The sequence below is a fragment of the Rhizobium sp. SG2393 genome (assembly GCF_042610495.1).
Taxonomy (GTDB): domain Bacteria; phylum Pseudomonadota; class Alphaproteobacteria; order Rhizobiales; family Rhizobiaceae; genus RU20A.
On the sequence record NZ_JBHGAP010000003.1, the window covers coordinates 1 to 229,503 of the forward strand.

196 protein-coding genes, 1 tRNA gene, 1 pseudogene and 1 riboswitch (1 of these 199 only partly in view) are annotated in these 229,503 nt (G+C 65.4%); of the genes and pseudogenes, 87 read left to right on the forward strand and 111 right to left on the reverse strand.

Annotated elements, in window-relative coordinates; genetic code table 11:
- Positions 1-46: 46 nt before the first annotated feature.
- Positions 47-123: transfer RNA gene (locus ACED18_RS10710), tRNA-Met, on the forward strand.
- A gap of 364 nt (positions 124-487) precedes the next feature.
- Here ACED18_RS10710 and ACED18_RS10715 read toward each other — a convergent pair.
- Genes ACED18_RS10715 through ACED18_RS10745 form a run of 7 tightly spaced genes read right to left on the reverse strand, consistent with a single transcriptional unit; the run spans position 488 to position 8,290 of the window.
- Entirely contained in the window at positions 488-1,984 is a 1,497-nt protein-coding gene (locus ACED18_RS10715) for a M81 family metallopeptidase (RefSeq protein WP_377291934.1), read from the reverse strand.
- A 17-nt stretch (positions 1,985-2,001) separates the two neighbouring features.
- Positions 2,002-2,952, reverse strand: a complete 951-nt coding sequence (locus ACED18_RS10720) for an ABC transporter ATP-binding protein (RefSeq protein WP_377291936.1) — start codon at positions 2,950-2,952, stop codon at positions 2,002-2,004.
- On the reverse strand, positions 2,949-3,914 hold the full coding sequence (locus ACED18_RS10725; protein WP_377291938.1) for an ABC transporter ATP-binding protein: 966 nt from the start codon (positions 3,912-3,914) through the stop codon (positions 2,949-2,951). The genes ACED18_RS10720 and ACED18_RS10725 overlap by 4 nt, the downstream gene beginning before the upstream one ends.
- Positions 3,911-4,774: an ABC transporter permease gene (locus ACED18_RS10730; RefSeq protein WP_377291940.1), complete on the reverse strand. Its 864-nt coding sequence runs from the start codon at positions 4,772-4,774 to the stop codon at positions 3,911-3,913. Before ACED18_RS10730 ends, ACED18_RS10725 begins: the two co-directional genes overlap by 4 nt.
- Positions 4,771-5,691 (reverse strand): ABC transporter permease, encoded by a 921-nt coding sequence (locus ACED18_RS10735; protein ID WP_377291942.1) that lies wholly within the window; start codon positions 5,689-5,691, stop codon positions 4,771-4,773. The genes ACED18_RS10730 and ACED18_RS10735 overlap by 4 nt, the downstream gene beginning before the upstream one ends.
- Before the next feature lie 27 nt (positions 5,692-5,718).
- The gene (locus ACED18_RS10740; protein WP_377291944.1) at positions 5,719-7,302 is read right to left on the reverse strand and encodes an ABC transporter substrate-binding protein; all 1,584 of its coding nucleotides are present in this window, start codon (positions 7,300-7,302) and stop codon (positions 5,719-5,721) included.
- Positions 7,303-7,345: 43 nt separating this feature from the next.
- Positions 7,346-8,290 (reverse strand): MurR/RpiR family transcriptional regulator, encoded by a 945-nt coding sequence (locus tag ACED18_RS10745; protein WP_377291946.1) that lies wholly within the window; start codon positions 8,288-8,290, stop codon positions 7,346-7,348.
- A gap of 113 nt (positions 8,291-8,403) precedes the next feature.
- Between ACED18_RS10745 and menC the strand changes: the two genes are divergently transcribed.
- The gene (gene menC, locus ACED18_RS10750; RefSeq protein ID WP_377291948.1) at positions 8,404-9,549 is read left to right on the forward strand and encodes an o-succinylbenzoate synthase; all 1,146 of its coding nucleotides are present in this window, start codon (positions 8,404-8,406) and stop codon (positions 9,547-9,549) included.
- Positions 9,546-10,262, forward strand: coding sequence for a GNAT family N-acetyltransferase (locus ACED18_RS10755; RefSeq protein ID WP_377291950.1), 717 nt, complete (start codon positions 9,546-9,548; stop codon positions 10,260-10,262). The genes menC and ACED18_RS10755 overlap by 4 nt, the downstream gene beginning before the upstream one ends.
- 25 nt (positions 10,263-10,287) lie before the next feature.
- Here ACED18_RS10755 and ACED18_RS10760 read toward each other — a convergent pair whose 3' ends face one another.
- From ACED18_RS10760 to ACED18_RS10785, 6 genes are all read right to left on the reverse strand, one after another.
- On the reverse strand, positions 10,288-11,355 hold the full coding sequence (locus ACED18_RS10760; RefSeq protein WP_377291952.1) for an ABC transporter ATP-binding protein: 1,068 nt from the start codon (positions 11,353-11,355) through the stop codon (positions 10,288-10,290).
- A complete protein-coding gene (locus tag ACED18_RS10765) occupies positions 11,352-12,275 on the reverse strand; it encodes a PfkB family carbohydrate kinase (RefSeq protein ID WP_377291954.1) in 924 nt (307 codons plus the stop codon). The genes ACED18_RS10760 and ACED18_RS10765 overlap by 4 nt, the downstream gene beginning before the upstream one ends.
- Positions 12,276-13,292 (reverse strand): SIS domain-containing protein, encoded by a 1,017-nt coding sequence (locus ACED18_RS10770; protein WP_377291956.1) that lies wholly within the window; start codon positions 13,290-13,292, stop codon positions 12,276-12,278.
- Positions 13,293-13,294: 2 nt separating this feature from the next.
- Entirely contained in the window at positions 13,295-14,140 is an 846-nt protein-coding gene (locus ACED18_RS10775; RefSeq protein ID WP_377291958.1) for a carbohydrate ABC transporter permease, read from the reverse strand.
- Positions 14,140-15,024 (reverse strand): carbohydrate ABC transporter permease, encoded by an 885-nt coding sequence (locus tag ACED18_RS10780; protein ID WP_377291960.1) that lies wholly within the window; start codon positions 15,022-15,024, stop codon positions 14,140-14,142. The genes ACED18_RS10775 and ACED18_RS10780 overlap by 1 nt, the downstream gene beginning before the upstream one ends.
- 95 nt (positions 15,025-15,119) lie before the next feature.
- On the reverse strand, positions 15,120-16,358 hold the full coding sequence (locus ACED18_RS10785; RefSeq protein ID WP_377291962.1) for an extracellular solute-binding protein: 1,239 nt from the start codon (positions 16,356-16,358) through the stop codon (positions 15,120-15,122).
- A 214-nt stretch (positions 16,359-16,572) separates the two neighbouring features.
- Here ACED18_RS10785 and ACED18_RS10790 point away from each other — a divergent pair, with 214 nt between their 5' ends.
- Complete coding sequence (locus ACED18_RS10790) at positions 16,573-17,784, forward strand: ROK family transcriptional regulator (RefSeq protein ID WP_377291964.1); 1,212 nt, start codon at positions 16,573-16,575, stop codon at positions 17,782-17,784.
- A gap of 16 nt (positions 17,785-17,800) precedes the next feature.
- Here ACED18_RS10790 and ACED18_RS10795 read toward each other — a convergent pair whose 3' ends face one another.
- The 3 genes from ACED18_RS10795 to ACED18_RS10805 form a co-directional block, all read right to left on the reverse strand.
- Positions 17,801-18,850 (reverse strand): general secretion pathway protein GspK, encoded by a 1,050-nt coding sequence (locus tag ACED18_RS10795; RefSeq protein WP_377291966.1) that lies wholly within the window; start codon positions 18,848-18,850, stop codon positions 17,801-17,803.
- Positions 18,847-20,901: a type II secretion system secretin GspD gene (gspD, locus tag ACED18_RS10800; protein WP_377291968.1), complete on the reverse strand. Its 2,055-nt coding sequence runs from the start codon at positions 20,899-20,901 to the stop codon at positions 18,847-18,849. Before gspD ends, ACED18_RS10795 begins: the two co-directional genes overlap by 4 nt.
- Positions 20,902-21,079: 178 nt before the next feature.
- Positions 21,080-23,842, reverse strand: coding sequence for an RICIN domain-containing protein (locus tag ACED18_RS10805; RefSeq protein ID WP_377291970.1), 2,763 nt, complete (start codon positions 23,840-23,842; stop codon positions 21,080-21,082).
- Positions 23,843-24,116: 274 nt separating this feature from the next.
- Between ACED18_RS10805 and ACED18_RS10810 the strand changes: the two genes are divergently transcribed.
- Positions 24,117-26,027, forward strand: a complete 1,911-nt coding sequence (locus ACED18_RS10810; RefSeq protein WP_377291972.1) for an EAL domain-containing protein — start codon at positions 24,117-24,119, stop codon at positions 26,025-26,027.
- Positions 26,028-26,059: 32 nt separating this feature from the next.
- On the opposite strand, the gene ACED18_RS10815 is transcribed toward ACED18_RS10810, so the two are convergent.
- Entirely contained in the window at positions 26,060-26,548 is a 489-nt protein-coding gene (locus tag ACED18_RS10815) for a prepilin peptidase (RefSeq protein ID WP_377291974.1), read from the reverse strand.
- A 218-nt stretch (positions 26,549-26,766) separates the two neighbouring features.
- Between ACED18_RS10815 and gspG the strand changes: the two genes are divergently transcribed.
- Complete coding sequence (gene gspG, locus ACED18_RS10820; protein ID WP_377291976.1) at positions 26,767-27,228, forward strand: type II secretion system major pseudopilin GspG; 462 nt, start codon at positions 26,767-26,769, stop codon at positions 27,226-27,228.
- Positions 27,229-27,239: 11 nt separating this feature from the next.
- Here the strand turns inward: gspG and ACED18_RS10825 are convergent, their stop codons facing one another.
- Genes ACED18_RS10825 through ACED18_RS10840 form a run of 4 tightly spaced genes read right to left on the reverse strand, consistent with a single transcriptional unit; the run spans position 27,240 to position 29,962 of the window.
- Positions 27,240-27,794, reverse strand: a complete 555-nt coding sequence (locus tag ACED18_RS10825) for an SCO family protein (protein WP_377291978.1) — start codon at positions 27,792-27,794, stop codon at positions 27,240-27,242.
- Positions 27,795-27,831: 37 nt separating this feature from the next.
- Positions 27,832-28,380 carry a hypothetical protein gene (locus ACED18_RS10830; protein ID WP_377291980.1) on the reverse strand — a complete coding sequence of 183 codons (549 nt, stop codon included), beginning with the start codon at positions 28,378-28,380 and terminating at the stop codon, positions 27,832-27,834.
- Positions 28,377-28,922 carry a GspMb/PilO family protein gene (locus tag ACED18_RS10835; protein WP_377291983.1) on the reverse strand — a complete coding sequence of 182 codons (546 nt, stop codon included), beginning with the start codon at positions 28,920-28,922 and terminating at the stop codon, positions 28,377-28,379. The genes ACED18_RS10830 and ACED18_RS10835 overlap by 4 nt, the downstream gene beginning before the upstream one ends.
- On the reverse strand, positions 28,919-29,962 hold the full coding sequence (locus ACED18_RS10840) for a hypothetical protein (protein WP_377291985.1): 1,044 nt from the start codon (positions 29,960-29,962) through the stop codon (positions 28,919-28,921). The genes ACED18_RS10835 and ACED18_RS10840 overlap by 4 nt, the downstream gene beginning before the upstream one ends.
- Before the next feature lie 167 nt (positions 29,963-30,129).
- On the opposite strand from ACED18_RS10840, the gene ACED18_RS10845 reads away from it, so the two are divergent.
- The 8 genes from ACED18_RS10845 to ACED18_RS10880 all read left to right on the forward strand — a co-directional run bounded on the left by ACED18_RS10845 (position 30,130) and on the right by ACED18_RS10880 (position 40,899).
- On the forward strand, positions 30,130-31,842 hold the full coding sequence (locus ACED18_RS10845; RefSeq protein WP_377291987.1) for a GspE/PulE family protein: 1,713 nt from the start codon (positions 30,130-30,132) through the stop codon (positions 31,840-31,842).
- Positions 31,842-33,056 carry a type II secretion system F family protein gene (locus ACED18_RS10850; protein WP_377292352.1) on the forward strand — a complete coding sequence of 405 codons (1,215 nt, stop codon included), beginning with the start codon at positions 31,842-31,844 and terminating at the stop codon, positions 33,054-33,056. Before ACED18_RS10845 ends, ACED18_RS10850 begins: the two co-directional genes overlap by 1 nt.
- On the forward strand, positions 33,053-33,571 hold the full coding sequence (locus ACED18_RS10855) for a GspH/FimT family pseudopilin (RefSeq protein ID WP_377291989.1): 519 nt from the start codon (positions 33,053-33,055) through the stop codon (positions 33,569-33,571). The genes ACED18_RS10850 and ACED18_RS10855 overlap by 4 nt, the downstream gene beginning before the upstream one ends.
- Positions 33,558-33,941, forward strand: a complete 384-nt coding sequence (locus ACED18_RS10860) for a type II secretion system protein J (RefSeq protein WP_377291991.1) — start codon at positions 33,558-33,560, stop codon at positions 33,939-33,941. The genes ACED18_RS10855 and ACED18_RS10860 overlap by 14 nt, the downstream gene beginning before the upstream one ends.
- Entirely contained in the window at positions 33,938-34,552 is a 615-nt protein-coding gene (locus ACED18_RS10865) for a type II secretion system protein J (RefSeq protein ID WP_377291993.1), read from the forward strand. The genes ACED18_RS10860 and ACED18_RS10865 overlap by 4 nt, the downstream gene beginning before the upstream one ends.
- A gap of 43 nt (positions 34,553-34,595) precedes the next feature.
- Entirely contained in the window at positions 34,596-37,295 is a 2,700-nt protein-coding gene (locus ACED18_RS10870) for an FAD-dependent oxidoreductase (protein WP_377291995.1), read from the forward strand.
- A gap of 452 nt (positions 37,296-37,747) precedes the next feature.
- A complete protein-coding gene (locus tag ACED18_RS10875; protein ID WP_377291997.1) occupies positions 37,748-38,698 on the forward strand; it encodes a DctP family TRAP transporter solute-binding subunit in 951 nt (316 codons plus the stop codon).
- 20 nt (positions 38,699-38,718) lie between these two features.
- The gene (locus ACED18_RS10880; protein ID WP_377291999.1) at positions 38,719-40,899 is read left to right on the forward strand and encodes a methyl-accepting chemotaxis protein; all 2,181 of its coding nucleotides are present in this window, start codon (positions 38,719-38,721) and stop codon (positions 40,897-40,899) included.
- Between the two features lie 166 nt (positions 40,900-41,065).
- Here the strand turns inward: ACED18_RS10880 and ACED18_RS10885 are convergent, their stop codons facing one another.
- Together ACED18_RS10885 and ACED18_RS10890 are read right to left on the reverse strand one after the other, a co-directional pair.
- Positions 41,066-42,139 carry an extracellular solute-binding protein gene (locus ACED18_RS10885; protein ID WP_377292001.1) on the reverse strand — a complete coding sequence of 358 codons (1,074 nt, stop codon included), beginning with the start codon at positions 42,137-42,139 and terminating at the stop codon, positions 41,066-41,068.
- Positions 42,140-42,263: 124 nt separating this feature from the next.
- Positions 42,264-42,932 (reverse strand): TetR family transcriptional regulator C-terminal domain-containing protein, encoded by a 669-nt coding sequence (locus ACED18_RS10890; protein WP_377292003.1) that lies wholly within the window; start codon positions 42,930-42,932, stop codon positions 42,264-42,266.
- A gap of 341 nt (positions 42,933-43,273) precedes the next feature.
- On the opposite strand from ACED18_RS10890, the gene ACED18_RS10895 reads away from it, so the two are divergent.
- Genes ACED18_RS10895 through ACED18_RS10910 form a run of 4 tightly spaced genes read left to right on the forward strand, consistent with a single transcriptional unit; the run spans position 43,274 to position 47,949 of the window.
- Positions 43,274-44,893 (forward strand): phytoene desaturase family protein, encoded by a 1,620-nt coding sequence (locus tag ACED18_RS10895; RefSeq protein WP_377292005.1) that lies wholly within the window; start codon positions 43,274-43,276, stop codon positions 44,891-44,893.
- On the forward strand, positions 44,880-46,439 hold the full coding sequence (locus tag ACED18_RS10900) for a phytoene desaturase family protein (protein WP_377292007.1): 1,560 nt from the start codon (positions 44,880-44,882) through the stop codon (positions 46,437-46,439). Before ACED18_RS10895 ends, ACED18_RS10900 begins: the two co-directional genes overlap by 14 nt.
- Positions 46,436-47,656 (forward strand): aminomethyltransferase family protein, encoded by a 1,221-nt coding sequence (locus tag ACED18_RS10905; RefSeq protein WP_377292009.1) that lies wholly within the window; start codon positions 46,436-46,438, stop codon positions 47,654-47,656. The genes ACED18_RS10900 and ACED18_RS10905 overlap by 4 nt, the downstream gene beginning before the upstream one ends.
- Positions 47,657-47,685: 29 nt before the next feature.
- Positions 47,686-47,949 (forward strand): hypothetical protein, encoded by a 264-nt coding sequence (locus ACED18_RS10910; RefSeq protein ID WP_377292011.1) that lies wholly within the window; start codon positions 47,686-47,688, stop codon positions 47,947-47,949.
- A 7-nt stretch (positions 47,950-47,956) separates the two neighbouring features.
- On the opposite strand, the gene ACED18_RS10915 is transcribed toward ACED18_RS10910, so the two are convergent.
- Genes ACED18_RS10915 through ACED18_RS10925 form a run of 3 tightly spaced genes read right to left on the reverse strand, consistent with a single transcriptional unit; the run spans position 47,957 to position 50,818 of the window.
- Positions 47,957-49,063 (reverse strand): ABC transporter ATP-binding protein, encoded by a 1,107-nt coding sequence (locus tag ACED18_RS10915; protein ID WP_377292354.1) that lies wholly within the window; start codon positions 49,061-49,063, stop codon positions 47,957-47,959.
- A 19-nt stretch (positions 49,064-49,082) separates the two neighbouring features.
- Complete coding sequence (locus tag ACED18_RS10920) at positions 49,083-49,901, reverse strand: ABC transporter permease (protein ID WP_377292013.1); 819 nt, start codon at positions 49,899-49,901, stop codon at positions 49,083-49,085.
- Positions 49,898-50,818 (reverse strand): ABC transporter permease, encoded by a 921-nt coding sequence (locus ACED18_RS10925; RefSeq protein WP_377292015.1) that lies wholly within the window; start codon positions 50,816-50,818, stop codon positions 49,898-49,900. The genes ACED18_RS10920 and ACED18_RS10925 overlap by 4 nt, the downstream gene beginning before the upstream one ends.
- Positions 50,819-51,042: 224 nt before the next feature.
- Between ACED18_RS10925 and ACED18_RS10930 the strand changes: the two genes are divergently transcribed.
- The gene (locus tag ACED18_RS10930) at positions 51,043-52,455 is read left to right on the forward strand and encodes an aminotransferase (protein WP_377292017.1); all 1,413 of its coding nucleotides are present in this window, start codon (positions 51,043-51,045) and stop codon (positions 52,453-52,455) included.
- Positions 52,456-52,533: 78 nt separating this feature from the next.
- Here the strand turns inward: ACED18_RS10930 and ACED18_RS10935 are convergent, their stop codons facing one another.
- From ACED18_RS10935 to ACED18_RS10975, 9 genes are all read right to left on the reverse strand, one after another.
- Positions 52,534-53,733: an SRPBCC family protein gene (locus ACED18_RS10935; protein ID WP_377292019.1), complete on the reverse strand. Its 1,200-nt coding sequence runs from the start codon at positions 53,731-53,733 to the stop codon at positions 52,534-52,536.
- Between the two features lie 261 nt (positions 53,734-53,994).
- Positions 53,995-54,501 carry a MarR family winged helix-turn-helix transcriptional regulator gene (locus tag ACED18_RS10940; protein WP_377292021.1) on the reverse strand — a complete coding sequence of 169 codons (507 nt, stop codon included), beginning with the start codon at positions 54,499-54,501 and terminating at the stop codon, positions 53,995-53,997.
- A gap of 177 nt (positions 54,502-54,678) precedes the next feature.
- Positions 54,679-55,461 carry an ABC transporter ATP-binding protein gene (locus ACED18_RS10945; RefSeq protein ID WP_377292024.1) on the reverse strand — a complete coding sequence of 261 codons (783 nt, stop codon included), beginning with the start codon at positions 55,459-55,461 and terminating at the stop codon, positions 54,679-54,681.
- Positions 55,458-56,447, reverse strand: coding sequence for a FecCD family ABC transporter permease (locus tag ACED18_RS10950; protein WP_377292356.1), 990 nt, complete (start codon positions 56,445-56,447; stop codon positions 55,458-55,460). The genes ACED18_RS10945 and ACED18_RS10950 overlap by 4 nt, the downstream gene beginning before the upstream one ends.
- 62 nt (positions 56,448-56,509) lie before the next feature.
- Complete coding sequence (locus ACED18_RS10955; protein WP_377292026.1) at positions 56,510-57,538, reverse strand: ABC transporter substrate-binding protein; 1,029 nt, start codon at positions 57,536-57,538, stop codon at positions 56,510-56,512.
- Positions 57,539-57,675: 137 nt separating this feature from the next.
- Positions 57,676-58,095 (reverse strand): YqaA family protein, encoded by a 420-nt coding sequence (locus ACED18_RS10960; RefSeq protein WP_377292028.1) that lies wholly within the window; start codon positions 58,093-58,095, stop codon positions 57,676-57,678.
- Between the two features lie 10 nt (positions 58,096-58,105).
- Complete coding sequence (locus tag ACED18_RS10965) at positions 58,106-58,423, reverse strand: DUF1992 domain-containing protein (RefSeq protein ID WP_377292030.1); 318 nt, start codon at positions 58,421-58,423, stop codon at positions 58,106-58,108.
- Between the two features lie 105 nt (positions 58,424-58,528).
- Complete coding sequence (locus ACED18_RS10970; protein WP_377292032.1) at positions 58,529-61,324, reverse strand: EAL domain-containing protein; 2,796 nt, start codon at positions 61,322-61,324, stop codon at positions 58,529-58,531.
- Between the two features lie 31 nt (positions 61,325-61,355).
- Complete coding sequence (locus ACED18_RS10975; protein WP_377292034.1) at positions 61,356-62,573, reverse strand: hypothetical protein; 1,218 nt, start codon at positions 62,571-62,573, stop codon at positions 61,356-61,358.
- Positions 62,574-62,832: 259 nt separating this feature from the next.
- Here ACED18_RS10975 and ACED18_RS10980 point away from each other — a divergent pair, with 259 nt between their 5' ends.
- From ACED18_RS10980 to ACED18_RS11000, 5 genes are all read left to right on the forward strand, one after another.
- Positions 62,833-64,038 (forward strand): GTP-binding protein, encoded by a 1,206-nt coding sequence (locus ACED18_RS10980; RefSeq protein ID WP_377292358.1) that lies wholly within the window; start codon positions 62,833-62,835, stop codon positions 64,036-64,038.
- Positions 64,039-64,093: 55 nt separating this feature from the next.
- Positions 64,094-64,307: riboswitch (cobalamin riboswitch) on the forward strand.
- A gap of 104 nt (positions 64,308-64,411) precedes the next feature.
- Entirely contained in the window at positions 64,412-64,828 is a 417-nt protein-coding gene (locus ACED18_RS10985) for a DUF1636 family protein (protein ID WP_377292036.1), read from the forward strand.
- Positions 64,825-65,643 carry an ABC transporter ATP-binding protein gene (locus ACED18_RS10990; protein WP_377292038.1) on the forward strand — a complete coding sequence of 273 codons (819 nt, stop codon included), beginning with the start codon at positions 64,825-64,827 and terminating at the stop codon, positions 65,641-65,643. The genes ACED18_RS10985 and ACED18_RS10990 overlap by 4 nt, the downstream gene beginning before the upstream one ends.
- Complete coding sequence (locus tag ACED18_RS10995; protein ID WP_377292040.1) at positions 65,640-66,602, forward strand: ABC transporter substrate-binding protein; 963 nt, start codon at positions 65,640-65,642, stop codon at positions 66,600-66,602. The genes ACED18_RS10990 and ACED18_RS10995 overlap by 4 nt, the downstream gene beginning before the upstream one ends.
- Before the next feature lie 2 nt (positions 66,603-66,604).
- The gene (locus ACED18_RS11000) at positions 66,605-67,615 is read left to right on the forward strand and encodes a FecCD family ABC transporter permease (RefSeq protein ID WP_377292042.1); all 1,011 of its coding nucleotides are present in this window, start codon (positions 66,605-66,607) and stop codon (positions 67,613-67,615) included.
- A gap of 7 nt (positions 67,616-67,622) precedes the next feature.
- On the opposite strand, the gene ACED18_RS11005 is transcribed toward ACED18_RS11000, so the two are convergent.
- From ACED18_RS11005 to ACED18_RS11035, 7 genes are all read right to left on the reverse strand, one after another.
- Positions 67,623-68,399 carry an SDR family NAD(P)-dependent oxidoreductase gene (locus ACED18_RS11005; RefSeq protein WP_377292044.1) on the reverse strand — a complete coding sequence of 259 codons (777 nt, stop codon included), beginning with the start codon at positions 68,397-68,399 and terminating at the stop codon, positions 67,623-67,625.
- A gap of 12 nt (positions 68,400-68,411) precedes the next feature.
- Positions 68,412-69,143 (reverse strand): SDR family oxidoreductase, encoded by a 732-nt coding sequence (locus tag ACED18_RS11010; RefSeq protein WP_377292046.1) that lies wholly within the window; start codon positions 69,141-69,143, stop codon positions 68,412-68,414.
- Positions 69,144-69,238: 95 nt separating this feature from the next.
- Positions 69,239-70,003: an SDR family NAD(P)-dependent oxidoreductase gene (locus ACED18_RS11015; RefSeq protein ID WP_377292048.1), complete on the reverse strand. Its 765-nt coding sequence runs from the start codon at positions 70,001-70,003 to the stop codon at positions 69,239-69,241.
- Positions 70,004-70,057: 54 nt separating this feature from the next.
- Positions 70,058-71,338, reverse strand: a complete 1,281-nt coding sequence (locus ACED18_RS11020; protein WP_377292050.1) for a D-tagatose-bisphosphate aldolase, class II, non-catalytic subunit — start codon at positions 71,336-71,338, stop codon at positions 70,058-70,060.
- Complete coding sequence (locus tag ACED18_RS11025; RefSeq protein ID WP_377292052.1) at positions 71,335-72,360, reverse strand: sugar kinase; 1,026 nt, start codon at positions 72,358-72,360, stop codon at positions 71,335-71,337. The genes ACED18_RS11020 and ACED18_RS11025 overlap by 4 nt, the downstream gene beginning before the upstream one ends.
- 264 nt (positions 72,361-72,624) lie before the next feature.
- A complete protein-coding gene (locus tag ACED18_RS11030; RefSeq protein WP_377292054.1) occupies positions 72,625-73,821 on the reverse strand; it encodes an ROK family transcriptional regulator in 1,197 nt (398 codons plus the stop codon).
- Between the two features lie 107 nt (positions 73,822-73,928).
- Positions 73,929-74,813 (reverse strand): sugar phosphate isomerase/epimerase family protein, encoded by an 885-nt coding sequence (locus ACED18_RS11035; protein ID WP_377292056.1) that lies wholly within the window; start codon positions 74,811-74,813, stop codon positions 73,929-73,931.
- Between the two features lie 305 nt (positions 74,814-75,118).
- On the opposite strand from ACED18_RS11035, the gene ACED18_RS11040 reads away from it, so the two are divergent.
- The 3 genes from ACED18_RS11040 (at position 75,119) to ACED18_RS11050 (ending at position 79,475) form a co-directional block, all read left to right on the forward strand.
- Positions 75,119-76,162 (forward strand): NAD(P)-dependent alcohol dehydrogenase, encoded by a 1,044-nt coding sequence (locus ACED18_RS11040; protein ID WP_377292058.1) that lies wholly within the window; start codon positions 75,119-75,121, stop codon positions 76,160-76,162.
- Between the two features lie 226 nt (positions 76,163-76,388).
- Complete coding sequence (locus ACED18_RS11045; RefSeq protein WP_377292060.1) at positions 76,389-77,780, forward strand: rhamnulokinase family protein; 1,392 nt, start codon at positions 76,389-76,391, stop codon at positions 77,778-77,780.
- Positions 77,781-77,903: 123 nt separating this feature from the next.
- Entirely contained in the window at positions 77,904-79,475 is a 1,572-nt protein-coding gene (locus ACED18_RS11050) for a sensor histidine kinase (RefSeq protein ID WP_377292062.1), read from the forward strand.
- Positions 79,476-79,508: 33 nt separating this feature from the next.
- On the opposite strand, the gene ACED18_RS11055 is transcribed toward ACED18_RS11050, so the two are convergent.
- The 3 genes from ACED18_RS11055 to ACED18_RS11065 form a co-directional block, all read right to left on the reverse strand.
- Positions 79,509-79,772: a hypothetical protein gene (locus ACED18_RS11055; RefSeq protein ID WP_377292064.1), complete on the reverse strand. Its 264-nt coding sequence runs from the start codon at positions 79,770-79,772 to the stop codon at positions 79,509-79,511.
- 95 nt (positions 79,773-79,867) lie between these two features.
- Positions 79,868-81,646, reverse strand: a complete 1,779-nt coding sequence (gene treZ, locus ACED18_RS11060) for a malto-oligosyltrehalose trehalohydrolase (RefSeq protein ID WP_377292066.1) — start codon at positions 81,644-81,646, stop codon at positions 79,868-79,870.
- A 105-nt stretch (positions 81,647-81,751) separates the two neighbouring features.
- Positions 81,752-82,477: an endonuclease/exonuclease/phosphatase family protein gene (locus tag ACED18_RS11065; RefSeq protein WP_377292360.1), complete on the reverse strand. Its 726-nt coding sequence runs from the start codon at positions 82,475-82,477 to the stop codon at positions 81,752-81,754.
- Between the two features lie 153 nt (positions 82,478-82,630).
- Between ACED18_RS11065 and ACED18_RS11070 the strand changes: the two genes are divergently transcribed.
- Entirely contained in the window at positions 82,631-83,578 is a 948-nt protein-coding gene (locus ACED18_RS11070) for a lysylphosphatidylglycerol synthase domain-containing protein (RefSeq protein ID WP_377292068.1), read from the forward strand.
- Between the two features lie 38 nt (positions 83,579-83,616).
- Here ACED18_RS11070 and ACED18_RS11075 read toward each other — a convergent pair whose 3' ends face one another.
- A complete protein-coding gene (locus ACED18_RS11075; protein ID WP_377292070.1) occupies positions 83,617-85,089 on the reverse strand; it encodes a phospholipase D-like domain-containing protein in 1,473 nt (490 codons plus the stop codon).
- Between the two features lie 168 nt (positions 85,090-85,257).
- Here ACED18_RS11075 and treY point away from each other — a divergent pair, with 168 nt between their 5' ends.
- Positions 85,258-87,891 carry a malto-oligosyltrehalose synthase gene (gene treY, locus ACED18_RS11080; RefSeq protein ID WP_377292072.1) on the forward strand — a complete coding sequence of 878 codons (2,634 nt, stop codon included), beginning with the start codon at positions 85,258-85,260 and terminating at the stop codon, positions 87,889-87,891.
- An 82-nt stretch (positions 87,892-87,973) separates the two neighbouring features.
- Here treY and ACED18_RS11085 read toward each other — a convergent pair whose 3' ends face one another.
- The 3 genes from ACED18_RS11085 to rhaM form a co-directional block, all read right to left on the reverse strand.
- Positions 87,974-88,297, reverse strand: coding sequence for a DUF982 domain-containing protein (locus ACED18_RS11085; protein ID WP_377292074.1), 324 nt, complete (start codon positions 88,295-88,297; stop codon positions 87,974-87,976).
- Between the two features lie 250 nt (positions 88,298-88,547).
- The gene (locus tag ACED18_RS11090) at positions 88,548-89,534 is read right to left on the reverse strand and encodes an aldo/keto reductase (protein ID WP_377292076.1); all 987 of its coding nucleotides are present in this window, start codon (positions 89,532-89,534) and stop codon (positions 88,548-88,550) included.
- 65 nt (positions 89,535-89,599) lie between these two features.
- Entirely contained in the window at positions 89,600-89,914 is a 315-nt protein-coding gene (gene rhaM, locus ACED18_RS11095; RefSeq protein ID WP_377292078.1) for an L-rhamnose mutarotase, read from the reverse strand.
- A gap of 223 nt (positions 89,915-90,137) precedes the next feature.
- Between rhaM and ACED18_RS11100 the strand changes: the two genes are divergently transcribed.
- On the forward strand, positions 90,138-90,521 hold the full coding sequence (locus tag ACED18_RS11100; RefSeq protein WP_377292080.1) for a hypothetical protein: 384 nt from the start codon (positions 90,138-90,140) through the stop codon (positions 90,519-90,521).
- An 83-nt stretch (positions 90,522-90,604) separates the two neighbouring features.
- Here the strand turns inward: ACED18_RS11100 and tal are convergent, their stop codons facing one another.
- Positions 90,605-91,570: a transaldolase gene (tal, locus tag ACED18_RS11105; RefSeq protein ID WP_377292082.1), complete on the reverse strand. Its 966-nt coding sequence runs from the start codon at positions 91,568-91,570 to the stop codon at positions 90,605-90,607.
- A 247-nt stretch (positions 91,571-91,817) separates the two neighbouring features.
- Between tal and ACED18_RS11110 the strand changes: the two genes are divergently transcribed.
- Positions 91,818-92,786: a sugar-binding transcriptional regulator gene (locus tag ACED18_RS11110; RefSeq protein WP_377292084.1), complete on the forward strand. Its 969-nt coding sequence runs from the start codon at positions 91,818-91,820 to the stop codon at positions 92,784-92,786.
- A 210-nt stretch (positions 92,787-92,996) separates the two neighbouring features.
- Here ACED18_RS11110 and ACED18_RS11115 read toward each other — a convergent pair whose 3' ends face one another.
- The 3 genes from ACED18_RS11115 to ACED18_RS11125 all read right to left on the reverse strand — a co-directional run bounded on the left by ACED18_RS11115 (position 92,997) and on the right by ACED18_RS11125 (position 98,043).
- The gene (locus ACED18_RS11115) at positions 92,997-96,152 is read right to left on the reverse strand and encodes an efflux RND transporter permease subunit (RefSeq protein WP_377292086.1); all 3,156 of its coding nucleotides are present in this window, start codon (positions 96,150-96,152) and stop codon (positions 92,997-92,999) included.
- A 24-nt stretch (positions 96,153-96,176) separates the two neighbouring features.
- The gene (locus ACED18_RS11120) at positions 96,177-97,337 is read right to left on the reverse strand and encodes an efflux RND transporter periplasmic adaptor subunit (RefSeq protein WP_377292088.1); all 1,161 of its coding nucleotides are present in this window, start codon (positions 97,335-97,337) and stop codon (positions 96,177-96,179) included.
- A gap of 94 nt (positions 97,338-97,431) precedes the next feature.
- Positions 97,432-98,043: a TetR family transcriptional regulator gene (locus ACED18_RS11125; protein ID WP_377292090.1), complete on the reverse strand. Its 612-nt coding sequence runs from the start codon at positions 98,041-98,043 to the stop codon at positions 97,432-97,434.
- 353 nt (positions 98,044-98,396) lie between these two features.
- Here ACED18_RS11125 and ACED18_RS11130 point away from each other — a divergent pair, with 353 nt between their 5' ends.
- The 6 genes from ACED18_RS11130 (at position 98,397) to ACED18_RS11155 (ending at position 106,432) form a co-directional block, all read left to right on the forward strand.
- Complete coding sequence (locus tag ACED18_RS11130; RefSeq protein WP_377292092.1) at positions 98,397-98,843, forward strand: response regulator; 447 nt, start codon at positions 98,397-98,399, stop codon at positions 98,841-98,843.
- Positions 98,844-99,111: 268 nt separating this feature from the next.
- Positions 99,112-101,031, forward strand: a complete 1,920-nt coding sequence (iolC, locus tag ACED18_RS11135; protein WP_377292094.1) for a 5-dehydro-2-deoxygluconokinase — start codon at positions 99,112-99,114, stop codon at positions 101,029-101,031.
- A 28-nt stretch (positions 101,032-101,059) separates the two neighbouring features.
- Positions 101,060-102,889: a 3D-(3,5/4)-trihydroxycyclohexane-1,2-dione acylhydrolase (decyclizing) gene (gene iolD / locus ACED18_RS11140; protein ID WP_377292096.1), complete on the forward strand. Its 1,830-nt coding sequence runs from the start codon at positions 101,060-101,062 to the stop codon at positions 102,887-102,889.
- A complete protein-coding gene (gene iolE, locus ACED18_RS11145; protein ID WP_377292098.1) occupies positions 102,886-103,788 on the forward strand; it encodes a myo-inosose-2 dehydratase in 903 nt (300 codons plus the stop codon). Before iolD ends, iolE begins: the two co-directional genes overlap by 4 nt.
- 651 nt (positions 103,789-104,439) lie before the next feature.
- Complete coding sequence (iolB, locus tag ACED18_RS11150) at positions 104,440-105,249, forward strand: 5-deoxy-glucuronate isomerase (RefSeq protein ID WP_377292100.1); 810 nt, start codon at positions 104,440-104,442, stop codon at positions 105,247-105,249.
- A 67-nt stretch (positions 105,250-105,316) separates the two neighbouring features.
- Positions 105,317-106,432, forward strand: a complete 1,116-nt coding sequence (locus ACED18_RS11155) for a Gfo/Idh/MocA family protein (RefSeq protein WP_377292102.1) — start codon at positions 105,317-105,319, stop codon at positions 106,430-106,432.
- A 15-nt stretch (positions 106,433-106,447) separates the two neighbouring features.
- On the opposite strand, the gene ACED18_RS11160 is transcribed toward ACED18_RS11155, so the two are convergent.
- Positions 106,448-107,116, reverse strand: coding sequence for a sulfite oxidase-like oxidoreductase (locus ACED18_RS11160; protein WP_377292104.1), 669 nt, complete (start codon positions 107,114-107,116; stop codon positions 106,448-106,450).
- 187 nt (positions 107,117-107,303) lie between these two features.
- Between ACED18_RS11160 and ACED18_RS11165 the strand changes: the two genes are divergently transcribed.
- Entirely contained in the window at positions 107,304-107,480 is a 177-nt protein-coding gene (locus ACED18_RS11165) for a hypothetical protein (protein WP_377292106.1), read from the forward strand.
- A gap of 104 nt (positions 107,481-107,584) precedes the next feature.
- Here the strand turns inward: ACED18_RS11165 and purU are convergent, their stop codons facing one another.
- The 8 genes from purU to ACED18_RS11205 form a co-directional block, all read right to left on the reverse strand.
- Positions 107,585-108,469 (reverse strand): formyltetrahydrofolate deformylase, encoded by an 885-nt coding sequence (purU, locus tag ACED18_RS11170; protein WP_377292108.1) that lies wholly within the window; start codon positions 108,467-108,469, stop codon positions 107,585-107,587.
- A 196-nt stretch (positions 108,470-108,665) separates the two neighbouring features.
- Positions 108,666-109,973 (reverse strand): type III glutamate--ammonia ligase, encoded by a 1,308-nt coding sequence (gene glnT, locus ACED18_RS11175; protein ID WP_377292110.1) that lies wholly within the window; start codon positions 109,971-109,973, stop codon positions 108,666-108,668.
- Between the two features lie 118 nt (positions 109,974-110,091).
- Positions 110,092-110,553, reverse strand: a complete 462-nt coding sequence (locus tag ACED18_RS11180; protein WP_377292112.1) for an OsmC family protein — start codon at positions 110,551-110,553, stop codon at positions 110,092-110,094.
- A gap of 1 nt (position 110,554) precedes the next feature.
- The gene (locus ACED18_RS11185; RefSeq protein WP_377292114.1) at positions 110,555-111,883 is read right to left on the reverse strand and encodes an FMN-binding glutamate synthase family protein; all 1,329 of its coding nucleotides are present in this window, start codon (positions 111,881-111,883) and stop codon (positions 110,555-110,557) included.
- Positions 111,884-111,895: 12 nt separating this feature from the next.
- Positions 111,896-112,582 (reverse strand): protein GlxC, encoded by a 687-nt coding sequence (locus ACED18_RS11190; protein WP_377292116.1) that lies wholly within the window; start codon positions 112,580-112,582, stop codon positions 111,896-111,898.
- A 54-nt stretch (positions 112,583-112,636) separates the two neighbouring features.
- Complete coding sequence (locus tag ACED18_RS11195; RefSeq protein ID WP_377292118.1) at positions 112,637-113,545, reverse strand: glutamine amidotransferase family protein; 909 nt, start codon at positions 113,543-113,545, stop codon at positions 112,637-112,639.
- Positions 113,546-113,660: 115 nt separating this feature from the next.
- The gene (locus tag ACED18_RS11200; protein WP_377292120.1) at positions 113,661-114,350 is read right to left on the reverse strand and encodes a helix-turn-helix domain-containing protein; all 690 of its coding nucleotides are present in this window, start codon (positions 114,348-114,350) and stop codon (positions 113,661-113,663) included.
- Positions 114,351-114,426: 76 nt separating this feature from the next.
- Complete coding sequence (locus tag ACED18_RS11205; protein ID WP_377292122.1) at positions 114,427-115,413, reverse strand: GlxA family transcriptional regulator; 987 nt, start codon at positions 115,411-115,413, stop codon at positions 114,427-114,429.
- A gap of 94 nt (positions 115,414-115,507) precedes the next feature.
- Here ACED18_RS11205 and ACED18_RS11210 point away from each other — a divergent pair, with 94 nt between their 5' ends.
- The 5 genes from ACED18_RS11210 to ACED18_RS11230 are packed head-to-tail and all read left to right on the forward strand — an operon-like array spanning position 115,508 to position 120,970.
- Positions 115,508-116,758 carry a sarcosine oxidase subunit beta family protein gene (locus tag ACED18_RS11210; protein ID WP_377292124.1) on the forward strand — a complete coding sequence of 417 codons (1,251 nt, stop codon included), beginning with the start codon at positions 115,508-115,510 and terminating at the stop codon, positions 116,756-116,758.
- 9 nt (positions 116,759-116,767) lie between these two features.
- Complete coding sequence (locus tag ACED18_RS11215) at positions 116,768-117,049, forward strand: sarcosine oxidase subunit delta (protein ID WP_377292126.1); 282 nt, start codon at positions 116,768-116,770, stop codon at positions 117,047-117,049.
- Complete coding sequence (locus tag ACED18_RS11220) at positions 117,046-120,000, forward strand: sarcosine oxidase subunit alpha family protein (protein WP_377292128.1); 2,955 nt, start codon at positions 117,046-117,048, stop codon at positions 119,998-120,000. The genes ACED18_RS11215 and ACED18_RS11220 overlap by 4 nt, the downstream gene beginning before the upstream one ends.
- Positions 119,993-120,559, forward strand: coding sequence for a sarcosine oxidase subunit gamma family protein (locus ACED18_RS11225; protein WP_377292130.1), 567 nt, complete (start codon positions 119,993-119,995; stop codon positions 120,557-120,559). The genes ACED18_RS11220 and ACED18_RS11225 overlap by 8 nt, the downstream gene beginning before the upstream one ends.
- Positions 120,560-120,598: 39 nt before the next feature.
- A complete protein-coding gene (locus ACED18_RS11230; RefSeq protein ID WP_377292132.1) occupies positions 120,599-120,970 on the forward strand; it encodes a winged helix-turn-helix domain-containing protein in 372 nt (123 codons plus the stop codon).
- Between the two features lie 249 nt (positions 120,971-121,219).
- Here ACED18_RS11230 and modC read toward each other — a convergent pair whose 3' ends face one another.
- On the reverse strand, positions 121,220-122,290 hold the full coding sequence (gene modC, locus ACED18_RS11235; RefSeq protein ID WP_377292134.1) for a molybdenum ABC transporter ATP-binding protein: 1,071 nt from the start codon (positions 122,288-122,290) through the stop codon (positions 121,220-121,222).
- Positions 122,287-122,988 carry a molybdate ABC transporter permease subunit gene (gene modB / locus ACED18_RS11240; protein ID WP_377292136.1) on the reverse strand — a complete coding sequence of 234 codons (702 nt, stop codon included), beginning with the start codon at positions 122,986-122,988 and terminating at the stop codon, positions 122,287-122,289. The genes modC and modB overlap by 4 nt, the downstream gene beginning before the upstream one ends.
- A gap of 390 nt (positions 122,989-123,378) precedes the next feature.
- On the opposite strand from modB, the gene fba reads away from it, so the two are divergent.
- The gene (gene fba / locus ACED18_RS11245; protein WP_377292138.1) at positions 123,379-124,422 is read left to right on the forward strand and encodes a class II fructose-bisphosphate aldolase; all 1,044 of its coding nucleotides are present in this window, start codon (positions 123,379-123,381) and stop codon (positions 124,420-124,422) included.
- Between the two features lie 388 nt (positions 124,423-124,810).
- Here fba and modA read toward each other — a convergent pair whose 3' ends face one another.
- Positions 124,811-125,602 carry a molybdate ABC transporter substrate-binding protein gene (gene modA, locus ACED18_RS11250; protein ID WP_377292140.1) on the reverse strand — a complete coding sequence of 264 codons (792 nt, stop codon included), beginning with the start codon at positions 125,600-125,602 and terminating at the stop codon, positions 124,811-124,813.
- Here modA and ACED18_RS11255 point away from each other — a divergent pair.
- The 7 genes from ACED18_RS11255 to ACED18_RS11285 all read left to right on the forward strand — a co-directional run bounded on the left by ACED18_RS11255 (position 125,582) and on the right by ACED18_RS11285 (position 131,112).
- Positions 125,582-125,761, forward strand: coding sequence for a hypothetical protein (locus tag ACED18_RS11255; RefSeq protein ID WP_377292142.1), 180 nt, complete (start codon positions 125,582-125,584; stop codon positions 125,759-125,761). The two genes, modA and ACED18_RS11255, sit on opposite strands and share 21 nt — an antisense overlap.
- The gene (ung, locus tag ACED18_RS11260; protein WP_377292144.1) at positions 125,762-126,478 is read left to right on the forward strand and encodes a uracil-DNA glycosylase; all 717 of its coding nucleotides are present in this window, start codon (positions 125,762-125,764) and stop codon (positions 126,476-126,478) included. It begins immediately after the preceding gene.
- A gap of 99 nt (positions 126,479-126,577) precedes the next feature.
- Complete coding sequence (gene cobF, locus ACED18_RS11265) at positions 126,578-127,354, forward strand: precorrin-6A synthase (deacetylating) (RefSeq protein ID WP_377292146.1); 777 nt, start codon at positions 126,578-126,580, stop codon at positions 127,352-127,354.
- A gap of 111 nt (positions 127,355-127,465) precedes the next feature.
- Positions 127,466-128,842, forward strand: a complete 1,377-nt coding sequence (cobG, locus tag ACED18_RS11270; protein ID WP_377292148.1) for a precorrin-3B synthase — start codon at positions 127,466-127,468, stop codon at positions 128,840-128,842.
- A gap of 97 nt (positions 128,843-128,939) precedes the next feature.
- Positions 128,940-129,572: a precorrin-8X methylmutase gene (locus ACED18_RS11275; RefSeq protein ID WP_377292150.1), complete on the forward strand. Its 633-nt coding sequence runs from the start codon at positions 128,940-128,942 to the stop codon at positions 129,570-129,572.
- Complete coding sequence (locus ACED18_RS11280; RefSeq protein ID WP_377292152.1) at positions 129,569-130,309, forward strand: precorrin-2 C(20)-methyltransferase; 741 nt, start codon at positions 129,569-129,571, stop codon at positions 130,307-130,309. The genes ACED18_RS11275 and ACED18_RS11280 overlap by 4 nt, the downstream gene beginning before the upstream one ends.
- Positions 130,306-131,112: a precorrin-3B C(17)-methyltransferase gene (locus ACED18_RS11285; protein WP_377292154.1), complete on the forward strand. Its 807-nt coding sequence runs from the start codon at positions 130,306-130,308 to the stop codon at positions 131,110-131,112. The genes ACED18_RS11280 and ACED18_RS11285 overlap by 4 nt, the downstream gene beginning before the upstream one ends.
- Here the strand turns inward: ACED18_RS11285 and ACED18_RS11290 are convergent.
- Entirely contained in the window at positions 131,064-131,846 is a 783-nt protein-coding gene (locus ACED18_RS11290; RefSeq protein ID WP_377292156.1) for a cobalt-precorrin-6A reductase, read from the reverse strand. The two genes, ACED18_RS11285 and ACED18_RS11290, sit on opposite strands and share 49 nt — an antisense overlap.
- Between ACED18_RS11290 and cbiE the strand changes: the two genes are divergently transcribed.
- Together cbiE and cobM are read left to right on the forward strand one after the other, a co-directional pair.
- Positions 131,830-133,083, forward strand: coding sequence for a precorrin-6y C5,15-methyltransferase (decarboxylating) subunit CbiE (cbiE, locus tag ACED18_RS11295; RefSeq protein ID WP_377292158.1), 1,254 nt, complete (start codon positions 131,830-131,832; stop codon positions 133,081-133,083). The genes ACED18_RS11290 and cbiE overlap by 17 nt on opposite strands.
- Before the next feature lie 91 nt (positions 133,084-133,174).
- Positions 133,175-133,957 (forward strand): precorrin-4 C(11)-methyltransferase, encoded by a 783-nt coding sequence (gene cobM, locus ACED18_RS11300; protein ID WP_377292160.1) that lies wholly within the window; start codon positions 133,175-133,177, stop codon positions 133,955-133,957.
- 18 nt (positions 133,958-133,975) lie between these two features.
- Here the strand turns inward: cobM and mnhG are convergent, their stop codons facing one another.
- From mnhG to ACED18_RS11330, 6 genes are read right to left on the reverse strand one after another with little or no spacing between them, the layout of a single operon-like run.
- The gene (gene mnhG, locus ACED18_RS11305) at positions 133,976-134,377 is read right to left on the reverse strand and encodes a monovalent cation/H(+) antiporter subunit G (protein ID WP_377292162.1); all 402 of its coding nucleotides are present in this window, start codon (positions 134,375-134,377) and stop codon (positions 133,976-133,978) included.
- Entirely contained in the window at positions 134,374-134,655 is a 282-nt protein-coding gene (locus ACED18_RS11310) for a K+/H+ antiporter subunit F (RefSeq protein WP_377292164.1), read from the reverse strand. Before ACED18_RS11310 ends, mnhG begins: the two co-directional genes overlap by 4 nt.
- Positions 134,652-135,140, reverse strand: a complete 489-nt coding sequence (locus ACED18_RS11315) for a Na+/H+ antiporter subunit E (protein ID WP_377292166.1) — start codon at positions 135,138-135,140, stop codon at positions 134,652-134,654. The genes ACED18_RS11310 and ACED18_RS11315 overlap by 4 nt, the downstream gene beginning before the upstream one ends.
- Positions 135,141-135,144: 4 nt before the next feature.
- On the reverse strand, positions 135,145-136,773 hold the full coding sequence (locus tag ACED18_RS11320; RefSeq protein WP_377292168.1) for a monovalent cation/H+ antiporter subunit D: 1,629 nt from the start codon (positions 136,771-136,773) through the stop codon (positions 135,145-135,147).
- 6 nt (positions 136,774-136,779) lie between these two features.
- Positions 136,780-137,115: a Na+/H+ antiporter subunit C gene (locus ACED18_RS11325; protein WP_377292170.1), complete on the reverse strand. Its 336-nt coding sequence runs from the start codon at positions 137,113-137,115 to the stop codon at positions 136,780-136,782.
- On the reverse strand, positions 137,106-140,000 hold the full coding sequence (locus ACED18_RS11330) for a monovalent cation/H+ antiporter subunit A (RefSeq protein ID WP_377292362.1): 2,895 nt from the start codon (positions 139,998-140,000) through the stop codon (positions 137,106-137,108). Before ACED18_RS11330 ends, ACED18_RS11325 begins: the two co-directional genes overlap by 10 nt.
- A 344-nt stretch (positions 140,001-140,344) precedes the next feature.
- Between ACED18_RS11330 and ACED18_RS11335 the strand changes: the two genes are divergently transcribed.
- On the forward strand, positions 140,345-141,061 hold the full coding sequence (locus ACED18_RS11335) for a response regulator (RefSeq protein WP_377292172.1): 717 nt from the start codon (positions 140,345-140,347) through the stop codon (positions 141,059-141,061).
- A 3-nt stretch (positions 141,062-141,064) separates the two neighbouring features.
- Positions 141,065-142,339 (forward strand): ATP-binding protein, encoded by a 1,275-nt coding sequence (locus ACED18_RS11340; protein WP_377292174.1) that lies wholly within the window; start codon positions 141,065-141,067, stop codon positions 142,337-142,339.
- Positions 142,340-142,537: 198 nt separating this feature from the next.
- On the opposite strand, the gene ACED18_RS11345 is transcribed toward ACED18_RS11340, so the two are convergent.
- The 11 genes from ACED18_RS11345 to ACED18_RS11395 all read right to left on the reverse strand — a co-directional run bounded on the left by ACED18_RS11345 (position 142,538) and on the right by ACED18_RS11395 (position 157,559).
- On the reverse strand, positions 142,538-143,986 hold the full coding sequence (locus tag ACED18_RS11345) for an efflux transporter outer membrane subunit (RefSeq protein WP_377292176.1): 1,449 nt from the start codon (positions 143,984-143,986) through the stop codon (positions 142,538-142,540).
- The gene (locus ACED18_RS11350; protein ID WP_377292178.1) at positions 143,983-147,135 is read right to left on the reverse strand and encodes an efflux RND transporter permease subunit; all 3,153 of its coding nucleotides are present in this window, start codon (positions 147,133-147,135) and stop codon (positions 143,983-143,985) included. Before ACED18_RS11350 ends, ACED18_RS11345 begins: the two co-directional genes overlap by 4 nt.
- Positions 147,136-147,137: 2 nt before the next feature.
- Positions 147,138-148,421 carry an efflux RND transporter periplasmic adaptor subunit gene (locus ACED18_RS11355; RefSeq protein WP_377292180.1) on the reverse strand — a complete coding sequence of 428 codons (1,284 nt, stop codon included), beginning with the start codon at positions 148,419-148,421 and terminating at the stop codon, positions 147,138-147,140.
- Between the two features lie 317 nt (positions 148,422-148,738).
- Positions 148,739-150,346, reverse strand: a complete 1,608-nt coding sequence (locus tag ACED18_RS11360) for a cisplatin damage response ATP-dependent DNA ligase (RefSeq protein WP_377292182.1) — start codon at positions 150,344-150,346, stop codon at positions 148,739-148,741.
- A complete protein-coding gene (locus tag ACED18_RS11365; protein ID WP_377292184.1) occupies positions 150,343-151,359 on the reverse strand; it encodes a ligase-associated DNA damage response exonuclease in 1,017 nt (338 codons plus the stop codon). Before ACED18_RS11365 ends, ACED18_RS11360 begins: the two co-directional genes overlap by 4 nt.
- A 327-nt stretch (positions 151,360-151,686) precedes the next feature.
- Positions 151,687-152,640, reverse strand: coding sequence for a nucleoside hydrolase (locus ACED18_RS11370; protein WP_377292186.1), 954 nt, complete (start codon positions 152,638-152,640; stop codon positions 151,687-151,689).
- Positions 152,641-152,727: 87 nt separating this feature from the next.
- The gene (locus ACED18_RS11375; protein ID WP_377292188.1) at positions 152,728-153,963 is read right to left on the reverse strand and encodes an NAD(P)/FAD-dependent oxidoreductase; all 1,236 of its coding nucleotides are present in this window, start codon (positions 153,961-153,963) and stop codon (positions 152,728-152,730) included.
- Between the two features lie 101 nt (positions 153,964-154,064).
- Complete coding sequence (locus tag ACED18_RS11380) at positions 154,065-154,910, reverse strand: metal ABC transporter permease (RefSeq protein WP_377292190.1); 846 nt, start codon at positions 154,908-154,910, stop codon at positions 154,065-154,067.
- The gene (locus ACED18_RS11385) at positions 154,907-155,773 is read right to left on the reverse strand and encodes a metal ABC transporter permease (RefSeq protein ID WP_377292192.1); all 867 of its coding nucleotides are present in this window, start codon (positions 155,771-155,773) and stop codon (positions 154,907-154,909) included. The genes ACED18_RS11380 and ACED18_RS11385 overlap by 4 nt, the downstream gene beginning before the upstream one ends.
- Positions 155,770-156,675: a manganese/iron ABC transporter ATP-binding protein gene (locus ACED18_RS11390; protein WP_377292364.1), complete on the reverse strand. Its 906-nt coding sequence runs from the start codon at positions 156,673-156,675 to the stop codon at positions 155,770-155,772. The genes ACED18_RS11385 and ACED18_RS11390 overlap by 4 nt, the downstream gene beginning before the upstream one ends.
- Positions 156,675-157,559, reverse strand: a complete 885-nt coding sequence (locus ACED18_RS11395) for a metal ABC transporter substrate-binding protein (RefSeq protein ID WP_377292194.1) — start codon at positions 157,557-157,559, stop codon at positions 156,675-156,677. Before ACED18_RS11395 ends, ACED18_RS11390 begins: the two co-directional genes overlap by 1 nt.
- A 289-nt stretch (positions 157,560-157,848) precedes the next feature.
- On the opposite strand from ACED18_RS11395, the gene ACED18_RS11400 reads away from it, so the two are divergent.
- A complete protein-coding gene (locus tag ACED18_RS11400; RefSeq protein WP_377292196.1) occupies positions 157,849-159,462 on the forward strand; it encodes a hypothetical protein in 1,614 nt (537 codons plus the stop codon).
- 253 nt (positions 159,463-159,715) lie between these two features.
- Here the strand turns inward: ACED18_RS11400 and lysS are convergent, their stop codons facing one another.
- The 5 genes from lysS to ACED18_RS11425 form a co-directional block, all read right to left on the reverse strand.
- The gene (lysS, locus tag ACED18_RS11405) at positions 159,716-161,212 is read right to left on the reverse strand and encodes a lysine--tRNA ligase (RefSeq protein ID WP_377292198.1); all 1,497 of its coding nucleotides are present in this window, start codon (positions 161,210-161,212) and stop codon (positions 159,716-159,718) included.
- A 230-nt stretch (positions 161,213-161,442) separates the two neighbouring features.
- Positions 161,443-162,906 carry a glutamate--tRNA ligase gene (gltX, locus tag ACED18_RS11410; RefSeq protein WP_377292200.1) on the reverse strand — a complete coding sequence of 488 codons (1,464 nt, stop codon included), beginning with the start codon at positions 162,904-162,906 and terminating at the stop codon, positions 161,443-161,445.
- Positions 162,907-163,093: 187 nt separating this feature from the next.
- Positions 163,094-164,863 (reverse strand): SLC13 family permease, encoded by a 1,770-nt coding sequence (locus ACED18_RS11415; RefSeq protein WP_377292202.1) that lies wholly within the window; start codon positions 164,861-164,863, stop codon positions 163,094-163,096.
- A 128-nt stretch (positions 164,864-164,991) separates the two neighbouring features.
- A complete protein-coding gene (locus ACED18_RS11420; protein ID WP_377292204.1) occupies positions 164,992-165,747 on the reverse strand; it encodes a TerC family protein in 756 nt (251 codons plus the stop codon).
- Positions 165,748-165,838: 91 nt separating this feature from the next.
- The gene (locus tag ACED18_RS11425; RefSeq protein ID WP_377292206.1) at positions 165,839-166,525 is read right to left on the reverse strand and encodes a TetR/AcrR family transcriptional regulator; all 687 of its coding nucleotides are present in this window, start codon (positions 166,523-166,525) and stop codon (positions 165,839-165,841) included.
- Positions 166,526-166,677: 152 nt separating this feature from the next.
- Between ACED18_RS11425 and ACED18_RS11430 the strand changes: the two genes are divergently transcribed.
- From ACED18_RS11430 to ACED18_RS11460, 7 genes are all read left to right on the forward strand, one after another.
- Complete coding sequence (locus ACED18_RS11430) at positions 166,678-167,910, forward strand: HlyD family secretion protein (protein ID WP_377292208.1); 1,233 nt, start codon at positions 166,678-166,680, stop codon at positions 167,908-167,910.
- A gap of 152 nt (positions 167,911-168,062) precedes the next feature.
- Positions 168,063-169,661, forward strand: coding sequence for a DHA2 family efflux MFS transporter permease subunit (locus ACED18_RS11435; protein WP_377292210.1), 1,599 nt, complete (start codon positions 168,063-168,065; stop codon positions 169,659-169,661).
- Between the two features lie 147 nt (positions 169,662-169,808).
- Complete coding sequence (locus ACED18_RS11440; protein ID WP_377292366.1) at positions 169,809-170,867, forward strand: metallophosphoesterase; 1,059 nt, start codon at positions 169,809-169,811, stop codon at positions 170,865-170,867.
- A gap of 119 nt (positions 170,868-170,986) precedes the next feature.
- Positions 170,987-172,045: a LacI family DNA-binding transcriptional regulator gene (locus ACED18_RS11445; RefSeq protein WP_377292212.1), complete on the forward strand. Its 1,059-nt coding sequence runs from the start codon at positions 170,987-170,989 to the stop codon at positions 172,043-172,045.
- An 11-nt stretch (positions 172,046-172,056) separates the two neighbouring features.
- Positions 172,057-173,514 (forward strand): xylulokinase, encoded by a 1,458-nt coding sequence (gene xylB, locus ACED18_RS11450; protein WP_377292214.1) that lies wholly within the window; start codon positions 172,057-172,059, stop codon positions 173,512-173,514.
- Positions 173,515-173,781: 267 nt separating this feature from the next.
- Complete coding sequence (xylA, locus tag ACED18_RS11455) at positions 173,782-175,092, forward strand: xylose isomerase (RefSeq protein WP_377292216.1); 1,311 nt, start codon at positions 173,782-173,784, stop codon at positions 175,090-175,092.
- A gap of 134 nt (positions 175,093-175,226) precedes the next feature.
- A complete protein-coding gene (locus ACED18_RS11460; RefSeq protein WP_377292218.1) occupies positions 175,227-176,279 on the forward strand; it encodes a sugar phosphate isomerase/epimerase family protein in 1,053 nt (350 codons plus the stop codon).
- Positions 176,280-176,310: 31 nt separating this feature from the next.
- Here ACED18_RS11460 and ACED18_RS11465 read toward each other — a convergent pair whose 3' ends face one another.
- The gene (locus tag ACED18_RS11465) at positions 176,311-176,946 is read right to left on the reverse strand and encodes a CatB-related O-acetyltransferase (RefSeq protein ID WP_377292220.1); all 636 of its coding nucleotides are present in this window, start codon (positions 176,944-176,946) and stop codon (positions 176,311-176,313) included.
- A 183-nt stretch (positions 176,947-177,129) separates the two neighbouring features.
- Here ACED18_RS11465 and ACED18_RS11470 point away from each other — a divergent pair, with 183 nt between their 5' ends.
- Together ACED18_RS11470 and ACED18_RS11475 are read left to right on the forward strand one after the other, a co-directional pair.
- Positions 177,130-178,314, forward strand: a complete 1,185-nt coding sequence (locus ACED18_RS11470; protein ID WP_377292222.1) for a Gfo/Idh/MocA family protein — start codon at positions 177,130-177,132, stop codon at positions 178,312-178,314.
- A 182-nt stretch (positions 178,315-178,496) separates the two neighbouring features.
- Entirely contained in the window at positions 178,497-179,870 is a 1,374-nt protein-coding gene (locus ACED18_RS11475; protein WP_377292224.1) for a GH1 family beta-glucosidase, read from the forward strand.
- 6 nt (positions 179,871-179,876) lie between these two features.
- On the opposite strand, the gene ACED18_RS11480 is transcribed toward ACED18_RS11475, so the two are convergent.
- Positions 179,877-180,194 carry a winged helix-turn-helix transcriptional regulator gene (locus ACED18_RS11480; protein WP_377292368.1) on the reverse strand — a complete coding sequence of 106 codons (318 nt, stop codon included), beginning with the start codon at positions 180,192-180,194 and terminating at the stop codon, positions 179,877-179,879.
- A 274-nt stretch (positions 180,195-180,468) separates the two neighbouring features.
- On the opposite strand from ACED18_RS11480, the gene ACED18_RS11485 reads away from it, so the two are divergent.
- Complete coding sequence (locus ACED18_RS11485; RefSeq protein WP_377292226.1) at positions 180,469-181,101, forward strand: NAD(P)H-dependent oxidoreductase; 633 nt, start codon at positions 180,469-180,471, stop codon at positions 181,099-181,101.
- Positions 181,102-181,229: 128 nt separating this feature from the next.
- Positions 181,230-181,571: a hypothetical protein gene (locus tag ACED18_RS11490; RefSeq protein ID WP_377292228.1), complete on the forward strand. Its 342-nt coding sequence runs from the start codon at positions 181,230-181,232 to the stop codon at positions 181,569-181,571.
- Positions 181,572-181,578: 7 nt separating this feature from the next.
- Here ACED18_RS11490 and ACED18_RS11495 read toward each other — a convergent pair whose 3' ends face one another.
- Positions 181,579-182,523, reverse strand: a complete 945-nt coding sequence (locus tag ACED18_RS11495) for a rhodanese-related sulfurtransferase (RefSeq protein WP_377292230.1) — start codon at positions 182,521-182,523, stop codon at positions 181,579-181,581.
- Between the two features lie 72 nt (positions 182,524-182,595).
- Complete coding sequence (locus tag ACED18_RS11500; protein WP_377292232.1) at positions 182,596-183,096, reverse strand: CYTH domain-containing protein; 501 nt, start codon at positions 183,094-183,096, stop codon at positions 182,596-182,598.
- A 162-nt stretch (positions 183,097-183,258) separates the two neighbouring features.
- On the opposite strand from ACED18_RS11500, the gene ACED18_RS11505 reads away from it, so the two are divergent.
- The 4 genes from ACED18_RS11505 to ACED18_RS11520 all read left to right on the forward strand — a co-directional run bounded on the left by ACED18_RS11505 (position 183,259) and on the right by ACED18_RS11520 (position 185,774).
- The gene (locus tag ACED18_RS11505; RefSeq protein WP_377292234.1) at positions 183,259-183,897 is read left to right on the forward strand and encodes a 2-dehydro-3-deoxy-phosphogluconate aldolase; all 639 of its coding nucleotides are present in this window, start codon (positions 183,259-183,261) and stop codon (positions 183,895-183,897) included.
- Between the two features lie 140 nt (positions 183,898-184,037).
- Positions 184,038-184,748 carry a tellurite resistance TerB family protein gene (locus ACED18_RS11510; protein ID WP_377292236.1) on the forward strand — a complete coding sequence of 237 codons (711 nt, stop codon included), beginning with the start codon at positions 184,038-184,040 and terminating at the stop codon, positions 184,746-184,748.
- 103 nt (positions 184,749-184,851) lie between these two features.
- Positions 184,852-185,535: a GNAT family N-acetyltransferase gene (locus ACED18_RS11515; RefSeq protein ID WP_377292238.1), complete on the forward strand. Its 684-nt coding sequence runs from the start codon at positions 184,852-184,854 to the stop codon at positions 185,533-185,535.
- A 26-nt stretch (positions 185,536-185,561) separates the two neighbouring features.
- The gene (locus ACED18_RS11520) at positions 185,562-185,774 is read left to right on the forward strand and encodes a hypothetical protein (RefSeq protein WP_377292240.1); all 213 of its coding nucleotides are present in this window, start codon (positions 185,562-185,564) and stop codon (positions 185,772-185,774) included.
- A 4-nt stretch (positions 185,775-185,778) separates the two neighbouring features.
- On the opposite strand, the gene ACED18_RS11525 is transcribed toward ACED18_RS11520, so the two are convergent.
- From ACED18_RS11525 to ACED18_RS11535, 3 genes are all read right to left on the reverse strand, one after another.
- Positions 185,779-186,861 carry a nickel/cobalt transporter gene (locus tag ACED18_RS11525; protein WP_377292242.1) on the reverse strand — a complete coding sequence of 361 codons (1,083 nt, stop codon included), beginning with the start codon at positions 186,859-186,861 and terminating at the stop codon, positions 185,779-185,781.
- Positions 186,861-187,505, reverse strand: coding sequence for a DUF1007 family protein (locus ACED18_RS11530; protein WP_377292244.1), 645 nt, complete (start codon positions 187,503-187,505; stop codon positions 186,861-186,863). The genes ACED18_RS11525 and ACED18_RS11530 overlap by 1 nt, the downstream gene beginning before the upstream one ends.
- 87 nt (positions 187,506-187,592) lie before the next feature.
- The gene (locus tag ACED18_RS11535; RefSeq protein ID WP_377292246.1) at positions 187,593-188,486 is read right to left on the reverse strand and encodes a LysR family transcriptional regulator; all 894 of its coding nucleotides are present in this window, start codon (positions 188,484-188,486) and stop codon (positions 187,593-187,595) included.
- Positions 188,487-189,129: 643 nt separating this feature from the next.
- Here ACED18_RS11535 and odc2 point away from each other — a divergent pair.
- The 6 genes from odc2 (at position 189,130) to ACED18_RS11565 (ending at position 195,707) form a co-directional block, all read left to right on the forward strand.
- Positions 189,130-190,263: an ornithine/lysine decarboxylase gene (gene odc2, locus ACED18_RS11540; RefSeq protein WP_377292248.1), complete on the forward strand. Its 1,134-nt coding sequence runs from the start codon at positions 189,130-189,132 to the stop codon at positions 190,261-190,263.
- 91 nt (positions 190,264-190,354) lie between these two features.
- Complete coding sequence (locus tag ACED18_RS11545) at positions 190,355-190,945, forward strand: GNAT family N-acetyltransferase (protein ID WP_377292250.1); 591 nt, start codon at positions 190,355-190,357, stop codon at positions 190,943-190,945.
- A gap of 193 nt (positions 190,946-191,138) precedes the next feature.
- Positions 191,139-191,774 carry a LysE family translocator gene (locus ACED18_RS11550; protein ID WP_377292252.1) on the forward strand — a complete coding sequence of 212 codons (636 nt, stop codon included), beginning with the start codon at positions 191,139-191,141 and terminating at the stop codon, positions 191,772-191,774.
- Positions 191,775-191,915: 141 nt separating this feature from the next.
- Positions 191,916-192,473 (forward strand): biliverdin-producing heme oxygenase, encoded by a 558-nt coding sequence (locus ACED18_RS11555; protein WP_377292254.1) that lies wholly within the window; start codon positions 191,916-191,918, stop codon positions 192,471-192,473.
- Entirely contained in the window at positions 192,466-195,027 is a 2,562-nt protein-coding gene (locus ACED18_RS11560) for an HWE histidine kinase domain-containing protein (RefSeq protein WP_377292256.1), read from the forward strand. The genes ACED18_RS11555 and ACED18_RS11560 overlap by 8 nt, the downstream gene beginning before the upstream one ends.
- Positions 195,028-195,257: 230 nt before the next feature.
- Positions 195,258-195,707: a glyoxalase superfamily protein gene (locus ACED18_RS11565; RefSeq protein ID WP_377292258.1), complete on the forward strand. Its 450-nt coding sequence runs from the start codon at positions 195,258-195,260 to the stop codon at positions 195,705-195,707.
- Positions 195,708-195,750: 43 nt separating this feature from the next.
- Here the strand turns inward: ACED18_RS11565 and ACED18_RS11570 are convergent, their stop codons facing one another.
- The 3 genes from ACED18_RS11570 to ACED18_RS11580 all read right to left on the reverse strand — a co-directional run bounded on the left by ACED18_RS11570 (position 195,751) and on the right by ACED18_RS11580 (position 198,848).
- Positions 195,751-196,740: a WD40 repeat domain-containing protein gene (locus ACED18_RS11570; protein ID WP_377292260.1), complete on the reverse strand. Its 990-nt coding sequence runs from the start codon at positions 196,738-196,740 to the stop codon at positions 195,751-195,753.
- 108 nt (positions 196,741-196,848) lie between these two features.
- Positions 196,849-197,976, reverse strand: a complete 1,128-nt coding sequence (locus ACED18_RS11575) for a CobW family GTP-binding protein (protein ID WP_377292262.1) — start codon at positions 197,974-197,976, stop codon at positions 196,849-196,851.
- A gap of 77 nt (positions 197,977-198,053) precedes the next feature.
- Positions 198,054-198,848 carry a creatininase family protein gene (locus tag ACED18_RS11580; protein ID WP_377292370.1) on the reverse strand — a complete coding sequence of 265 codons (795 nt, stop codon included), beginning with the start codon at positions 198,846-198,848 and terminating at the stop codon, positions 198,054-198,056.
- Between the two features lie 115 nt (positions 198,849-198,963).
- Here ACED18_RS11580 and ACED18_RS11585 point away from each other — a divergent pair, with 115 nt between their 5' ends.
- The 3 genes from ACED18_RS11585 (at position 198,964) to ACED18_RS11595 (ending at position 201,683) form a co-directional block, all read left to right on the forward strand.
- Positions 198,964-199,476 carry a MarR family winged helix-turn-helix transcriptional regulator gene (locus ACED18_RS11585; protein WP_377292264.1) on the forward strand — a complete coding sequence of 171 codons (513 nt, stop codon included), beginning with the start codon at positions 198,964-198,966 and terminating at the stop codon, positions 199,474-199,476.
- A 179-nt stretch (positions 199,477-199,655) separates the two neighbouring features.
- Entirely contained in the window at positions 199,656-200,675 is a 1,020-nt protein-coding gene (locus tag ACED18_RS11590; protein ID WP_377292266.1) for a LacI family DNA-binding transcriptional regulator, read from the forward strand.
- A gap of 36 nt (positions 200,676-200,711) precedes the next feature.
- Positions 200,712-201,683, forward strand: a complete 972-nt coding sequence (locus ACED18_RS11595) for a 2-hydroxyacid dehydrogenase (protein ID WP_377292268.1) — start codon at positions 200,712-200,714, stop codon at positions 201,681-201,683.
- Between the two features lie 46 nt (positions 201,684-201,729).
- On the opposite strand, the gene ACED18_RS11600 is transcribed toward ACED18_RS11595, so the two are convergent.
- The gene (locus ACED18_RS11600; RefSeq protein ID WP_377292270.1) at positions 201,730-202,506 is read right to left on the reverse strand and encodes a gamma-glutamyl-gamma-aminobutyrate hydrolase family protein; all 777 of its coding nucleotides are present in this window, start codon (positions 202,504-202,506) and stop codon (positions 201,730-201,732) included.
- Positions 202,507-202,989: 483 nt separating this feature from the next.
- Here ACED18_RS11600 and ACED18_RS11605 point away from each other — a divergent pair, with 483 nt between their 5' ends.
- From ACED18_RS11605 to ACED18_RS11615, 3 genes are all read left to right on the forward strand, one after another.
- Complete coding sequence (locus ACED18_RS11605; protein WP_377292272.1) at positions 202,990-205,296, forward strand: putative bifunctional diguanylate cyclase/phosphodiesterase; 2,307 nt, start codon at positions 202,990-202,992, stop codon at positions 205,294-205,296.
- Between the two features lie 160 nt (positions 205,297-205,456).
- Positions 205,457-206,239: a hypothetical protein gene (locus tag ACED18_RS11610; protein ID WP_377292274.1), complete on the forward strand. Its 783-nt coding sequence runs from the start codon at positions 205,457-205,459 to the stop codon at positions 206,237-206,239.
- A gap of 167 nt (positions 206,240-206,406) precedes the next feature.
- Positions 206,407-206,631: an aa3-type cytochrome c oxidase subunit IV gene (locus ACED18_RS11615; RefSeq protein ID WP_377292276.1), complete on the forward strand. Its 225-nt coding sequence runs from the start codon at positions 206,407-206,409 to the stop codon at positions 206,629-206,631.
- 138 nt (positions 206,632-206,769) lie between these two features.
- Here the strand turns inward: ACED18_RS11615 and ACED18_RS11620 are convergent, their stop codons facing one another.
- Both ACED18_RS11620 and rpsU read right to left on the reverse strand, forming a co-directional pair.
- On the reverse strand, positions 206,770-207,576 hold the full coding sequence (locus tag ACED18_RS11620; protein ID WP_377292372.1) for a tetratricopeptide repeat protein: 807 nt from the start codon (positions 207,574-207,576) through the stop codon (positions 206,770-206,772).
- A 353-nt stretch (positions 207,577-207,929) separates the two neighbouring features.
- Positions 207,930-208,142, reverse strand: a complete 213-nt coding sequence (rpsU, locus tag ACED18_RS11625; protein ID WP_149739388.1) for a 30S ribosomal protein S21 — start codon at positions 208,140-208,142, stop codon at positions 207,930-207,932.
- Positions 208,143-208,505: 363 nt separating this feature from the next.
- Between rpsU and ACED18_RS11630 the strand changes: the two genes are divergently transcribed.
- From ACED18_RS11630 to ACED18_RS11645, 4 genes are read left to right on the forward strand one after another with little or no spacing between them, the layout of a single operon-like run.
- Positions 208,506-209,759, forward strand: coding sequence for a sarcosine oxidase subunit beta family protein (locus ACED18_RS11630; RefSeq protein WP_377292279.1), 1,254 nt, complete (start codon positions 208,506-208,508; stop codon positions 209,757-209,759).
- A gap of 17 nt (positions 209,760-209,776) precedes the next feature.
- Positions 209,777-210,106: a sarcosine oxidase subunit delta gene (locus ACED18_RS11635; RefSeq protein ID WP_377292281.1), complete on the forward strand. Its 330-nt coding sequence runs from the start codon at positions 209,777-209,779 to the stop codon at positions 210,104-210,106.
- Positions 210,103-213,096, forward strand: a complete 2,994-nt coding sequence (locus ACED18_RS11640; RefSeq protein WP_377292283.1) for a sarcosine oxidase subunit alpha — start codon at positions 210,103-210,105, stop codon at positions 213,094-213,096. Before ACED18_RS11635 ends, ACED18_RS11640 begins: the two co-directional genes overlap by 4 nt.
- Entirely contained in the window at positions 213,089-213,643 is a 555-nt protein-coding gene (locus ACED18_RS11645) for a sarcosine oxidase subunit gamma (protein ID WP_377292285.1), read from the forward strand. The genes ACED18_RS11640 and ACED18_RS11645 overlap by 8 nt, the downstream gene beginning before the upstream one ends.
- A 275-nt stretch (positions 213,644-213,918) precedes the next feature.
- Here the strand turns inward: ACED18_RS11645 and ACED18_RS11650 are convergent, their stop codons facing one another.
- From ACED18_RS11650 to ACED18_RS11695, 10 genes and pseudogenes are all read right to left on the reverse strand, one after another.
- On the reverse strand, positions 213,919-214,404 hold the full coding sequence (locus ACED18_RS11650) for a MaoC family dehydratase (protein ID WP_377292287.1): 486 nt from the start codon (positions 214,402-214,404) through the stop codon (positions 213,919-213,921).
- Positions 214,405-214,650: 246 nt separating this feature from the next.
- Positions 214,651-216,612: a glycogen debranching protein GlgX gene (glgX, locus tag ACED18_RS11655; RefSeq protein ID WP_377292289.1), complete on the reverse strand. Its 1,962-nt coding sequence runs from the start codon at positions 216,610-216,612 to the stop codon at positions 214,651-214,653.
- Positions 216,613-216,975: 363 nt separating this feature from the next.
- Complete coding sequence (locus tag ACED18_RS11660; protein ID WP_377292291.1) at positions 216,976-218,604, reverse strand: alpha-D-glucose phosphate-specific phosphoglucomutase; 1,629 nt, start codon at positions 218,602-218,604, stop codon at positions 216,976-216,978.
- A 1-nt stretch (position 218,605) separates the two neighbouring features.
- Positions 218,606-220,054: a glycogen synthase GlgA gene (gene glgA / locus ACED18_RS11665; RefSeq protein ID WP_377292293.1), complete on the reverse strand. Its 1,449-nt coding sequence runs from the start codon at positions 220,052-220,054 to the stop codon at positions 218,606-218,608.
- Positions 220,055-220,057: 3 nt separating this feature from the next.
- Positions 220,058-221,320, reverse strand: coding sequence for a glucose-1-phosphate adenylyltransferase (glgC, locus tag ACED18_RS11670; protein ID WP_377292295.1), 1,263 nt, complete (start codon positions 221,318-221,320; stop codon positions 220,058-220,060).
- Positions 221,321-221,434: 114 nt separating this feature from the next.
- Positions 221,435-223,645, reverse strand: a complete 2,211-nt coding sequence (glgB, locus tag ACED18_RS11675; protein WP_377292297.1) for a 1,4-alpha-glucan branching protein GlgB — start codon at positions 223,643-223,645, stop codon at positions 221,435-221,437.
- Complete coding sequence (locus ACED18_RS11680; RefSeq protein ID WP_377292374.1) at positions 223,642-226,104, reverse strand: glycogen/starch/alpha-glucan phosphorylase; 2,463 nt, start codon at positions 226,102-226,104, stop codon at positions 223,642-223,644. Before ACED18_RS11680 ends, glgB begins: the two co-directional genes overlap by 4 nt.
- Before the next feature lie 219 nt (positions 226,105-226,323).
- Positions 226,324-227,517 carry a pilus assembly protein TadG-related protein gene (locus ACED18_RS11685; RefSeq protein ID WP_377292299.1) on the reverse strand — a complete coding sequence of 398 codons (1,194 nt, stop codon included), beginning with the start codon at positions 227,515-227,517 and terminating at the stop codon, positions 226,324-226,326.
- 142 nt (positions 227,518-227,659) lie between these two features.
- Complete coding sequence (locus tag ACED18_RS11690; protein WP_377292301.1) at positions 227,660-228,544, reverse strand: transglutaminase domain-containing protein; 885 nt, start codon at positions 228,542-228,544, stop codon at positions 227,660-227,662.
- Between the two features lie 4 nt (positions 228,545-228,548).
- A pseudogene (locus tag ACED18_RS11695) lies at positions 228,549-229,503 on the reverse strand (circularly permuted type 2 ATP-grasp protein) (its annotated part continues 1,394 nt past the right edge of the window); the annotation flags it as partial.

Consider the following 229,503-nt stretch of genomic DNA (forward strand, 5'->3'; position numbering starts at 1 on the left):
TTGGCCAAGCCAAATATCCGCGCGTTGGGAAACCAAACGCGCTCGGCGCGGGGTGGAGCAGCCCGGTAGCTCGTCAGGCTCATAACCTGAAGGCCGCAGGTTCAAATCCTGCCCCCGCAACCATCTCAAATTGCGATATCAAATCGCGCAGATCAGCCGCCCCACCCGGGCGGCTTTTTTGCGTTTCCGGGCGCCAAAAAAGCCGCAGCTTCTCTGATCTGATACCCTGACCTTCCGCCAGAATTTGGGAAGAGTCCGTCATATCAAGAAGACGAACGGGTTAAGCGTTCACGAGTCACCGGCGGACAGATCATCGGCATACTGAACAAGCAGGAGGCGGGCGCGAAGACGGTTGATGTCTGCTGCGCCATCAAAGTCCTCACCTGAGGGAAGCGTTGATCGCATCGCAGCCCTCCTGTTTGCGGCAGGCAATCAGATTCACCACCTGTCGCAAAGGCCAAAGGGTCGGGATCAGCGAAGTAGCTTATCAGATCTTGTCGAGCGGCCAGATCGGTCTCCTGACGCGGATATAGGGTCGCAAGGCCGCTCTCGGTGTCGCGAGAGCACCGCTGTCGCAAACGATGACCTTGCCGGCCAGAGGCTCGAAGGCGGCGCGGAAGTGCTGCATGGACTTGACGACGAGGAAGGTCAGCCGTTCCGGCACGATGCCGAAGGCGCGGACCTGTTGCTGGTCCAGCATCTGGCCGGGCTGGGAGACGACGAGCACGTCGATGCCGTGGGTGCGGAAGACGGCGGTGGGGCCGAAGGTGTGGGTGATGCCGCCGAGGATGGGGCCGTCACCGGTGTAGAGGCCGTCGGAGAGATGCTCGATGCGTCCCGTCAGCGTCAGCGGCCCGCCGCCGAAGGCCGGATCCACCTTGCCGCCGAGCGGCAGGGTGACGGTGTCGCCGACCGCATGCCGGTGAAGGATTGCAGCCGCTTCCGGGTCGATGATCGGGGCGAAGGCCCCGCCGGTGGCGCCGGCCTCGATGAGGGCGGCCAGCAGGGCGGTCGCGTCGCCATAGGCGCCGGCGCCGGGATTGTCGGCATAGTCGGCAATGATCAGCGGGCGGCCGGCCGCGGGGAAATCGCGGGCCATCTGCGCTGCCTCGGCCGGCGTCAGGAAGGTATTGGAGACGCTCCCGCGCTGTTCCCAGATCGTGTCGGCGATCTCCTCGGCCATGCGGCGGGCCGTCTCGGCCGCGCCTTCGACGGCGAGGTCGTGGGTGACGAGCACGGTCGGGCCGGCCTCGGCGACATCGGCTTCGGCGAAGGAGGCGTTGATGGAGACGGCGAGGATGCCGGGCGTTGCCTCGAAGGCTCTGGCGCGGGCGTAAAGACTGGCCGTCTCCGGCACGTCCGTGCGGCCGGAATTGGCCTCCTCCAGCATCGGCCGGTGGGCGCGGCAGGTGGCAGGGCGCGTCACCCCGCGCATGGCGGCATCGAGCAGCCGGCCGGCATGGCGGCCGGTCTCGCGCATGTCCACATGCGGATAGGTCTTGTAGGAGACGAAGATCTGCGCCTTGGCGATCATGGCCGGTGTTGCGATGGCATGCAGGTCGAGCGTCACGGCGATCGGCAGCTCCGGGCCGACGATGGCGCGCAGGCGCGACAGAAGCTCGCCTTCGCCATCCTCGCAGAAATCGGGCACCATGGCGCCGTGCAGGCCGAGCAGGATGCCGTCCAGCCGGTCCTTCTCTTCGCGTGCGGCATCGCAGATCAGCCCGGCAATATGGTCGAAGGCCTCGCGAGAGACGCGGGCGCCGGGTGTCGCATGGGCGGAGACGACGTGGCGGATCTCCCAGCCGGCCGCGCGGCCCGCATCGAGAAAGCCGGCGATCTCGGCATTCACGTCGCCGAAGCGGCGGATGGCATCCTCGCCGAGATCGAGCGTTTCGGCCCGGAAAGTGGCAAGGTCCGTGCTGCCCTTCTTGAAGGTGTTGCTTTCATGGACGAATTCGGCAGTGAGAACACGCAAAGCCATGGGGGTATCCTGAAACGTCAGAGCGGGTGGAAGCAGGCGACGGCGTGGCCGCCGGCATCCGTGGAGAGCGTGGGATTTTCGCTGCGGCACCGATCGCTGGCGTGCGGACAGCGCCCGGCAAAGGCGCAGCCGGGCGGCAGGTTGAAAGGCGAGGGGATCTCTCCCGACAGCGGCGCGATCTCGCGGCGCGCGGCGGGATCCGGCGAAAAGCTGGAGGCGAGCAGGGCGGCCGTATAGGGATGGCGGGGTGCGGCACGGGGATCGGCGAGGACTTCGCAGACCGCGCCGAGATACATGACGACGATGCGGTCGCAGACGTAACGCACCAGCGCGAGATCGTGGGAAATGAAGAGATAGGTGAGGCCGAACCGCTCCCTGAGCGATGAGATCAGGTCGATGATCTGCGCCTGGATCGACACGTCGAGCGAGGCGGTGGGTTCGTCGAGCACCACGAGATCGGGCCGAAGGGCCAGCGCCCGCGCAATGCCGATGCGCTGGCGCTGGCCGCCGGAGAGCTGGTGCGGATAGTGTTGAGCGGTCGCGGCCGGCAGGCCGACGGCCTCCAGCATCGCGCCGACCGTGCCCGCTGGCATGGCCTGCCTCTGCACGACGAAGGGTTCCTTCAGCACATCGGCGATGGAATAGCGCGGGTCGAGCGAGGAATAGGGGTCCTGGAAGACCATGGCCATGCGCCGGCGCGCGGCGCGCAGGGCCGGTGCGGAGAGCGTGGTCAGATCCGTGCCATCGAGGCGGACGCGGCCGGAGGTCGGCTCGATCAGGCGCAGCACGAGACGGGCCAGCGTGGATTTCCCGCAGCCGGATTCGCCGACCACGCCCACCATCTCGCCCTTGCCGATGGACAGCGTCACATCGCGCACCGCCGTCATGCTGTGCGGCTTTTTCATGAGGCCGCCACCGGTCAGAAACCGTTTCGTGAGGCGGTCGAGGGTGAGGAAGGGCTCGGTCACGGGGCCTCCGTCAGGGGGAAGTGGCAAGCAACCGCCCCGCCATCGGCGAGCCGGCTGAGCGCCGGATGCCCCTGCCGGCAGGCATCGGCCGCCGCCGCACAGCGCGGGTGGAAGCGGCAGCCTTCCGGATAGCGGCCGGCGGTCGGCACGGCGCCGGGAATGCCGTGCAGGCTGCCCGGCGCCATGCCTGCGCGCGGGATGCAGCCGATGAGGGCGGCGGTATAGGGATGCGCCGGCGCGGCGAAGATCGGCGAGACCGCGCGCATCTCCGCGATCCGGCCGGCATAGAGCACCGCGACGCGGTCGCAGACCTGCGCCACCACGCCCATGTCATGGGTGATCAGCAAGAGGGCCAGGCCGCGCTGGCGGGCGAGCTGGGTGAGGATCTGGATGATCTGCGCCTGCACGGTGACATCGAGCGCGGTCGTCGGTTCGTCGGCGATGATGAGGTCGGGTTCGCCCGCCAGCGCCATGGCGATCACGATGCGCTGCTTCATGCCGCCGGAGAGCTGGTGCGGATAGGCCTGCGCGACCGCGGCGGGTTCGGGAATGCGCAGCTGCGCCAGAAGGTCGAGCGTGCGCAGGCGCGCCGCATCCGGGGAAAGGCCGAGATGCAGGCGCGAGACGACGTCCACCTGTTCGCCGATGCGCTGCACGCCATCGAGCGCCGTCATCGGGTTCTGCATGACGAAGCCGATCCGCTTGCCGCGCAGCCGGCGGCGCTCCGCCTCGGGCAGGGTTGTCAGCTCGGTGCCGTCGAAACGCAGGCTGCCGGCGCTGATGCGCCCGCCGATCAGCGGCAGGAGACCGGTGATGGCGAGCGCCGTCAGCGACTTGCCGGAGCCGCTTTCGCCGACGAGGCCGAGGATCTCGCCGCGGTCGAGCGTCAGGCTGACGCCGTCCAGCAGGCGGGTGCGGCCGATCTCCACGCCCATGTCGCTGAGGGTGAGCAGGGCGGTCATTCCGTCCTCCGGATCTTGGCCCTGATGTCGAGCGCGGCGATCAGGCCATCGCCGAAGAGATTGATGGCAATGACGGTGATGGCGACGGCAAGGCCGGGAAAGATGATGATCCAGGGCGCCTTGAAGAGCAGGCCGGAGCCGGAGGACATCATCGCGCCCCAGCTCGGCACAGGCGGCTGGGCTCCGAGCCCGAAAAAGCCGAGGGTGGCTTCGAGGATGATGGCATCGCCGGTGGCCAGCATGGCGCTGACCAGCACCGGGGCCAGCGCATTCGGCAGCAGGTGGCGAAAGAGAATGTGGGCGTGGCCGGCGCCCAGGCTGCGGGCGGCTTCCACATAGGTTTCCCCGCGCAGCGTCATGATCTGCGAGCGGGTCAGGCGGGCGAACTGGGCGAGATAGGCGACCGCGATCGCCGCCATGGTGCCGCTGATGCCGGGGCCGATGATCGCCACCAGAATGAGGGCGATGAGGATTTCCGGGAAGGACCAGCTGAGATCGACGACGGTGGTGACGGCGCGGTCGAAGGCGCCGCCGAAATAGCCCGCGGCGGCGCCCAGCGTCATGCCGCAGACGACGGAGATCAGGATGGAGATGCTGCTGACGGACAGCGAGGTGCGCGCGCCATAGAGCAGCCGCGTCAGGAGATCGCGGCCGAATTCGTCCGTGCCGAGCAGATGGGTGGCGGATGGCGGCTGGAAGGCTTCCTTCAGCACCTGCACGTCGTAGGCATAGGGTGTGATGAGCGGCGCGACGAGGGCGGCGAGCAGCACGCAGATCAGCCATCCGCCGCCGATGGCGCCGGCCGGGCGTCGGAAGATGGCTTTCAGGAAGGTCAGCTCCCGGGCGGCTCTCATCGTCATGCTCCCTGCCCGCGCGGATCCATGGCGGCCTGCAGGAGGTCGCCGAGAAGCGTGCCGAGCATGACGGCCATGGCGAGCATCAGCAGGCTCGCCTGCACCACGGGATAATCATGCTGGCTGAGCGCCTTGATGAGGAGCGTGCCGAGACCCGGCCGCGCGAAGACGACCTCGACCGTCACGGCGCCGCCGAGGATCCAGCCGATGCGCAGCGCGACGATGGTGACGACGGGGATCAGCGCGTGGCGCAGCACGTGGCGGAACTGGATGGTGAGCGGCGACAGACCCTTGGCATGCAGCAGCATGACGAAATCACGCCCGGCAATATCCACCATGGCGACGCGGGTGATGCGGGCCACGAGTGCGGTGCCGCCGAGCCCGATGGTGAGCACGGGCAGCACCAGCGAGGTCCAGCCGCGCGCGCCGGAGACGGGGAACCAGCCGAGCTCGACGGAAAAGCCGAGGATCAGCAGCAGGCCGAGCCAGAAGCTCGGCAGCGTCGAGCCGATGAGCACGCCGCCCATGATGACGCGGTCGATGAGGCGATCGCGGTAGAGCGCGGCGATGAAACCGAGTGCGATACCCATGAGGGTGGAGAAGGCAAGCGCCAGCCCGCCGAGCGCAAGCGAATAGGGCAGGGCCTGGCCGATCAGGTCGGCCACCGGCCGGCGCGCCACGATGGCCGTGCCGAGATCGCCGGACAGGAGATTGCCGAGCCAGATCGCATATTGCACCGGCAGGGGCCGATCGAGGCCGTAGCGCGCCATCATCTCCGCGCGCTGCTCCACGGGCGCCCCGACCTTCAGGAGATTGTCGATCGGGTCGCCCGGGAGGAGATGCAGGATGAGAAAGATGACGACGGAGACCGCGAGGAACACGGGCACCAGCATGAGGATGCGCCTGAGGGCATAGGCAAGCATGGGCGGTTCCTCGCGATGTCGTGCCGCCTACTCCTTCACGTCCATGTCCATGATCACGGTCGCACCCACCGACGGGGAGTGGATCTCGGCCGGCAGAACGAGGCGGTCCTTGTTGTAGCTGACAGAGGTCACGGGCTGGTAGATCGGCGCCATCGGATATTGCGAGAGCACATATTCATGGTAGGCGGTGAAGTTCTTGATGCGCTCGGCCATGTTCTTCGAGCCGCTGAGCGCGGTTTTGCGCAGTGCCTCCGCCTTGGGATCGTTGAACATGGAGACGTTCGGATAACCGAGGCGATCGCCACCGAAGAACCAGTCGATGATGTCGGCATTGTCCCAGTTGTAGGAGCGCACGGCGAGTTGCTGGTTGCCGCTCTTGTACTGGTCGCGGATGGCGGAGCTGTCGAAGGTGGTGATGTCGCTGTCGATGCCGACGGCCTTCAGCTCGGCCTGCACGACTTCGGTCAGGCGGCGGAAGCTGGAGTCGCTCTGGGTCCACAGCGAGACCTTCAGCGGCTTGCCGTCCTTCACGCGCACGCCGTCGGCGCCCTTCTTCCAGCCGGCTTCGTCCAGCAGCGCGTTGGAGCGATCCGGATCGTAGGAAATCCTGTATTTCGGATCGACCTTGGATTCCGGCAGGGCCGAGATCAGGAAGGTATTGGCGACGTCGCCGACGCCGCCGTAGACGGAATCCAGAATTTCCTTCTGGTTGATCGCCTTCGCAGCGGCCTCGCGGACGCGAATGTCCGTGAAGGGCTCCTTCGTCACGTTGATCGGCATGTAGGCCACGTCCTGGCCCGGCAGGGTGAGGGTGGTGAGGTTTTCCTGCGCCTTCACCTCACCGAGGAAATCGGTGGGCACGCCGAGCAGCATGTCGACGCCGCCGGACTTCAGTTCGAGGAAGGCGGTGGAATCCTCGGCGATTTCGCGCAGCGTCAGCTTATCGATCTTCGCCGGCCCGCGGTTCTTGGCCAGCGGCGAGGCCCAGGCATAGTCCTCGTTGCGCACCAGCACGGTTTCCTGGCCGACGGTGAAGCTTTCCAGCTGGTAGGGGCCGGTGCCGTAGACTTCGGTGACGCCGTAATTGTCGCCGAGCGCCACGAAGGACTTCGGCTCGATGACGCTCAGATAGCTGGAGGAGAAGTTGTAGAGCAGGTTCGGCTCGGGGTTCGCCATGATGAACTTGACGGTGTAGTCGTCCACCACCTCGACCTTGGCGATCGCCTTGGTCATGTAGGCATTTTCGCTGGCCTTGAAGAGATCGAGCCACTTGACGATGGTTTCGGCGTTGAAGGGCTCGCCATTGTGGAATTTCACGCCCTTCTTGAGGTGAAACACCCAGGACATGCCGTCCGGCGCTTCTTCCCAGCTTTCGGCCAGCCAGGGATGGTAGCTGAGATCGGCGTCCTGCGAGACGAGGCGGTCGAAGATCAGCGTCGTGCCGATGTTGAGATTGGAGGCCTTGATGGGGTTGTAGGTCGGCGCGCCCACCTCGTTGGTCGCCAGCACGATGACGGCTTCCTTGGCGAGTGCCGCGCCGTGGCCTGCCATGAGGGCCGCAAGGCTGATGCCGGCGGCGATGAGGGTTTTGCGAAGGGTGATCGGGTTCATTTCGTTCCTCTCTTGGCTTTTGTTGATGCGGGGTGGTTGCCGATCAGCCCTCCCGCGGCTGGCGGCGGGATGGCCCGGTGTGGCCGATGAAATCGCCGTAGAAGGCCGAGATCCGCGCCATGCGGGCCTCCACCTCGGCGCCGAGCTCCTTGAAGACGCCGTTGACGAGAAGGCCGATCAGCGAGGACATGGCCGAGGTCGTATCCCAGAAGTGGTTGAGGTCGGTCGGAACGGCGAAGACTTCGTCCACCGTTTCCAGCGCCCAGTCGCAATAGGGATCGGTGATGAGCGTCACGGGAATGCCCTCCCGGTGGGCGGCCTGGGCGAGATCGCGCGTCAGGCGCGAATAGCGGCGCCCGTCGATCAGCACCAGCGTGGTCTCTTCCGGCGGGGACAGAAGAATTTCGGCGAAGTGACCGCCGGCAATATCGGCCAGATGCACGCCGGGGCGCAGATATTGCAGATTGTGCACCAGCTCGCTGGCGTGCCCGCGCTCGGTCTGGAAGCCGGCGACGAAGACCTGCCGCCGCCGCGCAAGCCGTTTGACGGCCGCGTCGAATGCCTCCGTCGCGGCCATCTCGTAGACGGTGACCAGCGCGGCCATTTCCTTCTCCAGCGCGCGGGCGAGTTCCCCGGTGCCGGCCTGGCTGCGACGGTGGAAGTCCTGGAGACGATCGCCGATCAGCCAGGCCTGGCCGCCGAGATCCGCCTGCAGCACGCTCTTCAGGTCCTTCAGGCTGCGATAGCCGATGGTGCGGCAGAAGCGGCCGATGGAGGCTTCGGAAACCCCCACCTTGGCGCCGACTGCCGCTGCCGTCTCGAAGGGAAGCGTTTGCAGATTGGTCAGCAGGTAGGCGGCGATGGCGCGTTCCGTCGGGGTGCCGTCCGCAGCCGATTGCGACAGGCGCTGGCGCAGGTCGCCGCCCAAGCTCTCCCCCGCCCTTGCGCCCTCCGTCGTCTGTCGCTGCTCGCCATCCTTTGCCGACATCGCGCTGTCTCCTCTGGGGAAAGTTGACAGATCGCTGACATGCAGTCAATAATGCAAGAAAACTAAAATTCTGGACGCCGGCTGACGGAGCGGTCGGCGACGCGGGAGGGCCCATGACGGATCACACGGTCGCCGGACGACCGGTTCGCGCGCCGTTGCGCATCGACGGCGCCGAGTTGCGCCTTGTACGCCTGCCGCTGGTCACGCCCTTCACCATTGCGACCGGGACGATGCATGAGAAGCTTTTCCCGCTGCTGACCCTCAAGGCCGATGGTCTGGAGGGGTATGCGGAAGGCGTCATGGACCCGCTGCCCGATTATCTGGAGGAGACGGTGTCGGGGGCCATGGACCTCCTGCGCACGGTGCTCCTGCCGCAGGTGCTCGGAACCCGCATCGAGACGCCCCATGAGATGGCGCGGCGCCTTGAGCCCTGGCGCGCCAACTGGATGGCGCGCGCGACGGTCGAGATGGCCTGCTGGGATCTCTGGGCCAAGGCGCTCGACCTGCCCTTGAAGACCGTTCTCGGCGGCACGGGGGAGGCCATCGATGTCGGCGTTTCCCTGGGCATCGCGCCGATCGAGACCACGCTGGAGCGCGTCGGCGCGCATCTGGAGCAGGGATATCGGCGCATCAAGCTCAAGATCAAACCCGGACACGACCTTCGGCTTCTGGAGGCCGTGCGGCAGGCCTATCCCGACAGTCACCTGACGGTGGATGCGAACTGCGCCTACTCTCTGGCCGACAGCGCCCTGATCGCGCGCTTCGACGCCTTCGGCCTCGACTACATCGAGCAGCCGCTTGCCTGGAACGATCTCCACGACCACGCCGTGCTGCAATCGCGGATCCGGACGCCGATCTGCCTTGATGAAAGCATCCGCAGCCCGGAGGATGCACGCAAGGCGTTGCAGACCGATGCCGCGCGGGTGATCAACATCAAGGTCGGTCGCTCCGGCGGCCATGCGAATGCGGTGCGGATTCACGATCTCTGCCAGGCCTTCTCCGTGCCCGTCTGGTGCGGCGGCATGCTGGAAAGCGGTATCGGCCGGGCGCACAATATCCATCTATCCACGCTGCCGAATTTTTCGAAACCGGGCGACACATCCTCGTCCAGCCGCTATTTTCACCGCGACATCATCGAACAGCGACTGGAGACCGTGGAGGGCCGCATGCCCGTTCCCGCCGGCGCGGGCATCGGCGTCACGCTGGACAGGGACGTCCTCGACAGCGCCACCGTCTTTCAGGAAAGCTTTTCGGCATGAGCGACATCGAGTTCCGCGATCTGCGCGGCATGGCGGAATTCCGGGCGGCGGAGCGCCTTCAGGCGGATGTCTGGGGCGAGGGCGACATGCCGGATCCGGCCGACCTGATGATGGTGATCCAGGCCGAAGGCGGGCTGGTGGGCGGCGCATTTCTCACCGGCGATCTCGTCGGCTACGTGTTCGGCTTTCCCAGCGCGACACCGAATGTCCAGCATTCGCACCGGCTTGCCGTTCTGCCGCAGATGCGCGGCCGCGGCCTCGGCGCGCGGCTGAAATGGTATCAGCGCCAATGGTGCCTTGCCCGCGGCATCCGGCATGTGCGCTGGACCTTCGATCCGATGCGCCCGCTCAACGCCAACCTCAACCTCGCCCATCTCGGTGCGCGCTCGAACACCTACCACGAGGACTATTACGGCGCGATGGGCGGCATCAACGAGGGTCTGCCCTCCGACCGCCTGCTGGTGGACTGGCACCTCGACCATGCCGCGGTGACGGCCCGCGCCGCCGGCCGCGGCATGCCGCAGGCGCACAGCGCCACGACACGCATCTCCCTTCCGGTCTTTCCGCCCGCCAGCCTGCCGACCCCGCAACAGGCGGCCGCCCAGCACCGGCTTCGCCAGGATTTCCACGCCGCCTTCGCGAGTGGTCTGGAGGTCATCGGCTTCGACCTCGCCCGGAACGACTACCTTCTGGGACCGGTGAACGCGGACTGAAACGCACCGCGATCGTCGGCTCCCGTCAGCCCAGCCGTTTCTCCGTTTCGGGGTCAAAGACATGCCAGGCCGACAGCGGGGCGCGAAGGGTGAGCGTGTCGCCGGGCGCAAGGCGGCTGAAGGGCGGCGCCGAGGCGAGGATGCCCTGGCCGCCGAGACGGCCGGTCACGATGATCTCCGGGCCGGTGAGCTCGGTCACCTCGACGACCACGGGCAAGGCGACGCCATCGCCGTCGATCTTGAGCGCCTCCGGGCGGATGCCGGCGATGAGGGGTTTGCCGACGGCGATCGTCTCTGCGCCCGGCGGCAGGGGCAGCAGCGTCTCCAGGCCGTCGATCGCCATGCCCGTGTCCTGACGGCGGGCGGTGAAGAGGTTCATCGGCGGAGCGCCGACGAAGGTGGCGACGTAGAGCGTGGCCGGGCGGTTGTAGATGGCGTCCGGCGTGCCGATCTGCTCGATGCGCCCGGCGCGCATCACGGCGATGCGGGTGGCGAGCGTCATCGCCTCGATCTGGTCGTGGGTCACATAGACGACCGTGGTCTTCATCGCCTGGTGCAGGCGCTTCAGCTCGGTGCGCATCTCCATGCGCAGCTTGGCGTCGAGATTGGAGAGCGGCTCGTCGAAGAGGAAGATCTTCGGACGGCGCACAAGGGCCCGGCCGATCGCGACACGCTGGCGCTGGCCTCCGGAGAGCTGGCCGGGCTTGCGCTCCAGCAGGGTTTCGATCTGCAGCAGGCGCGCGGCCTCGCTGACGGCCGCCTCGCGTTCGGCGGCCGGCACCTTGCGCATTTCCAGCCCGAAGCCGATGTTGCGGGCGACCGTCAGGTTGGGATAGAGCGCATAGGACTGGAACACCATGGCGATGTCGCGGTCCTTCGGATGCATGCCGATGACGGAGGTGTCGCCGATGCGGATCGCGCCGCTGGTCGGCTCGACAAGGCCGGCGATGATGTTGAGAAGCGTCGATTTTCCGCAGCCGGACGAGCCGAGCAGCACGAGGAACTCGCCGCTGTCGAGCGCGATGTCGATGCCCTTCAGGGTCTCGACCGGGCCATAGCTCTTGCGGATGTTTTCAATGGTGAGCGCGCTCATGCGGCATCTCCCGCCAGGGGGGCGCCATAGCGGCGCGGAAATGTGGAGATCGCCCGCGAGGCGATGGCGACGCCGGCATTCAGGCAGGCGGGCAAGGCAGCCCCTTGCGCGAATGCGGCCAGAAAGCCGGCATTGAAGACATCGCCGGCGCCGATCGTGTCGATGACATCGACCCGCGGCGCGGCCGCTTCGTGCAGCACGCCATCCGCATCGAGGACGATGGCGCCCGCAGGCCCGCGTTTGACGACCACGATGGCGCCCGCCGGCATGCGGGCCTGAAGTGCCCGGCCGGCTTCGACCGGATCGCCGACGCCTGCCAGCGTCGTCGTCTCGATTTCGTTGAAGAGCGCGAGATGGCAGCGGGCGAGCCAGCCGCGGGCGGCCGCGCAGTTGGCGGGCGTCCAGCCGTCCAGCGGCCAGCCGGTATCGAGTGCGGCACGAATGCCCCGGCTGTCCAGCCAGTCGAACAGTGCGTCGTAGTCGGCGCTGAGCGCATCGGTGAGAAAGCTGCCGCAGACAAGCGCATAGCCGCCGGCAAGCCCGGCGCCCTCCAGCGCAGAGCGCGCCTCTTCAAGGCTGAAATGCGGGAGATGGCCACGCGTGGTGAAAAAGGTGCGCTCGCCATCCGGATGGGTGACGCCGACGGAGACCGTCGTGCCCTCGGGCCGGGCCGGCCAGGCGGCGGCCTGCGCGCCGAATTCGTCGCGCAGCCAGCGGCCGAACCGGTCGTCGCCGACATTGGCGGCGATGGTGAAGGGAATGCCGAGCGCCATCCAGGCAAGCGCGGTATTGCCGGCCGAGCCGCCCACCCGCAACTCGTGATGATCGACGATGATCTCCGTGCCCGGCTGCGGCCAGGGGGCGGCCGGGCCCATGATCAGATCGACATTGACGTTTCCGATGACGGCAAGCGGCTTCATTCACTCGCTCCGGGTGATCTTGGAGGAGCGGACCGGCGTGCCGGCGTCGGGCACGCGCGACGCCGCAAAGGCCACCATCAGGCGCTGCGCTGCCGGCAGCATGGCGAAAATGGCGGCAAGGCCGCTCGCCGGTGTGAACGTCACGGTCACCGCACCCGCGACCGGCGCCTCGCCCGAGGCGTCGAAGATGACGAGCGGCGCTTCGGTTGCCGCCACCGAACGCGCCATCGCCGTCACCAGATCCGCGGTCGCATCGCGGCCGCGAAACAGCACGACGCCGACATCCGCCGACAGCATTTCCATCGGGCCGTGGCGCAGCTGGCCGCCTTCCAGCGAGAAGCAGGGCAGACGCGAGAGTTCCGTGAGGCCGAGCGCCAGCGCTTCGGCCACACCCTGCAGCCGGCGGCCGGAGGTGACGATGGTGCGCACGCCGGCAAGGGCAGCGAGCGCTTCGGAAAGATCGGGCGTCTCGGGCGCCTGCAGCGCCGCCAGCGCATCGGCCGGATCCTGGCCCAGCGCCTCGAGAATGGCGAGATGGAGCGCGAAGGTGATCGTCAGGCTGCGGGTGGCCGCAAAGGCGCGTTCCGTGCCGCCCGCGCCGATCAGGCCGGGCGCGGCCCTGGCGAGGAAGGAGCCGCCTTCCAGCGTCAGTCCGAAAGTCTCTGCGGCCGTGCCGTTTTCCGCAAACCAGCGCAGCACCTCGGCGCTTTCGCCGGATTGCGAGGTCACCAGGATCGTCCGCCCGTCAAGCGGCAGGGGCGCGCCCAGCTGCTCCGACAGGGGCAGGGCGAGCGCGTCGATGGACAAGGCGCGGTAGAGCGGCTCGACGGCGCGGGCCACATAGTGGGAGCCGCCCATGCCGAGCAGGAGGAGACGGCCGGTGGTCTTTAGCGAGGCGGCAATGGCCGGCGCGTCCTTGCGGGCCGCCTGATAGGAGGCGATGGCATCGGCATGCTGGCGCGCCATTTCCCGGTCGATGGCCTGCAGCCCCTCCGGGCGCGTGCTGGTCTTACTCATCATCATCCCTTCACGCCGCCATTCGTCAGCCCGGAGATCAGGGCGCGTTGCATGACAAGGCCCACGAGCACCGGCGGCAAGGCGGCAAGCACCCCGGCAGCAGCGATGAGGCCGTAATCTGAGACGCGGCCCCCGGCGAGATCGGCAATCGCAACGGGCAGCGTCTTGGCGCGCTGGTCGGAGGTGAAGAGCAGCGCATAGAAGAATTCGTCCCAGGCGAGCAGGAAGGCAAACAGCGCCGAGGTGCCGATCACCGGCAGGGCAAGCGGCAGCGTCACGATCCTGAGCGTCTGGAACAGGCTCGCGCCATCGATCATCGCCGCCAGTTCCAGCTCGCGCGGCACGCCGTCAAAGCCGGATTTCATCAGCCAGGTCGTGAAGGGTGCCAGAATGGTGAGGTAGACGAGGGCAAGCCCGAAGACGGAATTGAGCATGCCGAGCGCGGCCAGCGCCATGTAGAGCGGCACGGCCAGCGCCACCGGCGGCAGCATGTAGGTGCCGATCACCAGCGTCAGCGACCAGCGCACCGAAGGCGTGCGCGACACCGCCCAGCCGGCCGGAATGGCGATGAGGATGGCCGCAACCGTCGCCAGGCCCGCAACGGTGAGACTGTTGCCGAGCGAGGCGGTAAAGGCGGCCCCCGCGCTGTTTTCCACCGTCGACAGAAGCGTCGCGTAACGGGAGAAATCCACCGCCGACGGCCACCACCGCAGCGGCTTTGCCACCAGATCCGGCGCCGGCGCGATGCTCATCACGAAAAGCCAGGCAAGCGGCGCCAGGATCACCAGCATGAGGAGCAGCGCGCAGAGGTGGATAAACACGGAAAAGGCAGGGCTCCGGCGTTCCATCAGGCGGCACTCCCGGCGGTGCGACGCGCCAGCGCCCCATAGGCGAGCGCCAGCAGCGTGACGATGAAGGTGACGATCAGCGCCAGCGACGCCCCGGATCCGGCCCGCTGGAAGGAGAAGGCCTCCTGATAGACGAGGATCGACAGGGTGCGCGTGGAATTGGCCGGGCCGCCCCGCGTCATGACCCAGATGATGTCGAAGACCTTGAAGGCCTCGATGGTGCGCAACACCAGCGCCACCATCAGCGGTCCGGCGAGATAGGGCAGGATGACGAAGCGGAAGCGCTTCCAGGCGCCGGCGCCGTCGATCAGCGCGGCCGAGACGATATCCTTCGGGACCGCCTGCAGGGCGGCCAGCGCAATGAGCGCGACCAGCGGGAAATTCTTCCAGCAATCGGCAACGATCAGCGCCGTCATCGCCGTGCCGGGCTCGCCGAGCCAGGAGCGGTAGTCGGCGAGAATGCCGGTCTGGGTCAGCGCCGCATTCAGGGCGCCATATTCCGGATTGTAGATGAGCCGCCACAGCGTGGCATTGACGATGGTCGGCAGGGCCCAGGGCAGGATCATCAGGGCGCGCAGAAAGGTGCGGCCGTAGAACCTCTGGTCAAGCAGCAGGGCCGCCAGCACGCCGAGCACCATTTCCGCCGCCACCGACACGATCGCGAACCAGGCGGTGGTGAGGAGCGTGCGCTGGAACGTGCTGCTTGCCAGCATCCTGGCGTAATTGTCGAGACCGACGAACTGCCCGCCGGTGCCGACCAGCTTGGCGTCCGTGAAGGACAGCCGCACCGTATCGACCATCGGCCAGCCGATGACGGCGATCATCACCGCCAGCAGCGGAAGCATGAGAAGCCATGCCCGGGTCGTGAGCCAGGTGCTGGACATGAGGGTGCCTTCAGTCAAGCGATGGAAGGTGAAGTCAATGCGGAGCGCGCGGGGGATGGCGGAAGCGGGCCGCGCGTGGCGGCCCGCAATCGGCATCACAGCCCGCTGTTTTCGGCAGCCGTCTTCAGCGCATCCTCGGGCGAGGACTGGCCGAGCAACGCTTCCTGGATCGCCTGCTGCAGGGCGGTCGACATTTCCTGATATTTCGGTGTCGTCGGGCGCGGATACATGGCGGCAAGGCCGAGCTTGGCGGCGGCGATCAGCTCTTCCTGTCCCTTGGTGACGGCGGGGTCCTGGTAGGACGAGGCCCAGATGGGCAGGCTGAGCTTGGCATACTGGTTCTGCACGGCCTGCGAGGTCATGAAGGTGATGTATTTCCAGGCCTCTTCCGGATGCTTGCTGGCCGTGGTGACGCCAAGACCCATGGAGCCGTTGACGGCCGAAACCTCGCTCTTGCCCGCAACGCCCGGCGCCGGCACGACGCCGACCTTGCCGGCAACCTTGCTGTCCTTGGGGTCGTTGGCCATGTTGTACATGTAGGTCCAGTTCAGCGCGAAGGCGGCGTCGCCATTCTCGAAGACCTTGCGGACATCCTCTTCGAGGAATTCCTTCGAATTGGGATTGGTGAGGCCGGAACTGTAGCTGGCCACCATGTATTTCAGGGCGTCGAGCGCGCCGCCCTGATCGAAGACCGGCTTGCCATCCTTCAGGAAGTCGCCCTTGTTGGCGCTGACAAGCGTGGTGAAATCGCAGATGGCGGCCTCCGCCTGGGCCCAGGACCAGGCGATCGGCGTCTTCAGGAGACCCTTTTCCTGGATGATTTTGGCCTGCTCGGAAAGCTCATCCCATGTCTTCGGCGGCGCCTTGATGCCGGCCTTTTCGAGTATCTCCTTGTTGTAGAAGAGATATTTTGTATCGAGGATCCAAGGCATGCCGTAATATCTGCCGTCGGCCTGAACGGTGGTCCAGGCACCCGGCAGCACGCCCGACTTCATCTCGTCGGTGATGCGCGCGGAGACATCGACCAGCACGTTGTTGGCCGCATATTCGGCCGGCCAGATCACGTCGAAAAGCACCACGTCATAGCCGCCGCCCGAACCCTGGGCGAGCACGGTCTTGTCGTGCAAACCCTCGTAAGGCACGAATTCGAGATTGACGGTGATGTCCTTGTTGGCCTTGGTGAAGGCCTCCGTCATGGCGCGCACATCGGCCTCGCTGTAGGCGGCCTGCGCCATGAACAGCGCATTGATCTTCGTCTCGGCAAAGGCCGCTGACGACATCAGCGCGCCGATCGCCGCTGCGCCCGCGAGGGTCATTGCGATGGATTTCAACATGTCTTGCCTCCAGTGATGGCTACGCCGTTTGGTGCCGCCGCTCCTTGACGTGAGATGCGGCGTGCGGACGGGGTCAGTGACCCGATAAATGCGACGCCCGGCAATGCCGTCAAAGGCATGCCGCGTTCCCCGAAACTCTTTGGTTTCTTATTAAGTCAAACGTATTGACTTAATCCTTGTAGAATATTCTACTGGAGTCAAGAGGGTATTTTGGGTGCATGACGTGAAGACCATCCGCGCCAAGCGCGGCACCAACCAGGAGGGCGCCGGCGCCCACAACAAGCGCGTCATCATCGATGCGCTGCGCATCAACGGACCGCTGTCGCGGGCCGATCTGGCGCGGGCGACGCGGCTGACCAAGCAGACGGTGTCCAACCTCATCGAAGCGCTGGAACTCGACGGTCTCGTCATGTCGGAAGATGTCGTGCGCAATGGCCGGGGCCAGCCTTCGACCCCCTATCGCCTGGTGCCGGATGGCGCCTTTGCCATCGGCCTGCAGATCGACCGGCACAGCACCCGCGCGATCGCGGTCGATCTCGTGGGCAATGTGCTGGCGCGCGCCGAGGCCGCTCTTCCGCCGGATGGTCCGGTCGGCGGCGCACGCGTCATTCTGGGGCTGATAGAGGCGGTGCGAACGGATCTGCAGGCGTTGCGGCCGCAGTCGGAACGTCGGCTCGCCGGCCTCGGCGTTGCCATGCCCGGTCCCTTCGGGCTCGCTCCGGCCCCCGACGACCCCTGGATGATGGGCGCATGGCAGACCTTTCCCCTGCTCGAAACGCTGGCCGCCGGCACGGGTCTCGACGTGGCCCTGCAGAATGACGCGGCCGCCTGCGCCACGGCCGAACGCATGGTCGGCGCGGCCCATGGCCTGGACGATGCCGTCTGCCTCTATCTCGGCTACGGCATCGGCGCCGGCCTGATCCTCGGTGGAGAGCTCTACACCGGCGCGCATGGCAATGCCGGCGAGATCGGCATGGCGCTTTTGTCGGATGGCGGACGCCTGACGCCGCTGGAACACCGGGCCTCCATGGCCTCGCTCTGCCATGCGCTCGGCCTCGATCCCGCGGCCGGCAACCTGTACGACCTGATCTCGGAGCGGGTCCGCGCCGAGGATCCGGCGCTCTCGGCCTGGATCGCCGCCGCCGCAGGCGATCTGCGCCTGGCGATCCACCTCATCGAAACGCTGTTCGATCCACAGGCCGTCATCATCTCGGCCGCAGCGCCCGCGGAACTGGCCGAACGGCTGATCGCCGCCATCGAACCGCTGCTGCCCTCGAACGCGGTGCGCCCGGGCCGCACCACGGCCCGCCTCAAGGCCGGCATGTTCGACCCCTGGGCGGTCGCCCTCGGCGCCGCCGCCGAACCCATCGGCCGCGCCTTCGAACCCCGCTTTTCCGCCATCCTGAAGGAGGCTGCCGCGCGGTGACGCGGCACCGACCAGATCACTGGGAGGGATTCGTCAGCGCGCTGCAAAGAGCGGGTTGTTGTGTTGCGTCCCGTTCGATGTCAGGTCGGGGTGCCGCGTCCGGCGTGCTGCGGGCCCAACGGAGGAAGCGGGGGTGTCCGTCGCTGCTATCGGTGGCGATCGTGGTGTTTCTGGAGGCTGTCGGGCCTGCCTTTGTGGCGAGGGAGACGGTGATCGAGAAGCGGCTTTGGCGGCTGGGGGTGAGCCATCGGGCGAGAGGCTTGTTGGCCGCGGAGGGGGCTCCGGAGAGACGATCGATCAGGGTGGGGTCGATGGCGGCGCGCGGATTGTTGATGGTCAGAATCGGCTCGATGCGTGCGATCAGCGCCGGCGTGGCGGCGGGCAGCTGGGCGAATTCGCTGACATCGGCGAAGAACGTGTTCTTTGGCCGCCATGGGAGACCGGCGCGTGCATATTCAGCAGCTTCGGCGCCGTAAAGCGGCTGGCTCATGTCGTCCGGGTCACGGTAATCGACGATCTGTGCCGCCAGCGTCTTTGCATCGGTTTCTCCGATGCCGATGGCGGTGAGGACATCAATGATCATTTCGGGTGGCGCGCCATTGAGGTCCAGCAGCATATCCTGATCGACAATCGTCGCCTGAAGCTCGAAATCGGCCTTCCGGCACGTTCCCGTAACGCCGTCCGGCGTCAGGGACGATTGCCCCTTGACGAGATCGAGGGCTGCCTGGCGGGCGACGCCGTCTGCCAGAGCCTGTAGGGCAACGGTCTCTTCACGGTTGCGCTCCTGCAGCACGAAAAAGCGTGCCCTTACCGCAAGGCTGCCGGTCACGGCAACGAAGAGAAGGGCAACGATCAGCACGGAGATCAGCACGAAGCCTTCGCGGGAGGTCTCTTCGGCCGCTGGAGCGTTGTTTGTTCTGACAGGATCAGATCGGTGCTCCAAGCTCGCTTGTGGAGAGCATGATCTTGTCGATGCCCGTTTCACGCCGGTCGGATGATGCTCGAAGGAATGCGGGCCGGGATCATGGCCTGAACCTTGCCCCGAGCCCGCTGGAACCGACGTCATTCGGTGATCCGCAACAGATCCCAGGTGTTGGAGGCGGACGTGCTCGGCCGGTCGATGGTCACCGCGCTCAGCCCGCTACGGAACTCCTCGGTGATCGCCTGGGCATCGTTCTGGTCGCGCATGATCCGGGTGCGGATGAAGATCATCAGCTCGGTGCGCTTGGCCTGGGTGTTGCGATTGCGGAAGGCGGCGCCGATGACGGGCAGCTTGCCGAGAACCGGGATCGCATCCGTGCTCTTCTGCTGCTGCTCCTGCACGAGGCCGCCGATGACGATGCTCTGGCCGTCGCCGACCTCGACCGTGGAGGACACCTTGCGCTGGCGGATCGTCGGCGAATTGATGGTCGATGTCGTGGTGTTGACGACATCGCTGACCTCCTGCTCGATGTCGAGCAGGATATGGCCGTTGGAGCTGATGCGCGGCGTGACGCCGAGGATGACGCCCGTATCCTTCATCTGGATCGAGGTCGTCGTCGTTCCCGTCGTGCCGGAGGTGGCGCTTTCGGAGATGACGGGCACCTGATCGCCGACCTGCAGCTTGGCGGTGTGGTTGTCGAGCACCGTCAGCGTCGGCGAGGACAGGACCTTCACCTGCGTGACGGCGGAGAGCGCATTGAGCACGACGCTGAAATTGGCTGAGAGCGCGGAATAGGTGAAGCCGGCAAGCCCGCTCTGCACCTGGCCGTTCTCGTCATTGGTGAACTTGAAGACATTGCCGGCGCCGATCGAATAGCGCAGGCCGAATTTGAGCTGGTCGTTGAGTGCCGCTTCGGCGATGACCGCCTCGATCAGCACCTGGCTCGGCATGCGGTCGAGCGAGGAGAGCACGCCGAGGATGCGGTTGTAGTCGCGCTTGGAGGAGACGATGACCAGCGAATTGTTGGTCTCGTCCGCAACGACGGAAACTTCCGTGCCAAGGCCCGTCGGTTGGCTGGCGACGGCGAGCGCGCTGCTGGTCTGCTGCGTGTCGCCGCTTTCGGTCTGGCTGCTTTCGACGGCCGCGGTAATGCCGCCACCGCCAAGCGCCCGCTGCAGGACGCTGGCGAGATCCTTGGCGTTGCGGTTCTGCACCCGGTAAACGAAGGTCTGGCGCGTGCCATAGCTGGCGGCATCGTCGAGACGCGCGATGATGGTGCGGGCGCGGTCGAGATAGGCCGGCCGCTGGGCGATCACGAGAATGGCCTTCAGCTCGCGGCTCGGCAGGAACTTCACCATGCCGGCATCGCCGTCGCCGGAGGTGGCTGCGGCAAAGAGGGTCTGGAGCTGCTTGACGACGATGGTCGGATCGGCGCCGGAATCCAGCGGGAAGAGCGAGGCCGACCTGCCGCGCATCCAGTCCACGTCGAAGAGGCGGATGGAGGACAGCATGCCCTCGATTTCGGCATTGTTGCCCCTGAGGACGATGATGTTGCGCCGGTCGTCGGTCTGCATCACGCCATCAGGGGAATAGGCCTTGATGATGTCGGCCATCTGCTTGGCGGCGATGTAGTTCAGCGGCACGATGCGTGCCTGCCGGCCGGCCGAAATGCCCGAGGCATCGGCCTGGCCGATCGAGCCCGTACGGATCTGGTCGGTGCCCGAGACGAGGAAGGCGCCGCCCTTCTTCTCGATGCCGTAGCCGCGCTCGTTGAGGATCGTTTCGAAGATATCGACAAGCGCCTGCTTGGAGGTCGGACGGGCCGTCTGGATGGTGACGTTGCCGTTGACGCCATCGGCGACCGAGAAGTTGCTTTTCAGGATGTCGGCGAAGATGACCTTGGCAACGACGGGGATCGGCGTGTTGACGAGGTTGAGCGTCACCTTGTCGCCCTGCGGCTCGAAATGCGGTTGCGGGGCTTCCGATTGCGGTGTCAGCAGCGCGATTTCCCGGCGGCTCGCGGCATTCGGTGCGCGGTTTTCCGTGCCGAAGAAGGGCGCGCGGCTCGACTGCGTGGCCTCAAGCCCCGTGCGCCCGTGGCCCGGCGCCTGATTCTGGCAGGCGCCAAGAAGCGCGGTAGCGAGAAGCACCGCGCCCTTCACACTGCGAAAATGGGGGAAATCGAGCTTGCGCAATGTCTCTTCTCATGCCGGCCACTGTACCGATCTATGAACAAACATGGTTAACAAGTCATTGACACGACATCCCTATCCGCGCTCTCGCGCAGACATGAAAGCGCCCGCCGGATCTCTCCGGCGGGCATCAGGTCTGTCAGGCATGGCGTCGGCAAATGCTGCCGAACTTTGTCCAGCGTCAATACAGCGTCTTCACGTTCCATTTCTGGTTTGCGGCGCCCGAGCAGGGCCACTGGATGATGACACCGCCGGCTGCCTTGGAGGCCCAGGCGACATCCACGCACTTGCCCGAGAGCGGCGCCACGATCGAACCCCAGGTGCTGCTCTGGTCGATGGTGAAGACCTGGGCGGGAACGCCCACGCAATCCCATTGCTGGATGCGCGCGCCATCATTCTTGGACCCTTCCGACAGATCCATGCAGCGCCCGTTCGTCATGCTGACGAGATTCATGCCACCGTTGACGGCGTTGGTCTTCCAGATCTGGCGGGCATCGGAGGGATCGCAGGGCAGCTGCACGAGCTGCTGGCCGTTCTGGTTGACGTCCGATGCGGCCATGCACATGCCGGAGTTCTGGGACACGACCTGGATCACGCGAACCGGCCGGACGCTCCACTGCTGGTTTGCGCTGCCCGAGCAGGGCCACTGAATGACGCCGCCGCCCTCCGTCTTCAGCCCGTAGGCCACATCCACGCACTTGCCGGAATGGGCAGCCACGATCGGTGTCCATGCGCCGCTGCGGTCGAAGGTGAAGGACTGGTTCTTCCCACCCCAGCAATCCCATTGATGGATGTTTACGCCGTTGTTGGTGGAAATGCCGGAGACGTCCATGCAGCGGCCATTGCCGACGTTGATGACGTTGAAGCCGTCCGGCGAGGACTTGACCTTCCACAGCTGGCGGGCGTCACCCGTGTTGCAGGTGGACTGCACCAGTTGCTGCCCATTCGAGTTGTTGGACGATGCGGCAAGGCACATGCCGGTGTTCTGCGTCACGAGCTGGATGATGGTGGCCGAGGCGACAGCATTGCTGCCGCTGGTGCCGGAGTTGGACGTTCCGCCGTTGCCCGTGCCCGTACCCGTACCCGTGCCAGTGCCAGTGCCAGTGCCGGGGGTTCCGGTGTTGCCACCCGTTCCGGTGCTGCCGGAGGAGGCCGTGGTGGGCTTGGTGTAAGTGCTTGCCTGGATTTCGCAGCTCTTCGTCACGCCCGGGGCCGGGTCGCCGAAGGTCGCGTTGTTGCAGGCGACGAGATCGGTCATGGTGCGCGTGATGAAGTTGCCGTTTGCGCCATAACGCACCGTCTGGGTGCCAACGATCGGGCACTGGTCGTTTTCGTAGCTGCAGAAGGCCCAGCCGGAGGCCGTAATGCCGGTGCCCATGGGCGTCTTCGGCGTCGGCATGTCGTTCGGCACATTGTAGCCGGTATCGCCGGTCGGGCTCTTCAGGCGGATCAGCTTGCCAACGGAGGGCACGCCATCGGCACCGAAGGCAAAGACCAGGTAAAGGCCCGGCGTGGCATTGACCGCGTCATTCGGGAACACGACGTCGGCGGATGTGCCATTGGCCGAGAACTGCGCCTCGAAGAAGCGCTGGTCGGTGTTGTAGCTGTGCGTGGTGACGCCGCTCTTGACGATGGTGACGCGGCTGATCGGCGCGTCTGCGGTGATGCGGAACGTCTGGCCGAGCGAGACAGGCGTTTTCGGACCATCGACGATCGAGGGACGGATGGCGGGATTGCCGTTCTTGTCGAGCAAATAGTCCGGCGTGAAGATTTCGATGTCGTGGGCGGCGACCGGGCCGGGTGCGCCGCCACCGCCGGTCAGCACCCGGCCGTCCTTCATCAGAAGCGCCATCGAGTGGTAGAGGCGGGGCCGGTGCAGCGCCGCATCGAGGCGCCACTGGTTGTTGTCGGGATTGTAGATCTCGATGCGGTTGGCGACGTTGATCAGCTCGTTGTTGCCCTCAGCGCCGCCGGTCACGGCGATTTCGCCGTTGGCCATGACGGTGGCGGTGGCAAAGTGGCGCTTCAGGCGCATCGTCGTGTCGGTGGTCGTCACCGGCTTGGAGGGATCGGCGATCTTTGCGCGCAGATCATAGGTCGTGGCGAGATTGGAACCGGGATTCTTGTCGAAGTTGTTTCCCGGCGAACCGCCACCGATCTGCATGACACGGCCCGGCCGGAACATGACAGAGGTGGAGCTGGCGCCCCAGTTCGACCGGGTGATCGATGCGACGTCGCTATAGCCGCCATTGCCCTCGTAGCTCAGGACATAGGTATACTTTCCGGCGATCGAGAAGACGCGGCCGTTGCCGATCGGGTATTCATGCGGATACCAGAACGGATTGCCCGTGGTCGCGGGATCGCCCTGCTTCTGCGGCGAACCGGCCGTGCCGGGCAGCGTCTTCCACACACCGGTGCCCGGCGTGTTGATCTCGGCCGTCGAGGACGCGTTTGTCTGGTTTCCGTAGGCCGGCGATCCGCCATCGACGAGCACGCGCCCGTCCGGCAGGGTGGTCAGCGTCCCGTAGTAGCGGGGGTAGTTGAGCGCCGGGCTCTTGGTCATGCGGGTTGCGGCATAGTCATAGGTTGCCGCGTCGGACGCGTTGCTGGCTCCGCCGGCGAGAATGAGCTTGCCTGTCGCGGGATCAAGGACGCCGCCGACGCAGAAGGAGTTGAAATCGACGCCGTTTGGCAGCTGGATGCGCGCTTCCGGCCCCGTGCCCTTGGAAGGATCCCAGATCACGTAGTCCCAGCCGCCCTGATTGTCCTGGGGCGTGGTACCGAACGTCATGATGCGACCATCCGGCGTCAGCGCGGCGTGCACGGGGATCGACCCCCAGTTGATCACATCGGAAACCGTGCCGGCCTGCGCAACCCCGCCCAGGGGAAGCAGAAAGGCGGCAGATGCGGCAAGACGCCGTAAGTCCATTGCGCGTAACGTCATGAAACCCTCATTCGATCAAAAACTGATTTGTCCCGGAGGCTTCCCGACGAGTGTTTCGATCGGGAAGGCGCGGGAGGTAGTGCATTGAAATCGACTGACGGCACTCTTAGACGACGCTGATAAATGATCGATTACTTCCTGGGTTAAGTTGATATTAATGTTAATCTTTTAGGATCTTGCGATAGTTTCGGGAACGTTGAAAACCGCCTGTGTCGGGACGACAAAACCCGGTCCGGGTGCTTCACGCCGACAGAGGGTGGGTGACGACAAGCCGATGAAACGCATCACCCTGATCGGTCGCCGCACGAACTGGACTCCGCTGGCCGCTGTCCTGGCCGACCCGCATGTCAGCGTGCGGATTTTCCCGACGCCGGCTCCGGCGTTGGCGGCGGCTGTGGCCGACGAGACGGATGTTTTCGTCATCGACAGCGAGGATGATCCTGCTTCCGTCGAACATTTCATCCGCCGGATGACAGCCATGCGGCCCGCAGCCCCTGTCGTCGTCGCTGCGGACCACCGCGATCCGGCGCGCCTTGCCTTCATCGAGGCAGGCGCGGCGCTGTTGCTTCGCACCCCTGTCGATGCGCTGGAGCTGGTGGCAGCGGTGCAGAGCGCGCTCGCCGGTGCCGCGCGACCGCAGGTGGCCCATCTCCTGGACCAGTTGCCGGCCAAGCTCGCCCTTGTTCACCCCGACGGGACCATCGCGCTCGCAAACCGGGCGGCTGCCGGCTTCTGGCGGTCCCATGCGCAAGGCGAACTGCATCTCGGCCTCGCGGACGGTTCCAGCATCGAGGCGCTCGCCGCCCAGCCTTCCGTCGATCGCGCCTATCAGACCGGCAGGCTTCGTCTCGCCGGCCTGCAAGGGCAACCGCGCGACCATCTGGTCGTCGTTGCCAACGCACCGGGCATGGCCGACCAGGCGCCCTTGAGGGCGGTTCTGGCCATACCAGACGACGGGCGCGAAACCGCGCAGCGCCCACCTGCTTTCGAGGATGCGCTGACAGGTCTTGCGACGCTGATTGGTCTTGCCAGCCGTTCGGATCGGGTTGCGGCGCTGCACGTCGTTCACATTGCCGGTCTTGCCGATATCAACCGCACCTTCGGCATCATCGTCGGCAACGGGCTGGTCGACGCTGTCTCTGCACGGCTGACGACGCTTGCTGCCGAAGCCAGGCTGACAGTCGCCCGCGTCACCGGCAATGAGTTCGCCCTTCTGCAGATCGCACCCGACATGGCCGCCGTCGAGGCGCTGGCGCGGCGGCTGGCGGCGGTGGTCAATGATGTCGTTATCTTCGCGGGGCAGCAGCTCGAGGCCGATGCGCGGGTGGGTGTCGCCTGTTTTCCGCAGGACGGCGCGGAGCCCGGCGCACTCATCGGCGCGGCAACCGCATCGGTTCTTCACGCCCGATTGGGTGCGGGCGCAGACGGCGTGGTCTTCGCCAGTCCGCGCGGCGAGACCGTTGCGAAACCCGATCGCGGGACAGCCTTGCGGCAGGCGCTGGAGGAGGATGCGCCGTCCTTCTATTACCAGCCACAGGTCGAGTTCCGCACCGGCCGTTACGATGGCGTCGAGGCCTTGCTGCGTTGGTCGCGCGGCGATGCGGGAGAAGTCGCGCCGACCGAAGTCATCGCGCTGGCGGAAAGGGACGGATGTCTGCCTGCTCTCACCGGCTGGGCCGCCGCCCGTCTGGGGCGGGAGCATGGCCGGCTCGTGCAGAGCGCGGGAGCGCCGCTGCGCCTGTCGCTGCATCTGTCGGCGGCGCAACTCGGTCTGCCCGACCTCGGACGACTGCTGCTGCCCCTGCTTGAGCAAGGTGTCGGCCCTGTCGAGCTCATTCTTGCCGTCCGCACGGTCGCAGACGACACGCCACACTGCCGTGCGACACTTCAGGCCCTGTCGGACCTTGGCTTCGGTCTCTGCCTGAGCCTTTCCGAGAATGACGCGCTTCCGGATCCGTCCCTTGCCGTCGACCGGATCAAGATCGATGCCCGCAACGAGATGGTGCTCCAGCGGTTGCGGTTCCCGGGAGACGGGACGCGACCCGCGGTGACGGGCGCGAATGTGGAAGAGGCCACACAGCTTGTCGCGTTACGTGCGGCGGGCTGCGTTGGCGCCCAGGGCTATTACATCCAGCCGCCGGTTTCCCTGATGGAGATGATCGCCGCGTTGCGGACGGGGTTGTGACGCCGAGCGCTGTTGATGCCCAAAGCGATTGCTCACAGACCGGAAAGCGCTGCGCGCTCGAGGACCAGCGCGAGGACAAGGCCCAGCGCCAGATGCGGTCCGAAGCGCAGGGCCGAACGCCGTGTGACCTCTTCACCGCGCATGCGGCGCAAGCCGATTTCGACGAGACCGGTCAGACATGCGGCGAGAAGCAGAATGTTGAGCCCCGCCAGTCCCAGCCGCAGCGTGGCGGCGGCCAGGAACTTCACATCGCCGAGGCCAAGCCCGTTGTGGCCGCGCAGGTGCCGGTAGGCAAGTCTCAGCAGCAGCAGAAGGCCGAGCACGATGCCCGTATCCACGAGACGCCAGACAAGGTCGGTGCCAGCCACATAGCTGGCCGCCAGCCCCACAGAGGCGATCAGCGCGTTGCAGGCGTCCGGCAGGATGCCGCGCCGCCAGTCGATCAGAGCCGCGACGGCGCAGAGCGCCACAAGTGCCGCATCAAGCGCCAGCAGCAGGATAGAGGTGTCGGCAACAGGCATCGGTGTCGTCTCGCTCCGGTCGGATATGCCCTGACCCGGCACTCGCGTTGATGATTGCGCGGGGCGAAGCCCGGTGCCGGCGTGTCCGGCAGTCCAGAGTTTCGCTTGCCCGCCTTGTCCGAGGCTTCAGCCTGCCTTTGGCTGGTTTGTTCACCTTTGTTTGCTAGCACACAGGCGAAGGCCACCTCGTCCGGCTATCCTTGAGAGATGTGACAGACATGACGAACCCCTGTTCCGACATTGCCGAAACAAACAAGACCAAGGTGCCGGATGGTGGGCAGGCGGGTTTCACGCTGGTCGAACTGCTTGTCGTTCTCGCCATCATCGCGCTTCTGGCGACGCTGATCGGCCCGAAGGTGCTCGGCTATCTCGGCGGCGCCCGGCGCGACACGGTGCAGATGCAGATCCGCAACCTCGCTTCCGCCGTCGATCTCTACTATCTCTCCACCGGCACCTATCCGACGCCCGAGCAGGGTCTTGGCGCGCTGGTGGATGCGCCGGCCGGGCAGGCCGGCTGGAGCGGCCCCTACATCCAGAACCGGTCCGCGCTGACCGATCCCTGGGGTCACCCTTACGTCTACAGCCGGTCGGGCACCGGCTATGTCATCTCCTCGCTCGGCCGCGACGGAAAGCCGGGCGGCGAAGGCGAGGATGCCGACATCACCAACGGCGCACTGTAAGGGCCGGAACCTCAGGGCGTCATCAGTTCGCCAAGCCGCTTCACCATCTCGTCGGTGGTCAGCGTATTGGGGATCTGCGCGACGATTTCGCCATCCCGCAACAGCGTATAATTGGTGGAATGATCGACGGGATAGTCGCCCGTTCCGTCGCCGTGGCGGATGACCACGGCCTTCAGCGACCATGCCAGCGCATCCACGGCCTCCACCGGTCCGGAAAGGCCGATGATCTTGTCGCCGAAGGGCGACATGTAGGCCTTGAGGACGTCCGGCGTGTCGCGCTGCGGGTCGCCTGTCACGAAGACCATGGAGAGCCTGCGCCGCATCGCGTCCGGCAGGGTATCGGCGAGGACCGACAGTTCCTGCAGGGTCGTCGGGCAGATATCCGGGCAGTGGGTATAGCCGAAGAACACCAGCGCATAGCGCCCGGAAAACGCCTTCTCCGTCACCGTCGCGCCGTTCTGGTCGGTGAGCGAGAAGGACAGGGGCGCGGCCGCCAGGGCGCTGGTGCAGGTTGCGCCGAGAGCCAGCAGGCAGGAGAGGCCGATGATGCGCAGTGCGGTCCGCATGGTTCGTTCCATTGAGAGTTGGTCAGGGCAGGGTTGGTCAGGGAAGGGCGGGCGGCGTCGCCGCGCCGAGCGTTTCCAGCGCGGCACGGTAGGTGAGCGTTCGGATATCGGCGCCGCGCGTCATGATCACGGTTTCGGCTTCGATGTGGCGGATCAGCCAGCCATCGACGGTGTCGCCTTCCGCGTGCCAGACATCGGGCGCGCTGCGAAACATCACCCGGCGTTCGTCGCCGGCCAGCAGGATGCCGCCGATGACGGGCGTGACCTCCACAGGCGCGGCCGTCGGCTGCGCCGCGACGGCATCGAGCGAGGCGAGCGACGTTTCCCGCCGGTGGAACGGGTCGAAGGGGGCAAGGTCGATGAAGGCGCCGGGCTGGAGAGCGGCGGATGCGCCGGGCTCTCCGGATCCGGCCGCGGGAAACGACAGATCTCCGGCGCCGCCCGTGGGCAGGGTCACGATGCCGGCGGCGATCGTCGCCGAGACCAGAAGCGCCAGCAGCGCAAGCCGGTCGGCCTGCCCGAAGCGGGCCTTTCCCTCCGGAGATGCGGGCGGGCTGCCGGTTTCCGGCAGGGTGACGAGCTTCACGGCCGGGTCTCCTTCACGAAGAGGCCGCTGACGACGAGCTGGACGGAAAGCCTGAGCGGGCTCACGTGATCGTCGCGGTCCGGAATGCCTTGCGCGGCAATCGCCATCTGAGTGATTGTCAGTGTCGGCTGACCGCCCGCGAGCGTCGTGGCAAATTGCGCGAGGCCCGCCGGTGTCGCTTCGGCCGTGAAGGCGATATCGATGCGCGCCTGCCCGGCCTCGGCCGGTGCATCCCCGCCGACGGACAGGATGCGCATGCCGGATGGCGGCGCGGCGGCCGACAGGCGCTCGACCATCAGCGCGCGCGCCGCATCGCGGCTTTCGGCCCTGACGACCGGCGCGCGTCTCGCCAGCGCCATGACGGCGGCAAGACGCGTCTCGGCGGCATCGAGCACGGCCTGTTCGGTCGCCTGAGCCTCCAGCGCCTCGCGATAGCGGTCGAAGGGAGCGGAAAGGAGGGGAAGCACCGCAAGCCCGAGCGCCAGAAGGATGCCGAGCGCCGCTGCCCGGCTGGCGAGGCCGCGGGTGTCGAGCGCGATCATCGGGAAACCCCGCGCCGCATCAGGCTGAAGGTCGCGGTGCCCGATCCTGCCGGTGGCTCCGCCCGCAGAACGGCCGAGCCCGTCATCGCCTCGGCAAGGGCCGCGACATCGCCGGCGGCGAGTGACACGGTCACCTTGCCATCGGCAAGCATGAGGGTCTGCAGCGTTGCATTGGCGGGCAGCCTCGCGGCGATCTCGTCCAGCACGTCATTGGCCGAGGGCATGGCGGCAAGGTCGAGGGCGGCCGGTGTCGCTGCGGGGATCGTTTGCAGCCGGTGCATGATGTCGGCGCGACGCTCCTCGATGAGGCGCGTCTGCCGCTCCACGCGGTCGGCGAGAAGGAAGGGGATGGCGCAGACGAGAAGCACGGCGCCGGCAAGCCCGATCCGCGCCGGCCAGCCGAGCGTCCGCAGAAAGGCGCGCAGGCCCGGTTCGTCGCGGGAGAGAAGATCGACCGGCACGGGCCGGCCCTCGCCATGGCCCACCGTGAGGCGCACGAGCGTCAGCCCCTCGGCCTCGAGCGCCTGGCGGATCGCGGCGATCCGATCGCGGGCAAGAAGGACGTGGCGCAGATGCAGCCGCCCGGCCTCCGGCTCCTCGCTCTCCACATACCAGTCGGCATGGACGTCGTTGGGGGAAAGCGGCGTGTTCTCCGCCGTCTCGATCGCCATCAGCCGGCGCGCCTCGCGCAGGGCACGCTTCGGCAGGGTGCTCTTGCGGATCAGGCACAGCGCGCGCGGCACGTCGAGGCTGACGGTGCGCGCGCGTCCCTTCGGCGCCAGGGCGGCGGCGATCCCGGAAAGGCCGGCGGCATCGGCGATATACTCGACCTTTTCTCCGGCCTTCAGGGTCAGCGATCCCTCCTCGTCGAGAAAGATGTCGATGGCACAGGCGGCACGGCGCGGCGCGCGGGCCAGCAGGGCGGCCGGAACCATGGCCCGCAATTCACCCAGCCACCACGACAGGACGCGTTCGCCCAGGTCGCTCAGGGCCGGCGTCTGGCCGATCGATTTGTCCGCCTGTCGTGCGGATGGGTGCATCGGGGGAGGATCCTTGGCTGTCGTGCCGGCGTTTAAACCTTTCTAAACCTTGATCCCTTACGCTTCGTTAAAATTTCGGCAGCGGCAAACGGCGTCAACGCATGCTCATCTGGGGATCCAAGAACCGACCGGCACAGCCGCGCCCTGACCGGCGCACGGCCGGGCGCATGCCTGACCTGTCCCCGGCCGATCGTTTCCTCGACTTTCTCGTCACGGAGGGGCATCTGGAGGCCGCGCAGGCCGAGCGGCTGCGCGCGGCGCTGGCGGCCGGACGGCTGGACTGCCTGCCGGTGCTCATCACCGAACTCGGCTTCATGGCCGAGGCGGAGCTGACGGGCGCGCTCTGCCGCTTCAGCGGCCTGTCGCCCCATGCCGGCCAGGCCCTGCCCGAAGCGCCGCTCTTTGCCGGGCGCCTGTCGCGGGAGTTCTGCCAGCGCAAGCGCTTCCTCGCCGTCGCCGACCACGAGGACGGGGCGGAGATCGCGCTGGTCGATCCGCTCGACGAAGAGCTGATGGCGGCCATCGCCTATGCGCTCGCCCGTCCCGTCACCTTCCGCGTCATCGGCCCCGTTTCCTGCGAGGCCGGGCTGAAGGCCGTTTTCGGCTCGGAGACGGTGGAGGAGGAAGACGACAGCGATTTCGTCGATGATGCCCTCGACCGGCTGGAAGACCTTTCCCGCCGCGCGCCGATCATCCGGCTGACCAACCATCTCTTCCGCGCTGCCTTCGACCACGGGGCGACCGACATCCATGTCGAGCCGGGCGAAAACGACGTCGCGGTGCGCTACCGCGTCGATGGCATGCTGGTGCATCCCGAGACCTATCCCAAGGCGCTGATGAGCGGGCTGACCACGCGGCTGAAGATCCTTGCCGGCCTCAACATCGCCGAACGCCGCCTGCCGCAGGACGGACGCCTGAAGATGGTCGATCGCGGCAGCGAGGTGGATGTGCGCGTTTCCGTGCTGCCGACACCGCATGGCGAGAGCATCGTGATGCGTCTTCTGGGCCGCAGCCTCGCGGCCGACGGGTTCCCCAATCTCGGTTTTTCGCCCCGTCAGGCCGAGCAGATCGCAGGCATGAGCGGCCGCCCGAACGGCCTGCTCCTGGTCACCGGCCCCACCGGCAGCGGCAAGACGACCACGCTTTACACCGCGCTTTCCGCGATCAACGACCGCACCCGCAAGATCATCACCGTGGAAGACCCGGTCGAATACCGGATCGGCGGCGTGACGCAGGTGCAGACCCAGGCCGATATCGGCCTCGATTTCGCAACCGCGCTGCGGTCCATTCTGCGACAGGATCCCGATGTCGTGATGATCGGCGAAATCCGCGATGGAGAGACGGCGCGTATCGCCGTGCAGGCGGCGCTGACGGGCCACCTCGTGCTGTCGACGCTGCATACGAATTCCGCCGCGGCGACCGTGACGCGCCTCATCGACATGGGCCTTCAGCCCTATCTCCTGGCGGCCGTGCTGAACGGCGTTCTGGCCCAGCGCCTCGTGCGCCTGCTGTGCACCGACTGCCGCCTGCCCACGATCGCGACACGCGAGGCGGAGACCATCATCCGCCGGCACCGGCCGGATCTGAAGCCCGGTCCGCTGCGTCTGTTCAACGCCTGCGGCTGCGAGCACTGCGGCGGCACCGGCTATCGCGGCCGCACAGTAGTGGCCGAGGTGATGGAAGTGGACCGCGTGATGCGCGAAATGATCGCCGATGGCGTTCCCGAGCTGACGCTGTCCAGCCACATGCGCGCCGAAGGCATCCACGGGCTCGCCCGCGCCGGCATCGACAAGGCGCTGGCCGGCGAGGTCGCCTTCGAGGACGTGATGCGAACGCTCGATCTCGCCGGCGAGGAAACCGCAGCGGGAGCGGCGGCGTGATGGGCTTCGAGTTTTCCGGCATCGACGCCGAGGGGCGGCGCAAGACCGGCCGCGTCGAGGCGCCAACGCGGGAAACGGCGCTGGCGACACTGCGCGGTGCCGGCGTGCGCGTGACGGACATCCGGGCGGCGAGCGAGGACCTGCCCTTCTGGAAACGCGATCTTCTGGGCGGTGACCGGCCGGGACGCAAGGATGTGCTGGCCTTCCTCATCGATTTCTCCACCCTGCTCGGCGCCAGCCTGCCGGTGGACAAGGCCCTGAAGCTTTCGGCGCGCCAAGCGACGAAGCGCATGCGTCCGGTGGTCCAGTCGCTGACGGAGAATGTGGTGGCGGGCCGCGCGCTCTCCGAGGCGATGCGCGGCCATCCGCAGGTTTTTTCGCCCACGGCCATCGAAATGGTGAAGGCCGGCGAGATGACCGGCACGCTCTCCGAGATTTTCGAGCGTCTCGCCGAGACCTCGCGCCGGCAGGAGGAGATGCGCAGTGCCGTCACCTCGGCGCTGATCTATCCGGCCCTGCTCGTGGTTCTGTCGATCGTCATCATCATCGTCGTGGTTTCCTCGCTCCTGCCCTCGATTGCGCCACTCTTCGATGCGCCCGGTGTCGTCGCGCCGCTGCCGATCCGTCTGATGCAGGGCGCGCAACGGCTGATCGCCGAGGACTGGCCGGTGCTCTGTGCAGGGTTCATCGTCTTGCTCGCGGCCCTCGTCGTCTGGTGGCGCAATCCCGCCGCGCGGGCCTGGCGCAACCGGCTGCTCCGGCGCACGCCGCTTCTTGGCGACCTGCTCATCGAAATCGATGTCGGCCGCACGTGCCGGGTGCTCGCCGCGCTGGTCGCCGCGCGCGTTTCCATGCCGCGGGCGCTGGCGGTGGTGGAGAGCCTGCCGGCGGGGATCGCTTTCCGGGAAACGCTGTCGGCGGCCCGATACCGGCTGCAGGAAGGGGCACGGCTTGCCGATGCGCTGGAGCCGATGCGGGCCGACGCGCCGCATATGGTCGATATGATCCGTACGGGCGAGGAGGTGAACCGCCTCGATACCATGCTGCTGCGGGTGGCGGATTTTTCCGAGGAGAACGCCCGCACCCGCATCGACCGGCTGTTCACGCTTTTGACCCCCGTCATCACCTGCGTCATGGGCCTCGTCATCGGCGGGCTCATCATGATGATCATGACCTCCATCCTGTCGATCAACGATCTCGCGGCCACGCCATGATCCGGGCAGGCGAGGGGACGGGCGCGGCAGCGGGCGAAGGATTGGACGGGCGCGGCGCGGCGGGCTTCACGCTCGTCGAGATGCTGGTCGTGTTGGCCATCGTCGCCGTCATCGCCAGCGTCAGCCTGCTCGGCACGGGCGCGTCCCGGGAGGCGAGACAGGCGGCGGAAGCAGCAAGTGCGGTGGCGGCCGGGCTGCGTCAGGCACGGCTTTCCGCCATCCGGACGGGCTTGCCCGTGAGCGTCGGCTTCGTCCCGTCGCCGGGCGGCGTCACGATGACGGGTCCACGGGCGCTCACGCTCCAGCCGCAGGTCGCCATTGTCGCGCAGGGCGCAAGACGGCCGCTGCGCGCCGGAGAGGCGGGCGAAGACGGTCAGGGCGGCACCATCCTTTTCCTGCCGGACGGCCGGTCCTCCGGTGGACAGGTTCAGGTCACGGTCGGCGCCGTCAGCCGCGAGATCCGCATCAACTGGCTGACAGGGCTCGTCAGCGAGGCCGGCCATGCCGCGCGATAGCACTGCCGAAACCGGCGAGGAGGGCATGATGCTGACGGAAGTGCTGGTGGCGCTTGCCATCCTCTCACTTCTGTCGATTGCCATGTTCCGCGTTTTCGCCACCACCGCCGACACGGTCCGCCGGGTGGAGCAATCCCGCCGCAATCTCGATATTGCCGAAGACATTCTTTCCGGCCTGACCCGAAAGCCGGACGTGAAGGCGGGACGGACGGGCGGCACCACCGATGGCGTCACCTGGCAGGTCGATCTCGTGCCCGTGGCAGGTGCCCGGCCGGGCGCGGGGCCGGATGCCCTCGTCGCGCGCATTCGTGTCGGTGACCTTGCCGCCCCGCCGCTCCTGACCTCCGTGGTGATCGGAGACGCGCCATGACCGCCCATGCGCCGGAGATCTGCGATCCCGAGGGCGGCGAGGCCGGCCTGACACTGGTGGAACTGCTGGTCGTGATCGGGCTGATGGCGCTGATCGGCGTCTTCATTTCGGGCGGGCTGACCGCGATCCGGGCCGCCGTCCCGCTGTCGCGCATGATGGATGCGAGCGACGAAACGGCGCTTGCCCGCGACCACCTGCGCAAGACCATATCGGAGGCCGTGTCGCAAAGCCTCCTGCCGCAGGATCTCTATTTCGAGGGAACGGCGCAGCAGCTCGGCTTCGTGGCATCGGCCGATCCCGTCTTCGAGGCGCCGGGACTGGTCAGGGTTCGGCTTTCCGTCGAGATGGTGGACGGTGTGCCGGCGCTGGTGGAACGGCGACGGCTGGACCGCGACGGCGCGGCGGAGACCGGGGCGGCCGTGCTGATTGCAGGAATAGGCGGGGCTGCCTTCACCTACGCCCGCGGCGATGCTGTGCTGGCGGAAATCCGCAAGGGCGATCCCCTGCCGGATCGCCTCGCCATCACGCTCACCTTCCCGCCGGGTGACCGGCGACAGTTCCGTCCCCTGGAGATCCCGATCGTCTGCGCGCCGCCGGCAAGCAAAAATTAAGCCCGGGCGGGCGATAATGCCGCGTTTTCAGGAGCGAGGGGGCGTGGCGGACAAGAGAGTGGCGGGAACGAAGGTTTTCCCGAATTTCCAGCATCTGCCGCAGCCCTTGTCGCCCCGGCTTCTGGCCGGGCTGCGCGTGGCGGTGCTCGCGCTCTATCTCGGTCTCATCGCCCTCCTCATCCTGTCGCCCGCCCATGGCCTGCTGGTCTTCTGGGGCCTTGCCGTGCCGGCGCTTCCCGCGCTGCTCGTCATCGCGCCCGGCCTCTGGCGTGCGGTCTGCCCGATGTCCTTTGCCAATCAGGCCCCTTCGCTGCTCGGCTTCGGGCGCAGCCGGTCGCTGCCAATGCGGCTTGCCGCGCGCGCCTTTCCGATCGCCGTCGGCCTCTTCGTGCTTGGCGTCGCGCTGCGGCCTGTGGTCCTCAACGGCAGCGGTGCGGCCGTTGCCGCGCTGCTCGTCGTCCTGCCGCTGCTTGCCTTTGCCGGCGGCGTTCTCTTCAAGGGGCGCAGCGGCTGGTGCGGCACCTTCTGCCCGCTCGGGCCCCTGCAGCGCGAATACGGCCATGCGCCGACAATCGTCATTGCGAACACGCAGTGCGGCACCTGTGTCGGCTGCCAGAGCGGCTGCTATGATTTTGCACCGCAGGCGACCCTCTTCGACGACGTGCTGGCCGAGGATCCGCGCCGGGCGGGGCAGCGGCGCTTCTTCATGAGCATGATGCCCGGCATGATCGCCGGCTACTTCCTTCAGGCCGATGCCGGCTATGGTTACGGCCTGTGGCTCGTGATCTTCCTCGGTTCCATCCTCGCCACCGTCGGCCTTTACCAGTTTGCAATCAGCTTCCTCGGCACGGACCCGGCCCGCACGGCTTCCGTGTTCGCGGCATCGGCGGTGGCGCTGTTCTATATCCTGGTGGCCGGGATGGTCGAGCATGCCCTGGAGGCCCTCAGCGGACTGGAGGTTCCCGATGTCTTCGAACTGGTCGTGGCTGCCGTCGGCCTGCTGGCTGCCGGAACCCTGCTGTTCCAGTCGTTTCGCCTGACGTCACGCTATGATGCCGCGGCTGCCACCGTGACGCCTGGCTCTTCCGGCACCATCGGCCTCAGCGTGTCCGTCGAGGATCGCGGCACGGGCCGTATCTTCAGCGCGGACATCGGCCAGACGCTGCTGGCGGCCATGCAGGCGGCCGGCCTTCCCATGGTCGGCGTCTGCCGCGCCGGTGCCTGTGGGTCCGACCCGGTGGTGATCCTCGAGGGGGGCGACCATCTCTCGGAGATCGGCGCCGACGAAAAGGCTACGCTGGCGCGTCTCGCCATGCCGCCGGCCGCGCGCCTTGCCTGCCAGGCGGTCATTTCCGGCCCGCTCGTCATCGATACGGATGTCGCCCGCCACCGGACACGTGCCGAGGCAGGGCGAGGCAGACCTGCGGAAGGAGGCGAAGACCGCTCCGTGGGCATGCTCGTCACCCGGGCGGAGTTTGGCGCGGCGGCAGGCCGGATCCCGATCGATCAGGCAGATCTCGCCGGTGTCGGCCATGTCGTCATCATCGGCAATGGTGTGGCGGGTTCGACAGTTGCCGAGGAGCTTCGGCGGATCAGCCGGAGCGTGCGCATCACGCTGCTTTCGATCGAGCGGCATGCCTTCTACAACCGCATGGCGCTTGCTCCGGTCGCCGCCGGGCAGGAAAGTCTCGAGCGGATTTCCATGATCGATGCGGGCTGGGCGCAGCGCGTCGGTGTGTCGGTCCGTCTGGGCACGCGCGTCTCGTCCATCGACCGGGCCGCACGCAGCGTCACCACGCTCACCGGCGAAACCATCGCCTATGACAGGCTGGTACTTGCGACCGGCGCACGGGCGAGCCTTCCGGTGCCAGGCTTCCTAGGCCGTGCCAACGGCTTCGTCATGCGCACCGCCCATGACGCGCTGGCCATTTCCGATTGCGTCAGGCGCACGAATGCAAGGCGGGTTCTGGTGCTCGGCGGCGGCGTTCTGGGTGTCGAGACGGCGGAGGCGCTGGCGCGCTCGGGGCTTTCTGTCGGCATCATCCACCGCGGCCGGCACCTCATGGAGCGCCAGCTCGACAGCATCGGCGCGCGGCTTCTGGAGCAATATCTGGCCGGCCTCGACATCGACATCGTGACAGGTGCGCGCATCGAACGGCTGATCGGCGACGATAGGCTGACGGCGGTCAAACTCGAACGGCTGCCGGCGATGAATGCTGATATGTTCATCGCGGCGATCGGCAACACGGCCAATACCGAGCTGGCCACCAATTGCGGCCTTGCCACAAGGCGGGGCATTCTCGTCGATGGGCGCATGCGGACCGCCGACCCCGCCATTTTCGCCATCGGAGACTGCACCGAACAGGACGGTGTGGTCAGCGGTCTCTGGTCGAGTGCCGTCACCCATGCGCGCATCGCTGCCGCCGCCATCCTGGATATGGAGGCGCCCGTCGTATCCGAAACATCCAGGCCGGTCCTGCAACTGAAGAGCGCCGGCATCGATCTCCTCAGCGTCGGGACCGTCTTTCCCAAAGACCCGAAGATCGAAGTCCTCACGGCCCCGGCCTTCTCGTCGATGTGGTGGCGGATTGCCCTTGAGGACGGCGCGATCGTTGGCGCAAACGTCATCGGTCCTGCCGGCTCGCTCGGCGCCATCCGCCGCCAGCTCGCCGCCGGCACACTCGACCCTGCGCTCATGGAAAGCCTGCGGGCGGGCCGCCTGACGAGCGCCCTGCCGGCCTGAGCCGCGTTAAGCGCATCATTCTCGTGACCGCCTTGCCCGTCCTCGTTTGACCGCGAGGTCGGACCTCCCCTGCATTCCGGCGCCCCTCTCCGCTGGATGCCATCCGGCGTCGTTTGGGACGGTTCCACGCAAGAAGGCCAGACCGGGCGGTGCGCCCCTGTGCAAATGCTCCGCCGCACACTGATGGCACGTTCGCCAAGGTTCGCCGGGCCGTCGCTTCTGAATATAAGGGTGAGTTTATTTAGTATATTTTTAAACAAATCATCTGATGTTCGAATGTGTTGGATAGTCGATATTCCGTTTTGAAAAGCCTGAATTTGCAGGCGGCATTCCGACTGACGACGATCGCAGGTTTGGGGAAAAAGATGACCGTACGGACACGTCTCGAGGGAATGCCAGGACTACGGCGCCGCACGCTTTTGGCGGCAGGCGCGTTCACGCTCCTTGGTGGAATGTCACGCCCTGGCGAGGCTGCCACGAGCGCCAATCCAAGAGTTTTGCGCCTCGCATTGAGCGGCCCGTTCGGCATGCAGATCAGCAGATCCGCCACGGATTTTGCGGCAGCCGTCAGCAAGGCAACCAATGGCCGTCTGCGCATTGATGTCTACTCCAACGGCGCCCTTGGCGGCGAGCGCGAGACGTCCGAAGATCTTCAGACGGGTGCCCTCGATTTTGCCATCGCCAGCAGTGCCGGCTATGGTGCGCCGAGCATCGTTCCGAAACTGGGCGTCTTCGACATCCCGTTTCTCTTCCGCGATCTCAACCATGCACGCGCCACGCTGGACGGTCCGATCGGGACCGAGGCGTTGAAGAGCCTTGCGGGCAGCGGCGTGGTCGGGCTTGGCTGGGCCGAAAACGGCATGCGCCAGATTTCCTCTGCGACCAAGCCGGTTCGCTCTCCGGCCGATCTCCACGGCATAAAAATCCGCGTTCCGCAGACGGATGCAATGGTTGCCGGTTTCCGGGCGCTTGGCGCCGATGCGCAACCCTATTCCTTCGTCGATCTCTATGCCGCCCTGGCCGACGGCACCTTCGAGGCCCAGGAAAACCCGCTGGGCGTCATCCGCGCCTCGAACTTCGACAAGGTCCAGAAATATCTGTCGGTCACGAGCCATGTCTATTCTCCGGCCATGTTCATGGTCAGCGAGCGGATCTTCAAATCCTTCAGCGCGGAGGAGCAAGCCATCCTGCAGTCCTGTGCCGTCACATCCGGCAAGGTGTCCCGTGCCTTCAATGACGAGAACGAAAAGGGTGATCTCGACGAGCTTCGGAAACGCGGCATGACCGTGATCACCGATATCGATCGCGGCGCCTTTGCTGCGGAGATGAACAAGGCGCGCGGTCAGTTCGAGGCGACGTTCGGCAAGGACACGCTGGCGGCAATCGAAAACTACAAGGGTTGATGACGATGATGCTGTTGAAAATGACTTCCGCCATCTCTGTACGGGCCCGCATCATCATCGGCTTCGGATTGCTTGTCCTTCTGCTGGCCTCGATCTCGTTGCTTTACGACAGCCGCCTTCGTTCCGTGCGCACGAATGTCACCGCCCTGGTGACCGCCGCCAATGCGTCGGAAAAGCTGCGGCAATTCCAGACCGATATCGAGAACGTCCGCCGGACGGTCACGGCCTATACGGGCTCGTACAGTGCATCGGAGCAGGTGGCCGCGGTACAGGCGCAGAAGCAGGCGCTGGCGCGCATGGACGAGGTGCAGGGGCTGCTTTCGTCGCGCGCCGACGAGATGACCGCGAGCCTCAAGGCCTTGCAGACGTCGTTTGCCGAACTCGTTGCCCAGAACAAGGAACGGCAGAAAGCCTATAGTGCGCTTGGTGCTGCGAATTCACGGCTTCGCAACCTCGTGACCAACCTCGTGCGCGAGGGATCGCGCCAGGACGGCTTCGACGTGACGATCCCGATGCGTCTGCTGCAGAATGCGCAGGCCTACACGACATTTGCGTCGCGCTATGCGCTTCGCGGCAGTGGCGGCGATGCCGATCAGGCGATGAACGAACTGACCTATCTGCAGGCGGAATATGACACGCTGAAGCAGACGGGCGTGACCGATGCCTGGCTCAAGGCCACGATCGCAGCGCTGGACGCGCCCGTTGCAACGCTCGAAAAGTCGCTTGCAAGCCTCAAGGAGACCACGAAGAATATCCAGGCTGCGGCCGCAACCCTGCAAAAGACCGGCATCGCCATCGGCGAGCACGTGATCGCTGTCAACGAACAGTTCGTCCAGGAACTCGCCAGCGAGGAACATGCGACCCTTTCGATGGTCGAAACGGTCCTGTGGACCGGCGCAATCGCGGCGGCGGGATCGGTCGCGTTCGGCCTGATCATCGCCTTCTTCATCAGCGTCGGCATCGTCCGGCTGGTGACGCGCATCACGTCGACGATGGAAGTTCTGGTCAAGGGCGACTTTTCCGTCAGCGTGCCGGAGATCGAGCGTCGCGACGAGATCGGCGCGATGGCGCGCGCCGTCGAGGTCTTCCGCCAGAACGGCATCCGCGCGATCGCGCTGGAAGATGAAGCGCAAACGCAGCGCAATCTCACCAATGAGGAGCGCAACCGCAACACCGCCCGCGAGCGCAAGCATGCCGAGGCCATGGCCCAGGCGACGAGCGGGTTGGCGACCGGTCTTGCCAAGCTTGCCGAAGGCCAGCTGACCTTCCAGATCAGCGAGCCCTTTGCCGAGGAATTTGAAAACCTCAGACTGAACTTCAACACGGCGGTGGCACAGCTTCGCGATACGATGGTCATCGTGTCCGCAGCCTCCGATTCCATCACGCAAGGCTCCCAGGAAATCAGCCGCGGCAGCGATGACCTGTCGAAGCGCACGGAGCGGCAGGCTGCCGCTCTCGAGCAGACGGCGGCGGCTCTCGACGAGATCATGGCAAATGTTGTCGCGTCCCGAAGCCGCGTGGACGATGCCACGGCCATGGCCGCGCGCGCCAACAGCAACGCCAAGGACGCGGGCATCGTCGTCTCCGGCGCGATCGATGCGATCAACAAGATCTCTTCGTCTTCCAACGAGATCTCGAACATCATCGGCGTGATCGACCAGATCGCATTCCAGACCAACCTTCTCGCTCTCAATGCGGGCGTGGAAGCGGCGCGCGCCGGGGATGCCGGCAAGGGTTTTGCCGTGGTCGCACAGGAAGTGCGCGAGCTTGCCCAGCGCTCCGCCCAGGCGGCACGCGAGATCAAGGGCCTCATCGATGCATCGCTTGCCAATGTCGAGAACGGGGTCGAACTGGTCAATCGCACCGGGCAGGCTCTCCAGGCGATCGAATCCTGCGTCGTCGTCATCAACGAGCAGGTTCAGTCGATTGCCGCCGGGGGACGTGAACAGGCCACGGGCCTGCAGGAGATCAACACGGCCATCAACAGTCTCGACCAGGTGACGCAGCAGAATGCGGCGATGGTGGAGGAATCCAGCGCGGCCAGTGCAACGCTTCTGGAAGAGGTCTACCAGCTGAAATCGATGATTGCCAAGTTCCAGACTGGCACTGAAGGGGTCGCTTCCGCGACTGCCCGTCGCGCTGTGCGCGAGCGGGGGCCGGACGAGCGGGTCTATGCCACTGCCGCAGGGTGGGGCCGATAAGTTCGCTGGCAGACCTATCAGCACGCAGCGCATTTCGGGTGATCACGGGATCACCCGCCAGGCTCCAGGCCCTTGCCTTCTTCTACTGTGTGGCCGCAATGACAAAGCCGGTACCCGCGATTGGCCGCCGGTACCGGTCATCATCAGCGATCTTTGGTATCAGCCGTCAGTAGCCTGACTTGATCTTCTCGAACTCCGCGACCATGCGCTGGCGAAGCTCGGTCGGCAGCGGCGACTGGAAGAGCGTGTTGGCCTTGAAGCTGTCCACGTCGGCGAAGCCTTTGGTGGCCAGAAGCTTGGGATCGACGGCGGCCATGCCCTTGGCGTTGGAGTGGCCGTAACCCCAGCTTTCCACCAGGTAGGGGCTGATCGCCGGATCGGTGATGGCGTTGAGGAAGCCGTATTGCTGCTCCTCGCTGCCTTCGCCACCCTTCAGGCGCACATAGCCACAGACCCAGGTGGAAAGCCCTTCGACCGTATCCTTCTTCATGGCAACCGGCACGCCGTCGGCAGCCAGCGTGGTCGGCGTCTCGTTCCAGGCCCAGGCGAGATCGACCTCGCCGGCGGCCAGCGCCTGGCTGAGATCGGTGTTGTCGGTCCAGTAGAGGCGGACATTCTTGTGGACGGCGCGCAGGAAGTCCGACGCCTGCTTGAACTGATCGTCCGTCAGCTTTGTCCAGTCCTTGACGCCGATGGCGAGGCTGGCCAGCGCATAGGCGTCATCGACATTGTCGCCGATCGAAACACGGTCCTTGAACTTCGGGTCGGCGAAGGCCTTCAGCGATGCCACATCCTCGGGCTTCACCGTGTCGGTGCGGTAGGTCAGCACCGTGTTGCCCCATTCGAAGGGCAGGAAATAGGCCTTGCCATCGTCGCCGGTCATCAGCCCCTTCATGGCCTTGATGCCGGGCAGGATGTCGTTCCAGCTGGTCAGCTTGGCGGTGTCCAGAGGCTCCAGCATGCCGGCCTCGCGCCACTTGGCGACACTCTGGGAGCAGGGATGGGCAAGGTCCGCCTTGAAGCCGGAGCGCAGCTTCTGGAAGGCCTCCTCTTCGTCGCCGAAGAAGGAGAAGTCAGGCTCAGTGCCGAATTTCGCGGTGTAGGCCGGATGGAAGGCCGGATCCTCATAGCCTGCCCAGTCGAAGACGGTGATGTTGTCCGCAGCCGTTGCCGGCGGCGCTGCACCTGCCAGCAGAACGGACAAAAGGACGGACATTCGAAAGGCAGTCTTGAGTGTCATGGCCGGTCTCCCTGGGTTTGGCGACAGTGTCGGCGGGGCCGGTTCCATGGCGCCGGTGCCGCCTGTGGTTTCGTGGCGGAACCGGACCGGCCGATCAGCCGGTTCGGAGGCCGCCGGAATGGCATCAGGCGGCGCGTGGGCCCTCCCGGGTCATGTGGCGCGGGAAAGTCCCGACGAGGAACTCGATGGCGGCAGCATGCGCGGCCTCGCGCGTCAGCCCGTCGCTCATCATCAGGCGCCACCACAGGCCCTCAAGCGCTGCACAGAGGACCAGCGTCATGGCCTTCGGCTCGTAAGCATAATCGCCCTCCGCCTTCAGGGCGGTGACGAGATCTTCGAAGAGCTGCTGGTAGCGGGCATCGCGTGCGCCGCACAGCGCCTGATAGGTGGGTCGCGATTTGGCCTCGCCCCAGAAGGCACACCAGGCGGCGAGCTTGCGGCGCGTGGTCAGCTTGCGGTCGAAATCGGCGGCAACCAGCGCCCAGAGCCTGGACGCCGCCGTGTCGCCGGCCTTCTCGTAGGCGGCCGACCAGTGGGCGGCATATTCGTCGGCCATGAATTGCAGCGTGGCGATCAGCAGCCGTTCCTTGCTCTCGAAATGGAAGTTGACGATGCCGCGCGACAGGCCGGCGCCATCGGCAACGTTGGCGAGCGTCGTTTCGGCATAGCCGCGCTTGGCAAGGGAATCGATCGTCGCCTCGATGAGCTGCTGCTGGCGGGTTTCCTTGGAGGCCTTGCGGCTTTTCCTGTCCCCGGAAGCGTCCGTTTCCGGGAGCGTGTCTGTGGTCTTCATGCTGATGGTTCCGTCCTCGGCCTTGCTGCCGGATGCCGCCCCTGACGGCGCCTCCGCATCCGGTTTATCGGTTCCGAGTTGAGCGCGCGCCGGCACGTTTCTGTCAAGAACCTTCTTGGTCGCGTTGCGACCGAAGACCGGCCCCCGATGGTCCGCGGCACCTTTCGGGGTGCTGCCTGCATGTCGCGCGCGGAGCCTTTCCATCTTGCGTCCTCTCGTTTTACGCAGAGTAGCGCGTTTGGCGGACATTGCAAGTTTCTTGCTGAATGTTCATTCAGTATATCTGGACAAGCCCGCGGTTCTCATGCTCTTTTGGATAAGCGAACGAGAGCGAGGGCAGCATGAAGACCCATGATGTGGTGATCATCGGCGGTGGACATAACGGTCTTGTGGCCGCCTGCTATCTCCAGCGCGCCGGGCTGGATGTGGTCGTGCTCGAGAAGAACGACTGGGTCGGCGGTGCTGCGACCAGCCGGGAGCTTACGCCCGGCTTTCTCTATTCGAACTGCTCCTATGTCTGCTCGCTGTTTCGCCCCGAGATCATGCGCGATCTCGAATTGCCGAAGCACGGGTTGCAGGTCATCTCCTACGAGGGCGGGGCGGTGCTGACCGAGGACGGCGACTATCTCGCCTCCTACCGCGACCATGACAGCCACCGGCGCGAATTCGCCCGCTGGTCAAAGCGCGATGCGGAAGCTTACGAGCGCTACGCGCGCGACGTGACGCGCCAGTGCCGGTTCATCCAGCCGCTTCTGATGCGCACTGCGCCCGATCCCTTCTCCTTCAAGCCGCGAGATATCGGCGAACTCCTTTTCCTCGCCAAGCGCTTCGGCGATTTTTCCGCCGCGGAGATGGCGGCGACGCTGCGTTTCTGGACCATGTCGATTTCCGATTTTCTCGACGAGTATTTCGAGACGGACGTGGTGAAGGCCTATCTGGCGCTCTCCGGCATCATCGGCACGGCGCTGGGGCCCATGTCGCCGGGCACGGCCTATGTGCTGCTGCATCATTACATGGGCGAGGTCGATGGCTCCGTCGGCGCCTGGGGTTATGCGCGCGGCGGCATGGGTGCCATCAGCCGGGCGCTGGCCAGTTCCTTCCAGGCGGCGGGTGGAACGATCCGCACCGGCGCCGATGTCGAGAAGGTACTGACCCGGGGCGGGGCTGCGAGCGGCATCGTTCTCGCCGATGGAGAGGAGGTGCGCGGCCGGGTGGTCGTCTCCAATGCCGATGTCAAGCGCACTTTCCTGAAGCTGGTCGAGGAGAAGGATCTGCCGGAGCGTTTCGTGCACCGGGTCAAGCATTTCAAGATGCGCGGCTCGTCCGGCAAGCTCAACATCGCTCTCGACAGCCTGCCCGAGTTTCCGGCACTGCCCAAGGGCTCCAACTGTCTGCGCGGCGACCTGCATTTCACCGATAGCGTGGCGCGGATGGAGCGTGCCTATGACGACTGGAAGGCCGGACGCTGGTCGGCCGATCCCTTCGTGGACATGATGATCCCGACCACGCTCGACCCCACCATGGCGCCCCCCGGCAAGCATTTTGTGAGCTGCTTCGTGCAGTATTGCCCGCCGAAAGTGGAGGGGCGCGACTGGACGGATGCGGACCGCGATGCCTTTGCCGAAACCGTCGTCAGCCAGATCTCGTCCTATTCGCCGGGCTTCCGCGAGCGCATCCTGCACATGGAGGTACGAACGCCGCGCGAAATCGAGGCGGAGGTGGGGTTGACGGAAGGCAATATCTTCCAGGGCGAGCTCACTTTCGACCAGCTTCTCTTCAACCGGCCGGTGCCGGGTTACGCGCAATATCGAAGCCCTGTTCAGGGGCTTTACCTCTGCGGCTCCTCCACCCATCCCGGCGGCGGGGTGATGGGCGCGCCGGGGCGCAATGCGGCAGCCGAAATCCTGCGCGATCTCAAGCGCGGGCGTGACCATATGAGCGGGGCCCATGATGTCATTTGATGCAATCGTCATCGGCGGCGGCCATAACGGCCTGACCGCAGCGGCAGCGCTATCCAGGAGCGGCCGCAAGGTTCTCGTGCTGGAAGCCGGGGACGAGGCCGGCGGCATGCTGCGCGGCGACAGCTTCCATCCGGGCTTTCGCGCCAGCGGGCCGACCCAGATCGTCAACCGGCTGGATGGCGAAGTGGCTGAGCTTCTGGGCTTGCCGAAGGGGGTAGCGGGTGGAGCGGCACTCCCGACAGTCGTGCTCTCGCTCAGCCGCGAGCCGGTCATCCTCGAGGGCGCCTATGGCGAGACCATCCGGGGTATCGATGCCGCGGAGGCGGAGCGGTTTGCGGCGCTCCGCAGCAAGCTTCTCTTTCAGGCGGGCATCCTGCGCCGTCTGCTCAAACGCACGCCCCTGCCGATCGGCAAGGTCAGCGGCGGCGATCTCGCGGCCATTGGATTGGCCGGGCTCGGGCTCATCCGCAAGGGGCGGGAAGAGGGACGCGATTTCCTGCGCATGCTGCTGATGAACGTCGCCGATGTCGGCGACGAATATCTGACGGACGATCGGTTGAAAGGGCTCATTGCCTTCGATGCGACGCTGGGCATTCAGCTCGGCCCGCGCTCGCCCACCTCGCTGCTCGGCCTCTATTACAGGCTGACCGGCGAAGCAAACGGGCGGCCCGGCGGGCAATATGTGCCGCAGGGCGGCATGGCGGCGCTCGGGGCGGCTTTCGTCGCGGGGGCGGAAAAAGCCGGTGTGACAATCCGCACCAATGCGCCCGTCGCGCGCATTCTGGCCGATCGCGGCGCGGTCAGCGGCGTGGTGCTCCAGACCGGCGAGACGCTCGCCGCGCCCGTCATCGTCTCCGCCGTGCATCCGAAGACGACGTTTCTCAGCCTCGTGGATCCCGCCGAGATCGGCACGGGGTTGCGCCGGGCCGTCACTCATATCCGGTCGAACGGCAATGTCGCGCGGCTGGATCTCGCGCTCAATGCGGTGCCGTCCTTCTCAGGTGTTTCCCGCGATGCGCTGGGCGGGCGGCTGGTGATCGCCGGCTCGATGCAGCATGTGGAGACGGCCTTCAACCCGTCGAAATACGGCGCCTTCCACGATGATCCCGTCATGGAGGTGATGGTGCCGAGCCTTGCCGATCCCACTCTGGCGCCGGCCGGTGGCGCGACGGTGTCGGCGCTGGTGCCGTTTGTGCCCTATGCTCTCAAGGAGGGCTGGGAGAGCGGGCGGCCGAAGCTTGTGTCGGCGCTGCTTGCGGTGCTTGAACGGCATGCGCCGGGCATCGGCCACACGGTTCTCGGCGCCCGGATCATGGTGCCTCCGGATATCGAGGCGGCCTATCGCGTGCCGGGCGGGCACTGGCATCACGGTGAGCTTCAGGCTGACCAGCTCTTCGTCAATCGTCCGGTGCATGCCGCCTCGCGTTTTTCCACGCCGCTTGCCGGTCTCTTCCTTGCCAGTGCCGGTAGTCATCCGGGTGGCGGGATTTCGGGGCTGCCGGGGTTGCTTGCCGCACGCCACATCCTTGCCGGAGACCGCCGATGACGATCGATCCTACCCTTCGCCGTGCGGGCCAGGCCCATATCCGCACGCCTCGCCTCGAAACCCCGTTTCATGCGCGTCTTGCGGCGCTCTCGACCACCAACGACTGGTACGACTGGGCGGGCTACAAGGCGCCGCATTCGGTTTTCGATGACGAGCTCGAATATTTCGCGATCCGCTCCACGTCTGCGCTGTTCGATATTTCGCCCATGGTGAAATACCGCATCCGCGGTGCCGGGGCGGAACGCTTCCTCAACCGCCTGACACTGCGCGACGTGCGCAAGCTGAAAGTGGGGCGTGTGCAGTATACGGCCTGGTGCGACGATCACGGCCATGTGCTTGATGACGGTACGCTTTTCCGGCTCGGCGAGGCCGATTTCCGGCTGTGCTGCCAGGAACGACATCTTCCCTGGCTGACGGACAGCGCCGACGGCTTCGACGTGGCGATCGAGGAGGAGACGGAAGCGCTGGCGGCTGTGGCGCTGCAGGGTCCGACGAGCTTTGCGGTGCTGGAGGCGGCCGGCTTCGATGGTGTGGCGGGCCTGAAGCCCTTCCAGCTCGCCACTTTCGCCCATGAGGGTGGCGAGGTGCTGATCTCGCGCACCGGCTTTACCGGTGATCTGGGTTACGAGCTGTTTGCGCCCGCACCGCTTGCCCTGTCGCTGTGGGACCGGCTCTGGCAGGCAGGCCAGTTGTTCGGCCTGAAGGCGATCGGTTATGGCGCGCTGAACCGCGCGCGCATCGAGGCAGGCTTCATCGTCGCCAATGCGGATTTCGTCACGGCGGAAGCCGCCCTTCGCGCCGACCGCGAGCGGCTGCCGGACGAGATCGGGCTGGACTGGCTTGTCGATCCCGAGAAGCCTTACTTCAACGGCCGTGATGCGATCCTGCGCGCACGGCAGGCCAAGTCTCTGCGTTTCATCCTGGTCGGGCTGGAGATAGAGGGTAACATTCCGGCCGAGCATGCGCTGGTCTATCACCGTCGCAAGCATGAGGCGGGCATCGTGACCGCCGGCATCTGGTCGCCGCTCGCCAAGCGCAACATTGCGATTGCCACGCTGTCGCGGCCCTATGGGGAGTGTATCAAGGACGACCTCTGGGTGGAGATCTACGCGCTCCGGGAATTGCAGTACCAGAAGATGATGAAGCGGGCGAAGATCGTGCCACGTCCCTTCGTCACGCTCGATCGCCGCTCGGCCAACCCGCCGGGCCGGTTCTGACCCTGGACACCTGCCGCGGGAGCCGCACCATGACGGGCAAGGGCGAGAGCGAAGAAGAGGCGCAGTGGGCGCTGGTGATGATGCCGGCCGGCGTAGAATGGTCCGGGCGCGCGCGGTATGCGGCGGCCATGTATTTCCACGGGCGGGGCGCGATGGATGCTGCAACGCTTGAGGTCTACCGCTATCTCGCCCGCCTCGACGGCGAAGACCCTGTTGCGGTGCTGAGGCGCTACCGGGTCGGCGCCGACTGGCTGGAGGAGCTTGCCCGGCGCATGCAGAGACCGTCCGGCTGAGACGCTTTCAGCCGACCTTGCGGATGCGCTCTTCCGGCTTGTCTTCTGCAAGCGCCACGAAGGCGTCGGGATCGTAAGCGAGCCGGATCGCGGCGCCGATCGGCAGGTCGTCGGCGCCATAGGTATTGGTTTCGATCATCGACAGCGGCCGGTCGAGGCCATCCACGCTCACCGACAGATGGGTCGTCTCGCCGAAATAGGCGCGATCGGTGACGGTGCCGATGAGCATGTGGTCGGCCGTGTCTTCGTCCCAGAGCAGGCGCAGTCGCTCCGGACGGATACCGAGCGTGATCCGCTCGCCGGGCCAGCCATCGGTTGCGGCGGCGGCGAGGTGGAGCCGGCCGAAGCGTTCGGTCTCGACCGACAGCCTGTCGCCGTTGCGCTCGACAACCTTGCCGGAGAGGAAATTCATGCCGCCAAGGAAGTCGGCGGTCAGCCGCGTCAGAGGATGCTGGTAAAGCTCCTTCGGTGTGGCGATCTGGGCAATCTTGCCGCCGAACATGACGGCGATGCGGTCGGAGAGGGCCAGCGCCTCGTACTGGTCGTGTGTCACCAGAACGAAGGTGATGCCGACGGCCTTCTGCAGGGCGCGCAGTTCGGACTGCATTTCCTCGCGCAGCTTCTTGTCGAGGGCAGAGAGCGGTTCATCGAGCAGCAGAACCTTCGGGCGCAGCACGAGGGCGCGGGCAAGGGCCACGCGCTGGCGCTGGCCGCCGGAGAGCTCATGGCCCCGCCGGGCGCCGAGATGGCCGAGCCGGACCTGCTCCAGCGCATCGCCGACGCGACGGCGCTCTTCGGCGGCACCGAGCTTCAGCCGCTTCAGGCCATAGGCGACGTTCTCCTCCACGTTCAGATGCGGGAAAATGGCGTAGCTCTGGAACACCATGTTGGTCGGCCGGCGGTTCGGCGCTACCCCGATCATGGACTGCCCGTCGATGGCGATGTCGCCGGAGGACGGTGTCTCGAAGCCGGCGATCGAGCGCAGCAGCGTGGTCTTGCCGCAGCCGGAGGGACCGAGCAGCGAGAAGAACTCGCCGGCAGCGATGTCGAGCGAGACATCGGTCAGCGCCTTGTAGATGCCGTAGAACTTGTTGACGCCGGTGATGCGGATCATCGGGCGTTCGGCATGTGCATCAGACATGGTGGTCTCCGGCGGAAAGCTGCCGTTCGGTGCGCCGACGCAGGATTTCGGCGAGGCCCAGCAGGCAGATGGACAAGGCGAGCATCAGGCTGCCGAGCGCCAGCACGCCCGGAAGCTTGGCGGCAAAGCGCAACTGGCCCCAGATGTAGACGGGCAGCGTCGGTTCGGTGCCTGAAAGGAAGAAGGCCAGCAGGAATTCATCCAGCGAGATGGTGAAGGAGACGAGCAGGCTCGAGACGATCGCCGGCGCGACAACGGGTAGGGTCACGCGGCGGAACGTGCCGAAGGCGGTCTCGCCGAGATCGAGCGAGGCTTCTTCCAGCGAGCGGTCGAAACCGTCGAAGCCGGCCGTCAGCACCGCCATGGAATAGGGCAGGCAGAAGACGACCTGGCCCAGGATCACGGTTGCGAGCGACAGTTCCAGCCCGATCTGGAGGATGATCATCAGCATGGACACGGCAACGATGATTTCCGGCAGCACCAGGGGCGCCATGATCAGCGCATTGGCCGCCTGCCGGCCACGGAAGCGGTAGCGGGTGACGGCGCGGGCCGCGCAGATGGCAAGCCCGGTCGAGAGGACGGCGACGCAGAGGCCGACCACCAGACTGTTGAAGGCGGCATCCAGCATTTCCCGGTTGCCCCATAGCGAGGCGTACCATTTGGTCGTGAAGCCGGCGAGCGGGAAGCGCGTGGCGGCGGCATCGTTGAAGGAGAAGACCGGCAGCAACAGGATCGGCAGGTAGAGGAAGGCGAGATAGAGCGCCATGTAGATTGGCAACAGCCGCCAACGGGTGATGTTGAGGAGGCTCATCGGATGCGCCTCGCCGCCAGCTTGAGGAGAAGCGCCGCGGCACCGGCGAGCAGCGAGACGATCGCCATGGTGGTCACGGAGAGCGCTGCGCCCAGCGGCCAGTTGGCCCCCTTGCCGAACTGCGCCTGGATGGCGGTCGCGATCATCACGCCATCCTTGCCGCCGACGAGCTTCGGCGTCACGTAATCGCCGACGGTCGGGATCATCACGATAAGCAGGGCCGAGACGACGCCCGGCATGGAAAGCGGCAGCACGACGCGCAGGAAACTCCTCACGGGCCCGTCGCCGAGGTCGCGCGCGGCTTCCACCAGGGAACGGTCGATTTTCTCCAGCGACACATAGATCGGCAGGATGGCGAAGGCCGCCCAGCTGTGCACCAGCGTGATCGCAACGGCATTGGAGTTGTAGAGCAGGGAGGCGATCGGCTCGGTGATGACGCCGAGGGACAGGAGGCCGGTGTTGAGGACACCCTGATAGCCGAGGATCATCTTCCAGGACATCACGCGCAGCAGGTAGCTCGTCCAGCAAGGCACCGTGATGAGAAAGAGGAGCAGGTTCTTGTGCCGGCCACCGCGGAAGGAGATGAACCATGCGACGGGATAGGAGACCAGCACCGTCGTGGCGGAGACCACCAGGCAGATGCCGAGCGAGCGCATCAACAGGTCGCGGTACATCGGCTCGGTTAGGGCCACGCGGTAATTTTCGAGGGTGAAGGTGTGGTCGATCTCCAGATAGTTCTGCGTCCAGAAACTGTAGGCGATGACGGTGAGGATGGGGATCCCGAGCATCAGGAGCGCATAGAGCGCGGTCGGCGAGATCAGGGCGAGGCCGGTTGCCTCCTCGCTTTTGCGCCAGGCGGGCCGTGGGCCCCTGGCATCCTCCGGTTCGCGGACCGTTGCCTCCACCGCGAGCGCCATCAGCGCAGCTCCTGCAGGACGGACGGACGACAATGGTGGTGCAGCCTGCGTCGCATGAGAGGTTCCCGTGGCGTTCTGGCCTTTTTGTTCCCGCCTGCATGATGTGCGCAAAAGCTCGATGATTGCAAGCACCCTTGTGGAATAATTTGATTGAACGTCCATTCAATATGATGCTATTCTCCAATTGAATTCAGCTGCTTGAAAAGCAAATCGGGGGAAATCTCATGGCCGCAATCCGCAATGCCGAAAATCGCTCGTCCCGCCAGACAGACGATCTCGGTGCGGCGGCGCGCGCCCATCTCATCCAGCCATGGCCCGTGGCCGGCGAGATCGGGGCGGAAACGCGCGGCGGTATCGTGGCCGGGGAGGGCATCTATGTCACCGATCTCGAAGGACGGCGGCTGATCGACGGACCGGCCGGCATGTGGTGCACCAATGCCGGCCATGCCTGCGAGCCGATCGCCCGCACGCTCTACGATCAGGGCATGGCGCTCTCCTACAATTCCCCCTGGTACACGATGAGCGAGCCGTCGGTTCGCCTGTCGCAGCGTCTGGCGGCCCATTCGCCCGCCGATCTCGGCCATGTCTTCTACACGACCGGCGGCTCCTCGGCGGTGGAGACGGCGCTGCGCTTCATGCAGTTTTCCAACAATGTGCAGGGCCGGCCGGAGAAGAAGAAGGTCGTCGCGCGGCAGGGTGGCTACCACGGCTCGACCTATCTCTCGGCGTCGCTGAACGGCCGGCCGCGCGACCATGACTGGATGGACAGCGCGAGCGGGATGGTCATCAAGCTTTCCTGTCCCAATCCTTTCCGGCGTCCGGCCGGACAGTCGGTGGAGGCCTTCTGCGACGGGCTCGTCGCCGAGTTCCGCCAGGTGATCGAGACCGAGGGTGCAGAACGGATTGGTGCCTTCATCGCCGAACCGATCATGGCTTCCGGCGGCGTGATCGTTCCGCCGCCCGGCTATCTCGCCCGCATGCGGGATCTGTGCCGCCAGAACGATATTCTTTTCATCGCCGACGAGGTGGTGACGGCCTTCGGGCGGCTGGGCCATGTCTTCGCGTCCGAGGCTGTGTTCGGTATCGAACCGGACATGATCACGTTCGCCAAGGGGGTCACGTCAGGCTATTTCCCGCTCGGCGGCGTGATGATCTCGGACGCCCTGCTCGAGACGCTCAGGCGCTCCAACCATGCGGATGCGATGTTTGCCCACGGCCTGACCTATAGCAGCCATCCGATCGGCTGCGCGGTGGCGGAGACCAATCTCGATCTCCTGGAAGGTGGCTTGCTTGCCCATGCGCGTGAGATCGCCCCCTATTTCCAGGCGCAGCTGAAAACGCTGGAGGATCTGCCGCTGGTGGGCGAGGTGCGCGGGCTGGGGCTGATGGCCTGCGTGGAATGCGTCGCCGACCGTGAGAGCAACAATCCGCTGGCGCTCGATCTCGAAGTCGGCAAGCGGATCGACGCCCACTGCCAGCGGCTCGGACTGCTGGTGCGGCCGCTGATCCATATGTGCGTCATGTCCCCGCCGCTGACGATCACGCGGAGCCAGATCGACGACCTCGTCTCCATCCTGCGCAAGGGCATTTCGTTGACCCAGGACGAGCTGGCGCGCGAGGGACTCTGGAAGGGATAAGCGGGACACGCAGATGCAGAAAGCCGGCGGCCTGGATAGCCGCCGGCTTCCGCACGTCTGCTTCGGGGGCGGCGTGGGTCAGCTTCCCTGAAGCAGCTGCGCGTTGACCTCGGCCATCCGCTCCTCGTCCGGTGCCGTTTCCAGCGTCATGACGGGCAGGATGGCGCGCAGGTGATTGTGATGGGTGCGCACTCCGTATTCGAGATCGGACAGGTAGAAACCGGCGAAGCTCTGCGAGGTCATGGCCTCGTTCGACCAGACCGTCAGTTGCACATCCTCGGCCATGGTGTCCCGGTCGATGCGGGCGGCGAGGTAGCGGGCGAGCCGGGTTGCCCGGCCTTCGGCGCGGTGGCGATAGATCGCGCCGCGCAGCTGGGTGCGGCCCCGAGTGATCGGGAATTCCTGGTAGAATTGCAGGGTTTCCGGTGTCACCGCGATCACGTTGTTGGGGAAAAGCCCATAATAGAGCCAGGTCTTGCGCAGTTCCGGCGGCAGGTGCGGCGCTTCCGGCGCGATGGCGCGATAGTGGCGCACGCTCCAGCGCCGGCCGGCATGGGGATTGTAGGTCGCAGCGGAGCGGGAAACGCCGTTGACGAAGGGTTCGTCGGCGTAGCTTGCCCCATAGAGATCCTGCAACGCCGGATGGGCCATGGCGACATGGTAGCCTTCGTTGTCGACGTCGCGCACCGACTTCCAGTTCACCGGCGATTCATGCTGCCAGAAGCCTGAGGTCGGCACCATGTCGGCCGAACGGTAATGGGCAAGCTCGGCCTCGAAGGGTTTCAGGAGTTCGGCGACGGCAGGCTGCGGGCCGGGGCGCAGGCGGATGAAGACGAGACCCATCCAGACTTCCGCCTCGATGCCGGCCAGTGCGAATTCGTGCTTGTCGAGGGGCGGAAAGCTGTCGGGTCGCGCCGGGCCGCGCAGCGTGCCGTCGAGATTGTAGACCCAGCCGTGGAAAGGGCAGACCAGCGCACCCCGGCACTGGCCCGTTTCGGCCGTCACCAGCCGCGAGCCGCGATGGCGGCAGACATTGTTGAAGGCACGGATCGTGCCCTCCCTGTCGCGCACCACCAGGATACGTTCATCGGCAAAGTCGAGCGTGACATAGCTGCCGGGTTCCGGGAGATCCGAGACATGGCAGGCGATCTGCCAGTGGCGGCGGAAGAGGTGTTCCTTCTCGAGCGCCAGCAGTGCATCCGAATGATAACACCAGCCCGGCAGCCCCCTGCGATCCCAGTTTCCCGGCACGGCGATATCGCGGACAAGCTCGTTCATGGCATCCTCTTATTTGCTGAACGTTCATTCAATATAAGCACGGAATTCGATGAAGGGGAAGCCTGTGCGGGCGTGCTTCGATGCTTGGGGAGGTCGGTGGCCGGGTGCCGTGGCGGCCGGGCGAACCGGGCAGGGCCGCTGCCGGTACGCCCTTTCGGGGCAATGCCTGAGGGCGTTGCCGGTTGGAAACGATCACTCTAGGGCGGATATCGGTGCGTGAGACCGGATCGGCGCGGGCCGACCGGCGATCGCGGTCTTGCCTCAGATGTCTTCGTTCTCGTCGCCGGAAAGGTGGTTGCGGGTCGATTGCTTGACCTGACCGACATGGGTCAGAAGCCCGGCGATGACGATTGGGTCGACGTCGGCCATCATGTCCTTCAGCCAGTTTTCATGCGCTTCGGCCATGGCCTCGAAGGTGGTGCGACCCTTGGGCGTCAGCCAGGCGACGATGACGCGGCGATCGTCGGGCAGGCGCTCGCGCGTGACGAGTCCGTCGGCTTCCAGCCGCTCGACGAGGCCGGTCACGTTGCCGTTGGTGACCATGGTGCGCCTGGACAGTTCCCCTAGCCGCAGACCGTCCTTCTCGCGGTAAAGCTGGGAGAGGAGATCGAATTGCGGCAGGGTGGCGCCGAACTCGCGACGCAGCCGGCGGCGGATTTCCTGGGACATCAGCTTTGTCGTGGACAGGAGCCGCAGCCAGAGACGAAGTTCCGGCTTCTTGCCTTCCTGCGTATCGTGGACGACGGCTTCGAGATCAAATGCCGGCACGTCATTTCCCTTCGTCTGCACCGCGGCCTGCCAGCCCGACGATGTGTTTCGTTTCAGGACAGGCCGGGCCGTGCATCGGTCATAATGCATGACTCTTGAACGTTCAATGATTGATCCGGCGCCCTCCCATCACCAGCCTGTCATCATGGCGGCGGCAGCCTCGATCCGGCGGAGTGATCAGGCCCGATCACCGCGGTTCGGGCGCAGGAAATGGACATGCGGGCGGCCATGATGCGGCGATGGCTCGACGCGCGCCTCGATGTTGAAGACGTCACGCAAGAGCTCTTCCGTCAGGACATCGGCCGGCTTGCCCGTGGCGACGACGCGGCCCTGCTGCAGGACGACGAGGCGGTCGCAGAACATTGCGGCGTGGTTGATGTCATGGAGCGCGAGGATGCTGGTCACGGGCAGCTCTGCGACCAGGCTGAGCAGGCCTATCTGGTGCTCGACGTCGAGATGGTTGGTGGGTTCGTCAAGGATCAGTTCGCTCGGGTTCTGGGCGAGGGCACGGGCGATGTGGGCACGCTGGCGCTCGCCGCCCGACAGGTTCTGCCAGTTGTCATGGCGCTTGCCGGCCATTCCGGCGCGGGCGAGGGCGGTGTCCACCGCCCTGTCGTCTTCGGCCGTCCAGCCGGAGAAGAACGAACGGTGCGGGAAGCGGCCGAGCTTCACCACGTCGTCGACCGTCAGGTTCTGGTTGGTCGTTGCGTGCTGTTCCACGAAGGCGAGCCTTTGGGCGATCGTGCGGCGCGGGATCGTGGAAATGTCCCGGCCATCGAGCAGCACGCGGCCGGCGCGCGGTCTCCTCAATCCGGCCAGAAGGCGCAGGAGCGAAGTCTTGCCGGAGCCGTTCGGGCCAAGGAGGCCGAGCATCTCGCCCGGCTCTACGGCAAAGGAGACGGCATCGAGAATGGACTTCGCGCCGATGCTCCAGGAAATGTTTTCGGCAACGATGCTCATGCTGCGCGCTGGGACCGATAGAGGATGAAAGAGAAGAAGGGCACACCAACAAGGGCGGTGACGACACCGATCGGCAGCACCTGCTGCGGCACGAGGATGCGCGCGGCGATATCGGCCAGCACCATGAAGATCGCCCCGCCGATGGCGCAGGCCGGCAGCAGGCGGCTATGCAGCGGGCCGACCAGGAAGCGGGCCGCATGCGGCACGACGAGCCCGACAAAGCCGATGGAGCCGACGATGCTGACGATGGTGGCGGTCAGCAGCGCGGTCAGACAGAAGAGCCCGAGCCGGGCGCGAGCGACGTTGACGCCGAGGGCGGCTGCCGCCTCGTCGCCGAAGGCGAAGGCGTCCAGTACGCGGGCATAGGCCAGGCAGGCGATCAGGCCGAGGCCGACGACGATGGAGACCAGCGTGAATTCCGGCCAGCGCACGCCGCCGAAGCTGCCGAGCAGCCAGAACATCACGTCGCGCGCCTGCTGCGCGTTGCCGGCGGTGGTGACGACATAGGCGGTGGCGGCATTGAAGAGCTGGGAGGCCGCGACGCCGGCCAGGATGGTCCGGTCGGCGCCACCGCGCGTCCCGTTGGAGAGGACGGCGACAAAAAGGAAGGCGGCGAATGCCCCGGTGAATGCGCCGGCTGACAGGGAGACCACGCCGGAGCCCAAGCCGAGGATGACGATGCCGACCGCCCCGGTGGAGGCGCCGGCGGAAATGCCGAGCACATAGGGTTCCGCCAGCGGATTGCGCAGCAACGACTGCATGATCGCGCCCGAAAGCGCCAGGCCCGCGCCGCAGAAGGCGGCAACGAGCGCACGGCTCAGGCGATAGTCCCAGATGACCGTCTCATGGATGCGATTGAGCTCGGCCGTTGTCCAGCCGAGCTTGTTGGTGATCGCGAGCAAGGTCGTGGTGACGGGGATCGGCAGGTCGCCGATGCCGGTACTGATGGCGACGACCAGCAGCACGGCAACGAGGGACAGGACCATTGCCAGGCTGGTGATCAGCGCATGCCGCATCCTCTGGCCCCCGACCGTTTCACTGAGAGCCGTCACTTCAGCAGACCGCGTGCCTTCAACTGCTCGGCCACCTGCTCTGCGCCGAAAATGGTGCGTACGGTCGGGTTCATGGCCTGCCCGTCCATGACAACAATGGCATTGTTCTTGACGGCCGGCATCTGGCTGGTCGCCGGGTCGGTCGTCAGGAACTTGATCTTGGCGTCCGGCTTGTCGAGCTCCCAGCGGTTGCGGTCGAGGCTCGCGACGACGATGACGTCAGGATTGGAGGCAATGATCGCCTCCCAACCCAGTGCCGGCCATTCGGCTGCGGCGTCGATGGCATTCACGCCGCCGAGCAAATTGGCGATATAGCCGGAAGCACCGTTCTTGCCGCCGAGATAGGCGTCGGCTGACGGCGAGGGGCTGGAGAACCAGAAGACATAGGAAAGCTTGCGGCCATCCGGCGAGACGGTGGCGCGAAGGGCCGCCTCGCGCGCCTTGAAATCGGCGATCAGCGCCTGGCCGCGATCGGCGACGTCAAAGATCTGCGAGAGTTCGTCGATCTCCTTGTAGAGCAGGTCCATGCTCCACAGCGTGTCGCGGCTGCCATAGACATCCTTGCCGCCGTCTGTCTTCAGGCAGGTGCTGGGCGAGAGGTAGGTGGGCACGCCGAGCTTTTCGAAATCCTCGCGCTTGGCAACCTTGCTGTCGGGGCCAAGCAGGCTCGGCAGGGCGGCGGCGACGAAATCCGGGTTCTCGGCCAGAATGCCCTCGAAGGTCGGGAACTCGACCGTCAGCAGCTTGACCTTCTCGTTGGCGGCGGCAAGCTGCGGCAGAACCTTGCTGGGCCAGAAGGCGGTGCCGGCCATCCTGTCTTCAAGACCGAGCAGCAGCAGGATTTCCGCGCTGTTCTGGCCAAGGCCGATGGCGCGCTCGGGCGCCTTCTCGAAGGTGACCTTCACGCCGCAATTGTCGATCGTCAGGGGATAGGTCGTCGTCGCGGCGAAGGCGTTTGCAGCACCGATGGCGGTGGCCAGCACGAGCCCGGAAAGGGCGGTAAGGAGGGGACGAAGACGCGACATGGTGAGCTTCCTTAAAGCGTGGCAAGGGGCGCGTTCCTATGACCACAGCTTGGTGACTTAAACAAGACAAAATTAGTCATCTTATGTGGATTGTCGCCGTCCCGCCTCGTCTCCATGCGGCTTGGCGACCGCCTTCGTCAGGTCAGCAGCCAGGCAATCAGCGCGTAGCGACCCGTCTTGGCGAGCGTGACCAGCAGCAGGAAGCTCCAGAGCGGTTCGCGCAGGACGCCCGCCACAAGGGTAATGGGGTCGCCGACCACGGGGAGCCAGCTCGCCAGAAGCGACCAGCGGCCGTAGCGGTGGTACCAAGCCTGAGCGCGGACGAGCCGGCCTGGCGAAACCGGGAACCAGCGCCGGTCGCGAAACCGCTCGACGCCGCGTCCGATCATCCAGTTGACAAGCGAACCCAGCACATTGCCGAGGCTGGCGACGGCGACCAGCAGGACGACCGAATGTGCGCCGGCATGGACGAGATAGGCGAGAAGACCCTCCGACTGGGCCGGAAAGAGCGTCGCGGCGAGGAAGGCCGCAGCGAAAAGGCCGATATAGGCGGTCATGACAGCCCGGTCAGGTGCCGAAGAAGCGGCGGCGGGCTTCGATTTCGATGTCGAGGCGAAGCTGAAGATCGGCGAGCTTTGCCATTTCGCGGCGGATCGCGTCTTCGCCGGTTGTCTCTTTCAGAACATGGGCCTGTGCGGCCACGGCCTTTCGAAGCCCGATTTCCCGCGGCACCGCGCCGGCATCGGCCATGATCCGGTATCCGACCGCCTCCATGCTGCCATCTCCGGAAACATCCAGCGGTTTTCCGGCTCCCGCGAGATTGTCGAATTGTCCTTCGGCCTGGGCCTTGAGGATCTGGCGTTCGGCAAGGGTGGAGACGTTCATGGAGGTTCTTCCCGGCCGCGGAGGTGCGGTTAAGCCCGTGCAGTTGAACCTTTCGCCAGTGGCTGCGTCAAGGGCCTGGCCCGTTGCGCGGTCGGGCGGATTGCCTCAGGCGCCGAGGGCGCGGAAGGGCTTGGCCTTGAGCGGCCGGCCAAAGCGATAGCCCTGTCCGATCTCGCAGCCGAGATCATTCAGCATCGTCTGTTCGGCTTCGCCCTCGATGCCTTCGGCCACGACCTCGAGCTTCAGGGCATGGGCAAGCGCGATGATGGCGCGGACGATCTGGCGCACACCATTGTCATCCAGCATGCGGCGCACGAATGACTGGTCGAGCTTCAGCTTGTCGAGCGGGATGCCGGCCAGCTGGCCCATCGAGGAATAGCCGGTGCCGAAGTCGTCGAGCGCGATCCGGATGCCCATCGCACGCAGCCGCTCCAGCTCGTCGAAGATCCGGTCGCCACTGTCCAGAAGGGACGACTCGGTGATTTCCAGGCAAAGGCGCGACGGCGCCAGCCCACTCTTTTCGAGAGCGGACATGACATCCGCCACGATATCGGAGCGATCGAGCTGGATCGGAGAAACGTTGACCGCGACCGTCAGCTCCGGATCCCACGCGCTGGCTTCGCGGCAGGCCGTCTCCAGCGCCCAGCGGCCGAGATCGCAGATGAGGCCGTTCGACTCCGCGATCGGGATGAAATCGGCTGGCGAAACGAGGTCGAGGGAGGGATGCTGCCAGCGCACCAGCGCTTCGGCGCCGGTCAGGTGGCCGGTCGTCAGCGCCACTTGCGGCTGGTAGAGAAGAAAAAACTCGCCCTGGGCGAGGGCCGTCCGCATGTCGGTTTCCAGCATCCGGTAGCGGGCCTGGCGCAAGGCGCTCGCGGGATCGTAGATCTTCCAGCGGCAGCCGGGCACGGCGCGGGCGTCGTCAAGGGCGGATTCAGCCGCGCCGATCGCCTGCTCGACGCTGACATCGGCAAGCCAGCACAGGCCCATGCGCGCCCTTGCCTCCATGCCTGCGGCACCGACTGCCAGCGGCTCGTCCAGCCAGCCCAGAAGCGTGTTGGCCATGTCCGGCAGCGTCTTCGTGTCATCGACGGCAAGGGCGATGGCGAAGATGTCGTCGCTGAGACGCGCCAGCAGCGCTTGCGGCGCGCGGGCGCGCAGCCGGTCGGCAACCGCCTTGAGAACGTCGTCGCCAACATCGCGGCCAAAGGTGGCGCAGATATTGTCGTGGTTCTCGATGTCGAGCGTTGCGATACAGGTGCCTTTCGGTGCAAGCGGCAGGCGATCGACAAAGGCGCGGCGGTTGAGCAAGCCGGTGAGCTCATCATGGTCGGCCAGATGGCGCAGGCGCTCGTGATAGACCTGGCGCGCCGTGATGTCGCGGATGATGACGCAGCCCGCCAGCGGAGTGTGCCCCGCCGATGTCCTCACGCCGTCTGCGTCAGCGTGGGAGAGCGTGATGGCCGCCTCGTAGTGGGCTTCATCCGCCCCCTTGCGGCGCACGAAATCGATCCGCGCCGAATGCGGGCGCCCCGGATCGCGACGGTGATCCTCCAGAAGGGTCTGGAGGGCGGTGGCAATGTCCGGGAAGATCGCATCGATGCGCTCCAGGGTCGGCCCGGCCTCGTGCTCTGCCGCCATGCCCATGACGCTGCGCGCTGCGGCATTGGCTTCCACGACGCGCAGCGTGGCGTCGAATGCGATCACGCCGTCGATGCTGTCGGCGACGATCCGCTTCATCAGCCGGCGTGTCGTGCGGTTTTCGAGGTGTGCGATCGCCATCAGGGCTCGCACCACGTCGAAGCGCTCATTGACCACAAGGACGATGCCGAGCGCGACGGTGATGAGCGGGACGGCGGTGGCGAGAACGACAGACGCCTCTTTCAGCAGCACGAAAGCCGCGCTTTCAATGGCCGCGACGAGGAGGATGCAGGCCGTGATGATGACAAGCACATGGCGCGAGCGCCATGCGAGCGCACCGGCGATGATCACCAATGCCAGCGCGACGGCGCCGAGGCGCTGGTCAAAAGGTTCCAGGATGCGGTCCTGAAGGATCGTCTCGGCCGACAGGGCATGGATGACCGGGCCAGGCAAAGTTCCATGCACGGGAACGGCAAAGATGTCCTTCAGTTCCGTCGCCGTCGCGCCCACGACAACCGTCTTGCCGGCAAGCGCGGCCGGAGCGATCTGGCCGGCCAGGAGATCCGACACCGAATAGGTGGGAACCGTCCGGGGCTCAATCGAGTAGTCGATACGAATGCTGCCGTCGTCGTCGGGGCTACCCGCCAGGGCGGCCGCGGCGGTCTGGATGCGGACGCCGTCGAAAATGTCGCCGAGCGCCATGGAACGCACGGCGCCGTCCCCATCGACGGCGACATTTGCAAAGACAGGCCAGGCATTTTCCAGAAACGCGGGGATCGGCCGGTTGATCTCGGTCGTCGTGTCGTTCCCAGCCCGCGCATGCTGGTGGAAGACGGGCAGGAGCACGCTTCTTCCGGCCCGCTTCAGGGCAGCGGCAAGGGCCGCATCTTCGCCGGGACGGGACGGCGTGGAAAAATCGACGTCGATGAAGATGGACTGGACACCGGCAGCGGCCAGACGGTCGATGATCCCCGCATAGAGACTGCGCGGCCAGGGCCAGACCCCTGCGGCATCAAGGCTGGCCTTGTCGATGGCCAGGACGACGACTTGGCCGGTCGCCGGACGGGGGGCTGCCGCAAGACGCGCAGAAATCAGCTTCTCGTCGATGCTGCCGATAAGGGCGGTCTGGCTGCCCAGCAGCGACACCAGCAGAATGGCGGCAATGGCAAGCCAGCGTGTGACATGCAAGCCAGGATTGGCGCCCAGGCGCCGAAACAGCGCGTTGGCTGCGCAGCGCAGGCGCGCCGGGGCGCTCACCATGGTGCGCAGTCCCGTTCAGGCAACCGCGGCATCAGTCATGGCCTCCATGGCCGTTGCCGTGATCGTTGTCATTTCCGCGACCGCTGTCGTTTCCGTGGCTTTCCGATCCCTTGTCCGACTTGCCACTGTGGTCTTCGCCGTCACTCCTGCCCTTGTTGTCGGACTGTTCGCCCTTCTCTCCCTTGTCGCCCCTGTCCTCCTTGTCGCCCTTGTCCTCCTTCTCGCTCTTGTCGCCCTTCTCGCCTTTGTCCTCCTTGTCGGCCTTTTCGCTTTTTTCGGGCTTCTCGCTTCTGTCGGGCCTGTTGGACGTGTCGTTGCCGTTGCCGTTGCCGCGGTCTTCGCGGGTGCCTCTGCCGTCGCCGTTATCCCTGTCGTTTTTGCCATTCCGGCCTTCATGGCCGCCACGCTCCGCCCTTTCGGATGTGTCCGAAGGGGAGGCGCGGCCGTCGTCGCGCTTGCCTGTTTCGGCCTTTTCGCGCGTATCGCCGGACGATCGGGTTTCCTTTTCGGTCTTTTCCTCTCGGCCAATTTTGCCGTTGTTTCCAGCAGCGCCACTCGCCTGGTCGTCGGTCCCGGTTGTCCCGGCGCCTGCCGTCGTCTCGGTGGCGTCGTTGGTCGTTGCGCCGATTCGGGTCGTGGTTCCCGCAGCCGGGATCTTCGACGCCTGCGGTTCGACAGTGACGATCTCGTTCGCCGAAACCGTGCCGCCGACGCTCATTCCCGTGGTTTTCCCGACCTCTGCCCGCCCGCCGGGGCCGACTTCGGCGCGCTCTCCGGAGGCGAAGGCCGTGACCTGCACGAGGCCGCGATCGACCTCCACACGGGCGCGGCGGCGATCGACGGAAACGGTGAAGTGCGTGCCTTTCACGACGGCCGCGAGGAAAGGCGTCTGGACGGCGGTGTGCGGCTGGCTGCGCTTCTCGATATCAAGCTCGATCGTGCCCATCTGCTGGGCGATCTCGGTCTTCGGGGATGCCCCGCCGGATGTCCACACGAGCGCCAGAGTGCCGGGATGCAGGACCATGCTTTCGACGCCGCGCCTCAGCAGCGCCCGTCCGCCTTTCCCCGTCGAGATCCAGGCCTTGTTCGGTACGGTATCGCCGGTCTTGAGGGTGACCCAGCTTGCCTTGTCGAGCGTGTAGCGCACGCCGGTCGTGACCTTGGCAACCTGCCAGTCCGCAGCCCGCGCGGCGGCTGTGCTTGCGGCAAGGGCGAAGACTAAGAGTAAAGCTCTGGTGATCGCGATCATGCTGCACATCCCTTGTTATCGAGAAGTGTAAGCCACGAGCGCCTTAAGATTCCTTTGCGCACCTGTGTCCAATGCTTCGTATCGCTGCGCTTTCCCCGTGATTTCGGCGGACTTAACCCCTGCTTAACCCCTGCTTAACCCGTCCAGGCGGGCCAGCGCCCCGCGCGGTGGCTTGACAGTGGCAGGATATGTAATGTTATTACATTAATGCCGGGTATTCGACATATGCCCTTCTGCCGTCTTCCAGTTATCGGAGCCCATCATGAACACGCTGCCCGTCACCGTTCTCTCCGGCTTTCTCGGCGCGGGAAAGACCACGCTTCTGAACCACATCCTCGCCAACCGGCAGGGCCTGCGCGTGGCGCTGATCGTCAACGACATGAGCGAGGTCAACATCGATGCCGCGCTGGTGCGGGAGGGCGGGGCGAATCTCTCGCGCACGGAAGAGCAACTGGTGGAGATGACGAATGGCTGCATCTGCTGCACCCTGCGCGAGGATCTCCTGACGGAGGTGCGCGCGCTCGCCGCCGCCGGGCGGTTCGATTATCTGCTGATCGAATCGACCGGCATTGCCGAGCCGCTGCCGGTGGCCGCCACCTTCGACTTCCGCGACGAGAACGGCCAGAGCCTTGCCGATGTCGCCCGGCTCGACACGATGGTGACGGTGGTGGATGCCGTGAACCTTCTGCGGGACTATGCCTCCACCGATTTCCTGCGCGACCGCGGCGAGACGGCCGGGGAGGGGGACGATCGGGCCCTGGTCGATCTGCTTGTCGAGCAGATCGAGTTTGCCGATGTTGTCGTGCTCAACAAGATCGGCTCTGCAACACCGGAGGAGCGCGATGCGGCCCGCAAGATCATCGTCGGCCTCAATCCGGATGCGAAGCTCGTCGAGGCCGATTTCGGGCAGGTGGATCTCAGGGAGGTGCTGGGCACCGGCCGCTTCAACTTTGCCAAGGCCGAGACCCATCCGCTGTGGTTCAAGGAACTGCACGGCTTCAAGGACCATATCCCCGAAACCGAGGAATACGGCATCCGCTCCTTCGTCTATCGCGCCCGCCAGCCCTTCGATCCGCTGCGCTTCCAGGCCTTCATCGACCGGCCCTGGCCGGGCGTGGTGCGTGCCAAGGGCTTCTTCTGGCTCGCGACGCGGCCGAATGATGTGGGCGAGATCAGCCAGGCCGGTGCGCTCGTGCGCAACAGCCGGCTCGGCCGCTGGTGGTCGTCGGTGCCCAAGGCGCAGTGGCCGCAGGATCCGGGCTTTGCAAAGCACATGGCACCCTATCTCGATCCGGTCTGGGGCGACCGCCGGCAGGAAATCGTCTTCATCGGCGCCGATCCGATGAACGAGGCGCGCATCCGCGCCCAGCTCGACGCCTGTCTCGTCGACAGCCCGGTCTTCCAGCCGGATCTGTGGCGCAACCTTGCCGACCCGTTCCCGCGCTGGGACCGGCAGGCGGCCTGAGACAGGGCGGTGGAATGGCGGCGCGGACCCCGTCTTGACAGGGGCGCCGCGCTGCCGTCTAACTGGCGTTGACGGTTCCCGAGGCAAAGCCGGAGGGATTAATAGGGAACACGGTGAGGACGACCCGAACGGGGCCGAATCCGTGGCTGCCCCCGCAACTGTGAGCGGCGAGGCCCTGCCATCCATGCCACTGGTCGGAAACGACCGGGAAGGCCGGCAGGACCAGCGACCCGCAAGCCAGGAGACCTGCCGTCGAAGCACGCAACAACCGGACGGGGTGATCCGGGAAGTGTTGGACCGTCCGGCCCTGCGCGCCTTGTCGCCTGGCCCCTCGATTCATCCTTCTCCGGCTCCGTTGTTTCGAAGGATGATGATGAGCGACCTCCTGTCGATGGCGGTATGCAGCCGCTGCCAGACCCTGCCCGTGACCGATCCGGCGCAGGGCGAAAGTCCCACCGATCTCGCCGGTTCCCGGCCGTCACCGCCCGGCGCGCGGCTTCTCGATCGGCTTGCCGCGGTCGCCGACCTGCACGGCATTCACCTGCAGCCCACGGCCTGCCTTGCCGGGTGCGACCGGCCGCTGACCATCGGTTTCTCCGCGCCGGGGCGGGCCACCTATCTCTTCGGCAATATCGATCCGGAGACCGACCTGCCGGCCCTGATGGCCTTTGCCGGGCTCTACCGCGCCGCGCCTGGCGGCTGGACGAACGAGGGGCAGCGGCCGGAAGGACTGCGGGGCAAGATCATTGCCCGCATTCCGGCGCCTGCGGTCGCGGCGGTCAGCGCATGAGCGAGATCCTTCTGGATGCGAAGGACCTCTCCTTCGTCACGGCCTCGGGTGCCCGCATCGTGCGCGATGTCTCGCTTCAGGTGGCGGCCGGCGACCGGCTGGCGATCATCGGCCCGAACGGTGCCGGCAAGACGACGCTGATGCAGATGCTGGCTGGACTTGCAAAGCCTGCATCCGGTTCGCTGCGTCTGGCCGGCCGCCCGCTCGATCTGCTGCGCCCGGCCGAGCGGGCCCGGCTCGTCGCCGTCGTCGGTCAGGCCGACCAGCCGGACCGACGGATCTCGGTGCGCGACTACGTGGCGCTCGGCCGCATTCCGCATGCCGGCATCGCCTCGCCGAAGGTGGATGCCTTCCTCGTTGCCGAGGCGCTGGAGCGCACGGCGATGGCGGGCTTTGCCCGGCGGGAGATGGGGTCGCTGTCGGGCGGCGAGCGGCAGAGGGCGCAGATCGCCCGGGCGCTGGCGCAGGAGCCGCGCATCCTCTTTCTGGATGAACCCACCAACCATCTCGACCCGCGGGCGCGCGGCACGCTGCTGTCGCTCGTGGCCGATCTCAGTCTCACGGTGGTCGCCGTGCTGCACGACCTGCATCTGGTGCCGGGCTTTGCAACGCGCGTCGCGGTCCTGCGCGACGGCGCGCTCGTTGCTTCCGGCACGGCCGGCGAGGCGCTGTCGCGCGAGACGATCCGCGATGTCTTCGGTATCGATCTCATCCGCCTTCCCCATCCGCACGAGGACCGCGAACTGACGGTCTTCGACATTCCCGTTTCATCGACCCACCCTGTCTCTCCCGAATCCGGAGCCTTGCATCCATGACACTTCGCATGCTCGTCGCCGGCGCTGTCGCCGTTGTCGCTACCCTCGCCACGTCGCCCGCCTTCGCCTTTCCCGTCACGGTCGACAGCTGCGGCCAGACGCTCACCTTCGATGCCGCGCCGAAGCGCATGGTGGTGCATGACATCAACATGGCGAAGATGGCCTTCGCGCTCGGCCTTCAGCCCTCGATGGTGGGCGTCACCGGCATTTCCGGCTGGTACAAGACCGATGACATTTTCAAGAAGGAGCAGGGCGCGATCCCGGAACTTGCGCCGAAATATCCGACGGTCGAAAATCTGGTCGCCGTCAACACCGACTTCTTCTTCGCGGGCTGGTATTACGGCATGAAGCCCGGCGGCGACGTGACGCCGGATACGCTCGCCCCCCACGGCATCAAGACACTGGTTCTCACCGAAAGCTGCGTGCATCTCGACAAGAACCGGCCCGCCGCCTCCATGGACCTGCTCTATGGCGACATCGAAAAGCTCGGCACGATCTTCGGCAAGGAAGCGGAAGCGAACGCGCTGGTGACGGGCTGGAAGGCGCAACTGGCCGATATCCAGGCGAAGGTCGGCGATCACTCCGGCACGCGCGTCTTCCTCTTCGACAGCGGTGAGGACAAGCCGTTCACGGCCGGCAAGTTCGCCATCCCGACGGCGATGATCGCGGCTGCCGGCGGTCAGAACATCATGGCCGACATGGACACGAGCTGGGGCACGACGGACTGGGAAACGGTCGCCACGCGCAATCCTGAGTTCCTCGTGCTGCTCGATTACCAGGATGGGGCCGGCTACAAAAAGCTGCTCGATTTCCTGAAGGCGCATCCGGCCATGAAGGAGACGGATGCGGTGAAGAACGAGCGTTTCGTGGCGCTGCGCTATGAAGAGCTGACGCCCGGCCCGGACAATGTCGCGGCGATCGGCAAGATCGCGCGGGCCATGCATCCGGAAGCCTTCTGATCGTGACGCTTCGTTTCGGTCTCGGCGTGGCGGCGGCGCTGGTCGCCGTCGTGCTGCTCGCCTGCGCCTCGGTTGCCTATGGTTCCACCGTCATCCCCATCGCCGACGTGCTGACGGCCATCGGCCGTGCCGTCGGTTTGGTGAACGATGGCGTGACGACGCCGGTCGATCGCATCGTCGTCGATCTGCGCCTGCCGCGCGCCATCCTTGCCATCGCGGTTGGCGCAGGGCTCGGCGTCATCGGCCTGCTGCTCCAGACGGTGACCCGCAACGATCTTGCCGATCCCTTCCTCTTCGGTCTTTCGGCCGGGGCGGCGGCCGGGGCGGTGGCCGTCATCACCCGCATCGGCGACCGGCTCGGCCTCTTCACCCTGCCGATCGCGGCCTTTGCGGGCGGCATGCTGGCGACGGGCGTCGTGCTGATGCTCATTCGCCGCGCCCAGGGCTACGGGCCGGAGCGGCTCGTCCTGGCCGGGCTCGCGGTCTCCTTCCTGTTTACCGCGCTCACCAACTATCTCGTCTTTTCCGGCGACCAGCGGGCGGCCCATTCGGTACTGTTCTGGACCATGGGCGGGCTGGGGCTTGCGAGCTGGCAGAACATCGGCATCGGCATCGTCGGCGCGCTGATGGCGCTCGGCTACACGCTCAACCGGCACCGGCAGCTGGATGCGCTGCTGGGTGGCGAGCAGACGGCCGAAAGCCTCGGCGTGCCGGTCACGCGGCTGCGCAACCTGACCTTTCTCATCGCCAGCTTCTCGACCGCTCTCCTGGTCTCGATTGCCGGCGTCATCGGCTTCATCGGCCTGATGATCCCGCATATGGCGCGGGCCTTTGCCGGGCCGCTGCATGCGCGGCTCGCCGTCGCCTCGGCGCTTCTCGGCGCGGCGCTGCTTCTCGGCAGCGATCTCATCGCCCGCACGCTTTTGCCTCCGCAGGAACTGCCGGTCGGCGTCGTGACAAGCTCGATCGGAGCATTCTTCATCGTGGCGATGCTGGCCTACCGGCCGCGCTAAGAACGGCTCACCAGCAGGTGAAACCGCCATCGACGGGGAGAACGGCGCCGGTGACGAGGCTTGCCGCCTCCGAGGCGAGGAAGAGGATGGCCGCCGCCACCTCGTCGGCTTGGCCCATCCGGCCCATGGGCGTATCGTTCAGCCAGATCGGCAGGCGCTCCAGGTTCAGCGGGTTGGCGCTGACCATGGGCGTTTCGATGTAGGTCGGCGCCACGGCGTTGACGCGCACCTTGTGCTGTGCCCATTCCGCCGCCATGGAGCGGGTCATGTGGTGCACGGCGGCCTTGGAGACATTGTAGGGCGTCTGCGGCTGCGGGCGGTTGGCGATCGTGCCGGACATGGAGCCGAGATTGACGATCGAACCCTTGCCCGCCTTGATCATGTGGGCGCCGAAGGCGCGCGAGCACCAGAAGACGCCGTTGACGTTGACATTCATGATCTTCAGCCACAGCGCGTCCGAGACATCTTCGGACGATGTGCCGCTGTCGCCGATGCCGGCATTGTTGATGAGAATGGTGGCCGGCGTGCCGCGCGCGGCGAGTTCGTCGGCAATCGCGGTCATGCGGGCGCTGTCGGTGACATCGCCTTCGAAGAGTTCGGCTTTGTAACCCCTGGCGGCCAGTTCCTTCACGGCCTCTTCGCCCATCTCCGCCTTCGGCTCGATGATGACGACATGGGCGCCGGCTTCGCCGAGCGCGAGCGCGGTCTGGTAGCCGATGCTGCGGCCGCCGCCGGTGACGACGGCGACTTCGCCGGCAAGTTCGAAACGTTGCTTGAACGACATGGAAGTTTCTCCTCAGATATCCTGACTGGCGGGAAGGATCACGACATCGCGGATGGTGATGTGGCGCGGGCGGCTCAGCATGAAGAGCAGCACGTCGGCGATCTCTTCGGGTTCGATCAGGCTTTTCGCGGCCTTGGCCTTTTCCAGCCGCTCCTCCAGCCAGTCATCGAGAAGGGCTGTGATGACGGGGCCGGGCGCGATGGAGCCGACGCGTATGCCGTGCTTGGCCACCTGCCGGCGCAGCGTATAGACCAGCGTCTGCACGGCATGTTTCGAGGCGGAGTAGACCGGCTCCCACGGAATATGTTCGTGGCCGGCAACGGAAGTGGTGACGACGATGTCGCCCGTCTGGCGCTCGATCATGTGCGGCAGCACGGCATGCACGGTGCGAAAGACCGCGTTGACATTGAGGTTCAGGAGCTTGTCGAACGCATCGGGGTCGCCGTCCACGAGGTCGCCGCCGATATAGGTGCCGGCATTGGCGTGGAAGACGTCGAGCCGGCCGGCTCTCGCGAGGATTGCCGGCACCATGGTCCTGACGCTCTCCGGGTCGAGGAGGTCGACGACGAGCGGGATGGCGCGGTCACGGCCGACCTCGGCACAGATGCGCTTCAAGGCCTCTTCGGCACGATCCACGAAGAAGACGGTCGCGCCCTCGGCCACGCAGGCCTTCGCGCATGCAAGGCCGATGCCGGATGCCGCGCCGGTGATGGCAACCACCTTGCCGGAGAGTGATTCTGCCATGGATTCCTCCATTCGATGGCGGGACTGGATGCGCAGGTGCATCGGGCGGCGCCGGACAGCGCCGCCGGTTGCCCCATGCGGATCCGATGGCTTGCTCAGCGGGTCGTATAACCGCCGTCGGCGATGAGAACGGCGCCGGTGACGTAGCTGGAGGCGGGCGAGCACAGGAAGAGGATGCAGTTCGCCATTTCCTCCGGCAGGCCGTAGCGGCCGATCGGCGTATTGGCGCGCCACACGCTGTCCCATTCCTTGTTGGTCTCGCGCACGGCCGTCATGTCGGTCTCGATATAGCCGGGCGCCAGCGCATTGACGCGGATATTGTCCGGCGCGAGTTCGTTGGCGAGGCTCTTCGTCAGCATGTGCACGCCGGCCTTGGAGGCATTGTAGGCCACCTGGTTCTGCGGGACGTTGGTCACGACGCCGGAGATGGAGCCGACATTGAGGATTACGCCGCCGCCCTGCGCGCGCATCGGATTGATGGCCGAGCGGCAGAAGCGGAAAAGCTGCGTCAGGTTGGTCGACATGATCTTTTCATAGAGCTCGTCGGTAAAGTCGGGCGTATCGCCATGCTGGGCGACACCGGCATTGTTGACGAGAATGTCGATGCGTCCGTATTTCGCGATGGTGTGGGCAATCAGCTTTTCCGGCGTTTCCGGATCGCGCGCATCGGCCGAGACGAAGTCGAATTCGTAGCCGGCCGCGCGCAGTTCCGCCTCACCCTCCGGATTGTCGCGCCGCGCCGTCAGAACGGATTTTGCACCGGCCTCGCCGAAGAGCTTGGCAACGGCAAGGCCGATGCCGCGATTGCCGCCGGTGATCAGCGCGACCTTGCCGTCCAGTCTGAAGTCGTTGAGTGCCATGATGTTTCTCCCAATTTATCGTAAGGCCGTGATGTCTCAGGTAACCGGCGCGCCTCATCCGGCGCGGCCCGTCGATGCGTAGGCGTAGTCCTCCACGACACGGCCGACGGCGGCCACCGCAAGGGCGGCGGGATCGAGCGGCGTGCCCGCAAAGGCGGTGAAATGCGGCAGGTGCTGCCGGAAGAGCGTGACCGGCACGCTGACGCCAGACAGGCGGGCGAAGAGATCGGCCACGGCCGCTTCGGCTTCCGGCTGGTTCCAGTAGTAGCGGATACGATCCGAATAGGAGTAGTGGCGCTGAATGCGCTGGTTCTCCGCTGTCCCGCCGTAGTGACGCGCCCAGTCGCCCGGCTTTTCCAGCATCAGACGTTCCATGGCATCGTAAAGGGCACGCGGACCGCGATCCGGGAAGAGGTCCCCGGCGATGAGGTCGAGGCCGTAGAGCGCTTCGCGGAGCGCAAAGGTCAGTTCCGGGCCGACCTTGAGGATGGCAAATCCGTCTTCGACGAGGGCGCGCAGCGGTTGGCGGCCCTGGTAATCGGTCGAGTGGGCCTCGAAGGCGAGGTTCGGCTCGCCGTCCAGAACGGCGCAAAGGGCTTTGGCCTTGTCGCGATCGTAGACAATGACATTCTCGTTGCCGAATTCGACGCCGGGCTGCACCACGACGCCGACGACGCGGGCAAAGGCATCCGAAAGGCCGGCATCTGCAAAGACGCGGCGGTGGACGGCGATGGTGGTGCGTGCTGCGTCCGCGGAGGTCGGCTCGATGGCGGTCAGCACGTGGTCGGCGCCGCCCGGCGGTGGGACTTCGGTGCCGATGATGTAGACGGGCGGCATGCGGCCGCTGCGTCTGGCTGTCTCTTCCGCCACCTTTGCCAGGCGGGCAGCACGGCCGGCGGTCGTCTCGTCGTCCAAGGCTTCGGGCTCGCCGGCGCAGCCCATGGACGCGTCCAGATGGATCTTCGAGAAGCCTGCCTCAATGTAAGCCGCGACCATCTTTTCAGCTTCAGCCATTGCCGCGTCGGCCGGCTGCTTTCGCCACGGATTGGGGCCGAGGTGATCGCCGCCGAGGATGATGCGGTCTCTGGCAAGCCCCGCATCGTCCGCCATGGCGAAGACCCTGGCGGCGAAGTCGGCGGGCGTCATGCCCGTATAGCCGCCCAGATGGTTGACCTGGTTGCAGGTCGCCTCGATGAGCACCGTCGTGCCGGTGCTGGCCGCGTATTCAAGACCGGCGCGGATGACGAGCGGGTGGGCCGAGCACAGCGAGGTGATGCCCTGTGCGCCTGCCTTGGGCACCGAGGGATCGCGACGGAAGAGGGCGGCCTGTGTCATGCGCGCCTCCGCGTGCTCGCCATGAAGGCGTCGAGTTCGGCGCGCGTGCCCGCACCTTCCATGGGGCCCTGAACGGTGACATTGCGTGCGCCGGCCGCGTTGGCGTAGTCGAGCGCCACGTCGGGCGCCATGCCGAGCCGGCGGCAGGCCACGAAGGCCCCGCCGAAGCAGTCGCCGGCACCGGTCGGGTCCACTTCCGTCACCTCGAAACCGGCGCAATCGACGCGGCTGCCATCGGCGCCGAACCAGGTGGCCCCATGTTCGCCGCGTTTCAGGGCGATCTCGCGCACGCCGCGGGCGAAGAGGGCAGCAACGGCCTCTTCCTCGCTGCCCTCTATACCGGCGGCGACGAAAAGCTCGTTGCCGGAGGGCAGCAGCAGGTCGGCAGCCGCAATGGCACGCGAGAAGCGCTCGGCGGTCTGGCCGTGCTGGAGCAGTTCCTTGCGCATGTTGGGATCGACCGAGACGCTGCCGCCATTGGCGCGGATGGTCACCAGCGCTTCTTCGAGCATGTCGGCGACGGCGGGGATGGCAAAGGCGGTGCCCATGATGTGCAGGTGGCCGGCGCGCGCAATCAGCGCGCGGGCCGGGCCATCGAGCGACAGGCGGGCGGCGGCGGATTTCGAGATGTTGAAGACGAAGTCGCGCGAACCATCCGGCCGGTATCTGACGAAGGCGCTGCCGGTGGGGTAGGCGGGATCGACGGCGACCGCCGAGATATCGACGCCATCGCGTTCGAGCCGGTCGGTGTTGACGCGGCCGAAATCATCATCGCCGACGGTGGCGATGATGCCGGCACTGCCGCCGGCACGGGCGCACTGATCGATGAAGATGGCCGGCGCGCCGCTGGGATAGGGGCCCGTCAGCGTCAGTGGTTCCAGGAAGCCGATGCCGCGATCGGCTGCCATGATTTCCACGAGGATTTCACCGATGGTGATCGTCGGGCCCTTCGTGTCGGGGCTGAGGCCGCGCGGTGTGTTTTCGGTCGTGTGCTCTGAGGGTGGCGTGGCCGGCGCGCTCATTGTGTCTCTGTCTTGGCAAGACGCCACCGCCGGTGCTTTGCCGGGCAGCGAACGCCGTTTCCTTGCGAGCTTGGGCGGCCGTGCCGGACCATGCTCCTCCCATGGAGCCGACCTTAGAGCCAATTGTTTTCGCGCGCAACATATTGCGCACGGTTGTTTCGGAATCACACTGAAAACTGTAGGATTTCCGAAACCGATTATTCCGTGCCGCACACTTTGTTTGCGCGGTGCACAAATATCCGATGCGGAAGGCGAAAACCGGTCTTAGTCGTCGGAGAAGCGGTTGCTTTCGAGCGACAGATAGCGCTGGTGCAGCATGCAGGCGGCACCATAGGCGGAGCCCGAATTCGTCTCGGTGTTGAGCAGCACGACCGGGATTGGAAAGCTTGCTTCCTGCGCATTGCGGATATGGGCGGTGAGCCGCGAGGCGATCAGAGGCAGGAGCTTGGCGACGGAGCCGCCGAGCACCACGCGATCGGGATCGATGATGCGACAGGTCTGCGCTATGGCGTAGCCGAGCGCCCTTGCCCAGGTTTCAGCGATCGCGACCGCTTCCGGTGCCCGTTCTTCCACGTCCGCCAGAAAATCCTCGAAGCTTGCTTCGTGCCGTCCGGGCTGACGGCGGTAGAGGCTGAGGATATTGCCGAGCCCGACAATCTCTTCGAGGTTTCGCGCGCCGCCGTCCTCGACGGGTACCAGCATGTGGCCGATCTCGCCGGCAAGGCCGTGGGCGCCGCGCAGCAGCTGGCCATTGACGACGATGCCGCCGCCCACGCCGCTTTCCATGAGGATGAACAGCGTGACGCCGTCGGTGCTTTCGAGGCCGGCATAGCCTGCGCCGATCGCAAACGCGTTCGCGTCGTTCTCTACCATCACCGGCACGCGGACCGGCAGGTGCTGGCGGGCGAGATCGATGAGATTGACGTTCTTCCAGCCGAGCAGCGGTGCGAGATGGACCGTACCATCGGGCCGTAACTGCGACGGCGTGGAGATGCCAAGTCCTTCGAGCCGTTCCAGATCTTCGCGCGACAGATCGGCCAGGGCCAGCTTGACGGCATGGTGGATGGCATCGGCCGTGCTGTGGGCCGGGCCGTCAAAGGGGACGGTCTGCGTCGCCGTGATGACGCCGGAGAGGCCGATCCGCACCGTGGTGATGTGTTCCACGCCGATCTCTATCCCCTGGAACAGAACGGCTTCGGGCACCAGCTCGATCATCACGCCCGGCCGTCCGGCGCGTGCGTGTTCGCGCGGCCGGTAGCGGCCTGCCTCCACCTCGCGCACCAGTCCCCCTGCCGTCAGCTCGGCAATGATGTGGCCGGAAGACGAGCGGTTGAGGTTCAGGATGCGGGCGAGATCCGCCCGGCTCAGCCGCTTGGCGCGGTGGAGTGCCTGCAGGGCCGCAATCTCGTTGCTCTGCCGGATTTTCCGGGGGGAGCTTGCGACGAGGCTGATGTCTTTCATGTCCGGCCGTCCTGCATCATACGTCTTGTGGCTTGTATCAGTTTTGCAGTCGGATGAAAGTCACTTGAGCGGGTGCTGATGCACGTGTTCCCGCGCGGTGCCCGCCCTCAGGGGCGCGCGTTGGTGTCGCGCCGGCGCCTGGCTTCGGCCATCTTGAGGTCGATGAACTGCTTGGCGTGGATGGCGAGCGGCATATTCTCGGTCCAGGTGTCGCGCCAGATGGCGCAGGCGATCGTCAGGCCCTCGTCCACCACGGCGCTCGAAAAGGATTCGAAGGTGATGTCGCGCTGGTAATCGATGTCGAGCAGGGCATCGAACATCAGGTCGAAGTTCAGCGTGCCGTCGCCGAGATAGCCGCGATTGCTTTCGCCGATATGGAAATAGCCGAGTTTGTCGCCGGCAAGCCGGATGGCCGCGGCGGGATTGGCTTCCTCGATGTTCATGTGGAAGGTGTCGAGGTGCAGGCGCACGTGGTCGGAGCCTGTCTCGGCAATGAAGGCAAGGCCCTGGGCGGTCGTGTTGAGGAGGTTGGTCTCGAAACGGTTCACCACTTCGAGCACCAGATCGACGCCCTCCGCCTTCGCGATGTCCGCCGTCTTCGCAATCGCCGCGATGCTGTTCTGGCGGCCTTTCGCTGTCGGGGTGCGGGAATATTTCGTGTGGGCGGAATAAAGGATACCGCCAAGCTTGGAGCCGCCGATATCCCTCACCGCCTTGACCGCATCGGAGAGCACCGCTTCGCCCTTCTTCACGACGTCGGCGTCCTCGCTGGAGACGTCGGCGGCAAGCGGCAGGCCCATGGTGACGGCGATGTCGATGTCGAGCGCCTGCGCGCGCTTGCCGAGCCGGTCGAGGTTGAACTTTTCCGGCTTGAGATAGGCGAGCTCGATGAGCTTGAAGCCGGTCTCGGCGGATTTTTCCATGGCCTCGATCAGCGAGTCCTCCTTCGTGCCATCCGTCCAGACGAAGGAGTGAATGCCAAGCCGCGCCATTGAAGTGCCTCCCGATTTCTATTTGGTGTTATACGCAACAAAATTGGTTTGCGGCGTTCTGTCAAGGATCGCGCGGTGACGATATTAGTCTGAAGATCGGCAGCCTGCCAGCCCGAGGCAGGATGAAAAGCCGTGCGTCTCGAGCGCTCTTGCCGGATTGAATGGTCGAGCAACAAATATTGCCTGAACAGGGCCGATGGGCTAGAGAGGCGGGGTATGGCGGCGGGGCGGAGACCCTGCCCGGATGCCGCCGATCGCTGCCCTTCGGGCACGCTGGTCAGGCGAAGAGCGTGAGGACACAGCCGATGAAATCCCTGGTACTGGAAGAGAAGATGAAGCTCACGCTGCGCGATTTCCCGATCGAGCGCGAGGAGGTCATGGGTCCGCACGACGTGCGCATCAAGCTGCATACGGTCGGCATCTGCGGCTCCGACGTGCATTATTATACCCATGGTGCCATTGGCGATTTCGTGGTCAAGGCGCCGATGATCCTCGGTCACGAGGCCTCCGGCACGGTGATCGAGACGGGATCGGCCGTGACCGATCTCAAGGTGGGCGACCGTGTCTGCATGGAGCCCGGCGTTCCAGATCCCTTGAGCCGCCCGACGCGGCTCGGTCTCTACAATGTCGATCCGGCCGTGCGCTTCTGGGCGACGCCGCCCATTCACGGCGTGCTGCGCCCGAGCGTGGTGCATCCGGCTGCCTTCACCTTCAAGATCCCCGACAACGTCTCCTTCGCGGAGGCCGCCATGGTCGAGCCGCTGGCGGTCGGCGTGCATGCGGCGACGAAGGCGCAGGTCAAGCCTGGCGACATCGCGCTTGTCATCGGGGCCGGGCCGATCGGTCTCGTGACAGCGCTGTCGGCCCTGGCCGCCGGCTGTGCGCGCGTCTTCGTCAGCGATGTCGATGATACCAAGCTGGAGCTCGCCGCAAGCCTCGGCGCGGTGACGCCCGTCAACGTCACGCGGCAGGACCTGACGCAGGAAATCCTCAAGGCGACCGATAACTGGGGCGTGGAGATCGTCTTCGAATGCTCCGGCAGTCCGAGGGCGGCAGAGGCGGTGTTCGACCCGCTGTGCCCATCGGGTCGCGTCGTTTTCATCGGCATGCAACTGCACGATATTCCCTACAGCGTCGGCAAGGCGATGGTGCGCGAGGCGCGTGTGGAGCATGTGTTCCGCTACGCCCATGTCTTCCCGCGGTGCGTGGCGATGCTGTCGTCCGGCGCAATCAATGTGAAGCCGCTGATCACCCGCACCTTCGGCTTCGAGGACAGCGTCAAGGCGTTCGAGATCGCCGCTTCCGCGCCGAAGGGCGAGGTGAAGATGCAGATCGAGCTGCCGCAGTAGAACCTGCGCTCCAGGCTGCGGCGGCGCGCGATCCAGGCTGGCGGCAGTCGTCCCGATCGGGGGAGGCCTTGTGCCTTGACCGATCTTTGCCGCACCCGGTGCCGATGCGGACCTTGGCTCCGGGTGCGGTGGAGGTCGGCAGGGCGTTCGGCTCCGGCGGCATGGTTGTCAACCTTACCGTTTTCATGGAATAGCTCTGCCCGCTTTGGGAGGAGAAACGGTCTGCATGCGCTGTCTCGTGATTGATCTCGGTGCCGGTTCCGGCCGCGCCATGCTGGCTGAATTCGTCGATGGCCGTCTGTCCATCCGTGCGCTGACGCGGTTCACCGGTTACGAGGTGCGCGAGGCGGACGGGCCTGCCTGGTCGATCGACATCATCCGGGACGGGATCCGGAAGGGGCTGGAAACGGCGGCTTCGTTCGGCGCGGTCGATTCCGTCGCCATCGACAGCTGGGGCGTCGATTTCGTGCTGATCGATGCCAAGGGCGATATCGTCGATCCGCCGCGGACCTATCGCCATCCGCGCGGCGGGGTCGGGCTTGCGGCGCTCGCCGCCCATCACGACCGGATCGCGGCGCGGACCGGCCTGCAGATCATCCCGATCGCCACGCTGTTCCATCTCAGCCAGTGGGCAAAGGACAATCCGGACAAGCTGGAACGCGCCGAGCAGGTGCTGATGATTGCCGATTACTTCGCCTTCGCGCTGTCGGGCGTGGCGCGCTGCGAGCGGACGCTGGCCCGAACCACCGGCTTTCTCTCCGTCGAGACAAATGACTGGGACGAGGAGATCATCGATCTTGCCTCCCTGCCGCAGCGCATTTTCGGGCCGATCGTGCCTGCCGGCACCGTGCTCGGTCCGCTTCGTCCGGATCTTGCCTCCCTGCCGGGGCTTGACGGGACGCGGGTCGTTTCGGCCGCAGGCCACGACACGGCCTGTGCGGCCTTTGCTCTTGCGCCGGAGCCGGGTGAGGCCTTTGCCGTCTGCGGCTCGTGGAACCTTCTGGGTGTTGATGTGCCGGCCGGTTATCTGCCGGAGGAGACGGGCCCTTGGGGCTTCGGCCTCGAAGGCGGGGTCGGTGCGCGCGCCATCCTCGACCGGGCGCTGCCCGGCCTCTTCCTGATGCGGCGCCTGCAGGACAGCCTCGCGGCACGCCGCGGCGAGACGGTGGATTTTGCCCGTCTCAGCGCGTTGGCGCTTGCGGCTGACCCTTCGACACCGGCGATCGCACCCTCCGATCCGCTGTTCTTCGATCCCGTCGACATGGTCGCTGCGATGGAAGACCATCTGCCGTCCCTCAAAGGTGCCAGCATCGGTGCCCTGGCCCGATCGCTCTATGTCGGGCTGGCGCGGGAAGCGGGCGAGACGATCCGCCAGCTCGGCCTGCTGTCCGGCCGCGCCATCCATACCGTTCGGGTCGGCGGTGGGGGCAGTCAGGATCCGGCATGGATGCAGCTTCTGGCCGAGGAAACCGGCTGCCGCGTTGTCGCCGGTCCGGTGGAGGCGAGCGTGGTGGGCAATGCACTGATCCAGTTGACGGCGCTCGGCGCCATCCCGTCGCTTGAAGCGGCGCAGGCCCTGGCCCGGGCCGGAGCCGGCATGGAGCCGGTGATCGGCTGATCACCCTTTCGTTTTGTCGCTTCCCGGCCTTTTGTGACTTCCGGGAATTGCATCCCCCTTCCGTTTCGAAGATGGTATGCCGCAAGGTCGAACATGCTGGGTGCTTCGGCCGGTGGAGGATCGATGTCGCTTCGTACGGAACGCCGCCGCCACACCGTCGAGCGAACCTCATCGCTCTTGCTGGCGAGCCTGATCCTGATCATCGTCATCCTGACGAGTGGATGGCTTGTGCAGAGCTACAAGGCAGCGCGCGACAATCTGACGGAGCGGGTGACGGCCTCGACGAAGATCGTGGCAACGCATGCGCAGTGGCTGAATGCAGCGGCGTGGCAGGCCTTGCGCCGCATCGATGACGCGCTCCCGGCCAGTGTCGGCGACACCAATGCGGCGCAGATCGCCAATATCCAGGACGCCGTCAAGGATCTGCCGGGACGGGTGCAGGCCTACGTTGTCGATGCCAACGGGCAGACCGTCTACTCGACCGATCCGCAGGTGAAGCCCATCAACATCACCGACCGTGCGTATTTCTCCGCGCTGAAGGACGGTGCACAGACCTATGTTTCCAGCCTTCTTACCAGCCGCCTGAACGGCCAGCAGATCTTCGTCTTCAGTCGACGCCTGTCGGAAGGCGGCGTGTTTCGCGGCGCCGCCATGGTGTCCTTCGAGGTCAATGTCCTTGCCCCGATCTGGGAGTCGGTTGCACTCGGCTCCAATTCGACCATCAGCCTGTTTCGCAATGACGGCGTGCTGGTGGCGCGCTACCCGACTGTCGAACCGCTGCCGGACAGCAAGACGACGCCGCGCTTTATCGAGCAGTTGAAAGAGGCATCGGCGGGCAACTACGAGATCATCTCGCCCATCGACGGCGTGCAGCGCATGGTCGGCTATGCCGCCGTGCCGGGGACGCGTTTCGTTGTTGTCTCGGCTGCGGACTATGCCCAGGGCATGGAGGGTTTCTGGCGCAACTTCGCGCTCGCCATGGGGCTGGCGACCATTGCCATCCTCGGCGCGCTGGTGGCGGGATGGTGGATCCGTTCGCTCTACCGTCACGAGGAGATGCAGGCCGCGCAGATCCGGCAGGCCAATGAACAGAACGAGCTGCTGCTGCGCGAGATCCATCACCGGGTGAAGAACAACCTGCAATCGGTTCAGTCGCTGCTGAGAATCCAGACGCTACCGCCTGAGACGCAGAAGGTGCTCTCGAACCGCATCGGTGCGATGGTGGCCGTGCATGAGCGCATCTACAGCCAGGACGGTTTCCAGGAAATCGACCTTCCGGCGCTGGTGATGGCGGTGGTGGACCGGCTCGTGGAAGCCTATGCGAGCCCGGTCAAGGTTCGCTACGACATCGATCCGGTTCCGGTCGACAATGAATGCGCCACGCCGCTAGCGCTGCTCTTTACCGAGCTCGTGACCAATTCGATCAAATACGCCTTCCCCGACCAGCCGGATCCGCAGATCACCATCACGATCCGCGGTTATGAGAACGGGCGTGCCACGATGACGGTGCGCGACAATGGCAAGGGCTTCGATGTGGACAAGACGCCAAAGAACATGGGCAGCCGGCTGATGACGGGTGCCGTGCGGCAGCTTGGCGGCAGCGCCCGCTTCGAGCGTGATGGCGGCACGGTATTCCACGCCGAGGTCACGATCCGCAGCCCCAAGCTGGCGTCGAAGCGGCAGGCCAGCGCTTGAAGATTGCTGGGTGGCTGGTGCGCCGGGGCGGGATCAGTCCTGCGAGGGCAGGCTCGGCCAGTGGCGGTCACACCGGAAATCGGTGGGCACCGGGCCTGCGGCGGCAAAGCGTTCGCCAACGAGATCCATCTGGTTGACGACATAGGCGTGGGCGCGCAGCGCATTTTCGCCGCAGCGCTGCATGACATGGTGCAGCCGCCGCGCCGCTTCCGCCGCGACATCCGCGGTGGTCGGCTCGTGCAGGCGGCCGGCCTCGTCGGAGATGGAAATCAGATAGGGGCGGTAGCGCTGCGTCATCGGTCTTTCAATCGGTGGATGACGCCACCATGGCCGGCGAGGCTTGCTCGGGGGTGGAGGGATGCGTTGCCTGCGCCACCCCCGGAAATGGTCGGTCAGGCCGGGTCGAGCGTCCAGACGACCGTCCAGGGCCCAATGTCGCCGTTGGCGCCGAAGTTTCCCTCGATCCACAGAATACGCCCTGCCGGCGCTTCGATCGTCCCACCCGGCGTGGCGGAGAGGTTGGCGGTCAGCGTGAGCCGGCTGCCATCGCCGAGCGTCCAGACGGTCTCCAACAGGGATGCGCCAAGGATGCGGCTTTCCGCCTGCCGACCGATGCCGGTGAGCCGCGGGATGATGACGGCGCGGCGAAGCGCGATGAGGCGCTGGTAGAGCGACAGGCGCTCGGCCTGCGGACCGGAGAGGCGTTCCGGCCAGTTCAGCCGGGCGCTCTCGAAGGTTTCCGGCGCGGTCGGGTCCGGCGGCTCGCCGGCGTGATCCTCAAAGCCCGGCAGACGGGAGAGTTCCTTTCCGCGACCTTCCCGGACCGCGGCGTTCAGTTCTTCGTTGAAGTCGCAGAAATAGGGGAAGGGCGTCGTCGCGTCCCATTCCTCGCCCATGAAGATCATGGGGATCTGCGGTGCCAGCAGATAAAGCGCGGCGATGGCGCGAATGGCTTCCGGCGGAGCGACGGCATTGATGCGGTCACCGAAGGCGCGGTTGCCGACCTGGTCGTGGTTCTGGATGAAGGCGACGAAGGCGGTCGGCGGCAGGTGGGCGCTCGGCTTTCCCCGCTCGCTGCCGCGATAGGGCATGGTCTCGCCCTGAAAGACGAAGCCGTCGGCAAGTGCCCGGCCAACTTTCTCGTCGCCCTCGTAATCCGCGTAGTAGCCGGTCGTTTCGCCGGTGGCGGCGACATGCAGCACGTGGTGGATGTCGTCGTTCCACTGGGCATTATAGGCCACGGGCCGGCCATCGGTGTCCCGCTCCAGCAGGGCCGGGTCGTTCTCCTCGTTTTCGACCACGAGGTGCACATGCCGGTCGCCGGCGGCGGCGCGGATACGGCGGGCCATTTCGAAAAGCAGGTGTTCCTCGCTGTCGTCGATGAGCGCGTGGACGGCGTCGAAGCGCAGGCCGTCGAGACGGTATTCGAGGATCCAGTAGATGGCGTTTTCGATGATGAAGTCGCGCGCGTCGCGGGCGCCCGTGTCATCGAGGTTGACGGCATCGCCCCAGGGCGTGTGGTGGTGATCGGTGAAGATCGGCGCCATCAGCGGCAGGTAGTTCCCATCAGGGCCGAAGTGGTTGTAGACCACGTCGAGGAAGACCGAGATGCCGCGCGCATGGGCCGCATCCACGAAGGCCATCATCTCTTCCGGTCGGCCATAGCGGTTGTCTGGCGCATAGGGCAGCACGCCGTCATAGCCCCAGTTGCGACGGCCGGAGAAGTCGGCGACCGGCATGATCTGGATGGCGGTGATGCCGAGCGCTGCGAGGTGATCCAGCCGCTCGATGGCGGCGGTGAAGGTGCCGTCCGGCGTAAACGTGCCGATGTGCAGCTCGTAGAGGATGGTTTCTTCCCATGGCCGACCGCGCCAGTCGGGCGTCAGCCAGCTGAAGGAGCGGGTGTGGACGATCTCGCTCGGCCCATGCACATCCTCCGGCTGGTGGCGGGAGGCGGGGTCCGGCACGCGGGTTCCGTCCTCGAGCCGGAAGGCATAGCGGGCTCCGGCCGCGCAAGGGGCGTGCGCGAAGTGCCAGCCCTTGTCATCGCGCTGCATCGCCTGCGGCGCGTGGCCTTCCACCTCCAGCATCACCGTCTGTTGACGCGGCGCCCAGAGGCGGAACTCGAAACCATTGTCGCATGGGGTGGGGCCGAAGGAATAGGTGAACACGTGGGGCCGCTCCTGTTGTTCTGTCCGATGTCATTCAAACCACGGTGCGGGCCTCGCCGTTCCGTCGCCGCGGCTTGGGTCTTGCCGCAAGGTCTGCGGCGCGTGTCATGGCAGCTCGATGGTGACATAGAGCGGCAGGTGGTCCGAGGCGAGGCGCGCAAGCGGCGAGCGCAGCACGCCTGTCGCCACAGGGCGAATATCCGGGCTGCCGAAAATGTGGTCGATGCGCAGGAACGGCAGGCGCGAGGGGAAGGTGGCGCCCGGCTTCGGCTTCAGCGCGCGCGGCAGGTCGGTCAGTGTGCCTGCAAGTGCGCGGTAAGGCGCCGAGCGGGGCGGCGAGTTCATGTCGCCGGCAATCAGCAGCGGGCCGGCGCGGCGTTCGGCGGCGCCGATCCAGTCGGGGCCGAGCAGCGCGTTCACCTGCTTCATGCGGTCGCTGCCGCGAAGCCCGAGATGGGTGACGATCACCTGCAACGTCGTTTCGCCGAGATCGACTTCCACCCAGAGCGCGCCGCGAGCCTCGCCGCGGGCGGGAAGCGCAGCGGCTTTCACGAGGCGGGTGGGGAAAGCGGTCAGAAGGGCGTCGCCGTAGCGCTCGTTCTCGACGTGCAGCGCCGGGTGGAAATGCGCTTCCATGCGCAGTTGGTCGGCAATGACGCGTGCCTGGTCGATGCCGCCGCTGCGCAGCCGCTCCGCATCCACCTCCTGCAGCGCGATGATGTCGGCACCCGTTTCGGCGATCGTGTCGGCGATGCGTTTCGGGTCAAGTCGGCGATCGGTGCCGAAGCAGCTGTGAATGTTGTAGGTGGCGATCGTCAGGCGGCGCGGCATGGTGGCGTCGGCGGGCTCCTCTTTGGGATGTCCCAAGCGGCGGCTTGGGCGGGCGTGGCAGGCCGGACGGAGGCAATGGCAATTCCGTTCGCCGGTCAGGGAACACGTTGGGCCTGCATTTCGTTCCGCATCGAATTGCAAGCGGAGACCCCCATGGCCCTGACCTCGAAGCGCAGCCTGTTCAATATCGTCATGGTGGTCGCGACCCTCGGCGCGATGGTGCTCGTCTACCGCGGGCTGAGCCGTTATTCCTGGGACGAGATCTGGCAGTCGCTGAGCGCGATTTCGGCAGGCCACATGCTTGGCGCGCTGGGGTTCATGGCGCTCTCCTATGTCGCGCTCACCTTCTTCGACTATCTCGGCCTTCGCTATGCCGGTCACCCGCTCACCTACTGGAAGGCCGCGATCGCTTCCTTCTCGGGCCTTGCCATCGGACACAATGTCGGCGTGGCCGCACTTTCGAGCGGCGCGGTGCGCTACCGCTTCTATTCGCGCTTTGGGCTCAGCAACGAGGAGATCGCCAAGGTCATCCTGTTCTGCGGCGTGACGGTCGGTGTCGGCCTCATCTCCCTTGCCGGCATCAGCCTGCTGTTCCTGCCGGATCTGGCCGGTCGGGTCGCGGGTCTCGGCAATGATGGCGCACGGATTGCCGGTATCGTCTGCCTGCTCATCATCGCCGCCTATCTCGCCGCTGCTGCCTTCGTGCGGGGCACGGTGACGATCCGCAAGTGGACCTTCGATATGCCCGGCCTTCCGCTGGCCTTGGGGCAGGTGGCTGTCGGCACCGCCAATTTCGTCTTCGTCGCGGCCTGTCTGCACCAGCTAGTCGGCGGGGAGGCCGGCTTCGGCGCCGTGACGGCGGCCTATGTGGTCGGCAATCTCGCGGCCGTCGTCAGCCATGTGCCGGGCGGTATCGGCGTCTTGGAGGCGACGATTTCCTACGTGATGGGCGGGGCCGCGTCGATCGGCGCGCTGATCGCCTTCCGCGTCATCTACTTCTTCCTGCCGCTGCCCTTTGGTCTGCTCTGCCTGTTTGGTGGCGAGATCGCCAACCGCGTGCGCGGCGCGGCCGGCGGCGAAATGGAACGGCCCGCATCCTGAGGGATACGGGCCGGACGTCTGGCGGCACGAATGGTGCTTCAGCCGCGGGCGAAGAGGCGGAAGAGCCGCGGCAGCGGCCACCAGGGTTCGCGCGGGTCCACGAGATCGGTGCCGGGCACCAGATCGGTCGGCCCGTCCTTTCGCGCATCCTCAAAGGGCCGCAGGCCGCGGGGCCCGACATTGAGCTGGTCAAAGGCCGCCGTCAGCGAACCATTGCCGGACAGGATGGCCGAGAGAACCTCTTCCGAAGCGCCAAGATGTTCCGCGAAAAGGCGTGTGCGCAGCGCCAGGATGGCGGCGCGATCTTCGGGGCGATGGGCCTCCAGCGCGAGATCCAGTTCGCTGTCGAGCTTTTCCGAGCGCTGGTTGAAGTTGGAGGAACCGACGCGCAGGAACAGGTCGTCCACGACGATGATCTTGGAATGGACGATCACTTCCTCCGCCGTTCCATCGGCGCGCGGCACGACCGGAAAGCCGGTGCGCAGGCGCCCGTAGCGATCGGAAGCCATCAGCTTGCGCAGCAGCCGGTCACGGTTGGCGCCAAGCACGACGCGCTCCAGGAAGCCGTGGGAGCTGCGCGTGGTGATGATGACGATCTCGGGGCCATTGGGGTCTTCGAGCTTTTCGCAGAGAAGGCGGGCGATCTTGCGCGAGGCGAAATACTGGTTCTCGATGTAGATGTGACGCCGCCCCCGGGACAGCGCGTCGAGCGTCAGGCGCATGGCCTCGTTGCGGCCCTTGCGGCCGCGCAGGCCGGGTTCGGTGCGGGCCAGCGACACGTCGATGTTGCGGAAGGCGGGTTCGGTGATGAAGTGCGCGGCGTTGGGCCTGGGGCGGGCATGGGCCACGCGCTTGCGGCTGGCACGCAGCCAGCGCCGGCGGGCGATGTCGCCGATGGCCGCCGCTGCCGCACCTTCCACCACGCTCTGGGCATCATGCACCGGACCATAAAGCCCGCCATCGGGCAGCGTGCGACGCGGATCGTCCGGACGGTGCTCGGGCGTATCCCAGCGCTTGGCGGTAAGATCGATGCCACCGGCAAAGGCGATGTGGTCGTCGATGACGACGATCTTCTGGTGGTGCGAGCCGCGAATGGCGTGGCGCGTATCGAAGCAGATCTCGATGCGCTCGTGCTCGTTCCAGCCTTGACCGGAGAACATCTTGAGCGACTTCCCGGAATAGATGGGACCCATCGCCCAGACGAGGATGCGGACGGTAAGCCCCGGCTTCTCCTCCACCAGAGTCCGAAGGCGGTGGCCGAGCGTGGGGCTGTCGGGATCGTCCGGCCGCAGGCGGATATCCGGGTTGAAGTCCCAGCCGACGATCCAGAGCTGTTCCTGCGCGTCGTCCAGCGCCCGGTCGAGCGCTTCGTAGTAGGCGGCGCCGTCGATCAGCAGGGCGAAGCGGTCGGCTCTGGCGGTGCGCCAGGCGTTGTCACCCGGACGGGCGATGGGGTGCGCGGTCGTCGATCGACGGCGCTTGAAGGCGGAGAAGAGGCGTTCGTGTTTCAAGACGGGTTCCCAACACGGTCATGGCGCGTGCCCGGCAAGGCCGGCACTCCCCGCGAAACGAGCGAGGCTGGCGATTGTTCCGTCGGCGGTGGCATGGGTGCGGCCGGAGCGGGGAACAAAGCCCTTGTCGGCCCGTTTAGCTTCGCCCCTCAGGAGAACCCTCTGCCAATGCCCCTTCCCACCGCCACCTATCGCCTGCAGTTCCGCAATGGCATGACTTTCGACACCGCCCGCGCCCGCATCCCCGCCATCAAGGCTCTCGGCATCAGCCATCTCTATGCATCGCCGGTCTTTACCGCCACGACAGGCTCCACCCATGGCTATGATGTCACGGATGCCAACGGCATCGATCCCGTGCTTGGCGGCCTGGCGGGGCTGGAAAAACTGGCACGGGCGTTGAAGGCGGAGGGGATTGGCCTCATCCTCGACATCGTGCCGAACCACATGGCGTCCTCCCTTGAAAATGCCTGGTGGAAAAGCGTGGTCCGCCACGGTGCAGGGAGCCCATTTTCCCGTCATTTCGACATCGACTGGCAAGAGCGTCTGACGCTGCCCTTCCTTGGCGAAAGTGCGGAAGAGGCCATTGCAGCGGGCAATCTCCGGCTGGGCGTCGATCCGGACGACCATGGTCCGTCGCTTGCCTATTACGACACGCATTATCCGCTGACGCCTGAAAGCTGGGGCATGCTCGCAGACGCGCTGCCGGATCCCGAGGTCGCGCAGGGGCTGTCCGCGCTGGCCGCCGAGGCCGGACCGGGCGGCAACTGGCCGGCGGAACGGCTGAAGACACTCGCCGCGCGTCTTGAGGGAATGCTCGAGGCGCTTTCCGGCAATGCGGCCCTGCTGCAAGCCTTGCACGACCGTCAGCCCTATGTGCTGAAGGACTGGCGGACCGCGTGCAAGCACCTGACCTATAGGCGCTTCTTCGAGGTAACGGGTCTGGTCGGGCTTCGCGTCGAAGATCCTGCCGTCTTCGAGGACAGCCATCGGCTTGTCGTCGATCTCGTGCGGCGGGGGCTGGTGGATGGCTTGCGCATCGACCATGTGGATGGCCTCGCCGATCCCGCGGCCTATCTGCAGCGGCTGAGGGCGGCGGTCGGGGCGGAAGTCTACATCGTCGTTGAGAAGATCCTCGAGGAGGACGAAACCATTCCCGGTGACTGGCCGATCGAGGGGACGACGGGCTACGAGTTCATCACGGCGCTAACCCACCTTCTCGTGGACGAGACCGACACCGGCGTGCTGCACCGCGCCTTTGCCGATGCCGCCAATGATGACCGGCCATTGGCCGCGCAGGCGCTGGAGGCCAAGGACCTCATGCTTTCTGTAAACTTCGAAGGCGAGGTGACGCGGCTTTCACGGCTTCTGGCCGATGCTTCGAAGGCGTCCGGCGATGATCTGCCGGTCGAAGCCTTCGGCGAAGCGGTGCGGAGCATGATCCGCGCCTTGTCCGTCTACCGGACCTATGTGACGGCAGACGGCGCGAGCGACACCGATCGCCGACGCCTTGCATCGATCACGGAAACGGCTGGCGAGACGGTGACCGGGCAGGCGGCGCGCGATGCCGTCGCATTCGTGGCGCGGCTGATGACGGAGGCGATGCCGGATGTCGATGGCCATCTGCTCTCGGAAATCCGGGCGCGTTTCCAGCAGCTTAGCGGTCCCATCATGGCCAAGGCCATGGAAGACACGCTCTTCTATCGCTACGGCGCCATGCTGGCGCTGAACGAGGTGGGCGGCAATCCGGGCCAGCGGCCGGGCGGCCCGAATGCGTTCCACACCCGCATGGTCCGGCGGCAGGCTGACATGCCCCACGCGCTCTCGGCCACCTCTACGCATGATACCAAGCGCGGTGAGGATGCGCGGGCGCGCCTTGCCACGCTCAGCGAAATGCCGGCCCTGTGGATCGCGGCCGTCACCCGCTGGCGGCGGCTGAACGCGCCGCTCGTGCCGGTTCTCGCTTGCGGACCGGCGCCGGAAGCCTGGGTGGAGTGGACGATCTACCAGGCCATGCTCGGCGCCTGGCCGATCGGCGGACGGCAGGATCCCGAGTTCGCCGGACTTGCCGAGCGCTTCGACGCCTTTGTCGAGAAGATGCTACGCGAGGCAAAGACGCGTACCAACTGGGGGGCGCCCGACACGGCCTATGAGGAAGCGGTGCGCGGCTTCGCCCGCCACTTGCTCGACCCCGAGGCGAGCGCGGTGTTTCTCGCGGATTTCGAGAAGACGGCGCAACCCTTCCTCGCGGCCGGGCTCGTCAACTCGCTGTCCCAGACAGTTGCGAAACTTCTGGCGCCCGGCATTCCCGACATCTATGCCGGCAGCGAGCATGCGGATTTCTCGCTCGTCGACCCCGACAATCGCCGTCCGCTCGGCCCTGTCGTTCTGCCGGGATACCCGTTGTCCGTTCCGACGCCGGAGACCTTCACGCGCTACAAGCAGGCGCTGATGCGTCGCCTGCTGTCCCTGCGCAACATGCCGCAGGTGGGAGAAGCGTTTGCCGGTGACTATCGTCCCCTGGCGATTGAGGGGCCGGCCGCCCGCCATTTCCTCGCCTTCGAGCGGCGCGGGCGCGACTGCGCCGTCATTGCCATCCTGCCGCGCTGCGTGGCGGGACGGCTGGTGGAGGGCACGCTGATGCTCGATACGGACCTGACCGTGGCGGCCGACATCGCGCTTCCCTTCGACCTTTCCGGTCGCCTCATCAATGCGCTGACGGGGGAGCGTATCGACGCCAACTTCGTCGCTTCGGTCGGATCGCTTCTTGGCGAGCACCCCGTCGCCGTGCTCGCGACGGGGTGAGCAGGGATTTTGCTGCGTGCACGACACGAAAAAGGGCTGCCCGTCAGGACAGCCCTTTTTCAATCAACCTGTCTCACCCGCCTCAGGCGGCGCCGACGGCTGCCGTGACGCTGTTGGCCGCGACCGGCATCACGATGGGTGCCTTGGTGCTTGCCGCCGGGCTTTCAACCCACAGCAGGCCAGCCTCGATCGCCGCGCCGATCATGGCTTCGCGGGCGGCTTCGGTTTCGCGGGGTTCCGTGAGGGCGTTGCGGCAGCGGTCGAGGGCTGCGGCATAGTGATGGCCGCGGCGCATCGGCCATTCTGCCTCAAGAAAATCCAGCGCGTCGTAGGGGCTGCGAACCTCGTGGCGGATGCCGCAATGAAGCTTGAGCGTAACGGGACGAAACCAGGTGATGTAATGCATTACCATTTCCTTGCCTCCATAGTGCGCTTCAAACGCCCCGCCGAAGGGAAGGTTCCGCTTAGTTTCGATGATATCGAGAAAATTTTTGATTGCACCGCAACAGGCGCGGAGACGACTGCAGGACCGCGATGGCGGCGCCGTTCCATCCCGGTGCCGTGGCCGCCGGGATGGAAATTTTGGGCATTAATTCAGAATCTTATTGCAAATCGATTTGATCGCTCACGTCTGCCGGAGGCCCGGAGGTTATCTGCTACCACCGGTGGTGGACGTGCGGCGCAATCAGGCGCTCATAGATGTCGTGCGTTGCCGTCATGGCCGCTTGTGACAGCGGCGGCAGGTCGGCAGCCTGAGCATTGGCGCGGGCCTGTTCGGCGTTGCGCGCACCGGGGATGACGACGGTCACGGCATCCGCCATCAGGATCCACCGCAGCGCGAAGGCCGCCATGGCCTGGTCGGCCGGCACAAGCTTGCGGATTTCCTCGACGGCCTCAAGGCCGACCTCGAAGGGAACGCCGGCGAAGGTCTCGCCCACGTCGAAGGCTTCACCGTTGCGGTTGAAGGCACGGTGGTCGTCGGAGGCGAACGTGCTTGCCGCCGTGATCTTGCCGGAGAGCAGGCCGCTCGCCAGGGGAACGCGCGCGATGACGGCCACTTTCTTTGCCTGAGCCTCGCGGAAGAAGAGATGCGACGGCCGCTGGCGGAAGATGTTGTAGATGATCTGGATGCTTTCGACACCCGGATAGTCGATCGCCTTCAGCGCTTCCTCGACTTTCTCGACGCTGACGCCGTAGCCCCTGATCTTGCCCTTGGCCTTCAGGGCCTCCAGCGCATCGAAGACACCGCGGCGGTACAGCACCTCGGTCGGCGGGCAGTGAAGCTGTACGAGGTCGAGCGTTTCGACGGCCAGGTTTTTCAGGCTGCGGTCGATGAAGGCTTCGAGATTTTCCGCGGTGTAGCCATCGGCGACATGCGGGCTCAGCCGCCGGCCCGCCTTGGTGGCGACCATCGGCCGGGGACCGCTGCGGCCCGAGAGCACGTCGGCCACGATGCGCTCGGAGCGGCCGTCGCCATAGACATCGGCGGTGTCGATGAAGGTCATGCCCGCATCCAGCGCTGCATTGAGGGCGGCGCGGCCATCGGCCTCGCTCACCTCGCCCCAGGAGCCGCCGATCTGCCAGGCGCCGAAGCCGACGGGGGTAACGGTGAAGGGCATGCGCCCGAAGGGTCGTTGGTGCATCGTGATCTCCATGGGTGATGTCTTCGCGTCCAGATGGGGCGCTGCCGGGTGGAGGAAAGGGTGGGTCAGGGAAGGTGGAACATTTTCACCAGCGGTATCTGCACCGGCGTGTTGTCGGGTTCCACGGCCATGATGTCGGCCATGTAATCCCACCAGCGGCGCACGATCTCGTTTTGCGGCAGGGCGTCCATCGTGTGGTCCTCAGGACGCTTCAGAATGGCGAAGAGATGGTGTGTCTCCTCGTCCAGCCAGATGGAATAATCGCTTGCGCCAGCCTCGGTGAGGAGCGCTGCCAGCTCCGGCCAGATCTCGTCATGGCGCTTGCGGTATTCTGCCGCCTGTCCCTCGTTCAGGATCATCCGAAACGCAATCGTTTCCATGTTTGGCCTCCCTGTCTGCCTGCCTGTGCGGCCGCGACGTGACCCGAAGGACGGCCTCCCGTCAAGACCGAAGCGCATGTCGCGAACACGGCGCGCGCAGTCACGCGACGATGACGCAATCGTGCCTGGGGCGGGAACCAATCCGTCGATAGGGTCATTGTCTCAACGGCCAATGGTGGCCAACGCACGGCCTGCTCGGTCCTGCGAAGGGAAGGAGGTCAACATGTCGAACTTGCCAGACCTGCATGACGGTCATGCACCCATCACCCTGCAGCAGCTTTTCGGGGAGGCGCTCGACGCCTTCGATGACTGGGAACCGGGTTCCAGCGAACCCACCGTGACGCATGAAGGGCAGATCTATCCGATCAGCGCCGTCTTCGACCGGATGCGGGGCTGCACGGATATCCTGCCGAACAATCTTGTCGTGATCCTGAAGGAAAGGGTGACGAAGCCCCTGACGAGCGAGGCCTATGACCAGATCCCGTTTTCCACGGCGGCCCGCGTGATGGGCATTCTGGTCCGCCGCCGCCGGCGTTCCGAGCCGTCGGACATTGCCGGCCTGATCGAGGCCATGACCCACAGCCGTCCGTCGCCGGTACGGCCGTAACCGGAGGCCGAGAGGGCCTGACATGAAAAGCGGGAGATCCGGTGCCGGATCTCCCGCTTTTCGTTTTCATAGAGGTCAGCCGATCAGGCGGCGGCGCGCTGCAGGCGCTGGGCGACCATGGCGCGGAGCGCGCCGAGATCCTTGGCGAAGGCGCGGATGCCTTCGGCGATCTTTTCGGTCGCCATGGCGTCTTCGTTCAGCATCCAGCGGAAGGTCTTCTCGTCGATGTCGAGCTTCGGCTGCGCCGAGACCGTTTCCGGCGAGAGCTTGCGCGTCAGCGTGCCGGTGTCCTTTTCGAGCTCGTCGAGCAGGTTCGGCGAGATGGTCAGGCGGTCGCAGCCGGCCAGCGCCTCGATTTCACCCGTGTTGCGGAAGGAGGCGCCCATGACGATCGTGTCGATGCCGTGGGTCTTGTAATAGGCGTAGATGTCGCGCACCGAGAGCACGCCCGGATCTTCTTCCGGCGTGTAGTCCTTGCCCGTCGACTTCTTGTACCAGTCGAGGATGCGGCCGACGAAGGGCGAGATGAGGAAGGCGCCGGCATCGGCGCAGGCAACGGCCTGGGCCTTGTTGAACAGCAGCGTCAGATTGCAGTCGATGCCTTCCTTCTGGAGGACTTCGGCGGCGCGGATGCCTTCCCAGGTGGAGGCAAGCTTGATGAGGATGCGGTCACGCTCGATGCCGCGGTCCTTGTAGGCCGCGATGATCTGGTGGGCCTTTTCGATCGAGGCCTTGGTGTCGAAGGAGAGGTCCGCATCGACTTCGGTCGAGACGCGGCCGGGCACGAGGCCGACCAGCGCTGCGCCGACGGAGATGGCGAGGCGATCGGCAACGGCAGCGACGACGGCGTCGGACGAGCCTGTCTGCGAATTGCCCCACTTGACGGCTTCATCGACCGCATCGGCAAACATGGGCGTGCCCAACGCCTTCAGCACGATGGTCGGGTTTGTGGTGCAATCGACCGGCTTCAGGCGGGCAACCGCCTCGATATCGCCGGTGTCGGCCACCACGGTGGTCATGCTGCGCAGTTGTTCAAGCTTGGATGCCACGGATCTGTCCTCCGAAATCGGCGACGGGACGGCGTGTCCCGCGCCTTGAAACGTTCTTCCTCCCGAAAGGAGGCCAAAGGCGGCGGGTCTCTGTCCCGTCCTTCCTCTCTCCTCTGCCTTATCGTGCAATCATGGCATTTTTGTCAAATCATTTGATCAAAAGTCGCGCCGAATGCTAAAGACAAAAGCAGGGTGAATGGGCAGGCGCCCCGCGCCGGTACAGGACACAAGAGAAAACGAGGACAGGATGGCGAAGCTTCCGCGACATGCGCCCGTGCTTCTGGAAACGCGGTCGCTGCGCGCCCGGGCCGCCTGGCTCTATTACAATCGCGGCATGACGCAAAAGGACATCGCCGAGCATCTGGGGGTCAGCCGTTCCACGGTGATCCGCATGCTGGACGAGGCCCGCAAGCGTGCCGAGGTGCAGATCATCATCAACCAGACGCCCGGTGAATGCACCGAGCTGGAGATGCTGCTGGAAGAGCGCTACGGGCTGGACGAGGCGATCGTGGTGCCGGGCGAGGGCGATGCGCTGCAGACGGCGCGCGATGTGGGGGCTGCACTCGGCCGCTTCCTCTCCGACGTCATCACCGACGGCGCCGTCGTCGGCGTCGGCTGGGGGCGCACGCTGAATGCCTCGCTGCAGACCTTCTGTCCCAGCCGCCGCGAGGGCGTGCAGGTCCTCTCGCTCCTTGGCGGCCTCGTGGACACGACCGTCATCAACCCGGTCGAATATTCCTGGCGCATGGCGAGCCTGCTGGGCGGCGAATGCCTGCTCTTTCTCGCGCCGCTCATCGTCGATAGCGCGGAGACCAAGCGGCGGCTGATCGAGCATTGCGGGCTCGGCCAGCTGATGGATCTCGCCAACCATCTCGACATCGCCGTGGTCAGCTGCGGCGATTTCGTGCTGTCGGGCACCTCACTGTCGCACAACTTCATCGCCGATGCCGACCAGAAAAGCCTGCTTCAGGCCGGCGCGATCTGCGACACCATGTGCCACTTCCTCGATGCCGAGGGGCGCACGGTGGATCATCCGATCCACGACCGCGTCATGTCCGTCGGGCTCGACACGGTCGCGCGGGCCAAGCACATCGTGCTCGCCTCCGGCGGCGCCCACCGCGCCCGCGCCATCCGCGCCACCATGCGGCGCACGGGGTGCCACACGCTGGTGACGGACGAGGGCGCGGCGCGGATCCTGCTGGAACTGGCGGGGTGATGGGGTGGGTGGGCTTCCCTCGCCGTCAACGCGGTTGCTGATCGAGTGACAGGCAGGGCTTCCCTTCTCTGCGTCGTCCTCGGGCTTGACCCGAGGACCCATGCGGCGCCCTCTGCGCCCTTGGCCGTGGATCCTCGGCTCGGTGGCCGAGGATCCACGGCTGGGGCCTTAAGAATGAGCTAGAGCAAAAGCACGCTGCGTTTTCCGCTCTCACTCCGCTGCCAGGTGAAGCTTTGCGGCTTCCGCTTCGGCCAGAGTTTTCCCGGCCGCGTCCGGCGCGTCCTTCTTCTTCGGCTCGCGGCCGAAGAAGAGGGCGTAGGCGGCGGGAAGGACGAGGATGGTCAGCACCGTCGCGACCAGGATGCCGCCCATCATGGCGTAGGCGAGCGGGCCCCAGAAGACGCCACGGGAGATCGGGATCAGCGCCAGGACGGCGGTCAGGGCCGTCAGCACGATCGGGCGGAAGCGGCGAACGGCCGCCCCGACGATCGCGTCCATCCGCTCGTGTCCGGCGGCTATATCCTGGTCGATCTGGTCGATGAGGATGATCGAGTTGCGGATGATGATGCCGAGCAGCGCGATGACGCCGAGAATGGCGACGAAGCCGAAGGCGGCGCCGCTGATGAGAAGGGCTGCGGCGGCACCGATGATGCCGAGCGGACCGGTTGCCAGAACCAGCATGGACTTGCCGAAGTGCTGGAGCTGCGCCATCAGCAGGACCACGATGATGATCAGCATGATCGGCGCCTTGGCAGCAATCGAGTTCTGGCTTTCGGCGCTGTCTTCGGCCCCGCCCTGAATCTCGACCTTGTAGCCGGACGGGAGTGCTGCGCGCAGGTCTGCCATCTCCTTGTACATCTTGAGCGACACGTCGTTCGGCTGAACATTGTCCGGCAGGGTGGCCCGCACGGTGATGCTCGGCAGGCGGTCGCGCCGCCATTCGATGCCCTGTTCCATCACTGGCACGACGCGGGCGATCTGCGAGAGAGGCACGAAGCCGCCGAAATCCGTGGGGATGTAGATGGAGTTGACGGAGGTCAGCAGGTTGCGGCTGGCGTCGGGCTCGCGCGCCACGATGGAGATGGTCTCCTCGCCACTGCGGAAGTCGGAAAGCGGTGCGCCACTGACGGACGCCTGCAGCATCTGCCGGATGCGCTGCGAGGTGACGCCGAGCGCGCGGGCGCGGTCTTGGTCCACGACCAGCTTCATGGCCGGCACGGGCTCCAGCCAGTCGTCGTGGACGGCGCCCAGCAGCGGGTTGGCCTGGAAGCGTGCCTTGACCTCGTCGGCAATGCGGCGCACCTCGTCGCGTTCGGGGCCGATAACACGCATCTGCACGGCCCAGCCGGTCGGCGGTCCGAGGAAGAGGCGGTCCACCTTGCCACGCACGGTCGGGAAGTCCTTGGCGAGGATATCGCGCAGCTTGACGATCAGGCGTTCGCGGGCCGGTTCGTCGTTCGCCATCACGAGAAGCTGGGCATAGTTGGGATTGCGAAGCTGCTGGTCGAGCGGCAGGAAGAAGCGCGGTGCGCCTTCGCCGACATAGGTGGCGATGAACTTCTTGTCCGGATCGTCCATGATGCGGTCTTCGAGCGCGGCGGCCTGCTTCTCGACCTCTTTGATGCTCGTTCCTTCCGGCAGCCACATATCGACGAGGATTTCCGGCCGCGAGGATTGCGGGAAGAAGTTCTGCGGGATGAACTGGAAGGACCAGAGGCTGGTGGCGAAGGTGCCGAGCGTCAGCAGGAGCACGATGATGCGATGGCGCACGGCCCAGCCCACCGTGGCCCGCAGGCCGCGATAAAAGCGCGTGTCGAAGGCATCATGGTGATTGCCGGCATGGGGGCGCTGCTTGAGGATCATGTATCCGAGCCAGGGCGTGAAATAGACCGCCACGAACCAGGAAATGACCAGCGCGATGCCGACGACGTAGAAGAGCGAGCGGACATATTCGCCTGCGGTGGAATCGGCAAAGCCCACCGGAATGAAGCCGGCCGTGGTGATGAGCGTGCCCGTCAGCATCGGGAAAGCGGTGGAGGAATAGGCAAAGCTTGCCGCATCGATCTTGACGAGGCCTTCCTCCAGTTTCCGCTCCATGAGTTCCACGACGATCATGGCGTCATCGACCAGCAGGCCGAGCGCGATGATGAGGGCGCCGAGCGAGATGCGCTGCAGGTCGATGCCGAGCTCGTACATGACGGCGAAGGTGCCGGCGAGGACGAGCGGGATGGCGATGGCGATGACCATGCCGGACCGCCAGCCGATCGACAGGAAGGAGACGACGAGCACGATGGCCAGTGCCTCGCCCAGCGCATGCATGAATTCGCTGATGGCCTCGCGCACGACTTCGGGCTGGTTGGAGATCTGGTCGACCTTCACGCCGTGCGGCAGGGTATGCTCGAACTGCTCGAAGGTCTTATCCACGGCTGCGCCGACATCGGTGACCTTGAAGCCCTTGGCCATGACCACGCCGATCTGGACGCTGTCGGCGCCGTTGAAGCGGAACTTGCGGTCATAGGGATCCTGAAGACCCGCCGTGACGGTTGCGATGTCGCCGAGGCGCGTCACATTGTTGCCGGAGCGCAGCCGCAGCTCGCGGATGTCGTCCACGGCATCGACGCTGCCTTCGACGGTGATGCGTACCGAGCGCTCGCCCGTGTCGATGGTGCCGGCGGGATCGACATTGTTCTGGCCGGCCAGGGTCGATTGCAGGTCGGCGAGCGTCAGGCCGCGTTCGGCAAGAAGCTTTGAGGAGATGTCGATATAGACCTTCTGGGGCTGGTCGCCGAGGATCACGGCCTTTTCGATGCCGGGCGTGGTCAGCAGCATGTCACGGGCCGACAGGGCGAACTTCTTCAGTTCCGGGTAGGTAAAGCCCTCGCCGGTCAGCGAATAGAGGGTGATGAAGGTGTCGCCGAACTCGTCGTTGAAGAAGGGGCCGATCATGTCGCTCGGCAGTTCGGCCCTGATGTCGCCGACCTTCTTGCGCACCTGGTAGAAGGCGTCGGCCACTTCGGCCGAGTCCGTGTCGCCCTTGATCTGCAGGGTGATGATGGCGCTGCCGGCGCGGGTGTAGGATTTCACCCAGTCGATATGCGGGGTTTCCTGCAGCTTGCGCTCGATCTTGTTGACGACCTGGTCCTGCATTTCCTGGATGGTGGCGCCCGGCCAGGCGGCCTGGACGACCATGACGCGGAAGGTGAAGTCGGGGTCTTCCTTCTGGCCCATGTTCATGAGGCCGAAGATGCCGCCGAGCAGCATCACGCCGAAGAGGAAGCGGGCGATGCTCGGATGGCCGATGGCCCAGCGCGAGAGGTTGAACGAGCCCTTCGGGGCCGTGCTGTTGTCATCGACAGGCGCGGTCATGATCTTTGTTCCGTGTCCCTGGCGTCAGCGCTGGATACTGGCCGTGGCATCGGCCACGGGTTCGGCCGTTGCATCGGCCTTGATGTCGGGATCGAGCTTGACCTTCAGGTTTTCCGCCATGAACTGCGTGCCGGCAGCGACGACGAGGTCGCCGGCCTCGAGGCCCTTGGCGATGTGGACGCCCTGGTCGGCGAATTCGGCGACTTCCACCTTTCGCGCATGCACGGTCTCGCTCTCGCGGGCCACCGTCCAGACGATCGGCTGCTTGTCCTTTTCGGCAAGGGCTGCGAGCGGAATGGTGATGAAATCCTTGTCCTCGTCGGCCGTGGTGAACACGAAGGCGGTCATGCCGAGGCGCACGTGATCATTGTCCGGCACGCTGATGCGGACGTCGAAGGTGCGCGATGTCGGGTCTGCGCTGCCGGCGACCTCGCGGACCTTGCCGGTAAGCGCCAGATCCCGGTCAGACCAGAGGCCGACCGTCACTGCCTTGCCGACGGCGAAGGCGGCGATTTCCGTTTCGGGCACCGCGATCTGCACTTCCTTCTCGCTGTCGCGGGCGACGGTCACCACCGGTGTGCCGGCGGCGACGACGAGGCCCTGCTCGCCCTGGGTTGCCGTGACGATGCCGTCCTCGACGGCCGTGAGATCGGTGTAGCGCACCTGGTTTTCGGCCTGGGAAAGGGTGGATTTCGCGCTGTCGCGGAGCGAAATCGCCTGGCTGACGCCGTTTTCGGCCTCCTCCAGCTGGGACTTCGATGCGACGTTCTTGGCGAAGAGATCGCTGGCACGCCGTTCCGCCGACTGGGCCGTGGCCACCTGTCGCTCTGCTGCGGCGAGGTTGGCCTTCGCGGTCTCGACCGAAAGACGGTAGTCCGTGGCATCGATACGGGCCAGCACGTCGCCTGCCTTGACGCGGTCGCCGATATTGACGCGGCGTTCGGTGATCTTGCCGGCCACGCGGAAGCCCAGCGCCATTTCGCTGCGGGCGCGGATGCGGCCGGAATAGTCGAGCTTGCGCACGCCTTCCGCGCCCTTGACCTCCACGACCTTCACCGGCCGGATGACAGGCGCTGGCGCCTCTGCCTTCTCCTCGCTGCAGCCGGCAAGAAGGCCTGCGGAAAGGGCAAGGAGGAGGCCGGCTGCGAGGCGGCTGCGGCGGAAGGCGGGCGTCTTCGAAAACATCTGGTCTGTCCTGGGTTCAATCGGGGCAGTGAAGCGGGATTGCGTGGTCTTGCAGTCAGCCTTGCGGGACGGTGCGGTCAGCCGCACCCTCCGCTCAGGCCTTGAGTGCCTTGATGGCGAATTCGATCGTCTCATCGACGGTGGCGCGGTTTGTCTTGGCGAGACACTGGGCGACCACCTGCGGATGGCAGAGCGTGACGATGGCGGCGCTGAAGCAGCGGGCTGCGACGTCCGCGTCCTGCGGCCGGAACTCTCCGGCCTCGATGCCGGCGCGGATGATCGCTGCCAGAACCTCGTTGACGCGGTCGAAATGGGCATCGATCACGTGCCAGTCGCGCTCCATGGCGATCACGACCATTTCGTGAACCTTTGCCTCATCCAGCATGGTCTCGACCGTCATGGTGTACTGGTCGCGGACGTAGGTGCGCAGGCGTTCAGATGGGGGGACGGAGAGGGCGGCGGCGCGGCAGACCAGCGCGTAGTGGGCTGCCAGCATGCGGCTCGCCAGCGCCTGGTGGATTTCCACCTTCGATCCGAAGAAGCGGTAGATGTTGGCGGTCGACATCCCGAGGTCGCGCGCGATGTCGGCGACCGTCGTCTTCGTGTAGCCGTAGTGCCTGAACAGACGTTCGGCTGCATCGAGAATGCGTGTGACGTTTTCCTGGTGCCGTGACGTATCCTGCTGGGCTTCGGCCAAGACGGTCATGATGGTTAATGACTTTCGAATGATGAGTGACGAATTTTGAATTTCGTCACTCATAATCCATCATCAAGGGTTTCGTCAATTCCCTTCACGTCTCTGTGTGTGATTGGCCGACGGTTTCATCGCTAGAAGTCGCGCGCCGCCCTTGCCGGCGGCCACCCGCGACCTAGTCTTTGTCCGTGAACGAAATGGAAAGACAAGGACGGCACTATCAGGTGCTGTCGATGGCAACCTTTGTCCGGCTTTTCGGAACAAAGAGCGTGGCCGCGCGTTCATGACAGGATCGGGAGGGGCGATGTGGCTCCGCTCGCAGACATGAGAGTACGGCGTTACCGGCCGCGGACGAAAGTAAGAGCATGCGAGATACTGACATGGCCTGCAAGATTCTCATCGTGGAGGACGAGTTCATCGTTGCGACCGAAATCGAATATCTGGTCGCCGAGAGCGGAAACGAACCCGTGGGAATTGCGGCGGACATGCAGGGTGCGCGGCAGTTCGCCGACCGGGCCGAAGTTGCCTTCGTCGACCTGAACCTGCGCGATGGTCCGACCGGCCACGAGATCGGCCGCATGCTCGCCCAGGACCACAATGTCACCGTCATCTATATCACCGCAAACCCGTCGCAGCTCGGACGCGGTGTGCCCGGCACGCTGGGCGTCATCCCGAAGCCGGTGACAGAGGATGAGGTGACGCAGGCCATCAATTTCGCGATTGCGGTGCGCACGGCCATGTCGACGCCCGTTCCGGCGCCCTCGCGGCTCCGGCTCTTTTCGTTCAATGATGGCGAAGGCGCCGTAGCCTAACACCGTCTTCCTTGTTGTGTTTCGTCGTGTCCGCCGGCGGGTTCAGGCCCTGCCGGTTTTTTGCGTTTTCGGCCAGCAGGTCGATGGAATGCTGCCGGTTCATTTTGGAATAAATAATCCAAAAAAAATCCAAATGCATTTTTGTTCCATTGCGGAGCTCGCGAGAAGCTGCTACCTCAGGCTGGCGATCGCGCGGATGTCCCTCTCCGGGTTCCGGGCGCGAGAGGACCGGAACCGGCCCCATGTCGCCATCAGGGGAGGCACTTCATTGAAAACGCTCGACCTCATCACGATCGGACGGTCTTCCGTCGATCTCTACGGCGCCCAGGTCGGCGGCCGGCTCGAGGACATGGCCTCCTTCAACAAATATATCGGGGGATCGCCCACCAATATCGCGGCCGGCACGGCGCGGCTCGGGCTGAAGTCGGCGCTGATCACCCGCGTCGGCAACGAGCATATGGGCCGTTTCATCCGCGAGCAGCTGGTGCGCGAAGGTGTCGATGTTCGCGGCGTTGTCACCGATCCGGAGCGTTTGACGGCGCTGGTTCTGCTCGGTATTCGCGACCAGCACCAGTTCCCGCTGATCTTCTACCGCGAAAACTGCGCCGACATGGCGCTGTGCGAAGACGATATCGATCCCGCCTTCATTGCCGAGGCGCGCGCGGTCTGCGTCACCGGTACGCATCTGTCGCATCCGCGCACGGAAGCGGCCGTGCTGAAGGCGCTGCGCCTGGCGCGCGAGAGCGGCGCGAAGACGGCCCTCGACATCGATTACCGTCCCAACCTCTGGGGCCTGGCCGGCCATGGCGACGGCGAGAGCCGTTTCATCGAATCCGCCGCCGTCACCGCCAAGCTGCAATCGACGCTTCATCTCTTCGATCTCATCGTGGGAACGGAAGAGGAATTCCATATTGCCGGCGGTTCGACCGATACGATCGCGGCGCTGAAGGCGGTGCGGGCGGTGAGTGCCGCCACGCTGGTGTGCAAGCGCGGTCCGATGGGCGCGGTCGTGTTCGAGGGCGCTGTCCCGGAAAGCCTTGATGAAGGGCAGACGGGGCAGGGCTTTCCGATCGAGGTGTTCAACGTGCTCGGCGCCGGCGACGGCTTCATGTCGGGCCTGCTGAAGGGCTGGCTGACGGGCGAGGACTGGCCGACGAGCCTCAAATTCGCCAATGCCTGCGGCGCCTTCGCCGTTTCCCGACACGGCTGCACGCCTGCCTATCCGAGCTGGGAAGAGCTGCAATATTTCTTCCGCACCGGCATCCGCAACAAGGCGCTGCGCAAGGATGCGGATCTGGAACAGGTGCACTGGGCGACGAACCGCAAGGTGCCGTGGCCGGAGATGCGCGTCTTCGCCTTCGATCACCGCATGCAGCTTGAGGAAATGGCCGACAAGGCCGGTGTCTCCCACGAGCGGATCGGCGCTTTCAAGGAACTCTGCCTCAAGGCCGCGACGACGGTCGCGGGTGGCCGGCATGGCTATGGCATTCTCTGCGACGGACGGCTGGGGCGCGATGCGCTCTATCAGGCGGCTGGCAGCGGCCTATGGATCGGGCGTCCCGTGGAGTGGCCCGGCTCGCGGCCGCTGACGCTGGAGCCAGAGATCGGCCCGGATTTCGGTGGGCTCAACGAATGGCCGCTCGAGCATGTGGTGAAAGTGCTCTGCTTCTACCATCCTGATGATACGGCCGAGATGAAGGCCGAGCAGGAGGCGACGGTGGCGCGCCTCTTTGCCGCCTGCCGCCGCAACCGGCTGGAAATGCTGCTGGAGGTCATCCCCTCCAAGGTCGGGCCTGTGGGTGACGACACGGTGGCGGCGATCATCGAGCGCTTCTACGAAATCGGCGTCTATCCCGACTGGTGGAAGCTGGAGCCGATGACCTCGCATGCCGCCTGGGAGAAGGCCTGTTCGGCGATTTCGCGCAACGATCCCTACACGCGCGGCATCGTGGTGCTCGGGCTCGATGCGCCGGCCGAGCAGCTGGAGGCGAGTTTTGCCATTGCCGCCGGCTTCGATCTGGTAAAAGGCTTTGCCGTGGGCCGGACGATCTTCGGTGATGCGGCCCGCGCCTGGCTTGCCGGCACGATGACGGACGAGGCGGCGGTCGCCGAGATGGCGGAGCGCTACCGTGCGCTGGCGGCCGTGTGGGACAAGGCACGCGCCGGCTCCACACTGGCTGCCGAATAGGCGACGACAAGAAACCCGGGAGGCCGCATTGAAGACCGTGAGATTGACCGCCGCACAGGCGATGTTCCGTTACCTCGCCAGCCAGATGAATGCCGATGGCGAGCCTTTCATCGCCGGCGTCTGGGCGATTTTCGGCCATGGCAATGTCGCCGGCATCGGCGAGGCGCTGCATGGCATCCGCGAGACGCTGCCGACCTATCGCGGCCATAACGAGCAGTCGATGGCCCATGCTGCGATCGCCTATTCCAAGCAGCTCGGCCGGCGCCGCGCCATGGCGGTCACCTCGTCCATCGGCCCCGGCGCGACCAATATGGTGACGGCCGCGGCCCTTGCCCATGTGAACCGCATCCCCGTGCTCTTCATCCCCGGCGATGTCTTCGCCAACCGCGCGCCGGACCCGGTGCTGCAGCAGGTCGAGGATTTCCAGGACGGCACGGTCACGGCGAACGATTGCTTCCGCCCCGTCAGCCGCTATTTCGACCGCATTGTCAGGCCCGAGCAACTGCTGACCGCCCTGCCGCGCGCGCTGCGTGTCATGACCGATCCGGCCGAATGCGGCCCGGTGACTCTGGCCTTCTGCCAGGATGTGCAGGCCGAGGCCTATGATTACCCGGAAAGCTTCTTTGCACCGAAGGTCTGGGCGCAGCGCCGTCCGCGTCCGGATGCCGACGAGCTTGCGGCGGCCATCGCGGCGCTGAAGGCGGCGAAGAAGCCGGTCATCGTTGCCGGCGGCGGCGTGCATTATTCGGGCGCCACCGAGACGCTGAAGGCCTTTGTCGAGAAGCACGGCATTCCCGTCGTCGAGACGCAGGCCGGCAAGTCGGCCCTGCCGTGGGATCATCCGCAGAACCTTGGCCCTGTAGGGGTCACGGGTGCGGCGAGCGCCAATGCGGTTTGCGCCGAAGCCGATCTCGTTTTCGGCGTCGGCACGCGCTTCCAGGATTTCACCACCGGCTCCTGGGCCCTGTTCCGCAATGCCGGCCGCACGCTTCTGTCGCTCAACGTGCAGCCCTATGACGGCTTCAAGCATAATGCGCTGCCGCTCGTTTCCGATGCGCGGATCGGGCTGGAAGAGCTTTCCGCAGCGCTCGGCGACCACCGCTTCACCCTGCCCGACGAGAGCCTGAAGCGCGGCTGGTTTGCCGATGCGGATGCCGTGACCGATGCGCCGGAGGCCGGCAATGCGCTGCCGACCGACATGCAGGTGATCGGCGCGGTGCAGCGGCAGGCGAGCGAGAATACCGTCGTCATGTGCGCGGCCGGCACCATGCCGGGCGAGTTGCACAAGCTGTGGAAGGCCGGCCGGCCCATGTCCTACCACATGGAGTATGGTTACTCCTGCATGGGCTACGAGATTGCCGGCGGCCTCGGCATCAAGATGGCGGAACCGGATCGCGATGTCATCGTCATGATCGGCGACGGCTCCTACATGATGATGAATTCGGAGCTCGCGACCGCCGTTACCATGGGCGTGAAGATCACGGTCGTGCTGACCGACAATCGCGGCTATGGCTGCATCAACCGGCTGCAGATGGCGACCGGCGGGGCCGAGTTCAACAATCTGCTCGACCACGCGCACCATGTGAACCCGTCCGCCATCGACTTCACCGCCCATGCGGCGGCGATGGGCGCGGATGCCCGCAAGGTGGGCTCGATCGCGGAGCTGGAGGCTGCCCTTGCCGCCACGCGCGGCGGCGACCGCCCCGTGGTCATCGTCATCGATACCGATCCCTATCCGTCCACCGCGGCCGGCGGCCACTGGTGGGATGTCGCGGTGCCGGAAGTTTCCGTGCGGCCGCAGGTCAACGAAGCGCGCGCCCGTTACGAGGCCGCCGTCAAAGCGAGAGACGAAGCATGATCCTCTACGGCACCAATCCGATTGCCTGGTCCAACGATGACGACCAGACCCTGGGCGCGCATATCAGCCTCGATCAGTGCCTGGACGAGACCGCCAAGATCGGTTTCGACGGCATCGAGAAGGGCCACAAGTTCCCGCAGGACCCTGATGGACTGAAGGGCGTGCTGGAACCGCGCGGCCTGCGCTACGTCTCCGGCTGGCATTCGCTGAACCTCCTGACGCATTCCATCGAGGACGAGAAGAAGGCGATGCAGCCGGCGCTCGACCTCCTCAAGGCCATGGGCTCGAAGGTCATCATCGTCTGCGAGACCTCCAACGCCATTCACGGCAATGACGATGTGGCGCTGACCAGCCGTCCGGTTCTGCCTGAAGCCGACTGGGCCGCCTTCGGCGCGGGCGTCGAGGCGCTGGCGGCCTTTGCGGCCGAGCAGGGCATCGCGCTCGTCTACCACCACCACATGGGCACGATCGTCGAAAGCGAAGAGGAAATCGACCGCCTGATGGCGAACACCGGCCCGTCCGCCAAGCTCCTGCTCGATACCGGCCATTGCTGGTTCGGCGGCGGTAATCCGGAGCGCGTCGCCAGCAAGCATATGGGCCGTGTCGGCCATATCCACGCCAAGAACGTGCGTGGCGCCATTGCCGAGCAGGTGCGTGAGCAGGGCCTCTCCTTCCTCGAGGGCGTGCGCCGCGGCGTCTTCACCGTTCCCGGCGACAGCGAGGGCGCGGTGGATTTCGAACCGGTTCTGAAGGTCGCTGCCGCGCACGGTTATTCGGGCTGGGTGGTCATCGAGGCCGAGCAGGATCCGTCCGTGCGCAACCCGTTCGAGTACCAGAGCCTGGGGCTGAAGTCGCTCAAGGCCTTTGCAAAGTCCGCGGGGCTGGATACGGCAGCGTGAGGTGAGGGGCAAGACGGCCCCACCTGCCGTCATCCTCGGGCTTGACCCGAGGATCCATACCGCAGGCGCCGAGCTTGCCGCTGGATGGTCGGGTCAAGCCCGACCATGACGGAGGAGGGGACGTCGGCCAGACCAAGTCCTTGGTCTGAAAACAGTCCTCCCGGCCGCGTAGACGCGCGGCTGCTGGATCCCGGATCAAGTCCGGTATGACGGAGGTGGAGGGATTGGCGCATATCCAAGCGCCGTCATCCTCGGGCTTGACCCGAGGATCCACGCCGCAAGCGCCGAGTCGGCGGATGGATGGTCGGGTCAAGCCCGACCATGACGGGGAAGTGGACCTCAGCCAGACCAAGTCCTTGGTCTGAAAACAGTCCTCCCGGCCGCGCAGACACGCGGCTGCTGGATCCCGGATCAAGTCCGGGATGACGGAGGTGGAGGGAGTGGCGCATAACCAAGCGCCGTCATCCTCGGGCTTGACCCGAGGATCCACGCCGCAAGCGCCGAGCCGGCGGATGGATGGTCGGGTCAAGCCCGACCATGACGGAGGAGGGGACGCTGTTGCGGTCGAAACTGTGACACGTTGCTTTATTAGAGTTCCACCGGGCAAGACGGCCCAGCCGTCACCCGGACATGCCTTTCAAGGAGACACCCATGGCCGATCTCTTGCGCAAACCCCAGGGCACCAGCGGCAAGGTGCATTCGCTGACCCCCGCCGACGCGGGCTGGGGCTATGTCGGCTTCGGCCTCTATCGCCTCAAGGCCGGCGAGCGTGCGGCAGAAGCGACGGGCGAGACGGAAGTGATCCTCGTACTCGTCGAAGGTAAGGCTTCGATTACGGCTGGCGGCAAGGATTTCGGCGAGCGGGGCGAGCGGATGAACGTGTTCGAGCGCATCCCGCCGCACTGCATCTATGTGCCGGCCGGCGCTGACTGGTCGGCGGTTGCGACCACCGACTGCACGCTCGCCGTCTGCACCGCACCAGGCAAGCCGGGGCGCGAGGCGGCGGTGATCGGGCCGGAAGGCATCACGCTTGCCACGCGCGGCAAGGATGCGAACACGCGCTACATCCACGCCATCGCCATGGAAGAGCGCGATGTGGCCGACAGCCTGCTGGTCACGGAGGTCTTCACGCCCACGGGCAACTGGTCGTCCTATCCGCCGCACCGGCATGACGAGGACAATTTCCCCGAGATGACCTATCTCGAGGAGACCTATTATCACCGCCTCAACCCGGCCCAGGGCTTCGGCTTCCAGCGTGTCTTTACCGAGGACGGGTCGCTGGACGAGACGATGGCGGTTGCCGACCACGATCTAGTGCTGGTGCCGAAGGGGCATCACCCCTGCGGCGTGCCGCATGGCTATGAAATGTATTATCTCAACGTGATGGCCGGGCCGTTGCGCAAATGGCGCTTCCAGAACCATCCGGACCACGACTGGATCTACAAGCGCGACAATCCGTAAGTAGAATTTGACCATTCTGTCGGGCGGGGAGGCGCGGCAGGTGTGCTTTATCGGGGAGGAGGAACCCATGAAACCGCTTGGCGTCGGGCTGATCGGCACCGGCTACATGGGCAAGTGCCATGCGCTTGCCTGGAATGCCGTTGCCTCTGTCTTTGGAGACGTGGCGCGACCCCGCCTCGTGCATCTCGCCGAGCGCGACGCGGCGCTCGCGGCGGAGCGGGCGCAGGCTTTCGGCTTTGCGAAATCGACGGGTGACTGGCGGGCGGTGATTGCCGATCCCGAGGTCGATGTCATCTCCGTCACCACGCCGAATGCCTTCCATGCGGAGATGGCGATTGCGGCGCTCGAAGCGGGCAAGCATGTGTGGTGCGAAAAGCCGATGGCGCCCAAGCTTGCCGATGCCGAGCGGATGCTGGCGGCAGCGCGCGCCAGCGGACGCGTCGCCATCATCGGCTACAACTACATCCAGAACCCTGTCATCCGTCACATGGCCCGGCTGATCCGCGAAGGGGCGATCGGTACGCTCACACAGGTCCGCGTCGAGATGGACGAGGATTTCATGGCGGACCCTGCCGATGCCTTTTCGCTGAAGAGCGAGGCATCCTCGGGCTATGGTGCGCTCGACGATTTCGCCGTGCACCCGCTGTCGCTGCTCAAGGTTCTTGTCGGCGATGTCGAGGCTGTCATCGCGGATATGGGCAAGCCCTATGCCGACAGGCCGACGGCTGACGGCGGCCGGCGTGCGGTGGAAAACCACGACATGGCTAGCATCCTGATGCGCATGGCGGGCGGGGTGCCCGGCGTGATGGTGGTCAACCGCGCCGCGTTTGGCCGCAAGGGCCGCATCGCCGTGCAGATCTACGGCTCGGCAGGTGCGATCCTCTACGATCAGGAGCGCATGAACGAGTTCCAGCTCTACCAGCACGCCGGACGCGCTGAGGAACGCGGCTTCCGCACCGTGCTGACGGCGCCGCATCATGCACCCTATGACCGGTTCGTTCCGGCGCCGGGCCATGGTCTCGGCTTCAACGAGTTGAAGATCATCGAGTGCCGCGAACTGCACGCCGCGATCGCCGGCCAGCCCTTCACCGCGCTCACCTTCGAAGACGGCATCCGCATCGAGCGGACCGTGCATGCGATGGCGGAGAGCCACGTCGAGCGCCGGTGGATCGACGTCGGCTGATCGTCCGCCTTCGGCTCAGTCGTCCGAGTAGCGCTCCTCGCGCCACGGATCGCCACGCATGTGGTAGCCGTTGCGCTCCCAGTAGCCGGCCTTGTCGGCGGTGATGAACTGGATCTCGCGCAGCCATTTGGCGCTTTTCCAGAGGTAGAGATGCGGCACGATGAGGCGCATCGGGCCGCCGTGCTCGGTGCTGATCGGCGCGCCTTCCCAATGGGTGGCGAGGATGGCGTCGTCGGCCGCGAAATCGACGAGCGGCAGGTTGGTCGTATAGCCGTCGAAGCTCGTCAGCAGCACATGGGTGGCGTTTTCAGCCGGCATGGCGCGGTCCAGCAGGTCGTGGGTGGATACGCCCTGCCAGCGATTGTCGTAGCGCGACCAGGTCGTCACGCAATGCATGTCGGAGACGAAGGTCGATGTCGGCAGGGCGTTGAACTGGTCCCAATTGAGTGACAGGCGATTTTCCACCGCGCCGGTGACGTCGAGCCGCCAGGCGTTGAGCGGAATTTGCGGCTGGATGCCGAGGTCGAGCACCGGCCAGTTCTTCACGAGATGCTGGCCGGGCGGCAGGCGCTCGGTCTCCGGGCGGCTGATGCGGCCGGTGAGGAACTTGCCGTCCCGCGCCCAGGCCCGCTTGGTGCGCGTCAGCTTGCTGTCTTCGGGCGTCTGGCTCTCGTCCTGGCTCATGGCCGGCCTCCGGTTCGGGTGTGGCGTCAATATAGGCCGTTCGCGCCGGGCCGGAAGTCCCTTCAAGGCGTTTCGGGTGAAGACGGCCGCCTGTTCCGTGCGAAACAGCGCCGTGCCGGCCGGCATGGCATTGTCGGGTCACTGGATGAGACGGGCTCATCCACACCAGATCAAGGGACCTCACATCATGCGCAAGATCGTTCTCTCCGCCGCCATCGCCGCTGTCGCCGCCCTCTCCTTTGCCGCCCCCTCGCAGGCCGGCTACTACAGCTACGACTACCAGCCCTACTGCTTCATCAAGAAGATTAAGACCTACGACTACTACGGCAACCTGGTGATCAAGAAGATCAAGGTCTGCAAGTAAGGCGGATCGCCAGCCTGCGGACGCGGGTCGAAAGGTAAGTAAATCCAAACAAAAAAGGCGGAAGGGTTGCCCCCTCCGCCTTTTGCCTGTGACCTGGCCGGTCCTCAGCCCATGCGCTCGGAGGCGTAGGAGCCGGGGCTGGCCGGGAAGACGATGGTCTTGTTGCCGTTCATGAAGACGCGGTGGTGGATGTGGGCGTGGATGGCGCGGGCCAGCACCTGGCTTTCCACGTCGCGGCCGATCGAGACGTAGTCGTCCGGCGACTGGGCATGGGTGATGCGGGCGACGTCCTGCTCGATGATCGGGCCTTCGTCGAGGTCCGCGGTAACGTAATGGGCGGTCGCGCCGATCAGCTTCACGCCGCGCTCGAAGGCCTGCTTGTAGGGGTTGGCACCCTTGAAGGAGGGCAGGAAGGAGTGGTGGATGTTGATGATGCGGCCCGACATCTTCTTGCAGATGGCGTCGGAGAGAACCTGCATGTAGCGGGCGAGCACGATGAGTTCGGCGCCGGACTGCTCGACGACTTCCATCAGCTTGGCTTCGGCCTGCGGCTTGTTTTCCTTGGTCACCTTGATGTGGTGGAAGGGAATGTCGTGGTTGACGACGACCTTCTGGTAGTCAAAGTGGTTGGAGACCACGCCGACGATCTCGATCGGCAGCGCGCCGATCTTCCAGCGGTAGAGCAGGTCGTTCAGGCAATGGCCGAAACGCGACACCATCAGCAGCACCTTCATCTTGGCGTCGCTGTCATGGAATTCGTAAGTCATCGCGAACTTTTTGGCGATCTCGGCAAAGCCGGCCTTGATCTCCTCGTCGGATGCGCCTTCCTGGCTGATGAAGGTGAGCCGCATGAAGAAGAGGCCGGTCTCGAGGTCGTCGAACTGCGAGGAATCGGAGATGTAACCGCCCTTGTCGGCGAGATAGCCGGTGATGGCGGCGACGATGCCGCGGGTGGACTTGCAGGAAACGGTCAGCACGTAGCTCTTCATCGGTTTCGCTCTCTCGCTTTCGGATCTCGTCCGGTTCTCCCCTAATGATTTCCGGACGGCACAACAAGTAGCGCGCCGCCGGCCCGTCTGCCGATACCGATTGCGACATCGGCGAGACTGAAAAGACCGGCATGCGCAAAGCCCGTGGGCGGAACGGCTGCGGCGCCGCCCCTGCTCCGGGGTCTTCGGGTGGGGCTCAGATATCGAGCGTCGTCTGGCGCTCCCATTCGGTGAAGTGGGACGCGTAGGCGTTCCATTCGCCATGCTTGAGCTTGAGATAGGCGGAGGAGAACTCGCCCCCGAGCGCCGCCTTCAGGCCCTCGTCCTTGTCGAATTCGCGCAGGGCGTCGAGAAGATTGAGCGGCAGGCGCGGCGCATCGGTGATCGTGTGGCCTTCCTTGTACATGTCGATGTCGTAGTGGCGGCCCGGATCGGCGTCCGTCTTGATGCCGTCGAGGCCGGCGGCGATGATGACCGCCTGTAGCAGGTAGGGGTTCACGGCGCCATCGGGCAGGCGCAGCTCGAAACGACCGGCGCCGGGCACGCGCACCATATGGGTGCGGTTGTTGCCCGTCCACGTCACCGAATTCGGAGCCCAGGTGGCGCCGGAGATGGTGCGCGGCGCGTTGATGCGCTTGTAGGAATTGACCGTCGGGTTGGTGATGGCGGCAAGTGCGGAGGCGTGCTTCATGATGCCGCCGAGGAAGGTCTTGCCCTTGGCGGAGAGGCCGAAGGGCTGGGCCTTGTCGGCGAAGACATTGGTCTTGCCGTCCTTGTCCCAGACCGAGATGTGGCAATGGCAGCCATTGCCGGTCAGCCCCTTGAAGGGCTTGGGCATGAAGGTGGCGCGCAGCCCGTGCTTTTCGGCGACGGACTTCACCATGAACTTGAAGAAGGAATGCTTGTCGGCCGTCTTCAGCGTGTCGTCATACTCCCAGTTCATCTCGAACTGGCCGTTCGCGTCTTCATGGTCGTTCTGGTAGGGCTTCCAGCCGAGTTCGAGCATGTAGTCGCAGATTTCGGCGATGACATCGTAGCGGCGCATTACGGCCTGCTGGTCGTAGCAGGGCTTTTCGGCCGTGTCGTAGATGTCGGAGATGGCCGAGCCGTCCGGCTGGATCAGGAAGAATTCGGCTTCCACGCCTGTCTTCACATGCATGCCCATGCTCTCGGCCTCGGCAACCAGCGCCTTCAGCACGTTGCGTGGCGCCTGTCCGACGGACTTGCCTTCCATCATGCAGTCGGCCGCGACCCAAGCCACGTCCTTCTTCCAGGGCAACTGGATGACGGAGGAGGGGTCGGGAAGCGCGAAGAGATCCGGGTGGGCCGGCGTCATGTCGAGCCAGGTGGCGAAGCCGGCAAAACCGGCGCCATCGGCCTGCATCTCGGCGATCGCCTGGGCGGGTACCAGCTTGGCGCGCTGGCCGCCGAAGAGATCGGTGTAGGAAATCATGAAATATTTGATGCCGCGCTCGGCGGCGAAGGCTGCGAGGTCTGTGGTCATGAGAGGTTCCCCTTGGTTCTTCAGAACCGGCCGTTTTGGCTTTGTCGAAGCGTCGGTCCGATGGGTTCAGACCGGCGCTCCAATTGTCTTGCTGTGATGCAGGGTCGCGCCGGTCGGATCAGGCGCGCGGCTCGCACCGCACATCGGTGCGCACCGAATTGGCGATGAAGCACTCGTCGTGGGCCGCGTGGTGCAGCGCATCGAGCGTTTCGGCATCCGGTGTCTCGCCCTCCCAAACGATGACCGGATGCAGCACGACTTCGGATACCCAGACGCGTCCTTCCGGCGTCTTGGCCATCCGTCCTTCCGCGACATCCTCGTAGCGGTTGACCGTCAGGCCTTTTTTTGCCGCAAGATAAAGGAATGTCAGCATGTGGCAGGAAGACAGGCTGGCGATGAAGGCCTCTTCCGGGTCCACGCCGGCCGGGTCCGAGTAGCGCGGCACGACATGGGGCGAAGACGAGGCGCGAAAGCTCACGCCGCCGTCAAAGCTCCACTGGTGGCCGCGGCCGTACCTGTTGTCGGTAAAGACCTCGTCGGGTCCGCGCTCCCACAGGATCGTTGCGGTGTAGCTCGCCATGTCAGAACCCGCCCTTGCCGGGATACCAGCTGGTTCCGGCCAGCGGCACCTGCGCCATCGCGGCGGCTTCCATGGTGAGCGCGCAGAGGTCTTCCGGCTCCAGATTGGTCAGCTTGTTCTTGCCGCAGGCGCGCGCAATCGTCTGGGCCTCCAGCGTCATCACCTTCAGATAGTTGGCAAGGCGGCGGCCGGCGAGAACCGGGTCGAGGCGGGCGGCGAGCTCCGGGTCCTGCGTGGTGATGCCGGCCGGATCCTTGCCCTCGTGCCAGTCGTCATAGGCGCCGGCCGTGGTGCCGAGCTTCCTGTATTCCTCTTCCCAGTGCGGGTCGTTGTCGCCGATGGCGACGAGCGCGGCCGTGCCGATCGAGACGGCGTCGGCGCCGAGCGCCAGCGCCTTGGCCACATCAGCGCCCGAACGGATGCCGCCGGAGACGATCAGTTGCACCTTGCGGTGCATGCCGAGATCCTGGAGGGCCTGAACGGCCGGGCGGATGCAGGCGAGCGTCGGCATGCCGACATGCTCGATGAAGACATCCTGCGTGGCGGCCGTACCGCCCTGCATGCCGTCGAGCACCACGACATCGGCGCCGGCCTTCACGGCGAGCGCGGTGTCATAGTACGGGCGCGCGCCGCCAACCTTTACATAGATCGGCTTCTCCCAGTCGGTGATTTCGCGCAGTTCGAGGATCTTGATTTCGAGATCGTCCGGGCCGGTCCAGTCCGGGTGGCGGCAGGCGGAGCGCTGGTCGATGCCCTTTGGCAGGTTGCGCATATTGGCGACACGATCGGAGATCTTCTGTCCGAGCAGCATGCCGCCGCCGCCGGGCTTGGCGCCCTGGCCGACCACGACCTCGATGGCGTCGGCGCGACGCAAATCTTTCGGGTTCATGCCGTAGCGCGAGGGCAGATACTGGTAGACCAGCTTTTCGGAATGGCCGCGCTCCTCATCCGTCATGCCGCCATCGCCGGTGGTGGTGGATGTGCCGGCGAGCGTCGCGCCGCGGCCCATGGCTTCCTTGGCATTGCCCGAGAGCGCGCCGAAGGACATGCCGGCAATGGTGATCGGTATCTTCAGCTCGATCGGCTTCTTGGCAAAGCGCGTGCCGAGCACGACGGAGGTGTCGCACTTCTCGCGGTAGCCTTCCAGCGGATAGCGCGAGATGGAGGCGCCGAGGAAGAGCAGGTCGTCGAAATGCGGGACCTTGCGCTTCGTGCCGCCGCCTCTGATATCATAGATGCCGGTGGCCGCGGCGCGGCGGATTTCCGCCATGGTCGCGTCGTCGAAGGTGGCCGACTTGCGGGGCGGGGTCTGCGGATTGCTGTAGCTCATGATTGCGGCCCCTCAATATGCTTCGGCATTGTCGATGTTGAAATTGTAGAGCTTGCGGGCCGAGCCGTAGCGCTTGAACTCTTCCGGTTGCACACCGGTGACGCCGGCCTTATCGAGCAGTTCCCGCAGCTTTTCGATGTGCTCGGGCCGCAGCGGCTTCTCGATGCAGTCGGCGCCGAGGCTCTTGACCGTGCCGCGCACGAAAAGCTTGGCTTCGTAGAGGCTGTCTCCCAGCGCCTCGCCGGCATCGCCGAGCACGACGAGATGGCCGGACTGGCCCATGAAGGCCGACATGTGGCCGATGGAGCCGTGGACGACGATGTCGATGCCCTTCATGGAGATGCCGCAGCGCGAGGCCGCATTGCCCTTGATGACCAGCAGGCCGCCGCGGCCGGTGGCGCCGGCATATTGCGAGGCATCGCCCTCGATGACGACGGTGCCGGACATCATGTTTTCGGCGACGCCCGGACCGGCCGAGCCATGGACGGTGACGGTGCCGCCATCATTCATGCCGGCGCAGTAGTAACCGACGGAGCCGCGCACCTCGACGGTGACGGGGCTGTCGATGCCGACGGCAACCGCATGGTGGCCGCGCGGATTGACGACCTCGAAGGCGGTGTCATTGGTGCCGGCGGAAAGGCCGTGCAGCGCGCTGTTCAGCGCCCGAAGCGGGGTTTGGGAAAGATCGAAGACGGGCATGGGTGGAAGGCTTTCCTGACGGTTCGTGCCAAGGGGAGAGCGGAGAGGCGGATATCAGGCCGCCTTCTCGTGATCCCAGAAATAGACGGTGGCCGGTTCCGGCTCCCAGACGCGGGCGGTCTCGATGCCGGGAAGGCCGACAAGCGCGCGATACTCCGAGCCGAAGGCGACATACTGGTCGGTCTCGGCCATGACGGCGGGCTTGCAGGCGATGGGATCGCGCACCACGCCGAAGCCGGACTTGGTGCCGACGACGAAGGTGAAGAAGCCGTCGAGATCATCGAGTGCGCCGGTCAGCGCTTCGCCCAGATCCTTGCCCTTGGCCATCTCTGCCGTGAGATAGGCGGCGGCCACTTCCGAGTCGTTTTCCGTCTCGAAGGTCATGCCCTCGCGCTTCAGTTCGCGGCGCAGATTGTTGTGGTTGGAGAGCGAGCCGTTGTGGACGAGGCACTGGTCGGCGCCGGTGGAGAAGGGGTGGGCGCCGAGCGTGGTGACCGCGCTTTCGGTCGCCATGCGGGTGTGGCCGATGCCATGGCTGCCGGACATGGCCTCGACGCCGAAGCGGGCGACGACATCCTTCGGCAGGCCGGTTTCCTTGTAGATCTCGACGCTTTCGCCGGCGCCCATGACGCGGATGGCGGGGCGCAGCGCGGCGATGGCGGCGCGGGCTTCAGCGAGCTTGTTGGCGGGAACTTCGAGCACCGCATGGGTGCTCTTGACGGTGACGGCCGGCTTTACGCCGATCGCGCCTTCCAGTGCCTCGGCAAGACCGTCGAAATCCTTTGCCGGATTGGCCGACTGGACCGTCAGCTTGCCCTTGCCATCGGCAGCGCCGCCATAGATTGCGATGCCGGCCGAATCCGGGCCGCGATCGGTCATGGTGACCAGCATGTCCGACAGGAGCTGGCCGAGCTTCGGCTCCAGACTCTTGTCCTTCAGAAACAGCCCGACAATCCCGCACATGGCTTTCAAAACCTCCATCGTTCGACTGATGGAAGCTTTAGCACCGGCTTTGGCGAATATCAACTAGGGAGAATAAAAGTTTCTCTAGGAGAAATATGCTTGTCGCTGCATTGGCCTAGCTGCCGGCCTTTCGCTGGGGGTAGGAGATGATCGACAGATAGCGGCAGGGTAGTTTCGTCAGCACCTCCGGCCCGTGCGGCGCATCGGCATCGAAGAACAGGCTGTCGCCGGGATGCATGGGGTAAAGCCGGTCGCCATGGCGATAGGACACCTCGCCCTCCAGCATGTAGATCAGTTCCATGCCTTCGTGCTGGAAGGTGGGGAAAACGTCGGATTCGGCGGTCAGGGTGATCAGGTAGGGTTCCACCGTCACGCCGCTTGAATTGTTGTCGATATGGCCTAGCAGGCTGTACTGGTGGCCGGCACGCGTGCCCCGCCGCTCGATCGACACGCCTTCCCCGGCCTTGACGAAGACGGCATTGCGCGGCTCCTCGTAGCGGCGGAAAAACGCCGTCAGCGGCACGCCGAGCGCCTTCGAGAGGGATTGCAGCGTGGTCAACGACGGCGAGATATTGCCGTTCTCGATCTTCGAGAGCATGCCGAGCGAAATGCCGGTGGCAGCCGCGAGATCGGTCACGGTAATGCCCAACTGCTTGCGGTAGGCCCGCACCTCATGGCCGATCGCCATTTCGAGGTTGTTTTCCTTGGGCTCGCGGAGCGCGTGGGGATCCTGGGTGAGGGCGGGGTTGCGCGATGCTGTCAAGTCGCCGCTCGTCACGTTTTCTTCGTTGTCTGCTGTGCTCATCGGCATCACGCCCCTTCGTCTTGGGGAGCAAATCTATCCTGTGAGTGAAATTTTGCAAATTACAGAGAAAACTTCCTCAGCCGCGCCGCATCTGCCCCGGCGTCAGGCCGAAGGCGGTCTTGAACTGGCGTGCGAAATGGGAGGCGCTGGAAAAGCCCGTGGCAAAAGCGATTTCGGAGATGGAGAGGGGGCTCTGGGCCAGCAGTTTGCGGGCCTGGTCAAGGCGCAGGCGCCGGTAGGTCTGTGAAAAGCCGGTGCCGAGTTCTTCCGCGAAGAGGCGGTCGAGGTGGCGGATGCTGATGCCGGCGGTGCGGGCGATGGCGGTGCGGGGCAGGGGCCGTTCCAGTGCCATTTCCATGGTTTCGAGCGCTGCCAGAAGCGCGGGGTGGCGCGTGCCGTGGCGCTCGGCGGACGATCCGCGTTGCGGTCCTTCGGGATCGGCGACGGCGGTGTGGAGATACCAGTCGCTGACGCGGCGGGCAAAGGCCGGGCCCATGCGGTCGGCGATCAGTGCATGCATCATGTCGAGCGGCGCGATGCCACCACCACAGGTGATGCGGTCGCGGTCGATGACGAAGCGGGCGGGCCGGGGCGCGAGCGTCGGGAAGGCTTCCTTGAGTGCCGGGGCATGTTCCCAGTGGATGGTGAAGTCGCGGTCGTCCAGCAGCCCGGCTTCGGCCAAGAGGTAGGAGCCCGAGGAGATGCCGCCCAGCCTGACGCCTTCGCGGGAGAGGCGCCTGAGCACCGGATAGGCGGCGCGGGCGGCCTTCCAGTCCTCGGGATTGCCGCCGGCGAGAATAAAGACGGTATGGAGGCCGGGCGCGGCGTGGGCGATGTCCGTGGCCGGCACGGTAAAGCCGGCGGAGGAGCGCACGCTTTCGGCCGCGGCGCCGAGCGTTTCGACGGCATAGAGCTCGGCGCCTGCAATCAGGTTGGCGGCGCGCAAGGGTTCCGTCGCCGAGGCAAAGGACATCAACGCGAAGCGATCGACCAGCAGGAAGCCGAAGCGGTGGGTGGCTTGGCCTGTCTGCTGTTGGCCTGCCTGCGGATGAAAATCAGTCATGGCCTGAAAATGACATGAAACGGCCCATTCATGCAATTCTGGTTGAGGCCGTCGGCGTACTCTTTCCGTCATCTTCCGACAACGGGTCGCCGCCATGCGCTATTCCGCTCTCTCGCTTCTCACCAAGGCCCTTGGCGGCAACAAGGGCTGGGCGCCGGCCTTCCGTTCGCCCGCGCCGAAGCCGCATTATGACGTGATCATCGTCGGCGGCGGCGGGCATGGGCTCGCGACGGCCTACTATCTCTCCAAGGTCTTCGGGATCACCAATGTGGCGGTGTTGGAAAAGGGCTATCTCGGCTCCGGCAATATCGGCCGCAACACGACGATCATCCGCTCGAACTACCTGCTGCCTGGCAACAACCCGTTCTACGAGCTTTCCATGAAGCTCTGGGAAGGGCTGGAGCAGGATTTCAATTTCAATGCGATGGTCTCGCAGCGCGGCATCATCAACCTCTTCCATTCCGATGGCCAGCGCGACGCCTATACGCGGCGCGGCAATGCCATGCAGTTGCTGGGCGTCGGTGCCGAGTTGCTGGACCGGGATGCGGTGAAGGCGATGCTGCCCTTCATGGATTTCGACAACGCCCGCTTCCCGATCCTCGGCGGCCTGCTGCACCGGCGCGGCGGCACGGTGCGGCACGATGCGGTCGCCTGGGGATATGCGCGCGGCGCCGACAGCCATGGCGTCGATATTATCCAGCATTGCGAGGTGACGGGCATTCGCCGCGAGAACGGCAAGGTGACGGGCGTGGAGACCACGAAGGGCTTTATCGGCTGCAACCGGGTGGCGCTCGCCGCGGCCGGCAACTCTACCGTGGTGGCCGACATGGCCGGGCTTCGCCTGCCGATCGAAAGCCACGTGCTGCAGGCCTTCGTTTCCGAGGGGCTGAAGCCCTTCATCGACTGCGTCGTCACCTTCGGCGCCGGGCATTTCTACGTCTCGCAGTCCGACAAGGGCGGCCTCGTCTTCGGCGGTGATATCGACGGCTACAATTCCTATGCGCAACGCGGCAATCTCGCGACCGTCGAGCATGTGGCCGAGGCCGGCGTTGCGATGATCCCGTCGCTCTCGCGCGTACGCGTGCTGCGCTCCTGGGGCGGCATCATGGACATGAGCATGGATGGCTCGCCGATCATCGACCGCACCCACATCGACAATCTCTACCTGAATGCCGGCTGGTGTTACGGCGGCTTCAAGGCGACGCCGGCCTCCGGCTACTGTTTCGCGCATCTGATCGCCCGCAACGCGCCCCACGAGACGGCGCGGGCCTTCCGCCTCGACCGGTTCGAAACCGGCCGGCTCATCGATGAAAAGGGCGTCGGCGCCCAGCCCAACCTGCATTGAGAAACCGACATGGCAAGCCTCATCACCTGCCCCCATTGCGGGCCGCGACCCAAGGAAGAGTTCTCCATCAGGAGCGACGCATCGCTCGTGCGGCCTGCGCCGGACGCCGATGCCGAGACCTGGCATGCCTATGTCTATCTGCGCGACAATCCGCGCGGCCGGCATCTGGAATACTGGCACCATGCGGCGGGCTGCCGGCGCTGGCTGGTGGTGGAGCGTGACACGCAGACCCATGCCGTGCAGTCCGTGACCGATGCTGCGGATGTTACCCGCGCCCGAGGTGCCGCATGACCCCGTTCCGTCTTCCCGCCGGCGGGCGTATCGACCGCGCCCGCAAGATCGGCTTCTCCTTCGATGGCCGCGCCTATTACGGCCATGCCGGCGACACGCTGGCGTCCGCGCTGCTTGCCAACGGCGTCAGCCTCATGGCGCGCTCCTTCAAATATCATCGCCCGCGTGGAGCCGTGACGGCGGGTGCCTCCGAGCCGAATGCGCTGGTGACGATCGGCACGGGCGGGCGCACGGAGCCGAACACGCGGGCGACGGTCGCCGAGCTTTACGAGGGGCTGGATGCCATCAGCCAGAACCGCTGGCCGTCACTGTCCTTCGATATTGGTTCGGTGAACAGCCTTCTGTCGCCGGTGCTGGGTGCCGGCTTCTACTACAAGACCTTCATGTGGCCGGCCGCCTTCTGGGAGAAGGTCTACGAGCCGCTGATCCGCAAGGCCGCAGGTCTCGGCCGCGCCACCTATGAGGCCGATCCTGATACCTACGAGAAGTGCTGGGCGCATTGCGACCTGCTGGTGATCGGCGGCGGTGCGGCCGGGCTTTCGGCCGCCGTGACGGCGGCGCGGGCGCGCGCGCGGGTGATCGTCGCCGACGAGCAGGCGGAGATGGGCGGCTGGCTGCTCTCGGAAAGCGGCGTCATTGATGGCGTTCCGGCGGCAACGGTGCTGGCCGGCCTGCTCTCCGAGCTTGAAGGGTATCCGAATGTGACGCTCCTGCCGAGGAGCACGGTGTTCGGCTGGTACGACGACGGCGTGTTCGGCGCGGTGGAGCGAGTGCAGAAGCATGTGCCGCGGATCGACGCCAACCGTCCGGTCGAGCGCCTGTGGCGCATCGCGGCCCGCCACGCCATTCTCGCCACCGGCGTTGAAGAACGCCCCCTTGTGTTCGGCGGCAACGACATTCCGGGCGTCATGACGGCATCCGCCATGCGCACCTGGCTGACGCGCTACGGCGTGGCGGCGGGGAAGAACCCGGCGATCTTCGCCAATGACGACAGCGCCTATGCGCTCGCCGCCGATCTCGAGGCCGCAGGCCTGACGGTCGCGGCGATTGTCGATCCGCGCGCCGATGGCGGAAGGGACTGGGCAGGGCGGGCCGAGGTGCTGCGCAATGCGGTGGTCACCGACGCCCATGGTGGCAAGGCTGTGGAAGCGATCTCGGTGCGGGTCAACGGCGCGCAGCGCAAGATCGCGGCCGATGCGCTTGCCATGGCTGGTGGCTTCAGCCCGGTCATCCATCTCTCCTGCCATCGCGGCGCAAAGCCGGTCTGGTCGGAGGAGAAGGCGGCGTTCCTCGCGCCATCCGGTCTGGACGGGCTAACCGTTGCCGGTGGCGCGGCAGCCTTGCGGGGTGTGGCTGCGGCGCTCGCCGATGGCGCCGCGAAGGCGGCTGATGCGCTCGCGTCTTTCGGCTTTGCCGCAATGCCGGCCTTTGCCGCAGCGGCGGAAGAGGGCGGGGCGGCAAAGCCGCTCTGGTCGGTGCCGGGTGCGAAAGGCAAGGCCTTCGTCGATTACCAGAACGACGTGCATACGAAGGATCTGGGGCTCGCTGTGCGCGAGGGCTATGGCCATGTGGAGCTTGCCAAGCGCTACACCACGAACGGCATGGCAACGGATCAGGGCAAGCTTTCCAATGTGAATGCGATCGGCATTCTGGCGGAAGCGCGCGGCGTTTCGCCGGCCGAAGTCGGCACCACGACGTTCCGGCCCTTCTATACGCCGGTGTCCTTTGGCGCTCTGGCCGGCACGTCGCGCGGCAAACATTTCCAGCCGGTGCGCCAGTCGCCGCTGCATGGCTGGGCGAAGAAGAATGGTGCGACCTTTGTCGAAACGGGCCTCTGGTATCGCTCCGCCTGGTTCCCGCGCGCCGGCGAGACGACATGGCGCGAGAGCGTGGACCGCGAAGTGACGACGACGCGCAGCGCCGCCGGTCTCTGCGACGTCTCCACCCTCGGCAAGATCGAGATCACGGGGCGGGATGCGGCGACCTTCCTCGACCGCGTCTATTGCAACAATTTTGCCAAGCTCCCCGTCGGCAAGGCGCGCTACGGGCTGATGCTACGCGAGGACGGTTTCATCTACGACGACGGCACCACGAGCCGGCTGGACGAGAACCGCTATTTCATGACGACGACCACGGCCTATGCGGCCGGCGTCATGGCGCATCTGGAATTCTGCGCGCAGGCGCTCTGGCCCGAGCTCGACGTGCGCTTCGCCTCCGTCACCGACGAATGGGCGCAGATGGCGATTGCCGGGCCGAAGTCGCGGGAGATCCTTTCTGCCATCGTCGATGCCGATCTCTCCGATGCCGCCATGCCGTTCCTCGGTGCGCGCACGGTGACGCTTGCCGGCGGCGCCATCGAGGGCAGGCTGTTCCGCATCTCGTTCTCCGGCGAACTGGCCTATGAGCTCGCCGTTCCCGCCGGCTATGGCGAGGCGGTGGCGGACGCGATCATGGAGGCGGGACGGCCGCATGGCATCTGCGCCTATGGTGTCGAAGCGCTCGCCGTCATGCGCATCGAAAAGGGCCATGTGACGCACAACGAGATCAACGGTACGGTGGTGCCCGCCGATCTCGGCTTCGGCCGCATGGTGTCGGCGACCAAGGCTGATTTCATCGGCAAGGCGATGCTGTCGCGCGCGGGCCTGACCGATCCCGATCGGCCGCGCCTCGTCGGCGTCAAGCCGCTCGACCCGAAGGACGGCTTCCGCACCGGCAGCCACATCCTCGCGGACGGGGCGGAGGCGACGCTGGAGAATGACGAGGGCTATGTCTCCTCCTCCTGCTATTCGCCCTCTCTCGGCCATACGATAGGCCTTGCGCTCGTCAAGCGCGGACCGGAGCGCATCGGCGAGCGGGTGCAGATCTGGAATTCCGTGCGCGGCGAATTCACCATGGGTGTGCTGACCAGCCCCGTCTTCATCGACCCTGACAATGCGAGGCTCCATGGCTGAGATCGTGCTTTCCCATCGCGCCGCGCTCTCCGGTGCCGCCACGGGCCGCTTCGGAGCCGCGTTCGATCCCGCCCGGTCGCTGACGCTTTCGGCGCTGCCGGAGGGGCATGTGCTGCATGTTCTGGCCGCTCCGGGTGCTGTGCCGGATGCCGATGCGATTGCGGCGGCTGGCGGCGGGGCTTTGCGCGCCTATGCGCCCGGCCAGTGGTTCGTCGTGGGTGACACGAAGCTGGATGCGGCGCGCAAAGCGGCGATCGCGGCCACGCTTGCCGGTGTCGCGGATGTCGTGGATACCAGCCATGGCCGCGTGCGAATGGCGCTGTCCGGCGGCGCCGTCGAGCGGGTGCTGGCGAAGGGTACGGCCGTCGATCTGGCGCTCTCGGTCTTCCCGATCGGCAAAAGCGCCACGACGCTGGTCGGCCACATCTCCGTCCAGCTGACCCGCACCGGGGAAGACGTCTTCGAACTCATGGTGCTGCGCGGCTTTGCCGAAAGCCTGTGGGATGAGCTGATCGGCATGGCGAAGGAGTTCGGCGTTCAGGCGGTCGGCCCGGTCTGAGGCCTTCCACGCCTCCCTGTCTGCGCCTAGAATGCGGCCATGACCAAACCCGCCCCGCTCCAGCCCGTGCTGCGCATCGATTTCCCGCTCGGCGACCGGCTCGGGCGCGGCAAGATCGAATTGCTCGAACATATCCGCGACACCGGCTCGATCTCGGCCGCCGGCCGCGCCATGGACATGTCCTACCGTCGCGCCTGGCTGCTCATCAGCGATCTCAACCGCATGTTCCGCGAGCCCGCCGTCACCAGCCAGCGGGGCGGCCGCGAGGGCGGCGGGGCGGCGGTGACCCCGTTCGGCGAGGAACTGATCCGGCGCTTCCGGCAGATGGAGGCGGATGCGGCAGCCGCGATGCGCGCCGATCTCGACTGGCTGGAGGCGGCGCGCAGTGGCGAGGAGGCTTCCGCTGAGTAGCATTCCGAGGATGCTTCATCATGACGGATGCGGGAACAGGGAAACGGTGTCTGCTCTCTTTTCCATTCCGCGCGACGCTGTCTCGGATGGGTTTTAAGAGGCTTGTATCAGACGCCCCCGTCGTCCTCGGGCTTGACCCGAGGACCCATGCGGCGCGCCGCGGCCGTTGCGTGGATCCTCGGCTCGGAGGCCGAGGATGAATGAGGGTGGCACTTCTGCTGCCGGATTTGGAAAGCCGAGCGAATGCTTTCACCGCGCCAGCGCCACGCTCTTGATCACGGCATGCAGAGGAAGTCCCACGGTCAGGCCGAGGCTGCGAGCGGAGTGCGTGGTGATCCGCGAAAGCAGGCGCGTGCCGGCGCAGTCGAGGGTCAGGTCCACGGTTCCTTCCTCCGACGGCTTCATCTCCACGAGCGTGGCCGGCAGGATGTTGAGGGCGCTGAGGCCCTGGGGGTGGTCGAGCGCGATCATCACGTCGCGGGCGGGCACGAAAAGCCGGATGGGCGCACCGCGCATGGCGCGCAGGCCGGGGATTCGGAGCATATGGCCGGTGGCGGTTCGCAGCCTGGCGAGCCCGTCTTCCTCGCCCTCCAGCACGGCCTCAATGACCGCGCCGGCCTCTTTGCGGCCGAGACGGTCGGCCAGCGTGGCGGTGGAGAGAAGGGTGGAAACCGGGCCTTCAGCCACGACGCGGCCTGCCTCCAGCATGACGACCCGGTCTGCCAGCAGGGCGATCTCCTGGAGCGCGTGGCTGACATAGAGGATGGGGATGCGCGTCTGCCGGCACAGCCGTTCCAGATAGGGCAGGATGTCGGCCTTGCGCTCGTCATCCAGCGCCGAGAGCGGCTCGTCCATCAGAAGGGCGCGGGGGGATGACAGAAGCGCCCGGCCGATCGCGACCCGCTGGCGCTCGCCGCCCGACAGCGTGGCGGGGCGGCGGTTGACAAGCGGCGCGATGCCGAGGAGATCGACGATCGGCTCCAGCGGCTCGGGCCTGACCCCGCGCGGCAGGAAGCGTTGCCCGTAGGCAAGGTTTTGCGCCACCGTCAGATGCGGGAAAAGACGCGGCTCCTGAAAGACATAGCCGAAGCGGCGGCGGTGGGCGGGCACGCGGATGCGGCTTGCCGTGTCGAGCAACACGGTGTCCTCGATGCTGACGCGCCCTTCCTCCGGCGATAGGAGGCCGGCGACCGCGCTGACCAGTGAGGTCTTGCCGGAGCCGGAGCGGCCGAAGAGCGCGGTGACGCCCGGCGGCGCCTCGAAGCGGGCGTCGAGCGTGATGGCGCCCAGGCGGTGGCGGATGGCGATGGCAAGCGTCATGCGGCGGCGATCCTGCGGGCAACACGGCTTGCTAGCATTTCAGAGGCGACCAGAGCGGCCATGGAGATCGCAACGGAGATCAGCGTCAGCCGGAGCGCCTCGGCATCGCCGCCCGGCACCTGCGTAAACGCATAGATGGCGGCGGACAGCGTCTGGGTCTCCCCGGGAATGGCGGAGACGAAGGTCATGGTGGCGCCGAACTCGCCCATGGCCTTGGCGAAGCCGAGAATGGCGCCCGCGATGACACCCGGCAGGATGAGCGGCAGCGTCACCGTAGCAAAGACCTGAAGGCGACCGGCGCCCAGCGTGGCGGCCGCCTGCTCCAGCCGTCGGTCCACCATCTCGATCGAGAGGCGGATGCTGCGCACCATCAGCGGAAAGCCCATGATGGCGGCGGCGAGCGCCGCGCCCGTCCAGCGAAAGGAGAAGACGAGGCCGAGATGGGCTTCCAGGAAGGCGCCGACCGGGCCCTTGCGGCCGAATGTGACGAGCAGCAGGAAGCCGGTGACGACGGGCGGCAGGATGAGCGGCAGGTGGACGAGGCCGTTCAGCAGGCTGATCCCCGGAAAACGGCCGCGGGCGAGTATCAGGGCCGTGAGGATGGCAAGCGGCAGGCTGGCGAGCGTGGCCACGGTCGCGATCCGGATCGTCAGCAGGATCGCGGTGGTCTCCGCCTCGCTCAGCACCCAGCCGTCCATGCCCTTCCATCCTCCTCGGCCACGCAGAGAGCCTACTGGCGCCCGCCATGAAAGGTCCATATCATCGGACCGGTGCGGAGCGAATAGCTCTCTCCGATTGAAAAATTCCAGCGTGCGCTGCAGCAAATTTCAGCAATCTTTGGTTTTATTTCATCTGCAACGCATGGGTGAAAAGTGCCAGCTCGTCACGGATGAAATTTCTTCCAAGCATTTGTATCGATTAAAAAAAGCGGAACGGGCCTTTTCGGTTGAATGACCGTTGTCAAACGCTTTTCTGTGTCTATGGTGGCCGCATTGCGGGCCTGAGATGGGCCACGGCGCGGCAGATACGTGCCGGTATCAGCGATTTCGCGGTGCCTCTGGCGCCGCCTTTTACAGGGAGACGACGGAATGGCATTGATCACCATGCGGCAGCTTTTGGACCATGCTGCCGAAAACAACTATGCGCTGCCTGCCTTCAACGTGAACAATCTCGAATATGTTCAGTCGGTCATGCGCGCCGCAGATGCGACGGATTCGCCGGTGATCCTGCAGGCGAGCCGCGGCGCCCGCGCCTATGCCGGCGACGGCTTCCTGCGCCACCTGATCCTCGGCGCGGCCGAAGAATATCCGCATATCCCGGTCTGCCTGCATCTCGACCACGGCGACCAGCCGTCCACCTGCATCTCGGCCATCACCAACGGCTTCACCTCCGTCATGATGGACGGCTCGCTGCTCGCTGACGGCAAGACGGTCGCGACCTATGACTACAATGTCGATGTCACCGCCGAAGTGGTGAAGATCGCGCATGCGGCCGGCGTGTCGGTCGAAGGCGAGCTTGGATGTCTCGGCAACCTGGAAACCGGCGCCGGCGACAAGGAAGACGGCCACGGCTTCGAAGGGAAGCTGTCGCGCGAGGAACTGCTGACGGATCCGGACCAGGCGCTCGACTTCGTGACGAAGACCGGCGTCGATGCGCTCGCCGTCGCCATCGGCACCAGCCACGGCGCCTACAAGTTCACCCGCGCCCCCGACGGCGACATCCTGTCGATCGACACGATCGCCAAGATCAATGCCAAGCTGCCGAACACCCACCTCGTCATGCACGGCTCCTCGTCCGTTCCGCAGGACCTGCAGGATCTCTTCACCACCTATGGCGGCGAGATGAAGCAGACCTGGGGCGTTCCGGTCTCGGAAATCCAGAAGGCCATCCCGCTCGGTGTGCGCAAGGTCAACATCGACACGGACCTGCGTCTGGCCATGACCGGCACGATCCGCAAGAGCTTCAAGGAGAAGCCCGACAATTTCGACCCGCGCAACTATCTGAAGCCGGCCGTCGCGCTGATGACGGAAGTCTGCAAGGAGCGCTTCATCGCCTTCCGCACCGCAGGCAATGCCTCGAAGATCCGCGCCAAGCGGCTGAACGAGATGGCGAAGATCTACGCCAAGGGCTGATCGAAGCCCCGTTTCAGGAGTGGAATTCGGGCGGCGCGGGTGGAGACATCCGCGCTGTTTTCGTTCTGGGCGAATGGCGAGGCCCCTGCGTTCATAGCGCGTGTTGCGACGGCCCCTGCCGAGTCGGCAGTGTGGCGTCACTGGCACCACACCCTCTGTCATCCTCGGCCTCGAGCCGAGGATCCACGCGACGAGCGCAGAGCGCAGCAGGCGTTGTCCGGTCATGCGCGCGGATCCATCTCATAAGCGTTTTGCCTGGGGCATGGATGGTCGGGTCAGGCCCGACCATGACGGCGGAGAGGTGCTGCGCATCCCTGCGGCTTTCGCTGCTGGCGCCGGTAAACCGATGCAGGCGTAGCGGCATGGTCGCAACTGTCCCCTTGGCCCCTCACTGCCCCAGCACCATGAACCCGTACCTCTCGAAAATCGCCGCCGCTTCCGGCCTCTTCAGGAAGGCGAGGTAGGCTTTGGACGGTGCTTGCCTGCCTGCCGCGAGCGCGGCGGCGGGGTAGACGATCTTCGGGTGGCTGTCTTCCGGGAAAGTGCCGACGATGGCGACGCCGGGGTCGGCCCTCGCGTCGGTCTCGTAGACGATGCCAAAGGGGGCTTCGCCGCGCGAGACGAGGAGGAGGGCGGCACGGACATTCTCTGCACCGGCGACCTTCGCCTCGACGGAGGGCCAGATGCCAAGCGCTGTCAGCGCCGCCTTGCCGTATTTGCCGGCAGGCACGCTGTCCACCGCGCCCATGGCGAGCCGGCCGTCGCCGAGGAGGGCAGCGAGGTCGAAGCCTTTGCCGATCTCCCGTGGCTCGGCCTTGTCCTTCGCCGCGATCAGCACGAGGCGGTTGCCGAGAAGATCGGCCCGGCTGTCTGCGCGGATCAAGTTGCGCCCGGCGAGATAATCCATCCAGGCAAGATCGGCGGAGAGGAAGACATCGGCCGGCGCACCCGCCTCGATCTGCTTGGCGAGCGCGGAACTTGCCGCATAGGAGACCGTCGCGGTGCCGCCGCCGGCCGTCTTCCAGGCGGCATTCACCTCGTCCAGGGCGCCCTTCAGGCTGGCGGCGGCAAAGACGGTGACATCGTCGGCGGCCACGGCCGGGCCGGCGGGCAGAAGGCTGAGGAGGCTGAGCGGCAGGGCGAGAAGGAGGCCGAGAAGATGGCGGCGAAACAGGATCATGACGGCTCCGGATCGAAATATCTGATGGAATATATCGATCCGTTCACGAAGCGCCAGCGATATGTTTCATGGAATATAATGAAATTTGCCCGCAACGTTTTGCCCGCTCCGTGGTTTTCAGTGCGCCATGAAGCCGGTAAGGACGAAGGAAGCGGGTGAATGACGGAGGCGACGATGGCCGATCAGCAGGCGGTGAAGCTCGACGACAGCTGGAAAGCGGTGCTGGCGCCGGAATTCGAGAGCCCCTACATGGCCGGGTTGAAGGCCTTCCTGCAGGAGGAGAAGGCGGCCGGTAAGGTCATCTTTCCCAAGGGATCGGAGTATTTTCGCGCGCTTGATCTGACACCCTTCGACAAGGTGCGGGTGGTGATCCTCGGTCAGGACCCCTATCACGGCGAGGGACAGGCGCATGGGCTCTGCTTCAGTGTTCGCCCGGGCGTGCGGCCGCCGCCCTCGCTCGTCAACATCTACAAGGAACTGAAGACCGACCTCGGCATCGATCCGCCGCGCCACGGCTTTCTGGAGCATTGGGCGCGGCAGGGCGTGCTTTTGCTCAACAGCGTGCTGACGGTGGAGCGCGGGCTTGCCGCCTCGCATCAGGGGCGCGGCTGGGAAAAGTTCACCGATGCCGTGATCCGCGCCGTCAACAACCTGCCCTATCCCGTCGTCTTCATTCTCTGGGGCTCCTACGCGCAGAAAAAGGCCGCCTTCGTGGATCGGGAGCGGCACCTGGTGCTGAAATCGGCGCATCCCTCGCCATTGTCGGCCCATTCCGGCTTCCTCGGTTCGCGGCCCTTTTCAAAGACGAACGACTTTCTCGTCTCCAAGGGCTTCGCGCCGATCGACTGGAGCCTTCCCGCCAACCCGGTTGCCTGAGGCGCGCGACGGTCCGCGTCGCTGCCGGGCTTGCGTGCGGGCGGCCGATCCGCCATCAGGGGGAGAAGACAGGCAGGCCGGACAGAGCAGGGCAGGCGCATGAAAACCATTCTCGTCATCGGCATCGGCACCGGCAATCCCGATCATCTGACGATCGAGGCGGTGAAGGCGCTGAATGCGGCCGATACGCTGTTCATTCCGCTGAAGGGCGAGGAGAAGGCGGGGCTTGCCGAGGTGCGCCGCGAGATCTGCCGGCAGCATGTGACGCGTGCCGACAGCCGGCAGGTGGAATTCTCCCTGCCGAAGCGGCAGGCAGAGGGCCGGGCCTATGTCGCTGGTGTCGATGACTGGCATGCGGCGATTGCGGCGACCTACGAGGCGCTGTTTGCGCGCGAGATTCCCGAAGGCGGCACCGGAGGGCTTCTCGTCTGGGGTGATCCGATGCTTTATGATTCGACCATCCGAATCCTCAACCGCGTCGCGGCGCGGGGGAATGTCGCCTTCAAGATGCGCGTCATTCCCGGCATCACCAGCGTGCAGACGCTGTGCGCCGCCCATGGCATTCCGCTGAATCTCGTCGGCAAGCCGGTGGAAATCACCACGGGCCGGCGGCTGAAGGAGACGTTTCCACAGCGTTCGGAAAGTGCGGTCGTGATGCTCGATGGCGAGCAGGCCTTCATGGCGATCGACGATCCCGATGCGCGCATCTACTGGGGCGCCTATCTCGGCACGGCGGACGAGATCGTCATTGCGGGCAGGCTCGCGGAGGTCAGGGACGAGATCCTCGTGACCCGTCAGGCGGCACGCGCCCGCCATGGCTGGATCATGGATATCTACCTGCTCCAGAAGGGCGAGGATTTCGACGATCGGGCGTGAGCGGCGTCAGCGCCGCCGCTGCGGATTGATCCTGCGCAAGGACAGAAGCGGCAAGATGCGGTGAGCACGGCCACGCTTCTGTCATCCACCGGGATAGGATAGGGTGCCGCCATGACTCTCGCCGACAGGCCTCTTGCAGCCGCACACACCGCCGCTCTGCCGTCTCCAGTGGAGGGGGGCTCCGCGTCCTTGGCGCGTGGTGCCTGTCCGACGCTATCCGCGCCCATGCAGACCGGGGATGGTCTGCTGGCACGGCTGCGGCCGCTGGCACCCGGCCTTTCGCCCGACACCTTCACCGCCCTGATGCGGGCGGCAGCGACGACAGGAAACGGCATTGTCGATATCACCGCGCGCGGCAATCTGCAGGTGCGCGGCCTGACGAGCGAGAGCACCGAGCGGCTGTCGCGGATGATTGCCGATATTCCGCTGCCGCTTGCCACCGGGCTTGCCATCGAGGTTCCGCCGCTGGCGGGCATCGATCCGGGCGAGGTGGCCGATCCGACACCGCTCGCGGAAGCCTTGCGGGATGCCGTTGCGGCCTCCGGCTTCGTGCTCGCGCCGAAGCTTTCGGTGATTGTCGATGGCGGCGGGCGGCTCGATCTGTCCGTATCCGCCGCGGATCTGCGCGCCGATGCGGTTGGCGAGGGCATCTGGCGGATCGCCGCCGGCGGGGATGGCGCGCATGCGCGGCCCATCGGCCATGTCGTGACGGACGATGTCGTACCGGCGCTTCTCGCCTGTCTTGCCGCCCTGCACGCAGCGGGCCCACGGGCGCGCGGGCGGGAGTTGATGGCAGAGGCGGTCGTGTTCGATCGTTTCGTGGGGGCTGGCGATCCGCTGGTGCGGCCGGCTTCGCTCGCCATTCCCGGCCTGCACGATCTCGGCACTGCAGGGACGGTGCTGGGTCTTGGCCTTTCCTATGGGCAGGCGGAGGCGCCGACGCTGGCCCATCTTGCCGGCAGGCTGGCCGCTCTCGGTGCCACGGAAATCCGGCTGGCGCGGGACCATGCCATCCTCGTGCTCGGTCTTGCGCCGGCTGCGATAGGCGAGGCCTTGCAGCTTGCGGAGGAGGCCGGGCTGCGCATCACGGCCGACGATCCGCGCAATCATATCGATGCCTGCGTCGGTCTGGGCGCCTGCGCTTCGGCAACAATCGCCACGCAGGCGCTGGCCGCACGGCTGATCGCCGGTGCGCCGTCGCTGTTCGATGGTTCGGTCTCCGTCCATCTCTCCGGCTGTCCCAAGGGCTGCGCGCGGCCGGCGGTGGCGGATCTCGTTGTCGTGGGTGCGCCATCAGGATATGGATTGGTCGTCAATGGGACGGCATCGCGCCTGCCTCTTGCCTACAGGGGTGAGGATGGGATAGGCCCGGCTATCGACCGCCTCGACAGGCTGGTGGCGGGTGAACGGCATCCCGGCGAAACGGCCCGTGCCTGTCTCCGGCGGCTCGGGGAGGAGAGGGTCGCATTGGCGTTCCACGGGGCTTGAGTCCTGCCGGACCCCTGAATGCGGCGACGAAGCAGAGAGCCGGGAAAGCCGGCGCCGGGCCAGAGGTTGGAGCCCGGAAGAGCGGCCAGGATCAGGAATGCCAGACTACGATTATATCCGCGAGGGCGACGCGATCTACGAACGCTCCTTCGCGATCATCCGGGCGGAAGCCGATCTTGCCCGCTTTTCGGAGGCCGAGGCGGATCTTGCCGTGCGCATGGTGCACGCCTGCGGGCTGGTGGAGGCGGCGCAGCACTTCGTCTTCTCTCCCGACTTCGTGACCGCCGCCCGAGGCGCGTTGCAGGCCGGCGCGCCGATTTTGTGTGATGCAAACATGGTGGCCCATGGCGTGACGCATGCGCGCCTGCCGGCCAACAACGAGGTGATCTGCACGCTGCGCGATCCGCGCACGGCCGAGATCGCCAAAGCGATCGGCAATACGCGCTCGGCTGCCGCCATCGATCTGTGGATGGACAGGATGGCCGGCGCCGTGGTGGCGATCGGCAATGCGCCGACGGCGCTCTTCTATCTGCTCGAGAGGCTGCGGGACGGCGCGCCGAAGCCGGCGGCGATCCTCGGCATGCCGGTCGGTTTCGTCGGTGCGGCGGAAAGCAAGGATGCGCTCGCCGAACAGTCCTACGGCGTTCCCTTCGCCATCGTGCGCGGCCGCCTCGGCGGTTCCGCGATCACGGCGGCGGCGCTGAATTCGCTCGCGAGGCCGGGCCTGTGAGCGCGGTGGAAACGACGGGTCTGCTCTATGGCGTTGGGACCGGTCCGGGTGATCCGGACCTGCTGACGGTCAAGGCCGTGCGGATCATCGAGGACTGCGACGTTCTCGCCTATTTCGCCAAGGCCGGACGGCGCGGCAACGGGCGCGGCATCATCGATCGTCTCGCCCGCAAGCACACGGAAGAACTGCCGCTCTACTATCCCGTGACGACGGAGATCGACAAGGAAGAGGACGGCTACAAGAGCCAGATCACCGGCTTTTACGACGCGTCGGCCGCAGCAGTCGCCGCGCATCTCGATGCCGGCCGCACCGTCGCGATCCTTTCGGAGGGCGATCCGCTGTTTTACGGCTCCTACATGCATCTGCATGTGCGGCTTGCGCATCGCTACACGACCGAGGTCATTCCGGGCATCACCGCCATGTCCGGCTGCTGGTCGGCCGCCGGGCTGCCGCTGGTGCAGGGCGATGACGTGCTTTCCGTGCTGCCGGGCACCATGCCGGAATTCGAGCTGACACGACGGCTTTCGGATACGGAAGGCGCCGTCATCATGAAGGTCGGTCGCAATCTGCCGAAGATCCGCCGGGCGCTGCAGGCGGTCGGCAAGCTTGACACGGCCATTTATGTCGAGCGTGGCACCATGGCCAACCAGGCGATGATCGCGCTCGCCGACAAGGAAACGGACGAGGCGCCCTATTTTTCGCTGGTGTTGGTGCCCGGCTGGAAGGCGCGGCCATGACCGGGTCCGTGGCGAGCGATGCGACGAAGCGCGGACGCCTCTTCGTCGTCGGCACCGGGCCGGGCAGTCCGGAGCAGATGACGCCGGAAGCGTTGTCTGCCGTTTCGGCGGCAACGGAGTTCTTCGGCTACGGACCCTATCTCGATCGTCTGACGCTTCGGCCGGACCAGATCCGCGTCGCCTCCGACAATCGTGAGGAACTGGACCGCGCCCGCCACGCGCTGACGCGGGCCGCGGCGGGGATCGATGTCTGCGTCGTCTCCGGCGGCGATCCCGGCGTTTTTGCCATGGCGGCGGCCATGTGCGAGGCGATCGATGCGGGGCCGGCCGAATGGCGCGAGATCGAATTCATCGTGACGCCCGGCGTGACCGCGATGCTCGCGGTGGCCGCGCGCATCGGCGCGCCGCTTGGGCATGACTTCTGCGCCATCTCGCTCTCGGACAATCTGAAGCCCTGGGAGGTCATCACGCGCCGCCTGCGGCTGATGGCGGAAGCGGGCATGGTGATTGCGCTCTACAATCCGATCTCGAAGGCGCGGCCCTGGCAACTGGGCGCGGCCTTCGACCTGTTGCGCTCGGTGCTGCCGGGCAGCGTGCCCGTCATCTTCGGGCGCGCGGCGGGCCGGCCCGACGAGCGGATCGTGGTGAAGCCGCTCGGCGAGGCCGATGCGGCGCTGGCGGACATGGCGACCTGCGTCATCATCGGCTCGCCGGAAACGCGGATCATCGCGCGCCCGGACCTGCCCGATCTCGTCTATACGCCGCGGTTCATCGATCCCACATCCGGGACGCCGAAGCGATGAGCGATGGCGGCGAGCGCAGCCTCCACGGTTTCGACCGTCGGCACCTCCGGCGGCAGGCGGCGCTCGACCATGATCACCTCAATCCCGAGCGCACGGGCGGCGTCGAGCTTGGCGACGGTGGCGTCGCCGCCGCTGTTCTTGGTGACGATGACCTCGATGGCGTGCTCGGTGATGAGCGCGCTTTCCGTTTCCAGCGTGAAGGGGCCGGCCGAGCGGATGTAGACGGCCTTCGGCACGGCGAGCGGCGGATCGACGGGATCGACGCTGCGGATCAGATAGCTGTGCTCCGGGGCGGCCGCGAAGCGGTGTGCCTCCTGCCGGCCGATGGCGAGGAAGACGCTCCGGGGCGTTGCCCCAAGGGCCGTGACGGCCGCGTCGATGTCGGGAACGCTGGTCCAGCGATCGCCCGCGACCGGCTGCCAGGCGGCGCGGCGCAGGGCAAAGAGCGGGGTCTGCGTCAGCGCGCTCGCCTCTGCGGCGTTGACGGACATGCGCGCCGCGAAGGGATGCGTGGCGTCGATCATGAGGTCGATCGCCTGTTCCTTCAGGTATCGGGCAAGGCCCTCCGCACCGCCGAAGCCGCCGATGCGGGTCGGCAGCGGCAGGGGGCGCGGCTCGGCCGTGCGTCCGGCGAGCGAAATCCTGGCATCGAAGCCGGAGACGGTGGCCACATGCTCCGCCAGCCGGCGGGCTTCGCCCGTGCCGCCCAGAATGAGAATGCGGTGCGCGCCCATGTCTGATCCCTCGTCTTCGTCCGTGCAGCGGCCTTGGCTGACAGTGGTCGGTCTCGGCGAGGATGGTCTAGCGGGTCTCGGCGACGAGGCCAAGCGGGCGATCGCGGCGGCAGCGACCGTCTTTGGCGGCGAGCGGCATCTGGCGCTTGCGGCGCCGCTGATCGCCGGCCGCGCGGTGCGCTGGCCGGCACCCTTCGATGCCGCCGTGCAGGCCGTGGTGGATGTGAGGGGCGTGCCCACCGTGGTGCTGGCGTCGGGCGATCCCTTCTTCTTCGGTGTGGGCGTGACACTTTCGCGGCGCATTGCGGTTGCCGAGATGCGGGTGCTGCCGGCGCCGTCGAGCTTCAGCCTCGCGGCCGCCCGGCTCGGCTGGGCGCTGCAGGATGTCACGACCGTTTCCCTGCATGGCCGGCCGCTCGATCTCATCCGCCCGCATCTGCAGCCGGGTGCCCGCCTGCTCGCCCTGACCTCGGACGGCGAGGGGCCCGCGGCGCTCGCCGCGCTGCTGACGGCAAATGGATTTGGTCAGTCAATTCTTACTGTGCTGGAGGCGCTCGGCGGGCCGGAGGAGCGGGTGACAAGCGGGCTTGCCGACAGCTTCGCGCTCACGGGCGTCCATGCGCTGAACCTCTGCGCCATCGCGGTCGTCGCGGATACGGACGCGCGCGTTCTGCCGCGTGCGGCGGGGCTCGACGATGGTCTCTTCGAGCATGACGGGCAGATCACCAAATCCGAAATCCGCGCGGTCACGCTCTCGGCGCTCCAGCCCCGTCGTGGCGAATTGCTCTGGGATATCGGTGCGGGCTCCGGTTCGATCGGCATCGAATGGATGCTCGCGGACACCGCCAACCGTGCGATTGCGATCGAGCAGCACGGCGAGCGGGCGGACCGCATCCGGCGCAATGCGACTGCCTTCGGCGTGCCGGGGCTGGTGCTGGCGGAGGGCATGGCGCCCGCGGCGCTTGCCGGCCTGCCGGCGCCGGACGCGATCTTCATCGGCGGTGGTGGCAGCGAGGCGGGTGTTTTCGACGCCGCCGTTGCGGCATTGAAGCCCGGCGGACGGCTGGTCGCCAATGGCGTGACGCTGGAGATGGAAGCGGTGCTTCTCGCCGCCCACCAGCGCCTCGGCGGCAGCCTGATCCGCATCGACATCGCCCGTGCCAGCCCCGTGGGCGGCATGACGGGCTGGCGTCCGGCCATGCCGGTCACGCAATGGCGCTGGGTGAAGCCATCGTGAGGGCGTGCCGGGACGGTCTGGGCGCAAACCCCGAGACATCCCTGACTGGCCGGCGAACCGAAATTCTTCTCGCATCGAAAGGACCATCATCATGACCGTGCATTTCATCGGAGCGGGCCCGGGTGCGGCGGATCTCATCACGGTTCGCGGGCGCGATCTCATTGCGCGGGCGCCGGTCTGCCTCTATGCGGGCTCGATCGTCTCGCCGGAACTGCTCACCTGGTGCCGGCCGGATGCGCGCATCGTCGATACGGCGCCGATGTCGCTGGACGAGATCGAGGCGGAATATGTCCGCGCCCATCAGGCGGGCGAGGATGTGGCGCGGCTGCATTCCGGCGATCTCTCCGTCTGGAGCGCCGTTGCCGAGCAGATCCGGCGGCTGGAAAAGCACGGCATTCCCTACACGCTGACGCCGGGCGTGCCCTCCTTTGCGGCGGCGGCGGCTGCGCTCGGGCGGGAGCTGACCATTCCAGCCGTGGCGCAGAGCCTCGTTCTCACCCGCGTCTCCGGCCGGGCCTCGCCCATGCCTGATGGGGAAACGCTTGCCGGCTTCGGCGCGACGGGCGCGACGCTTGCCATTCATCTGGCCATTCATGCCCTGCCGAAGATCGTGGCGGAACTCTCGCCGCTCTATGGTGCCGACTGCCCGGTCGCCATCGTCGTCAAGGCCTCCTGGCCGGATGAGCGCGTGGTGCGCGGCACGCTTGCCGACATCGAGGCGACGGTGGCCGAGGAGCCGATCGAGCGCACGGCCATCGTCTTCGTCGGCCGCACGCTCTCGGCCGAGGGTTTCCGCGAGAGCGCGCTTTACGATGCAGCCTACCAGCGCCGGTTCCGGGGCCGCGACGGCAATGCGGGGCTCGACGAAGCGTGAGGTCCGACCGGTTCGTCGTTACTCCGTCGGCAGTTCCGGCAGCCGGTTGACGGCGGCTTCGGCAATCGACGGGCCGAGCACGATCTTGGCCGGCACGTCGTTGCCCTCCGTGCGGTCGCGGTAGAGCGAGGCCTTGCCGAGAAGAAGCAGCGTGATCGGCGTGGTGATCAGGGTGAAGACGATGATCAGCAGCTCGTGGATGATCCAGCGGCCGTCCAGAAGCGCAAAGCAGAGGCCGGAGCCGAGGCTGACGAGGATGACCGCGCCGCTGGTCGTGAGGCCCGGCGCGTGCAGGCGCTGGTAGAATTCCGGCAGGCGCACGAGACCGATGGCGCCGATCAGCGAGAAGATCGCGCCCGCCAGTACCAGCAGGCAGACAATCACGGCGGCCCAGACGGGCAGGTCGGTGATGCTGGTCATTCGATCACCTCGCCGCGCATGAGGAATTTGGCGAGCGCGATGGTGGAGACGAAGCCGAGCAGCGCGATCGCCAGCGCGATCTCGAAATAGATGCTGTCGCCAGTACGGATGCCGAAGGTGATCAGGAGCAGCATCGCGTTCATGTAGACGGCATCGAGGCCCAGGACGCGATCCTGCGCGCGCGGGCCCTTGATGATGCGGTAGAGCGAAAGCAGCATGGCGAGGCCAAGAATGAGCTGGGCGACGAGGATGGCCCAGAGCAGGAAGAGCGCCGTCATCGGAAGATCTCCAGAAGCGGTTTTTCGTAGCGGTCGCGGATGATGGTCGGCCAGTCCTCGGCGTCATCGAGATCGAGAATGTGCAGGAGCAGCACGCCGCTGCGGCGGTCGAAGGAGAGCCAGGCTGTGCCGGGCGTCGCCGTCAGGATACAGGCGAGGATCGCGAGGCCGTTTTCATCCGTCAGCGTCAGGCGCACGGTTGCGAAGCCCGAGCGGGGCTTGCGCCTGAGGCCTTTCAGGATGCTGCCGGCGACCTTGATGTTGGAGAGGGCGATGTCGACCACGACATGGCCGGCGAGCCGGAGCATGGCGCCGGGGGCGTTGAGCCGGGATTTCAGCGGTTGCAGGTTGACCATGGCCCAGGCGGCCGGCACCGACAGGAAAATGCCGAGCAGCAGGTTGGCCGTCGTGGCCGAGCGGGTCATGACCAGCCACATGGCCAGCAGCCCGAGGGTCAGAAGCGGGAAGGGGAACCAGTAGCGCATCGCCTCAGCCCCCGTCCGTGACAGGCTTGGTGCCGATGATCTGTTCGGCCCCCGGCACCGTCACGGCGCCGCGCACGGCGTTGATGTAGCGGTCGGGATCTGTCAGCGCGCGGGCGGTGTCGTCCATGTAGCCGACGGCGGCGGCTGCCTGGATGCTGAAGAGCACGCAGATGCCGAGCAGCATGACGACCGGCATGATCTCCACCACCATCACGCGGGGGACGGTGCCTTCGATCGAGGCCCAGAAGGTGCGGATGCCGGCGCGGCTCATGGCGATCATCGCCGCCAGGCCCGAGATGATGACGAGTGCCACGAAGGCCCAACTGGCGGGCGTGACCGCGCGGGCATCCGGGCCGAGGATGCTGCTCAGCATGGCGAACTTGGCGAGGAAGCCGGAGAGCGGCGGCAGGCCGGCGATCAGGATGCCGCAGGCCGAGAAGCAGAAACCAAGCACGGCGACGGTGGCGGGAATGGCGACCCCCACCTCTTCCTGCACCTCGTCGTCCTCCGCGTCGCCATAGGCTTCCATGGTCACGGCGAGAACGTCGGCGCCGGCATCGCGGCCACGCTCGACCAGTTCGATCAGCAGGAAGAAGGCCGAGAGGGTGAGCGAGGAACTGACGAGGTAGAAGAGCGCGCCGCCGACGACTTCCGGCTTGCCGAGGCCGATGGCTGCCAGAAGCGTGCCCGAGGAGACGAGCACGCAGTAGCTGGCGAGCCTGCCCATGGCCTGGGAGGCGAGAACGCCGATCATGCCGAAGGCGATGGTGGCGAGGCCGCCATAGAAGATCAGCGTGAGCCCGAAGCCGGCGGAATTGCCGGCGGCAGGCCCGAAGACGAGCAGGCTGAGGCGCAGCAGGATATAGATCCCGACCTTGCTCAGTACCGCGAAGATGGCGGCAGCCGGCGGTGTCGCGACCGAATAGGCGCCCGGCAGCCAGAAGCAGAGCGGCCACATGCCGGCCTTGACGAGGAAGGTGATCCCTATGGCGGCGGCACCCGCTTCCAGGAGCAGGCGGTTTGCCGGGTCGGCCTCGCGGAAGGCGAGCGCGAGGCTCGCCATGTTCAGCGTACCGGCCGCGCCATAGAGCAGCGCGATGCCGATGAGGAAAAGCGAGGAGGCTGCGAGGTTGATGGCGATGTAGTGCAGCCCGGCCCTGACGCGCTGCGGGCCGGAGCCGTGCAGCAGAAGCCCGTAGGAGGCGGCGAGCAGCATTTCGAAGAAGACGAAGAGATTGAAGATATCGCCGGTGAGATAGGCGCCGTTCAGGCCGGCGACCAGCATGAGGAAGAGGCTGTGGAAGTGGTAGCCGGCGGTATGCCACTTCGCCATGCCATAGACCTGCGCTGCCAGCGCCAGGATGCTGGTGAGGAAGAGCATCAGCGCCGAGAGGCGGTCGGCGACAAGCACGATGCCAAAGCTCGAGGACCAGTTGCCGAGAAGATAGACCGCCGGCGCTGTCCCCTCCGCGGCCGCCTGGCGCACGAGGAGCACCGAAACCAGAAAGACCACGAAGGTCGTACCGACGCCGATCAGGCCCTTCAGCGTGCGGCTGCGCTCGCTGATCGGGATCATGGCGGCTGCCGCGATCAGCGGCAGGAGGATCGGCAGGATGACGAGATGGTTGGGCATCGGGGCCTATTCCCTCCCGTCCACGTGGTCGGTGCGGGTAAAGCCGCGCGAAGCGAGCAGCACGACGAGGAAGAGGGCCGTCATGGCGAAGCCGATGACGATGGCGGTCAGCACCAGCGCCTGCGGGACGGGATCTGCATAGGCCGTTACCGGCGGGTTCGTCACCTTGTCGATGACCGGCGGCGCATCGACGCGCAGCCGCCCCATGCCGAAGATGAAGAGGTTGACGGCATAGGAGAGCAGCGAGAGGCCGATGATGACCTGATAGGTGCGCGGGCGCAGGATAAGCCAGATGCCGGAGGCGGAAAGGATGCCGATGGCGGCTGCGATGATCAGTTCCATTCCGGCGCCTCCTCGGCTGCTGCGGCGGCTGCGCGCTTCTGGGCGCGGGCGTGCGCACGGGGGGCGCGCACCGACTGGTGGGCCAGCGCGATGAGGATGAGGACGGTCGCACCCAGCACCAGCGAGAAGACGCCGAGATCGAAGATCAGGGCGGAGGCCGCCGGTATCTTTCCAAGATGCGGGATCTCCAGATACTGGAAATAGGTGGTCAGGAAGGGATAGCCGAGCCCCCAGGAGGCGAGCCCGGTGCTCGCGGCGAGCACGAGCCCGATCCCGGCCCAGCGCAGCGGATGGATGCGCAGACGCTCTTCCACCCAGCGCGTGCCGCCGGCCATGTATTGCAGGATAAAGCCGATCGACATGGCGATGCCGGCCGCAAAGCCGCCGCCCGGCATGTCATGGCCCCGGAAGAACAGCCATGCGGCAAAGAGGCCGATGACCGGGAAGAGCCAGCGCATCAGCACGGAGGGCAGGAAGATATATTCCGCCGCACTCTCGCCGTCGTCGCGGTCGGGGTGACCGGCATCAAAAGCGTTCTGGATGCGCTGCTGCTCGGGCTTTTCCAGGCTGTCGGTCGCCGGGCGGAAGCGTAGCAGAAGGGCGAAGACGGTGAGCGCGACGATGGCGAGAACACCGATTTCGCCGAGCGTGTCGAAGCCGCGGAAATCCACGAGGATGACGTTGACCACATTGGTGCCGCCGCCTTCGGGATAGGCGCGCTTCAGGAATTCGTCGCCGATGGTCTGGCCCTGCGGGGTGGTCATCACGGTATAGGCGAGCGTTGCGAGGCCGAGGCCCGCGATCACGGCCATGACAAGGTCGCGCAGGCGGCGCAGGCGCACGTTCAGCGCATTTTCCTCGGCCGCATTGACCTTCTCGTAGCGCTTCGGCAGCCAGCGAAGGCCAAGCAGGATCAGCACGGTCGTGACGATTTCCACGAGGAACTGGGTCAGCGCCAGATCCGGTGCGGAGAACCAGACGAAGGTGATGCAGGTGGCAAGGCCGGCGCCGCCGAGCAGCACCAAAGCGGCGAGGCGGTGGAACTTTGCCTGATAGGCGGCTGCGATGGCGCAGGCACCACCGACCAGCCAGACGAGCGCCAGCACGGGATCGGCAGCCCGCAGCGTGACCTCCGGCGGATTGAAGCGGGCCAGGAACAGCGGGACACCGACGGCGGCGATCGCGATGGCGAAGAGCAGGCGCATCTGCGGCTGGAGGCGGCGCGTGCCGGCAAAGGCCTCGACGGCACGCGCCCATTTCCAGGAGACGGCGACCAGCACGCGCTCGAAGACACGCTGACCTTCCAGGCGGCGGATGAGCGGCGGGCCTTCGGGGCTGGTCTTCAGGTAGTTCTTCAGGATGAAATGCAGGATGACGCCGCCGACGAGGGCGACGAGGCTCATCACCAACGGCAGATTGAACCCGTGCCAGATGGAGAGCGAATATTCCGGCGTGCGGACACCCAGCACGGAAACGACGGCCAGATGCAGGAACGGGCCGATCGTATAGGCCGGCACGATGCCGATGATCAGGCAGATCAGCACCAGAAGCTCGATCGGCGCGCGCATCCAGCGGGGCGGTTCATGCGGCGAGGCGATCGGCAGATCCGTCGCCGGCGGGCCGAAGAAGACGCTCTGGATGAAGCGCAGCGAATAGGTGACCGAGAAGAGGCCGGCGATGGTGGCGAGATAGGGCGTGACCGTATCGAGAATGTTGAGCTGGTGGGTCTCGATGGCCTCGGCGAAAAACATTTCCTTGGAGATGAAGCCGTTCAGAAGCGGCACGCCCGCCATGGCGGCGCTGGCGACCATGGCGAGCGTGGCGGTGTAGGGCAGCGCCCGGAAGAGCCCGCTGAGCCGCCGCATGTCGCGCGTGCCCGTCTCGTGGTCGATGATGCCGGCGGCCATGAAGAGCGAGGCCTTGAAGGTCGCGTGGTTGGCCGTGTGGAAGATCGCGGCGACGGCGGCAAGCGGGCTTCCGAGCGACAGCAGCACGACGATGAGGCCGAGGTGGCTTATGGTGGAATAGGCCAGCAGGCCCTTGATGTCCTGCTGGAAGATGGCAAACCACGAGCCCAGCACCAGCGTGGCGAGGCCAGCGAGACCGAGAAGCCAGAACCATTCGGGTGTGCCCGACAGGATCGGCCAGAAGCGGGTGAGCAGGAAGATGCCGGCCTTCACCATGGTGGCCGAATGGAGGAAAGCGGAGACGGGGGTCGGCGCCGCCATGGCGTGGGGCAGCCAGAAATGGAAGGGGAACTGCGCGCTCTTCGTCAGCGCGCCGAGAAGGACGAGGATGAGGACCGTGAGATAGAGCGGATGTTCGCGAATGACATTGCCGGAGGCGAGCACGACATCCAGATCGTAGGAGCCGACGATGCTGCCGATGATCAGCAGGCCGACGAGGAGGCAGAGGCCGCCCGTGCCGGTCATGATGAGCGCCATGCGCGCGCCATCGCGGGCCGCTGCATTGTGGTGCCAGTAGCCGATCAGCAGGAAGGAGACGATGCTGGTCATCTCCCAGAAGACCGCGATCAGCACGAGATTTCCGGCCAGAACGAGGCCGAGCATGGCGCCCATGAAGGCGAGGAACAGGGCGAAGAAACGCGGGATCGGGTCGTTGCGCGACATGTAGTAGCGCGCATAGGCGACGACGAGCATGCCGATGGCGGTGATCAGCGTTGCAAACAGCCAGGAATAGCCGTCCATGCGCAGTTTGAGGTCGAGCCCGTATTCCGGCATCCAGTGCACGACATGGGTCAGGACCGCGCCGTTGCTGATGGCAGGGAAGAAGGCAAGGTTCAGGACGAAGAGAACGAAGGCGACGCCACCCGCCAGCCAGCCCGCCAGATCGCCCCGCGAAGGCGGCACGCACAGCACGACCATGCTGGCGAGAAAGGGCAGGAAGACCACAAGCAACAGGAAGGGTGTCAAGTCGTCGATCGTCTCGGCTCCTTTGAAACGGCTTCGGGCGTTGGGGTTTTGCGGCGGGACCGCACAGGCGCAAGGCCTACCGGCAATCTATGTCGCAGTGCGAAGAGTGCCAACCCTTGGGGGCAAAATTCGCCCGATTTCACGAAAATGTAGGATTTGCTTGTGGATGACAGCCGAATTGTCTTTTGAAACCCCATATATTCGAAGACAGCGGCGGGACCGTTCGCCAATACTTAAGTTAGAAATCTTTGTTCCCGACCGCGCACCCTGGCTGCGGGTCCCGAGATGGGTCTGTAATGGAAACGGCGCCGCATATTCTCGTTGTCGATGACGATCCCGAAATCCTCAGGCTTTTGTCCAGATATCTCGATAGCCAGGGCTTTCGCGTGACCCCGGCCGAAAGTCGCGCGGCATGCGAGACGCGCCTGGAGGAAAAGAGCGTCGATCTCGTGGTTCTCGACGTCATGCTGCCGGATGGGTCCGGTCTTGATCTCTGCCGCACGCTGCATACGCGCCGTCCGCATCTGCCCGTCATCCTGCTGACGGCGTTGAAGGAGGATATCGATCGCATCATCGGACTTGAGTTCGGTGCCGACGACTATCTGGGCAAGCCTTTCAATCCGCGCGAACTGGTGGCCCGCATCCGGGCCGTGCTGCGCCGCGGGCGTGTGAGCGCGCAGCCGGTCGCCTCCGAAAGCCGCTACCATTTTGCCGGCTATGTCGCCGATATCGAGCAGCGCTGCCTGCTTGGGCCCGACGGTTGTGCGATCGAGTTGACCGGCGGCGAGTTCGAACTGCTTGCCGTGTTCCTGCAACGGCCAGGGCGGGTGCTTTCCCGTGAAAACCTGCTGGAACTCACGCAGGGGCGCGCGCCGGAGCCGTTTGACCGGTCCATCGACATTCTCGTGTCGCGCCTGCGGCGCAAGCTTGGTGACGCCAGCGTTTTCAACCTTTTGAAGACCGTGCGCAACAGAGGCTACCAATTGGCGACGGCCGTCGAACGGATCTCCTGATCGATGTCGCTGCGCGCTCGCTTCACCCTGCTCCTCGTTGTGGCGGTGCTTCTCGTCATGACGATCGCGAGCCTGGTGACGGTGCATCTTGTGCGGACATCGATGGAGGCGCGGTTTGCCGATGTGATGGCCGAGAAGGTCGAGATCACGACCCGCCTTTTCCAGCTCGATCCCACCGCAGCCACGAAGTTGATGCTGGAGGTCGGCCCGGCGCCGAAGCCGGAAGAGATCGATGGTCCGCGCACGGCCGCCATTTCTCGTCTCCTCCAGACGCGCGGACACGCGGAGAAGGCGGCGCTTGTCTGGCATGTGGATCGGCACGGAGAGCGGGTCGGCCACGTGGTCGTCGAGATCGGCGACGGACGCTGGGCCTATCTCGGATTTCCGATGCGCGACACACTTCCGCTGTTTCCGCTGTTTACCTATCTGGGCCTCGTCGGCCTCGGGGCTACGGCCATCGCGCTTTACACGAGCGGCATGATCATGCGTCCGCTTCGTTTGCTGGAGCATGCGGTCAGCGGTGTCGGTGCCGATGGCATGATCCCGCATGTGCCGGAACGGGGGCCTGCCGAGTTGCGCGCGTCCGCCTCTGTCATCAACCGTCTCTCCGTCCGGCTGAATTCGGCCATTGCCAGCCGCATGCGGGTGGTGGCGGCGGCAGGCCACGACATGCGCACACCCATGACCCGCATGCGGCTCAGGGCCGAATTCGTCGTGGATGCGGATGAGCGCGCGGCCTGGCTTGCCGATCTCGACGAACTCGACCACATGGCCGATAGCGCGATCCAGCTGGTTCGCGAGGAGGTGGGCGCGGCCGGCGCCGGGCGGGTCCGCATCGACAATCTCGTCGCCGAGGTCATGCTCGAAATGCAGGACGCGGGATTGCCGATCATTCTGCACGGCGTCTTACAGAGGGCGGAGGTTTCAGGCTCCTCCTTCGCCCTGAAGCGGGCGCTGCGCAATCTCTTCGTCAATGCGGCCACGCACGGACAAGGCGCCAGCATCGCGCTGAAGGTCATGGATAGCGCCGTCATTCTCAAGGTTCTCGATCGTGGGCCGGGCATTCCCTCGGAGCTTCTCACGCAGGTCTTCGAGCCGTTTTTCCGGGTCGATCAGGCGCGACGCCAGACGGTGCCCGGCGCCGGCCTGGGACTGGCCATCGCGCGCGAGATCATCGAGAAACATGGCGGTGCCATCTGGATCTGGAACCGGGACCATGGTGGCCTGGAGCAGACGGTGACGCTTCCGCTGCGCAGTCCGTCCGAGCCCTCGCTCTGAGGTCTTTGCTTGTTGGGGGTCCGCGACCCGGCCTGTGTGATCCCGGACGCCATCGAGATACCGGTTGCGGGTCTGCCGCCTGAATCCGATCAGGCGTCGCGCCTGCCGCCGTTGCTTCACTCCGGAAACGAAAAGACCCGGCCCGCAGACATGCAGGCCGGGTCTTTCACGATGGGTTTCCCGCGGGAGGTTCGGGCTTTAGTTGGTGGCCTTGGCAACCACCTGCGGCTTGCCGGCCGCATCGACGAGGTCTTCGATAGAGGAGCCGCCGCCGGTGGCGATGTTCAGCGCGACATAGTCGCGGGCCAACTGGCGGATGCCGGAGGCGAGTTGCAGGCGGCCGCTGGCAAGCGAGCGCTCGGCATCGAGAACATCGAGGATGGAGCTTGCGCCGCCGCGATAGCTTTCGCGGGCGAGGTTGAGCGCCTGTTCGTAGGAGGCGACGACCTTGCGCAGCGCTTCGACCGTCTGGCGGTCGCGACGAAGCGCGATCATTGCATTTTCGGTCTCTTCGACGGCCTTCAGGACGGTCGACTTCCAGTTCAGGTAGGCCTGCTGTGCCTGGGATTCGGCAATCGTCACGCGGGCCTTGAGAGCGCCGCCGTTGAAGATCGGCAGGTTGATGGTGGGACCGAAGGACCAGGCAGATAGGCTGCCGGTTCCTGTGACCGCACTGGTGACGACGCGCGACAGGCTGACATTGCCGGAAAGCTGCAGGCTCGGATAGAGCTGTGATTCTGCCACCCCGATGGCAGCCGTTGCGGCGGCCAGCTGACGCTCTGCCGCGCGCACATCCGGCCGGTTGCGCAGGAGGTCGGCGGGGACGCCAACCTTGGTGTCAAAGCGCGGCGAAGGCTGCGGTGCGCCGCCGATCAACTCGCCGGTCAGCGAAGCGGCCGGCTGGCCGAGCAGCGTTGCAATATGGTTTGCGGCCACATGGAAGCCGGTCTCGAGCGCCGGCAGTTCGGCGAGCGTCGCGTTGACGAGGCCTTCTGCCTGGACCACGTCGAGGCTGGAGGCGGCGCCGGCGCTGCGGATGTCGTTTGTCAGCTTCAGCGTTTCGCGACGCGACGCCAGGTTCTGGCGCTGCAGGGCGATGGAGGCCTGGTAGAAGCGGGCATCGATATAGGAGCTGACGAGATCCGAGAGATAGGCGAGGCGGGCCACGCCGACATTGTCGTAGGCAGCGTCGAGCGAGGCATCGGCCGATTCCTTGGCGCGGCGATACTGGCCGAAGAGATCGAGAAGCCAGGAGGCGCTCAGGGCCGACGATGCCTGCTTGCGTTCGGTCGACTGGCCGCCCGGGCCGATCACTTCCTGACCGCTGACTTCGGCGCTGCTCTGGCTGGCGAGGGACGGCAGCCCGCCGGCACCGGCAACCACAATATTGGCCTGTGCCTCTTCGATGCGGGCGAGCGCCTGCATGACGGTCAGGTTTTCGCTCTTGCCGCGTTCGACGAGGCTGTCCAGCTTGCGATCGCGGAAGGCCTTCCACCAGGCGCTGTTGGCCGTGTCGACACCGGTGCCGGCCTTGCCTTCGGAGAACCGCACGGGCAGCGCAGCCTCGGGGGCCTTGTAATCAGGTCCCACGACGCAGCCCGACAGCGACAGCAGGGCAACTGGGATCAAAGCATGAACGAGCTTCATTTCGTCTCTCCATCGGCCAGCGCCACGGGTTGCGCTGATTCGCCGGTTCGGTTTTCCGATTTCTTAACTACGAGTTTCTGGATCAGAATGAAAAGCGCCGGGACGAAAAATATCCCCAGAACTGTTGCGGAGACCATGCCGCCGAGCACGCCGATGCCGATCGCGTTCTGCGCGGCGGAGCCGGCGCCGGTTGCGATCGCAAGCGGCAGCACGCCCAGGATGAAGGCGAGCGAGGTCATGATGATCGGACGCAGGCGCAGCCGGGCCGCTTCCATGGTGGCTGAGAGCAGGTCCTGGCCGCGGTCGTAGCGCTCCTTGGCGAATTCGACGATCAGGATCGCGTTCTTGGCGGCAAGGCCGATGGTCGTCAGCAGGCCCACCTTGAAGTAGACGTCGTTGGACTGGCCGAAATAGACCGCCGCCGCCAGCGCGCCGAGCACGCCGACCGGAACCGCCAGGATGACCGAGACGGGCACGATCCAGCTTTCATAGAGCGCGGCGAGGCAGAGGAAGACGACGAGGATCGAGATGGCGTAGAGCATCGGCGCCTGTGCGCCCGACAGCCGCTCCTGATAGGAGAGGCCCGACCAGGCGACGCCGTAGCCGCCGGGAAGGCCGGCGACCAGCTCTTCCATCTTGTCCATGGCGACACCGGAGGAGACGCCTGGCACCGGCGCGCCGCTGATCGAGACGGCGCCGACACCGTTGAAGCGGTCCAGCGTCGGCAGGCCCTGCACCCAGCTCGTGGTGGCGAAGGCCGAGAAGGGCACCATTTCGCCGGACGAATTGCGGGCGTACCACTTGCCGAGGTCGTCGGGCTGCATGCGGAAGGGAGAATCGCCCTGGACATAGACGGGGCGGATCTCGTTTTCGAGCAGGAAGTCGTTGACCTTGGAGCCGGCAAAGATCGTGCCGAGCATGGCATTGGCAGCGGCGAGATCGACGCCGAGCGCGCCGGCCTTGGCCTGGTCGATGTCGATGCGCAACTGCGACTGGCGGCTGGTCGTGTTGCCGCGCACGCCGGTCACGACGCCCGACGCCTGCGCCGCGCCGGCCAGCTGGTTTGCGGCATCCTGCAGGGCGGCCGCACCATTGTTGCCGTTGTCGACCAGGTACATTTCGAAGCCGCTGGAGGTGCCGAGGCCGGGAATGGAGGGCGGGGCGAGCGCGAAGACCTGGGCCTCGCGCATGCGGCCCATGAAGGCGCCCATGGCGCGGCCGGCGACGGCCTGGGCCGAGAGGTTCGGGTCCGTTCGCTCTGCAAAGTCCTTCAGGCGGACAAAGGTGATGGCGTTGTTCTGCCCCGTGCCGGAGAAGGAGAAGCCGAGTGCGGAGAAGACGCTGTCGACGGCCACTTTCTCGTTTTCGAGATAGTGCTTCTCGACCTGCTTGACGACATCGAGCGTGCGCTCGGTCGTCGCGCCTTCCGGCAGGGTGATGATGGTCAGCAGAATGCCCTGGTCCTCATCGGGGATGAAGGAGCTCGGCAACTTCTGGAGGAGCCACCAGGAGGCGCCGCAGACCACGACCAGCATGACGAGGACGCGGAAGGTGCGCTTCAGGAGGTAGCCGGTGGTGGAGACATAGCCATTCGTGGCTTTGCCGAAGCCGGTGTTGAAGGCGCGGAAGAAGGCGTTCTTCGGCTTGTGATGGGTGTTTTTGAGCAGCGTCGCGCAAAGCGCCGGCGTCAGCACCAGGGCGACCAGCACCGAGAGCAGCATGGCCGAGACGATGGTCACGGAAAACTGCCGGTAGATGATGCCGACGGAGCCGCCGAAGAAGGCCATGGGGATGAAGACGGCCGTCAGCACGAGTGCGATGCCGATCAGCGCGCTGGTGATCTCGTCCATCGACTTGCGTGTCGCTTCCCGCGGCGGAAGGTTTTCTTCCTCCATGATGCGCTCGACGTTCTCGACTACGACGATCGCGTCATCCACGAGCAGGCCGATGGCCAGCACCATGGCGAACATGGTCAGCGTGTTGATGGAATAGCCGAAGAGCGCCAGCACCCCGAAGGTGCCGAGCAGGACGACGGGCACGGCGATGGTCGGGATCAGCGTGGCGCGGAAGCTCTGCAGGAAGACGAAGAGAACCACGAAGACGAGGACCACGGCTTCGATGAGCGTGTGGACCACCTTCTCGATCGACAGTTCGACGAAGGGCGAGGTGTCGTAGGGATAGACCACCTCCACATTGTCGGGGAGCGTGTTCTCGATCGAGCCCATCGCTTCCTTGACGCGCGCGGCCGTATCGATGGCGTTGGCGCCGGTTGCGAGGTTGACGGCGAAGCCGGCGGCCGGGAGGCCCTTGTAGCGGCTGTCGCCGCCATAGGTCTCGCGGCCGATCTCGACGCGCGCGACATCGCTGAGGCGCACGAGGTCGCCGCCCTTGCCGGATTTCAGGATGATGCCCTCGAACTCGGCAACGGTCTTCAACTGGCTCTGGGCGGTGATCGTGGCGGTGAATTGCTGGCCGGGAACGACCGGCTGGTTGCCGATGGCGCCGGCCGAGACCTGCACGTTCTGGGCCTGCACCGCAGCTGTGACATCACCCGGCGTCAGCTGGAACTGATTGAGCTTGAAGGGATCGAGCCAGAGGCGCATCGCATAGCCGGAGCCGAAGGTGTTGATGCTGCCCACACCTTCGAGGCGCTTGATCTGGTCTTCGATATTGCCGGAGAGAATGTTGCCGAGTTCGACCGAGGACCGCTTGCTGTCGGTAGAGACCAGCGTTCCGACGAGCAGGAAGCTTGTGGTGGAGCGCTCGACGCGCAGGCCGAGCTGCTGCACGCTGCTCGGAAGCTGCGGGGTGACCAGTTGCAGCTTGTTCTGCACCTGCACCTGGGCAATGTCGGGATTGATCGTCTGGCCGAAGGTCAGCGTCACGCTGGACGCGCCCTGGGACGAGCTGGATGTCATGTAGGTGAGATCGTCGAGGCCGGTCATGGCCTGTTCGATGACCTTGGTCACGGAATTCTCGACGCCTTCGGCCGTCGCGCCCGGATAGGTCGCGGAAATGCTGACGGTGGTCGGCGCGATGTCGGGATATTGCGAGACGGAGAGGGTGGAGATGGCCAGCATGCCGCCGATCATGATCGCAATGGCGATCACCCAGGCGAAGACCGGCCTGTCAATGAAAAAGCGTGCCATGCTCAGTTCGAGCCTCCGCTTTCACTGGCGGCAGGCTTCTCGCCGGCCTTGGCGCCGTCTGCCGCGGCGGCTGCGGGCTGCTGGCCCTGCTGCTGCTGAGCCTGCGGAGCCGGCCGCTCGATCTCGCCGTTCGGCCCGAGCTTTACTTCTTCAGCCTTGACATCCATGCCGGTGCCGATGCGCTGCAGGCCGTCGACGATCAGCTTGTCGCCGTCCTTGACGCCTTCGGTGACGAGCCAGGCATTGTCGATGGCCCGGTCGGCCTTCAGCACGCGCTCTTCCACCTTGCCCTGGGGCGTCACGAAACGGGCCGTCAGATTGCCGGATGGGTCGCGGCTGCCGGCCAGTTGCGGCAGCAGGAAGCCACGCTCCTGGCCCTGCACCACGGAGGCGCGCACGAACATGCCGGGCAGCAGCAACTGTTCGGCATTGTCGAAGCGCACGCGGATGGAGAAGCTGCCGGTGGTCTGGCTGACGGTGAAATCGGGGGCCTGCAGCGTGCCGATCTTGTCGTAGGCGGTGCCGTTTTCCAGCGTCAGCTTCACCTGGCCGACGTTCGGCGTCTGCTTCAGCGCGCCGGAGGCGATCGCCTCGCGCAGGCGCAGCAGGTTGGCGCTGGAATCGGTGAGGTCCACGTAGATCGGGTCGAGCTGGCGGATCGTCGTCAGCGCATCCGCCTGGCTGGCCGTGACGACCGTGCCGACGCTGATGTTGGAGATGCTGGTGACGCCGGAGATGGGGGCGCGCACTTCGGTCAGGCCGAGATCGATACGGGCGGCCTTGAGGTTGGCTTCGGCGGAGGCGACGTCGGCGCGGGCCTGCGCCAGTGTGAGCCGGGCATTGTCGAGCTGGATCTGCGTACCGCCGCTGTCCACGAGCTGCTCGTAGCGCGTGACGTTGGCTTCTGCCGTGGGAAGGCTGACCCGCGCCTTCTGGACCGCGGCTTCCGCCACGGCGACGGCCGCCGCATAGCTGTCGTCGGCGATCTTGTAGAGAACCTGCCCCTCCTTCACGGGCTTGCCATCCTCGAAGCCGATGCTTTCGATGATGCCGCCGACGCGCGGACGAATGTCGGCGGAGGCGAACGGAACGACGCGCCCGGAGAGGACCGCGTTCACGTTTACGTCAGATTCCTTCAGCGTCACGACGCCGACGGTCACGGGGCCGCCGGCGCCTGGCATTCCGCCGGGGCCTGCCGCAGGTTTTTCCTCGCTGCAGGCGGCGAGAAGGCTCAGGGCGAGGGTGAGGCCAGCCAGGGCCATGGGGCGATGCGATCTCAGGAACATCAAATCTTCCAATGGGTTGACAGGAAACTGCGGCGCCCTTTGTGGGTTCAGGCGCACGCGGACCTGCAATCGATCAAGAAAACAGCACGTCCAAAGGATGTGCTGATTTAATCGAACCATATAGTTCGAATAGGTGAAAATCCATCCCGCTTGAACGCGAAGTTGCCACATGTGTTAAAAAAGTCATACCTGACCGATGGCGGCGAGGAATGCCGCAGCACAGCAGCCTCGGCCGCCCCCCGCGGGATGCCGGACGGCCGTTTGGCGCTCATCCTGACAAAGGCCCGCAACGGTTTTGTAAAGGCAGGCGATAAGTGTCAGTCGATCATCGCCAGAAGGGTCTCCAGCCGGTCGGCCTCGCGTGGCGGCTTGTCCTGCCTGAGGCGGGCGATGCGGGGGAAGCGCATGGCAACGCCCGACTTGTGGCGCGAGGAGCGCGCAATTCCCTCGAAGGCGATCTCCAGCACGAAGCCCTTGTCGGGTTCTGCCACGACGGAGCGCACCGGGCCGAAGCGCTCCACCGTGTTGTTGCGCACGAAGCGGTCGAGCACTTCCAGCTCCTCGTCGGTGAAGCCGAAATAGGCCTTGCCGACCGGCACCAGCACGTCGCGTCCTTCCGCTTCCGTCCATACGCCGAAGGTGAAGTCGGAATAGTAGCTGGAGCGTTTGCCGTGGCCGCGCTGGGCATACATCATCACGGCATCCACCGTATGCGGATTGCGCTTCCACTTGAACCACGGCCCCTTGACGCGGCCGGGAATGTAGGGGGTTTCGAGCCCCTTGATCATCACGCCCTCAATGACGGGATCGGGCGGATCGGCGCGCAGACGCTCCAGTTCCTCCCAGCTTTCGAAGGACACGAGGGGGGAGAGATCGAAGCGGTCCGCCGGCAGGTGCTCGATGACGGTGGCGAGGCGGGCGCGGCGCGCGAGGAAGCTTTCGGCCCGCACATCCTCGTTTCCGTCGAAGAGCAGGTCATAGGCCCGCACGAAGGCGGGGTATTCCGCGAGCATCGCCTTCGACACGGCCTTTCGGTTCAGCCGCTGCTGGAGATCGGAGAAGGAGCGGGTCGTGCCGCCGGCGCGGCTGGCCGTGCCGATCAGCAGCTCGCCATCGATGACGCCCTCGAAGGCGGCGGCCTCGACGATATCGGGAAAGGCGTGCGAGATGTCGTCGCCGCTGCGCGAATAGAGCCGCCGGTTGCCGCCATGGGCGGAGAGCTGGATGCGGATGCCGTCCCACTTCCATTCGGCCGCGTAATCGGCGGGCAGGATGCCGGCGAGGTCGCGATCCTCGACAGGGTGGGCGAGCATGACGGGGTGGAAGATGGTGCGGCTTTCCGGCTCGGGCTTGTCCGCCTTGCCTTCCAGCCACTGAAAGAGCGGGACATAGGGCGGGTCGAGCCCGTGCCAGAGCGTTTCGATCTCCATGGCATCGACACCGCCGAAATCGGCCAGCGCCTGCCGGGCGAGGCGCGCCGAGACGCCGATGCGAAAGCCGCCGGTGACGAGTTTCAGGAAGGCGAAGCGCTCGGATGCATCGAGGCGGTCGAGAAGGGTGCGGACCAGGCTGCGCACCTCGGTGCGCCCGGCCGATTGCAGGGCGTCGATGACGTCGCCGAGCGGCGGGCTGCGGTTGGCGCGAACGCCTTCGGGCGCCTGCCAGACCAGCGCGATGGTTTCGGCGAGGTCGCCGACATAGTCGTAGGAGTAGCGGAACAGCACCTCATCCATCCGCTCCAGCACGAGCTCGCGCAGAAGCGCCGGCTTCACCGTCTTCAGGGTCAGGGTGCCGGCGATGGCGGCGAGCGCATAGCCGCGGTCAGGATCGGGCGTCGTGCGGAAATAGTCGGTCAGAAGCGTGATCTTGGCATTGCGCTGCGGGGTGAGCACGAGACGGTCGAGCAGGGCGGCGAAGGCCTTCATGCCTCTCCTCCCTCGTCTTCATAGCCGACCAGATGCAGGGGCTTCGCCGGCAGGCCCTGAAGGGCGCACCAGCGCACCAGCGCCTCCTCACGGCCGTGGGTCACCCAGACCTCGCCGGGGCGGATCTCCTCGATGGTGGCGATGAGTTCGTCCCAGTCGCAGTGGTCGGAGATGATCATCGGCAGTTCCACGCCGCGCTGCCTGGCGCGCTGGCGCACCAGCATCCAGCCCGAGGCGAAGATCGGCAGCGGATCGGCAAAGCGGCGCGCCCAGCGATCCGCGAAGGCCGAGGGCGGGCCGACGACGATGGCGCCCGCAAACGAGCGCTTGCCGCCGGACGCGATGGTTGCCGGCTCCAGCGGGCCGAGGTCGATGCCGCGCTCGACGTAGAAATCGCAGAGCCGCTGCAGGGCGCCGTGGATGTAGATCGGCGCATCATAGCCCGTTTCGCGGATCAGCCGGATGACGCGCTGCGCCTTGCCGAGCGAATAGGCGCCGACGAGGTGGGCACGGTCGGGAAACTGCGCGAGCGAGGTCATCAGCTTGGCGACCTCGCCGCTATCGGCGGGGTGGCGGAAGACGGGCAGGCCGAAGGTGGCTTCGGTGATGAAGACGTCGCAGGAGACGGGTTCGAAGGGCAGGCAGGTCGGGTCGCGGCGGCGCTTGTAATCGCCGGAGACGACGATGCGGGTGGGCCCGGCCTCCACGGCGATCTGGGCGGAGCCGAGCACATGGCCGGCCGGGTGGAAATGCACGGTGACGCCGTTGATGCTCATGACCTCGCCGAGCGTGGCGACCTGCCGGCTGCCGGCAAAATCGGCGCCGTAGCGGATCGCCATGATGTCCAGCGTCTCTTCCGTCGCCAGCACATGGCCGTGGCCGGCGCGGGCGTGATCGGAATGGCCGTGGGTGATCAGCGCCCGCTCCACAGGGGCGACGGGGTCGATATAGAAGCCGCCGGCCTCGCAATAGAGACCCTTCGGTGTGGGATAGAGGAGCTGATCCGGTTTCATGTCCGGGAGAAGATAGCTGCGCCGCGGCGGCGCGCCAGTCTTTCGCAGTCGATTTCTTGGCGGATGGCTTCCGATTGATCGCATCGCGCTGCCGGCCCGTACAGACGCGGGACGCTGACAGGCTTTGATCCGAAGATCCGACAGGCCATTGTCGATCCGACGACCTGCAAGCGGCATCCCTCCGCCGCCATCCTCGGGCTTGACCCGAGGATCCCTATCGCGCACTCGGCGGTCGCCGCGTGGATGGTCGGGTCAAGCCCGACCATGACGGAAGAGAGGGTTGCACGTTGACGGCAACCTGTTCGAACGCCTCCGTCCGGATTCGTCTCAGCCCGCGTTGACCAGCGTCTTGTGGATGAGGTCGAGCACGGCCTTGGCGTCGATGCCGGTGGCGGCCTGCTGGCTGGGCAGGTTGTCCCAGTGGCTCGGCGGGAACTTGCGGCCGTCCGGCTTCTGGATGGTCTGGCCATCGGCGATGCCGCCGCAGACGACGCGCATCGCACCGCTTCTGAGGGTGAAGAGTTCGGGCGCGACGACATAGACGCAGGCGCAGCTGTCGTGCACCACCATGCCGTCATCCACCAGACCCTCGTAGAAGTCGATGTAGAACTGCGAGAGGTTGGAGAGAAGCTGCGTGCGCTTGCCGCCGGCCTTGGCGATGTCGGCGAGTTGGCTTCGGGTCATCACCGTCTGCATGGTGACATCGAGGCCGATGACGACGACGGGCCAGGGGGCGGTGAAGACGCGGTCGGCGGCTTCCGGGTCGCCATGGATATTGGCTTCGGCGGCGGGCGTGACATTGCCCGGCACGTCGAAGGCGCCACCCATGATGACGACGGATTTGACGAGGCCGGCGATCTCAGGGGCTTCGCCGAGCGCATTGGCAAGGTTGGTCATGCGGCCGACGGCGACCAGCGTGATCTCGCCCGGATGGGCGCGCACCATGTCGATGATGAAGCGGTGCGCCGGCCGCGGATCGGCGGAGAGGCCGATGTCGTCGGGCACGTTGATATTGCCGAGCCCGTCATCGCCGTGGATGAAGGTCGGCCAGGGGGCGTGCGGTCGATGCGGATCGATCGTCTCGTTGGCACCGCGCGCGACAGGCGCGGGGATCTCCCATTCGCGCTTCAGGAACAGCGCGTTGCGCGTCGTCGTCTCGATGGCCGCATTGCCGAAGACGCTGGTGACGCCGACGAGATCGATGTCAGGGTGCTGGTGGAGAAACAGGAGCGCCATTGCGTCGTCGACGCCGGGGTCCGTATCGAAAATGACTTTGTGCATGATGGTTCTTCTTGGTGTTGCAGTCGGCGCTAAAAGGACCGGAGCCCCTGCTGAAAGTCAACCGCGAGCCGATCCGTCGCTTCTACCCTACTGGAAGCGGGCGATGGAGAAGGGGCGCGCGGCTTCGGTTTCGCCCTGCTCGAGGAGGTCCGAGATGCGGCGCGCGGTGACGGCCGACAGCGTGAGGCCGAGATGGCCGTGGCCGAAGGCCATGGCGATGCGCGGATCGGACGGCGCGAGGCTGATGACGGGAATGGAATCGGGCGTCGAGGGCCGGCAGCCCATCCATTCCGTACCGCCGGTTTCCGGCAGCGAGGGCACGTAGCGGCGCATCTTTTCGCGCATGGCGCGGGCGCGGGCATAGTTTGCCGGCGCCTCGGGGCGGGCAAGCTCAACCGCCCCACCGACGCGCAGGCGGCCTTCCAGCGGGGTCGCGACGAAGCCGTGCTCGGAGAAGAAGACCGGTATGTCGAGACCGGCAAGCGGGGCGTCGTAGGTCGTATTGTAGCCGCGCTCGGTTTCGAGGCAGACGGTGAGGCCGAGCGGGCGCAGGAGATCGCGCGACCAGACGCCGGAGGCGACGAGCACCTTGTCGAACAGCGTTTCGCCGCCATCGGCGGTCACGAGGGCGACGCCATTGGCGCGCGGATGCACCGCCTTGACTGCACTGGCGACGAAGCTGCCGCGGGTGCGGATCAGGTCGCGGGCATCGGCAAGCAGCACGGCCGGATCCTTGAAGGCGCGGTAGCCGCTGGCATAGACCGCGCCGCCGAAGGCGCCCTCCAGTGCTGGCACGCGGGCGCGGGCGGCGGCGATGTCCAGCCGCTCGACATCGAAGCCCAGCAGGCGGCCGGCTTCGCGTTCGTGGGCATAGGCCGCATCGGTGCGGGCCTTGCTGTCGAAGACGTGGATGGCGCCGGTGGGGCGCATGTGGCCGGTGAGGCCCACGGCCTCGCCGAGCGCGACATGGGCGGCTTCCGCCTCCAGCATCAGCGAGAGCAGGGCCTTGCGCGAGGCTTCCACCGTCGAGGGACGGGCGGCGAGCGCGAAGCGGGCGAGCCAGGGGGCGAGCGTTGCGATGTCCTGCCAGCGCAGTGCCAGCGGCCCCAGCGGATCGAGCAGCCATTTCGGCGCCGACATCAGCGTTGCGACACTGGCGAGCGGGGAAATTTCCGGCACGGCGAGCAGCGCTGCATTGCCGACAGAGGCGGGCTTGCCGTCCGGGTCGCGCTCGAAGACGGTGACGTCGTGGCCGCGCCCGATGAGTTCCACCGCCGCCGCCGCTGCAATGATGCCGCCGCCTGCAATCCCGATCTTCGCCATCGCGCATGCCCTTCCGTCTGCCGCCGGTTCCAGCCGGTCGGCGGCGACCCTACAGCATTGGCCGGCAAAGCGGAATCGGTTTTCGCCGCGCGCTCCCCATCTCAAGGTGCGCTGGCACGGTCGGCCCTGCGGTCGGCCCGCATGCGGGTGAGGAAGGCAGCGAGGAAGGCGATGCTCATCAGCATGACGATGGTGGGCGCCGGCGCGCTGTCGAGGAAGAAGCTCAGATAGATGCCGAAGAAGGAGCATGCCAGCGCGATGATGACGGCTGCTGCCAGCATGGCGTCGAAGCGGCGCGTCAGCAGGAAGGCGATGGCGCCGGGGGCGATCAGCAGCGCAACGGAGAGGATGATGCCGACCGCCTTCAGGGCGCCGACGACTGTCAGCGACAGCACGATCAGCAGGCCGTAATGCAGGATGCGGACCGGCAGGCCGATGGCGCGGGCGTGCTGGGGGTCGAAGGCATGCACGAGGAGGTCGCGGCGGCGGCCGAAGACGAAGAGGCCGCTTGCAAGCGCGATCAGGCCGGTTTCCAGCATGTCGAGGCGGGAAATGCCGAGCATGTCGCCGAAGAGGATGTGGTCGAGATGCACATCCGGCCGCGCCCAGACATAGAGCACGAGGCCGATGCCGAACATGCCGGAGAAGACGATGCCGAGCACCGTATCCTCCTTGATGCGGGAATTTTCCTTGAGGTAGCCGGCGAGCGTGGCGCAGGCGAGACCGGCCACGAAGGCGCCGATGGAGAGCGGCAGGCCGATGAGATAGGCGGTGACGATGCCGGGCAGAACGGCGTGGGACACCGCATCCCCCATCAGCGACCAGCCCTTCAGCACAAGAAAGCAGGAGATCGCCGCCATGGGGATCGCGATCATCAGCGTCACCGTGAAGGCATGCTGCATGAAGGGCAGGGAGAAGGGCAGGGCCATGTATTCGGCTGTCGTCATCGGCTGGCCTCGGCGGCCTCGATCGACAGCCGGGCGCGGCGGCGCGAGGCGAAGAGGCCGTGCTTGGGTGCAAGCACGAAGGCGGCAAGGAAAATCAGCGTCTGGAGCGCGACGATGATGCCGCCCGTCGCGCCATCGAGGAAGTAGCTGAGATAGGCGCCGGTGACGCTGGTGCCTGCGCCGATCGCAAAGGCGGTGACGAGCAGGCGGCCGAAGCGATCGGTCAGCAGATAGGCCGTGGCGCCGGGGGTGACGACCATGGCGACCACCAGGAAGGCGCCGACCGTCTGGAGCGCTGCGACCGTGGAGGCAGCGAGCAGCGTGAAGAACATGAGTTTCAGGGCGGTGACGTTCAGGCCGATGGTGCGGGCGTGGCTCTCGTCGAAGAAGGTGACCATCAGATCCTTCCACTTCAGGCACAGCACCAGCAGGCTGACACCGCCGATGATGACGAGTTGCAGCGTATCCTCCGGCGTGATGGCGAGGATGTTGCCGAGCACGATGGTCTGCACGTTGACCGAAGTCGGCGAGAGCGAGACCATGAAGAGGCCGAGCCCGAAGAAGCCGGAAAAGATCATTCCGATGATGGCGTCTTCCCTGAGCTTGGTGCGCCGGTTGAGGAAGAGCATGGCGCCGGCCGCCAGGCCGCCGGAGAGAAAGGCGCCAGCCGCGAAGGGCAGGCCCAGCATGTAGGCGCCGGCCACGCCGGGCACGATGGCATGGGAGAGCGCGTCGCCAATCAGCGACCAGCCCTTCAGCATCAGATAGGCCGAGAGGAAGCCGCAGACCCCGCCGACGAGACCGCTGACCCAGATGGCGGTGAACATGTAGTGGTATTGGAAGGGTTCCAGAAGGATGCTCATGGGCGGGGCGCATCCGATATCTGCGCATCAGCCGGCCGCACCGGCGCTGCCGGCTTGCCGTCGGAATAGGTAACGAAGGGCCGCTCATCGTCGGAGATGACGGTGAGGCGGCGGGGATCCTCGTCCTCGTGCAGGTCGCTGCCCGAGAGCACGAAATGGCGCAGCACGCCGCCGAAAGTCAGCGCCAGATTTTCATGCGTGAAGGTTTCCGATGTCGGGCCATGGGCGAGCACGGTGCGGTTGATGAGCACGGTGCGGTCGCAGAAATCGGGGATCGAGCCGAGATTGTGGGTGGAGACCAGCATGACGCGGCCTTCGTCGCGCAGCGCCTTGAGGAGATCGATGATCTGGTCTTCGGTCGTCACGTCCACGCCGGTGAAGGGCTCGTCGAGCAGGATGACCTGGCCTTCCTGGGCAAGTGCCCGGGCGAGGAAGACGCGCTTCTTCTGCCCGCCGGAGAGTTCGCCGATCTGGCGCTTGCGGTAGTCGAGCATGCCGACGCGCGCGAGCGCACGTTCCACCATTTCCTTGTCACGCGAAGAGGCGATGCGCAGCCAGTTCATGTGGCCGTAGCGGCCCATCATCACCACGTCTTCCACCAGCACGGGGAAGTTCCAGTCCACCTCCTCGGCCTGGGGGACATAGGCGACAAGGTTCTTCTTCAGCGCCTCGGCGATGGGCATGCCGAGCACGGTGACGCTGCCGGCGGCGACAGGCACGAAGCCCATGATGGCCTTGAAGAGGGTGGATTTGCCGGAGCCATTGACGCCGACAAGCGCGGTGATCGTGCCGCGCGGGATCTCGAAGCTGGCGTTGCGCAGCGCCGTGTGGCCGTTGCGATAGGTGACGGTGACATCCGATGCGGCAATGCCGCTTCTGTCCCGGCCCTTGCCCATCATCATCATTTCGTCAGTCCCTCCACGATCGTGCGCGTCGTCACATCGAGGAGGTCGAGATAGGTCGGCACGGGACCATCCGCCTCGGAAAGGGAATCGACGTAGAGCACGCCGCCATAGGCCGCTCCCGTCTCGGCCGCCACCTGCTCGGCCGGGGCAGGGGAAACGGTGCTTTCGGAAAAGACGACGCCGATCCGGTGTTCGCGCACGGCGTCGATGACGGCCTTCACCTGCTTCGGCGTGCCCTGCTGGTCGGCATTGATCGGCCAGAGGTAAAGTTCCTTCAGGCCGAAATCGCGGGCGAGGTAGCTGAAGGCGCCTTCGCTCGTCACCAGCCAGCGCCTGTCTTCGGGCAAGGCCGCAAGCTCGGTCTTCACCGTGTCGCGCAGTGCGGTGATGCGGGCGGCGTAGGCGGCGGCATTGGCAGCGTAGGTCGCGGCATTGGCGGGGTCGACGGCGGCCAGCGCCTTGCGGATGTTCTCCACGTAGATCAGCGCATTGTCCGGCGACATCCAGGCATGCGGGTTGGGCTTGCCCTCGTAGGGGCCGGCGGCAATGCCCATGGGGGTGACGCCTTCGGTGACGATGACGTTCGGCTTGTCGCCGAGATTGTCGAGGAACTTCTGGAACCAGAGCTCGAGGTTCAGCCCGTTCCACAGAACCAGATCGGCATCGGCGGCCTTGAAAATGTCCTGCGGTGTCGGCTGGTAATTGTGGATCTCAGCGCCCGGCTTGGTGATCGAGACGACCTCGGCGGCCTCACCCGCCACGTTGCGCGCCATGTCGGCGATCACGGTGAAGGTCGTTACCACCTTGGGCTTGGCAAAGGCGGCCGGCGTGAAGGCCAGCAGGGCTGCAAGACACAAAGTGAGGCGGCTCAGGCCGGTCATCGGGTTTCCATCTGACGGTTCGCCATCCGCTCCGGCGATGTTCGGATTGCGAATGAGTTGCATTCAAGATAGGCCGAATTCAAGCCGTGTCAATGCAATTGCAAATCATTCGCAAGATGGTCGAGGGATCGCCGTGGGCCCGGCTGCGGCGCATGCCCGACGCCCGGGCGGCAAGCCGATTTCCGCCGTCATCCGCTGTGGTCCGCCAACATCCTTAAGCATTCGGAAAGACCGAGATTCTACACTGCGGACAGCAGAGTGTGCGTGTTCGAGTGAGTAGAGTTCTCCGATGGCCGGCGTAAAGGCGATCCTTGGCAAGTTTCGATTGCGTCGCAAGACGCTGATCTTGCTGTCGGCTGCGCTGCTGCTGTCTGCGACGTCAGGCGCGGCCGCACTCTACATCAGCAAGAAGTCGGCCCATGAGGAGGCCGTGCGCAAGGAGACCTCGGGTCTCGAGTGCACGGCGCTGCGCACCATCAAGCTCGGCCGCAACGGTCAGCGCTGGATCCGCAAATATGTGCAGGTGACGAAGTCTTCCGGCGAGGACCGGCTGCGCACGGCACTGCGTGTGACCGGGTTGCTCGCCAAGGCCGAGAAGGCCGATCTCTACCAGGTCGTGGTGCTGGATGCCGGCGGGCCGACGGAGCGCGCGGCGATCCGGGGTGCCGCGATCGGCGCGGAAGTGCTGTTTGCGCCCGACCCGACCAAATTGCCGGACATGGAGCGGCCCTTCGAGGTGGCCTATGTCGAGGGCGAGGCGAATGCGGCCGGTCTCTATCAGGGCCAGCGCATCGTGGTGCCCTTCGAGGATATCGGCAAGGTGATGACCGGTATGGTCGACCACACCGATTGCGCCGATCCGCCGCCAGACCCGACAGCGGAGGCCGCTGATGGCCACGGCGAGACCAAGGATCATGGCCGGAGCAGCGGCCACGGCGAGGCGCCGGCCGAAGGACATGGAGACGCGCCGGCCGAGGGCCATGGCGATGCGCCGGCCGGGGAACATGGTGCACCCGCCGAAGGCGAGCATGCCGCCGCTGCGGACGAGCACGCCGCGGCGCCGGCCGAGGGCGAGCATGGTGCGCCGGCCGAAAAGGAAAGCGGCGGTCTCCTGGCCTCGCTGACCGGCATGATTTTCGGAAGCTCGGAAGAGACCGCGCCGCATGGCGCGCCGGCTGACGGCCATGGCGAGACGCAGGGCGATGCCCATGGTGCGGCGGCGGAAGGTCACGGGACCGACCCGGCTGCCGGCCATGGCGAAACGTCCGCGGATGCACATGGCGCCGCCCCGGCCGAGAAGCCGGCCGAAGAGGCCAAGGGTTTCTTCTCGCCGGTCACGGATTTTCTTTTCGGCGCCGACGAAGTGACGCCTTCCGCGGCGGGCCATGGCGAGACGCCGGCGGATGGCCACGCGGCCGCGCCCGCAGCCGACGCCCATGCAACGGATAACCATGCTGCGCCTGCTGATGCGGCTGGAGCCGGGCATGATGCAAAGCCGGTCGATGCGCATGGCGCAGCGGCGGGCGACCATGCGCCGGTACCTGCCGAGGCTACCGGTCACGAGGCGTCGGCAGCAACGGGAGACCACGGTGCCGATCCCCTGCAGCCCGAAGGCCATGACGTAAAGCCAGCTGACGCGAATGCTGCCGATGCGCATGGTGCGCCCACCGCTGCCGCCCATGAGACGGCCGCAACCGGTGCGGATGCCGCAGCGCATGCGGCCGAAGGCCTGGAAGCCGTGCCGGTGTCGGGTCATGACGCCGCGCCGGTGGACGCTCATGGCCAGCCGGTGAAGAAAATCATTCCCCCCGCTGACGATCACGCCGCCGCCCAGCCGCAGCCGGCCGCTGATAGCGCGCATGCGCAGGAAGCCGATGCCTACGGGGTCAAGGCGACGCATTGAGGTTGGCGGTCAGGTGGTATCGGGCGCGCGCGTTCGGGGCTGGTGACGGAAGCTGCGGAGCGGAGGGCCATTGTGGCCATGATCGTCCTTGCCAGTCGTGGCGCAACACCACCCGCATTCCTGCCTGCGATCCTAACCCCGCGTGCCGCGTTGTCCTCGGCTCCTGGCAAAGGATATCGGCGGTGGTTGCCTGACGGCGCAGGTCCGGATCAGCGGCGCGATCCCATTCCGATCACGCCGCCGCCAGCAGGTCTCAGTCCGCCTTGTTGCGGCGGGCGGGGAAGAGGATGACGTCGCGGATCGACGGGGCGTTGGTGAGCAGCATGATCAGGCGATCGACGCCGATGCCCAGGCCACCGGCGGGCGGCATGCCCTGGTCGATGGCATCGAGGAATTCGTCGTCCAGCTGCTTGTCCTTCTCGCCGCGGGCATGGGCCTGCTCCAGCTGCTCGACCATGCGGGCGCGCTGCTCGACGGGGTCGTTGAGCTCGGAGAAGGCGTTGCCGACTTCCCAGGCGTTGCAATAGGTCTCGAAGCGTTCGACGAGGCGCGGCTCGCCCGGCACTTCCTTGGCGAAGGGCGAGATGTCCTTCGGGAAATGGGTGACGTGGGACGGCTGGATCAGCGTACCCTCGACCTTCTCCTCGAAGATGAAGGCGAGGCATTCCCCCCATGTCCAGTCCTTCTCGACCTCGAAGCCTGCGGCGCGTGCCGCGGCGCGGGCTTCTTCGTCGGTCTTGATGGCGAGGAAGTCGATCCCGGTCGCTTCTTTCACGGCGTCAGGCATCGGCACGCGGCGGAAGGGGCCGGCAAAGGAGATGGTCTTGTCGCCATAGACGACATCGGTCGAGCCGTGGATCTTCGTCGCGAGATCGGCAAAGAGGCGTTCCACGAGGTCCATCACGTCCTCGTAGTCGGCATAGGCCCAGTAGCACTCCATCATCGTGAATTCGGGATTGTGCCGGGTGGACACGCCTTCGTTGCGGAAGTTGCGGTTGATCTCGAAGACCTTGTCGGAAAGGCCCGAAACCAGCGTGCGCTTCAGGAACAGCTCCGGCGCGATGCGCAGGTACATGTCCATCTTCAGCGTGTTGTGGAAGGTCTTGAAGGGGTCGGCGGTGGCGCCGCCATAGATCGTCTGCAGCATGGGCGTCTCGACTTCGAGGAAGCCATCGGCTTCCATGAAGCGGCGCAGTGCGGAGATGATCTTCGAGCGCTGCAGGAAGCGCAGCTTCGATTCCTCGTTGGTCATGATGTCGAGGTGGCGCTTCCGGTAGCGGATCTCGACGTCGGAGACGCCATGCCACTTTTCGGGCATCGGCAGAAGCGCCTTGGTGAGCATGGTGATCTCATGCGCGTTGATCGTCAGCTCGCCGCGCTTTGTGCGGCGCACCGCGCCCGTAACACCGATGATGTCGCCGAGATCGATCATCGGCAGCAGGGCGCGGGCCGCTTCCGGCGTCGTGTCCTTGTGGGAGAAGATCTGGATCTTGCCCGAGGCGTCATGGATGTCCATGAACATGCCGGAATTGCGCGAGGAATAGACGCGGCCGGCGACGGTGACGATGTCTGTCGTCTCGGTGTCCGGCTCGAGGCCGGCATATTTCTCGGCCAGCTCGCCATTGGTCAGCGTGCGGTGGAAATGGGCGGGATAGACATCGCCGATCTCGGCACGCAGCAGGTCGAGCTTCTGGCGGCGGACTTCCGTCACGTCGGAGGAAAGGGCTGTTTCGGTCTTCGTTTCGGTCATGGTGTTCGCCTTCAGCGCCATCTTCGTTTCGGGTTACCCCCCTCTGCCCTGCCGGGCATCTCCCCCGCAAGGGGGGAGATCGGATGGGGTAAGCTCATTCATCTTCCTCTGGCGTCGCTGTCCGTGGCCCGGTCCTGCCGTTCACCGCGGTTGCGCCTCCTGCGGATCTCCCCCCTTGTGGGGGAGATGCCCGGCAGGGCAGAGGGGGGTGCCCTTCTCAAGGCCCGTCCTTACTTCCCGCTGCCCGCCATGGACGCCACCACCTGGCCGGCGACCTTGAGGCGCTGGCGCACGACGGAGCGGCCGAGCACGGCCATCGAGTCGAAGAGCGGCAGCGAGCGCGAGGAGCCGGAGACGGCGACGAAGAGGGGAGCGACGACGACCTTCAGCTTCTTGCCGAGGCGGTCGGCGACCGCACGCAGCTCCGCTTCGATGGAGGCGACGTCCCATTCGACGATCTTTTCGAGCGCGGGCTGTACCTCGCTGAAGATCTCGACCAGTTCTTCGGGCGACGACTTCACCTTGGCGAAGTGGGCGGGCTCGAGGCCGAGGTCGGATTTCAAGAGGAAGCCGGCGAGGTCGGGCAGTTCGCCGAGCTTGGAAATGCGCGACTGCGAGAGCTTCAGGCCCTCCGTCAGACGGCTGTTTTCCATCGCCCATTCGATGACGCGGCGGCGGAAATCCTCGTCGGAGAGCTTTTCGCGGATCCAGCGGCCGTTCAGCCAGTCGAGCTTCTGGATGTCGAAGATGGCGCCGGCCTTGGAAAGGTTTTCCGGGTCGAACTTGGCGGCAAGCTCGTCCATGGTCAGCAGTTCCTCGCCCTCGGCGATCTGGATGAAGAACAGGCCGAGGAAGTTCATCAGCGCTTCCGGCAGGTAGCCGAGCGCGGAATAGTAGGAGATCGAGGTCGGGTTCTTCCGCTTCGACAGCTTCGACTTGTCGGCATTGCGCATCAGGGAGAGATGCATGAAGACCGGCGGCTCGAGGCCGAGATAGCGGTAGATGAGGATGTGCTTCGGCACGGAGGCGAGCCACTCCTCGCCGCGCGCCACATGGGTGATCTTCATCAGGTGGTCATCGACCACGTTCGCCATGTGGTAGGTCGGCATGCCGTCTGCTTTGAGCAGCACCTGCATGTCCACGGCATCCCACGGGATTTCCACGTCGCCGTAAACGCCGTCGGTAAACTTGCAGGATCCTTCCGTCGGGATCTTCATGCGCACGACATGCGGCTCGCCGCTGGCGACACGGGTCGTGACTTCTTCCGCCGAGAGCGAGAGGCAGAGACCGTCATATTTCGGCGGCTTGCCGGCGGCGCGCTGTCCTTCGCGCATCTGTTCCAGCCGTTCCGGCGTGCAGAAGCAGCGGAAGCCATGGCCGGCCTCAACGATCTTCTCGACATAGGGACGGTAGATGTCCTTGCGGTCGGACTGGCGATAGGGGCCGTAGGGGCCGCCGATATCCGGGCCCTCGGACCATTCAAGCCCGCACCACTTCAGCGCGTCCAGCACCTTGCGCTCGAATTCCGGCGTGGAGCGGGTCGCGTCCGTATCCTCGATGCGCAGGATGAAGGTGCCGTTGTTCTTCTTGGCGAAGAGATAGTTGAAGAGCGCGATATAGGCGGTGCCGACATGGGGCTCGCCGGTCGGCGAAGGGGCAATGCGGACGCGCACGGGGGCGGCGGGGCTGGTCATGGTCTTGTTCGGCCTGTTGCGAGGGGAGGGCGCCCTTCGGAAGGACCCGGTGGCTTTCCGCTTCCCATGAATTTTTCGGCCTGTCGCTGAGGTGCGGACGGCCGTTTCCATGCCGGTGGCAAGACCACATTAGGCCCCGCGCGTCAAGGGACAGGCCGCCCGTTGCGGGCTTGCCTGTCCCGGCGGCTCACTGTGCCGGCCAGAAGAACAGGATGGTCGGCACGCCGACGAGGATGATCAGGCAGGAGAGCGGCAGGCCGAGGCGTGGGTAGTCGCTGAAGCGATAGCCGCCGGGGCCCATGACCAGCGTGTTGCACTGGTGGCCGATCGGGGTGAGGAAGTCGCAGCCAGCGCCGACGGCGACCGCCATCAGGAACGGTTCCGGCCGATAGCCGAGGCCCGTGGCGAAGCTCGCGGCAATCGGCGCGACGACCAGCACGGTCGCGGCATTGTTGAGGAAAGGGGTGACCGCCATGGCGGTGACGAGGATCAGCGCCACGGCGCCCCAGGCGGGCAGGGAAGAGGCAAGAGAGCCGAGAAAGCCGGCAATGAGGTCGCTGCCGCCGGTGGTGCGCAGCGTGTCGGAGACGGGGATAAGGGCGGCGAGCATGACGAGGATGGGCCCGTCGAGCGCGCGATAGGCGTCGTTTGCCGGGATCACCTTGAACGCGATCATGGCGACGGCGGCGGCGAAGAAGGCGGGCGCGACCGGCGCGAAGCCGGTGGCCGTGGCACCGATGGCGACGGCGAGAATGAGGAGCGGCACCCAGGCCTTGCGGCGTTCGCCGAGGAGGATGTCGCGCTGGGCAAGCGGCAGGCAGCCGACCTCCTGCAGGAACTGCGGCAGTCCGGCGGCGTGGCCCTGGAGAACGACGACATCGCCCGCCTGCAGGCGGATGCCGCTCATCTTTTCCTTCAGCCGTTCGCCGCGACGGGAGACGGCCAGCAGGTTCACGCCGTGGGTATGGACGAGCGAGAGATCCCTGGCCGAAAGGCCGACGAGGCGGGAGTCGCTGGCAATCACCGCCTCCACGGCGGTCACCTCGCCCGTTTCACGCGCTCCATGGATGCGCTGGCCGGAGAGTTCGAGGTCGCCGGCCTCCACCACCCGGTGCAGGCTTTCGGCCTTGCCCTCGAAGAGGATCACGTCATGGGCGGCAAGCGTCATGTCCGGCAGGGGTGTCATGTGACGGTCGCCGCGCAGCACGCCGGTGGCGACGACGTCGCCCTCGCCGGATTTGAGCAGGTGCGAGAGCGTCTTGCCGATGACGGGCGAGCCTTCCGGTACGGTCGCGTCGGAGGAGAAGGCGGCGCCGTCCAGGGCCTCCTCGATCGATGGCGCCATATTCTTGCGGTCCGGCACCAGCCAGTAGAACAGGATGAGGAAGCCGATGCCAATGACGGTCAGCGTCAGGCCGACGGCGGTGAAGTCGAACATGGTGAAGCTCTCGCCGCCCAACTCGGCGCGCACGCGCGAGACGATGATGTTGGGCGAGGTGCCGATCTGCGTCATCAGCCCGCCGAGCAGGGCGGAGAAGGCCATCGGCATCAGGTAGCGCGATGGCGGAACGCCTGCCTTGCGGGCGAACTGGAAGGCGACCGGCATCATGATGGCCAGCGCGCCGATGTTCTTGATGAAGGCCGAGAGGAAGGCGACGGTGACGAGCAGCAGCGCCATCTGGGCGCGCATGGTCGTCAGATTGGGGAAGAAGCGCTGAACCGCCATGTTGACGACGCCGGACCGGGCGATGCCGGCGCTGACGACAAGCGCGCTGCCGACGATGATGACGATGTCGTCGGCAAAGCCGGAGAAGGCCTTGTCGGGCGGGACGATGCCTATCAGCAGGGCGACGAGGAGGGCCCCGCAGGCCACGAGATCGTAGCGGAAGCGGTCGAGCACGAAGACGGCCATCATGCCGCCGATGACGCAAAACGAGAGGATCTGGTCCGTTGTCATGGTCTTCTCGCCATGCTGCTGCCTGAACGGGGCTGCGCCTCAGCACTGCGGCCGTCCGTGCGGAATTCTCATTTTGGCGGTCCCGGCGACGACGCGCCGCCGGGAGCCTTATGTCCAGCCGAAAAGGCTCAGTGGGGTTTCGCCGTCGCGTTCTTTTTGCGCCGCGCATTGCGCGAGAGCATGTTGAGCACCTCGACGAGGGCGGAGAATGCCATGGCGGCGTAGACGTAGCCCTTCGGCACGTGGAAGCCCATGCCTTCGGCGATCAGCGTGGTGCCGATCATGAGCAGGAAGGCCAGCGCCAGCATGACGATGGTCGGGTTCTTCTCGATGAAGTTGGCGAGCGGGGTGGCCGCAACCAGCATGACCGTGACGGCGACGATGACGGCGACGACCATGATCGGCACATGCGGCGTCATGCCGACGGCGGTGATGATGCTGTCGACGGAGAAGACGAGGTCGAGCAGCAGGATCTGGCCGATGGCGGCCGCAAAGCTCGTGGCCACCTTGCCGCCGACCATGTCTTCCTTGTGGTCTTCCGGATCCACATTGTGGTGGATTTCCTTGGTCGCCTTCCAGACGAGGAAGAGACCCCCGGCGATCAGGATGATGTCCTTCCACGAGAAGCCGTGACCGAAGGCTTCGAACAGCGGGTTCGTCAGCTGCACGATCCAGGCGACGGTGCCGAGAAGGCCAAGGCGCATGATCAGCGCGAGCCCGATGCCGATGCGCCGTGCCTTCTCTCGCTGGTCCACGGGCAGCTTGTTGGTGAGGATGGAAATGAAGATCAGATTGTCGATGCCGAGCACCACTTCCATGACGATCAGTGTCACGAGGGCGATCCAGGCTGCGGGGTCCTGAGCGAGCGTCAGTATGTCCTGCATCGGGGAGGGTCCTTGCCGAAAGGCTGTTGAGCGGGTTGCAAAAGCCTTATCTAAGGGTCTCACGACCCTTGGCAAGCGGTTCCCGCCCGGATCAGGCAGGCTTCAGCGGATAGATGCGCAAAAAGGCGTCCACGGCGCGCGTCACCGTTGCCTCGATCACCGCCCGCGGCGGCTCGCTCTCGATCTTGCCGAAGAGGCGCTGCTTGAAGATGCCTGCGGTGCACAGCGCCAGGAACTGGTGCGCGGCACATTCGGTTTCGTCGATCTCGACGACGCCGGCGGCGACCTGCCGGTCGAGATAGGTCTTCAGCACGGTCAGGCCGTTGTCGGGCGTCGCCTCGAAGAAGGCGCGCGATAGCTTCGGCATGCGGTCAAAGACGCCGATGACGCCGCGCATGGCGCGGATCGTGTATTCGGAGGTGATGCCTCTCACCATGGCAATGCCGTAGTCGTACAGCGACTTTTCAATCGGCCGGCCATCTTCCAGCGCATTGCGGCCGACATCGATGATCTTGTCGCGCTCGGCGCTGATCATCGCCGCGAAGAGGTCTTCCTTGTTGGTGAAGTAGACGTAGATCGTGCCCTTGGAGACACCGGCCTCGCGCGTCACCTCGTTCATGCTGGTGGCATCGAAGCCCTTCTGCATGAAGACGCGCTTGGCGCCGGCCAGAATCTGCTCGCGCTTTACCGGATCTTCGCCGGCGGCGTGCCGGCCACCGGAGCCGATCTCCGGTGCTTCCGCGTGGCAGACGCCCATCTTTTCCAGATCGAGGGTCATTTTATCAGAAGCCTTCAATTTTTTCTAAGCAATGGAACCGTATGGTTCGATAACACTTGATATGCCTGTTAGACCGCGCTATGTCAAGGCAATCGAACCGTACAGTTCAGTCCGACACACGTTCGCTCCCGGAACGAAATGGAATTTCCGCCATGTCTGCATCGCCCCGCTCCTCTGCATCCCGTGTTCAAGCGGTACCTGATTCGCGCAACGCCCCGGAAGAGGTGGCAAGCCCCGCCGCCCGCGGGGATGCGCCGCCCGTAACGCCCGCCGTCGAAGCGCCTTCCGACGCCTCGTCGGCCGCAACCGCCACGCCCGATAAGAAGAAGGGGCCCAAGCGCTTCGTGCTGCCCGTCCTGCTGCTCGGTCTTCTGGCCGGTGGCGCATGGTACGGTCATGAATGGTGGACCAATGGCCGCTTCATGATCTCCACCGACGATGCCTATGTGCAGGGCGAGATCACCGCGATCGCGCCGAAGGTCACCGGCTATGTCGAAAAGGTCATCGTCAAGGCCAACCAGACCGTTAAGGCAGGCGATCCGCTGGTTGAACTCGATGACGGCGACTACAAGATCGCGCTCGAGCAGGCCCAGGCGCAGATCGCCACGCAGAACGTTTCGCTGAAGCGCTTCGATGCCCAGATCGACGGCGCCAAGGCCGCGCTTGCGCAGGCGCAGGCCCAGAAGCAGTCGGCCCTTGCCGCCCAGAGCGGCGCGGAGATTGCCGCCACCCGTGCCGGCGATCTCGCCGACAAGTCGGTCGGCACGGTCGCCGCACTCGACACCGCCCGTGTCGCCCTCGACCAGGCCAAGGCCGCCGTCGTCGGCGCCGATGCCAATATCGTCGCTGCACAGGCGAATATCGCAACGCTGCAAGCCCAGCGCGCCGAGGCCGAAAGCAGCCTGAAGTCGCTCCAGCTCGCCCGCGACAAGGCGGTGCGCGATCTCGACTTCACGGTGCTCAAGGCGCCCTATGACGGCGTCGTCGGCAATGTCTCCGTACAGGAAGGCAACCTTGTGACACCCGGCCAGCGACTGGCCGCTCTGGTCCCGGTGAAGGAGCTTTACGTCGAGGCGAACTTCAAGGAGACCCAGATCGCCGGCCTCGTGCCCGGCGAGAAGGTCAAGGTTCACGTCGATGCCTTTGAGGAAGACGATATCGAGGGCACCGTCGCCTCGATCGCGCCGGCCTCCGGCTCCGTCTTCTCGCTGCTGCCCCCGGAAAATGCGACGGGCAACTTTACGAAGGTGACGCAGCGCATTCCGGTGCGCATCGCGCTGCCGGCGGATGCGCTTGCCAGCGGCAAGCTTAGGGCGGGGCTCAGCGTCGTGGTCGATGTCGATACACGCACCGCGCCGAACGCGCAGAATGCCGAAGCCAAGTAAAGGCTCGGCGCGCGCATCCCGAGACTGTGCCGGCCCCTGCGCGGGGCCGGATTGCATGACGACATCACTGATTTCAAACGTCTTTCTTGAACCACCCGGGAATTTGCGCCCGGGACCAGATTGGGCCGCCGGCAAGACCGACGGGTATGACCATGGCCGCCTCCGCAACCGCTACATCCGCACCCTCTGCCGCAAGCGCCATCGGCGCGCAGGAAAAGATGGACCCGCGCCGCCTCATCGCCTTCTTCGCGATGGTGTTCGGCATGTTCATGTCGATCCTCGACATCCAGATCGTCTCGGCTTCGCTCGCCGAAATCCAGGCCGGTCTTGGTGCCGGCGCGGAAGAGGTTGCCTGGGTACAGACCTCCTACCTGATCGCGGAGGTCATCATGATCCCGCTGTCGGGCACGCTGGCGCGGATCGTGTCCACCCGCTATCTCTTCGCCTTCTCGGCTGCCGGCTTCACCGCGGCGAGCGCGCTGGCGGCGACGGCCACCAACATCGACCAGATGATCGTCTACCGCGCCATTCAGGGCTTCATCGGCGGCGGCATGATCCCCTCGGTCTTTGCGGCCGCCTTTACCATCTTCCCGCCGTCGAAGCGCGCCATCGTCTCGCCGATCATCGGCCTCGTTGCGACGCTGGCGCCCACGATCGGCCCGACGGTCGGCGGCTATCTCAGCCACGCCTTTTCCTGGCACTGGCTGTTCCTGGTCAACATCATCCCCGGCATCATCGTGACGATCGTCACGTTCAACTTCATCGATTTCGACAAGCCGGAATTCAACCTGATCAAGAAGTTCGACTGGTGGGGGCTGGCCTCCATGGCGCTCTTCCTCGGCTCGCTGGAATACGTGCTGGAAGAGGGCAACAACAAGGACTGGTTCAACGACGACAAGATCGTCATCGGCACGCTGGCGATCGCCATCGGGGCCGGCGTGTTCTTCTGGCGGGCCTTCAAGGTCGAGTTTCCGGTGGTGGATCTGAAGGCCTTCGCCAACCGCAACTTCGCGTTCGGCTCGCTGTTCTCCTTCACCATGGGCATCGGTCTCTACGGCCTGACCTATCTCTACCCGCTCTATCTCGCCCGCATCCGCGGCTACGATTCGCTGATGATCGGCGAGACCATGTTCGTCTCGGGGCTTGCCATGTTCCTGACGGCGCCGGTCGCCGGTGCCATGTCGGCGCGCATGGACCCGCGGCTGATGATGGCCATGGGCTTCTTCGGCTTCGGTCTCGGCACCTGGCAGATGCACTACATCACGGCCGACTGGGATTTCTACGAGCTGCTCGTGCCGCAGATCCTGCGCGGCGTCTCGCTGATGATCTGCATGGTGCCGATCAACAATATCGCGCTCGGCACGCTGCCGCCGGCCCGCATCCGCAATGCCTCCGGTCTCTTCAACCTGACGCGAAACCTCGGTGGCGCCGTGGGGCTGGCGATCATCAACACGCTGATCACCCAGCGGTCCGACGAGCACTATGCCCGTCTCTCCGAGCATGTGCAGTGGGGCAATCCGGAGGCGATTTCGCAGATGAACAACATTGCCGCCAACTACAATGCCCATGGCATGGACGGCGCCACCATCGCCATCCAGAAGCTTGCCGGCATGGTGCGCCAGCAGGCGGCGGTGATGTCCTTCTCCGACGTGTTCCTGCTGCTGACCGGCCTCTTCTTCGCGCTGATCTTCATGGTCATGATGATCCAGAAGCCGCAGACCGTGCCCGCGGGCGCCGGTGGTGGCCACTGATGCTGGCGGGTTGACCGGACTGGCGAATTGCCTCAGGGGCGGAAGGGATGCAGGTTTGCATTCCTTCCGCCCCTGATTCTCATGTGCCGAGGTTTCATGCCCATCTCTGCCCTTCGTCGTCGCCACCTGCTTGCCGGTCTTGCCGTCATGGGCCTCATGCCCGCGCGCCGGCTTCTGGCGGCCGGCAAGCCCTCCGTGGACGCCACCTTCGTTTTCGCGACCGACATGCATGCCTGTCTGATCGACGCCGATCACCTCGCGCCGGATTGCGAGGCCGAGGGCAAGACGGACGCCAATCTTCTGCGGCATGTGCGGGCGTTGAACGGGCTGCATGCCCAGAGCTGGCCGGAAACCATCGACGGCAAGCCGAGCGGGCTTGCGAGCGCCGGCCGCAAGATCGGCCATCCGCTCGGCATGGTCTGCGGCGGCGACATGACGGATGACGGTGGCGGTCAGCTGAAGGTGCCCGGCGAGGGCTGGCAGCTGAAGCAGTTCGCCAACCGCTACCAGCAGGGCAGCGGGCCGGACCGCCTGCACATGCCCGTCTATGCCGGGCTCGGCAACCACGATCTCGACCAGGATGGCGCGCCGCCGCATGTGGACTGGTATCGCCGCGAACTGCGCGACTATGTCGAGATGAACCATCGCACCGGCGTGTTCTTCAAGCCGCCGGTGCCGGTCGCAAATTATGACGCGCTCTCCGACAGCTATTCCTGGGACTGGGGCGGGCTGCACATGGTCCACCTGCAGCGCTTCGGCGGCGATACGACCAAGGGAGCCGTCAGCGGCCTGCCGTGGCTGGCCAGCGATCTGAAGGCGGCGGCGAGCGATGGCAGGCCCGTGATCGTCATCCAGCATTATGGCTGGGACAAGTTTTCGCTGGAGCGCTGGGATCCGAAGGCGGAGACCTTCGATGACCAGGGCTCCGGTCCCGCGCACTGGTGGAGCGATGCGGACCGGGCAGCCCTGCTCGCGGCACTGAAGGGCTACAATGTCATCGGCCTCTTCCATGGCCACGAGCATGATGCCGCGATGATCTACAAGGTCGATGGTCTCGACGTGTTCAAGCCGACAGCAGCCTTCAAGGGCGGGTTCGCGCTGGTCCGGGTGACGGACGCTGCGATGGACGTGGTTCTGGGCAGCGCCGGCGACGCCGAGGACGGGAGCGACGTGACCTTCCTCAAGGGCTTTTCAAAGACGATCTGAAGTCTGCCGCGCCCGGTCTTTCACAGCCGGGCGCGGCCTCTTTCCAATTTTTGATTTACGTACATCAAAAACTGCTTTATGCCTTCCTCCCACAAGGACACTGGCGTCTGGGAGGAGCCGTGCGACCGACCGTTCACGACATTGCCGAGAAGGCGGGCGTCAGCCTTGCGACGGTCGATCGCGTGCTGAACGGCCGGCCGAACGTGCGCGGCGTGACGCGGGCGCGGGTGGAAGCGGCCATCGCCGATCTCGGCTATGTGCGCGATGTCGCGGCCGCCAATCTCGCCAAGGGGCGGGTCTATTCCTTCACCTTCATCCTGCCGGCCGGCGACAATCCCTTCATGCGCAGCCTCGAGGCCGAAGTGCGCGGCCTTGCGCGGCAGGCCGCGGTCGATCGCGTGCGTGTCGGCGTCGTCGTCGTGCCGCCGTTCGATGCGGAGGGGCTTGCCGGCGCGATCGATGCGGCCATCGCCGATGGCGTGTCCGGCATTGCGGCCGTGGCCGTGGAGGATGCGGCTGTCGTTGCCGCGATCGACCGGGCCAAGGCCGCCGGCATCGCCTTCGTCACGCTCGTTTCCGATGTCGCGCAGTCGGCCCGCGATCATTTCGCCGGCGTGGACAATGTCGCGGCCGGGCGCACCGCCGGCAGTCTCATGGCGCGCTTCGTTGCCGCGCGGCCCGGTCCCGTCGCGGTGCTGGCGGGCTCCATGCGGCTGCGGGACCATCGCGAGCGGCTGGAGGGATTTCAGGCGCGGCTCGGCGCGGATCGCCTTCTGGAGCCCGTGCTGGAGGGGCAGGATGAGCCGCAGACGGTGCAGCGCCTCGTCGGCGATCTTCTGGCGCGGACGCCGGATCTTGCCGGGCTCTACAGCCTGGGCGCGGGCAATGCGGGCCTCGTGCGGGCGCTTTCGGATGCCGGCGGCGCAGGGCCGGTGGTGATCGCGCACGAACTGACCCCGGAAACGCGCAGCGGGCTTTCCTCCGGCCTCATCGCCGCCGTGCTGAACCAGGATGCGGGCCACGAGGTGCGCAGCGCGGTGCGCGTGCTGAAGGCGCGGGCCGACGGCCTTGCCGTCCACGCCGCCCAGGAGCGCATCCGCATCGACATTTTCGTCAACGACAACCTGCCCCCCGAGGCAGGACAGAGCGGCGCGGACGTTTCGTCCGTGCCCCAATAGGGAGAGACATCATGTATCTCGGTATCGATCTCGGCACATCGAGCGTGAAGGCCATGCTCATCGATGATCGCCAGACCGTCATCGGCTCGGCCTCCAGCAAGGAGGTGACGACGCATCGTCCCCATGCCGGCTGGTCGGAGCAGGATCCGGCCGACTGGATCCGCGCCACGGAAGAGGCGATCGCGGGGCTGAAGGCGGCGCATCCGGAAGCCTTCGCCTCCGTCTCCGGCATCGGCCTTTCGGGCCACATGCACGGCGCGACGCTCATCGATGCCGAGGACAAGGTGCTCAGGCCCTGCATCATGTGGAACGACACGCGCAGCCACCGCGAGGCGGCCGCGCTCGACGCCGATCCGCGCTTCCGGGCGATCACCGGCAACATCGTCTTCCCCGGTTTTACCGCACCGAAGCTCGCCTGGGTGAAGGCGAACGAGCCGGATGTTTTCGGCAAGGTGCGCAAGGTGCTGCTGCCGAAGGATTATCTGAGGCTCTGGCTGACGGGTGAACACCTCTCGGAAATGTCTGACTCGGCCGGCACCTCCTGGCTCGACACCGGCGCGCGTCGCTGGTCGCAGGCGCTTCTTGCCGCCACGGACCTTGATGAAAGCCAGATGCCGGGGCTGGTCGAAGGCACGGCGGTGGCCGGGCGCCTGCGCGGCGAGATTGCCGCGCGCTGGGGCCTTGCCGCCGGCATCGTGGTGGCCGGCGGGGCCGGCGACAATGCGGCGTCGGCCTGCGGCATGGGCACGGTGCGGGAAGGGGCGGCCTTCGTTTCGCTCGGCACCTCCGGCGTGCTCTTTGCGGCCAACGGGCGCTATCTGCCGAACCCGGAAAGCGCCGTCCATGCCTTCTGCCACGCGCTACCGGATACCTGGCACCAGATGGGCGTGATCCTCTCGGCAACGGACGCGCTGAACTGGCATTCACGCGTGACGGGTGCCAGCGCCGCGAGCCTGACCGGCGAACTCGGCGACACGCTGAAGGCGCCTTCGGGCGTCACCTTCCTGCCCTACCTTTCCGGCGAGCGCACGCCGCACAATGATGCGGCCATTCGCGGCGTCTTTGCGGGGCTCGCGCATGAGAGCGACCGGGTGGTGCTGACGCAGGCGGTGCTGGAAGGCGTCTCCTTCGCGCTGCGCGACAGTCTGGAGGCGCTGAAGGCGGCCGGCACCGAACTGACGCGGGTGACGGCCATCGGCGGCGGCTCGCGCTCGCGCTACTGGCTCGCCTCGATCGCAACGGCGCTCGATCTTCCCGTGGATCTGCCGGCCGACGGCGATTTCGGCGCGGCCTTCGGCGCGGCACGGCTGGCGCTGATTGCTGCGACGGGCGCAAATCCCGCCGATGTGCTGACGCCGCCCGCGACAGCGGAGACGATCGAGCCGGTCAGGGCGCACAGCGCGGCTTACGAGGAGGCCTATCAGCGCTATCGGCGGCTTTACCCGGCGGTGAAGGCGGCGATGGGGTGAGGCGAGGGGTGTGCTGAGAGGTGCGTGCCGTGGGGCACCCCCCTCTGCCCTGCCGGGCATCTCCCCCGCAAGGGGGGAGATTGGGTGGGGCGGGCGTAGCACTCCCTTTCAAGCGTTGCATCCGCATTGCCGTCCGGTTGGACGAAGCTCTCTCCTCCTGCCGATCTCCCTCCTTGCGGGGGAGATGGCCGGCAGGCCAGAGGGGGGTAAGCCGGAAGCGCCGACCGACAAGACTTTTTGACAGAACACCAACCAAGGAGAACACCCATGTCGACCGGCTTTTTCGGCGATATCCAGAAGATCAAGTATGAAGGCCCGGAGAGCACCAATCCGCTGGCCTTCCGTCACTACAACCCCGACGAAATCGTCCTGGGCAAGCGGATGGAAGACCATCTGCGTTTTGCCGTGGCCTACTGGCACACGCTGGTCTGGCCGGGTGGCGATCCCTTCGGCGGGCAGACCTTCGAGCGCCCGTGGTTCGAGGACAGCATGAAGGCGGCGAAGCTCAAGGCCGACGTGGCCTTCGAATTCTTCACGCTGCTCGGCGCGCCCTTCTACTGCTTCCACGATGCGGATGTGCGGCCCGAGGGCAAGGACTTCGTGGAGAACACGAAGAACCTCAACGAGATCGTCGATTACTTCGCCGAAAAGCAGGCGGCGACCGGCGTCAAGCTGCTCTGGGGCACGGCAAACCTCTTCTCCAACCGCCGCTACATGGGCGGCGCGGCCACCAATCCGGATCCGGACGTCTTCGCCTTCGCCGCGGCGACCGTGAAGACCTGCATCGACGCGACGCATCGTCTTGGCGGCGAGAACTACGTGCTCTGGGGCGGCCGCGAGGGCTACGAGACGCTGCTCAACACCAACATGAAGCAGGAGCTCGATCAGCTCGGCCGCTTCGTCAACATGGTTGTCGAGTACAAGCACAAGATCGGCTTCAAGGGCACGATCCTCATCGAGCCGAAGCCGCAGGAGCCGACCAAGCACCAGTATGACTACGACGTCGCGACGGTCTACGGCTTCCTGAAGACGTACGGCCTCGAAAACGAGGTGAAGCTCAACATCGAGCAGGGCCATGCGATTCTCGCCGGCCACTCCTTCGAGCATGAGCTGGCGCTGGCGAATGCCCACGGCATTCTCGGCTCCATCGACATGAACCGCAACGACTACCAGTCCGGCTGGGATACCGACCAGTTCCCCAACAATGTGCCGGAAATGGCGCTGGCCTATTACCAGGTTCTCGCCGGCGGCGGCTTCACGACTGGCGGCACCAACTTCGATGCCAAGCTGCGGCGCCAGTCCATCGAGCCGGACGATCTGCTGATCGGCCATATCGGCGGCATGGACTGCTGCGCCCGTGGCCTGAAGGCCGCCGCGAAGATGATCGAGGACAAGGCACTGTCGCAGCCGCTCGCAGACCGCTATGCCGGCTGGCAGAGCGCCGACGCGCAGAAGATGCTCTCGGGCGGCATGACGCTCGAGGAGATCGAGAAGCGGGTCCTGGCCGAGGGCATCAATCCGCGTCCGCGCTCCGGACGTCAGGAGCTGCTCGAAAACATCGTCAACCGTTACGTCTGACGACGACATGCTGCTCCGCCGGCGATGCTCATCATCGCCGGCGGAGCGTCGGGCCCGGGGAGGGGCCTTGAAAGGCGTACCGGCGGGTGGGACCGGCGGCAGCGCAGCGCACACATCATTCGGAGGAGGAAGACATGAAGACGATCAAGGGACCGGGCCTGTTTCTGGCGCAGTTTGCCGGCGATGCCGCGCCGTTCAACTCCTGGGATTCGATTACCAAATGGGCCGCGGATTGCGGTTATGCGGGCGTGCAGGTGCCCTCCTGGGACGGGCGTCTCTTCGACCTGAAGAAGGCTTCGGAATCGAAGACCTATTGCGACGAGTTCGCCGGCAAGGCGCGCGACAATGGCGTGGAGATCACCGAGCTTTCCACCCACCTGCAGGGCCAGCTGGTGGCCGTGCACCCCGCCTATGACGAGGCCTTTGACGGCTTTGCGGCGCCGGAGGTGCGGGGCAATCCGAAGGCGCGGCAGGTATGGGCGGTGGAGCAGGTGAAGATGGCGCTGACGGCGTCGCGGCATCTCGGTCTCGATGCCATGGCGTCGTTTTCCGGCGCGCTTGCCTGGCCCTTCGTTTACCCCTGGCCGCAGCGGCCGGCGGGGCTGGTGGAAACGGCCTTCGATGAACTCGCGAAGCGCTGGCGGCCGATCCTCGACCATGCCGAGGAATGCGGCGTCGATATCTGCTACGAGATCCATCCCGGCGAAGACCTGCATGACGGCATCACCTACGAGATGTTCCTGGAGCGCACCGGCAACCATGCCCGTGCCTGCATGCTCTACGATCCCTCGCACTATGTGCTGCAGTGCCTCGACTATCTCGACAATATCGACATCTACAAGGACCGCATCCGCATGTTCCATGTGAAGGATGCGGAGTTCAACCCGACGGGGCGGCAGGGTGTCTATGGCGGCTATCAGGGCTGGGTGAACCGGGCCGGCCGATTCCGGTCGCTCGGCGACGGGCAGGTCGATTTCGGCGCGGTCTTCTCCAAGATGGCGGCGAATGATTTTGCGGGCTGGGCCGTGGTGGAGTGGGAATGCGCCCTCAAGCACCCCGAGGACGGGGCACGCGAGGGCGCGGACTTCGTCAAGCGCCACATTATCCACGTCACGGAAAAGGCCTTTGACGACTTTGCCGATGGCGGCACGGACGAGGCCGCCAACCGGCGCATGCTCGGGCTTTGACATGACCGGAGCGTTGCGCCGGATCCCTCGGTCAGCAGGCTTCGAGGGCTGCGAGATCGCCGCCCTCGATGGCCGGCAGGGCGGCCTCGATCCGCTCCAGCGGCCAGTCCCACCAGGCCACCGCCAGAAGCCGCGCGACCATGTCTGGCGCAAAGCGCTGGCGGATCGGCCGGGCGGGATTGCCGCCGACAATGGTGTAGGGCGCGACATCGCGCGTGACGACCGCACCGGCAGCGACGATGCTGCCGGCCCCGAGCGTGACGCCGGGCATGATCATCGCACCGGTGCCGATCCAGACATCCGGCCCGACCACCGTGTCCTTGACCGGCAGATCGGCATAGGCGCCCATCGTTTCCGGCTTGAAGATGCGGAACGGATAGGTGCTGAGGCCATGCATGGCATGGTTGGCCGAGCTGGTGATGAAGCGCGCGCCATGGGCAATCTGCACGACGCGGCCGATGGCGAGCCTTTCGCGGCTGAAGGGGTGGAGGTAGGGCGCGATCGTGCCGGCCACATCCGTGAGCGGCGTCATGCTGGAATAGTAGCTGTAATCTCCGCAGGTGATGCGCGGGTGATCGATGGCGCGGTTGAGATGGACGGTGTTTTCGACGAGCGTGCCATCGGCAAGGGTAATGGGATGGCGTGCATCCGCAACGAGCAGGGGCATGGGATATCCTTGATGAAAAGCTGATGTTTGCGAAACGACGCGCGGGCGTCGTTCGATCTGTCGACCGACCTTCGGAAAGGCTGAAACTTAGCTGTTCATTGGCAGGGCCACCTTCTCGTCAAGGATCGCATCTACGCACATGACTATGGAAACAATCAGGCACAGACAGTGAAGGAGGCTGACATGGCCATTGAAGGCAGCAAGAGCGAGACGCGGGACCGGCCCATCCGGCTCGGCATGGTGGGCGGGGGTGTGGGCGCCTTCATCGGCGCGGTGCACCGCATCGCCGCACGCATCGACGGGGAGTTCGAGCTGGTTGCCGGCGCGCTCTCCTCGACGCCGGAAAAGGCAGAGGCCTCCGGCCGGGCGCTCGGGCTCGACCCGTCACGCGTCTATTCCGATTTCCGCCAGATGGCGATCCGCGAGGCGAAGCTGAAGGACGGGATCGAGGCGGTGGCGATCGTGACGCCCAACCACATGCATTTCGCCCCCGCCAAGGAGTTCCTGACGCGCGGCATCCATGTGATCTGCGACAAGCCGCTGACCTCGACGCTTGGCGATGCCCGCAAGCTGAAGGAGATCGCGGAGAAGAGCGATGCGCTCTTCGTGCTCACCCACAATTATACCGGCTATCCCATGGTGCGGCAGGCCCGGGAAATGGTGGCCGAAGGGCTGCTTGGCGACATCCGCCTGGTGCAGATGGAATATCCGCAGGACTGGCTGACGGAAGCCATCGAGCAGGACGGCCAGAAGCAGGCGGCCTGGCGCACGGACCCGACGAAATCCGGCGCCGGCGGCTCCACAGGCGATATCGGCACGCATGCCTACAATCTCGGCGCCTTCGTCTCCGGCCTCGAACTGGAGGAACTCGCCGCCGATCTCGACAGCTTCGTGCCGGGCCGCGCGCTCGATGACAACGCCCATGTGATGATGCGCTTCAAGGAAAAGAACGGCGTGCGCGCCAAGGGCATGCTCTGGTGCAGCCAGGTGGCGCCCGGCCACGAAAACGGACTGAAGGTCCGCGTTTACGGCACCAAGGGCGGGCTGGAATGGGTGCAGGCCGATCCGAACTATCTCTGGTTCACGCCCTTCGGCGAGCCGAAGCGGCTGATCACCCGGGGCGGTGCCGGCAGCGGCGCCGCGGCTGCCCGCGTCACCCGCATTCCCTCCGGCCATCCGGAAGGCTACCTCGAAGGCTTCGCCAATATCTATGCGGAAGCGGCGCGCGCGATCTACGCCAAGCGAAAGGGCGAGGCTGTCGATGCGGCCGTGACCTATCCGACGCTCGACGACGGCATCAAGGGCATGCTGTTCGTGGATGCCTGCGTGAAGTCTTCGAAGAAGAACGGGGCCTGGGTGAAGGTCTGATCAAGGGGCCGCAGATTGACGTTGTAGTTAGCTGCGTCGGGGATCGTATCTCCGGCGCCATTCTTTTGATCTGATCAGCGCTTCATGACAGCGATTGCACGACCTGTAACGTTACAGTAAGACGTTCTCCTGTGGATTTTAGTCTCGTTTGGGGACTGTCCGATTGGGAGGAAAAGATGGCGATGACGGACACAAGAATGCTCGCGGAGCGCTTCCCCGGCGATTTCCTCTTCGGCGTCGCAACCGCCGCCTTCCAGATCGAAGGAGCGTCGAAGGCGGATGGGCGCAAGCCGTCGATCTGGGATGCGTTTTCGAACATGCCGGGGCGGGTCTTTCAGCGTCATAATGGCGACGTTGCCTGCGATCATTACAATCGCCTGGAGCAGGATCTCGACCTGATCGCCTCGCTCGGCGTCGGCGGCTATCGCTTTTCGATCGCCTGGCCGCGGATCGTGCCCGATGGCGTCGGTGCTGTGAACGAGAAGGGGCTGGATTTCTACGAGCGGCTGGTGGACGGGTTGAAGGCGCGCGGGATCAAGGCCTTCGCGACGCTCTATCACTGGGACCTGCCGCTGATGCTGGCCGGTGACGGTGGCTGGACGGCGCGCTCGACGGCCGACGCGTTTGCCGATTATGCGCGCATCGTTACCGCCCGGCTCGGGGACCGGCTGGATTCGGTTGCGACCTTCAACGAGCCCTGGTGCTCGGTCTGGCTCTCGCATCTTTACGGCATCCATGCGCCGGGCGAGCGCAATCTGGATGCGGCGCTGCATGCGCTGCACATCACCAATCTGGCGCATGGCCTGGGCGTGCAGGCGATCCGCGCCGAGCGGCCGAACCTGCCCGTCGGCATCGTGCTGAACGCGCATTCGATCTATCCCGGCAGCGATGCGCCTGCGGACACGGCTGCAGCAGAGCGCGCGAACGACTTCCACAATGGCGTCTTCTTCGGGCCGATCTTCAAGGGTGCCTATCCCGAGGCCTTCATGGCGGCGCTCGGGCATCGCATGCCCGAGATCGCGGCGGGAGATATGGCGGCGATCTCGCAGCCACTCGACTGGTGGGGGCTGAACTATTACACGCCGATGCGTGTGGCGGACGATCCGACGCCGGGCGTGGATTTTCCGGCGACCGTGACGGCGCCGCCGGTTTACCCGGAGAAGACGGACATTGGTTGGGAGATCCATGCGCCTGCCATGGCCGATCTCGTGCGGCGCCTGAACCGCGACTACGCGCTGCCGCCCTGCTACATCACGGAGAACGGCGCCTGCTTCAACATAGGCGTGGTGGATGGCGTGGTGGATGACCAGCCGCGCCTCGACTACATCGCCGACCATCTGGCCGTTACGGCGGAGCTGATCGCCGAGGGCTATCCCATGCGCGGCTATTTCGCCTGGTCGCTGATGGATAATTTCGAGTGGGCCGAAGGCTACCGCATGCGCTTCGGCATGGTGCATGTGGACTACGAGACACAGGTCCGCACCATCAAGAAGAGCGGCCACTGGTACCAGTCGCTCTGCGCGCAATTCCCGAAGGGCAACCACCGGGGCGGCTGAGGGGCGTCACTCGTTGCGCGCGTCGTAGGCCGCGCGCGCGGCCCGGATGCGGTCGTGATTGCGGAAAACCCAGCCGCCCATGGCATCGATCGGCTCGAAGAAGGAGAGGCCGAGTTCCGTGAGGGCATATTCGACGCTTGGCGGAACGGTGGGATGCACGGTGCGTTGAACCAGCCCGTCGCGCTCCAGCGCACGCAGCGTCAGGGTGAGCATGCGCTGGGAAATGCCGACGACGGCGCGCTTCAGCTCGCTGAAGCGAAGCGGGCCGCTGCCGAGCACCATGATGACGAGCACGGTCCATTTGTCGCCAAGCCGCGCCAGCATTTCGCCGACAGTCTGGCATTTCAAGGGCTCGAAACTGTTTGTCCTGCGCTCCAGGCACTGGCTTTTCACCTGCGAAGCGAGGTTTGTGCCCAGATCATTGTCCATGGTCTCCTCCCGATCCTGCAAAAATCACGGTATCAGAAATGTGCCTTCTTGCACTCCTGTTTCGGTCACTTATGTAGGCATGGTTACTTTCAATAACCAGTCGGTTTCGACGCGATGACGGCCTGTCCCGAGGCGAGCGCCAGCCGACACCAGCACAGGAAGACAAGCCGTGATTCTCGAAAAACTCAACTGGCGTTACGCAACGAAGAAGATGGACCCCTCCAAGGCCGTTCCGGAAGACAAGGTCGAGCGCATCCTGGAAGCCGCGCGTCTGGCGCCGACCTCCAGCGGCCTGCAGCCCTACGAGATCATCGTCGTTTCCAATCCTGAGGTCCGCGCGCGCATTCGTGACGCCGCCTACGGCCAGGCGCAGATCACCGACGGTTCGCATGTGCTGGTCTTTGCCGCCTGGGACAACTACACGCCCGAGCGCATCAACAAGGCCTTCGACCTCGTCAATGATCAGCGCGGCTTCGTCAACGAAGGCTGGGAAGCCTACCGCAAGCAGGTTCTCGGCATGTACACGCCGCGCGACGCGCAGGTGAATTTCGAGCATGCCGCCCGCCAGGCCTATATCGGCTTCGGCCTTGCCATCACCGCCGCCGCCTTCGAGGGCGTGGACGCGACCCCGATGGAAGGCTTCGAACCTGCGAAGGTCGACGAAATCCTCGGCCTCAAGGAAAAGGGCCTGAAGTCGGTCACGCTGCTTCCGCTCGGCTACCGTCAGGCCGATGGCGACTGGCTGGTCAACCTCAAGAAGGTTCGCCGTCCGGCAAGCGACTTCATCACCGTCGTGAAGTAAGCCTCACGGATTTCGAAGACTGTGTTTGGAAGGGCTGCGCATCGCGTGGCCCTTCTCGCGTTTCAATCCAGACTTGTCTTTGCTGCAGTGCGGAATATCCTGAGGGCGTTTCCAGCAAGGGGGCTGCCATGGGACGTTTCACTGTACCGATCACCGGAAATCTCAATCAGGACATCAATCCCTGGACCTGGGTCTTCAGCCCGTCGTCCGGCGGACAGGTCGGGTTCTTCAACTTCCGGATCGACCTCGGTCCCTCGACGGATCCCACCGTGGAACAGGATATCCTCTCCGGCGTGGCGAGCTACGGCAAGCAGATCGGCCGGATCGAAGACGCGCTGACGGTGCTGATCGACCGGCTGGAAGCGACGCCGGGCATTACCCTGACCAAAGACGAAGATCAGGCAATCACCGCCTTCAAGGCGCTGATGTACGAGATCAACGCGATCAAGAAGAAGCGAGTACGTGATTGAGGGGGCTTTACCCGCCCAGATGCTCCCGGCCCCGCTTGCGGGCCAGTGCGATCTGGCGCTGGCGTTCGCGGTAGCGGGCGCGGTCGGCTTCGGTTCGGGCATCGTAGCATTGTGGGCAGGAGACGCCTTCCTCGAAGCGCGGGGAGGCGAGGTCTTCCGGGGTCAGCGGGTGGCGGCAGGCATGGCAGAGACGGTGTTCGCCTTCCTTCAGCCCATGGGTGACCGAGACGCGCTCGTCGAAGACGAAGCATTCGCCCTCCCACAGGCTTTCATCCTGCGGCACCTCTTCCAGATATTTCAGGATGCCGCCCTTGAGATGGTAGACCTCCTCGAAGCCCTCCTGCTTCATGAAGGCGGTGGCCTTCTCGCAGCGGATGCCGCCGGTGCAGTACATGGCGATCTTCGGCTTGTTGTGCAGGCCGGCGTTCTGGCGCACCCAGTCGGGAAATTCGCGGAACGTCTTGGTGTTCGGGTCCACGGCGCCCTTGAAGATGCCGATCGCCGTCTCGTAGTCGTTGCGCGTGTCGATGACGATCGTATCGGGATCGGTGATCAGCGCGTTCCAGTCCTTCGGGTCGACATAGGTGCCGACGATCCTGTTGGGGTCGATGTCCTCGACGCCCATGGTGACGATTTCCTTCTTCACGCGCACTTTCATGCGCAGGAAGGGCATTTTCGACGCGCGGCTTTCCTTGTGTTCCAGCTTCGCAAATTCCGGACGGGCGCGCAGATAGGCCAGCAGGTCGGCAATCGCCTCGTCCGATCCCGCCACCGTGCCGTTGATGCCTTCGCGCGCGATGAGCAGCGTGCCGCGGATGCCGCGTGTATCGCAGAAATCCTGCAGCGGTTCGCGAAAATCGATGAAGCTTTCGAAGGTGGCGAAATGGTAGAGCGCGGCCACCAGAACGGGGCCGCCGGTCTCGGAGCGGCGGAGGGAAACGATGTCGGTCATGACCTGCCATTACTCCGAGATGGCCGGCTGTGCAACGCTTGAGGCCTTGCGTTGCCGCTTGTGTCGCAGCCCTCAGGCAGTCGCGAGACGGGGCGGCACGGGATGGCGCGGGCTTTCTCCGCGCGTTGCCAGCGACTGGTTGGAGAAGGCGCGCAGCCCCGTGACCTCGCGACCCACCCAGTCCGGCAGTGGCGGGTTCTCGGCCGTGCTGGCAAGCTCGACCTCGGCAACGACAAGACCCGCGTGCACGCCATTGTAACGATCGACTTCCCAGCGATAGCCCTCGTGGTCGATCACGAAGCGCGTCTTGTCGATGACGGTGCCGATGGCATGGGACATCATCTCCTCGGCGTCTTCCGCGGAGACGGGAAACTCGAATTCGTCACGGCACAGCAGGCCCGCCCCGACCTTGATAGTCAACATGGCGGTTCCGTCGTCGCGCAGGCGGATGCGCACGCTTCTGTCATCCATAGACGCTATATAGGCTTGGCGCAGGCGAGTTCCGGGCTCGGAAAGCTTGTCCTGCCATGCATCTGTGGTGACGAGAAACTTGCGTTCGATTTCCTTGGCCATCAAAATACCTCGGCGGCAAGTGGATGCAGGCTACAATCGCTTGCTGCTAATAGGCAAGCGAAACGGTGCTGCGGGACAAAAGTTCATGGCACGCTCGACATTTGCATGGGTCCGCTCTATCCAGAGTGCCTGTTTCAATCGATTAGAAGAAGGAATGATGCCGTGAGCTCCAAGACCGACGCGCTGCTGTCCATCCTCAAGCTCCAGCCTGTGGTGCCGGTGCTGATCATCGAGGACGCGAAGACGGCCGTGCCGCTGGCGCGCGCGCTGGTCGCCGGCGGGCTGAAGGCGATCGAAATCACGCTGCGCACGCCCGCCGCGCTCGAGGCGATCCGTGCGGTTGCCGACGAGGTCGAGGGCGCCGTTGCCGGTGCGGGCACCGTTCTCAACGCCCGCCAGTGGGACGAGGCGGTTGCCGCCGGCTCGAAGTTCATCGTCAGCCCCGGCACGACGGAAACGCTGCTGGATGCGGCTGCCGGTTCCGAGGTTCCGATCCTGCCGGGTGCGGCAACGGCAAGCGAAGTGATGACGCTTCTCGATGCCGGCCAGACGGTGATGAAGTTCTTCCCGGCCGAGCAGGCCGGCGGTGCCGCCTACCTCAAGTCGCTGTCCTCGCCGCTGGCAGGCGCCACCTTCTGCCCGACGGGGGGCATTTCGCTGAAGAATGCGAAGGATTACCTCTCGCTTCCGAACGTCGTCTGCGTCGGCGGATCCTGGGTCGCACCGAAGGATCTCGTCGAGGCCGGCGACTGGGCGGCGATCACGAAGCTGGCATCGGAAGCCTTCGCTCTGCGCGGCTAAGGCCGTTTTCTCCCGGAAAAGCCCGCTTCGGCGGGCTTTTTGCGTTGTGCCCGGAATTGGCGGGAGCGGCCTGAATTTGAATTCATGATCGCACGTTCCTATTTCCGACGGGATTAACAACCATTGGAGACGACCTGACCATGTTCGACGCAAAGAAGCTCCTGGAGCAGTTTCTCGGTTCGCAGATGCCGATGGGCGGTGGAACGATCCGGGACCGGGCCGGTCAGGCAACGGAAATGGCGCGCAACAATCCGCTGAAGGCCACGGCCATCGCCGGGCTTTTGCTCGGCACAGGCACCGGCCGCAAGCTTGCCGGAAGCGCGCTGAAGATCGGCGGTCTCGCGGCCATCGCCGGCCTTGGCTATGCGGCCTACCGCAACTACCAGGCCGGAAAGGCCCCGCAGGCGCCGGCCGAAGCCGCGCGGGAGATCCCGAAGCTCCTGCCGCCGCCGTCCGATAGCGGCTTCAGCATCGAGCCGCAGGCCGTATCGCAGGAGTTTGCGCTGATGCTGATCCGCGCCATGATCGCGGCAGCGCGTGCTGACGGGCACATTGACGCAAACGAGCGTGCGCATATTCACGAGCGCCTGTCGGCGTCGGAGCTTTCCAGCGACGCGGCCGCGTTCATCGAACGGGAACTGACCGATCCGACCGACCTCGATGCGATCATCGCCTCTGCACGCACCGAAGAGCAGAAGGTCGAGCTTTACACCGCCGTCCGCCTGACGATCGAGCCGGACACCCGTGCCGAGCGCGGCTTCCTCGATCTCGTCGCCGGTCGCCTTGGCCTGCCGGATGCACTGCTCGACCATATCGATTCGACCGTGGCCGGCGCCAAGGTTGCCGTCTGAGGCAAGCCTGCCCTGGTTCGATCGGACAGATCGTCCCATCACCCGTTTGAATTTGCCTTCCCGTCGATCATCGCCTATCGACGGGAAAACGGGTGGAAAAACGATGCGCGATCTTTCGACATGGACGGGTGCACCGGCGCCCACGGGCCTCGACATAGAAGGGCGCACCGTCGCGCTCGAAATCTACGACCACGACCGGCATCTTGAGGATCTCTGGGCGGCGCTCGGCGGCCGCGATCTCAACCAGTTGATCCGCTTCTTCCCGGTTTCCGATTTCGAGACGAGCGCCGATTTCGGCCGCTGGCTGGACGGCGCGCAGGGGCCGGGCGGCTACATCACCGAAGTCTTCCGCTCCCGCGAGACCGGCGCCGTGGTGGGCATGGGCAGCTTCATGCGGCCCGACCCGAAGAATGGCGTGATCGAGATCGGGTCCATTGCCCATGGCCCGGCCATGGCGCGCTCGCCGATGGCGACGGAAGCGCATTACCTGCTGGCCCGCCATGTGTTCGAGACGCTGGGTTACCGGCGCTACGAGTGGAAGTGTCATAACGAGAACGGGCCGAGCAAGGTGGCGGCGGAGCGCTACGGCTTCACCTTCGAAGGCGTGTTCCGCCAGCACATGATTTCGCGCGGGGCAAACCGCGATACGGCCTGGTTCTCGATGATCGACAGCGAGTGGCCGGGCCTGAAGGCGGCGTTCGAGACGTGGCTCGATCCGGCGAATTTCGATGCGGAGGGGCGGCAGAGGCGTCGCCTTGAAGACATCCGGGCCGCGCTCAAGGCTTGAGAGCCTCCACACAGGACAGACCCATCATGACCGAGCCGCAGAAGACCTCGTCACCCGCCCTGGCCGCTGCCATTATCTTGCTGGTGGCAGGGGTTGCCTTCTTTTTCCTGCCGAAGCTGATGCTGTGGCTGGGCACGATTTCGCCCTGGCTGGCGGCCGGCGTCGGGGCGCTCTTCGTGCTGGCCTTTTTCCTCGTCTTCTGGCTGCGCGCCCGCTATCAGCGCCGGCGCGGGCTCTGACCGCTCACGCCTGCAGGGCAGCGCCCAGAAGCAGCAGACCCATGATCATCACCAGCGCCGCACCGGCGATCTCGATGGCCGTGCCGATGCGGTTCGCCGTCGTGGCCGAGGAGGCGTAGCGCACGGCAAGGCCCTTGGCCGTGACGGCCATGGTGGCGAGGATGGAGACGGTGATCGCGGTGCCGATCGACATGGCGAGAACGGAAAGCACGCCGCCGAGGTAGAGCCCGTTCAGGAGCGCGAAGGACAGGACGATGAGGGCGCCGGAGCACGGCCGCAGTCCAACTGCCAGGATCGCCGACCATGCCTCCGACCAGGAAAACCGGTCGCCCTTCAGCATCGACGGATCCGGCGCATGGGCATGGCCGCAGCCGCAGACTTCGCCCGGGCCGTGGGTGTGATGCACATGCCCGTGGTGATGCAGGCCATGGCCATGGTGGTGATGCGCCTGCGCCTGATGTGCGTGATCATGACGTGCATGGATGGGCATTTCGACCGTCACGCCGCCGGCAACGGCCATGGCCGGAACCATCAGCGGCTGCCTGGCGGCACGCAGGCTCATCAGCTTGCGGATCAGGAGCCATGCGCCGAAGAGGCTGATCAGGGCAAAGCTTGCGATCTCCAGCGCCTGGGTGGCCATCGTCATGGTGATGGAGGTGCCGCGCAGCAGGAGATAGGTGGCGCCGACCATCAGGATGGCGACGATGCCCTGCAACAGGGAGGAGAGGAGGGACAGGAGCACGCCGCGCTTCAGCTCCGTCTCGTTGGCGAGCATATAGGAGGAAATGACTGCCTTGCCATGGCCGGGGCCGGCCGCGTGGAAGACGCCATAGGCAAAGGAGAGGCCGATCAGCGACCAGAGCTGCCAGGGATCCTCGCGCATGCCGCGCAGCGCGCCGGTCAGCGTGCGGTAGAAGGCCTGCTGCTCGCCGTTCACCCAGGAAAGCAAGGGGCGCAGCGGGCCCGTGGCCGAAAAGCCCGGCTCGGCCGAACCGATGCCGAGTGGCGACTGGGCATGCGCGGCGCCAAAGGCCGCCAGCGCGGCGACGGAGGCGATGAGGACGATCTTGACGCTACGGGATGCCATCAGCAGGTGACCTCCATCCGGGTCGCAAAGAGCTTGGACATGTCGGTGCCCATGGGATCGTTGAAGAAGGCGTCCGTGAGGGAGGCCTTGTTCTCGGCCAGCACCTCGTCCGGATCCGGACGCACCACCTTGTGGGAGCAGGCGAGGATCTTGTCGCCGACCAGATGCAGGTCGTCGTCGGTCGCAAAATCCATCGCCGTGTACATGGTGGGATCGTAGACGCCGAAGGTCAGGCGTCCCTTGAGCGGCATGGGCTCAGAGGGCTTGACCACGAAGAACATCAGAAGCTGGCCGTCCTTGTAATCGACATGGATGATATCGGGCGGGGTGACCTTGATGGTTTTTCCGTTGTCGGTGATCGTCGTGTAGTAGTCGTATTCGCCAAGCGACTCCTTGACGGTCTTTCCCACTTCGGTGAGTTCGTCCGGGTCCAGCTTGCCGTTCGAGTTCTTGTCGAAATCCATCACGACGCTTGCGGAGAACATGTCGTCGAAGCGCCAGACGTTTCTAAGTTCCTGCACCTGATTGCCCGCATCATCCGAGACGATCTCCAGGCGCGCCTCCGCGAAGATGTGCGGATGGGCGAACGCCGGGGCGCCGGCGACCAGCACCGCGGCGGTGGCGAGAATGAGGGCCTTCTTCATCGGCACGATCCTGATGTCATGGGGCCGGCGCATCGGCCGTGTCGCGTTGGAAATGGCGCTGAATTGGGACGGAATTGGGACTGTGTCTCACCGGTGGCGGCGGAACCAGGCATGCAGGAAGTCCACGAAGGTGCGCACCTTGGCCGGCAGGTAGCGCCGGTGCGGATAGATGGCATAGATGCCGCGATCCTTGGTCAGGTAGTCATCGAAGAGGGTCACGAGTTCACCCGAGGCGATCTTCGGCCGGGCGATGAAGTCGGGGCAGATGCTGACGCCGAGACCGGCCACGGCGGCGCGCAGGCAGGCCAGCGGGCTGTTGACCTCCAGCGGGCCGGAGATCGCGACCGAGAAGCTGGTGCCGTCGCTTTCCGCAAAGCGCCAGTTGCCGTGGTTGCGGCCGTTGGTGTCGATCACGCAGGGCACGTCGGCCAGTTTCGAGGGATGCGTGAGCGGCCCGTGCTTTTCGAGAAAGGCGGGCGAGGCGCAGAACAGCAGCTGGAAATCGTCGAGCTTGCGGGCGATCAGCGTGGAATCCTCCAGCTTGGTGATTCGGATCGCGACGTCGAAGCCCTCCTCCACGAGATCGACGAACCGGTCTTCCGCCACGATATCGAGCGACAGTTCCGGGTGCGCCACGCTGAAATCCACGAAGGACTGGCCGATCTCGGCATCAATGAAGGTGCGCGGCGCGGTGATTCGCAGGCGACCGCGCAGATCGGAATTGTTGGCGCGCACGAGATCGGCGAGGTTGTCGATCTCCTTCAGAATGTCGGAGGCGGTTCGGTAGTAGGTGTGGCCGGCTTCCGTCAGGGAAAACTGCCGGGTGGTGCGGTTCAGGAGAAGGGCGCCAAGCTCGTCTTCCAGTTCGCGCACATATTTCGACAGAAGCGCCTTGGAGCGCCCGACGCGGCGGGCGGCGGCGGAAAAGCCTTCAGCGTCGACGACGTCGATGAAGGCGCGAATGCGGGTCAGGGTGTCCATGCGGCGGCTTTCGATTCCGGTCTGCGGGCGGCGATGCGTCTCCACGGTCTATCGGCCATGATTTGGACCGCGCTGACAAGGCCGTTGTGCCGGGCAACCATCCCGAAACCGCGTGCGAAGGGGTGCATGCCGGCCTGAAATGCGGCCGCGAATGCGCGTCCTCCCGATGGCCCCAAAGTTTTTTGCTTTGGCGCAAAAAACCACTTGATTGCGACAGCGAACTTTCTTACCTACGCCCTTGCCCAAAGTCGCACGTGCCTGTGGGTGTCCGCCGTCCCTCGATGTGGTGAGGAAACGGTAAGGTACCTGGAACTAACCGCTCCAGTCGCTATCCCGGCCAACCGGGAAATGCGAGGACACCTTGAAGCAACGACGGTGCGGGCCTTTCTGGTCTCTGTCGGCTTTCCATCAGCCGACGTTACTGAAGAGGCACACCTTCATTGCCGAAAGTGCGGTCGGGTCACTCCCTCCAATCTAAGGCAGACAAAGCGGAACAGAGCCTAGGCGGGCTTCGTTCCACCGTTCGCGCAGCTGCGCATGTCATGGTTCCGGGGTCTCCACCGGCTGGCACCGTGATGTCGTCGCATCTGTCCTTTGTCCCTCTGGGTTACTCCCGGAGCAGCTGGATTATGGGGATACCATTATGACGACCGCACGCATCATCGACTTCCTGAACACCCGACGTCCCGAAGGCCCGTGCCTCGTGGTCGACCTCGACGTCGTGCGCGACAACTTCAAGGCTTTCCGCCACGCCCTGCCCGACAGCTCCATCTACTACGCTGTCAAGGCCAATCCGGCTCCGGAAATCCTGCGTCTGCTCGCCGGCATGGGCTCCAACTTCGATTGCGCGTCCGTCGCCGAAATCGAAATGGCGCTGAACGCCGGTGCAACGCCCGCCCGCATTTCCTTCGGCAACACGATCAAGAAGGAGCGCGATGTCGCCCGTGCGCATGCACTCGGCATCAACCTCTTCGCCGTCGACAGCCACGAGGAAGTCGAGAAGATCTCCCGTGCCGCTCCCGGCGCGCGTGTCTTCTGCCGCGTTCTGACCGATGGTGACGGTGCCGAATGGCCGCTGTCGCGCAAGTTCGGCTGCGTGCCGCAGATGGCTGTCGACGTTCTCGTCTACGCCCATCAGCTCGGCCTCGTCTCCTACGGCGTCTCGTTCCATGTCGGTTCGCAGATGACGAAGGTCGATGCCTGGGATTCGGCCCTTGCCGATGCCAAGCGCGTCTTCGTCTCGCTTGCCAAGCAGGGCATCGAGCTGAAGATGGTCAACATGGGCGGCGGCTTCCCGACGAAGTACCTGAAGGACGTGCCGTCGGCCGAAGCCTACGGCAAGGCGATCTTCGGTTCGCTGCGCAAGCACTTCGGCAACAACCTGCCGGAAACGATCATCGAGCCGGGCCGCGGCATGGTGGGCAATGCGGGTGTCATCAAGACGGAAGTCGTGCTGATCTCCAAGAAGTCCGACAATGACGCGCACCGCTGGGTGTTCCTCGACATCGGCAAGTTCGGCGGTCTCGCCGAAACCATGGACGAGGCCATCCGCTACCCGATCCGCACCACGCGCGATCAGGACGAGATGGAGCCCTGCGTGCTCGCCGGTCCGACCTGCGATTCGGCCGACGTGATGTACGAGAAGAACATGTACCCGCTGCCGGTGTCGCTCACCATCGGCGACGAGGTTCTGATCGAAGGCACCGGCGCCTACACGACGACCTATTCGGCCGTCGCATTCAACGGCTTCGAGCCGCTCAAGGCCTACGTCATCTAAACGCGCATGACGCTCCCGCATGAGGCGGGAGCGGTTTCCACAATCAGTTCTGGATACCGTCTGAAGCGGTTTTGGGTACGGGAGGCCGACGATGGCCACTGTTCTTGACACTGTGCGCGCTTTCTTCGCGCAGAATGCCTATGTGATCGACACGGAAAACGCCGGTGATGTCGTGGCGCGCGAGACGCTGCTCGACCGCGCCATGGGCCCGGGCCGCACGCGCAAGTCGTCGGAGAAGATCCGCCGCGGCCGCCTGCCGGCCGAAGGCCTGGCGCTCGTTGCCCGTGATCCGTCCGGCCATGTGATCGGCACGATCCGCCTGTGGAACATCGAGGCCGGCGTCACCGCCGAAGGCCATGCCGTGCCCGCGCTCCTGCTCGGCCCGCTGGCCGTCGATCCGGACCAGGAAGGCAAGGGTGTGGGCGGCGCGCTGATGCGTGCGGCGATCCAGGAAGCGGCGCGCCGCGAGCATGGCGCGATCCTGCTCGTCGGCGATCCCGAATATTACGAGCGTTTCGGCTTCTTCGCCGACCGTGCGCAGCACCTCGTCATGCCCGGCCCCTTCGAGCGCCGCCGTTTCCTCGGCCTCGAGCTCAAGGCCGGCTGGCTCTCCGGCGCTGCCGGCATGATCGTGCCCACGGGGCGCAAGCTGTCGTCGCCGTCCTACCTCAAGGCCGCCTGATCGCGTTCATCGCGGAGGCGCCGGGCGCCGCTCGCCATGCCCTGTTCCCGGGCGCGAGTGGCGCCCCGAATCTTTTGCCGCGCCCTTTACCGCCTCAGCACCATCTCTTGCCCGCTTCGCTTTTGCTTGATTGTCGCACCTGTCGGCTGTCAGGATGACGAAGGGTCATCTGACCGTTGGGGAGGGCACGGGTTTGGATGTTTTCACGCTGCTGCCGGCGACGACTCTCTTCTCCTTTTTCGTGGCAGCGGTGCTGATCGAGATCACGCCCGGGCCGAACATGGCCTATCTCGCCCTCGTTTCGGCAAGCGAAGGGCGGATGAAGGGACTGGCGACGGTGGCGGGTATCGCGCTCGGTCTGGCGCTGCTCGGTATCGCCAGCGCCTATGGCGTTGCCGAACTCATTCGCGGGTCGTCCCTTCTCTACGAGGCCTTGCGCTGGGGCGGTGCGGCCTTTCTTTTCTACCTCGCCTATGACGGATGGCGGGATGGCGGCACGGAGACGGAGCCGACGGGCCGCGGCGCGGCGACGTATTTCCTGCGCGGGCTCGCCACCAATATCCTCAATCCGAAGGCGGCGCTGTTCTTCGTCACCGTGGTGCCCGGCTTCATCGACAGCCGGCTGTCGGGCGTGGCGCCCTTCGTGCTCCTCGGCGCGATCTATGTGGGTGTCGCGACTGCCATCCACGCCTTGATCGTCGCGCTGGCCGGCACGCTCCACCCCTACCTCGCCGATCCCGCTCGTGAACGGCGACTTCGGCGGGCCTTGTCGCTGCTGCTTGCCGGTGTTGCCGTGTGGTTTCTCGTCACCTCGGCGTCTCGCGCCTGATGGGTGAAGGCGGGGCGATTTGCGCTTCCGCCGGCCTGTTTTCGCTCTTCAAAAAATAGTTATGTTCGTGGGAACCAACCGCAGCGTCATGCGTTTCGCTTGTGTTTTGTCACATTCCGATTCGCAAGGACGATCGAACGCATGCAGCCTACCAATCGGCGTTTCGACCTCCGCGAACGCACCCGCCACGCCCATGACAAGGTCGACCATCTGGTCGGCGAGTGGAAGACCCGGGCGGATTACACTGACTATCTCCAGTCGATCCATCTGTTTCGCAGTCGCTATGAGGCCGCGCTCACCGGTCTTGCGATGCCGTCCTGTTTCGGATCCTGGTCCATGGGGCGCGCCGCAGACGCAGCTGCCCGCGATCTCGCCGATCTCGGTGCCCGTCGCCTGCCCTCCGCCGACAGGGCCGTGCTTGAAACGGACACGTCCAGCCTGCTCGGAACACTTTACGTGCTCGAGGGTTCAGGGCTCGGTGCGCGCCTCCTGTGCCAGCGTGCCCTGGCTCTCGGCCTGACGGCCGACAGCGGCGCTCGCCACCTCTTCCTCCTTGCGGGCCGGGTGGAAGCGTGGCGGGCGTTCGGCGCCATCCTGGAGGAAGCGCCGGGATATGACGCGGGGCGGGCCGCGCGCGCCGCAGAGCGCGCGTTCGGCGATGCCGCGCTCGCCTTCAGCGGGGCCTTTGCCGATGCCTGAAGCGCGTAGCGTCGATCTCTCGAATTGTGATCGGGAGCCCATCCACATTCCCGGCAGCATCCAGCCGCACGGCTTCCTGCTTGCCTGTGACAATTACGGCCAGACGGTCCTGCGCCACTCCGTGAATGCGCAGGCGATGCTCGGCGTCGGCAGCGCCATCAACGGCCTGTCGCTGCAGTCGATCATCGGCGACAAGGCGGCGCATGACGTGCGCAATGCCGTTGCCACGACCCGCAATCCGGAGCGGCCCGCGCTGCTTTTCGCGGTTGCTGCCGGGGCTGCGGGACGGCTGTTCGACATCGCCGTGCACCGGCACCTCTCCACCGTCATCATCGAGTTCGAACCGCATGATCCGAAGGTGCGCCAGCCCTTGTCGCTGGCGCGCGAAATGATCGGCCGCATCAGTGGCGTCACCGAACTTGCTGCGATGATGCGCGATACGGCGCGACTGATTCACGGCGCACTCGGCTACGACCGCGTCATGGTCTACCGCTTCGGCCATGACGGGGCGGGGCAGGTGATCGCGGAGAGCAAGCGCTCAGACCTCGAAAGCTTCTACGGCCAGTATTTTCCGGCCACCGACATTCCCCAGCAGGCGCGCGCGCTTTACCTGCGCAATACGATCCGGGTGATCTCGGATGCGCATTTCGAGCGCATCCCCATCTCTCCCGTGGTCGATGCTTCGGGCGAGCCGCTCGACCTGTCTTTCTCGCATCTGCGCAGCGTCTCGCCCATCCACTGCGAGTACCTGAAGAACATGGGGGTTTCCGCTTCCATGTCGATCTCGATCATCGTGGACGGGCAGCTGTGGGGCCTGATCGCCTGTCATCACTACTCGCCGCGGGTGCTCTCCATGGCGGAGCGGGTGGCGGCGGAGATGTTCGGCGCGTTCTTTTCGCTGCACCTGCATGCGCTGCAGGAAAAGACCAAGCTGGAGATGGCAAGCCGGGCGCGCCGGTCGCTGGATGCCTTCCTCTCGCTTGCCTCGCATCGCGGCGACATTGCCGATCTGCTTGCCGAAAACCTCTCCAAGTTCCGGGAACTGATGCCCTGCGATGGCATCGGGCTGTGGGTGGAGGGAATCTGGACGACGTCCGGCAGCGCGCCGCCGGCGTCAGCGGTTCCGGCGCTTGCGCGCTTTGCCAATGGTGTCGCCGACGGGCGGATCTGGGCGACGCATGCGCTCTCCCAGAAGCTGCCGTCCGCGCAGGCCTATTGCCAGGAAGCGGCGGGCGTCCTCATCGTTCCGCTGTCGCAGATCCCGCGCGACTATCTGTTCTTCTTCCGCCGCGAGGTGGTGGAGACGCTCGACTGGGCGGGCAATCCCGACAAGGTCTACGAGGTCGGCCCGCTGGGTGACCGCCTGACGCCGCGCAAGAGCTTTGCGATCTGGAAGGAGCAGGTGCGCCAGCAGGCGAAGCCCTGGACGGATGCAGACCGCGAGATCGCCGATGCCGTGCGCGCCGCGCTGGTGGAGGTGGTGCTGCGCCACAACGAGTTGCTGGCGGAAGAACGCGGCAAGGCGGATGTGCGCCAGCGCATGCTGAACGAGGAGCTGAACCACCGCGTCAAGAACATCCTCGCCATCATCAAGTCGCTGGTGGCGCATCCGGTGGCCGAAGGGCGCAGCCTCAAGGATTATGTGGGCTCGCTGAAGGGCCGCATCCAGGCACTCGCCTTTGCCCATGACCAGGTGGTGCGCGGCGATGGCGGCGGTATGCTGGCCGACCTCCTGAATGCGGAGCTGACACCCTATCGCAGCCAGCAGGCGACGATTTCGCTCACCGGGCCGCAGGTCTGGCTGGACGCGCGTGCCTTTTCCGTCATGGCGCTCGTGCTGCACGAGCTTTCGACCAATGCCGCCAAATATGGTGCGCTTTCGGCGGAAGGGGGGCGGCTGACCGTTCACTGGGCGGTGACCGAGGGGGCGGACTGCGTGATCGACTGGCAGGAACGGGGTGGCCCGGCGCTGGGGCGCATTACCCGGCAGGGCTTCGGCACGGTGCTGATCGATCGCAGCATTCCCTATGATCTGGGCGGGCGGAGCGATGTCCAGTTCGCGCCGGAGGGGCTGACCGCCCGTTTCGTGCTGCCCAGCCGGCACGTGTCGGTGGTCGCGGATACGCAGGCCGCAGGTCCGGAGGCGGTTGAGGCTGTCGCAGTTGCCGACGAACAGTCGCGTCTGCAGGATATCGAAGTTCTCCTCGTCGAGGACCAGATGCTGATCGCACTTGACGTGGAAGCCATGCTTCTGGAATCAGGCGTCGGCGAAGTCACAACCGCAGCTTCGGCTGCCTCCGCGCTCAGCCGTCTCGAGCGGATCGCGCCCGACGTTGCCGTGCTTGACGTCAATCTCGGCACCGGCACGTCGCTGCCGGTGGCGGAGGAGCTGTTTCGCCGCGGCGTGCCGTTCGTCTTCGCCACGGGCTATGGCGAGACCGGGATCATTCCGCAGGGTTTCGGCCCGGTGCCGATCGTTCGCAAGCCCTATGACCGCGATGCGCTGCTGGCGGCGCTGATGCAGGTGCTGGCGCCGACCGACGCCGATGCGTGACGCTTTGTCTTGGTGAAGGTGGGTAACGGGTGCAGGCGACGCTTTGACCATCGTCGCGCATTGCGCTATAGGGCGAACAACGGGTGAGAGCCCCGGCCGTCCGCAAGCGTGTGCAGCGCTGTGGTGAAGCTCTTCGATATCGTCTCCGGTCTCTCATGTTCAGCATGTCGCCGATGGCAACGCGGACTCCCCTCGCAAAACCGACATGCGTTGACAGGAGTACCGATCCGATGTCCGCACCTCTTCGAAAAGCGCTTCCATCCCTTGACCGCCTAAAAGATCAGGCCAAACGCCTGCGCGCCGCCCTTGCCGCGGAGGGCCGGTCCATCAGCCATTCGCGTGCGCTGGAGCTTGTCGCCGCCCAGCACGGTTACCGTGACTGGAACACCATCCACGCGGCCGCCGGTAACCGGCCGGTCTTCGATCCCATGTTGTTGGGATCGCGGGTGGAGGGCCACTATCTCGGCCGGCCCTTCGTCGCCTCCGTCCTTGGCGTGCAAATGTTGAGCCAAGAGCCTGCGCGCTACCGGCTGACACTGCATTTCGATACACCGGTCGATGTCGTAACGTTCGAAAGCTTCTCGGCTTTTCGCCAGCGCGTTCATTGCACGGTGGACGAGACAGGATGCACGTTCGAGAAAACCTCGAACGGCCGGCCGCAGGTGGAACTCAGCTGGTGAACCGCCAGTCGCCGGGGAGCTCCGCTCTCCGGCCTACTCTCCGTCAGGCGGATATATCGACCAGTCCGCAATCCCCGGCCTCGGAGCCGAAGACGAGGCGCTTGCCGTCGCGGCTCCAGCTCATGGCGGTAATCGCGCCCTTGCCGGGGCGGCGTAGCAGCACTTCCTTGCTGTCGGCCATGCGGGCGGCGAGAACCATGCCGTCCTGATAGCCGATCGCCACGACCTCCTCGGCGGGATGGCAGGCAACGGAGGTGACCATGATGTTGGCGCGGGTGCCGAGTTCCAGCGGTGCCTTGCCCATGGGGCCGTCCTTGCCCTGGAAGGGCCAGACGATGGCGGCGGGCGCGCCGGAGGAGGCGAGCCACTTGCCCTTGACCGACCATGACAGCGACTTCACCTTGGCCGGATAGCCGGTCATGCGCATATGCCGGCTGTCGCTGCCCGGCTTGCCCTCGAGCTTCCAGCCATGCAGGGCATTCTCCTGCATGGAGGTGACGACGAAGCGGTTGTCGGGCGAAAAGGTGATGCCGTTATGGGCGCCTTTCCATTCGAGATCGACCGGCGGGCTCGCGGTTGCGACCCAGTGCAGGGAGGCGCCGTTGTAGCGGGCGAGCCCGATGCGCAGGCCTTTCGGAGCGAAATCAATGCCCTCGATCGTGCGCTCCTCGGCAAACTCCTTCACGGTGCCATCGGCAAGCCGCACATGGGCCGTCTTGCCATAGGCATAGGCGACGGCGCCCTGCGGGCCGGCGGCGACTTTCGCGATCCACTTGCGCGGCACGGAAGCGAGTTCGGTAATGCTGCCATCGGCTGCCATGCGCAGGACGCGGCCGTCCTCGCCGCCCGTCACCAGCGTCTCGCTCGCGCTATCCTTGACCGCCGTCAGCAGGCCGTCATGGGCGGCCTCTGTCTTCTGGCCATGATCCAGACGGTGGATTTCGCCGCTGGCGGTAGCGAAGACGGGTGTGTCTCCCAGAAAGACGGCGGCGACGACATGGCCGTCGAGATCGAGCGGTGCAACGGTGGGCATCAGGCAATTCCGGGATCTGCGGTTCGATCCCCGCTGGCGCGGGGAGGGCGGGATGTCGATAGAGAACGGCCGGCGCAGGAGGCCCGCGCCGGCCATTCCGATCGGCGGTCAGTTCGGCTTGGCTTCGCAGGCCTTGAAAGTGCGCTCCAGCTTCTCGCGATCCAGTTCGCGGCCGATGAAGACGAGGCGGCTTTCGCGCTTCTCGCCATCCTTCCACGGGCGCTGGTGGTCGCCCTCGATGATCATGTGCACGCCCTGCACGACATAGCGCTCCGCATCGCCGGCAAAGGCGATGATGCCCTTCAGACGAAGGATGTTCGGGCCGTCGGTCTGGGTGATCTTTTGGATCCAGGGGAAGAAGCGGTCGGGGTTCATCTCGCCGCCACGCAGCGACACCGACTGGACCGTGACATCATGGATGTCGGAGGGCGCATGGTCGTGATGATGATGGTCGTGATCGTGGCCATGGTGGTGGTGGTCATGCCCGTGATCGTGGTGATGATCATGGCCGTGGTGATGGTGGTCGTGACCGCAGTCCGGGCCGCAGACATGGTCGTGATCGTGATGATCGTGGCCGTGGTCAAGGAAATGCGGGTCGTTTTCCAGCGCGCGCTCGAGGTTGAAGGCGCCCTGGTCGAGCACCTTGGCGAGATCGACATTGGAGCGCTCGGTGCGGTGGATCCGGGCCGTGGGGTTGATGGCGCGGATGGTGGCCTCGACGCGGGCAAGCTCTTCCGGCGTCACGAGGTCGGTCTTGTTGAGCAGCACGACATCGGCGAAGGCGATCTGGTCCTCGGCCTCGCGGCTGTCCTTCAGGCGCAGCATCAGGTGCTTGGCATCGACAAGGGTGACGACCGCGTCGAGTTCGGTCTTGGCGCGCACGTCGTCGTCCATGAAGAAGGTCTGGGCGACCGGTACGGGATCGGCAAGGCCGGTGGTCTCGACGATGATCGCATCGAAGCGGCCGGGACGGCGCATCAGGCCTTCAACGACCCGGATCAGATCGCCGCGCACCGTGCAGCAGATGCAGCCATTGTTCATCTCATAGATTTCCTCGTCGGATTCGACGATGAGATCGTTGTCGATGCCGATCTCGCCGAACTCGTTGACGATGACCGCATATTTGCGGCCATGGTTTTCCGAGAGGATGCGGTTGAGGAGCGTGGTCTTGCCGGCACCGAGATAGCCGGTGAGAACGGTGACGGGAATGGGCTTTGCAGCCACGGCTTCGGTCATGGGGAAACCTCGCGAAACAGAATGCCGGTCGCGGACGCGCCGACGGCCGCCCTCATATATGCCTTCCGCCTCCCATATCAAAGAGGCTTTGCCAGCATCCCCACCTCGAAAGCGCGCACGTCCTCCAGCAGTTCCGTGATGCCCTTCAGCGCGTGGGCGAGCAGCATTTCGCCGCGTTCGGCGGTTGCAGCACTTGCGTTTCCGGCGGCGCCGTCCGGGTTGAGGTCGCGCATGCGCCAGCCGAAGGCGTGGGGGCCGTAGGCGCGCAGGTGCCTGAAGCGGCGGGCAAAGTCGGCCTGACGCGACGGGAAGGCAGCGAGCCTGGCGCGATCCACCCTGTCCGGATGAAGCGCCAGCATGACGGAGGTCTCGATGTCGCCGGCGTGGATGTCGATGGCCTTGTCCGCAGGGTTGATCCAGCCGTCGGGCTGGCCGAAGCGGGTCCAGCTGGTCGCAACCGCCAGCATGTCGAAGCGGATGCGGGCCTCGGTCGCGACGACGGTCATCAGGGGGGAATTGCCGCCATGGGCGTTTAGCATCACGAACTTCTTCACGCCCTGCTCGGAAAGGTCGCCGGCAATGCCGAGCCAGCGGTTGATCGCGTCCTGCCAGGTCAACGTACGGGTGCCGGCGACATCCATATGCTCGATGGAATAGCCGACGGGCTCGACGGGAAGGAAGGTGACGGGCAGGTCTTCAGACAGGGAGGCAGCGAGACGCGTGACGATGCCGTCTGCGATCAGCGTGTCGGTCTCGAAGGGCAGGTGGGGGCCGTGCTGCTCGTGGGCGCCGAGGGGCAACACGACGATCCAGTCGCGCCGCGCCTCCGGCGGCAGGCTGGCGTCGTTTTCATGCCAGAAACGACGGGGCAGCGGATGTTGACCGGTTGCTCCGTGCACCCTTCGCCTCGCTCCGTCTTGCGGCTGATAACATAACTGAGTCATATGGGATAAGGCACGGCGGTGCAAATCGTTTGGCGGAGGCAGCATGGGCAAGAAGAACAAGGCCGAGAAGAGGGCCAAGGGCGAGAAGGACAAGAAGCGCAAGCTTGTCGAGCTTGATGCGGGCACACCCGATGTCTGCGCCATGATCGTGCAGGCGGCGCGCTCCATGCGGACCGTTCAGTCGCGCAATCTTCTCGACAGCGGCCTTTATGCCGGCCAGGACGGCGTGATGATGGCGCTTGCCGAAACGGACGGGCTGACCGCCGGCATGCTGGCCACGAGGCTCGGCGTCAAGGCGCCCACCATGACCCGCACCATCGGCCGCATGGAGGCGCAGGGCTTTCTGGAGCGCCGCGCCGACGAAGAGGATGCCCGCCTGACGAAGGTCTACCTGACGGAGACCGGTCGCGCCCTGTTGCAGCAGATTGCCGATGCCGCCAGTGCCTCCGAAAAGCTTGCCGTGGATGGCCTGAGCGAAAAGCAGGTCAAGACGCTGACAAAGCTGTTGCGGGTCGTTGACCGCAATCTTCAGGGGCATGTCGCCGAGGTCGAGTGACCGGCCCGGCAGGCGTCCTCAGCGACACCCTCCCGCATTGCTCGATCTCCTGCGGCCCGCCACGTGGCCGGTAACCATAGGCCAAGTGCCCCGAACCCCTTGACAAAGCGCGGATTGCCATTCTTTTTTAAAGTCTTTAAAAGAAATTAAATCCGAATGGCCTGGGGAGGCAGCACTGCATGGCGCAAAAGGTGAAGCTTTCGACGATCGCCGATACGCTCGGCGTGTCGACGGCAACGGTGTCGCTCGCGCTTCGCGACAGTCCGCTTGTAGCCGTGGCGACGCGGGATCGCATCAAGGAGCAGGCCCGCGCGCTTGGCTACATCTACAACCGGCGTGCCGCCAGCCTGCGCACCTCGCGCTCCGGCATCATCGGCGTCGTGGTGCACGACATCATGAACCCCTTCTACGGTGAAATTCTGAAGGCCATCGAGACCGAACTCGACCGCGACCGACAGACCTTCATTCTCTCCAACCATTATGACAGCGTCGACAAGCAGCGCGTCTTCATCGAGACCCTGTTGCAGCTTGGCGGTGACGGCGTGATCATGTCGCCGGCGATCGGCACGCCGCCGGAGGATATCCAGCTTGCGGAAGACAACGGGATGCCGGCGATCCTGATCGCACGCTCCATCGACAACGTGGATGTGCCGATCTTCCGCGGCGACGATTCCTACGGCATTTCGCTTGCGACCAACCACCTGATCGGGCTCGGCCATCGCTGCATCGCCATGGTGGGGGGCACGGACCAGACATCCACGGGACGTGACCGCTACCAAGGTTATGTGAACGCGTTGCGCAAGGCCAATATCGAGGTTGACCCGGAACTGCGCATTCCCGGCCCCCGCTCCAAGCAGGGGGGCTTCGAGGCGGCGGTGCATCTGCTCTCGCTGCCGCAGAAGCCGACGGCGGTCGTGTGCTGGAACGATCTCGTCGCCATCGGCATGATGAACGGGATTGCGCGCGCCGGCCTGGTGCCGGGACAGGACGTGTCGGTCACAGGCTATGACGACCTCGAGGAGGCCTCGATTGCGACGCCGGCGCTGACGACCGTATGGAACGGGCAGGCAGAGGTTGGCCGCAGCGCGGCACGCGCGCTTCTCGACAAGCTTTCGGGCAGCCACGAGCCGGACGGCATCCATCTCATCAAGCCGGAAATGCGCATCCGCCAGTCCACCGGCCCGCTGCGGCCGCGCTGAGCCCGCCATCTTCCGCCCTCGCAAGGTTCTCCTCACATGTCCGCATCCACTGACCGTCCCGTCATCGTCGTTCCCGGCAAGATCCATCCGCATGTGGTCACGCGGCTTTCCGATCGTTTCGAGGTGGTCACCGGCATTGGCGAGCCGGCGGCCGTCACGGCGGATCTGGCCGAGCGCGCCATCGGCATCGCGCTGCAGGGCCGGCTGGCGCCGGAGCTTCTCGCCGCGCTTCCGAAGGTGGAGATCGTCGGCAATTTCGGTGTCGGTTATGACGGGGTGGATACGGCGGATGCCGCCGCGCGTGGCGTCGTCGTCACCCATACGCCTGACGTCCTGAACGAAGAGGTTGCCGATACGACGATCGGCCTGCTGCTGTCGACGCTGCGGGAATTTTCCAGTGCCGAGCGCTGGCTGCGTGCGGGACGATGGGTGGCCGAGGGGGTCTACCGGCTGACGCCGTTGACGCTGCGCGGCCGGACCGTCGGTCTCTACGGGATCGGCCGGATCGGACAGGCGATCGCGCGCCGGCTGGAAGGCTTCGGCGTGACGATCGCCTATCACAGTCGCACCGAGCGCAAGGCGCTGCCCTATCGCTGGTATCCGACGCTTCTCGATCTTGCGGCAGCCGTCGATACGCTGGTGGTGATCGTGCCCGGCACGGAGGAGACCCGCCACACCGTGAATGCCGAGGTGCTGAAGGCGCTCGGACCGACAGGCGTGCTGATCAATGTCGGACGCGGGACGACGGTCGACGAACCGGCGCTGATCGAAGCGCTGCGGAGCGGAACGATTGCGGCCGCCGGCCTCGACGTCTTCGAGGACGAGCCGCATGTGCCGCAGTCTCTGATCGACCTGCCGAACGCCGTGCTCCTGCCGCATGTCGGCTCCGCCTCGGTCGCGACGCGCGAGGCGATGGCCGATCTCGTGGCGGACAATATTCTGAACTGGTTCGACAAAGGCACGGCACTGACTCCGGTGCCGGAAACGCCGTTCACGCGCAAGGCGTAAGATCGGGCGGTTCCCCGTCCGGCCTTGCGATCAAGGTTGGGTGCCGTCAGGCAGTGACGCCGGCCTTTGCCCGCTGCTTTTCCGCTCCATAGGCGCGCACCGCCTCACCGAAGGCCTTGAAAAGCGTGTTGGACGGATTGTCCGTGCCGACCCAGTATTCCGGATGCCACTGAACGCCGACGGCGAAGGCCTTGGCATCGATGACGGACACGGCCTCGACCGTGCCGTCGTCAGCCAGCGCCTCGACGGCCAGTCGCGGTGCGACGGCGGAGATGGCCTGGCGGTGCAGGGAATTGACGCGCACCTCGCCGGCGCCAAGCACGGCGGCGAGGCAACTGCCCTCCTTGATCGAGATCGACTGGCGGATGCCGTAGGCGACGTCGAGTTCCGGCACGTCGGGCTTGCGGTGGTCCCACATGCCGGGCTTGTTCTGGATTTCGCTTTCGAGGGTGCCGCCGAGCGCCACGTTCAGTTCCTGGATCCCGCGGCAGATGGCCAGCAGCGGAATGCCGCGCTCCAGGGCGCGCCGGATCAGCGGCAGGCTGGTCGCGTCGCGGCCGGGGTCGAAGGGGCCGTCCTCTTCCCGCGCTTGCCTGCCATAGAGGCTCGGATGCACGTTGCTTCGGGCGCCGCTGACCAGCAGGCCTTCGACACGATCGAGAATGCTATCGGGATCGTTGCCCTTTTCGAGTGCCGGTACGAGCAGCGGCATGACGCCGGCGCCATCGACGGCGGCGCGCACATATTGATGGGCGACGACATGCCAGACATTGCCGTCGAAGGCGCGGAAATCGCAGGGAATGGCAACGGCGGGGGTGTGCATAGGGACGGCTCCGGAAGGCTCGCCGCGACAGGGCGCGGCCACTGTATGCAAGATGGGATGGGAGGTCGCGGGCGCAATGTCAACAGGTGTTGATGGTGTCGCGCCTGCCCTTTGGAGCTTCGCAACCAAAAGACGTTTGATATCTCGCAAATTTTCGAAATGAAGATAAGATCAAATGGCCGAAATGATCCGTCTCCTCACGTAGAGATCATGCAATGCAACCTTGAATATAAAGTAGAACGCCATAAACTTCGAAATACCGCAGGTTTCCATGACTTACGGTTGCGGGGGGTCAATTTCGAGGTTTGAAGTAAGTCTTTCGTTAAATTCTGCTCTCTTATGAAAGGCTCTCAAAGTCGTTGCCGGGAACAATTGCGTGCTCATGCGATACCCGGTCGTGCCTTCCCCGGCACGGGCGATGCCAACAGGTGAGGGAGGCGCGTCCGCGATTCTCCCAGATGTCGAGGCTGGAGTTGTAGGACCATGATTCGTCCACGCCGCAAGCCACTGCCGAAAGGCGTCTATCATTCCTTCGTCCGCTCTCTTTATGAGAACAGGGCGACGCTGTTCATCGGCATGATCAGCCATGCGGTGACGTTTCTGCTGGTCTATACCCGCGTTGACGACGCTTTTTTCCTGTTCGCGACCGTTGCCGTCATCGCCATCTTCGTTCTGCGGATGTTCGACATGCGCGGCTTCGACCGCCTCGATCTTTCCAGCGCCGATGACGTGACGTTGCGCCTGTGGGAGGACCGATATCTGCTGGGCGGCCTGTGCGTGACGATGACGTGCGGCCTGGCCTGCGCCTATGCCATCGTCGTTACCCAGGATGCCTTTGCCGAGCTGGCCTGCATTTCCGTGACCGTTGCCTCCATGATCTCGATCGTCGGGCGCAATTACGGATCGTCGCGGGCCGTGGCCATTCTGACGGCCGGGGCCTGCGGGCCGATCTTCTTCGGCCTGCTCAGCCTTGGCGACTTCTACATGGGCGTCCTTGCCGCGCTGATGATCCCGCTGGCTGTCACCACCTGGCAGATGGCGAAGGGCGTGCGTGAATTTCTCTACCGCAACGTCATTGCCGCGACGGAGATCGCCACGATTGCCGACCGGTTCGATGCGGCGCTGAACAACATGACGCATGGGCTCTTCATGCTCGATGCCCAGGGGCGCGTTCTTGTCGTCAATCGTCGGGCGACCGACCTGCTCAATCTGGACTGGACCTTTGGGCTGAAGGACAGCCATCTGGAGGTCGTTCTGAAATACGGCATGCGCCACAGTTTCCTTGATGGCGATCAGATCCGTCAGGTGCTGCGGCAGCTGAAGCCGCTGCTGGAGGGGGTGGAAACGCGCACGCTCGTGCCGTTCCCGGACGATTTCTACCTCGAATTCTCCGCCAGCCGGCGGCTGGATGGCGGGACGGTCCTGATCTTCGAAGATGTGTCGGCGCGCATTCTGGCCGAGCGGAAGATCCTTAACATGGTGCGATACGACGCGCTGACGGGGCTGCCGACACGGTCCTATTTCAGCGAGCTGGTTGAGGCTGCCATCGGGCAGGGCGATCCGGATCGTCCCGTCGCGTTCCTCATCATGGACATCGTGGATTTCAAGCATGTCAACGACATGCGGGGCCATGTCGTCGGCGACCAGCTGCTGGTCGTGGTTGCCGAGCGGTTGAGAGCGCTTGCCGGGGAGGGCGCCATCGTCGGCCGGCTGATGGGGGACGAGTTCGTCGTGCTCCTTGCCGACGAACCCGACCGGGCGGCGCTCGACAGCCGCATGCGCAGCCTGCACCAGCAGATGCGCGGCACCTATACGGTCAGTGGCTTCACCTTCCTGCTGACCATGAGCGCGGGCTCGGTGATGACGCCTGCCGGAACTTTCAGCTTCGAGGATGTGCAGATCAAGGCGGATCTGGCGCTGTTTGAAAGCAAGAACCGCAATCGCGGCGGCTTCACGGCCTTCGAAGAGACCATGGATGAGCAATATGTGGACCGGCAGAAGCTGAAGGCGGATTTCCAGCAGGCGCTGGAGACGGCCGCGCTTTCGGTCGCGTATCAGCCGATGATCACGCCTGACGGGCTGCATATCGAGTGCTGCGAGGCGCTGGCGCGCTGGACGCATCCCGAACGCGGCCCGGTCGGGCCTGCCGTCTTCATTCGCGTCGCAGAAGAAATGGGGTTGGTGAGCGAAGTGACGGCCTTCGTGCTGCGCCGGGCCTGCATCGACTGCATGGACTGGCCGGACGGGATGGCCGTGTCCGTGAACCTTTCGGTGGTCGACCTGCGCAATCCGGGCTTTGCGGCCAAGGTGCTGCAAATTCTCGAAGAGACCGGGCTGCCGCCGCGGCGGCTGCACCTGGAGGTGACCGAGGGCGGCTTCATCGAAGACCCCGTCAAGGTCGGCGCCATGCTGCAGCAACTGAGAGCCCGCGGCATCGCGATTGCCATCGACGATTTCGGCACCGGCTATTCCAGCCTCAGCTATCTCGATACGCTGCCGCTCGATCTGGTCAAGGTCGATCGCTCCTTCGTGCGCAACATCCGCGAGGATGCCCGCCGCTTCAATCTGCTGCGCGGCGTCGTGCAGCTCTCGCGCGAACTTGGCCTGCGGGTCATTGTCGAGGGTGTGGAAACATTGGACCAGCTCGACCTCCTGCGCGCGCATGACTGCGCCGACCTGATCCAGGGCTATGTCTTTGCTCGGCCCATGCCGGCGGGCGAGATCCTGAATCTGGCTTTCGCGACCGATAGCAAGCGAGCGATCGCGGCCCGCAAAAGCCAGCTGACCTGATAGCCAAAGCGTTTGGCCCGGCTGCGGTTTTCTGTGCACAACATTTGCTTCTGGCAATGAAAACAATCCACTACGCCAGCGACCGTCAGATTTAGGCATTGCAGCCCCAAAGCGCCCCGTTAGTGTTAACAAATAGTTAATGCTAACGGGGTTGATGGGGATGGATGCGCTGTCTGGCGTCGCATCGCAGTTTTCGGAAAGACTGCTTACGCTTCTTGACCGTGTCGAATATCGGCGCGTCGAAACCGGCGAGGACATGGAGGATATCGCGCGGCTGCGCTATCGCGCCTACAAGGCCGTGGACCTGATGCCGCTCACCGGCTCGACCCTTGTCGATCCGCTGGATTTCGACGATCACGCCTTCGTCTTCGGCATCTACCTTGACGAGCGGTTGATCAGCACGGTCAGGGTGCATCATGTGACGCCGGAGCACCGGGCAAGCACGGCCGGCGTCATCTTCGGTCAGGAGATCGACGACCTGCTCGATCGCGGCCTGACGCTGATCGATCCGGGCCGCTTTGCCGCCGATCCCGACATGGATGGCGAGGAGGTGGTGGCGGTGCCCTATCTCACCTTGCGCGTCGCGTGCATGGCGTCGGAATATTTCGATGTGGATGGCTGCCTGACGGCCTGCCGGCCGCGCCATGCGGCCTTCTATCGCCGGACCTTTGCGGCGGAGACGCTGGTCGCCTGCCGCAAGAACCTCGGCATCTACAATGCCGACGGCGCCCTGCTGATGGCGCGGGTGCGCGAGATCAGGAGCTGGCTCTACACCCGTTATCCCGTCTTCGATTCGCGGCTTTTCGAACAGCGCATGATGTTCGAGCCTGACGATCCGGCGACGCCGCGTCCGATCACCATCAAGCCGACGGCACGTCTGGCGCGCAGGAGACCTGCCCTGGTGGGCGGAGCGGTGGAAACGGGGCGCGGCTGGTTCGGCTGAGCGTCTGATCGCGCGTCCACGGGCCGCGACACGGTCGATCCGTTGCGAAGCGGCGCTGCATTGTGTATGGGCAAAGAGAGGCCTGCTTTTTGCTGAGGGAAGCGGGTAGTCGTGTTCGGGCCGAGCCGGGCGGGTTTCGGTCCCCTTGCATCTTCGGGAGAGATTGAATGGCGGAACATCATCACGGACCGGCCGAAACGGGCGCGGAAATGGACTATGCCGAGCACGACAAGACCTATGCGCTCTTTGTCAGCGGCGCCAAGAACGGCACCATCATCTGCGTGGCGCTTGTCGTGGCCATGGCCGCCGGTTTCTTCACCAGCGCCGGCTTCTTCTCGGCGCTCGTGCTCTTCATTCTCCTGACGGTCGGCGGCATTGTCCTGACGCGCTGATCGCTTTCATCACGGTCGATTATGAGCCGGTCGCTCCGAAAGGGGCGGCCGGCTTCGTTTGTGGGAAGCCGGAAAGCAAAACGCCGTGGCGAAGGTGTCGCCACGGCGTTTCTGTCGAGAATGACAATCGATTGCCGATCAGGCGGCCGGACCCTTGACGCGGGCAAGGCCGGCGCGGGCCGGTTCGTACTTCGGGTCGAGGCGCAGCGCCTGCGAATAGGAGCGCTTGGCCTTCTCGCGTTCGCCGCGGCGTTCGTAGACCAGAGCCTGGTTGGCCCAGCTCTCGGCCAGATTGCCGTTCAGGTTGATCGCCGTGTTGAAGTCGGAAAAGGCGTTGTCGTCGTCGTTCTGTGCCAGGTAGGAAATGCCGCGGCCGTTATAAGGCTCGGGCGAGGAGGGCGACAGCGAGATCGCCTTGGAGAAGTCCTCGATCGCCTGGGCGTGCTGGTTGCGTGCCTGATAGATCAGGCCGCGATTGTGGTAAGCGCGCGGGTCGGTCGTGTCGAGGCTGATCGCCTTGTTGAAGTCGTTGAAGGCAGAGTCCAGCTGGCCGACCTGACGATAGAGATTGCCGCGGCCGATATAGGCCACGTCGTAATTGCCGTTGATCTGCAGCGCGCTGTTGTAGTCGGCCAGCGCTTCCTTCTGGTTGCCGAGGTTGCGGTTGACCAGCGCGCGGTTCGCATAGGCCTGGTAGAAGCGCGGATTGAGCTGGATCGCTTGGTTGAAGTCGGCGATGGCGCGGCGGAATTCGCCGGCGCGGCCATAGGCGGAGCCGCGTACATTGTAGCCTTCCGGATCCTGCGGATTGGCGGCGATCACGCTCGACAGCGAGGCGATGTTTTCCTCAGAGCCCTGGGCGCGATCCAGCTTGATGACGGCTTCGCTCGTATCGGCGGTCTGGCAGCCGGCAAGCGCCAGCATGGCGGCGACGCCGAGGCCGATCGCGAAGGCCCGCGTGCGGGTCTTGCCGGTGGTGGCTGGCGTGGTGGCGGCGGCGGACCGGTCCGAAAGAAGTGCGGCAGATGTCAATGTGTTTCCCTCAATGCGACGGTAACCAGAGCCTTGCGGCTGCTTCGGTGCCTTCCGGCAATTTGCCCGCCGGCAGCGGCGGCAGTCGGGCCGGGCCATACGGGCATCCGGCGTGGCGAAACGCTCCGGCAATCCGGTCGTTCCATGGCGATCGTCGCGGCCCGGACGAAAAACAACGGGCCAGAACGGGACCACTCACAAAAAGGGCGGTGGCGAATGACGCCCCCGCCCGGAATTGCATCTGAAAACGTCGAAAAGACGACGGATCAGCGGGTCACGAGACCTTCGCGCTGGGCCCGCTTGCGCGCCAGCTTGCGGACGCGACGAACAGCCTCGGCCTTTTCGCGAGCGCGCTTCTGCGAGGGCTTCTCGTAGTAGTCGCGCATCTTCATTTCACGGAAAATGCCTTCGCGCTGCATCTTCTTCTTGAGAGCGCGGAGAGCCTGATCAACGTTATTGTCGCGGACAAGTACCTGCACGTTTAAACCCGTTCCTTCGTTCGTGTTGTCGCCTCAGCCCTATGATCGCGAGGCAATAAAATGGCGATCGCCCAAGCCGACGGCTTTACGATTGGGAGAGCGGATACCAGATCGGTGCGCCAAAGTCCAGCCGCCGCTGGGCGCTCATGACCGTTTTGTTACGGTGCATTGCCTTTGTCATCAAGCGCTGACGCTCTCGGGTCGAGCCTTGGTGCCGTCGTGACCGGCGATGTCGCATGGCGCACAGGTCGCGTCTGTTTGCGTCGCAAAAGAGACGTTGCGAGCGCCGCAGATTTGTCATCTCTAGGGCTCATCGAGACGCTCGACAAAGAGACACCCACAAACGGGGAGCATGGAAGGCTGATGCGCAAATATTCTGTATTCGCCGTGGCGCGTGAGGCGCTGCGCGGGCACAAGGGCTGGGAGGCCCAGTGGACCTCGCCCGAACCCCGCAAGGAATATGACGTCATCATCGTCGGTGGCGGCGGCCACGGGCTGGGTGCGGCCTATTATCTGGCCAAGGAGCACGGCATCACCAATGTCGCCGTGATCGAGAAGGGCTGGCTCGGCGGCGGCAACACGGGCCGCAACACCACCATCATCCGCTCCAACTATCTCTATGACGAGAGCATGGGGATCTACGAGCATTCGCTCAAGCTGTGGGAAAACCTCAGCCAGGAGCTCAATTACAACGTCATGTATTCGCCGCGCGGCGTGATGATGCTGTCGCACAATGTGCATGACAAGCAGGTCTTCAAGCGCCACATCCACGCCAACCGCCTGCACGGCATCGACAATGAGTGGCTGACGCCCGAGCAGGCGAAGGAATTCTGCCCGCCGCTCGATATTTCCGCTTCCGCCCGCTATCCGCTGAACGGTGCTGCCCTGCAGCGCCGCGGCGGCACGGCGCGCCACGATGCGGTGGCCTGGGGCTATGCGCGCGCGGCCTCCGACATGGGCGTCCATGTCATCCAGAACTGCGAAGTGACCGGCATCCGCCGTGGTCCCGATGGCCGCGTCACCGGTGTCGAGACGAGCCGCGGCTTCATCGGCGCCCGCAAGATCGGCGTGTCGGCTTCGGGGCACAATACGCAGATCATGGAAATGGCCGATGTGCGCGTGCCGCTGACGAGCAATCCGCTGCAGGCGCTCGTCTCCGAGCCGATGAAGCCGATCTTCCCCTGCGTGGTCATGTCCAACACGGTGCACGCCTATATCTCGCAGTCGGACAAGGGTGAGCTAGTCATTGGTGCCGGCACGGACCAGTTCGTCTCTTACTCCCAGACCGGCGGCCTGCAGATCATCACCCATACGCTGGATGCCATCTGCGAGCTCTTCCCGATCTTCCGGCGCGTGAAGATGATGCGCCAGTGGGGCGGCATCACCGACAACACGCCGGACCGTTCGCCGATCCAGTCCAAGACGCCGGTCGGCGGCCTCTATGTCAATTGCGGCTGGGGCACGGGCGGCTTCAAGGCCACGCCGGGCTCGGCGCATCTGTTTGCGCATCTCATCGCCCGCGACGAGCCGCACCGGCATGGTGCAGGCTTCACGCTCGACCGGTTCCGCACGGGCCGCCTGATCGACGAAGCGGCCGCTGCCGCCGTCGCGCACTGATTCTCGGGAGTTCGTTCATGCTTCTCATCCGTTGTCCCTATTGCGAGGAAGATCGTTCCGAGCTCGAATTCCGCTCCGTCGGCGAGGCCCATATCGCCCGGCCGGAAAACATTGCCGAGATCTCCGACGAAGCCTTCGCTGAATATTTCTTCCTGCGCGACAATCCCAAGGGCCTGATCTACGAGCGCTGGCGCCACATCCATGGCTGCGGCCGCTTCTTCAATGCGGTGCGCCACACCGTCTCCGACAAGTTCGTCATGACCTACAAGGCCGGCGAGCCGAAGCCGACGCTGCCGGGGACCGCGCCCGTCGCGCAGCCCATCACCCAGGAAGGAGCGGCAAAATGAGCGGTGCGAATCGTATTCCCGGCGCCGGTCGCCTGACGCCCGCCAAGACCGCCCGCTTCACCTTCGACGGTCGCCCCTATACCGCGCTCGAAGGCGACACGGTCGCCTCCGCGCTCCTTGCCAACGGCGTGCACCTGATGGGCCGCTCGTTCAAGTATCACCGCCCGCGCGGCGTGGTGTCGGCCGGCCCCGAAGAGCCGAATGCGCTGATCGACGTGCAGCGGGATGCCGCGCGCCGGCAGCCGAACGTGCGCGCCACGGTGCAGGAAGTCTTCGACGGCGTGACGATCGCCTCGCAGAACCGCTATCCCTCGCTTTCCTTCGATGTCGGCGGCATCAACAACCTGCTTTCGCCTTTCTTCGCGGCCGGCTTCTACTACAAGACCTTCATGTGGCCGAAGAAGGCCTGGAAGCATCTTTACGAGCCGCAGATCCGCGCGGCCGCCGGTCTTGGCGTCTCGCCCGACCAGGCGGACCCGGACCACTATGCCGGCCGCTACGCCCATTGCGACGTGCTGGTGGCCGGTGCCGGTGTTGCCGGTCTTTCGGCTGCGCTCGCGGCTGCAAAGACGGGTGCCAGCGTCATCCTGTGCGACGAGCAGCCGGAAGTCGGCGGTGCACTGCATTTCGACACCAGCGTCATGATCGACGGCAAGCCGGGCTTCGACTGGGCCCAGGGCGTTGCTGCCGAACTCGCCGCCATGGACAATGTGACGGTGCTGACCCGCACCACGGCGTTCGGCTACTACGAGCACAATTTCCTCGGCCTCGTGGAGCGGGTGACGGATCACCTTGCCAAGCCGGATCGCCGCCAGCCGCGTGAGCGCCTGTGGCAGGTGCGCGCCAAGCAGGTGGTGATCGCCACCGGCGCCATCGAGCGGCACATGGTGTTTTCCAACAACGACCGTCCCGGCATCCTGCTGGCGTCGGCCGCCCGCACCTATCTCAACCATTTCGGTGTCGCCGTCGGTCGCAATGTCGGCGTCTATACGGCCAACGATTCGGCCTATGAGGCCGCCTTCGACCTGAAGCGGGCCGGCATTTCCATTCCCGCCATCGTCGATTGCCGGCAGCAGCCGGGTGCGGCGGTGCTTGCGGAAGCGAGCCGTCTCGGCATCGAGGTCCTGACGGGCCATTCCGTCATCGACACAGCCGGCAAGCTGCGCGTTTCCTCCATGACGGTCGCCCGCAATGGCGGCGGCTCCTCGCGCACCATGCGCATCGATGCGCTGATCACGTCCTCCGGCTGGACGCCGTCGGTGCACCTCTTCTCGCAGTCGCGCGGCAAGGTGGCCTATGATGCGGAAAGCCAGCGCTTCCTGCCGGGCACCTATGTGCAGGAGTGCATTTCCGTCGGCGCCTGCAACGGCACCAACGGCCTGCAGGCCACGATCGACGAGGCCATCGCGGCCGGCCGGGATCGTGCGGCGAAGGGCGGCTTTGCGGGCGGCGAAGCCCCGGTCATCTCCGGCACCAATGCCTTCGAATGGACCGGCGGCATGGCCGGTGCGGCCGAAGGGGCTGGCCCGGATACGACGGTCAAGGCCTTCATCGATTTCCAGAACGATGTCTGCGCCAAGGACATTCGTCTGGCCGTGCGCGAAGGCATGCACTCGATCGAGCACATCAAGCGCTTCACCACCAACGGCATGGCGACGGACCAGGGCAAGCTCTCCAACATTCACGGCCTCGCAATCGCGGCCGAGGCGCTGGGGCGCGAAATCCCGAAGATCGGTCTCACGACCTTCCGTGCGCCCTATACGCCCGTCACCTTTGGCACGCTGATCAACCATTCGCGCGGCGATCTCTTCGATCCCGCCCGCAAGACGCCGCTGCATGCCTTCGAGGAAGGCAAGGGCGCCGTCTTCGAGGATGTCGGCAACTGGAAGCGCGCCTGGTACTATCCGCGCGCCGGGGAAGACATGCACAAGGCGGTGGACCGCGAGTGCGTGACGGTGCGCAAGGTGGCCGGTATCTTCGACGCGTCGACGCTCGGCAAGATCGAGGTGGTGGGGCCCGATGCGGCGAAGTTCCTCAACCTGCTCTACACGAACGGCTGGGACACGCTGAAGCCGGGCCGCTGCCGCTACGGCATCATGCTGCGCGAGGATGGCTTCATCTATGATGACGGCGTCGTCGGCCGCATGGCGGAGGACCGCTTCCACGTGACCACGACGACCGGCGGTGCCGCGCGCGTCATGCACCACATGGAAGACTATCTGCAGACGGAATTCCCGCATCTCGACGTGTGGCTGACCTCTGCCACGGAGCAGTGGGCCGTGATCGCCGTGCAGGGCCCGAAGGCGCGCGAGATCATCGCGCCGCTCGTCGAGGGCATTGATCTTTCCAACGAGGCCTTCCCGCATATGAGCGTGGCCGAGGGCAAGATCTGCGGCGTGCCGACCCGGCTGTTCCGCATGTCGTTTACCGGCGAACTCGGCTTCGAGGTCAACGTTCCCGCCGATTACGGCCAGTCGGTGCTGGAGGCCATCTGGGCCCAGGCCGAGCCGATGGGCGCCTGCCTCTATGGCACGGAAACCATGCACGTGCTGCGCGCCGAAAAGGGCTACATCATCGTCGGCCAGGATACGGACGGCACGGTGACGCCCGACGACGCCAGCCTCGGCTGGGCCATCGGCAAGAAGAAGCCCGACTTCGTCGGTATCCGCGGCCTGAAGCGCCCGGACCTCGTTGCCGAGGGCCGCAAACAGCTGGTCGGTCTTCTCACCAAGGATCCGAAGGAGGTTCTGGAGGAAGGTGCGCAGATCGTCGCCAACCCGAACGAGCCAGTGCCGATGACCATGCTCGGCCATGTCACCTCGTCCTACTGGTCGGAAAATTGCGGCCGCTCGATTGCCATGGCGTTGGTCGCCGGTGGCAAGGCGCGGTTGGGGCAGACGCTCTACGTGCCGATGGCTGATCGCACGATCGCCGTCGAGGTGAGCGAGATGGTGTTCTTTGACAAGGAAGGAGGCCGCATCCATGGCTGATCCCGTAATCGCCCAGCGTCGTCCGGTTCTCTCCGGCGTCCATGGCGGCTCCGCCGTCGCCCATGTCGCCCCGGCAAAGCCTGCCACGCGGATCTCGCTGCGGGCCAAGCCCGATGCTGTCGCGGCGCTGTCTGCCGCGCTCGGCCTCGACCTTCCGACGCGGCCGAAGCACTCGGCCAGCGGCAATGGCCGCCATGCGCTCTGGCTCGGTCCGGACGAGTGGCTGGTGATCGATGAGGCGGAAGCCGACCTGATGGCAGCCGTCGCCGGCGTCGGCGTGTTGCATTCGGCGACCGACATTTCCCACCGCAACACGGCGGTGCTGGTCTCCGGCCCGGGCGCTGCCGCAGCCATCAACAGCGCCTGCCCGCTCGACCTCACCGACGCCGTCTTCCCGGTCGGCGCGGCAGCCCGCAGCGTGCTCGGCAAGATCGAGATGGTGCTCTACCGGACGGGTGCCGAGGATTACCGCGTGGAATGCTGGCGCTCCTTTGCGCCCTACGCCTTCGGTATCTTGGCGGAGGGTGCGGAAGACGCGGCGCTCTGAGGGGCAACGGGTTGAGGGTGCGCGCTGCGGTCTGGGCTGCGGCGTGCTCCATCGTTTTCAGCCGCTTCCCCGTCCACCGTCATCCTCGGGCTTGACCCGAGGATCCATCTTTTCAAGCACTTGCGGGTGTGGCTGTGGATCCTCGGGTCAAGCCCGAGGATGACGGTGGGTGAGGAACCGTCGCGTATCTCACCGCCGCTGCGTGGTGTGCGAACAGGCTTGATGACGGAGGTGTGGTGTGGAACGGCGTTCCACGCCCCCCATGTGCACCCGCCTCACACCCCCTCCGGACGATCCTTCGGGTCGAACTGCGCGATCGTCGTCCATGTCGCCGTCAGCGCCGGCTTGCGCTCGCCCTCGATCTCCACGCTGACATCATAGGTCAGCATCAGCATGGCCGCGCCGCGGAAGCGGGCCTCGGCGAGCGTGAAGTGGCCGCGCACGCGCGCGGCGGATTTTACCGGCGTCACGAAACGCACTTTCTCAAAGCCGTAATTGATCCCCATGATCTGCTCGCGGATGCGCGGCACTGCGGAATAGTTCATGGCGGAGAGCAGCGAGAGCGACAGGAACCCGTGCGCGATCGTGCCGCCGAACGGCGTTTGCGCCGCCCGCACCGGATCGGTGTGGATGAACTGGTCGTCGAGCGTCGCGGCGGCGAAACGATCGATCATTGCCTGATCGACGGTGATCCAGTCGGATGTACCGATCTCCGTTCCGATGAGCGCCGGAATATCGTTGAGCGATATGTCTTTGGGCATGGTGTGGGCCTTGGGTTGTGGTTCATCGTTTGCCGGGTACCGGACACCCCATCTGTCCTGCCGGACATCTCCCCTGCAAGGGAGAGATTCGCAGGGTGCACTCGCATTGTCCTCGGAAGTCGTCATGTTTTGCGATGAGGTGAGAAGTGGGAAACCGGCCGCTCCATCCGATCTCCCCCCTTGAGCGGGAGATGCCCCGGCAGGGCAGAGGGGGGTAGAGCCACGCCCTCATCGCGCAAGCCGCATCTACTCCCCAACCTCCACGACGAACGCCACCGAACGCGCCTCGACCACCCCTCCCGCCGCGCGGCCGCCCAGCAGATCGGCCCATCGGCGTCCCGGAAGCGGCGAGGGGAGACGGAACTGGCGGGGAACGAGACTGCGATTGAAGACCACAGCGAGGCGAGTATTCAGGGCCGTTTCGCGGTCACGTGTGCCGAGCAGCATGGTGAGGTTTTCCGTCTCCGGGCTTTCCCAGTCGCCGACATTCATGGGGCGGGCGTCGAAGGTCAACCAGGCGACATCGCCGTCGCCGGTGAAGAAGCTGCTTTCGGAAAAGACCGTGAAACGGCGGCGGATGGCGGAAACGGCGGCGGTGTGGGCCAGAAGCTCGGCGTCGAGCGCCGACCAGTCGAGCCAGGTGATGGCATTGTCCTGGCAATAGGCATTGTTGTTGCCGCGCTGGCTGCGGCCGGCCTCGTCGCCGGCAGTCAGCATCACTGTACCGCGCGTTGCCATGAGGGTCGAGATCAGCGCTTTGACATCGCGGCGGCGGGCGGCAAGGATGGCGGGGTCGTCGGTCGCGCCTTCCGCCCCGTTGGTCCAGCTATGGTTCTCGTTGTGGCCGTCGCGATTGTCCTCGCCATTGGCCTCGTTGTGCTTGTGCGCGTGGGACACCAGATCCATCAGCGTGAAGCCGTCATGGGCGGCGATGAAATTGACGCTGCGAGTGGTCTTTCCGCCATTGCGGGCGAAGATGTCGGACGAGCCCGAAAGCAGCGTGGCGAGCGCGCCGACCATGTGGCGATCGCCGCGCCAGATGCGGCGCATGTCGTCGCGGGCGCGGTCGTTCCATTCCAGAAAGGGGGCGGGGAAATTGCCGAGCTGGTAGCCGCCGGGGCCGATGTCCCAGGGTTCGGCGATCAGGATGCGGTCGGCAAGATCCGGGTCCGTGGTCATGCGGGTTATCAGCCGCGCCGCGCGATCGAAGCCATCAGGCCCGCGGCCGAGGATGGAGGCGAGATCGAAGCGGAAGCCGTCAATGCCGGCCTGCGTCACGAAATGCCGGAGGCAGTCGAGCACGAGGTCGGTGACAACAGGATGGTCGCAGGCGATCGTGTTGCCGCAGCCGGTGTCGTTGACGAGGTCGCCCGGACGATCCGGCAGATGGCGGTAATAGGTTCGATTGTCGAGGCCGCGGAAGGAAAGGGTGGGGCCGTAGCGGTCGCTCTCGCCGGTGTGGTTGAAGACGAGATCGAGGATGACGCCGATGCCTTCGGCGTGCAGCGCGGCCACCGTGCGGCGCAGTTCCTCCATGCCGCCGGGCACGAGGCGCGGATCGAGCGCCATCAGCGCGACCGGATTGTAGCCCCAGCCATTCGTGAGGCCGAGCGGCGGCAGGTGTCGCTCGTCGATCCAGGCGGTGATCGGCATGAGTTCGACAGCGCCGATACCGAGCCTCTTCAGATGCGCGATGACGGAGGGGTGAGCCAGTGCCGCCACCGTGCCGCGCTGTTTTTCCGGTATATCGGCGTTGAGGATGGTGAAGGGCCGGACGGCGACCTCATAGATGAGGCCGCCCGGTGCGAAACGCGGTGCGGTCCGCTTGACGGTGCGTTCCTTGACGACGATGGCGCGTGGCACGAGGTCGGCCGTGTCGTGGCCGTAGACCGAGAGCAGCGGATCGTAGCGGAAGGGGCGGTCCAGTTCGACGGCGTAGGGATCGACCAGAAGTTTCGAGGGATCGAACCAGAGCCCGGCATCGGGGTCGTAGCGGCCATGGGCGCGGTAGCCGTAGCGCGTGCCGGGACCGACGCTGCTGACGCTCGCCCGGTGAAGATCGCCGTCGCGCTCCATGGCGATCCGCCGCACCTCCCGGCCATCGGCGGCATCGAACAGGCAAAGCTCGATGCGCTCGGCCTCGCGGGAATGGACCGAGAACAGCGTGCCGCGGGGTGTCGGTTGCGGGCCGAGGGGGGATGCGGTCATGCCGGGGCCGGTCCGTTCACGGGTTGGCGGGATGCAGTCGGCAGCTTAGGCCGAGCGGAAGTGTATGGGCAAGGGGGCATGGTTGTCGGCCGTAGAGGGTGATTACGGCAGGGGTATTGAGGGTGTGCCTTTCGGTGGAGCGTTGCCGGGCGCCCCCCTCTGTCCTGCCGGACATCTCCCCCGCGAGGGGGGAGATCCGTCAATGGCGCGCTCTTCGATCACCACCGGCGTCCCGGCCGTGCAAACAATTCAGGCAGGCCGGGGTGGGCTGCTGCATGTGATCTCCCCCCTTGCGGGGGAGATGTCCGGCAGGACAGAGGGGGGTGTTACCGCAAACGCCACACCGCCCATCAGCCCGTTGTCTCACGTAATGACGGTCGGCGCGTCGCGGCCGGTGCGCTTCTTGATCTCGGCGATTGCGTCGGCGGCGGCGATGAGGTCGGCCAGCGCCTCCTGGGTCTCGATGCCGTGGCGGGCGGGGTCGGCCTCGTAGCGCTCGACATAGAGGCGCAGCGTGGCGCCCGACGTGCCGGTGCCGGAGAGGCGAAGCACGATGCGCGAGCCGCCGGCAAAGAGGATGCGGATGCCCTGCTTGGAGGAGACCGACTGGTCGATCGGGTCGTGGTAGGAGAAGTCGTCGGCCGCTTCCACCGTCAGGCCGTTGAAGGCCTGGCCGGGCAGAATGGCGAGCTTGTCGCGCAGCGCGGCAACGAGGCCGTTGGCGGCGTCGCTGTCGACTTCCTCGTAATCGTGGCGGGAATAGTAGTTGCGGCCGTAGGTGGCCCAGTGCGCCGTCACGATGTCCTTCACGCTTTCCTTGCGGGCGGCGCAGATGTTCAGCCAGAAGAGCACGGCCCAGAGACCGTCCTTCTCGCGCACATGGTTGGAGCCGGTGCCGAAGCTTTCCTCGCCGCAGACGGTGGCGAGGCCGGCGTCGAGCAGGTTGCCGAAGAACTTCCAGCCGGTCGGCGTCTCGTAGATGCCGATGCCGAGCTTTTCGGCCACGCGGTCGGCCGCGCCGCTGGTGGGCATGGAGCGGGCAATGCCGGCAATGCCGCCCTTGTAGCCGGGGGCAAGCGTGGCGTTGGCCGCGATGATCGCGAGGCTGTCGGAGGGGGTGACGAACATGCCGTGGCCGACGACCATGTTGCGGTCACCGTCGCCATCGGAGGCCGCGCCGAAATCGGCACCGCCCTCGCGCATGACTTCTTCATAGAGATCGGCGGCGTGGACGAGGTTCGGGTCGGGGTGGTGACCGCCGAAGTCCGGCAGCGGAACGAAGTTGAGGACGGAGCCCTTCGGCGCGCCGAGCCGGTTTTCGATGATCTCCTTGGCATAGGGGCCGGTGACCGCGCTCATGGCATCGAAGACGACGCGGAAACCGCCGGCAATGTGCTTGCGGATGGCGTCGAAGTCGAACAGGCTTTCCATCAGCTCGGCATAGTCGGCGACGGGATCGATGACCTGCACGGTCGTGCCCTCGATCGTGTGTTCGCCTTCAAGATCGAGATTGACGTCGGCGGCGTCGGAGATCTTGTAAGCGTCGATCGTCTTGGTGCGGGCGTAGATGGCGTCCGTGACCTTTTCCGGGGCCGGGCCGCCGTTGGAGACGTTGTACTTGATTCCGAAATCTTCGGTCGGGCCGCCGGGGTTGTGGCTGGCCGAGAGCACGATGCCACCGAAGGCCTTGTATTTGCGGATGACATTCGAGGCGGCGGGTGTGGACAGAATGCCGCCGCGACCGACGAGAACCCGGCCGAAGCCGTTGGCAGCGGCCATCTTGATGGCGATCTGGATGACCTCGCGGTTGTAATAGCGGCCGTCGCCGCCAATCACCAGCGTGGCGCCCGCAAAGCCTTCAAGGCTGTCGAAAATCGCCTGGATGAAGTTTTCGGCATAGTTCGGCTGCTGGAAGACGGGAACCTTCTTGCGCAGGCCGGATGTGCCGGGCTTCTGGTCGGTGTAGGGCGTGGTGGAAACGGTCTTGATCATGTCACAGGCCTTTTTTGGATAGCAGGCGGGCGTAGAGGGCGGCATAGTCGCCGGCGCTCCGGTCCCAGGAAACGTCAGATTTCATGCCCTGCGCCTGGATGCGGCCCCAGACGGCTGGGTCGGCATAGGCGCGGAATGCCCGGCGCAGCGCCATGCGCAGGCCATCGGCGGTGATGGGGGCAAGCTGGAAGCCGGTGGCGACGCCGGCGAGAAGGGCTGCCTCGTTGGCGTCAATCACCGTATCGGCGAGGCCGCCCGTGCGGCCGACAATCGGCACGCAGCCATAGCGCAGGCCATAGAGCTGGGTCAGGCCGCAGGGCTCGAAGCGCGAGGGAATGATGATCGCATCGGCGCCGGCCTGCATGCGGTGGGACAGCGGCTCGTTGTAGCCGGTGGTGATGGCGACGCGGCCCGGATGACGGCCGGCGGCGGCAAAGAGCGCGGTTTCAAGGCCGGGATCGCCGGAGCCGAGAATGGCGAGGCGCCCGCCACTGGCGACGATCTCCGGGATGACTTCCACCAGAAGATCCATGCCCTTCTGCCAGGTCAGGCGACTGATGACGCAGAAGAGCGGACCATCGCCCGCCTCAAGACCGAACTCCGCAGCCAGTGCGGTCTTGTTCTCGATCCGTGTCTTCAGCGTGGCGGCGTCGAAACTGCGCGCAAGGAAGCTGTCGGTGGCGGGGTTCCAGACAACGGTGTCGATGCCGTTGACGATGCCGACGAGATCGTCGCCGCGCGCCTGCAGCAGGCCCTCCAGTCCCATGCCGAATTCCGGCGTGAGAATTTCCTGCGCATAGCTCGGGCTGACGGTGGTGATGGCATGGGCGGTGCGCAGGCCGCCCTTCAGCAGGCCGACATCGCCGTAATATTCGACGAACTCCATGGAGAAGGCTTCGGGCGGCAGCGCGAGTTCCGGGAAGATATCGGCGCCGAACTGGCCCTGGAAGGCGATGTTGTGCACCGTCATGATCGAGGGCACGGAGTGCGCGACGGGACTGAAGCGCATGTAGACGGGCGTGAGCGCCGCCTGCCAGTCATGGGCGTGAACGATGTCGGGGCGCCAGTCGGCGAGCTTGCCGTTGGCGATTTCCGATGCTGCCAGCGACAGCGCCGCAAAGCGGCGGAAATTATCCGGATAGTCCCTGCCGGCGGCGTCCACATAGGGGCCGCCCTCGCGGTCGTAGAGCCAGGGCGCGTCGAGCACGAGAAGGTCCAGCCCCTCGTGCTCGACAGCCAGAAGACCGGCGGGATTGCCGAAGAGGGTGTCGAAGGTGGCAATCTGGCGCGCCTCGCCGATCTTGCGCATCACGGCCGGGTAGCCGGGCAGCAGGGTGCGCATGGCGATGCCGTGGCGTTTCAACGCCAGCGGCAACGCACCCGCGACATCCGCGAGCCCGCCGGTCTTGATCAGCGGATAGACTTCCGACGCGACAGACAGCACCTTCATCGATCACACACCCAGTTTGTCGATCATCGCCTGGGTGATCAGGCAGATGCCATTTTCGCTGCGACGGAAGCGCCGTGCATCCTCCTCGGGATCCTCGCCGACAACGAGGCCTTCGGGGATGACGACGCGGCTGTCGATCACCACGTTTTTCAGCTGCGCATGCCGGCCGATCTTCACATTCGGCAGGATGACGCCGTTTTCGATGCGCGAGAAGGAATTCACACGCACGCCCGTGAAGAGCAGGCTGCGGTTGAGCGTTGCACCGGAGATGATGCAGTCGCCGGAGATCAGCGAGGATGTGGCCGAGCCGCGGCGCATCTCGTCGTCATGCACGAATTTCGCCGGCGGCTTGATCTCGGCAAAGGTCCAGATCGGCCAGGTGCTGTCGTAGATGTCGAGTTCCGGCGTCACATGGGTCAGGTCGATATTGGCCTGCCAGTAGGCGTCGATGGTCCCGACGTCGCGCCAGTAGGCCTCGCGCTCGAAATCGGAGCGCACGCAGGACTTGGTGAAGCGGTGGGCCACCGCTTTCCCGTTCTTGACGATATAGGGAATGATGTCCTTGCCGAAGTCGCGGCTGGAGTTCGAATCGGCGGCGTCGCGGCGCAACAGGTCCATCAGGAACTTGGTGCGGAAAACGTAGATGCCCATGGAGGCGAGCGCCATGTCCGGATTGCCGGGAATGCCCGGCGGATCGGCGGGCTTTTCGACGAAATCGATGATCTGGTCCTGGCCATCCACATGCATGACGCCGAAGCCGGTCGCTTCCATGCGCGGCACTTCCAGGCAGCCGATCGTGACATCGGCGCCGGAATCGACGTGCTGCTGGAGCATCAGCTCGTAGTCCATCTTGTAAATATGGTCGCCGGCCAGGATGACCATGAACTCGACGCCGCTGTCTTCGATGATGTCGATGTTCTGGTAGACCGCGTCGGCGGTGCCTTCATACCACTGCGTTTCGGACACGCGCTGGGAGGCCGGCAGGATGTCGAAGCTTTCGTTTCGTTCCGGGCGGAAGAAGTTCCAGCCGTTCTGCAGGTGGCGGATCAGCGAATGCGCCTTGTACTGCGTGGCGACGCCAATGCGTCGGATACCGGAATTCAGCGCGTTGGAGAGCGCGAAATCGATAATGCGGGCCTTGCCGCCAAAATAGACGGCCGGCTTGGCGCGGCGGTCGGTGAGTTCCTTCAGGCGGCTTCCCCGGCCACCGGCCAGCACATAGGCCATGGCATCACGGGCAAGGGGCTGAATGCGTTTTTCGACCATGGTAATCCTCCCATTCGAATGTTGTCCGGTTCCACCGGCCCGTTCCCCTGGGGCCGATCGTTCCTCGTGTTCTTGCATCTTGCCGTCGTCCGCGCGGGAGGCGCGGTCTGCGGCCTACTCCTGTTCGAACATCAGTGTCGCCAGCGGCGGCAGGGTGATGTTCGCCAAAATGGCTCCGGACGCTTGTCTCTCGGCATGAACGGCTCCGCCGTTGCCCTTTCCGCTTCCTCCATAGATCTCTGCATCGCTGTTCAATATTTCCTTCCACCGGCCCTCGGCCGACAGGGGAATGGTGTAGTGCTCGCGGTAGACGGGCGTGAAATTCGTCACCACGGCCACCGTCTTCTCCCCCGGCGCCTTGCGCAGCCAGGCGAAGACGGAATTGTCGCTGTCATTGGCGATCAGCCATTCGAAGCCGTCGCCCTCGCAGTCGCGCGCATGCAGCGCGGGCTTGGCGCGGTAGGTGCCGTTGAGGTCCCTGACGAGACGGCGCATGCCGGCATGCATGTGATATTCGTCGAGGTTCCAGTCGAGACCGCGATCCTCCGACCATTCGCGCCACTGGGCAAATTCCTGGCCCATGAACAAAAGCTTCTTGCCGGGATAGCCCCACATGAAGCCGTAATAGGCACGCAGGTTGGCGAATTTCTGCCAGTCGTCGCCGGCCATCTTGGCAATCAGCGATCCCTTGCCGTGCACGACCTCGTCGTGGGAGAGCGGCAGCACGAAGTTTTCGGTGAAGGCGTAGAGCAGGCCGAAGGTGAGGTCGTTGTGATGGTGCTTGCGGTGGATGGGCTCGCGGGCGAGATATTGCAGCGTATCGTGCATGAAGCCCATGTTCCACTTGAAGCCGAAGCCCAGGCCGCCGGCATGGACGGGATGGGAGACCTTCGGCCAGGAGGTGGATTCCTCGGCAATCGTCAGGATGCCGGGATGGCTGCCATAGACGGCGGCGTTCATCTGCTGGAGGAAACGCACCGCCTCCAGGTTTTCGTTCCCGCCATATTCGTTCGGCACCCATTCCCCTTGCTTGCGGGAATAATCGAGGTAGAGCATCGAGGCGACCGCATCGACGCGAAGGCCGTCCAGATGGAACTTCTCCGCCCAGTAGAGGGCGTTGTTGAGGAGATAGGCGAGGACTTCGGCGCGGCCGAAATTGTAGATCGCCGTGTTCCAGTCCGGATGGTAGCCCTGGCGGGGGTCTTCATGTTCGTAAAGCGCGGTGCCGTCGAACCAGCGAAGCCCGTGGGCATCGGTCGGGAAGTGGGCCGGCACCCAGTCGAGGATGACGCCGAGGCCGACCTTGTGGGCGCCGTTGACGAAGCGGGCGAAGCCTTCTGGCTCGCCGAAACGGGCCGTTGGCGAATAGAGGCCCGTCGTCTGGTAGCCCCAGGAGGGGTCGAAGGGATATTCGGTGACGGGCAGGAACTCGACATGGGTGAAGCCCATGTCGACGCAGTAGGGGATCAGCCGTTCGGCCAGTTCGTCCCAGCTCAGCATCGTGCCGTCTTCGCGCCGCTGCCAGGAGGCGGCATGCACCTCGTAGATGGAGATCGGCTGGCGGCGCGCATCGGTGCTGGCCCAGAACTTGCGGTGTGCCTCGTCTTCCCAGACCTGCGCGATCTCGCCCGTCGTCATCGAGGCGTTCTTCGGCCGCAGTTCCGAGCGGCGGGCGAAGGGGTCAGCCTTCAGGGGCAGCAGTTCGCCGTTCTTGCCGATGATCTCGTATTTGTAGGGAACGCCTTCGGGCACGCCGGGAATGAAGATTTCCCAGATGCCGGTATCGATCCTCAGGCGCATCTGGTGGCGGCGGCCATCCCAGCTGTTGAAATCGCCGACCACGGAGACGCGCTGCGCATTCGGTGCCCAGACGGCAAAGTGGAAGCCTTCCGCGCCTTCGTGGCTGAGCGGATGGGCGCCCATCTTGTCGAAGAGGCGCAGATGCGAGCCTTCACGGATGTAATAATCGTCCATCGGCCCGAGGACCGGGCCGAAGCTGTAGGGGTCGATGACGGTCCAGTCGCCGCCGCCGTTCTTCAGCCGATACCGGATCGGCTGACGCTTCATCAGCGTTACCGGTCCTTCGAAGAAGCCGGCATCGTGGCGGCGCTTGAGCGTGCCGATCGCCTTGCCGGCCAGCGTTTCGGCCACGGCCTCCTCTGCGCCGGGCACGAAGCAGCGGGCGATGAACCCGCCCTTGATCTCATGCACTCCGAGAACTGCAAACGGGTCGCGGTGATGGCCGGCGACGATCGCTGCAATTTCCGCCTCCGAGAGGACGCCCCCTCCATTTTCGGTCGTCACGTTGGCGGAAATTTCGGTCATCCTGCCCTCCAGATTTCCTTCGCATATTGCCGGATCGTCCGGTCGGAGGAAAACCATCCCATCCGCGCCGTGTTCCGGATGGTCTTCGAATACCAGACCTGAGGGTCGGTCCAGAGCGCATCAACCTCGCGCTGGGCCTTCGCATAGGCATCGAAGTCGGCGGCAACCATGAACCAGTCATGGTTGTAGAGACCATCGACGAGACCGGCAAAACGGCCGCTGTCGCCCGGCGAGAAGACGCCGGAAGAGATGGCGGAAAGCGCCTGCTGAAGCTCGCGGGAGCTTTCGATGATGGCGCGCGGATTGTGGCCTTCGGCGCGGGTCTTGGAGACCTCTTCCGCCGTCATGCCGAAGATCTTGATGTTCTCTTCGCCGACATGGTCGCGCATTTCGACGTTTGCGCCGTCGAGCGTGCCGATGGTCAGCGCGCCGTTCAGGCCGAACTTCATGTTGCCGGTGCCGGAGGCTTCCATGCCTGCGGTCGAGATCTGTTCCGACAGGTCTGCGGCCGGAACGATCACCTCGGCCAGCGAGACGTTGTAGTTGGGAACGAAGACGACCTTCAGCAGGCCGCGCACGGCCGGGTCGTTGTTGATGACGCGGGCGACGTCGTTCGCCAGCTTGATGATGAGTTTGGCGTTGTGGTAGCTCGGCGCGGCCTTGCCGGCAAAGAGCTTCACACGCGGCACCCAGTCGAGTTCGGGATGCGAGCGCATCTGGTCGTAGAGCGCGATTGCCTCGATGATGTTGAGCAGCTGGCGCTTGTATTCGTGGATGCGCTTGATCTGGATGTCGAAGAGCGCGGAAGGATCCAGGCGGATGCCCATGCGGCTCTGCACGAGCTTGGCGAGCTTGACCTTGTTGGCGCGCTTCACCGCCGCGAACTTCTCCTGGAAGTCCTTGTTGTCGGCGAAGGCGTCGAGTTCGGAAAGCGCTTCCGTCTCGTCCATGAAGCGATCGCCGATCGCCTCGCGGATCAGCGAGAAGAGGCCGGGATTGCACTGCATCAGCCAGCGGCGGGGCGTGATGCCGTTTGTCTTGTTGTTGATGCGGGTCGGGTAGAGCCGGTGCAGGTCGGCAAAGACCGTTTCCTTCATCAGCTCGGTGTGCAGCGCCGAGACGCCGTTGATCGAGTGCGAGCCGACAAAGGCGAGGTTGCCCATGCGCACGCGGCGTTCGCCGCTTTCGTCGATCAGCGAGATCGAGCGGATCTGCTGGTCGGTGTGCGCCTTCTGGCGGCGGGCCTCGCCGAGGATCATCGCGTTGATCGCGTAGACGATCTGCATGTGCCGCGGCAGCAGGCGCTCGAAGAGCGGCACCGGCCAGCTTTCCAGCGCTTCGGGCAGCAGCGTGTGGTTGGTGTAGGAGAAGGTCAGCCGGGCGATTTCCCAGGATTGCTCGAAGTCGAGGCCGTGCACGTCGGTCAGCAGGCGCACGAGTTCGGCAACGGCGACGGCCGGGTGCGTGTCGTTGAGCTGGATGGAGACGGCATCCGGCAGCGAGGTGAAATCCGGATATTGCTGCAGATGGCGGCGCAGGATGTCCTGCAGCGAGGCGGAGGAGAAGAAGAACTCCTGGCGCAGGCGCAGTTCCTGGCCGGCCGGTGTTGCGTCGGCCGGGTAGAGGACGCGGGCAAGGCTTTCGGCCTTGTTGCTTTCCCGGAGCGCCCCGATGTGGTCGCCGGCGTTGAAGGCGTCGAGCAGGATCGGGTCGATCGGCGTTGCCGTCCACAGACGCAGCGTGTTGACGCGGTTGGCGCGCCAGCCGACGACGGGCGTGTCGTAGGCGGTGGCGATAACGCGCTCGGCCGGCTTCCAGACGTAACGGGTCACTTCCTCGTCGACGTTGACCGTCTCCACAGCGCCGCCGAAGCCGATTTCATAGGAGCTTTCACGGCGCTCGAACTCCCAGGGATTGCCGTGGGCGAGCCAGTTTTCCGGCAGTTCCACCTGCCAGCCATCGGCCATCTGCTGGCGGAAGAGGCCGTGCACGTAGCGGATGCCGTAGCCATAGGCGGGAACATCGACGGTCGCCATCGATTCCATGAAACAGGCTGCGAGGCGGCCGAGACCGCCATTGCCAAGCGCTGCGTCCGGCTCGAGTTCTGCAATCACGTCGATATCGACGCCGAGCGAGGTCAGCGCCACACGCATCTCGTCCATGATGCCGATATTGGTCATGGCGTCGCGCATCAGGCGGCCAATCAGGAATTCCAGCGAGAGGTAGTAGACCCGCTTCGAGCCTTCGGCATAGGTGCGCTTGGTGGCTTCCATCCACTTGTCCGTCACGCGGTCGCGCGCAACGAGAATGGCGGCGGTCAGCCAGTCGTGCGGCTTTGCCACCTTCGGATCCTTGCCGATGCGGTACTTCAGACGTTCGAGGATCTCGGTTGCCAGCTGCTCCGGGTCCGACGTGCGTAGTGCCGGCGTGGGCAGGTTGCTGGAATTTACCTGGTTCATCATGGAAAAGATCGCCCCCTCTTTCCAGTTTTCAAGGCCCGCACCCTCCGGGTTAGATCGATTTATGCATCTATCCGAAGCGCTTGCAATATGCCTTGTCAATAAAGCGGCCATGCGTTGCGCGCAGGGCAAGCGGGCGGGAGAGATGGATCGAAGCCTTTGAAAAAAATGCTGAAAGCCGCCTGCGTGGGGCAGGCGGCTTTTGGGGAGCGGCAGTGTCTACTTGCTCAGGCGCGTGGCGAGCGCTGTCGCCCGCTCGCCGATGAACTTGAAGGCGGCGGACAATTGATCCGCGTTTTCGGCCGGAATGTAGTGCGCGTCGCTGGTTGCGCAGTAGCGCAGCAGATCCTGCCCGGCTTTCGGCGCCATGAAGGGGATGGAATAGACCTCGATCTTTTCCTTCCGGGCCATGTCGCAATAGGTCTTCGTGGTCGAATCGGCGTTGGCGACGTTGTTTTCGCCGTCCGTCAGAAGAACGATGAATTTCGACGGCACCTGCCCATTCTTGGCCTTGTGGACGGCATTCTCGCTGGTCTTCATCAGCGCGTTATAGGCGTTGACGAAAGCCGGCGCCGAGTTGGTCGTCCCGCTCGGAACAAGCGCGTCCACGTAGCTTTTGACCGACTTCGTTCCCCACTTCAGGTTGGTCGGCGTGTCGGCCTTCGAGTTGTAGGAGTTGCCCCCGGTCCTGACCAGCGTCGCGGTCGGGTCCGCGTTGTCCAGCGTCGAAAGAAGGTCGGCGACGGCCATCTTCAGCGCTTCCATCTTCGTGTAGTAGTCCGCGTAGGTGCCCGTGCAGGTCTTCGGCGACCATTTCGACCCGCAGTCGTAGGTGTAGGTGCGCGTCGTTTCCGTTTGCGTCTTCTCATCCATGGAGCCGGAGCGGTCCAGCACGAGATACATGGAGATGGCATTCTTCGATTCGGTGCTGGCTGTTGCCGTGCCCGCGGTCTTGATATCGGTGGAGTTCTGGCCGAACAGGCCCGTCAACGGGGTAAAGTAGACCGTTCTACCCGCGAGCACGTCGATCGTGTATTCCTTGGCGTTGCCGGTTGTCGCCTTCGTCGCGATGGTGACGACAGCGTTGGAGGCGACCTCTTCCGGGGTCGTTCCCTTGCTCTTGTCCTTCTCCATGCTGCTGCCGGAAAGCTGGCCCTTGAGATAGTTGAGGACGATCTTCTTGGCTTCGTCTTCGCTGACACCCTTGCCTGCCATTGCCGAGGCACCGGCAAGTGCGGCAGCGTCAACGGCATCCTGCAATTCGTGCTTGGTCATGACCATGGTCGCCATGTCCATGGCAACGCCGCCGGCCCCGATCAGAACGGGCAAGGTCAAGGCGCCCAGCATGCCGAAATTGCCGCGCCTGTTCATCAGGAGGCAACGGAGCTTGGAAAGGGTGCGTACGCGCATCATGTGCATCTCGCAGTGGGTTCAACGTTCTGCGAGACTAACCAAGACACCCTTCCGGATGGTTTCAGCGATAGATGAAATTTGAATCATTCCGGAGAAATCCCCCGAATTTCAGGGGCGTTTTGGCGACATGTCCAATTTTGGATCACGCGGGCACAAGCGGAATGACGTCGACGGCCTGTTCGGTCGTCTGGCCACCATAGCTCTTGAGAATCCCGATGACCGGCGCGACGTCGGCATAGTCGCGACCGTGACCGACGACGATGTGGTCGGTTCCGGCTGGAATGTCGTTGGTGGGATCGAGTTCGACCCAGCCTGTCAGGGGGCCTGCCCAGTAGCGCACCCAGGCATGCATGGCATCCGCGCCCTCCAGCCGCTCCTTACCCGGCGGGGGAATGGTGCGCAGGAAGCCGCTGACATAGCCGGCGGGGATGCCGAGACTGCGCAGCGCAACGATCATCACATGGGCGAAATCCTGGCACACACCCCGTTTCAGCTTGAAGGCGGCGGACGGTGTCGTATCGACCGTCGTCGCTTTCGGATCATAGGTGAAGTCCTTGTGGATGCGCGCGCAAAGGGCTTTGGCGATCTCGTTGACGGTCATGCCCTCGCGCACCACGCCGCGGGCATAGGCGGCGATTTCGGCGACCTCCGGCAGGCGCGGGCTGACGCCGGTGAAATGGTGGGGCGAATCGGGATCAAGCCCCCAGCTTGCAGCCAGAACGGCCGACAATTCGGGAAGCCGCGGCGAGAAGTCGGCGGTAATCGGCAGGGCATCGACCTGTACGCGGGCCTGCATGCGAATGACAAGCCGGTCGTGCGCCGTGCGGAAGACGATCGCCGTCGCCGGGTTCTGGAAGAAATCGACGACCTCACGCCGCTCCTGCGGTGTCGGCACGCAGCTGACGGATCCCGCGATCAGCCTCTGGCGGCCCGGCAGCGACAGGGGCAGCACGCGCACCATGTGGCGTCCGCCGGAGACCGGAACCTCGTAGGCATAGGTGATCTTCAGGGCGATGTCGTAGATCACGGGCTCAACTCAGATAGGTTTGCGCAAGGACATCGGAGAGGTGCTCCAGATCCTGCTCGAAACGGCGGTAAACGGCCTGCGTCATGCCATCCGGCGTCATGACGGCGAGGCCCGCATGCAGGCGCATGGCCTCCCGGTAGAAGGCGGACATCTGGCCGTTGGTGAAGGCGTTCGGCAAAAGCTCCACTTCCGTCTTGATCTCGTTCAGCTGGTAGAGGATCGAGCGCGGGTTGAGCGGATCGAGCGCCAGCAGGTCGGTCACCGTCAGCGAGGCGGTCGCCACATTGTAGCGGCGGCGATGGGTCATGACGCTGTCGCCGATCTCCAGCAGCATGTCATAGGCCCCGTCGGGCGTATCGGGTCCCGTCATGTGGCCCAGAAGGCGCGTCATGTGCAGGCCGCGCTCCAGGTAACGGCCGATGGAGAGAAACCGCCAGCCGGTGAAGCGGTACATGTTTTCGTGTACGAGACCGGCAAAGCCCGCGAGCTTGCGGAGCAGGATGGTCATGGCGTGCGTCGCGTCGTCGCCCGCCTGCACGGTGGCGTGGAACTTGCGCGCGGTCTTGGCAAGGTCGTTCAGGGCCAGCCAGCCATCGGGCGAGAACCGGTCGCGGATGTTGCTGGCCGAAAACAGCGCGCTCGAGATGTTGGCGAGCAGGCTGGACGGCACGGGCTGCTTTGTGTCGATGTCGAGCGCTGCCAGATACTCCGTCACGTCCTTGAGCAGCGGCATGTCGGGGTTCGCGGCTTCCGCATAGCGGCCGTGCCAGGCGCGCAGGATGCGCAGCGCTCCTTCGGCCCGCTCGATATAGCGGCCGAGCCAGAAGAGATTGTCGGCCGCGCGGCTCGGCAGGCTGCCGGGCATGTTGCGGGTGAAGCTTTCCTCCGCCGGCAGGAGCGTGGTGCGGGCCACCGGCCTGTCGCTGACGATCCAGACGTCGGCCGCCGAACCGCCGGCC

Bases quoted from the DNA above. Each gene is read 5' to 3' on its own strand.
- ACED18_RS10715 (WP_377291934.1), bottom strand. From the start codon at position 1,984: ATGGCTTTGCGTGTTCTCACTGCCGAATTCGTCCATGAAAGCAACACC.
- ACED18_RS10725 (WP_377291938.1), bottom strand. From the start codon at position 3,914: ATGACCGCCCTGCTCACCCTCAGCGACATGGGCGTGGAGATCGGCCGC.
- ACED18_RS10730 (WP_377291940.1), bottom strand. From the start codon at position 4,774: ATGACGATGAGAGCCGCCCGGGAGCTGACCTTCCTGAAAGCCATCTTC.
- ACED18_RS10735 (WP_377291942.1), bottom strand. From the start codon at position 5,691: ATGCTTGCCTATGCCCTCAGGCGCATCCTCATGCTGGTGCCCGTGTTC.
- ACED18_RS10740 (WP_377291944.1), bottom strand. From the start codon at position 7,302: ATGAACCCGATCACCCTTCGCAAAACCCTCATCGCCGCCGGCATCAGC.
- ACED18_RS10745 (WP_377291946.1), bottom strand. From the start codon at position 8,290: ATGTCGGCAAAGGATGGCGAGCAGCGACAGACGACGGAGGGCGCAAGG.
- menC (WP_377291948.1), top strand. From the start codon at position 8,404: ATGACGGATCACACGGTCGCCGGACGACCGGTTCGCGCGCCGTTGCGC.
- ACED18_RS10755 (WP_377291950.1), top strand. From the start codon at position 9,546: ATGAGCGACATCGAGTTCCGCGATCTGCGCGGCATGGCGGAATTCCGG.
- ACED18_RS10760 (WP_377291952.1), bottom strand. From the start codon at position 11,355: ATGAGCGCGCTCACCATTGAAAACATCCGCAAGAGCTATGGCCCGGTC.
- ACED18_RS10765 (WP_377291954.1), bottom strand. From the start codon at position 12,275: ATGAAGCCGCTTGCCGTCATCGGAAACGTCAATGTCGATCTGATCATG.
- ACED18_RS10770 (WP_377291956.1), bottom strand. From the start codon at position 13,292: ATGAGTAAGACCAGCACGCGCCCGGAGGGGCTGCAGGCCATCGACCGG.
- ACED18_RS10775 (WP_377291958.1), bottom strand. From the start codon at position 14,140: ATGGAACGCCGGAGCCCTGCCTTTTCCGTGTTTATCCACCTCTGCGCG.
- ACED18_RS10780 (WP_377291960.1), bottom strand. From the start codon at position 15,024: ATGTCCAGCACCTGGCTCACGACCCGGGCATGGCTTCTCATGCTTCCG.
- ACED18_RS10785 (WP_377291962.1), bottom strand. From the start codon at position 16,358: ATGTTGAAATCCATCGCAATGACCCTCGCGGGCGCAGCGGCGATCGGC.
- ACED18_RS10795 (WP_377291966.1), bottom strand. From the start codon at position 18,850: ATGACGTCGGTTCCAGCGGGCTCGGGGCAAGGTTCAGGCCATGATCCC.
- ACED18_RS10805 (WP_377291970.1), bottom strand. From the start codon at position 23,842: ATGACGTTACGCGCAATGGACTTACGGCGTCTTGCCGCATCTGCCGCC.
- ACED18_RS10810 (WP_377291972.1), top strand. From the start codon at position 24,117: ATGAAACGCATCACCCTGATCGGTCGCCGCACGAACTGGACTCCGCTG.
- ACED18_RS10815 (WP_377291974.1), bottom strand. From the start codon at position 26,548: ATGCCTGTTGCCGACACCTCTATCCTGCTGCTGGCGCTTGATGCGGCA.
- gspG (WP_377291976.1), top strand. From the start codon at position 26,767: ATGACGAACCCCTGTTCCGACATTGCCGAAACAAACAAGACCAAGGTG.
- ACED18_RS10825 (WP_377291978.1), bottom strand. From the start codon at position 27,794: ATGCGGACCGCACTGCGCATCATCGGCCTCTCCTGCCTGCTGGCTCTC.
- ACED18_RS10835 (WP_377291983.1), bottom strand. From the start codon at position 28,922: ATGATCGCGCTCGACACCCGCGGCCTCGCCAGCCGGGCAGCGGCGCTC.
- ACED18_RS10840 (WP_377291985.1), bottom strand. From the start codon at position 29,962: ATGCACCCATCCGCACGACAGGCGGACAAATCGATCGGCCAGACGCCG.
- ACED18_RS10845 (WP_377291987.1), top strand. From the start codon at position 30,130: ATGCCTGACCTGTCCCCGGCCGATCGTTTCCTCGACTTTCTCGTCACG.
- ACED18_RS10850 (WP_377292352.1), top strand. From the start codon at position 31,842: ATGGGCTTCGAGTTTTCCGGCATCGACGCCGAGGGGCGGCGCAAGACC.
- ACED18_RS10855 (WP_377291989.1), top strand. From the start codon at position 33,053: ATGATCCGGGCAGGCGAGGGGACGGGCGCGGCAGCGGGCGAAGGATTG.
- ACED18_RS10860 (WP_377291991.1), top strand. From the start codon at position 33,558: ATGCCGCGCGATAGCACTGCCGAAACCGGCGAGGAGGGCATGATGCTG.
- ACED18_RS10865 (WP_377291993.1), top strand. From the start codon at position 33,938: ATGACCGCCCATGCGCCGGAGATCTGCGATCCCGAGGGCGGCGAGGCC.
- ACED18_RS10875 (WP_377291997.1), top strand. From the start codon at position 37,748: ATGTCACGCCCTGGCGAGGCTGCCACGAGCGCCAATCCAAGAGTTTTG.
- ACED18_RS10880 (WP_377291999.1), top strand. From the start codon at position 38,719: ATGACTTCCGCCATCTCTGTACGGGCCCGCATCATCATCGGCTTCGGA.
- ACED18_RS10885 (WP_377292001.1), bottom strand. From the start codon at position 42,139: ATGACACTCAAGACTGCCTTTCGAATGTCCGTCCTTTTGTCCGTTCTG.
- ACED18_RS10890 (WP_377292003.1), bottom strand. From the start codon at position 42,932: ATGAAGACCACAGACACGCTCCCGGAAACGGACGCTTCCGGGGACAGG.
- ACED18_RS10895 (WP_377292005.1), top strand. From the start codon at position 43,274: ATGAAGACCCATGATGTGGTGATCATCGGCGGTGGACATAACGGTCTT.
- ACED18_RS10900 (WP_377292007.1), top strand. From the start codon at position 44,880: ATGATGTCATTTGATGCAATCGTCATCGGCGGCGGCCATAACGGCCTG.
- ACED18_RS10905 (WP_377292009.1), top strand. From the start codon at position 46,436: ATGACGATCGATCCTACCCTTCGCCGTGCGGGCCAGGCCCATATCCGC.
- ACED18_RS10910 (WP_377292011.1), top strand. From the start codon at position 47,686: ATGACGGGCAAGGGCGAGAGCGAAGAAGAGGCGCAGTGGGCGCTGGTG.
- ACED18_RS10915 (WP_377292354.1), bottom strand. From the start codon at position 49,063: ATGATCCGCATCACCGGCGTCAACAAGTTCTACGGCATCTACAAGGCG.
- ACED18_RS10920 (WP_377292013.1), bottom strand. From the start codon at position 49,901: ATGAGCCTCCTCAACATCACCCGTTGGCGGCTGTTGCCAATCTACATG.
- ACED18_RS10925 (WP_377292015.1), bottom strand. From the start codon at position 50,818: ATGGCGCTCGCGGTGGAGGCAACGGTCCGCGAACCGGAGGATGCCAGG.
- ACED18_RS10930 (WP_377292017.1), top strand. From the start codon at position 51,043: ATGGCCGCAATCCGCAATGCCGAAAATCGCTCGTCCCGCCAGACAGAC.
- ACED18_RS10935 (WP_377292019.1), bottom strand. From the start codon at position 53,733: ATGAACGAGCTTGTCCGCGATATCGCCGTGCCGGGAAACTGGGATCGC.
- ACED18_RS10945 (WP_377292024.1), bottom strand. From the start codon at position 55,461: ATGAGCATCGTTGCCGAAAACATTTCCTGGAGCATCGGCGCGAAGTCC.
- ACED18_RS10950 (WP_377292356.1), bottom strand. From the start codon at position 56,447: ATGGTCCTGTCCCTCGTTGCCGTGCTGCTGGTCGTCGCCATCAGTACC.
- ACED18_RS10955 (WP_377292026.1), bottom strand. From the start codon at position 57,538: ATGTCGCGTCTTCGTCCCCTCCTTACCGCCCTTTCCGGGCTCGTGCTG.
- ACED18_RS10960 (WP_377292028.1), bottom strand. From the start codon at position 58,095: ATGACCGCCTATATCGGCCTTTTCGCTGCGGCCTTCCTCGCCGCGACG.
- ACED18_RS10965 (WP_377292030.1), bottom strand. From the start codon at position 58,423: ATGAACGTCTCCACCCTTGCCGAACGCCAGATCCTCAAGGCCCAGGCC.
- ACED18_RS10970 (WP_377292032.1), bottom strand. From the start codon at position 61,324: ATGGTGAGCGCCCCGGCGCGCCTGCGCTGCGCAGCCAACGCGCTGTTT.
- ACED18_RS10975 (WP_377292034.1), bottom strand. From the start codon at position 62,573: ATGATCGCGATCACCAGAGCTTTACTCTTAGTCTTCGCCCTTGCCGCA.
- ACED18_RS10985 (WP_377292036.1), top strand. From the start codon at position 64,412: ATGAGCGACCTCCTGTCGATGGCGGTATGCAGCCGCTGCCAGACCCTG.
- ACED18_RS10990 (WP_377292038.1), top strand. From the start codon at position 64,825: ATGAGCGAGATCCTTCTGGATGCGAAGGACCTCTCCTTCGTCACGGCC.
- ACED18_RS10995 (WP_377292040.1), top strand. From the start codon at position 65,640: ATGACACTTCGCATGCTCGTCGCCGGCGCTGTCGCCGTTGTCGCTACC.
- ACED18_RS11005 (WP_377292044.1), bottom strand. From the start codon at position 68,399: ATGTCGTTCAAGCAACGTTTCGAACTTGCCGGCGAAGTCGCCGTCGTC.
- ACED18_RS11010 (WP_377292046.1), bottom strand. From the start codon at position 69,143: ATGGCAGAATCACTCTCCGGCAAGGTGGTTGCCATCACCGGCGCGGCA.
- ACED18_RS11015 (WP_377292048.1), bottom strand. From the start codon at position 70,003: ATGGCACTCAACGACTTCAGACTGGACGGCAAGGTCGCGCTGATCACC.
- ACED18_RS11020 (WP_377292050.1), bottom strand. From the start codon at position 71,338: ATGACACAGGCCGCCCTCTTCCGTCGCGATCCCTCGGTGCCCAAGGCA.
- ACED18_RS11025 (WP_377292052.1), bottom strand. From the start codon at position 72,360: ATGAGCGCGCCGGCCACGCCACCCTCAGAGCACACGACCGAAAACACA.
- ACED18_RS11030 (WP_377292054.1), bottom strand. From the start codon at position 73,821: ATGAAAGACATCAGCCTCGTCGCAAGCTCCCCCCGGAAAATCCGGCAG.
- ACED18_RS11035 (WP_377292056.1), bottom strand. From the start codon at position 74,813: ATGGCGCGGCTTGGCATTCACTCCTTCGTCTGGACGGATGGCACGAAG.
- ACED18_RS11040 (WP_377292058.1), top strand. From the start codon at position 75,119: ATGAAATCCCTGGTACTGGAAGAGAAGATGAAGCTCACGCTGCGCGAT.
- ACED18_RS11045 (WP_377292060.1), top strand. From the start codon at position 76,389: ATGCGCTGTCTCGTGATTGATCTCGGTGCCGGTTCCGGCCGCGCCATG.
- ACED18_RS11050 (WP_377292062.1), top strand. From the start codon at position 77,904: ATGTCGCTTCGTACGGAACGCCGCCGCCACACCGTCGAGCGAACCTCA.
- ACED18_RS11055 (WP_377292064.1), bottom strand. From the start codon at position 79,772: ATGACGCAGCGCTACCGCCCCTATCTGATTTCCATCTCCGACGAGGCC.
- ACED18_RS11065 (WP_377292360.1), bottom strand. From the start codon at position 82,477: ATGCCGCGCCGCCTGACGATCGCCACCTACAACATTCACAGCTGCTTC.
- ACED18_RS11070 (WP_377292068.1), top strand. From the start codon at position 82,631: ATGGCCCTGACCTCGAAGCGCAGCCTGTTCAATATCGTCATGGTGGTC.
- treY (WP_377292072.1), top strand. From the start codon at position 85,258: ATGCCCCTTCCCACCGCCACCTATCGCCTGCAGTTCCGCAATGGCATG.
- ACED18_RS11085 (WP_377292074.1), bottom strand. From the start codon at position 88,297: ATGCATTACATCACCTGGTTTCGTCCCGTTACGCTCAAGCTTCATTGC.
- ACED18_RS11090 (WP_377292076.1), bottom strand. From the start codon at position 89,534: ATGCACCAACGACCCTTCGGGCGCATGCCCTTCACCGTTACCCCCGTC.
- rhaM (WP_377292078.1), bottom strand. From the start codon at position 89,914: ATGGAAACGATTGCGTTTCGGATGATCCTGAACGAGGGACAGGCGGCA.
- ACED18_RS11100 (WP_377292080.1), top strand. From the start codon at position 90,138: ATGTCGAACTTGCCAGACCTGCATGACGGTCATGCACCCATCACCCTG.
- ACED18_RS11110 (WP_377292084.1), top strand. From the start codon at position 91,818: ATGGCGAAGCTTCCGCGACATGCGCCCGTGCTTCTGGAAACGCGGTCG.
- ACED18_RS11115 (WP_377292086.1), bottom strand. From the start codon at position 96,152: ATGACCGCGCCTGTCGATGACAACAGCACGGCCCCGAAGGGCTCGTTC.
- ACED18_RS11120 (WP_377292088.1), bottom strand. From the start codon at position 97,337: ATGTTTTCGAAGACGCCCGCCTTCCGCCGCAGCCGCCTCGCAGCCGGC.
- ACED18_RS11125 (WP_377292090.1), bottom strand. From the start codon at position 98,043: ATGACCGTCTTGGCCGAAGCCCAGCAGGATACGTCACGGCACCAGGAA.
- ACED18_RS11130 (WP_377292092.1), top strand. From the start codon at position 98,397: ATGCGAGATACTGACATGGCCTGCAAGATTCTCATCGTGGAGGACGAG.
- iolE (WP_377292098.1), top strand. From the start codon at position 102,886: ATGATCCTCTACGGCACCAATCCGATTGCCTGGTCCAACGATGACGAC.
- iolB (WP_377292100.1), top strand. From the start codon at position 104,440: ATGGCCGATCTCTTGCGCAAACCCCAGGGCACCAGCGGCAAGGTGCAT.
- ACED18_RS11155 (WP_377292102.1), top strand. From the start codon at position 105,317: ATGAAACCGCTTGGCGTCGGGCTGATCGGCACCGGCTACATGGGCAAG.
- ACED18_RS11160 (WP_377292104.1), bottom strand. From the start codon at position 107,116: ATGAGCCAGGACGAGAGCCAGACGCCCGAAGACAGCAAGCTGACGCGC.
- ACED18_RS11165 (WP_377292106.1), top strand. From the start codon at position 107,304: ATGCGCAAGATCGTTCTCTCCGCCGCCATCGCCGCTGTCGCCGCCCTC.
- purU (WP_377292108.1), bottom strand. From the start codon at position 108,469: ATGAAGAGCTACGTGCTGACCGTTTCCTGCAAGTCCACCCGCGGCATC.
- glnT (WP_377292110.1), bottom strand. From the start codon at position 109,973: ATGACCACAGACCTCGCAGCCTTCGCCGCCGAGCGCGGCATCAAATAT.
- ACED18_RS11180 (WP_377292112.1), bottom strand. From the start codon at position 110,553: ATGGCGAGCTACACCGCAACGATCCTGTGGGAGCGCGGACCCGACGAG.
- ACED18_RS11185 (WP_377292114.1), bottom strand. From the start codon at position 111,883: ATGAGCTACAGCAATCCGCAGACCCCGCCCCGCAAGTCGGCCACCTTC.
- ACED18_RS11190 (WP_377292116.1), bottom strand. From the start codon at position 112,582: ATGCCCGTCTTCGATCTTTCCCAAACCCCGCTTCGGGCGCTGAACAGC.
- ACED18_RS11195 (WP_377292118.1), bottom strand. From the start codon at position 113,545: ATGTGCGGGATTGTCGGGCTGTTTCTGAAGGACAAGAGTCTGGAGCCG.
- ACED18_RS11200 (WP_377292120.1), bottom strand. From the start codon at position 114,350: ATGAGCACAGCAGACAACGAAGAAAACGTGACGAGCGGCGACTTGACA.
- ACED18_RS11205 (WP_377292122.1), bottom strand. From the start codon at position 115,413: ATGACTGATTTTCATCCGCAGGCAGGCCAACAGCAGACAGGCCAAGCC.
- ACED18_RS11210 (WP_377292124.1), top strand. From the start codon at position 115,508: ATGCGCTATTCCGCTCTCTCGCTTCTCACCAAGGCCCTTGGCGGCAAC.
- ACED18_RS11215 (WP_377292126.1), top strand. From the start codon at position 116,768: ATGGCAAGCCTCATCACCTGCCCCCATTGCGGGCCGCGACCCAAGGAA.
- ACED18_RS11220 (WP_377292128.1), top strand. From the start codon at position 117,046: ATGACCCCGTTCCGTCTTCCCGCCGGCGGGCGTATCGACCGCGCCCGC.
- ACED18_RS11225 (WP_377292130.1), top strand. From the start codon at position 119,993: ATGGCTGAGATCGTGCTTTCCCATCGCGCCGCGCTCTCCGGTGCCGCC.
- ACED18_RS11230 (WP_377292132.1), top strand. From the start codon at position 120,599: ATGACCAAACCCGCCCCGCTCCAGCCCGTGCTGCGCATCGATTTCCCG.
- modC (WP_377292134.1), bottom strand. From the start codon at position 122,290: ATGACGCTTGCCATCGCCATCCGCCACCGCCTGGGCGCCATCACGCTC.
- modB (WP_377292136.1), bottom strand. From the start codon at position 122,988: ATGGACGGCTGGGTGCTGAGCGAGGCGGAGACCACCGCGATCCTGCTG.
- fba (WP_377292138.1), top strand. From the start codon at position 123,379: ATGGCATTGATCACCATGCGGCAGCTTTTGGACCATGCTGCCGAAAAC.
- ACED18_RS11255 (WP_377292142.1), top strand. From the start codon at position 125,582: ATGGCGGCGAAACAGGATCATGACGGCTCCGGATCGAAATATCTGATG.
- modA (WP_377292140.1), bottom strand. From the start codon at position 125,602: ATGATCCTGTTTCGCCGCCATCTTCTCGGCCTCCTTCTCGCCCTGCCG.
- ung (WP_377292144.1), top strand. From the start codon at position 125,762: ATGACGGAGGCGACGATGGCCGATCAGCAGGCGGTGAAGCTCGACGAC.
- cobF (WP_377292146.1), top strand. From the start codon at position 126,578: ATGAAAACCATTCTCGTCATCGGCATCGGCACCGGCAATCCCGATCAT.
- cobG (WP_377292148.1), top strand. From the start codon at position 127,466: ATGACTCTCGCCGACAGGCCTCTTGCAGCCGCACACACCGCCGCTCTG.
- ACED18_RS11275 (WP_377292150.1), top strand. From the start codon at position 128,940: ATGCCAGACTACGATTATATCCGCGAGGGCGACGCGATCTACGAACGC.
- ACED18_RS11285 (WP_377292154.1), top strand. From the start codon at position 130,306: ATGACCGGGTCCGTGGCGAGCGATGCGACGAAGCGCGGACGCCTCTTC.
- cbiE (WP_377292158.1), top strand. From the start codon at position 131,830: ATGCGGTGCGCGCCCATGTCTGATCCCTCGTCTTCGTCCGTGCAGCGG.
- ACED18_RS11290 (WP_377292156.1), bottom strand. From the start codon at position 131,846: ATGGGCGCGCACCGCATTCTCATTCTGGGCGGCACGGGCGAAGCCCGC.
- cobM (WP_377292160.1), top strand. From the start codon at position 133,175: ATGACCGTGCATTTCATCGGAGCGGGCCCGGGTGCGGCGGATCTCATC.
- mnhG (WP_377292162.1), bottom strand. From the start codon at position 134,377: ATGACCAGCATCACCGACCTGCCCGTCTGGGCCGCCGTGATTGTCTGC.
- ACED18_RS11310 (WP_377292164.1), bottom strand. From the start codon at position 134,655: ATGACGGCGCTCTTCCTGCTCTGGGCCATCCTCGTCGCCCAGCTCATT.
- ACED18_RS11315 (WP_377292166.1), bottom strand. From the start codon at position 135,140: ATGCGCTACTGGTTCCCCTTCCCGCTTCTGACCCTCGGGCTGCTGGCC.
- ACED18_RS11320 (WP_377292168.1), bottom strand. From the start codon at position 136,773: ATGCCCAACCATCTCGTCATCCTGCCGATCCTCCTGCCGCTGATCGCG.
- ACED18_RS11325 (WP_377292170.1), bottom strand. From the start codon at position 137,115: ATGGAACTGATCATCGCAGCCGCCATCGGCATCCTTTCCGCCTCCGGC.
- ACED18_RS11330 (WP_377292362.1), bottom strand. From the start codon at position 140,000: ATGGTCGTGCTGTGCGTGCCGCCTTCGCGGGGCGATCTGGCGGGCTGG.
- ACED18_RS11335 (WP_377292172.1), top strand. From the start codon at position 140,345: ATGGAAACGGCGCCGCATATTCTCGTTGTCGATGACGATCCCGAAATC.
- ACED18_RS11340 (WP_377292174.1), top strand. From the start codon at position 141,065: ATGTCGCTGCGCGCTCGCTTCACCCTGCTCCTCGTTGTGGCGGTGCTT.
- ACED18_RS11345 (WP_377292176.1), bottom strand. From the start codon at position 143,986: ATGAAGCTCGTTCATGCTTTGATCCCAGTTGCCCTGCTGTCGCTGTCG.
- ACED18_RS11350 (WP_377292178.1), bottom strand. From the start codon at position 147,135: ATGGCACGCTTTTTCATTGACAGGCCGGTCTTCGCCTGGGTGATCGCC.
- ACED18_RS11355 (WP_377292180.1), bottom strand. From the start codon at position 148,421: ATGTTCCTGAGATCGCATCGCCCCATGGCCCTGGCTGGCCTCACCCTC.
- ACED18_RS11360 (WP_377292182.1), bottom strand. From the start codon at position 150,346: ATGAAGGCCTTCGCCGCCCTGCTCGACCGTCTCGTGCTCACCCCGCAG.
- ACED18_RS11365 (WP_377292184.1), bottom strand. From the start codon at position 151,359: ATGAAACCGGATCAGCTCCTCTATCCCACACCGAAGGGTCTCTATTGC.
- ACED18_RS11370 (WP_377292186.1), bottom strand. From the start codon at position 152,640: ATGCACAAAGTCATTTTCGATACGGACCCCGGCGTCGACGACGCAATG.
- ACED18_RS11375 (WP_377292188.1), bottom strand. From the start codon at position 153,963: ATGGCGAAGATCGGGATTGCAGGCGGCGGCATCATTGCAGCGGCGGCG.
- ACED18_RS11380 (WP_377292190.1), bottom strand. From the start codon at position 154,910: ATGACGACAGCCGAATACATGGCCCTGCCCTTCTCCCTGCCCTTCATG.
- ACED18_RS11385 (WP_377292192.1), bottom strand. From the start codon at position 155,773: ATGAGCATCCTTCTGGAACCCTTCCAATACCACTACATGTTCACCGCC.
- ACED18_RS11390 (WP_377292364.1), bottom strand. From the start codon at position 156,675: ATGATGATGGGCAAGGGCCGGGACAGAAGCGGCATTGCCGCATCGGAT.
- ACED18_RS11395 (WP_377292194.1), bottom strand. From the start codon at position 157,559: ATGACCGGCCTGAGCCGCCTCACTTTGTGTCTTGCAGCCCTGCTGGCC.
- ACED18_RS11400 (WP_377292196.1), top strand. From the start codon at position 157,849: ATGGCCGGCGTAAAGGCGATCCTTGGCAAGTTTCGATTGCGTCGCAAG.
- lysS (WP_377292198.1), bottom strand. From the start codon at position 161,212: ATGACCGAAACGAAGACCGAAACAGCCCTTTCCTCCGACGTGACGGAA.
- gltX (WP_377292200.1), bottom strand. From the start codon at position 162,906: ATGACCAGCCCCGCCGCCCCCGTGCGCGTCCGCATTGCCCCTTCGCCG.
- ACED18_RS11415 (WP_377292202.1), bottom strand. From the start codon at position 164,863: ATGACAACGGACCAGATCCTCTCGTTTTGCGTCATCGGCGGCATGATG.
- ACED18_RS11420 (WP_377292204.1), bottom strand. From the start codon at position 165,747: ATGCAGGACATACTGACGCTCGCTCAGGACCCCGCAGCCTGGATCGCC.
- ACED18_RS11425 (WP_377292206.1), bottom strand. From the start codon at position 166,525: ATGACCCTCGATCTGGAAAAGATGGGCGTCTGCCACGCGGAAGCACCG.
- ACED18_RS11430 (WP_377292208.1), top strand. From the start codon at position 166,678: ATGTCTGCATCGCCCCGCTCCTCTGCATCCCGTGTTCAAGCGGTACCT.
- ACED18_RS11435 (WP_377292210.1), top strand. From the start codon at position 168,063: ATGGCCGCCTCCGCAACCGCTACATCCGCACCCTCTGCCGCAAGCGCC.
- ACED18_RS11440 (WP_377292366.1), top strand. From the start codon at position 169,809: ATGGGCCTCATGCCCGCGCGCCGGCTTCTGGCGGCCGGCAAGCCCTCC.
- xylB (WP_377292214.1), top strand. From the start codon at position 172,057: ATGTATCTCGGTATCGATCTCGGCACATCGAGCGTGAAGGCCATGCTC.
- xylA (WP_377292216.1), top strand. From the start codon at position 173,782: ATGTCGACCGGCTTTTTCGGCGATATCCAGAAGATCAAGTATGAAGGC.
- ACED18_RS11460 (WP_377292218.1), top strand. From the start codon at position 175,227: ATGAAGACGATCAAGGGACCGGGCCTGTTTCTGGCGCAGTTTGCCGGC.
- ACED18_RS11465 (WP_377292220.1), bottom strand. From the start codon at position 176,946: ATGCCCCTGCTCGTTGCGGATGCACGCCATCCCATTACCCTTGCCGAT.
- ACED18_RS11470 (WP_377292222.1), top strand. From the start codon at position 177,130: ATGGCCATTGAAGGCAGCAAGAGCGAGACGCGGGACCGGCCCATCCGG.
- ACED18_RS11475 (WP_377292224.1), top strand. From the start codon at position 178,497: ATGACGGACACAAGAATGCTCGCGGAGCGCTTCCCCGGCGATTTCCTC.
- ACED18_RS11480 (WP_377292368.1), bottom strand. From the start codon at position 180,194: ATGCTGGCGCGGCTTGGCGACAAATGGACCGTGCTCGTCATCATGGTG.
- ACED18_RS11490 (WP_377292228.1), top strand. From the start codon at position 181,230: ATGGGACGTTTCACTGTACCGATCACCGGAAATCTCAATCAGGACATC.
- ACED18_RS11495 (WP_377292230.1), bottom strand. From the start codon at position 182,523: ATGACCGACATCGTTTCCCTCCGCCGCTCCGAGACCGGCGGCCCCGTT.
- ACED18_RS11500 (WP_377292232.1), bottom strand. From the start codon at position 183,096: ATGGCCAAGGAAATCGAACGCAAGTTTCTCGTCACCACAGATGCATGG.
- ACED18_RS11510 (WP_377292236.1), top strand. From the start codon at position 184,038: ATGTTCGACGCAAAGAAGCTCCTGGAGCAGTTTCTCGGTTCGCAGATG.
- ACED18_RS11515 (WP_377292238.1), top strand. From the start codon at position 184,852: ATGCGCGATCTTTCGACATGGACGGGTGCACCGGCGCCCACGGGCCTC.
- ACED18_RS11520 (WP_377292240.1), top strand. From the start codon at position 185,562: ATGACCGAGCCGCAGAAGACCTCGTCACCCGCCCTGGCCGCTGCCATT.
- ACED18_RS11525 (WP_377292242.1), bottom strand. From the start codon at position 186,861: ATGGCATCCCGTAGCGTCAAGATCGTCCTCATCGCCTCCGTCGCCGCG.
- ACED18_RS11530 (WP_377292244.1), bottom strand. From the start codon at position 187,505: ATGAAGAAGGCCCTCATTCTCGCCACCGCCGCGGTGCTGGTCGCCGGC.
- ACED18_RS11535 (WP_377292246.1), bottom strand. From the start codon at position 188,486: ATGGACACCCTGACCCGCATTCGCGCCTTCATCGACGTCGTCGACGCT.
- odc2 (WP_377292248.1), top strand. From the start codon at position 189,130: ATGACGACCGCACGCATCATCGACTTCCTGAACACCCGACGTCCCGAA.
- ACED18_RS11545 (WP_377292250.1), top strand. From the start codon at position 190,355: ATGGCCACTGTTCTTGACACTGTGCGCGCTTTCTTCGCGCAGAATGCC.
- ACED18_RS11555 (WP_377292254.1), top strand. From the start codon at position 191,916: ATGCAGCCTACCAATCGGCGTTTCGACCTCCGCGAACGCACCCGCCAC.
- ACED18_RS11560 (WP_377292256.1), top strand. From the start codon at position 192,466: ATGCCTGAAGCGCGTAGCGTCGATCTCTCGAATTGTGATCGGGAGCCC.
- ACED18_RS11565 (WP_377292258.1), top strand. From the start codon at position 195,258: ATGTCCGCACCTCTTCGAAAAGCGCTTCCATCCCTTGACCGCCTAAAA.
- ACED18_RS11570 (WP_377292260.1), bottom strand. From the start codon at position 196,740: ATGCCCACCGTTGCACCGCTCGATCTCGACGGCCATGTCGTCGCCGCC.
- ACED18_RS11575 (WP_377292262.1), bottom strand. From the start codon at position 197,976: ATGACCGAAGCCGTGGCTGCAAAGCCCATTCCCGTCACCGTTCTCACC.
- ACED18_RS11585 (WP_377292264.1), top strand. From the start codon at position 198,964: ATGGGCAAGAAGAACAAGGCCGAGAAGAGGGCCAAGGGCGAGAAGGAC.
- ACED18_RS11590 (WP_377292266.1), top strand. From the start codon at position 199,656: ATGGCGCAAAAGGTGAAGCTTTCGACGATCGCCGATACGCTCGGCGTG.
- ACED18_RS11595 (WP_377292268.1), top strand. From the start codon at position 200,712: ATGTCCGCATCCACTGACCGTCCCGTCATCGTCGTTCCCGGCAAGATC.
- ACED18_RS11600 (WP_377292270.1), bottom strand. From the start codon at position 202,506: ATGCACACCCCCGCCGTTGCCATTCCCTGCGATTTCCGCGCCTTCGAC.
- ACED18_RS11605 (WP_377292272.1), top strand. From the start codon at position 202,990: ATGATTCGTCCACGCCGCAAGCCACTGCCGAAAGGCGTCTATCATTCC.
- ACED18_RS11610 (WP_377292274.1), top strand. From the start codon at position 205,457: ATGGATGCGCTGTCTGGCGTCGCATCGCAGTTTTCGGAAAGACTGCTT.
- ACED18_RS11615 (WP_377292276.1), top strand. From the start codon at position 206,407: ATGGCGGAACATCATCACGGACCGGCCGAAACGGGCGCGGAAATGGAC.
- ACED18_RS11630 (WP_377292279.1), top strand. From the start codon at position 208,506: ATGCGCAAATATTCTGTATTCGCCGTGGCGCGTGAGGCGCTGCGCGGG.
- ACED18_RS11635 (WP_377292281.1), top strand. From the start codon at position 209,777: ATGCTTCTCATCCGTTGTCCCTATTGCGAGGAAGATCGTTCCGAGCTC.
- ACED18_RS11640 (WP_377292283.1), top strand. From the start codon at position 210,103: ATGAGCGGTGCGAATCGTATTCCCGGCGCCGGTCGCCTGACGCCCGCC.
- ACED18_RS11645 (WP_377292285.1), top strand. From the start codon at position 213,089: ATGGCTGATCCCGTAATCGCCCAGCGTCGTCCGGTTCTCTCCGGCGTC.
- ACED18_RS11650 (WP_377292287.1), bottom strand. From the start codon at position 214,404: ATGCCCAAAGACATATCGCTCAACGATATTCCGGCGCTCATCGGAACG.
- glgX (WP_377292289.1), bottom strand. From the start codon at position 216,612: ATGACCGCATCCCCCCTCGGCCCGCAACCGACACCCCGCGGCACGCTG.
- ACED18_RS11660 (WP_377292291.1), bottom strand. From the start codon at position 218,604: ATGATCAAGACCGTTTCCACCACGCCCTACACCGACCAGAAGCCCGGC.
- glgA (WP_377292293.1), bottom strand. From the start codon at position 220,054: ATGAAGGTGCTGTCTGTCGCGTCGGAAGTCTATCCGCTGATCAAGACC.
- glgC (WP_377292295.1), bottom strand. From the start codon at position 221,320: ATGGTCGAAAAACGCATTCAGCCCCTTGCCCGTGATGCCATGGCCTAT.
- glgB (WP_377292297.1), bottom strand. From the start codon at position 223,645: ATGACCGAAATTTCCGCCAACGTGACGACCGAAAATGGAGGGGGCGTC.
- ACED18_RS11680 (WP_377292374.1), bottom strand. From the start codon at position 226,104: ATGAACCAGGTAAATTCCAGCAACCTGCCCACGCCGGCACTACGCACG.
- ACED18_RS11685 (WP_377292299.1), bottom strand. From the start codon at position 227,517: ATGATGCGCGTACGCACCCTTTCCAAGCTCCGTTGCCTCCTGATGAAC.